The 196,118-nt window shown below is 67.4% G+C and carries 208 protein-coding genes and 3 tRNA genes; 111 read left to right on the top strand and 100 right to left on the bottom strand.

Annotated features, from left to right (window positions below; all coding sequences use genetic code 11):
* The 5 genes from Q9Q95_RS16660 to Q9Q95_RS16640 all read right to left on the bottom strand — a co-directional run.
* Positions 1-729: translation initiation factor IF-2 associated domain-containing protein (locus Q9Q95_RS16660; protein WP_306098267.1), on the bottom strand; the 729-nt coding region annotated here is incomplete at its 3' end.
* An 8-nt stretch (positions 730-737) separates the two neighbouring features.
* Positions 738-1,430 (bottom strand): DUF448 domain-containing protein, encoded by a 693-nt coding sequence (locus Q9Q95_RS16655; RefSeq protein ID WP_306098266.1) that lies wholly within the window; start codon positions 1,428-1,430, stop codon positions 738-740.
* A 61-nt stretch (positions 1,431-1,491) separates the two neighbouring features.
* Positions 1,492-3,120 carry a transcription termination factor NusA gene (gene nusA, locus Q9Q95_RS16650; protein ID WP_306098265.1) on the bottom strand — a complete coding sequence of 543 codons (1,629 nt, stop codon included), beginning with the start codon at positions 3,118-3,120 and terminating at the stop codon, positions 1,492-1,494.
* The gene (gene rimP, locus Q9Q95_RS16645; RefSeq protein ID WP_306098264.1) at positions 3,120-3,668 is read right to left on the bottom strand and encodes a ribosome maturation protein RimP; all 549 of its coding nucleotides are present in this window, start codon (positions 3,666-3,668) and stop codon (positions 3,120-3,122) included. The genes nusA and rimP overlap by 1 nt, the downstream gene beginning before the upstream one ends.
* 103 nt (positions 3,669-3,771) lie before the next feature.
* Positions 3,772-5,688 carry a S9 family peptidase gene (locus Q9Q95_RS16640; protein ID WP_306098263.1) on the bottom strand — a complete coding sequence of 639 codons (1,917 nt, stop codon included), beginning with the start codon at positions 5,686-5,688 and terminating at the stop codon, positions 3,772-3,774.
* Positions 5,689-5,864: 176 nt separating this feature from the next.
* Between Q9Q95_RS16640 and Q9Q95_RS16635 the strand changes: the two genes are divergently transcribed.
* Both Q9Q95_RS16635 and Q9Q95_RS16630 read left to right on the top strand, forming a co-directional pair.
* Complete coding sequence (locus Q9Q95_RS16635) at positions 5,865-6,995, top strand: PQQ-dependent sugar dehydrogenase (protein WP_306098262.1); 1,131 nt, start codon at positions 5,865-5,867, stop codon at positions 6,993-6,995.
* A 27-nt stretch (positions 6,996-7,022) separates the two neighbouring features.
* A complete protein-coding gene (locus Q9Q95_RS16630) occupies positions 7,023-8,219 on the top strand; it encodes a PQQ-dependent sugar dehydrogenase (RefSeq protein ID WP_306098261.1) in 1,197 nt (398 codons plus the stop codon).
* A gap of 6 nt (positions 8,220-8,225) precedes the next feature.
* Here Q9Q95_RS16630 and Q9Q95_RS16625 read toward each other — a convergent pair whose 3' ends face one another.
* On the bottom strand, positions 8,226-8,600 hold the full coding sequence (locus Q9Q95_RS16625; protein WP_306098260.1) for a PaaI family thioesterase: 375 nt from the start codon (positions 8,598-8,600) through the stop codon (positions 8,226-8,228).
* Entirely contained in the window at positions 8,594-9,043 is a 450-nt protein-coding gene (locus Q9Q95_RS16620) for a PaaI family thioesterase (RefSeq protein WP_306098259.1), read from the bottom strand. Before Q9Q95_RS16620 ends, Q9Q95_RS16625 begins: the two co-directional genes overlap by 7 nt.
* Positions 9,044-9,156: 113 nt before the next feature.
* Between Q9Q95_RS16620 and Q9Q95_RS16615 the strand changes: the two genes are divergently transcribed.
* The 6 genes from Q9Q95_RS16615 to Q9Q95_RS16590 all read left to right on the top strand — a co-directional run bounded on the left by Q9Q95_RS16615 (position 9,157) and on the right by Q9Q95_RS16590 (position 13,913).
* On the top strand, positions 9,157-9,318 hold the full coding sequence (locus tag Q9Q95_RS16615) for a hypothetical protein (RefSeq protein WP_306098258.1): 162 nt from the start codon (positions 9,157-9,159) through the stop codon (positions 9,316-9,318).
* A 5-nt stretch (positions 9,319-9,323) separates the two neighbouring features.
* Positions 9,324-10,265: a hypothetical protein gene (locus Q9Q95_RS16610; protein ID WP_306098257.1), complete on the top strand. Its 942-nt coding sequence runs from the start codon at positions 9,324-9,326 to the stop codon at positions 10,263-10,265.
* Positions 10,253-11,143, top strand: a complete 891-nt coding sequence (locus Q9Q95_RS16605; RefSeq protein WP_306098256.1) for a transposase — start codon at positions 10,253-10,255, stop codon at positions 11,141-11,143. The genes Q9Q95_RS16610 and Q9Q95_RS16605 overlap by 13 nt, the downstream gene beginning before the upstream one ends.
* Positions 11,144-11,192: 49 nt before the next feature.
* Positions 11,193-11,840, top strand: coding sequence for a response regulator transcription factor (locus Q9Q95_RS16600; RefSeq protein WP_306098255.1), 648 nt, complete (start codon positions 11,193-11,195; stop codon positions 11,838-11,840).
* A 34-nt stretch (positions 11,841-11,874) separates the two neighbouring features.
* Entirely contained in the window at positions 11,875-12,651 is a 777-nt protein-coding gene (locus Q9Q95_RS16595; RefSeq protein ID WP_306098254.1) for a crotonase/enoyl-CoA hydratase family protein, read from the top strand.
* A 68-nt stretch (positions 12,652-12,719) separates the two neighbouring features.
* Positions 12,720-13,913, top strand: coding sequence for an acetyl-CoA C-acyltransferase (locus Q9Q95_RS16590; RefSeq protein ID WP_306098253.1), 1,194 nt, complete (start codon positions 12,720-12,722; stop codon positions 13,911-13,913).
* Here Q9Q95_RS16590 and Q9Q95_RS16585 read toward each other — a convergent pair.
* The 6 genes from Q9Q95_RS16585 to rarD are packed head-to-tail and all read right to left on the bottom strand — an operon-like array spanning position 13,910 to position 16,935.
* Positions 13,910-14,437: an SRPBCC family protein gene (locus Q9Q95_RS16585; RefSeq protein WP_306098252.1), complete on the bottom strand. Its 528-nt coding sequence runs from the start codon at positions 14,435-14,437 to the stop codon at positions 13,910-13,912. The two genes, Q9Q95_RS16590 and Q9Q95_RS16585, sit on opposite strands and share 4 nt — an antisense overlap.
* 1 nt (position 14,438) lies before the next feature.
* The gene (locus Q9Q95_RS16580; RefSeq protein WP_306098251.1) at positions 14,439-14,876 is read right to left on the bottom strand and encodes an SRPBCC domain-containing protein; all 438 of its coding nucleotides are present in this window, start codon (positions 14,874-14,876) and stop codon (positions 14,439-14,441) included.
* On the bottom strand, positions 14,873-15,268 hold the full coding sequence (locus Q9Q95_RS16575; RefSeq protein WP_306098250.1) for a VOC family protein: 396 nt from the start codon (positions 15,266-15,268) through the stop codon (positions 14,873-14,875). The genes Q9Q95_RS16580 and Q9Q95_RS16575 overlap by 4 nt, the downstream gene beginning before the upstream one ends.
* 13 nt (positions 15,269-15,281) lie before the next feature.
* Positions 15,282-15,647: a DUF1428 domain-containing protein gene (locus Q9Q95_RS16570; RefSeq protein ID WP_306098249.1), complete on the bottom strand. Its 366-nt coding sequence runs from the start codon at positions 15,645-15,647 to the stop codon at positions 15,282-15,284.
* Entirely contained in the window at positions 15,644-15,979 is a 336-nt protein-coding gene (locus Q9Q95_RS16565; RefSeq protein ID WP_306098248.1) for a helix-turn-helix transcriptional regulator, read from the bottom strand. The genes Q9Q95_RS16570 and Q9Q95_RS16565 overlap by 4 nt, the downstream gene beginning before the upstream one ends.
* Before the next feature lie 50 nt (positions 15,980-16,029).
* Positions 16,030-16,935: an EamA family transporter RarD gene (gene rarD / locus Q9Q95_RS16560; protein ID WP_306098247.1), complete on the bottom strand. Its 906-nt coding sequence runs from the start codon at positions 16,933-16,935 to the stop codon at positions 16,030-16,032.
* 121 nt (positions 16,936-17,056) lie between these two features.
* On the opposite strand from rarD, the gene Q9Q95_RS16555 reads away from it, so the two are divergent.
* Positions 17,057-18,013 carry a hypothetical protein gene (locus Q9Q95_RS16555; protein ID WP_306098246.1) on the top strand — a complete coding sequence of 319 codons (957 nt, stop codon included), beginning with the start codon at positions 17,057-17,059 and terminating at the stop codon, positions 18,011-18,013.
* A gap of 7 nt (positions 18,014-18,020) precedes the next feature.
* On the opposite strand, the gene Q9Q95_RS16550 is transcribed toward Q9Q95_RS16555, so the two are convergent.
* The 9 genes from Q9Q95_RS16550 to Q9Q95_RS16510 all read right to left on the bottom strand — a co-directional run bounded on the left by Q9Q95_RS16550 (position 18,021) and on the right by Q9Q95_RS16510 (position 28,156).
* Entirely contained in the window at positions 18,021-18,323 is a 303-nt protein-coding gene (locus Q9Q95_RS16550) for a YciI-like protein (protein WP_306098245.1), read from the bottom strand.
* Positions 18,320-18,898: an MAPEG family protein gene (locus Q9Q95_RS16545; protein ID WP_306098244.1), complete on the bottom strand. Its 579-nt coding sequence runs from the start codon at positions 18,896-18,898 to the stop codon at positions 18,320-18,322. Before Q9Q95_RS16545 ends, Q9Q95_RS16550 begins: the two co-directional genes overlap by 4 nt.
* A 1-nt stretch (position 18,899) precedes the next feature.
* On the bottom strand, positions 18,900-20,234 hold the full coding sequence (locus tag Q9Q95_RS16540; RefSeq protein ID WP_306098243.1) for a dihydrolipoamide acetyltransferase family protein: 1,335 nt from the start codon (positions 20,232-20,234) through the stop codon (positions 18,900-18,902).
* A 103-nt stretch (positions 20,235-20,337) separates the two neighbouring features.
* Complete coding sequence (locus Q9Q95_RS16535; RefSeq protein WP_306098276.1) at positions 20,338-21,342, bottom strand: alpha-ketoacid dehydrogenase subunit beta; 1,005 nt, start codon at positions 21,340-21,342, stop codon at positions 20,338-20,340.
* Between the two features lie 32 nt (positions 21,343-21,374).
* Positions 21,375-22,640 carry a 3-methyl-2-oxobutanoate dehydrogenase (2-methylpropanoyl-transferring) subunit alpha gene (locus Q9Q95_RS16530; RefSeq protein ID WP_306098242.1) on the bottom strand — a complete coding sequence of 422 codons (1,266 nt, stop codon included), beginning with the start codon at positions 22,638-22,640 and terminating at the stop codon, positions 21,375-21,377.
* A gap of 123 nt (positions 22,641-22,763) precedes the next feature.
* Positions 22,764-24,335, bottom strand: a complete 1,572-nt coding sequence (gene purH, locus Q9Q95_RS16525) for a bifunctional phosphoribosylaminoimidazolecarboxamide formyltransferase/IMP cyclohydrolase (protein WP_306098241.1) — start codon at positions 24,333-24,335, stop codon at positions 22,764-22,766.
* 78 nt (positions 24,336-24,413) lie between these two features.
* A complete protein-coding gene (locus Q9Q95_RS16520) occupies positions 24,414-26,147 on the bottom strand; it encodes a heparinase II/III family protein (protein ID WP_306098240.1) in 1,734 nt (577 codons plus the stop codon).
* Positions 26,144-26,803 carry a ribulose-phosphate 3-epimerase gene (gene rpe / locus Q9Q95_RS16515; protein ID WP_306098239.1) on the bottom strand — a complete coding sequence of 220 codons (660 nt, stop codon included), beginning with the start codon at positions 26,801-26,803 and terminating at the stop codon, positions 26,144-26,146. The genes Q9Q95_RS16520 and rpe overlap by 4 nt, the downstream gene beginning before the upstream one ends.
* A 63-nt stretch (positions 26,804-26,866) precedes the next feature.
* Positions 26,867-28,156 carry an RsmB/NOP family class I SAM-dependent RNA methyltransferase gene (locus Q9Q95_RS16510; RefSeq protein WP_306098238.1) on the bottom strand — a complete coding sequence of 430 codons (1,290 nt, stop codon included), beginning with the start codon at positions 28,154-28,156 and terminating at the stop codon, positions 26,867-26,869.
* 13 nt (positions 28,157-28,169) lie between these two features.
* Between Q9Q95_RS16510 and Q9Q95_RS16505 the strand changes: the two genes are divergently transcribed.
* Positions 28,170-28,322, top strand: a complete 153-nt coding sequence (locus Q9Q95_RS16505) for a DUF1674 domain-containing protein (protein WP_306098237.1) — start codon at positions 28,170-28,172, stop codon at positions 28,320-28,322.
* Here the strand turns inward: Q9Q95_RS16505 and Q9Q95_RS16500 are convergent.
* The 3 genes from Q9Q95_RS16500 to tsaD are packed head-to-tail and all read right to left on the bottom strand — an operon-like array spanning position 28,319 to position 30,851.
* Positions 28,319-28,855 carry a DUF1697 domain-containing protein gene (locus tag Q9Q95_RS16500; RefSeq protein WP_306098236.1) on the bottom strand — a complete coding sequence of 179 codons (537 nt, stop codon included), beginning with the start codon at positions 28,853-28,855 and terminating at the stop codon, positions 28,319-28,321. The two genes, Q9Q95_RS16505 and Q9Q95_RS16500, sit on opposite strands and share 4 nt — an antisense overlap.
* Entirely contained in the window at positions 28,852-29,829 is a 978-nt protein-coding gene (locus tag Q9Q95_RS16495; protein ID WP_306098235.1) for an NAD(P)H-dependent glycerol-3-phosphate dehydrogenase, read from the bottom strand. The genes Q9Q95_RS16500 and Q9Q95_RS16495 overlap by 4 nt, the downstream gene beginning before the upstream one ends.
* A complete protein-coding gene (gene tsaD, locus Q9Q95_RS16490; protein ID WP_306098234.1) occupies positions 29,826-30,851 on the bottom strand; it encodes a tRNA (adenosine(37)-N6)-threonylcarbamoyltransferase complex transferase subunit TsaD in 1,026 nt (341 codons plus the stop codon). Before tsaD ends, Q9Q95_RS16495 begins: the two co-directional genes overlap by 4 nt.
* Before the next feature lie 37 nt (positions 30,852-30,888).
* On the opposite strand from tsaD, the gene hemC reads away from it, so the two are divergent.
* Genes hemC through Q9Q95_RS16460 form a run of 6 tightly spaced genes read left to right on the top strand, consistent with a single transcriptional unit; the run spans position 30,889 to position 36,175 of the window.
* Positions 30,889-31,803 (top strand): hydroxymethylbilane synthase, encoded by a 915-nt coding sequence (gene hemC, locus Q9Q95_RS16485; protein ID WP_306098233.1) that lies wholly within the window; start codon positions 30,889-30,891, stop codon positions 31,801-31,803.
* Positions 31,800-32,465, top strand: a complete 666-nt coding sequence (locus tag Q9Q95_RS16480) for a uroporphyrinogen-III synthase (protein WP_306098232.1) — start codon at positions 31,800-31,802, stop codon at positions 32,463-32,465. The genes hemC and Q9Q95_RS16480 overlap by 4 nt, the downstream gene beginning before the upstream one ends.
* Before the next feature lie 30 nt (positions 32,466-32,495).
* Positions 32,496-33,356, top strand: a complete 861-nt coding sequence (locus Q9Q95_RS16475; RefSeq protein WP_306098231.1) for a hypothetical protein — start codon at positions 32,496-32,498, stop codon at positions 33,354-33,356.
* A 10-nt stretch (positions 33,357-33,366) separates the two neighbouring features.
* Positions 33,367-34,551 (top strand): acyl-CoA dehydrogenase, encoded by a 1,185-nt coding sequence (locus Q9Q95_RS16470; protein ID WP_306098230.1) that lies wholly within the window; start codon positions 33,367-33,369, stop codon positions 34,549-34,551.
* Positions 34,551-35,069 (top strand): GNAT family N-acetyltransferase, encoded by a 519-nt coding sequence (locus Q9Q95_RS16465; protein WP_306098229.1) that lies wholly within the window; start codon positions 34,551-34,553, stop codon positions 35,067-35,069. Before Q9Q95_RS16470 ends, Q9Q95_RS16465 begins: the two co-directional genes overlap by 1 nt.
* Complete coding sequence (locus Q9Q95_RS16460; RefSeq protein ID WP_306098228.1) at positions 35,066-36,175, top strand: CaiB/BaiF CoA-transferase family protein; 1,110 nt, start codon at positions 35,066-35,068, stop codon at positions 36,173-36,175. The genes Q9Q95_RS16465 and Q9Q95_RS16460 overlap by 4 nt, the downstream gene beginning before the upstream one ends.
* Positions 36,176-36,206: 31 nt before the next feature.
* Here Q9Q95_RS16460 and Q9Q95_RS16455 read toward each other — a convergent pair whose 3' ends face one another.
* The 3 genes from Q9Q95_RS16455 to Q9Q95_RS16445 all read right to left on the bottom strand — a co-directional run bounded on the left by Q9Q95_RS16455 (position 36,207) and on the right by Q9Q95_RS16445 (position 37,774).
* A complete protein-coding gene (locus Q9Q95_RS16455) occupies positions 36,207-37,004 on the bottom strand; it encodes a DUF72 domain-containing protein (protein ID WP_306098227.1) in 798 nt (265 codons plus the stop codon).
* A 68-nt stretch (positions 37,005-37,072) separates the two neighbouring features.
* Positions 37,073-37,495 (bottom strand): DUF2147 domain-containing protein, encoded by a 423-nt coding sequence (locus tag Q9Q95_RS16450; protein ID WP_306098226.1) that lies wholly within the window; start codon positions 37,493-37,495, stop codon positions 37,073-37,075.
* A 204-nt stretch (positions 37,496-37,699) separates the two neighbouring features.
* A tRNA-Gly gene (locus Q9Q95_RS16445) sits at positions 37,700-37,774 on the bottom strand.
* Positions 37,775-37,960: 186 nt separating this feature from the next.
* Between Q9Q95_RS16445 and Q9Q95_RS16440 the strand changes: the two genes are divergently transcribed.
* Genes Q9Q95_RS16440 through Q9Q95_RS16430 form a run of 3 tightly spaced genes read left to right on the top strand, consistent with a single transcriptional unit; the run spans position 37,961 to position 39,623 of the window.
* On the top strand, positions 37,961-38,848 hold the full coding sequence (locus tag Q9Q95_RS16440) for a tetratricopeptide repeat protein (protein WP_306098275.1): 888 nt from the start codon (positions 37,961-37,963) through the stop codon (positions 38,846-38,848).
* Positions 38,845-39,456: an LON peptidase substrate-binding domain-containing protein gene (locus Q9Q95_RS16435; RefSeq protein ID WP_306098225.1), complete on the top strand. Its 612-nt coding sequence runs from the start codon at positions 38,845-38,847 to the stop codon at positions 39,454-39,456. Before Q9Q95_RS16440 ends, Q9Q95_RS16435 begins: the two co-directional genes overlap by 4 nt.
* Entirely contained in the window at positions 39,453-39,623 is a 171-nt protein-coding gene (locus Q9Q95_RS16430) for a Trm112 family protein (protein WP_306098224.1), read from the top strand. The genes Q9Q95_RS16435 and Q9Q95_RS16430 overlap by 4 nt, the downstream gene beginning before the upstream one ends.
* On the opposite strand, the gene Q9Q95_RS16425 is transcribed toward Q9Q95_RS16430, so the two are convergent.
* Positions 39,620-40,282 (bottom strand): hypothetical protein, encoded by a 663-nt coding sequence (locus Q9Q95_RS16425; RefSeq protein ID WP_306098223.1) that lies wholly within the window; start codon positions 40,280-40,282, stop codon positions 39,620-39,622. The two genes, Q9Q95_RS16430 and Q9Q95_RS16425, sit on opposite strands and share 4 nt — an antisense overlap.
* Positions 40,279-41,496 (bottom strand): UbiH/UbiF/VisC/COQ6 family ubiquinone biosynthesis hydroxylase, encoded by a 1,218-nt coding sequence (locus Q9Q95_RS16420; RefSeq protein ID WP_306098222.1) that lies wholly within the window; start codon positions 41,494-41,496, stop codon positions 40,279-40,281. Before Q9Q95_RS16420 ends, Q9Q95_RS16425 begins: the two co-directional genes overlap by 4 nt.
* A 246-nt stretch (positions 41,497-41,742) precedes the next feature.
* On the opposite strand from Q9Q95_RS16420, the gene Q9Q95_RS16415 reads away from it, so the two are divergent.
* The 4 genes from Q9Q95_RS16415 (at position 41,743) to ribA (ending at position 46,798) form a co-directional block, all read left to right on the top strand.
* Positions 41,743-44,058 (top strand): DNA translocase FtsK 4TM domain-containing protein, encoded by a 2,316-nt coding sequence (locus Q9Q95_RS16415; protein WP_306098221.1) that lies wholly within the window; start codon positions 41,743-41,745, stop codon positions 44,056-44,058.
* A 78-nt stretch (positions 44,059-44,136) separates the two neighbouring features.
* Complete coding sequence (locus tag Q9Q95_RS16410; RefSeq protein ID WP_371876799.1) at positions 44,137-44,754, top strand: outer membrane lipoprotein carrier protein LolA; 618 nt, start codon at positions 44,137-44,139, stop codon at positions 44,752-44,754.
* Between the two features lie 206 nt (positions 44,755-44,960).
* Positions 44,961-45,743, top strand: coding sequence for an exodeoxyribonuclease III (locus Q9Q95_RS16405; protein WP_306098219.1), 783 nt, complete (start codon positions 44,961-44,963; stop codon positions 45,741-45,743).
* The gene (gene ribA / locus Q9Q95_RS16400) at positions 45,740-46,798 is read left to right on the top strand and encodes a GTP cyclohydrolase II (protein ID WP_306098218.1); all 1,059 of its coding nucleotides are present in this window, start codon (positions 45,740-45,742) and stop codon (positions 46,796-46,798) included. Before Q9Q95_RS16405 ends, ribA begins: the two co-directional genes overlap by 4 nt.
* On the opposite strand, the gene Q9Q95_RS16395 is transcribed toward ribA, so the two are convergent.
* Both Q9Q95_RS16395 and Q9Q95_RS16390 read right to left on the bottom strand, forming a co-directional pair.
* Complete coding sequence (locus Q9Q95_RS16395; RefSeq protein ID WP_306098217.1) at positions 46,795-47,457, bottom strand: HAD family phosphatase; 663 nt, start codon at positions 47,455-47,457, stop codon at positions 46,795-46,797. The two genes, ribA and Q9Q95_RS16395, sit on opposite strands and share 4 nt — an antisense overlap.
* The gene (locus tag Q9Q95_RS16390) at positions 47,454-48,119 is read right to left on the bottom strand and encodes a YggS family pyridoxal phosphate-dependent enzyme (RefSeq protein WP_306098216.1); all 666 of its coding nucleotides are present in this window, start codon (positions 48,117-48,119) and stop codon (positions 47,454-47,456) included. The genes Q9Q95_RS16395 and Q9Q95_RS16390 overlap by 4 nt, the downstream gene beginning before the upstream one ends.
* A 58-nt stretch (positions 48,120-48,177) precedes the next feature.
* Here Q9Q95_RS16390 and Q9Q95_RS16385 point away from each other — a divergent pair, with 58 nt between their 5' ends.
* Complete coding sequence (locus Q9Q95_RS16385; protein WP_306098215.1) at positions 48,178-48,678, top strand: thiamine phosphate synthase; 501 nt, start codon at positions 48,178-48,180, stop codon at positions 48,676-48,678.
* Positions 48,679-48,700: 22 nt separating this feature from the next.
* Here the strand turns inward: Q9Q95_RS16385 and Q9Q95_RS16380 are convergent, their stop codons facing one another.
* Positions 48,701-49,423 (bottom strand): hypothetical protein, encoded by a 723-nt coding sequence (locus Q9Q95_RS16380; protein WP_371876795.1) that lies wholly within the window; start codon positions 49,421-49,423, stop codon positions 48,701-48,703.
* Positions 49,424-49,649: 226 nt separating this feature from the next.
* Between Q9Q95_RS16380 and Q9Q95_RS16375 the strand changes: the two genes are divergently transcribed.
* From Q9Q95_RS16375 to holA, 4 genes are all read left to right on the top strand, one after another.
* On the top strand, positions 49,650-50,081 hold the full coding sequence (locus Q9Q95_RS16375; protein ID WP_306098213.1) for a DUF3576 domain-containing protein: 432 nt from the start codon (positions 49,650-49,652) through the stop codon (positions 50,079-50,081).
* 122 nt (positions 50,082-50,203) lie between these two features.
* The gene (gene leuS / locus Q9Q95_RS16370; RefSeq protein WP_306098212.1) at positions 50,204-52,720 is read left to right on the top strand and encodes a leucine--tRNA ligase; all 2,517 of its coding nucleotides are present in this window, start codon (positions 50,204-50,206) and stop codon (positions 52,718-52,720) included.
* On the top strand, positions 52,717-53,244 hold the full coding sequence (gene lptE / locus Q9Q95_RS16365) for an LPS assembly lipoprotein LptE (RefSeq protein ID WP_306098211.1): 528 nt from the start codon (positions 52,717-52,719) through the stop codon (positions 53,242-53,244). Before leuS ends, lptE begins: the two co-directional genes overlap by 4 nt.
* Positions 53,241-54,257, top strand: coding sequence for a DNA polymerase III subunit delta (holA, locus tag Q9Q95_RS16360; RefSeq protein ID WP_306098210.1), 1,017 nt, complete (start codon positions 53,241-53,243; stop codon positions 54,255-54,257). The genes lptE and holA overlap by 4 nt, the downstream gene beginning before the upstream one ends.
* A 103-nt stretch (positions 54,258-54,360) precedes the next feature.
* Here holA and Q9Q95_RS16355 read toward each other — a convergent pair whose 3' ends face one another.
* Genes Q9Q95_RS16355 through Q9Q95_RS16330 form a run of 6 tightly spaced genes read right to left on the bottom strand, consistent with a single transcriptional unit; the run spans position 54,361 to position 60,051 of the window.
* Positions 54,361-55,248: a ParB/RepB/Spo0J family partition protein gene (locus tag Q9Q95_RS16355; RefSeq protein ID WP_306098209.1), complete on the bottom strand. Its 888-nt coding sequence runs from the start codon at positions 55,246-55,248 to the stop codon at positions 54,361-54,363.
* Positions 55,245-56,030 carry a ParA family protein gene (locus tag Q9Q95_RS16350; RefSeq protein WP_306098208.1) on the bottom strand — a complete coding sequence of 262 codons (786 nt, stop codon included), beginning with the start codon at positions 56,028-56,030 and terminating at the stop codon, positions 55,245-55,247. The genes Q9Q95_RS16355 and Q9Q95_RS16350 overlap by 4 nt, the downstream gene beginning before the upstream one ends.
* A complete protein-coding gene (gene rsmG / locus Q9Q95_RS16345) occupies positions 56,027-56,650 on the bottom strand; it encodes a 16S rRNA (guanine(527)-N(7))-methyltransferase RsmG (protein WP_306098207.1) in 624 nt (207 codons plus the stop codon). The genes Q9Q95_RS16350 and rsmG overlap by 4 nt, the downstream gene beginning before the upstream one ends.
* Positions 56,647-58,476 (bottom strand): tRNA uridine-5-carboxymethylaminomethyl(34) synthesis enzyme MnmG, encoded by a 1,830-nt coding sequence (gene mnmG / locus Q9Q95_RS16340; RefSeq protein WP_306098206.1) that lies wholly within the window; start codon positions 58,474-58,476, stop codon positions 56,647-56,649. Before mnmG ends, rsmG begins: the two co-directional genes overlap by 4 nt.
* Before the next feature lie 56 nt (positions 58,477-58,532).
* The gene (mnmE, locus tag Q9Q95_RS16335; RefSeq protein ID WP_306098205.1) at positions 58,533-59,819 is read right to left on the bottom strand and encodes a tRNA uridine-5-carboxymethylaminomethyl(34) synthesis GTPase MnmE; all 1,287 of its coding nucleotides are present in this window, start codon (positions 59,817-59,819) and stop codon (positions 58,533-58,535) included.
* Between the two features lies 1 nt (position 59,820).
* Positions 59,821-60,051: a DUF6489 family protein gene (locus Q9Q95_RS16330; RefSeq protein ID WP_306098204.1), complete on the bottom strand. Its 231-nt coding sequence runs from the start codon at positions 60,049-60,051 to the stop codon at positions 59,821-59,823.
* Positions 60,052-60,098: 47 nt separating this feature from the next.
* Between Q9Q95_RS16330 and Q9Q95_RS16325 the strand changes: the two genes are divergently transcribed.
* Positions 60,099-60,578, top strand: a complete 480-nt coding sequence (locus Q9Q95_RS16325; protein ID WP_306098203.1) for a methylated-DNA--[protein]-cysteine S-methyltransferase — start codon at positions 60,099-60,101, stop codon at positions 60,576-60,578.
* Positions 60,575-61,267, top strand: a complete 693-nt coding sequence (locus tag Q9Q95_RS16320; RefSeq protein ID WP_306098202.1) for a dienelactone hydrolase family protein — start codon at positions 60,575-60,577, stop codon at positions 61,265-61,267. The genes Q9Q95_RS16325 and Q9Q95_RS16320 overlap by 4 nt, the downstream gene beginning before the upstream one ends.
* 54 nt (positions 61,268-61,321) lie before the next feature.
* Here the strand turns inward: Q9Q95_RS16320 and Q9Q95_RS16315 are convergent, their stop codons facing one another.
* The 4 genes from Q9Q95_RS16315 to hemE form a co-directional block, all read right to left on the bottom strand.
* Positions 61,322-62,026: a TerC family protein gene (locus tag Q9Q95_RS16315; RefSeq protein WP_306098201.1), complete on the bottom strand. Its 705-nt coding sequence runs from the start codon at positions 62,024-62,026 to the stop codon at positions 61,322-61,324.
* A gap of 160 nt (positions 62,027-62,186) precedes the next feature.
* Positions 62,187-63,443 (bottom strand): transcription termination factor Rho, encoded by a 1,257-nt coding sequence (gene rho, locus Q9Q95_RS16310; RefSeq protein ID WP_306098200.1) that lies wholly within the window; start codon positions 63,441-63,443, stop codon positions 62,187-62,189.
* A 201-nt stretch (positions 63,444-63,644) separates the two neighbouring features.
* Positions 63,645-64,097, bottom strand: a complete 453-nt coding sequence (locus Q9Q95_RS16305) for a CopD family protein (RefSeq protein WP_306098199.1) — start codon at positions 64,095-64,097, stop codon at positions 63,645-63,647.
* Positions 64,094-65,134, bottom strand: coding sequence for a uroporphyrinogen decarboxylase (gene hemE / locus Q9Q95_RS16300; RefSeq protein ID WP_306098198.1), 1,041 nt, complete (start codon positions 65,132-65,134; stop codon positions 64,094-64,096). The genes Q9Q95_RS16305 and hemE overlap by 4 nt, the downstream gene beginning before the upstream one ends.
* Positions 65,135-65,624: 490 nt before the next feature.
* On the opposite strand from hemE, the gene Q9Q95_RS16295 reads away from it, so the two are divergent.
* The 11 genes from Q9Q95_RS16295 (at position 65,625) to Q9Q95_RS16245 (ending at position 72,445) form a co-directional block, all read left to right on the top strand.
* Entirely contained in the window at positions 65,625-66,446 is an 822-nt protein-coding gene (locus Q9Q95_RS16295) for a pyruvate, water dikinase regulatory protein (protein WP_306098197.1), read from the top strand.
* Positions 66,443-67,039 (top strand): nucleoside triphosphate pyrophosphatase, encoded by a 597-nt coding sequence (locus Q9Q95_RS16290; RefSeq protein ID WP_306098196.1) that lies wholly within the window; start codon positions 66,443-66,445, stop codon positions 67,037-67,039. Before Q9Q95_RS16295 ends, Q9Q95_RS16290 begins: the two co-directional genes overlap by 4 nt.
* Positions 67,036-67,845, top strand: coding sequence for a shikimate dehydrogenase (gene aroE, locus Q9Q95_RS16285; protein WP_306098195.1), 810 nt, complete (start codon positions 67,036-67,038; stop codon positions 67,843-67,845). Before Q9Q95_RS16290 ends, aroE begins: the two co-directional genes overlap by 4 nt.
* Positions 67,842-68,435, top strand: a complete 594-nt coding sequence (gene coaE / locus Q9Q95_RS16280; protein WP_306098194.1) for a dephospho-CoA kinase — start codon at positions 67,842-67,844, stop codon at positions 68,433-68,435. The genes aroE and coaE overlap by 4 nt, the downstream gene beginning before the upstream one ends.
* Positions 68,436-68,441: 6 nt before the next feature.
* Positions 68,442-69,134, top strand: coding sequence for a DNA polymerase III subunit epsilon (dnaQ, locus tag Q9Q95_RS16275; RefSeq protein WP_306098193.1), 693 nt, complete (start codon positions 68,442-68,444; stop codon positions 69,132-69,134).
* 59 nt (positions 69,135-69,193) lie between these two features.
* Positions 69,194-69,793, top strand: coding sequence for a ribosome hibernation-promoting factor, HPF/YfiA family (hpf, locus tag Q9Q95_RS16270; protein ID WP_306098192.1), 600 nt, complete (start codon positions 69,194-69,196; stop codon positions 69,791-69,793).
* 40 nt (positions 69,794-69,833) lie between these two features.
* On the top strand, positions 69,834-70,301 hold the full coding sequence (gene ptsN, locus Q9Q95_RS16265; protein ID WP_306098191.1) for a PTS IIA-like nitrogen regulatory protein PtsN: 468 nt from the start codon (positions 69,834-69,836) through the stop codon (positions 70,299-70,301).
* On the top strand, positions 70,288-70,761 hold the full coding sequence (locus Q9Q95_RS16260; RefSeq protein WP_306098190.1) for a PaaI family thioesterase: 474 nt from the start codon (positions 70,288-70,290) through the stop codon (positions 70,759-70,761). Before ptsN ends, Q9Q95_RS16260 begins: the two co-directional genes overlap by 14 nt.
* Positions 70,761-71,099 (top strand): DUF1491 family protein, encoded by a 339-nt coding sequence (locus Q9Q95_RS16255; RefSeq protein WP_371876794.1) that lies wholly within the window; start codon positions 70,761-70,763, stop codon positions 71,097-71,099. The genes Q9Q95_RS16260 and Q9Q95_RS16255 overlap by 1 nt, the downstream gene beginning before the upstream one ends.
* A 154-nt stretch (positions 71,100-71,253) precedes the next feature.
* Positions 71,254-71,901, top strand: a complete 648-nt coding sequence (locus tag Q9Q95_RS16250) for a cell wall hydrolase (RefSeq protein WP_306098189.1) — start codon at positions 71,254-71,256, stop codon at positions 71,899-71,901.
* A 61-nt stretch (positions 71,902-71,962) separates the two neighbouring features.
* On the top strand, positions 71,963-72,445 hold the full coding sequence (locus tag Q9Q95_RS16245) for an MmcB family DNA repair protein (protein WP_306098188.1): 483 nt from the start codon (positions 71,963-71,965) through the stop codon (positions 72,443-72,445).
* 4 nt (positions 72,446-72,449) lie between these two features.
* On the opposite strand, the gene Q9Q95_RS16240 is transcribed toward Q9Q95_RS16245, so the two are convergent.
* Positions 72,450-73,049, bottom strand: coding sequence for an ankyrin repeat domain-containing protein (locus tag Q9Q95_RS16240; RefSeq protein WP_306098187.1), 600 nt, complete (start codon positions 73,047-73,049; stop codon positions 72,450-72,452).
* A gap of 83 nt (positions 73,050-73,132) precedes the next feature.
* On the opposite strand from Q9Q95_RS16240, the gene Q9Q95_RS16235 reads away from it, so the two are divergent.
* The 3 genes from Q9Q95_RS16235 to Q9Q95_RS16225 are packed head-to-tail and all read left to right on the top strand — an operon-like array spanning position 73,133 to position 74,852.
* Positions 73,133-73,720, top strand: a complete 588-nt coding sequence (locus Q9Q95_RS16235; protein ID WP_306098186.1) for an SCO family protein — start codon at positions 73,133-73,135, stop codon at positions 73,718-73,720.
* Positions 73,717-74,151, top strand: a complete 435-nt coding sequence (locus Q9Q95_RS16230) for a YcgN family cysteine cluster protein (RefSeq protein WP_306098185.1) — start codon at positions 73,717-73,719, stop codon at positions 74,149-74,151. Before Q9Q95_RS16235 ends, Q9Q95_RS16230 begins: the two co-directional genes overlap by 4 nt.
* Entirely contained in the window at positions 74,148-74,852 is a 705-nt protein-coding gene (locus tag Q9Q95_RS16225) for a M48 family metallopeptidase (RefSeq protein ID WP_306098184.1), read from the top strand. The genes Q9Q95_RS16230 and Q9Q95_RS16225 overlap by 4 nt, the downstream gene beginning before the upstream one ends.
* On the opposite strand, the gene Q9Q95_RS16220 is transcribed toward Q9Q95_RS16225, so the two are convergent.
* Genes Q9Q95_RS16220 through Q9Q95_RS16205 form a run of 4 tightly spaced genes read right to left on the bottom strand, consistent with a single transcriptional unit; the run spans position 74,849 to position 78,569 of the window.
* Positions 74,849-77,002 carry a transglycosylase domain-containing protein gene (locus Q9Q95_RS16220; RefSeq protein WP_371876793.1) on the bottom strand — a complete coding sequence of 718 codons (2,154 nt, stop codon included), beginning with the start codon at positions 77,000-77,002 and terminating at the stop codon, positions 74,849-74,851. The two genes, Q9Q95_RS16225 and Q9Q95_RS16220, sit on opposite strands and share 4 nt — an antisense overlap.
* 41 nt (positions 77,003-77,043) lie before the next feature.
* Entirely contained in the window at positions 77,044-77,478 is a 435-nt protein-coding gene (gene msrB, locus Q9Q95_RS16215) for a peptide-methionine (R)-S-oxide reductase MsrB (RefSeq protein WP_306098183.1), read from the bottom strand.
* 31 nt (positions 77,479-77,509) lie between these two features.
* Positions 77,510-78,010: a sterol desaturase family protein gene (locus tag Q9Q95_RS16210; protein ID WP_306098182.1), complete on the bottom strand. Its 501-nt coding sequence runs from the start codon at positions 78,008-78,010 to the stop codon at positions 77,510-77,512.
* 40 nt (positions 78,011-78,050) lie between these two features.
* Positions 78,051-78,569, bottom strand: coding sequence for a hypothetical protein (locus Q9Q95_RS16205; RefSeq protein ID WP_306098181.1), 519 nt, complete (start codon positions 78,567-78,569; stop codon positions 78,051-78,053).
* Here Q9Q95_RS16205 and Q9Q95_RS16200 point away from each other — a divergent pair.
* The 5 genes from Q9Q95_RS16200 (at position 78,556) to Q9Q95_RS16180 (ending at position 82,443) form a co-directional block, all read left to right on the top strand.
* Positions 78,556-78,861, top strand: a complete 306-nt coding sequence (locus Q9Q95_RS16200; RefSeq protein WP_306098180.1) for a hypothetical protein — start codon at positions 78,556-78,558, stop codon at positions 78,859-78,861. The genes Q9Q95_RS16205 and Q9Q95_RS16200 overlap by 14 nt on opposite strands.
* A gap of 163 nt (positions 78,862-79,024) precedes the next feature.
* Entirely contained in the window at positions 79,025-80,224 is a 1,200-nt protein-coding gene (gene sucC, locus Q9Q95_RS16195) for an ADP-forming succinate--CoA ligase subunit beta (RefSeq protein ID WP_306098179.1), read from the top strand.
* Positions 80,221-80,679 carry a GFA family protein gene (locus Q9Q95_RS16190; RefSeq protein WP_306098178.1) on the top strand — a complete coding sequence of 153 codons (459 nt, stop codon included), beginning with the start codon at positions 80,221-80,223 and terminating at the stop codon, positions 80,677-80,679. The genes sucC and Q9Q95_RS16190 overlap by 4 nt, the downstream gene beginning before the upstream one ends.
* A gap of 85 nt (positions 80,680-80,764) precedes the next feature.
* A complete protein-coding gene (locus tag Q9Q95_RS16185; protein ID WP_306098177.1) occupies positions 80,765-81,517 on the top strand; it encodes an electron transfer flavoprotein subunit beta/FixA family protein in 753 nt (250 codons plus the stop codon).
* Positions 81,514-82,443: an electron transfer flavoprotein subunit alpha/FixB family protein gene (locus tag Q9Q95_RS16180; RefSeq protein WP_306098176.1), complete on the top strand. Its 930-nt coding sequence runs from the start codon at positions 81,514-81,516 to the stop codon at positions 82,441-82,443. The genes Q9Q95_RS16185 and Q9Q95_RS16180 overlap by 4 nt, the downstream gene beginning before the upstream one ends.
* A gap of 231 nt (positions 82,444-82,674) precedes the next feature.
* Here Q9Q95_RS16180 and Q9Q95_RS16175 read toward each other — a convergent pair whose 3' ends face one another.
* Positions 82,675-83,892, bottom strand: a complete 1,218-nt coding sequence (locus tag Q9Q95_RS16175) for an MFS transporter (protein ID WP_306098175.1) — start codon at positions 83,890-83,892, stop codon at positions 82,675-82,677.
* A gap of 285 nt (positions 83,893-84,177) precedes the next feature.
* On the opposite strand from Q9Q95_RS16175, the gene Q9Q95_RS16170 reads away from it, so the two are divergent.
* Positions 84,178-85,371, top strand: coding sequence for an MFS transporter (locus Q9Q95_RS16170; protein WP_306098272.1), 1,194 nt, complete (start codon positions 84,178-84,180; stop codon positions 85,369-85,371).
* On the opposite strand, the gene nhaA is transcribed toward Q9Q95_RS16170, so the two are convergent.
* From nhaA to Q9Q95_RS16155, 3 genes are all read right to left on the bottom strand, one after another.
* Positions 85,349-86,554: a Na+/H+ antiporter NhaA gene (gene nhaA / locus Q9Q95_RS16165; RefSeq protein ID WP_306098174.1), complete on the bottom strand. Its 1,206-nt coding sequence runs from the start codon at positions 86,552-86,554 to the stop codon at positions 85,349-85,351. The genes Q9Q95_RS16170 and nhaA overlap by 23 nt on opposite strands.
* Positions 86,551-88,128 (bottom strand): lysine--tRNA ligase, encoded by a 1,578-nt coding sequence (locus Q9Q95_RS16160; RefSeq protein ID WP_306098173.1) that lies wholly within the window; start codon positions 88,126-88,128, stop codon positions 86,551-86,553. The genes nhaA and Q9Q95_RS16160 overlap by 4 nt, the downstream gene beginning before the upstream one ends.
* A gap of 84 nt (positions 88,129-88,212) precedes the next feature.
* Positions 88,213-88,638: an organic hydroperoxide resistance protein gene (locus Q9Q95_RS16155; RefSeq protein ID WP_306098172.1), complete on the bottom strand. Its 426-nt coding sequence runs from the start codon at positions 88,636-88,638 to the stop codon at positions 88,213-88,215.
* A gap of 136 nt (positions 88,639-88,774) precedes the next feature.
* Here Q9Q95_RS16155 and Q9Q95_RS16150 point away from each other — a divergent pair, with 136 nt between their 5' ends.
* The 3 genes from Q9Q95_RS16150 to Q9Q95_RS16140 all read left to right on the top strand — a co-directional run bounded on the left by Q9Q95_RS16150 (position 88,775) and on the right by Q9Q95_RS16140 (position 92,544).
* Positions 88,775-89,215, top strand: coding sequence for a MarR family winged helix-turn-helix transcriptional regulator (locus tag Q9Q95_RS16150; RefSeq protein ID WP_306098171.1), 441 nt, complete (start codon positions 88,775-88,777; stop codon positions 89,213-89,215).
* Between the two features lie 67 nt (positions 89,216-89,282).
* Positions 89,283-91,985: an ATP-dependent DNA helicase gene (locus Q9Q95_RS16145; RefSeq protein WP_371876798.1), complete on the top strand. Its 2,703-nt coding sequence runs from the start codon at positions 89,283-89,285 to the stop codon at positions 91,983-91,985.
* A 22-nt stretch (positions 91,986-92,007) separates the two neighbouring features.
* Positions 92,008-92,544, top strand: a complete 537-nt coding sequence (locus Q9Q95_RS16140; protein WP_306098169.1) for a histidine phosphatase family protein — start codon at positions 92,008-92,010, stop codon at positions 92,542-92,544.
* Here Q9Q95_RS16140 and Q9Q95_RS16135 read toward each other — a convergent pair.
* From Q9Q95_RS16135 to rpmF, 5 genes are all read right to left on the bottom strand, one after another.
* Positions 92,541-92,879, bottom strand: a complete 339-nt coding sequence (locus tag Q9Q95_RS16135; RefSeq protein ID WP_306098168.1) for a MerR family transcriptional regulator — start codon at positions 92,877-92,879, stop codon at positions 92,541-92,543. The two genes, Q9Q95_RS16140 and Q9Q95_RS16135, sit on opposite strands and share 4 nt — an antisense overlap.
* Before the next feature lie 7 nt (positions 92,880-92,886).
* Positions 92,887-93,186 (bottom strand): integration host factor subunit alpha, encoded by a 300-nt coding sequence (locus Q9Q95_RS16130; protein ID WP_306098167.1) that lies wholly within the window; start codon positions 93,184-93,186, stop codon positions 92,887-92,889.
* 114 nt (positions 93,187-93,300) lie between these two features.
* The gene (locus tag Q9Q95_RS16125; RefSeq protein ID WP_306098166.1) at positions 93,301-94,272 is read right to left on the bottom strand and encodes a beta-ketoacyl-ACP synthase III; all 972 of its coding nucleotides are present in this window, start codon (positions 94,270-94,272) and stop codon (positions 93,301-93,303) included.
* Complete coding sequence (gene plsX, locus Q9Q95_RS16120) at positions 94,269-95,300, bottom strand: phosphate acyltransferase PlsX (RefSeq protein WP_306098165.1); 1,032 nt, start codon at positions 95,298-95,300, stop codon at positions 94,269-94,271. Before plsX ends, Q9Q95_RS16125 begins: the two co-directional genes overlap by 4 nt.
* A gap of 29 nt (positions 95,301-95,329) precedes the next feature.
* Positions 95,330-95,509, bottom strand: coding sequence for a 50S ribosomal protein L32 (gene rpmF, locus Q9Q95_RS16115; protein ID WP_306098164.1), 180 nt, complete (start codon positions 95,507-95,509; stop codon positions 95,330-95,332).
* Between the two features lie 193 nt (positions 95,510-95,702).
* On the opposite strand from rpmF, the gene Q9Q95_RS16110 reads away from it, so the two are divergent.
* Positions 95,703-96,104 carry an MAPEG family protein gene (locus Q9Q95_RS16110; protein ID WP_306098163.1) on the top strand — a complete coding sequence of 134 codons (402 nt, stop codon included), beginning with the start codon at positions 95,703-95,705 and terminating at the stop codon, positions 96,102-96,104.
* Positions 96,105-96,138: 34 nt separating this feature from the next.
* Here Q9Q95_RS16110 and Q9Q95_RS16105 read toward each other — a convergent pair whose 3' ends face one another.
* Positions 96,139-96,801, bottom strand: coding sequence for an MBL fold metallo-hydrolase (locus Q9Q95_RS16105; protein WP_306098162.1), 663 nt, complete (start codon positions 96,799-96,801; stop codon positions 96,139-96,141).
* Between the two features lie 66 nt (positions 96,802-96,867).
* Here Q9Q95_RS16105 and pabB point away from each other — a divergent pair, with 66 nt between their 5' ends.
* Genes pabB through msrA form a run of 3 tightly spaced genes read left to right on the top strand, consistent with a single transcriptional unit; the run spans position 96,868 to position 100,561 of the window.
* Positions 96,868-98,646, top strand: a complete 1,779-nt coding sequence (gene pabB, locus Q9Q95_RS16100) for an aminodeoxychorismate synthase component I (RefSeq protein ID WP_306098161.1) — start codon at positions 96,868-96,870, stop codon at positions 98,644-98,646.
* Between the two features lie 32 nt (positions 98,647-98,678).
* Positions 98,679-99,878, top strand: a complete 1,200-nt coding sequence (locus tag Q9Q95_RS16095) for a pyridoxal phosphate-dependent aminotransferase (protein ID WP_306098160.1) — start codon at positions 98,679-98,681, stop codon at positions 99,876-99,878.
* A gap of 26 nt (positions 99,879-99,904) precedes the next feature.
* Positions 99,905-100,561 (top strand): peptide-methionine (S)-S-oxide reductase MsrA, encoded by a 657-nt coding sequence (gene msrA / locus Q9Q95_RS16090; protein WP_306098159.1) that lies wholly within the window; start codon positions 99,905-99,907, stop codon positions 100,559-100,561.
* A gap of 150 nt (positions 100,562-100,711) precedes the next feature.
* On the opposite strand, the gene Q9Q95_RS16085 is transcribed toward msrA, so the two are convergent.
* Together Q9Q95_RS16085 and mgtE are read right to left on the bottom strand one after the other, a co-directional pair.
* On the bottom strand, positions 100,712-101,113 hold the full coding sequence (locus tag Q9Q95_RS16085) for a DUF1489 family protein (RefSeq protein WP_306098158.1): 402 nt from the start codon (positions 101,111-101,113) through the stop codon (positions 100,712-100,714).
* 122 nt (positions 101,114-101,235) lie between these two features.
* Entirely contained in the window at positions 101,236-102,639 is a 1,404-nt protein-coding gene (gene mgtE / locus Q9Q95_RS16080; RefSeq protein ID WP_306098157.1) for a magnesium transporter, read from the bottom strand.
* 131 nt (positions 102,640-102,770) lie between these two features.
* Here mgtE and Q9Q95_RS16075 point away from each other — a divergent pair, with 131 nt between their 5' ends.
* Positions 102,771-103,223: a peptidylprolyl isomerase gene (locus Q9Q95_RS16075; RefSeq protein ID WP_306098156.1), complete on the top strand. Its 453-nt coding sequence runs from the start codon at positions 102,771-102,773 to the stop codon at positions 103,221-103,223.
* Between the two features lie 168 nt (positions 103,224-103,391).
* Here the strand turns inward: Q9Q95_RS16075 and Q9Q95_RS16070 are convergent, their stop codons facing one another.
* Positions 103,392-104,282 (bottom strand): LysR substrate-binding domain-containing protein, encoded by an 891-nt coding sequence (locus Q9Q95_RS16070; RefSeq protein WP_306098155.1) that lies wholly within the window; start codon positions 104,280-104,282, stop codon positions 103,392-103,394.
* 299 nt (positions 104,283-104,581) lie between these two features.
* Here Q9Q95_RS16070 and Q9Q95_RS16065 point away from each other — a divergent pair, with 299 nt between their 5' ends.
* Positions 104,582-106,870 (top strand): CDC48 family AAA ATPase, encoded by a 2,289-nt coding sequence (locus tag Q9Q95_RS16065; protein ID WP_306098154.1) that lies wholly within the window; start codon positions 104,582-104,584, stop codon positions 106,868-106,870.
* Here the strand turns inward: Q9Q95_RS16065 and Q9Q95_RS16060 are convergent.
* Entirely contained in the window at positions 106,821-108,131 is a 1,311-nt protein-coding gene (locus tag Q9Q95_RS16060) for an MFS transporter (RefSeq protein ID WP_306098153.1), read from the bottom strand. The two genes, Q9Q95_RS16065 and Q9Q95_RS16060, sit on opposite strands and share 50 nt — an antisense overlap.
* Entirely contained in the window at positions 108,128-108,448 is a 321-nt protein-coding gene (locus tag Q9Q95_RS16055) for an antibiotic biosynthesis monooxygenase (protein ID WP_306098152.1), read from the bottom strand. Before Q9Q95_RS16055 ends, Q9Q95_RS16060 begins: the two co-directional genes overlap by 4 nt.
* Before the next feature lie 206 nt (positions 108,449-108,654).
* Between Q9Q95_RS16055 and Q9Q95_RS16050 the strand changes: the two genes are divergently transcribed.
* Entirely contained in the window at positions 108,655-109,404 is a 750-nt protein-coding gene (locus Q9Q95_RS16050; RefSeq protein WP_306098151.1) for a sulfite exporter TauE/SafE family protein, read from the top strand.
* A gap of 29 nt (positions 109,405-109,433) precedes the next feature.
* On the opposite strand, the gene Q9Q95_RS16045 is transcribed toward Q9Q95_RS16050, so the two are convergent.
* Positions 109,434-110,369 carry a ribose-phosphate pyrophosphokinase gene (locus Q9Q95_RS16045; protein WP_306098150.1) on the bottom strand — a complete coding sequence of 312 codons (936 nt, stop codon included), beginning with the start codon at positions 110,367-110,369 and terminating at the stop codon, positions 109,434-109,436.
* A gap of 69 nt (positions 110,370-110,438) precedes the next feature.
* On the opposite strand from Q9Q95_RS16045, the gene Q9Q95_RS16040 reads away from it, so the two are divergent.
* From Q9Q95_RS16040 to Q9Q95_RS16000, 9 genes are all read left to right on the top strand, one after another.
* Positions 110,439-110,984 (top strand): YcxB family protein, encoded by a 546-nt coding sequence (locus Q9Q95_RS16040; RefSeq protein WP_306098149.1) that lies wholly within the window; start codon positions 110,439-110,441, stop codon positions 110,982-110,984.
* Positions 110,985-111,024: 40 nt separating this feature from the next.
* The gene (gene gltX, locus Q9Q95_RS16035) at positions 111,025-112,359 is read left to right on the top strand and encodes a glutamate--tRNA ligase (protein ID WP_306098148.1); all 1,335 of its coding nucleotides are present in this window, start codon (positions 111,025-111,027) and stop codon (positions 112,357-112,359) included.
* Positions 112,360-112,729: 370 nt separating this feature from the next.
* Positions 112,730-113,401 (top strand): energy transducer TonB, encoded by a 672-nt coding sequence (locus tag Q9Q95_RS16030; protein ID WP_306098147.1) that lies wholly within the window; start codon positions 112,730-112,732, stop codon positions 113,399-113,401.
* 87 nt (positions 113,402-113,488) lie between these two features.
* On the top strand, positions 113,489-113,836 hold the full coding sequence (locus Q9Q95_RS16025; RefSeq protein ID WP_306098146.1) for a hypothetical protein: 348 nt from the start codon (positions 113,489-113,491) through the stop codon (positions 113,834-113,836).
* A 14-nt stretch (positions 113,837-113,850) separates the two neighbouring features.
* Positions 113,851-114,801: a bifunctional diaminohydroxyphosphoribosylaminopyrimidine deaminase/5-amino-6-(5-phosphoribosylamino)uracil reductase RibD gene (gene ribD, locus Q9Q95_RS16020; RefSeq protein WP_306098271.1), complete on the top strand. Its 951-nt coding sequence runs from the start codon at positions 113,851-113,853 to the stop codon at positions 114,799-114,801.
* Positions 114,801-115,409: a riboflavin synthase gene (locus Q9Q95_RS16015; RefSeq protein ID WP_306098145.1), complete on the top strand. Its 609-nt coding sequence runs from the start codon at positions 114,801-114,803 to the stop codon at positions 115,407-115,409. The genes ribD and Q9Q95_RS16015 overlap by 1 nt, the downstream gene beginning before the upstream one ends.
* Positions 115,396-116,532, top strand: coding sequence for a 3,4-dihydroxy-2-butanone-4-phosphate synthase (ribB, locus tag Q9Q95_RS16010; protein ID WP_306098144.1), 1,137 nt, complete (start codon positions 115,396-115,398; stop codon positions 116,530-116,532). The genes Q9Q95_RS16015 and ribB overlap by 14 nt, the downstream gene beginning before the upstream one ends.
* Positions 116,532-116,951: a 6,7-dimethyl-8-ribityllumazine synthase gene (gene ribH / locus Q9Q95_RS16005; RefSeq protein WP_306098143.1), complete on the top strand. Its 420-nt coding sequence runs from the start codon at positions 116,532-116,534 to the stop codon at positions 116,949-116,951. Before ribB ends, ribH begins: the two co-directional genes overlap by 1 nt.
* A 231-nt stretch (positions 116,952-117,182) precedes the next feature.
* Positions 117,183-117,431: a hypothetical protein gene (locus tag Q9Q95_RS16000; RefSeq protein WP_306098142.1), complete on the top strand. Its 249-nt coding sequence runs from the start codon at positions 117,183-117,185 to the stop codon at positions 117,429-117,431.
* Here the strand turns inward: Q9Q95_RS16000 and Q9Q95_RS15995 are convergent.
* The gene (locus tag Q9Q95_RS15995) at positions 117,419-118,528 is read right to left on the bottom strand and encodes an alkene reductase (protein WP_306098141.1); all 1,110 of its coding nucleotides are present in this window, start codon (positions 118,526-118,528) and stop codon (positions 117,419-117,421) included. The two genes, Q9Q95_RS16000 and Q9Q95_RS15995, sit on opposite strands and share 13 nt — an antisense overlap.
* A 54-nt stretch (positions 118,529-118,582) precedes the next feature.
* On the opposite strand from Q9Q95_RS15995, the gene Q9Q95_RS15990 reads away from it, so the two are divergent.
* The 4 genes from Q9Q95_RS15990 (at position 118,583) to feoB (ending at position 122,511) form a co-directional block, all read left to right on the top strand.
* On the top strand, positions 118,583-119,518 hold the full coding sequence (locus Q9Q95_RS15990) for a DMT family transporter (protein ID WP_306098140.1): 936 nt from the start codon (positions 118,583-118,585) through the stop codon (positions 119,516-119,518).
* Positions 119,518-120,174, top strand: coding sequence for a COQ9 family protein (locus Q9Q95_RS15985; protein ID WP_306098270.1), 657 nt, complete (start codon positions 119,518-119,520; stop codon positions 120,172-120,174). The genes Q9Q95_RS15990 and Q9Q95_RS15985 overlap by 1 nt, the downstream gene beginning before the upstream one ends.
* Before the next feature lie 196 nt (positions 120,175-120,370).
* The gene (locus Q9Q95_RS15980) at positions 120,371-120,658 is read left to right on the top strand and encodes a FeoA family protein (protein ID WP_306098139.1); all 288 of its coding nucleotides are present in this window, start codon (positions 120,371-120,373) and stop codon (positions 120,656-120,658) included.
* Complete coding sequence (feoB, locus tag Q9Q95_RS15975; RefSeq protein WP_306098138.1) at positions 120,655-122,511, top strand: ferrous iron transport protein B; 1,857 nt, start codon at positions 120,655-120,657, stop codon at positions 122,509-122,511. Before Q9Q95_RS15980 ends, feoB begins: the two co-directional genes overlap by 4 nt.
* A 269-nt stretch (positions 122,512-122,780) precedes the next feature.
* Here feoB and Q9Q95_RS15970 read toward each other — a convergent pair whose 3' ends face one another.
* Positions 122,781-122,954 carry a DUF4169 family protein gene (locus Q9Q95_RS15970; protein WP_306098137.1) on the bottom strand — a complete coding sequence of 58 codons (174 nt, stop codon included), beginning with the start codon at positions 122,952-122,954 and terminating at the stop codon, positions 122,781-122,783.
* Between the two features lie 41 nt (positions 122,955-122,995).
* On the opposite strand from Q9Q95_RS15970, the gene ssb reads away from it, so the two are divergent.
* The gene (ssb, locus tag Q9Q95_RS15965; RefSeq protein WP_306098136.1) at positions 122,996-123,544 is read left to right on the top strand and encodes a single-stranded DNA-binding protein; all 549 of its coding nucleotides are present in this window, start codon (positions 122,996-122,998) and stop codon (positions 123,542-123,544) included.
* A 46-nt stretch (positions 123,545-123,590) separates the two neighbouring features.
* Positions 123,591-124,037 carry a hypothetical protein gene (locus Q9Q95_RS15960; RefSeq protein ID WP_306098135.1) on the top strand — a complete coding sequence of 149 codons (447 nt, stop codon included), beginning with the start codon at positions 123,591-123,593 and terminating at the stop codon, positions 124,035-124,037.
* Between the two features lie 33 nt (positions 124,038-124,070).
* Here the strand turns inward: Q9Q95_RS15960 and Q9Q95_RS15955 are convergent, their stop codons facing one another.
* The 6 genes from Q9Q95_RS15955 to Q9Q95_RS15930 form a co-directional block, all read right to left on the bottom strand.
* Positions 124,071-124,928 (bottom strand): pirin family protein, encoded by an 858-nt coding sequence (locus Q9Q95_RS15955; RefSeq protein ID WP_306098134.1) that lies wholly within the window; start codon positions 124,926-124,928, stop codon positions 124,071-124,073.
* Complete coding sequence (metW, locus tag Q9Q95_RS15950) at positions 124,925-125,539, bottom strand: methionine biosynthesis protein MetW (RefSeq protein WP_306098133.1); 615 nt, start codon at positions 125,537-125,539, stop codon at positions 124,925-124,927. The genes Q9Q95_RS15955 and metW overlap by 4 nt, the downstream gene beginning before the upstream one ends.
* Positions 125,536-125,955 (bottom strand): GNAT family N-acetyltransferase, encoded by a 420-nt coding sequence (locus tag Q9Q95_RS15945; protein WP_306098132.1) that lies wholly within the window; start codon positions 125,953-125,955, stop codon positions 125,536-125,538. Before Q9Q95_RS15945 ends, metW begins: the two co-directional genes overlap by 4 nt.
* Positions 125,952-127,073, bottom strand: coding sequence for a homoserine O-acetyltransferase (locus tag Q9Q95_RS15940; protein WP_306098131.1), 1,122 nt, complete (start codon positions 127,071-127,073; stop codon positions 125,952-125,954). Before Q9Q95_RS15940 ends, Q9Q95_RS15945 begins: the two co-directional genes overlap by 4 nt.
* A gap of 43 nt (positions 127,074-127,116) precedes the next feature.
* Positions 127,117-128,001, bottom strand: coding sequence for an alpha/beta fold hydrolase (locus Q9Q95_RS15935; protein ID WP_306098130.1), 885 nt, complete (start codon positions 127,999-128,001; stop codon positions 127,117-127,119).
* An 80-nt stretch (positions 128,002-128,081) separates the two neighbouring features.
* Positions 128,082-129,647 carry an FAD-dependent oxidoreductase gene (locus Q9Q95_RS15930; protein WP_306098129.1) on the bottom strand — a complete coding sequence of 522 codons (1,566 nt, stop codon included), beginning with the start codon at positions 129,645-129,647 and terminating at the stop codon, positions 128,082-128,084.
* Between the two features lie 65 nt (positions 129,648-129,712).
* On the opposite strand from Q9Q95_RS15930, the gene hisC reads away from it, so the two are divergent.
* Both hisC and Q9Q95_RS15920 read left to right on the top strand, forming a co-directional pair.
* Positions 129,713-130,807 carry a histidinol-phosphate transaminase gene (hisC, locus tag Q9Q95_RS15925; RefSeq protein WP_306098128.1) on the top strand — a complete coding sequence of 365 codons (1,095 nt, stop codon included), beginning with the start codon at positions 129,713-129,715 and terminating at the stop codon, positions 130,805-130,807.
* Positions 130,807-131,715, top strand: coding sequence for a prephenate/arogenate dehydrogenase family protein (locus Q9Q95_RS15920; RefSeq protein WP_306098127.1), 909 nt, complete (start codon positions 130,807-130,809; stop codon positions 131,713-131,715). Before hisC ends, Q9Q95_RS15920 begins: the two co-directional genes overlap by 1 nt.
* Before the next feature lie 181 nt (positions 131,716-131,896).
* Here Q9Q95_RS15920 and Q9Q95_RS15915 read toward each other — a convergent pair whose 3' ends face one another.
* Genes Q9Q95_RS15915 through ftsE form a run of 4 tightly spaced genes read right to left on the bottom strand, consistent with a single transcriptional unit; the run spans position 131,897 to position 134,704 of the window.
* Positions 131,897-132,583, bottom strand: coding sequence for a 1-acyl-sn-glycerol-3-phosphate acyltransferase (locus Q9Q95_RS15915; protein WP_306098126.1), 687 nt, complete (start codon positions 132,581-132,583; stop codon positions 131,897-131,899).
* Entirely contained in the window at positions 132,583-133,125 is a 543-nt protein-coding gene (locus tag Q9Q95_RS15910; RefSeq protein ID WP_306098125.1) for a YdcF family protein, read from the bottom strand. Before Q9Q95_RS15910 ends, Q9Q95_RS15915 begins: the two co-directional genes overlap by 1 nt.
* Positions 133,122-134,006 (bottom strand): cell division protein FtsX, encoded by an 885-nt coding sequence (locus tag Q9Q95_RS15905; RefSeq protein ID WP_371876792.1) that lies wholly within the window; start codon positions 134,004-134,006, stop codon positions 133,122-133,124. The genes Q9Q95_RS15910 and Q9Q95_RS15905 overlap by 4 nt, the downstream gene beginning before the upstream one ends.
* Entirely contained in the window at positions 134,003-134,704 is a 702-nt protein-coding gene (gene ftsE, locus Q9Q95_RS15900; RefSeq protein WP_100282847.1) for a cell division ATP-binding protein FtsE, read from the bottom strand. Before ftsE ends, Q9Q95_RS15905 begins: the two co-directional genes overlap by 4 nt.
* Positions 134,705-134,866: 162 nt before the next feature.
* Between ftsE and Q9Q95_RS15895 the strand changes: the two genes are divergently transcribed.
* Entirely contained in the window at positions 134,867-135,709 is an 843-nt protein-coding gene (locus Q9Q95_RS15895) for an MJ0042-type zinc finger domain-containing protein (protein WP_306098124.1), read from the top strand.
* Here the strand turns inward: Q9Q95_RS15895 and Q9Q95_RS15890 are convergent.
* Positions 135,681-137,039, bottom strand: coding sequence for an MATE family efflux transporter (locus Q9Q95_RS15890; RefSeq protein ID WP_306098123.1), 1,359 nt, complete (start codon positions 137,037-137,039; stop codon positions 135,681-135,683). The two genes, Q9Q95_RS15895 and Q9Q95_RS15890, sit on opposite strands and share 29 nt — an antisense overlap.
* Before the next feature lie 128 nt (positions 137,040-137,167).
* Between Q9Q95_RS15890 and Q9Q95_RS15885 the strand changes: the two genes are divergently transcribed.
* Together Q9Q95_RS15885 and Q9Q95_RS15880 are read left to right on the top strand one after the other, a co-directional pair.
* A tRNA-Leu gene (locus Q9Q95_RS15885) sits at positions 137,168-137,254 on the top strand.
* A gap of 130 nt (positions 137,255-137,384) precedes the next feature.
* Positions 137,385-140,303 carry a TonB-dependent receptor gene (locus tag Q9Q95_RS15880; RefSeq protein ID WP_306098122.1) on the top strand — a complete coding sequence of 973 codons (2,919 nt, stop codon included), beginning with the start codon at positions 137,385-137,387 and terminating at the stop codon, positions 140,301-140,303.
* Between the two features lie 3 nt (positions 140,304-140,306).
* On the opposite strand, the gene Q9Q95_RS15875 is transcribed toward Q9Q95_RS15880, so the two are convergent.
* From Q9Q95_RS15875 to flgB, 13 genes are all read right to left on the bottom strand, one after another.
* Positions 140,307-141,269: a flagellar motor protein MotB gene (locus tag Q9Q95_RS15875; RefSeq protein WP_306098121.1), complete on the bottom strand. Its 963-nt coding sequence runs from the start codon at positions 141,267-141,269 to the stop codon at positions 140,307-140,309.
* Positions 141,270-141,273: 4 nt separating this feature from the next.
* The gene (gene motA / locus Q9Q95_RS15870) at positions 141,274-142,137 is read right to left on the bottom strand and encodes a flagellar motor stator protein MotA (protein ID WP_306098120.1); all 864 of its coding nucleotides are present in this window, start codon (positions 142,135-142,137) and stop codon (positions 141,274-141,276) included.
* A gap of 101 nt (positions 142,138-142,238) precedes the next feature.
* A complete protein-coding gene (gene flgL / locus Q9Q95_RS15865; protein ID WP_306098119.1) occupies positions 142,239-143,132 on the bottom strand; it encodes a flagellar hook-associated protein FlgL in 894 nt (297 codons plus the stop codon).
* Between the two features lie 8 nt (positions 143,133-143,140).
* Positions 143,141-144,481, bottom strand: coding sequence for a flagellar hook-associated protein FlgK (gene flgK / locus Q9Q95_RS15860; RefSeq protein ID WP_306098118.1), 1,341 nt, complete (start codon positions 144,479-144,481; stop codon positions 143,141-143,143).
* The gene (locus Q9Q95_RS15855; RefSeq protein ID WP_306098117.1) at positions 144,478-144,807 is read right to left on the bottom strand and encodes a rod-binding protein; all 330 of its coding nucleotides are present in this window, start codon (positions 144,805-144,807) and stop codon (positions 144,478-144,480) included. Before Q9Q95_RS15855 ends, flgK begins: the two co-directional genes overlap by 4 nt.
* Complete coding sequence (locus Q9Q95_RS15850; protein ID WP_306098116.1) at positions 144,804-145,889, bottom strand: flagellar basal body P-ring protein FlgI; 1,086 nt, start codon at positions 145,887-145,889, stop codon at positions 144,804-144,806. Before Q9Q95_RS15850 ends, Q9Q95_RS15855 begins: the two co-directional genes overlap by 4 nt.
* Positions 145,890-146,029: 140 nt before the next feature.
* A complete protein-coding gene (locus Q9Q95_RS15845; protein WP_306098115.1) occupies positions 146,030-146,725 on the bottom strand; it encodes a flagellar basal body L-ring protein FlgH in 696 nt (231 codons plus the stop codon).
* A 10-nt stretch (positions 146,726-146,735) separates the two neighbouring features.
* Entirely contained in the window at positions 146,736-147,524 is a 789-nt protein-coding gene (gene flgG, locus Q9Q95_RS15840; RefSeq protein WP_306098114.1) for a flagellar basal-body rod protein FlgG, read from the bottom strand.
* Positions 147,525-147,541: 17 nt separating this feature from the next.
* On the bottom strand, positions 147,542-148,285 hold the full coding sequence (gene flgF / locus Q9Q95_RS15835; protein WP_306098113.1) for a flagellar basal-body rod protein FlgF: 744 nt from the start codon (positions 148,283-148,285) through the stop codon (positions 147,542-147,544).
* 23 nt (positions 148,286-148,308) lie between these two features.
* Positions 148,309-149,613 (bottom strand): flagellar hook protein FlgE, encoded by a 1,305-nt coding sequence (locus Q9Q95_RS15830; protein ID WP_306098112.1) that lies wholly within the window; start codon positions 149,611-149,613, stop codon positions 148,309-148,311.
* A gap of 18 nt (positions 149,614-149,631) precedes the next feature.
* Positions 149,632-150,330, bottom strand: coding sequence for a flagellar hook assembly protein FlgD (locus tag Q9Q95_RS15825; RefSeq protein ID WP_371876790.1), 699 nt, complete (start codon positions 150,328-150,330; stop codon positions 149,632-149,634).
* A gap of 2 nt (positions 150,331-150,332) precedes the next feature.
* The gene (gene flgC, locus Q9Q95_RS15820; RefSeq protein WP_306098111.1) at positions 150,333-150,743 is read right to left on the bottom strand and encodes a flagellar basal body rod protein FlgC; all 411 of its coding nucleotides are present in this window, start codon (positions 150,741-150,743) and stop codon (positions 150,333-150,335) included.
* Positions 150,744-150,745: 2 nt separating this feature from the next.
* Positions 150,746-151,099, bottom strand: coding sequence for a flagellar basal body rod protein FlgB (flgB, locus tag Q9Q95_RS15815; protein ID WP_306098110.1), 354 nt, complete (start codon positions 151,097-151,099; stop codon positions 150,746-150,748).
* A gap of 278 nt (positions 151,100-151,377) precedes the next feature.
* Here flgB and Q9Q95_RS15810 point away from each other — a divergent pair, with 278 nt between their 5' ends.
* The 8 genes from Q9Q95_RS15810 to Q9Q95_RS15775 all read left to right on the top strand — a co-directional run bounded on the left by Q9Q95_RS15810 (position 151,378) and on the right by Q9Q95_RS15775 (position 157,551).
* Entirely contained in the window at positions 151,378-152,025 is a 648-nt protein-coding gene (locus tag Q9Q95_RS15810; protein ID WP_306098109.1) for a motility protein A, read from the top strand.
* Positions 152,022-152,516 carry a flagellar motor protein MotB gene (locus Q9Q95_RS15805; RefSeq protein WP_306098108.1) on the top strand — a complete coding sequence of 165 codons (495 nt, stop codon included), beginning with the start codon at positions 152,022-152,024 and terminating at the stop codon, positions 152,514-152,516. The genes Q9Q95_RS15810 and Q9Q95_RS15805 overlap by 4 nt, the downstream gene beginning before the upstream one ends.
* A gap of 53 nt (positions 152,517-152,569) precedes the next feature.
* The gene (locus Q9Q95_RS15800) at positions 152,570-153,091 is read left to right on the top strand and encodes a flagella basal body P-ring formation protein FlgA (RefSeq protein ID WP_306098107.1); all 522 of its coding nucleotides are present in this window, start codon (positions 152,570-152,572) and stop codon (positions 153,089-153,091) included.
* A 70-nt stretch (positions 153,092-153,161) separates the two neighbouring features.
* Entirely contained in the window at positions 153,162-153,455 is a 294-nt protein-coding gene (gene flgM, locus Q9Q95_RS15795; RefSeq protein WP_306098106.1) for a flagellar biosynthesis anti-sigma factor FlgM, read from the top strand.
* Positions 153,442-153,753 (top strand): flagellar protein FlgN, encoded by a 312-nt coding sequence (locus Q9Q95_RS15790; protein ID WP_306098105.1) that lies wholly within the window; start codon positions 153,442-153,444, stop codon positions 153,751-153,753. Before flgM ends, Q9Q95_RS15790 begins: the two co-directional genes overlap by 14 nt.
* A 62-nt stretch (positions 153,754-153,815) precedes the next feature.
* Positions 153,816-154,703 carry a lytic transglycosylase domain-containing protein gene (locus Q9Q95_RS15785; RefSeq protein ID WP_306098104.1) on the top strand — a complete coding sequence of 296 codons (888 nt, stop codon included), beginning with the start codon at positions 153,816-153,818 and terminating at the stop codon, positions 154,701-154,703.
* A 5-nt stretch (positions 154,704-154,708) separates the two neighbouring features.
* Positions 154,709-156,787: a flagellar biosynthesis protein FlhA gene (flhA, locus tag Q9Q95_RS15780; protein ID WP_306098103.1), complete on the top strand. Its 2,079-nt coding sequence runs from the start codon at positions 154,709-154,711 to the stop codon at positions 156,785-156,787.
* 29 nt (positions 156,788-156,816) lie between these two features.
* Positions 156,817-157,551 (top strand): sigma-70 family RNA polymerase sigma factor, encoded by a 735-nt coding sequence (locus tag Q9Q95_RS15775; protein WP_306098102.1) that lies wholly within the window; start codon positions 156,817-156,819, stop codon positions 157,549-157,551.
* Here the strand turns inward: Q9Q95_RS15775 and Q9Q95_RS15770 are convergent, their stop codons facing one another.
* Both Q9Q95_RS15770 and Q9Q95_RS15765 read right to left on the bottom strand, forming a co-directional pair.
* On the bottom strand, positions 157,552-160,194 hold the full coding sequence (locus Q9Q95_RS15770) for a glycoside hydrolase family 3 protein (RefSeq protein WP_306098101.1): 2,643 nt from the start codon (positions 160,192-160,194) through the stop codon (positions 157,552-157,554).
* Between the two features lie 190 nt (positions 160,195-160,384).
* The gene (locus Q9Q95_RS15765) at positions 160,385-161,215 is read right to left on the bottom strand and encodes a flagellin (RefSeq protein ID WP_306098100.1); all 831 of its coding nucleotides are present in this window, start codon (positions 161,213-161,215) and stop codon (positions 160,385-160,387) included.
* Positions 161,216-161,432: 217 nt separating this feature from the next.
* On the opposite strand from Q9Q95_RS15765, the gene Q9Q95_RS15760 reads away from it, so the two are divergent.
* The 18 genes from Q9Q95_RS15760 to fliS all read left to right on the top strand — a co-directional run bounded on the left by Q9Q95_RS15760 (position 161,433) and on the right by fliS (position 176,786).
* The gene (locus Q9Q95_RS15760; RefSeq protein ID WP_306098099.1) at positions 161,433-162,677 is read left to right on the top strand and encodes a sigma-54-dependent Fis family transcriptional regulator; all 1,245 of its coding nucleotides are present in this window, start codon (positions 161,433-161,435) and stop codon (positions 162,675-162,677) included.
* The gene (gene fliE / locus Q9Q95_RS15755; RefSeq protein ID WP_306098098.1) at positions 162,674-163,024 is read left to right on the top strand and encodes a flagellar hook-basal body complex protein FliE; all 351 of its coding nucleotides are present in this window, start codon (positions 162,674-162,676) and stop codon (positions 163,022-163,024) included. The genes Q9Q95_RS15760 and fliE overlap by 4 nt, the downstream gene beginning before the upstream one ends.
* A 4-nt stretch (positions 163,025-163,028) precedes the next feature.
* Positions 163,029-164,675 carry a flagellar basal-body MS-ring/collar protein FliF gene (gene fliF, locus Q9Q95_RS15750; RefSeq protein ID WP_306098097.1) on the top strand — a complete coding sequence of 549 codons (1,647 nt, stop codon included), beginning with the start codon at positions 163,029-163,031 and terminating at the stop codon, positions 164,673-164,675.
* Positions 164,672-165,682, top strand: a complete 1,011-nt coding sequence (fliG, locus tag Q9Q95_RS15745) for a flagellar motor switch protein FliG (protein WP_306098096.1) — start codon at positions 164,672-164,674, stop codon at positions 165,680-165,682. Before fliF ends, fliG begins: the two co-directional genes overlap by 4 nt.
* Entirely contained in the window at positions 165,675-166,400 is a 726-nt protein-coding gene (locus tag Q9Q95_RS15740) for a FliH/SctL family protein (protein WP_306098095.1), read from the top strand. Before fliG ends, Q9Q95_RS15740 begins: the two co-directional genes overlap by 8 nt.
* The gene (locus Q9Q95_RS15735) at positions 166,394-167,722 is read left to right on the top strand and encodes a FliI/YscN family ATPase (RefSeq protein WP_306098094.1); all 1,329 of its coding nucleotides are present in this window, start codon (positions 166,394-166,396) and stop codon (positions 167,720-167,722) included. Before Q9Q95_RS15740 ends, Q9Q95_RS15735 begins: the two co-directional genes overlap by 7 nt.
* 98 nt (positions 167,723-167,820) lie before the next feature.
* The gene (locus Q9Q95_RS15730; RefSeq protein WP_306098093.1) at positions 167,821-168,249 is read left to right on the top strand and encodes a hypothetical protein; all 429 of its coding nucleotides are present in this window, start codon (positions 167,821-167,823) and stop codon (positions 168,247-168,249) included.
* A 9-nt stretch (positions 168,250-168,258) separates the two neighbouring features.
* On the top strand, positions 168,259-169,686 hold the full coding sequence (locus tag Q9Q95_RS15725; protein WP_306098092.1) for a flagellar hook-length control protein FliK: 1,428 nt from the start codon (positions 168,259-168,261) through the stop codon (positions 169,684-169,686).
* A gap of 17 nt (positions 169,687-169,703) precedes the next feature.
* A complete protein-coding gene (gene fliL / locus Q9Q95_RS15720) occupies positions 169,704-170,324 on the top strand; it encodes a flagellar basal body-associated protein FliL (protein ID WP_306098091.1) in 621 nt (206 codons plus the stop codon).
* A 6-nt stretch (positions 170,325-170,330) separates the two neighbouring features.
* A complete protein-coding gene (locus tag Q9Q95_RS15715; RefSeq protein ID WP_306098090.1) occupies positions 170,331-171,278 on the top strand; it encodes a flagellar motor switch protein FliM in 948 nt (315 codons plus the stop codon).
* A complete protein-coding gene (gene fliN / locus Q9Q95_RS15710; protein WP_306098089.1) occupies positions 171,275-171,574 on the top strand; it encodes a flagellar motor switch protein FliN in 300 nt (99 codons plus the stop codon). The genes Q9Q95_RS15715 and fliN overlap by 4 nt, the downstream gene beginning before the upstream one ends.
* Positions 171,571-171,825, top strand: coding sequence for a flagellar biosynthetic protein FliO (locus Q9Q95_RS15705; RefSeq protein ID WP_306098088.1), 255 nt, complete (start codon positions 171,571-171,573; stop codon positions 171,823-171,825). Before fliN ends, Q9Q95_RS15705 begins: the two co-directional genes overlap by 4 nt.
* Entirely contained in the window at positions 171,825-172,640 is an 816-nt protein-coding gene (fliP, locus tag Q9Q95_RS15700) for a flagellar type III secretion system pore protein FliP (RefSeq protein WP_306098087.1), read from the top strand. The genes Q9Q95_RS15705 and fliP overlap by 1 nt, the downstream gene beginning before the upstream one ends.
* Before the next feature lie 2 nt (positions 172,641-172,642).
* The gene (fliQ, locus tag Q9Q95_RS15695) at positions 172,643-172,912 is read left to right on the top strand and encodes a flagellar biosynthesis protein FliQ (RefSeq protein ID WP_306098086.1); all 270 of its coding nucleotides are present in this window, start codon (positions 172,643-172,645) and stop codon (positions 172,910-172,912) included.
* A gap of 115 nt (positions 172,913-173,027) precedes the next feature.
* Entirely contained in the window at positions 173,028-173,798 is a 771-nt protein-coding gene (gene fliR / locus Q9Q95_RS15690) for a flagellar biosynthetic protein FliR (protein WP_306098085.1), read from the top strand.
* Positions 173,798-174,934: a flagellar type III secretion system protein FlhB gene (flhB, locus tag Q9Q95_RS15685; RefSeq protein WP_306098084.1), complete on the top strand. Its 1,137-nt coding sequence runs from the start codon at positions 173,798-173,800 to the stop codon at positions 174,932-174,934. The genes fliR and flhB overlap by 1 nt, the downstream gene beginning before the upstream one ends.
* A gap of 42 nt (positions 174,935-174,976) precedes the next feature.
* On the top strand, positions 174,977-176,383 hold the full coding sequence (gene fliD / locus Q9Q95_RS15680) for a flagellar filament capping protein FliD (protein ID WP_306098083.1): 1,407 nt from the start codon (positions 174,977-174,979) through the stop codon (positions 176,381-176,383).
* Positions 176,384-176,387: 4 nt separating this feature from the next.
* The gene (gene fliS / locus Q9Q95_RS15675; RefSeq protein ID WP_306098082.1) at positions 176,388-176,786 is read left to right on the top strand and encodes a flagellar export chaperone FliS; all 399 of its coding nucleotides are present in this window, start codon (positions 176,388-176,390) and stop codon (positions 176,784-176,786) included.
* Between the two features lie 6 nt (positions 176,787-176,792).
* On the opposite strand, the gene Q9Q95_RS15670 is transcribed toward fliS, so the two are convergent.
* Entirely contained in the window at positions 176,793-177,284 is a 492-nt protein-coding gene (locus Q9Q95_RS15670; protein ID WP_306098081.1) for an Lrp/AsnC family transcriptional regulator, read from the bottom strand.
* A gap of 92 nt (positions 177,285-177,376) precedes the next feature.
* Between Q9Q95_RS15670 and Q9Q95_RS15665 the strand changes: the two genes are divergently transcribed.
* The gene (locus tag Q9Q95_RS15665) at positions 177,377-178,345 is read left to right on the top strand and encodes a DMT family transporter (RefSeq protein ID WP_306098080.1); all 969 of its coding nucleotides are present in this window, start codon (positions 177,377-177,379) and stop codon (positions 178,343-178,345) included.
* Here Q9Q95_RS15665 and Q9Q95_RS15660 read toward each other — a convergent pair.
* From Q9Q95_RS15660 to Q9Q95_RS15630, 7 genes are all read right to left on the bottom strand, one after another.
* On the bottom strand, positions 178,342-179,013 hold the full coding sequence (locus tag Q9Q95_RS15660; protein ID WP_306098079.1) for a glutathione S-transferase family protein: 672 nt from the start codon (positions 179,011-179,013) through the stop codon (positions 178,342-178,344). The genes Q9Q95_RS15665 and Q9Q95_RS15660 overlap by 4 nt on opposite strands.
* A gap of 44 nt (positions 179,014-179,057) precedes the next feature.
* Positions 179,058-179,474, bottom strand: a complete 417-nt coding sequence (locus Q9Q95_RS15655) for a hypothetical protein (protein ID WP_306098078.1) — start codon at positions 179,472-179,474, stop codon at positions 179,058-179,060.
* A gap of 66 nt (positions 179,475-179,540) precedes the next feature.
* The gene (gltB, locus tag Q9Q95_RS15650) at positions 179,541-184,046 is read right to left on the bottom strand and encodes a glutamate synthase large subunit (RefSeq protein WP_306098077.1); all 4,506 of its coding nucleotides are present in this window, start codon (positions 184,044-184,046) and stop codon (positions 179,541-179,543) included.
* Positions 184,043-184,708, bottom strand: a complete 666-nt coding sequence (locus Q9Q95_RS15645; protein ID WP_306098076.1) for a hypothetical protein — start codon at positions 184,706-184,708, stop codon at positions 184,043-184,045. Before Q9Q95_RS15645 ends, gltB begins: the two co-directional genes overlap by 4 nt.
* On the bottom strand, positions 184,705-186,150 hold the full coding sequence (locus tag Q9Q95_RS15640) for an NAD(P)-dependent oxidoreductase (protein ID WP_306098075.1): 1,446 nt from the start codon (positions 186,148-186,150) through the stop codon (positions 184,705-184,707). The genes Q9Q95_RS15645 and Q9Q95_RS15640 overlap by 4 nt, the downstream gene beginning before the upstream one ends.
* Positions 186,151-186,272: 122 nt before the next feature.
* Positions 186,273-187,076, bottom strand: coding sequence for an undecaprenyl-diphosphate phosphatase (locus tag Q9Q95_RS15635; RefSeq protein WP_306098074.1), 804 nt, complete (start codon positions 187,074-187,076; stop codon positions 186,273-186,275).
* A 65-nt stretch (positions 187,077-187,141) separates the two neighbouring features.
* Positions 187,142-188,080: a complex I NDUFA9 subunit family protein gene (locus Q9Q95_RS15630; protein ID WP_306098073.1), complete on the bottom strand. Its 939-nt coding sequence runs from the start codon at positions 188,078-188,080 to the stop codon at positions 187,142-187,144.
* Positions 188,081-188,244: 164 nt separating this feature from the next.
* Between Q9Q95_RS15630 and Q9Q95_RS15625 the strand changes: the two genes are divergently transcribed.
* The 4 genes from Q9Q95_RS15625 to Q9Q95_RS15610 all read left to right on the top strand — a co-directional run.
* A tRNA-Leu gene (locus Q9Q95_RS15625) sits at positions 188,245-188,331 on the top strand.
* A 166-nt stretch (positions 188,332-188,497) separates the two neighbouring features.
* On the top strand, positions 188,498-189,694 hold the full coding sequence (locus Q9Q95_RS15620) for an integrase arm-type DNA-binding domain-containing protein (RefSeq protein WP_306098072.1): 1,197 nt from the start codon (positions 188,498-188,500) through the stop codon (positions 189,692-189,694).
* Positions 189,695-190,229: 535 nt separating this feature from the next.
* On the top strand, positions 190,230-195,296 hold the full coding sequence (locus tag Q9Q95_RS15615; protein ID WP_306098071.1) for a DEAD/DEAH box helicase: 5,067 nt from the start codon (positions 190,230-190,232) through the stop codon (positions 195,294-195,296).
* Positions 195,293-196,118: DEAD/DEAH box helicase (locus Q9Q95_RS15610; protein WP_306098070.1), on the top strand; the 826-nt coding region annotated here is incomplete at its 3' end. The genes Q9Q95_RS15615 and Q9Q95_RS15610, both read left to right, overlap by 4 nt.

Below are 196,118 nucleotides of genomic sequence, written 5' to 3'. Positions count from 1 at the left end.
GCGGACGACGGCACTCCCGATGCACCGAGGTCCCGTGGGCTCGGAGATGTGTATAGGAGCCAGGTCCTGGGACTGCGCAGGCGCCTGCGGCTCGGGCTTGGGCTGCGGCCGGGGGATTTCGGGCCGCTGCACCGGCGTGAAGATGCGCGGCGCGGGGCGGCTCGGATCGAGCTGGATGCCGATCGGCTGGGGCGGCGGCGCCGGCGCGGGCGCTGGAGCCGGGGTCGGCGCAGGCGCGGCGGCGGGCGCGGCCGGCTGCGGCGCGGGTTCGGGCTGGGCCTCGACCTTGGGCGCAGCGGCGGCTTCGGCCTCGGCGCGGGCGCGTTCCTCGGCACGGCGGGCTTCGGCCTCGGCGGCCTCGGCACGCTCGCGCTCCTCGCGGCGACGCGCTTCCTCGAGCGCGTGCATGCGCTGATCTTCGGCCTCGCGCAGCATGCGCGCCTGGCGCTCCTGCGCCGACTCGTTCGAGACCGGCGGACGCGGTGCGGGCGCGGGAGGCGGCGGTGCCTGCGGCGCAGGGGCCGCGACTACGGGCTCGGGTGCCGGCGCCTGCTCTTCCTGCGGCGCGCCCTGCGGACCGAGGACGCGGCGGCGCTTGACTTCGACCACCACGGTGTTCGAGCGGCCATGGCTGAAGCTCTGCTTCACCTTGCCCGTCTCGACAGTGCGCTTCAGCCCCAGCGGCGCGCGCATGCCCAGTTTCGGCTTTTCGTTTTCAGTATCGCTCATGCGCGTGCTCAAAGTCCTTCAGTCGAGTTCGTCGTGTTCTGCGACCCGCCCGGCGGGAACGCCGATGCGCCCTGCGAGCCTGTTTCGCAAGGGCGGGAAGCGGGGTCGGGTCCGATAAAGTGCAGCCAGCGGTCGAGCGCATCGCTCACCCGCCTCGCCGCCTTGGGATCTGTCAGGCCTGCATGTACCACATTTTCGCGGCCCAGCGCCAAGGACAATATGGTGCGGGGCACGGGCAATGTTAAGCCCTTGCGCCCGCTGCCTTCCATATCCGAGCCGACCCGCCATGCCTGGGCGAGCTTTCCGGCGCCGTCCGCGCCGGCGTCCGAGGCGTGAAGCAGCAAGTGGAGCTTGCCCGATCGCGCGGCCTTGTCGAGCTTCTCGCCCCCGGTGGTGACGTGCCCGGCCTTGGCCTCGAGCCCGAGGCGATCGAGCGCGCTCCGCTCGAGCTGGCCGGCGATGCGCTCGCCGAGATCGTCGGGGATGCGCAGGTCCTGCGTCTTGAACGCGCGCGACAAAGCGCCGCGCAATTTGCCCTTGGCCTGCGCAGCCTCGAGGGCGGCGCGATCGACGCCGATCCACGCGCCGCGGCCCGGCGCCTTGGCGCGGACATCGGGGAGCACGTCGCCATCAGGCGAGAGCGCGAGCCGGATCAGCCCCTCGCGCGGGGATTCCGCGCGCGACAGGATGCAGGTGCGCACCGGTTCGCTCCCCTGCCCGGAGGCAAGGGAGGAATCACGCCTGGCAGTTACGCCGCGGGTATCATTGCCCGGAGTCCGCAACAGCGTCCTCCGCACCGGCCGCAGCCGGCTCTTCTTCGTCCGCGAACCAATGCGCGCGGGCGGCCATGATGATCTCGTTGCCCTGCTCGTCGCTGAGGCCGTATTCGGCGAGGATCCCGCCCTTGTCCTCGGCGCGCTCCGAGCGCGCATTCTCGGCGCGGCGGCGCGGCTCCTGGCGCTTCTTCTGGACCAGCTCGTCGGTCGCGAGATCGGCGAGGTCGTCGAGCGTCTTGATCCCAGCCTTGCCGAGCGTGACCAGCATCGCCTCGGTCATGTACGGCATGGTCGCGAGATCGTCCTCGACGCCGAGCTCGCGGCGCAGCTGGCGATTGGCTTCCTCGCGGCGCTCGAGCGCTTCCTGCGCGCGGCTCTGCAGCTCCTGGCCGAGCTCCTCGTCAAAGCCTTCGATGCCGGCGATCTCGTCGAGCTCGACATAAGCGACTTCCTCGAGGCTCGAGAAGCCTTCGGCGACCAGCAGCTGCGCGAGCGTCTCGTCGACGTCGAGCTCGTTCTGGAACATCTCGCTGTTCTGGACGAACTCGGTCTGGCGCTTCTCACTGGCGTCGGTCTCGGTGAGGATGTCGATCGCCTTGGCAGTGAGCTGCGAGGCGAGACGGACATTCTGGCCGCGGCGTCCGATCGCGAGGCTGAGCTGATCGTCGGGAACGACGACTTCGATGCGGTCATCCTCTTCGTCGATCACCACGCGGCTGACATTGGCCGGCTGGAGCGCATTGACGACGAAGGTCGCGGTGTCGGGCGACCAGGGGATGATGTCGATCTTCTCGCCCTGCATCTCCTGGACCACCGCCTGGACGCGGCTGCCCTTCATGCCGACGCAGGCGCCGACCGGATCGATGCTCGAATCGTGCGAGATGACGCCGATCTTGGCGCGGCTGCCCGGGTCGCGCGCGGCGGCCTTGATCTCGATGATGCCGTCGTAGATTTCGGGGACTTCCTGCGCGAACAGCTTCTTCATGAAGTCCGGATGCGCGCGGCTGAGGAAGATCTGCGGCCCGCGATTCTCGCGGCGGACGTTGAGGATGATCGAGCGGACGCGATCGCCGACGCGGACCACTTCGCGCGGGATCTGCGCGTCGCGGCGGATCACGCCTTCGGCGCGGCCGAGATCGACGACGACATGGCCGAACTCCACCCGCTTGACCACGCCGGTGATGATCTCCCCCATGCGGTCCTTGAATTCCTCGAACTGGCGCTCGCGCTCGGCGTCGCGGACCTTCTGGAAGATGATCTGCTTCGAAGCCTGGGCCTGGATGCGGCCGAACTCGATGGGGGGCAGCGGATCGACGATGAAGTCGCCGATGCTCGCATCCTTCTGGAGCTTCTGCGCGCCCTTCAGATCGACCTGCTTGAAATAGTCGTCGACCGCCTCGACCACCTCGACCACGCGCCACAGGCGCAGATCGCCGGTGTTCGGATCGAGCTTGGCGCGGATGTCGTTCTCGCTGCCGTAGCGATTCTTGGCGGCACGCTGGATCGCGTCCTCCATCGCCTCGATCACGATGGCGCGATCGATCAGCTTTTCCTTGGCGACCGAATCGGCGATCGCGATCAGCTCGGCCCGATTGGCAGTAACGGCAGTGGCCATCAGTCTTGTTCCTCTGCTTCGAATTCTTCTGCGCCCTCGGCCGAAAGCGGCGCTGTGGCGGCGATGAGTTTGTCGGTCATCAGCAATTTGGCGTCCGCGACCAATGCGAACGGCACCGTGACCTGCCTGTACTTGTGAACGTCGATGCTGACCTGGCCGGCTCCGGCGCCGAGCAGCACGCCGGTCAATTGCTTGCGACCGTCCTCGCTCGGCTCGGCGAGGTTGATCCGGGCCTCATGGCCCTTCCAGTCCTCGAAATCCTGCAGCCGGGTGAGCGGGCGATCGATTCCGGGCGAGCTGACCTCGAGCCGATAGGCATGGTCGATCGGATCGCGGCCCTCGGCCTCGAGCGCGTCGAGCCGATCCGAGATGCGGCGCGACAGATCGGCGCAATCGTCGATGGTCAGCTGGCGCGTGTCGGGACGCTCGGCCATCACCTGCAGCGTCGGATCGGACTGGCCGCCGAACATTTTCACGCGCACGAGATCCAGCCCGAGCGCCTTGGCTTCGGGTTCGATCAGGCTGGTCAATGCGGCGATGTCCGCCATCGGGTCTCCGGCAATCAGATAAGCAGCTTCAGCGCCGGAGCCCTGCGGGGCCCCGACCTCGGCATGTGTGACGATGTCGAGAAAGCAGGTGCGATATACGCGCTCACCGCGCCGGGGGCAAGTGGGACCAGGCAGGGTTGTGCGCGTCGAGGAATTTGCCGACGCGCGTCAGGAAATCGGCGTTGTCGGCCGGGCCTTCGAGCGTGTGGCCCTGACCTTGATAGGCGACATAATCGTGTGCGCGGCCGAGTCGGGTGAGCGCCGCGTGGAGCCGGGCCGACTGGTCGGCCGGGACGGTATCGTCGGCGGTGCCGTGCGCGATCAGGATCGGCATGCGCAGCGCATCGACCCGCGCGATCGGCGACAGCGCATCGAGCGACGGAGCACTGCCCTGAATCCGGTGCTTCCATGCGCGATAATCGCGCTCCTCGAAGGTCTTGCGATCATAAGCGAGTTGCGCCGCGACGTCGGAAATGCCGGCAAAGCTGATCGCGCACCGATAGCGCGGCGCCGGCGCGGTCGCCGCCCACATCGCCGCATAGCCGCCATAGGATGCGCCCATGATGCAGATCCGCCGCGGATCGGCAATTCCCTGCGCGACGAGCCAATCGGCACCGTCATCGACATCGTTCTGCATGCCGCGGCCCCATTCGCCATTGCCCTTTTCGACAAGATCGCGGCCGAAGCCGGTGGAACCGCGATAATTGGGCTGGAGCACGGCATAGCCGCGATCGGCGAGATACTGGACCCACGGATCATAGCCCCAGCTGTCGCGCGCAAAGGGGCCGCCATGCGGCATGACGACGAGCGGCAGGCCCTTGGCCTCGCGCCCGGCCGGCAGGGTCAGATAGCCGCTGACCGCGAGCCCGTCGCGGGCGCGATACTGCACCGCCTTCATCTCGGCGCCCTGCCTGACTGCGAGCGTGGGGCTGACCGCGCCGACCAGTGTCGCGCGTCCGCCGGCATAGAGATAGAAAGCCCCCGGATCGGCCGCGGATTCGCTGAACACCAGTGATCGCGCCTGATCCGCGCTCGATGCGATCACGCGATTGGCCCGGCCCGGCAGCGCCGAATCGATCCGCGCCTGACGCTGCGCCAATGCCGGATCCAGCCAGTGCGTCGCGGGACGATCGGCCGAGACGTCGACGCCGAGCAGCCGCCCGTCGGGGCCGGTCTGGAACCCGTCGAGATCGACCCGCGAATCCGCGTAGAGCAAAGCGCCCAGCCGCCCCTTGCCGAAATCATAGGCATAGAGGCCGACCCGGCCGGCCGGAGTCTGGGCGAGCGCATAGCCGCGATCGGTGCCGCGGATCGGGACGAAGCGATCGACTCCCGCGCGCACCTCGCCGGCGGCGCGGGCCGATCGGCTGAACGACTCATGCTCGCTTTTGCGATAGAGCAGCCAGGCGCGCTTGCCCTGGCTCGCCAGCCCGGCGCGGATGACGCCCGCCGAATCGGCAACCCAATCCCAGACATGCTCTTGCGGCGCGACCGCGAGCGTGACCGCGCCGGTGGCGAGATCGAGCCGATAGACGCCCGGAGTCGCCTTGCCGGGAACCGAGGATTTGAGCAGCAGGAAGCCTTGGTCCGCGGCGATGTGCAGCACTTCGTCGCCGGCCTCGACCGGTCGGGCGGCGCCGAGCTGGCTGCGTTTGCCGGTGTCGAGATCGACCGTGACGAAGCGTGCGCTGGGGGCGGCACCCTGTCGGAGCAGGCTGACGAGCAGCAGGCGCGGCCCCAGCCAGCCATGCCATTCGAGCCGCTCCTCCTCGGGGAGCGCGACCGGGTGCAGCGTAGGCGCGGCGTCGGAGAGATCGAAGATCGCGAGCCGCGGCCGGCCCTCGACCAGCGCGCGGGCCGCGACTCGCAGCCCGTCGGGCGACAATGCGGCGTCCTCGATCGCCGGCGGCGCAAAATAGGCGGCGGCGTCGGCCGGCGACGCATCGGACGCCGCCGATGCGGGCAAACTTTGAACACACGCAAACGCCAGCGCGGCACCGCGCAGAAACCGCCACAGCATAGGACTTGCCCCCAAGCCTTTTAACACGGCAAGCATGGGCGATGGAATAAAATTGCGCAATATGGGGAAAACACGCAATAAATCGATACGACAGCGCAATGAGATGCGGGACATCTCGACAGCGGAGCGCAATTGCCGGATGCGCGTTGCACAGCCATTGCGAAGGGGTCGAGACGATGCGCACATTTCGAGTGATCTTGCCTGCGGCGGTTCTGCTTGCCGCGTGCAATCCGCAATCGGGCGCGGTGGCACAGGACAGTGCCGCGGCCTCCCCTTTCAAGGTGACCCCGGTCGCCGATTTCGACGCGCCCTGGGCAATGACCTTCCTGCCCGACGGACAATTGCTGGTGACCGAGAAGGCCGGAACGCTGCTATTGGTCTCGGCCGACGGCAAGCAGAAGCACCCGATCGCGAGCCTGCCGGTCGATTCAGCGGGACAGGGCGGGCTGATGGACGTCGTCCTCGCCCCCGATTTCGCGCGGAACAAGCAGGTCTATCTCAGCTATTCGGCGGCGGGCGAAGGCGGCAAGGGCGTGGTGCTGGTGCGCGGCGTGCTCGGATCCGCGGACGGGCATCCGGCGCTGACCGGGATCACCGAATTGTTCCGCGCGACGCCGTTCGTCGAGGGCAATGGCCATTATTCGGGCCGGATCGCCTTCTCGCCCGACGGGAAATATTTGTTCTTCACCAATGGCGAACGTCAGAAATTCGACCCCGCACAGGACCCCAAGGCGACGCTCGGCAAGGTGCTGCGGCTCACGCTCGACGGCAAGCCCGCGCCGGGCAACCCGCTGGCGACGAAGGGCTTCCACCCGGCGGTCTGGTCGTACGGCCATCGCAATCTGCTCGGCATCGCGTTCGACGCGAAGGGCAATTTGTGGGAGCAGGAGATGGGCCCCAAGGGTGGCGACGAAGTCAATCTCGTCCTGCCCGGGCGCAATTACGGCTACCCCAAGGTCTCGAACGGCAGCCATTATGACGGGCGCGACATCCCCGATCACGCGCCGGGCGACGGCTTCGAGGCGCCCAAGGTGTGGTGGAACCCGGTGATCAGCCCGGGCGGGCTGATGGCCTATTCGGGCAAGATGTTCCCGCAGTGGAACGGCGATCTGTTCATCGGCGGGCTGTCGAGCCAGTCGCTGGTCCGGGTCGAGGTCGACGGCACCGAGGCCAGAAAGGGCGACCAATGGCCGATGGGCGCGCGGATCCGCGAGGTCGAGCAAGGGCCCGACGGCGCGATCTGGCTGCTTGAGGATGGCGGCGATGGCTCCCAGGGGCGTTTGCTGCGTTTGACACCCGCCGGCTGAGGAAAAAGCGCCGGCGGGAGGTGCGTGATGCGGTTTTCCCTCTGGTTGGCAGGCGCAGCGCTGGCAGCGCTTTCGGCGTGCGGCGGCGACGGAGGCGGAGGCGGAGGCGTGGTGACGCCGACGCCCACGCCGAGCCCCTCTCCCAGCCCGACGCCCGCCCCTTCGCCGACCCCGACCCCGACGCCCACTCCGATCGCCTCGGTCCGCTCGACGGCGGTGGCGACCTTCGCCTCGCCATGGGCGATGGTGTTCCTCCCCGACGGCCGGGCGCTGGTCACCGAGAAAGGCGGCACGCTGCGGATCGTGACCCAGGCCGGGGTCAAGTCGGCCGCACTGGCCGGCGTGCCTGCGGTTGCGGTCGGCGGACAAGGCGGCCTGCTCGACGTGGCGCTGCATCCCGGCTTCGCGACCAACAACCGGGTGTATCTCAGCTTTGCCGAGACCGGGACGGGCGGCGCCGGGCTGGCGGTGGCGCGCGGCACGCTGGTCGAGGACGGTTCGGGACCGCGGCTGACCGACGTTTCGACGATCTGGCGCCAGACCCCCAAGGTGAGCGGCAGCGGGCATTTCGGCGGGCGGATGGCTTTCGGCCCGTCGGGGCATCTGTTCGTCACCGCGGGCGAACGCCAGCAGGGCTCCCCCGCGCAGGATCTGACCAAGACGCTCGGCAAGGTGGTCCGGCTCAACGCCGACGGCAGCGTCCCCGGCGACAATCCCTTTGTCGCCACCGCCGGCGCGCGGCCCGAGATCTGGTCCTATGGCCATCGCAATCCCTATGGCCTGTTCTTCGATTCCGCCGGCCGGCTGTGGGAGAACGAGATGGGGCCCGAGGGCGGCGACGAGTTCAATCTGATTGCCGCGGGCGGCAATTATGGTTGGCCCAATGCCTCGAACGGGCAGGATTATGGCGGCGGCAACATCCCCGATCATACCCCCGGCGACGGCTATGTCGCGCCGCTGGCGTGGTGGACGCCGGTAATCGCGCCCGGCGGGATGATCCTCTATTCGGGCAGCCTGTTCGGCGCGTGGCAGGGCGACGCGATCATCGCGGGACTGGTGGGCCAGGGGCTGGTGCGGGTGCGATTCACGCCGACCAGCGCCGCCGAGGTCCAGCGGATCCCCCTCGGCCAGCGCATCCGCGAAGTCGAGCAGGGGCCCGACGGCGCGATCTGGGTGCTCGAGGATTCGGGTTCGGGCCGGCTGCTCAAGCTGACGCCCGGCTGAGACCGATCAACGCACGATCAGATAGTTCATCCGCGCCGCGGCGATCGGGCGATCGGGCGCGTCCTGCCACGCCACGGCCTCGACATTGGCGACACGGGTGCCGAGCCGCGTGACGGTTCCGCGGGCGCGCGTCGGCTTGTCCCGGCCGCCGCGCATATAGTCGATCGTGAGGTTGATCGGCTTGATCCGCACCTCGCCTTCGGCCGCGAGCGCCTGCTTGAGCGCGCCGACCGCGGCCATTTCGAGCAGCCCGCCGATCGCGCCGCCATGGAGGAAGCTCGGCCGGCCGACCACGTCGATCGCGAAGGGCATGACATAGGTCGGTGCGGTCGCGCCGGGCTCGACCTCGAGCCCGAGCAACTTGGCATAAGGGATCACCAATAGCCCTCCACTGCCATGAAGGTGCCCGCGACATGCGCGAGCGGGTCGTTCGGGTCGCCGTCATGCGCCTGGCCGCGCACGAACGCGATCGAACGGGTGATGCGATAGCATTCGCCGCGGCCGATCACCGTCTGGCCCGGCCGCGCCGGGCGCAGATAATCGATGCGCAGATCGAGCGTGGCATGGCCGCGAAACGCGTCGAGCTTGCGCCACACCCCGACGCTGGTCGCCATGTCCATCAAAGCGAGGATCGGCCCCGAGGCGATCACACCCGAGGCTTCGTCGCCGATCAGATCGGGATGATAAGGCAGCGCCAGTTCGGCCCAATCGTCGCCGTGATCGTGATAGACGATCCCGAGCCTGCCGCCGTGCCCGCCAAAGCGTCCGCCGAACAGCAATTTGGGATCGAAGGCGCGCGCCGCCGGCGTCTCGCTGTCGGTCATGCCTCGCCCTAGCGCGGCGGGCGGGGCGGCGCAAACCCGCTACATTACAGGGATGTAACGTGCACCCGGGACGCTTCCGCCCTAGCCTGGCGGCGCTTGTGAAGGGGGCAGACATGAAGCTGGTGCAGATCGATCCGGCCGAGATCGTCGAGCTGGATACTTTGGTCGCGGTCCATGGCGCGGTGCGGGCGGGCGAAGAAACGAGCATCGACGATCTCTTCGAATTGCTCGTCGGGATCGCGGTGCTGATCTACGAACTCGCGCCCGGCGGCTGAGCGCGATGCGCCCGATATCCGAGGCGACGCGCGCCGCGATCATCGCCGCGCGATCGCAATCCGCGGTTACGATGCGGCAGTGGCGCGAAGGTTCCGAGGTTCGGGCGGCGACAGCGGCGTTCGCCGATTGCGGCGCCTCGCCGGAGCGTGCGGCCGATCGTGCCGAGGCATTGCTCGCGGACAAGGGCTGGGCCGAGGCACTGCTCGCGCCGCTGGTGGGCGCGCTCGCGGCCGACCCGTTCTTCGAGCCGTCGCTCAAATTCCACCGCGACTCGCGGCGGGTGGGCGCGGTGCTGTTCGATTGCCCTGCCGCATCGATCGCCGCGAGCGTCGGCAACGCCGCTGCGATGGCCGCGCAGCCGCCGCGATCGATCATATTCACCGGCAGAATCGCGGTGACGCGCGTGGTCGAGGCCGGCGGCGCGACATTGCGGCGCTGGACTGCGGTGCCGGTCTCTCCCGAGCATGGCACGGCGCGGTGCGTCGCGGCGGAGTCGCGGCTTCTCCGCGATGGCACGCTCCATCGGACCGACGGCAGGATCGAGGCGCAATCGATCTGCGACGCGACGCGTGACGTCGTGACGCTGGTCGCCACGATCCGTGCCGGTGCCGCGCCGCTGATGCGCGAGTTCGATCTGGAAACCGGAATGCAATTGCGCGTGGCCGATGGCGACGACCGGCCGTCGCGCACGGCGATGCTGCTGCAATTTCTCCGCGTCGCCGGAAAGGCCGAGGCGAGCGCCGCTTTCGAAGCGGCGACCCGCGCGCCGGACTTTCATCTGCGCTGGGCGGCGATGCGCGAATGGCTGGCGCTGGACGCCGCGCGCGCGGCACCGCGACTCGCCGAAATGGCAAGGGCGGATCCCTGCGACAAAATACGCGTCGCGGCGGCGCATATGCATGGCCTGGTGGAGGCCCGGCTGGCGGAAGCGCGATGCCCCGGCTGATCGCGGCGGGTGAAGATGCGCCGTTCGGGCTCGACGATCTGGTCGAGGCGCTCGCCGCTGCCGATTTCGATCCGCGCGACGAAGATAGTTTCGCCGCGCTGGGACCGTTGCTCGCGCGGCTGGGGCGCAACCCCGATTTTCTCGCCGAACTCGCGATCGACGAGCTCAAGGGCCGCTGCGAAGACCAGCATCGCGGCAACGGCTATGGCGCGCAGGTCTTCCTGTTGCGGCCGCCCGATGGCCGTACGGTGCTGCGCGCCAATTTCTGGCCGGCACACGGCGATCCGCTGCTGCGCGCCAGCGGACCCGCGGCTTTCTACTATGATCTGCCGCACGACCATAATTTCCCGTTCCTCACCTATGGCTATCTGGGACCGGGCTATTGGAGCGACTATTTCGAATATGAAGGGAACTCGCTCGCCGGGGTTCCGGGCGAGGATGGTCGATTGCGCTTCGTCGAGCGCGCCCGGCTCGCGCCGGGCAAGCTCATGCTCTATCGGATGCGGCGCGACATCCACGTCCAGCTGCCCCCGGACAGTTTCTCCGTCTCGCTCAACATCCTCGGCGCCGATCCGGCCCAGCCTTGGCTCGACCAATATCGCTTCGATATCGGCCGCGGAGTGATCGCCGAGGGATTGACCTGCACCGGCGCCGAAGCGCTGCTCGCGGTCGCGGTGCACATCGCCAACGGCGCGGATCTCGCGGCGTCGTTCGCCCGGACGCACCCCTGCGAGCGGATGCGCGTGACCGCGCTCGACGCCCTCGCTTCGGCCCGGCCCGATGCGGCGGATGCGATTTTCGAAAGGGCCGCCGGCGCAGCGAGCCGTTATGTCGCAGGTCACGCCCGGACGCGGCTGGCGATGCGAACTGCTCCGTAACGGAGATGTTTCGGTCCGGTCCGGAGCAGATGCGCGTTAGGCTGATATCGTGGCCGGAATCGTCGCATGCGCGCTCAAAATACCGAGGCTGCGGGAAGCCGCCGGCGCGCGTGGGCTGGCGATCGTCCCCGTCGCTTCGGCAGCGCTGGCAGCCAGCGGCGCGCATGCGGCGATCGTCGGGCTCGAAGGGGGCGACCCCGCCAGATGCATAGCGCGGGTGCGCGCGCAAGGCTGGCGCGGCGCGCTGATGCTCGCGCTGACCGGCGATTGCGGCGCCAGTATCGCAGGGGCGCTCGACGCGGGCGCCGACGACGCCGTCGCGTTGCCGGTATGCGCAGGCGAGATCGCCGCGCGGCTGGCGGCACGGCTGCGCTGCCATGCGCCGGCGGTCAGTATCGGGGGACTGCGCATCGACACGATCGAACGCCGGGTCGAGCGCGACGGCCGCGCGGTACCGCTGCTGCCGCGCGAATATGCGCTGCTGCTCCATCTCGCGCGCTCTGCAGGGCGCTGCGTCGGGCGCGCCGAATTGCTCGCGGCGATATGGGGCATGGGCTTCGATCCCGGCACCAATGTCGTCGAGGTGCATGTCTCGCGCCTGCGCGCCAAGCTCGACCGCGGCTTCGCGGTGCCGATGCTGGTGACCGACAAGGGTCGCGGATACCGGCTCATCGAACGGGCTGACCCGTGCCCTTGATTGGCGTAGCGTGGCGCGCGGAAGAGGAGCCCCGATGACCGAACGCGTCACCATCACCTTCGAGGATCACGTTGCCCAGGTCCGGCTCGCGCGGCCGGACAAGCTGAATGCGCTCGATCCGGCGATGTTCGCCGGACTGATCGATGCGATCGCGCAACTGGCGGAGATGCCCGGCCTGCGCGCCGTGGTGCTGTCGGGCGAAGGGCGCGGCTTCTGCGCCGGGCTCGACATGGCGAGCATGGCGGGCGGCGGATCGGGGATCGACCTCGCGGCACGCAGCCATGGCCTCGCCAATGATTTCCAGCAGGTCGCATGGGGCTGGCGCACGCTGCCGGTGCCGGTGATCGCGGCCGTACACGGCGTCGCCTTTGGCGGCGGACTGCAGATCGCGAGCGGCGCCGATGTGCGGATCGCCGCGCCCGATGCGCGGCTGTCGGTGATGGAGCTCAAATGGGGGATCGTCCCCGACATGGCGGGCTTCGCTTTGTGGCGCGGCACCGTGCGCGACGACGTGCTGCGCGAGCTCGCCTATACCGCGCGCGAGTTCGGCGCGGCGGAGGCGCAGGCGTTCGGCTTCGTCACCCGGATCGCAGCCGATCCGCAGGCCGAGGCGATGGCGCTCGCGCAGGTGATCGCGGGGCGCAATCCCGACGCGATCCGGGCAGCGAAGCGGCTCGCCAATCTCGAGGCCGGTGCCGCCGAGATCCTGCTCGCCGAAAGCAAGGAGCAGGCGCGGCTGCTGCGCTCGTCCAACCAGATCGAGGCGGTGATGGCCAACATGCAGAAGCGCGCGCCCGACTTTGCCGACTGACGCTTGCAATCGAGGGGCTTACCGCTAGACCGAAATCCATACCCGAAACTCGAAAAGCGAGTCCCTGGATGCGAGAGGCTGCCATCGTTTCGACCGCGCGGACCGGCGTGGGCAAGGCCGTACGCGGTTATTTCAACCAGACCGAGGCACCGGTTCTCGCCGCGCATGTGATGACCGCGGCGATCGAACGCGCCGGCGTGGATCCGGCGCGGATCGACGACGTGTTTTACGGCATGGGCAACCAATGGGCCACGCAGGGCGGCAACATGGCACGTCTCGCCCTGTTCGCCGCGGGGGTGCCGGACAGCGTTCCCGCATTCAGCCTCGACCGCAAATGCGGCTCGGGGCTCACCGCGATCGCACTCGCCGCGCGCTCGATCATGACCGACGAGATCGACGTCGCGCTCGCCGGGGGCATGGAATCGATCAGCCTGACGATGCAGAACGCCCCGCGAGTGGTGAACCGCTCGGTGATCGACAAGGTGCCCGCCGCCTATATCCCGATGATCGAGACCGCCGAGATCGTCGCCGAACGCTATGCGATCGGCCGCGAAGCGCAGGACGCCTTCGCCGCAGCGAGCCAGCAGCGCGCCGCGGCCGGTCTGACGAACGGCGCTTTCGCCGAGGAGATCGCACCGATCACGGTCGAAAAGGCATTGGTCGACAAGCAAGGCAATCGCATCGGCAGCGAGACAGTGAAGGTGACGCAGGACGAGGGCATCCGGCCGGGCACCACCATGGAGGCGCTCGCCGGGCTCAAGCCGGTGTGGAGAGACGGCGAGTTCGTGCAGGAGGGCCGCAACGTCACCGCTGGCAATGCCAGCCAGCTTTCCGACGGTGCCGCCGCGCAGATCCTGATGGACCGCAAGACCGCCGAGGCCGAAGGGAAAGAGATTCTCGGCATCTATCGCGGCTTTCAGGTGGCGGGATGCGCGCCCGACGAGATGGGCATCGGCCCGGTCTTCGCCATCCCCAGGCTGCTCGCGCGCGCGGGGCTCGAGGTCGAGGATATCGGCCTTTGGGAGATCAACGAGGCATTTGCGAGTCAATGCCTCTATTGCCGCGACGCACTCGGCATCGACCCCGACCGGCTCAACGTCAATGGCGGGGCGATCGCGATCGGGCATCCGTTCGGGATGACCGGATCGCGCCTCGTCGGCCACGCGCTGATCGAGGGACGCAAGCGCGGCGTGCGCTTCGTAATCGTCTCGATGTGCACCGCTGGCGGCATGGGCGCCGCCGGCCTGTTCGAGCTTCCCTAGCCGCCGAGCCCGAGCGCTCGCGCCGCCGCCGCCTCGGCCTGGGCATGCAGCGCCCAGAAGCTGGCGATATGCTTGCCCTCGAGCCGCCGCTCGAGCACCGCGAGGTGCGAGCCCCAGCCGCCGCCGAAATTGCGCGCATCGTCGGGGCCGCGCAGTCCGGCATGGGTGAGCGTCAGGCGGGTGCGGGCATCGCCGATCCGGTCGAGCTCGATCGTTACTTCGCCCGCGTCGCCGCCCGACCAGGTGAAGGCGATCAGCCGCGGCGGCTCGAGCCGGGTGATCTTCTCCGACCACGCCTTGCCGTCATAGGGGGCGTAGCGCTCGGGCATCGGATCGGCCTCGTCGGCAAGGTTGGCGTGCCGCATCGTCATGCCGATCGCGCCGCCTTCGCGCAGATCGGTCGGCCCGCCCATGAACCAGCGCGCCCGCAATTCGGGATCGACCAGATATTGCCACACCGTCTCGACCGGCGCGGCGAGCTCGCGTTCGAAACGCAAGGTTTCGGCAGTGATCGTATCGGCCATGTCAGCTCTCCAATGTCCGGGCGAGGCTTTCGAGGATCATCGTCCAGCCCTTGCGGGTCTGGGCCTCGTACGCCGCCCATTGCGGGTCCATTTCGTGGGTGAGGGTGAGCGTGCAGCCCCCGGGCGCGTCGGCGATCTTGATCGTCACGCGGGTCCATTCGCCTTCCTCGGCGGGACTCGCGGCGAACAGAAAGACCAGGCGATGCGGACGTTCGATCTCGAGATAACGGCCGCGATGCTCGGCATCGCCGGCGGGACGGCGCTCGGTAAGCGTGAAGCCGCCGCCGGCTTGCGGGTCCATGTCGCAGCGGATCATCTCGCCGTCAGGCGTGGCGAACAGGAAACGCGCGGCATCGGCCGGGTCGAGCCACGCGTCGAACACGCGCGCCGCGGGAGCGGCATAGTCGCGCGTGATCGTGAGGACGACCGGGGCGCTCATTGCAGGTTGATCTGCCACGACACACCGAACTGATCGGAGACCCAGCCGAAGCGTCGGCTCCAGCCATAATTGTCGAGCGGCATCAGCACGCCGCCGCCTTCGCCCAGTGCCGCGAATAGTCGCTCGGTCTCGGCTTCGTCGGCGCAGTCGAGGAAGAACGACCAGGACGGCGTGAAATCGAAGCCATGGGTGATGAAGCTGTCATGCACCATCACCGGCTGGCCGGCGATCTCGGCATGCGCGCGCAGCACGGTGCCCTCGGGGCCGGGTCCGTCGGGGCCGAATCGCTCGATCGAGACGATACGGGTGGCGGGGACGGTCGCGACGTAGAAGTCGAGCGCCGCCTCGGCCTTGCCGTGCTGAAACATCAGGAAGGGGGTTGCCTTGGTCATATCCGGTCCTCGCTCACCCACGCCGATCGACGAGCGGCGCGAAGCCGCCGAAGATCATCCGCTTCGGATCCATGATGTCCTTCTCGTCCTCGGGGATGGTGCGCATGCGCGGGTCGGCGGCGAGCGCCTGATTGCCCTTGTCGCGCGCCGCCCTGGACGGCCACTCGATCCACGAGAAGCACACGATTTCGCCTTGCTGGAGATCGACGGCGCGCGCGAACCAGGTCTGCTCGCCGGTCGGCACGTCGTCGCCCCAATTCTCGACCACGCGCAGCGCGCCGTGATCGGTGAAGACCTCCGCGATGCGCTGCGCCATCGCGCGGAACCGCTCCTTGTTCGCCGCGGGCACGGCAAAGACGAAGCCGTCGACATAGTTCATGGCTCTCTCTCCTGCCGATCCTCGGCGATCAGCGCCTCGAGCCGATCGAGCCGCAGCGTCCAGAAGCGCTCCCATTGGCGCAGCCATTGGTCGGCCTCGGCGAGCGGTCCGGCGTTGATCCGGCAGAGCTGGCTGCGGCCGACTTTTCGCCGCGCGACGAGCCCCGCACCTTCGAGCACCTTCACATGCTTGGCCGCGCCGGCGAAGCTCATTGCAAAGGGCTCGGCGAGCTCGCCGATCGATTTCTCGCCGAGCGCGAGCGTGGCGAGCATGCCGCGCCGGGTGGGGTCTGCGAGCGCGTGAAACGTCGTGTCGAGTCTTTGTTCAACCATATGGTTGAACTTGCACGCACCGCCGCTTTAGTCAACCGTTCGGTTGAATGTCACTCCGGAGCCGGTCGTGGCGCCGAGACTCGCGCGGCGCGGACCGTGTCGAAGGCATACAGCGCGCAGCCGGTCCAGATCAGCGCGAAGGTGACGATATGGGCGGTGCGCATCGGCTCGCCGAACAGCAATACGGCTTCGGCGAACTGGAGGGTCGGCGCGATATATTGGAGCAGCCCCAGGGTGGCGAGCGGCAGCCGCCGCGCCGCCGCGGCGAACAGCAGCAGCGGCAAGGCAGTGACCACGCCGGCGAGCGCGAGCAGCAGATCCATATGATCCGATTGGCCGAAGGCGGCGGTGCCGGTCTGGCCGGCATGGATCAGCAGCGCCGCGCTGAACGGGGCGAGCAGCAGTGTTTCGACGGTGAGTCCGCCGAGCGCATCGATCGCGGCGACCTTGCGGAGCAGGCCGTAGAGCCCGAAGCTCAGGGCGAGCAAAAGCGAGATCCACAAGGCGCCGCCGCCGCTCGCCGCGAGCACGATCACGCCCGCCGCGGCGATGGCGATCGCCACGCCCTGAAGCCGTCGCAGCCGCTCGCCGAGAAAGGCGAAGCCGAGCGCGACATTGACCAGCGGGTTGATAAAATAGCCGAGGCTCGCTTCGAGCACATGATTGTTCTGGACCGCCCAGATATAGACGATCCAGTTGATCGCGATCATCAGCGCGCTGCCGACGAGGAGCAGCAAAGTGCGGCCGCGCGCCGCGGCGAGAATCCCTTTGGCGCGACGAAGCACGAGGATCAGCACCAGCAGCAGCGCCAGCGACCAGAGCACGCGATGCGCGAGGACCTGAAACGCCGGAATGCCCTTCAGCAGATGGATATAGAGCGGCAGCACCCCCCACAGGGTGTAGGCGCCCACGCCGAACGCGAGACCCGCGGCGTCGGGCTGGGACGAGTTACGCATATGCCCCCATTGCCGCTCGACGAAGGTGCGGCAAGAGCAACCCGCTTGGGACGAAACAAGCGAGGCTTCCTCTTGCCACTGCGAGGCAGCCCGCTAGCTTCGCCGCAAAAGGGGGAACGTCATGGAAGAACGCGACGAATCGGCTCGTATGACGCCGTACGATCATCCCGTGATCGCGACGCTGGCGGGCGCGGCGTTGCTGGTGCTCGGCGCATTGCTGGTCCCACGGTTCGCGCCGCAACAGCCGCTGGCGGTGCTGCTCGGCGCGGGCGCAGGCTTCGCCTTGCTGTTCTGGGGAATCGGGTTCGCCGTGACGACGCGCTATTCGGCGCTGGCGTGGAAGCTCGGTTCGCTGGCGCTGCTGGTGATGGCGGGATTAGGCGCGGCGCTGATCGCCCACGCCCAGTACGAGACCATCGCGCGCGCCGATGCCAGCAGCTTCGCCGAGATCGAGTTCGGCCCCGGCGGGGCGGCGCAGGTTCCGGCCGGCGCCGCGTCGCGCGGGCCGATCTCGCGGCTGTTCGTCGCCGGCGTGACTGCCGACGCGCAGGCGCAGCGCGATTTCGGCGCCGCGTTCGGCAAATTGGGCGTGGCCAGCCTGACCAGCCCCTATCTGCTCGATCAGGACCCGCGCGCTCTGACGCAATGCGCCGCGATCGCGGATCTTCAGACGCAGGCGAAAGCGCAGGCGGCGGCGCGGGGCCAGCGCGCCAGGGACATTGCGGATGCGCTCGCGGCGGCAAATCTGCCTGCCAGGGCAAAGCAAGGCATCGCCACCATGGCGCGGGCGCGGCCCGCCGATACGAGCGAGGACCCTTTGCTCGCCAACCAGCTGGCGATGGCAGGCACGACCGCCGAGCTCTGCCGATTGCTGGCGAAACGCGGCTGGTTCAACAATGGCGGCTATTTCGGCTTCCGCAACGGTGCCGACGAGACGCGCTTCCGCGCATTGGCCAGGCGCCGGATGGAGCTCGCCGGCGAAGCCGAGCGGATCGACCGCGCCGCGCGCGAACGCATGGCCGAGGGCCGCGAAATCGTCCGCGAGATGCTGAGCAAGTCGATCTTCGCAGGCAGCTGAGCGCTGGTCAGCCTTCGGGTCTGACCGGATTGGCCGCTTCGCCACCGACCACCGTGGCCCATGGCGCGATGCTCCAGCGCGTCACCAGCCCCTGCGCGACATAGGGGTCCGCCTGCGCAAAGGCGCGGGCGGCCGCGACATCGGTGAACAGCAGCAATGCCGATTCGACCGGATCGCCGACCGCGCCGCCGAGCAGCAATTCGCCGCGCTCGACCGCGGCCCAGGCGAGGCCGAGATGCGCGTCGCGATAGCGGGAACGCCGTTCGAGATAATCGGCCGCGAGTTCGTAGAAGAGCAGGAAATGGCTCATGCCGGCCTCCGCAGGACGAGAAAGAGATACGCCTCGATCAGCGCCAACGGGCCGAGCAAGGCAGCCACGCCGATCCAGCCGGCCCATGCATGGCCGAACGCGCCGACGCCATAAGCGAGGGTGGCGAGGCCCACGCCCATCGAGAACACGCCGATCCCCCGCCACATCGGCCCGATATGATAGCCGATCCAATATGCCCAGCGCCCCAGCGTCCAGATGATCGCAGTAGCGGCGACGATGCGGAGATCGCCAGCATGACGCGCGAGCAGGAAGAGCGCCGGAACGAACAAAGCCGCCTGTTCGAGCGTGTTCTGGAGATAGCGCTGGTTGACCGCCAGCCGCGACGAATCGGCGCCGGCGAGCGGATCGATCGAGGCATGGAACAGGCGCTCGTGCGCCACGGCCTCGATTCCCAGCGCCAGCGTGAGCAACAGCGCAGCCCCGCTGCACCCGAGCGCGAACTCCATCGGATCGCCGTGGATCGGCGGCAGCGCGCGGCACAGCGCGATCCATAGCAGCCCTGCCGGCGGGAGCGACAGCGCGACCGCCAATGCGATCTTGCCCCGCGGCGTCATCTCAATCGGCGAACAGCAGAACGGGGGTCTCGAGCAATTTGCGGAGCGCCTGGACGTAGCTGGCGGCATCCCAGCCGTCGACGACGCGATGGTCGCAGCTGATCGACAGGTTCATCAACTTGGCGCGGACGATCTCGTCGCCGTGGAAGATCGGCCGCTCGACGATCTTGTTGGGGCCGATGATCGCGACTTCGGGGCGGTTGATCACCGGAGTCGTCGCGATTCCGCCGAGCGGGCCGAGCGACGTGACGGTGAGCGTCGAGCCGCTGAGCTCCTCGCTCTTCGCCTTGCCGGTGCGCGCGGCCTCGGCGAGTCGGCCGATCTCGGCCGCGAGCTGCCAGACATTCTTGTCCTGCGCGTCGCGGATCACCGGGACCATCAGCCCCGCATCGGTCTGCGTCGCCATGCCGAGATGGACGCGGCCGTGGCGCGTGACCACGCCCGCTTCGTCGTCGTAGCGCGCGTTGATCATCGGGAAATCGGGGATGGTCCGGCAGATCGCAACGATCAGGAACGGCAGCATCGTCAATTTGGGGCGATTGCCGCGATTGGCGTTGAGGTCTCCGCGCATCGCCTCGAGCGCCGTGACGTCGATCTCGTCGACATAAGTGAAATGCGGGATCGCGCGCTTCGACGCCGCCATGTTCTCGGCGATGCGGCGGCGCATGCCGATGACCTTGACCGGTTCGTCCGCGCGGGCGCGGCTCGCATGCGGGGCGTGATAGCCCTGCCCCTGGCCGTAGCGGAGATAGGCGTCGAGATCCGCATGGCGGAGACGGTCGCCTTCGGCCTTCACGGCGCCGAGATCGATCCCGAGATCGCGCGCGCGGGCGCGGACTGCGGGGGAGGCGAGGACATGCCTTTCTTCTCCCCTCCCTTCCAGGGAGGGGCTGGGGGTGGGTTGGCTGGCGGCGGGGCTAGATGCCCCGGCGTCAGCCTTTGGCGCAGGCGGTGCCGGCTCGCTTGCGCTCGCACCCACCCCCGGCCCCTCCCTTGCAGGGAGGGGAGTCTGTCCAGCCACGTCCTCGACGCCCGGATTCTCGGCCTCGACCTGTTCCTCGACTTCTTCCGAAACCGGGGCAGCGTCCTCATCCTCATCGGTCTCGACCACCATCAGCGCCGAGCCGATCGCGACCTGATCGCCGACTTCGCCGGCGAGTTCGACCACCACGCCCGAAACCGGCGATTCCATCTCGACCGTCGCCTTGTCGGTCATCATGTCGGCGACCTGCTGGTCTTCCTCGACACGCTCGCCGACGCGCACGTGCCATGCGACGATCTCGGCCTCGGCGATGCCTTCGCCGATGTCCGGCAGGCGGAAGGTGAAGCGGGCCATCAATGCACTCCGTTCGTGTCGAGCGAAGTCGGGACACATTGGCGTATGGCCGGGCTTCCGTTTCTCGACTTCGCTCGAAACGAACGGAAGGGGTTGGACATCATCAGTCCTTCAGAAGTTTCTTGAGCGCCTCGCCGATGCGCACCGGGCCGGGGAAATAGGCCCATTCGAGGCTGTGGGGATAAGGTGTGTCGAAGCCGGTGACGCGCTCGATCGGCGCTTCGAGGTGATAGAAGCAGCGCTCCTGGACCAAAGCCGAGAGCTCGGCGCCGAAGCCGCCGGTGCGGGTCGCCTCATGGACGATCATGCAGCGGCCGGTCTTCTTGACCGATGTCTCGATCGCTTCGATGTCGAGCGGCACCAGCGTGCGCAGGTCGATGATCTCGGCGTCGACGCCCAGTTCCTCGATCGTGCTGGCGACGACATGGACCATCGTTCCGTAGCAGAGGATCGTCACCGCCTCGCCTTCGCGCACCGTCGCCGCTTTGCCCAGTTCGACGCGGTAATGGCCCTCGGGCACGTCCGCGCCGGGGTGATCGGCCCAGGTCTTGGCCGGGCGATCATAATGGCCGTGGAACGGGCCGTTATAGATCCGCTTGGGCTCGAGGAAGAGGACGGGATCATTGTCCTCGATCGCCGCGATCAGCAGGCCCTTGGCGTCGTAGGGCGTCGACGGGATCACCGTCTTGATGCCGGAGACATGGGTGAAGATGCCTTCGGGCGACTGGCTGTGCGTCTGGCCGCCGAAGATGCCGCCGCCATAAGGCGAACGCACCGTGATCGGCGCGGTGAAGTCCGCCGCCGAGCGATAGCGCAGCCGTGCCGCTTCGGAGACGAGCTGGTCGAGCGCGGGATAGATATAGTCGGCGAACTGGATCTCGGGGACCGGGCGCAGGCCGTATGCGCCCATGCCGATCGCCACGCCGATGATGCCGATCTCGGTGATCGGGGTATCGAAGACGCGGGTCTTGCCGAATTTCGCCTGCAGCCCTGCCGTCGCGCGGAAGACGCCGCCGAAATAGCCGACATCCTCGCCCATCACGACGACGTCGGGATCGCGCGCCATCATCACGTCCATCGCGGAGTTGATTGCCTGGATCATGTTCATGCGGGTGGCGGCGCCCGCTTCGTTCGCGGCACTCATATCCCTGCCGCCTTGCGCTCGGCGATCATCTGTTCGGACTGTTCCCTGAGATGCCACGGCATCTCCTCGAACACGCCCTCGAACATCGTCTCGAAGGGCTGATGCATGCCATGGCCGAGAATGCCGTTCTTCTCCGCTTCCTTCTGCGCGCGCTTCACTTCCTCGGCGAGTTCGAGATCCTGCGCGGCGTGGCGTTCCTCGTCCCATTCGCCGAGCGCGATCAGATGCTCCTTCAGCCGCCGGACCGGATCGCCGAGCGGCCACGCATTGGGTTCGCCCGCTGATCGATAGGCGGTAGGATCGTCCGAGGTGGAGTGTCCCTCGGCACGATAGGTGAAATGCTCGATCAGGGTCGGGCCCTGATTGGTCCGCGCGCGCTCGGCCGCCCATTGGGTGGCAGCGTAGACTGCGAGCGCATCGTTGCCGTCGATGCGCAGCGCGGCGATGCCATAGCCGACCGCGCGCGCCGCGAAGGTCGTCGCCTCGGCGCCGGCAAAGCCCGAAAAGCTGCTGATCGCCCATTGATTGTTGACGACGTTGAGGATGACCGGCGCCTTGTAGACCGTTGCGAAGGTCATCGCCGAGTGGAAGTCGCCCTCGGCGGTCGAGCCTTCGCCGCACCAGGTCGCAGCGATGCGGGTGTCGCCCTTGGCCGCGCTCGCCATCGCCCAGCCGACCGCCTGCGGATATTGCGTCGCCAGATTGCCCGAGATCGAGAAGAAGCCGTGATCCCTGGCCGAATACATGATCGGCAGCTGGCGCCCCTGCAGCGGATCGCCCTTGTTCGAATAGATCTGGTTCATCATCGTGACGAGGGGATAGCCCCGCGTGATCAGGATCCCCTGCTGACGATAGGAGGGGAAGCACATGTCGTCGCCGGCCAGCGCCATCGTCGCGGCGACCGACACCGCCTCCTCGCCGGTCGACTTCATGTAGAAGCTGGTCTTGCCCTGCCGCTGGGCACGGAACATGCGCTCGTCGAACGCGCGCACCATCGCCATCGCGCGCAGCATCTTGCGCAACGCCTCGGGGTCGAGTCGCGGGTTCCACGGGCCGACCGCCTGGCCCGATTCGTCGAGCACGCGGACGAGGGAGTAAGCGAGCTCGTGGAAGCTGCTGGCAGGCTCCGCGGTGTCCGGCCTGCGCGCCGAACCGGCGGGCGGAACGTCGACATCGCTGAAATCGGCCTCGTCGCCGGGACGGAATTTCGGTTCCGGCACGTGCAGCGAGAGCGGCGGCAAATTGGCGCGCGGCGCGTCCATGATCTCTCCGAATTGCGGACCGTGTCGCTCGGAGAACGCACGGACCCGGTTTCCGGACGCTTGTTATAAAATTTCAAAAGCCTTGTCGAGTAGGTCAGCAGGGCTGACCTGAAATTGGTTACATCAGTGACGGAAATGCCGCATTCCGGTGAACAGCATCGCGAGACCGGCCGCGTCGGCAGCGGCGATCACCTCGTCGTCACGGATCGATCCGCCGGGCTGGATCACCGCGGTGGCGCCGGCCTCGACGGCGGCGAGCAAGCCGTCGGCGAAGGGGAAGAACGCGTCCGAAGCAACCGCCGAGCCGATCGTGCGCGGCTGCGCCCAGCCGGCTTTCCCTGCGGCATCCTTCGCCTTCCACGCGGCGATTCGCGCCGACTCGAGCCGGTTCATCTGGCCCGCGCCGATTCCGGCGGTGCTCCCGCCGCTGGCATAGACGATCGCATTGGACTTGACGTGCTTGGCGACGGTCCATGCGAACCGGCAGTCGGCGAGCTCCTGCCCGGTCGGCGCGCGCTTCGTCACGACCCTGAGGTCGGCGTCGCTGATGATGCCATTGTCGCGCGACTGGATCAGGAATCCGCCGGCGATCGACTTCATCACCCGGCCGCGGCGCGCCGGATCGGGCAGTTCGCCGGTGAGCAGCAGCCGGAGATTCTTCTTGCGGGCGAAGACCGCGCGCGCGGCGTCGTCGGCATCGGGCGCCACCACCACTTCGGTGAAGATCCCCGAGATCGCCTCTGCGGTGGCTTCGTCGAGCGGCCGGTTGACGGCGATGATCCCGCCGAACGCGGAGACGGTGTCGCAGGCGAACGCAGCCTTATATGCCTCGATCAGCGAGTCGCCGGTCGCGACGCCGCACGGATTGGCATGCTTGACGATCACCACCGTCGGCGGGCCATCGCGGAACTCGCTGACCAGTTCGAGCGCGGCATCGGCGTCGTTGTAATTGTTGTAGCTGAGCTCCTTGCCCTGGATCTGCCGCGCCTGGGCGATGCCGTTCACCCCGCTGGCGGCCTGGGTGTAGAGCGCGGCGATCTGGTGCGGGTTCTCGCCATAGCGCAATTCGGCCTGCTTGATCATCGGCACCGCCACGCGCTCGGGGAAGCGCTCGCTTTGGTCGACATGCGCGAACCAGCCGGCGATCGCCGAATCATAGGCGGCGGTGGCGGCATAGGCCTTGGCGGCGAATTTCCGGCGCTGGTCGAGCGTCGTGCTGCCGCCCTGGACGAGCGGATAATCGGCGGGGTCGGTGAGGATCGCGACCGATTCGTGGTTCTTCGCGGCGGAACGCACCATCGAGGGACCGCCGATATCGATATTCTCGATGATCTCCTCGCGGCCGGCACCGCGCGCGACGGTCTGGGCGAAGGGATAGAGGTTGACCACCACCAGATCGATCGCGCCGATATCGTGCTCGGCCATCGAGGCGAGGTGCTCCGGATTGCCGCGCACCGCGAGCAGCCCGCCATGGACCTTGGGGTGGAGCGTCTTGACCCGGCCGTCCATCATCTCGGGGAAACCGGTGAGATCGGAGATGTCGGCTACTGCGAGGCCGGCATCGCGAAGCGCCTTGGCGGTGCCTCCGGTGGAAACCAGCTCGACGCCCTGGGCGGCGAGCGCCTGGCCGAGTTCGACGATTCCGGTCTTGTCGGAGACCGAAAGGAGCGCGCGCTTGATGGTGACCTGATCCATGGCCGGGCGCTGTACGGATCGCACCACGGCTTGCAACCCCTTTACGCATTCTCCCGCCGACGCGGGTACAGGCGACGGTTATTTGGCGCGGTGGAACAGCCAGCTGACATTCGCGCCGCCCGCCGGGCTCGCCCCGGTGACGACCAGTTGCTGGCTGGCGAGCGGGCGGCCCCGCGCGTCGATCCACACGCTGTCCTCGACCGCGAGGCTGCCGCCCTTGCAGCGGAACTGCCAGAGATGCCCCGAGGCGGTGCGCAGGATCGCCGCTAGACCATCGGCGGTGGGGGTGACCTCGACCTGCGGGTGCAGATGGAAGCGCGCCGCGAACACCGTCGGCGCCTTGTGCTTGCGACGATCCGCCGGGAGCAGCATGTCCTCGCCGCGCACGTCCCTACCGTCGGGCGACATGGCAAGGACGCGGCGATGCAGATAGCCGAAGCGGCGGACATAGCCGTCATGGCTGGCCTCGATCCGGCTGGCGGCATCGGTCTCGTGGCGCACCAGCTCGACTTCGACCACGCCGCGGCCGAGCGTGCCGTCGGCATGGATCGCCGTCGAATTGCTGTTGCTCAGCACCAGAGTCGAATGCGCGGCGGTAGTGCGGAGGCCCTCGGTGAGGGCAGGCGGCACCTTGGCGTGCGCCGCGCGCGCGCCGCCGCAATTGACGACGAGGCGGTCGGGCCCGTCGGAAAGCTCGAAGGCGAGCGTCGAGGCGCAGCCGCCTTCGACCAGCCGGGCGAGCGGCGGCGGAGCGACGTCCATGACCAGCACGCTCTGCCCCTGCGACAGGCGCTGATAGCCCCATTCGCGCGCCTGCTTGAGCGGCCGGGTGCGCACGCCGGTCGCTTCGATCAATTGTTCGACGACCTCGCCCGCGACCGGGCCCGAGCCCTGCCAGCTCGAGAGCCCCTTGTCGCCGTGGCAGAGCCCGAGCAGCGCCGTGATCATGCGGTTGCGCGTCGCCTCGATGAACGCGGGCGCCTCGAGCCGGCGCGCGGCATAGGCCTCGCCGAGGATCGTGAGGAACTGGATCGAATCGATCTGCGCGGCGGGCGAGCGGGTGACGCTGCCGCCATCTTCGAACACCGATTGCTCGAGCGCGCGCCGCAGGCCGCTTTCGCCGTACGCCCGGCGCGGATCGCCGCCCGGCATCGACAGCCCGGCAACCAGCACGCCCGCCCAGGCGCCGATCGAGGCCGAACCCGGCTGGACACGATTCGCGCCGCGATCGAGATGCCGCGCCCCGCGGGCCAGCGCGTGGAGCACGCTGGAGCGATAGACCAGATCGGTCGAGGACAGGATCAGCGGCGCATGCGCGGTCCAGAACAGGATGCGGCGGCCCCATATATCCGCGCGCCATGCGGTTTCGGACACTTTCTCGCCATGCGCCGCGAGCCAGCGCCGCATGATCTCCTCGGCGATCGGCACCCCCTGCGCCCGGGTGGCGACGCTGGACAGGTCGCGCAGCCAGGCGAAACTCTGGAGATGGTCGCCGAAAGCCGGCGACCAATCGGGCGCGGCGAAATCGAGCGACTCGATCCGGCGGTCCTCGCCGCGAAAGCGGACCACCCCGTCGAGCAGGGCATTGCCGCGATTGGCGTCGCCGAAGAACGGATCGTCGGGGACCGCGATCAGCTTGAGCGGATGGCGGCCGCGCAGCCGCATCGCGTGGAGCGGCGTGCCCCAGGTCAGCCGCTGGAAGCGCTCGGAAATCCGCTCGGCGAGGCTCAGCCCGCGGTCGCCGCCGGTACGGATGAGCCGCTTGCCTTCCTCGACTCCGTCGGCGTCGGACCCGGGCGGCGAATTCTTCATCCGCCTCTCAGCGCGGCGATGTTGGCGGCATAATGATCGGGGCCGCCGGTAAAGGTCGCGGTGCCGGCGACGAGCGCGTCGGCGCCCGCGGCGATCACCCGCGGGGCAGTGTCGCGGTCGACTCCGCCATCCACCTCGAGATCTATCGCGCGGCCCGATTCGGTGATCCGGCGGCGCAATTCGGCGATCTTGGGAAGTTGGCTCTCGATGAACTTCTGCCCGCCAAAGCCGGGATTGACGCTCATCACGAGGATCAGGTCGACCATGTCCATGACGTGATCGACGACATCCACGGGGGTGGCGGGGTTGAGCACCACGCCCGCGCGCTTGCCGAGCGCCTTGATCGTCTGGAGCGTGCGATGGAGATGCGGGCCCGATTCAGGATGCACCGAGATCGTGTCGGCCCCGGCATCGGCGAAGGCGGCGAGCAGGGGATCGACCGGCGCGATCATCAGATGGACGTCGAACGGCTTCGCGGTGTGCGGGCGGAGCGCCTTGATGACGCCGGGGCCGATCGTGATGTTGGGGACGAAATGCCCATCCATGACGTCGACATGGATCCAGTCGGCCCCGGCGGCATCGATCGCGCGGATCTCCTCGCCGAGCCTGGCGAAGTCGGCAGAGAGGATCGAGGGGGCAATGCGAACTTCGGACATACCGAATGCTCTAGCATGGCATGATTCGCACGCAACCGGGCTTCACGTCACGCGAAGTATCGATCAGGAACGGCGCAGCCTGGCGATGAAGAAGCCATCGAGCCCCCCCGCTTCGGCCAGCGCACCGGGGAGCAGCCGCAGAGTGCCGTCGTCCCGCGGCGAGACGCCCCGGGGCAATTCGTCGTCGGCGATCGGTGCGATCTCGAATCCGGAATGTTTGGCGAGGAAACGTTCGAGCTGGGCTTCGCCTTCCCGCGGCTCGAGCGAGCAGGTCGAGAAGACCAAAGTCCCGCCCGGCTTCACCCATTCGGCGGCGCGCGCGAGCAGGCGCGACTGGAGTTCGGCCATCTCGTTGATCAGCGACGGACGCACGCGATGCAGTACGTCGGGATGCCGGCGGAAAATGCCGGTGGCGCTGCACGGCGCATCGAGCAGCACGGCGTCGGCGGGAGCCGGAGGTTGCCATGTGAGCAAATCGGCGGCGACCACTCGCGCCGTAAGGCCGGTGCGCTCGAGATTTTCGTGAAGTCGCGCAAGACGACTTTCCGAAAGGTCGACCGCGGTCACTGCCCAGCCTGCGGCGGCGAGCTGCAGCGTCTTGCCCCCCGGCGCGGCGCACAAATCGAGCGCGGTGCCGTTACCCCTGCCGATCAGCCGTGCCGGAATCGATGCGGCGAGGTCCTGCACCCACCAATCGCCTTCGGCATATCCCTCGATCCCGGTGACCGAGGCCTTTTCGTCGAGGCGGAGATGGCCGGGAAACAGGCTGGTGCCGGGCAGATCGGGCGCGCGACCGGGATCGCGCAAGGTCAGGTCGAGCGGCGGCGGCACCGCGATCGCGCGCTCGGCATCCTCGATCATCTGGTCGCCCCACGCCGCGTGCCAGCGCAGCGCCACCGGATCGGGCAGCGTCGGCGGCTCGGGCAATGTCGCACCCTGGCGCAGCAAGGTGCCGAACACGCCATGGACCAGCTTCCGGGGTCCGCCATCGACCAAAGGCAGCACCGTGGAAATAGCGGCATGACCGGGGGTGCCGAGCGAAAGCGCCTGGACGAGCGCGATGCGCAGCGCGAACCGTGGCTTGGCGTCCTCGGGCAAGTCGCGCTGGGTCGCCGAATCGATCAGCGCGTCGAGATCGGGCAGCCGGCGCAGCGCCTCGGCAGCAATGGCATGGGCGAGGCCGCGATCATTGGGAGCGAGGCCCTGCGCCGCCGAATCGAGCGCCTGTTCGAGCGCGAGGCCGCGGCGGAGCACCGCATCGAGCAATTTGAGCGCGGCGCGGCGCGCGGGGACGCCGGGAGCGTCGGGCTCTTGACCGCTCGGGCGGCGGGGACGATTGGGGGCTCTGTTCATTGGAGCCAGTGCCATGGGCCAGCGCCCGAGCCATGTGAAGCCCCCGCAGCACCTGTCGAAGAGCCCGCCGGTGCCCAAACCCGCCCCCGCGGCACCGGCGACCGACCCGCTCGACCCCACCCGCTATGGCGATTGGGAGCGGAAAGGCGTGGCAGTCGACTTCTAGTCGCCGAGCGCGGCGAGCAGTTTCTGCACGGTGTTCCAGTTGCGCCCGGTATTGGCCTGCGACAGCCTGGCCTTTTGCATCACCGGGATCAGGCTCGATCGGCCTTGGCCGTCGGGGAAATCGGTGAACAATTCGCGACCGATCACCACCATCCGCTCGGGGCCGTCATAGCTTGCCGCGAGCTTTTCGATCGCCGCCTCGTCGACCGGATCGCGGTGGAAGCTGACCACCAGAAAGCTCGGCCGGTCGCGCGCTTCGTCGGGAAACGGATTGGCTTCGACCAGTCCGGCGAGCTCGGCGCGGTTGCGGACGAAGACCTCGGACTTGAGCCCGGTCGCCTTTTCGAGCGCGGCATGCAGATCGCGTTCGAGCGCTTCGGGCTTCGCGTCGCCCGCCTCGAACACGACATTGCCCGAGGCGAGGATCGTCTTGACATGGGTGAAGCCCATCCCCTCGACCACGCCCTTCAGTTCGGCCGATTTGAGCTGGCGCTTGCCGAGATTGATCCCGCGCAGCATCGCCGCCCACTTCATTGCGCTTCCTCGCGCAACGGTCGGGCGAGCAGTGCGCCGATCACGTCCTGCACCGCAGCACCTTCGAGCAATGCGTTGACCGCCTCGGTCACCGGCATGTCGACTCCCGCCTCGGCGGCGGCTTCGCGAAGCACCGGCGCCGTGAAGGCCCCCTCGGCGACGGTCTTGCGATCCGCCATCAGTTCGACAGCGCTTCTGCCCTGTCCGAGCCCGACCCCGAGCGAGAAATTGCGCGAATTGGTCGAGCTGCAGGTGAGGACGAGATCGCCGAGGCCCGACAGGCCAGTCAGCGTCTCGGCCTGTCCGCCGCGCGCGAGCCCGAACCGGGTCATCTCGGCGAAACCGCGCGCGATCAGGGCGGCGCGGGCATTGAGCCCGAGCCCGGCGCCTTCGACCACGCCGCAGGCGATCGCGAGGACGTTCTTGACCGCGCCGCCGATCTCGGCGCCGATCACGTCGGCCGAGCCATAGGTGCGGAAGGCCGGGCCGGCGAGGCGCTCGGCGAGGCGCGACCGCAGATCCTCGTCCTCGCAGGCGAGCGTGACCGCGGTCGGCTTTCCGGCGGCGACTTCGTGCGCGAAGGTCGGGCCCGAAAGCACCGCGATCGGCGCGTCGGGCGCGGCCTGATGCGCGACTTCGCCGACGAGGAGGCGCGTCCCCGCCTCGATCCCCTTGGCGCAGAGCACCAGTGGCGTGCTGCCGATCGGCGCCGCGCGCAGCACCGCGCGGACATGCTGGGCGGGGGCGACCACGAGCAAAGCGTCATGGCTGGCGAGATCGGCGAGATCGCCGGTCGCGCGGATGCTTTCCGAGAGCGGCACCCCGGCGAGGAAATGGTGATTCGCGTGCGCGGCATTGACGCTCTCGACCACTTCGGGCTCGCGCGCCCACAAGGTGACCGGCGCGCCGCCGCGCGCCGCCACCTGCGCGAGCGCCGTGCCCCATGCGCCGCCGCCAATCACCCCGATCCTCATGCCTTCACTCCCGCGCCGCGCACCTTCTCCGCACCGGGATCGAGCGGCCAGCGCGGCCGCGCCGGGAAATCGAGCGGATCGGTGAGGCCCGCGGCAAGGCGCTCGGCGCCGGCCCAGGCGATCATTGCGGCATTGTCGGTGCACAACCACAAAGGCGGCGCGACGAAGCGCAGCCCGTGTTCGGCGGCAAGATCTTCGAGCGCGATGCGCACGCTGGCATTGGCGGCGACGCCGCCGGCGACGACCAGCGCAGTAGCCCGAACCGATCCGAGCGCGCGGCGGGTACGATCGATCAGACAATCGACCACGGCCTGCTGGAACGACGCCGCCAGATCCTGGGCACTGTACTGGCCGACGACCCGCGCCACCGCGCTCTTCAATCCGGCGAAGGAAAAATGCGGCTCGGCCGAGCCGAGCAACGGGCGAGGCAAGAGCACCGCTTTGGCGTCGCCCAGCGCCGCCGCCTTCTCGACCGCCGGGCCACCCGGGAAACCGAGCCCGAGCAGCTTGGCGGTCTTGTCGAAGGCCTCGCCCGCGGCATCGTCGATCGTGGTGGCGAGCCGGCGATAGGCGCCGACGCCTTCGACCAGCAGCAACTGGCAATGCCCGCCCGAAACGAGCAGCAGCAGATAGGGGAAAGCGAGATCGGGATCGCTGAGCCGCGGCGACAGGCCATGGCCTTCGAGATGGTTGACCGCGACCAAAGGCTTGCTGCTCGCCAGCGCAAGCGCCTTGCCGGTGACGAGGCCAACCATCACCCCGCCGATCAGGCCGGGACCAGCGGTGGCGGCGATCGCGTCGACCTCGGCCAGGGTCACCCCCGCTTCGGCCAGCGCCGCCTCGACCAAAGGCGCCATCACCTCGACATGCGCGCGCGCGGCGATCTCGGGGACGACGCCGCCATAGGGACGGTGCGCCGCCTCCTGCCCCGCGAGCTTGTGCGCGAGGATCTGCCGATCGCTGGTCACCAGCGCGGCGGCGGTTTCGTCGCAGCTCGATTCGAGGCCAAGGATCAGCGCCATTGCATCCAATTAGTCCACGGGGGCATTAGCACAAGCCATGCCCATCTTCCGTCTCGGCACCCGCGGCTCGCCGCTCGCCCTCACTCAAGCCCATATGGTGCGCGACGCGCTGGCCGCCGCGCACGCCATCGCGATCGACCAGATCGAGATCGTGCCGATCCGCACGACCGGCGATCGGATACAGGATCGCGCGCTCGCCGAGATCGGCGGCAAGGCGCTGTGGACCAAGGAACTCGACCGCGCCTTGCTCGACGGCGAGATCCATGCCGCCGTCCATTCGATGAAGGATGTCGAGACCGTCCGCCCCGCGGACATCGTCATCGCCGCGATGCTGCCGCGCGCCGATGTCTGCGACCGGCTGGTCGGCGCCGATTCGATCGACGCGCTTCGGCACGGTGCCGTGGTCGGCACCAGCTCGCCGCGGCGCGCCGCACAGATGCGGAAGCTTCGCCCCGATCTGAAGATCGTGCTGTTCCGCGGCAATGTCGACACGCGGCTCGCCAAGCTCGCCGCGGGGGAGGCGGATGCCACGCTGCTCGCCGCCGCGGGGCTCGATCGGCTTGGGCGTCATGACGTCGGAACCGCCATCCCCATCAACGTGATGCTGCCCGCACCGGCGCAGGGCGCGGTAGGGATCGAGTGCCGCGCCGAGGATCCGCATAGCCGCGCGATGCTGGCGAGGATCGACGATCCCGCGACGCATGCCTGCGTGCGCGCCGAGCGAGCGTTGCTCGCCGCGCTCGAGGCCGATTGCCACTCGCCGGTCGCGGCGCTGGCGACGATCGAGGGCGCGATCATGACCTTGCGCGCCGAATTGCTGTCGGAGGACGGCAGCGTCCATGTGCATGCGCAGGAAGCCGGCGCGCCGACCGATCCGGCGCTGCCGATCGCGGTGGCGCGCGACCTGCTGATCGGCGCCCCCGAAGCGATACGCCGGCTGTTCGGCGGATGAGTCGCGCGATCGCGGTGCTGCGGCCCGAGCCGGGCAATCGCGTGACCGCGGCCGCGATCGAGGCGCGCGGGCGCACCGCGATTCGCATGCCGCTGTTCGAGGTGAAGCCGCTGGCGTGGGAAGCGCCCGACGTCGCGGGCTTCGATGCCTTGATCCTGACCAGCGCCAATGCACTTCGCCACGGCGGCGCGGGGCTGGCCGCGCTGCATCGGCTGCCGGTCTACGCCGTGGGGGAGGCGACCGCCGAAGCGGCGTTGCGCAGCGGTTTCGGCGTTCGCCTCGTCAGTGACGAAGGCGCCGCTGCGCTGATCGCCCGCGCAGAAGCTGCCGGCGTACGGCATGCGCTGCACCTCGCCGGCCGCGAGCGAACGCTCGAAACGGGGGGGATCATCGCCGAAGTGATCGCAGTCTATGCCAGCGAACGCCGCACGCCGGACGAAGTCGCGCGACTCGCCGGCAGCATTGCGCTGGTGCAATCGGCGCGCAGCGGCGCGTGGCTGGCCGAACTCGCCGATGCACAGGGTCTCGACCGATCGCGCATTGCGCTGGTTGCGGTGAGCACCGCCGCGGCGGCAGCGGCCGGGCCCGGCTGGCAGCGAATCATCGTGCCCGGCGTGGCCAACGAGGCACTGATCGAGGCGGCAATCGCGCTGGCCGATTGACCGCGCGCGCAGGGCAGCGAATAAGGGGGCATGAGCGACGAGCCCCTCGCGCCGGAGCCGACCCGCGGCCCCGAGACGCGGTCCCCCTATCTCATTGGCGGCCTTGCCTTTGCTGGCGGCATCGCGGTGACTGCGGCCGCCTTCCAGCTGGCCGGCGGAATCGGCGCGCCGCATCCGGGGGCCGCGCCGACGCCGATCGAGGCGCCGCAGCCGCAGGCGAATCCCGCCGCGCCGCTGCCGCCGGGCACCGATATCGCGACGTTGAGCGCGCGCGAGCAGGAGCTTGCCGGCAAGCTCGACCAGCTCGAGTTGCGGCTGCGCGACATCAACGGCAGCGCACGCAACGCCTCGTCCTATGCCAGCCGCGCCGAGCGCTTGCTGATCACGGCGGCGGTTCGCCGGGCGATCGAGCGCGGGCAGCCGCTCGGGTCGCTCGAAGGCCAATTGCGCCAGCGTTTCTCCGAAACCCGCGGCGAGGCAGTGGGAATGATCCTGCGCGCCTCGGCCGAACCCGTCACCCTCGGCGATTTGCGGCTCGCGCTCGAGACGATCGCGCCGCGGCTCGCCAGCGGCGCCGACGACAGCATGTGGATGCGCGTGCGGCGCCTTCTCGGCGACCTCGTCGTGCTGCGCCAGGCCGCCTCGCCGAGCCCGCGCACCGCCGACCGGCTGCGCCGCGCGCGGCTCGCGCTCGACCATGGCGATGTCGAGACCGCGCTCGCCGAAGTCGTGCACATGCCCGGCGTGTCCAGCGCGGAGAGCTGGATCGTCGCGGCGCGGCGCTATATCGCGGCCCGGCAGGGGCTGCTCGAAATCGAACGGGACGCGCTCGAGGCGCCGTCCGCTGTGCCGCCGGCCGCGGGAACGCCCGCGCGCCCGGCTGCGACCTGAAGGAAGAGTTATGGCAGAGATGGGCCGGTTCGACTGGCAGGATCCGTTCGCGCTCGACGCGCAGCTGACCGACGAGGAGCGCATGGTGCAGGGCGCCGCGCGCGATTACGCGCAGGGCGAGTTGCTCCCCCGGGTGACCAGCGCGTTTCTCGACGAGCGCTTCGACCGCGAGATCATGGCCGAGATGGGCGCACTGGGGCTGCTCGGCCCGACGATTCCCGAAACCTATGGCGGCGCCGGGCTCGGCTATGTCGCTTATGGGCTCGTCGCGCGCGAGGTCGAGCGCGTCGATTCGGGCTATCGCTCGGCGATGAGCGTGCAATCGAGCCTCGTGATGCACCCGATCCATGCCTATGGCACCGAGGCGCAGAAGCGGAAATATTTGCCGAAGCTGGCGACCGGCGAATGGATCGGCTGTTTCGGGCTGACCGAGCCCGATGCCGGCTCCGATCCCGGCGGGATGCGCACCCGCGCCGAGAAAGTCGATGGCGGCTATCGCCTCACCGGCACCAAGATGTGGATCACCAACGCGCCGATCGCCGACGTCATGGTCGTCTGGGCCAAGTCCGATGCGCATGGCGGCGGCATCAAGGGCTTCGTGCTTGAGCGCGGGATGAAGGGCCTGTCGACGCCGAAGATCGATGGCAAGCTGTCCTTACGCGCCTCGGTGACCGGCGAGATCGTGATGGACGGCGTCGAGTTGAGCGAGGATGCCTTGCTCCCCGAAGTGCAGGGACTGCGCGGTCCGTTCGGCTGCCTCAACCGCGCACGCTACGGCATTGCGTGGGGGACGATGGGCGCCGCCGAGGCGTGCATGCACGCGGCGCGGCAATATACTCTCGATCGCGCCCAGTTCGGCAAGCCGCTGGCGGCGACGCAGCTCGTCCAGCTCAAGCTCGCCAATATGGAGACCGAGATCGCGCTCGGGCTGCAGGTGGCACTGCGCGCGGGGCGGATGTTCGACGAAGGGATTTTGAGTCCCGAGACGATCAGCATCATCAAGCGCAACAATTGCGGCAAGGCGCTCGATATCGCCCGGGTCGCGCGCGACATGCATGGCGGCAACGGCATCTCGGCCGAATTCCACGTGATGCGCCACGCGATCAACCTCGAGACGGTCAACACCTATGAGGGCACCCACGACGTCCACGGGCTGATCCTCGGCCGCGCCATCACCGGGATCGCAGCGTTCTGATGGAGCCCGAACGGCAGCCGGTTCTCGAAGGCACTTTGGTGCGGCTGCGTCCGATGACGGCGGAGGACCGCGAGGCGCTGTTCGCGATCGCCAGCGATCCGATGATCTGGGAAGCGCATCCCGCGCACGATCGCTGGCAGCGGCCGGTGTTCGATGCCTTTTTCGACGCCGGGCTGGATTCGGGCGGCGGATTGGTGATCGAGGATCGCGCGACCGGGGCCGTGATCGGATCGTCGCGCTACGACAATTGGAAGCCCGACGCGGACGAGATCGAGATCGGCTGGACCTATATCGCGCGCGCTTGCTGGGGCGGCGCCTACAACCGTGAGATCAAGCGTTTGATGCTCGACCACATCCACCGATTCGTGGCGACCGCCACGTTCATGGTCGGCGAGGGCAATATCCGCTCGCGCAAGGCGATGGCCAAGATCGGCGGCGTGCTGCGCCCCGGCATCGAGATGCGGCTGATGGCCGCCGAGATGAAGCCGCACGTCGTCTTCGAGATCCGCAGGCCGTGAAGCCGCTCGCCGGACTTCGGGTCGTCGAGCTGGCGCGAATCCTCGCCGGGCCGTGGTGCGGGCAGTTGCTCGCCGATCTCGGCGCGGAGGTGATCAAGGTCGAGCGTCCGGGCGCGGGCGACGACACGCGGCATTGGGGGCCGCCCTTTCTCCATGGACCCGACGGAGAAAATCGCGACGCGGCCTATTTCCACGCGACCAACCGCGGCAAGACGAGCCGCGCGATCGATATCGCCGCCGCCGAGGGGCAGGCCGAGGTCCGCGCGCTGATCGCCGAAGCCGACGTGGTGATCGAAAATTACAAGGTCGGCGGGCTGGTCAAATACGGGCTCGATCCCGCTGCGTTGCGCGCCGCACATCCGCGGCTGGTGGTCTGCTCGATCACCGGCTTCGGGCAGGACGGCCCCTATGCCCATCGCGCCGGATACGACTTCATCATCCAGGGCATGGGCGGGATCATGTCGCTGACCGGCGAACCGGGAGGCGATCCGCAAAAGGCCGGCGTCGCCTATGCCGACATCTTCACCGGGGTCTATTCGGCGGTGGCGATCCTCGCCGCGTTGCGACGTCGTGACGTCAGCGGCGAAGGCGCGCATATCGACATGGCATTGCTCGACACCCAGGTCGGCGTGCTCGCCAATCAGGCGCTCAACTGGATGGCCGATCCCGCCAGCGTGCCGCACCGGATGGGCAACGGCCACGTCAATCTGGTGCCCTATCAGGCGTTCGAGACCCGGGACGGCGCGCTGATCGTCGCGGTGGGCAATGATTCGCAATTCCGCAAATTGTGCACGGTACTCGGGCTCGGGCTGGGCGGCGATCCGCGCTTCGCGACCAATCCGGCGCGGGTGACCAATCGCGCGACGCTGATCCCGCTGATCGAGACGGCGATTCGCGGCTGGGCCAAGGCCGCGCTCTACGAAGCGCTCGAAGCGGCGGGCGTGCCCGCGGGACCGATCAACGCCGTCGACGAAGTGTTCGCCGATCCGCAGGTGCTGGCGCGCGGCATGCGGATCGAACGCGACGGGCTGCCGGGGCTGGCGAGCCCGATCGTGATCGACGGCGAGCGGATGGTCTCGGACCGGCCGAGCCCGAGGCGGCCCTAGCTTCTCCCCTCCCTTGAAGGGAGGGGAATTCTCAGGCCAGCCGCCGGATCAGTTCCTGCGCCGCGGCGGGCGCGCGGACCTTGCCGCCATGGATGAAGAAGATGAAGGTCTCGCGCGGCGTCGCCGGCGGCGCATCCTTGCTGAAATAGGGAAGACCCTCGGGCTGTCCGCCGCGCGCCCAGGTTTTCGCCGCCTCGGTCCAGCGCGGGAAGTCCTGTTCGGGATAGCAGAGCGGATTGTCGTCCTCGCCCGCTTCGAGCCGCGCATAGACGAAATCGCCGGTCACGTCGGCGATCGCCGGATATTGCGGCGAATCGGCATAGACGATCGCCACCCCCGCATCCCGGCACATCGCGACGAATTCGGGAACGTGGAAGCTGTCGTGCCGCACCTGCACCGCGTGGCGCAACTTGACTCCCGCCTCCTCGCGCGGAAGCAGCGCGAGAAAAGCGCGGAAATCCTCGGCGTCGAACTTCTTGGTCGCCATGAACTGCCAGAAGATCGGGCCGAGCTTGTCGCCGAGCTCGACCAGCCCCTGCGAGACGAATCGCTGGATCGATTCGCTCCCCTCGGCAAGCACCTTGCGGTTGGTGCAGAAGCGCGAGGCCTTGACGGTGTAGACGAAGCCCTCGGGCGCCGCCGCCGCCCAGCCGGCGAAGCTCGCGGGCTTGAAGGTCGAATAATAGGTGCCGTTGATCTCGATCGCGCGCAGCTGGCGCGCGGCATATTCGAGCTCCTTCTTCTGCGCGAGGCCCGGGGGATAGAAGGTCCCGCGCCACGGCTCGAAGGTCCAGCCGCCGATGCCGATTCGAATGGGTGCGTGTGCCATGGCACCGGTCTAGCCGAGAAAGCGCCGCCGGTCAGTCCCGGAAGCTGCGCCCGAACTCGGGTCCGAATTCAGGGAAGCCGCTTCCACGTCTGCGATTTGCAGATCACGCCGAACAGCACGCAGCCCTTGCCGACCATGGTATTCGAATCGGCGAAGCTGATCGTCCCCGAGAACGTCTTGCGGATATCCGGCACGAACACCTTGCCGCGCCATTTGCCGGTGCCGGCAGGCTCGAGATCGCGGAACAGCCGCGTGCCGATCAGGTTCGGCGTGCCGCCCTTGCGGGCATCGGCCTGCGCCTTTTCGCTCGCCCAGGTGACCGTGCCGCACAATTTGCCGTCGCATTTGTCGATGCGGACATGGACGCTGTTGCTCGGATTGCGCCATTCGGTGGCGAGCGGCGGTGCGGGCTCGTCGGCAAAGGCGGGAGCGGCGGTGAGCGCCAGCGCCGCGAACGCGACGGCCGGCAATTTCGACAGGACATACTTCATCACAGGCTCTCTCTCGAACACGCGGGATGGCTCCCGGGTGAACGGGAAAATCTGGAAACCGGAGATGTGACCTGGAAGGCGCGGATTTGTAAAATGGAATGTTGGTGGTCGCGCCGCGGCAAAGCCGCGTCGGTCGTCGCTTCGCGGCGCCGGCGAGCTTCTCGCAATTTCGTGTTCCAGCGTCGCTGGATCACGGCGAGAAGCTGGAGCGGGCGAAGGGATTCGAACCCTCGACCCCGACCTTGGCAAGGTCGTGCTCTACCCCTGAGCTACGCCCGCTCTGGCGTTCTGCCCCGTGCGACAAGCGCTTCGGGGCGGGTGAGGCGCGGCCACTAGCAGCGGGTTTCGGGCAGCGCAAGCCCCCATACGCGTTTTGGGAAAAGGCTTGGCGCGCGCCACACGAACGCCCACATAGCGGCGCAACCCGACATCACGCCCAGGAGCAACCCGTTGGCCACGCTTGGACTGTCCCCGCAAGAGAAGGAAGCCGTCGAGGCCTTCCGCCGCGACGTCGTCGAGCCGTCGATGACCAGCCTCGTCGTCATCGATTTCTGGGCCGAATGGTGCGGGCCGTGCAAGGCGCTGACTCCGGTGCTCGAAAAAGTGACGGCCGATTATGCGGCGAAGGGCGTCACGCTCGCCAAGATCGACGTCGACAAGAACCAGTTCATCGCCGCGCAATTCCAGGTGCGCTCGATTCCCACTGTCTATGCGATGTTCCAGGGCCAGCTCGTTGCCGATTTGACGACCGCGCGCACCGAGACCCAGCTGCGCACGATGCTCGATCAGATCTTGCGCCAGTTGCCGGTGCAGAGCGAGGAGGCGCAAGCAGAGGCCGAACTCGAGCCGCTGATCGCGATGGGCGAACAGGTGCTCCACGAAGGCGATGGCGAGCGCGCGCTTTCGATCTTCGAGCAGATCGCCGAGCTGGCGCCGGAGCATCCGCAGATTGCCGCGGGCCGCGCCCGCGCACTCCTGGGCCTCGGCCGCACCGACGAGGCCGAAGCGGTACTGGCGGCGCTCCCCGAGGACGGCGCCAGGGGTCCCGAGATCGAGCAGGCGCGCGCGGCGCTGGCGCTCGCTCGCGAGGCGACGCCGGTCGAGGACCTTTCGGCGCTTGAAGCCAAAGCGGCCACGGGCGACATGGAGGCGCGCTACGAGCTCGCCGGCGGTCAGATGGCCAACGACCGCGAGGCCGCCGCCACGACCCTGCTCGCGATGATCGCCGAGGACCGCGAATGGAACGAAGGCGCGGCACGCGCGCGGCTGCTCAAGCTGTTCGAAGCCGTGGGACTCGAGGATCCCTGGGTTTCGGCGCAGCGCCGCAAGCTTTCGGCGATCCTGTTCGGATGACCGCGACCCGGCTCTCGGTGTTCCCGCTGGCCGGCGCCTTGCTCTTTCCGCGGATGCACCTGCCGCTCCACATCTTCGAACCGCGCTATCGCGCGATGGTGTCCGATGCGCTCGCCCGCGACCGGCGTATCGGGATGATCCAGCCGCGCGACGCGAACGAACCGCCGGCATTGTTCGACATCGGCTGTGTCGGCCGGATCGCCGATGTCGAGGCGCTGCCCGACGGACGCTATGATATCGTACTGGAGGGGCTCGCGCGCTTCACCGTGCTCCGCGAGCTCGACGTCACGACGCCGTTCCGGCAGGTCGAAGCCGCGCTGGAAGTGCCGAGCGAAGAAGAGGTGCTCGCCATCGCCGAGCGCGCCTCGCTCGAGATCGAGTCGCGGCGATTCGCCGACGGGCTCGGCTATGCGGTCGACTGGGAAGCGGTGACCCGGCTCGACGACGAATCGCTGGTCAACGGGATCGCCCAGATCGCGCCGTTCGACGTCGCGTCGAAACAGGCATTGCTCGAAGCCGACGGCCTGTCGAACCGCGCCGAACTGATCGTCCAGCTGATGCAATTCTTCGGCCGCCACGGCGAAGAGGGCGGAGTGACGCTGCAATGACGATCGATTCGTGGCTGCTAGAACGGCTGGTATGCCCGGCGACTCGCACGCCGCTGCGCTATGACGAGGCGACGACGGAGCTGGTGTCCGATGAAGCGGGACTCGCGTATCCGGTGCGCGACGGCGTGCCGGTGCTGATCATCGAGGCGGCGCGACGGCTCCGCTAGCGGCGGGTGCTCAGCCGATAGGTGCCGGTGAACGACACGTTCGCGCCGCCACAGGCATTGTTGTCGTGCGCGAGCAGATAGGGGCCGAGCAGCCGCAATTGCACCCGGCAGCGATATTCTTCGTCCGGCGCATCGTCGAACGGGGCGGCTTTGTTTCCGTTTTCGCCGCTCTCGTCGACCGAGAAGGCGATTCGGTCCCCGGCGCTCCGGGTATCGACGGAGAATTCGCCGACATGGACCGCGCCGATCGCGACTCGCTGCGGATCGTGCCCGCCCCACGTCGCCGAGCCTTCGATGCGCAGCGTGCCGCGGACCCGGCCGGCCGCAATCTCGATCCCGGACTCCCAGGCTTTCCACGCACCCTGCCAGCTGGTTCCCGCCGCGATCCGGGTCAGGCCGGCGCTCTGGAGCCAGCCGCTGCGGGTCTTTCCGGCCGGGCTGACGAAGGTGACCGAGGTAAGCGTGCCGCGGGTTTCGCGCGCCACCAATACGTCGCCCGCGACGACATAGGCCCGGCTGGGCTTCGGCTTCGCGCCCTCGACCTCGTCGAAGAAGGCCAGCTTCGCGCCCGGCTTGACCTGCACCAGCCATGCATCTGCGAGCGGATCGGCGGGCTGGCTGGTGACCGGCACCGCCAGCAGCATCGCCGCGACCATCATATCGTCAGCCCCTGCAACAGCTTGGGCACATCGCCCGATTCGCCGCGCGCCTCGGCCATGAACCAGTTCTTGAGCGGCGGCAGCTTGTCGACCGCGGAGAGCCCGAAGCGGCGGATCCCGGCGGCGGTCTTGCCGGGGATGCCGAACAATCGGGTCAGCCCGTCGGTGGCCGCGGCGACCATGAAGGTGTCGAGCCCGCGCCAGCGCTGATAGCGCGCGAGCAGCTGGGAGTCGCCAAGGTCCATGCCCAGCCTTTTGCCCTCGACCAGCACCTCGACCAGAGTCGCGACGTCGCGGAAGCCGACATTGACGCCCTGACCCGCGATCGGGTGGATGCCGTGCGCGGCGTCGCCGACCAAAGCGAGCCGGTCCGCGGTGATCCACGCGGCATGGTGGAAACCGAGCGGATGGCTGAACCGCCCCGAAAGCGGTCCGAGCTTGCCGAGGAACCCGCCCATCTTCTTCTCCGCCTCGGCGAGATAGGCGCGGTCCGAGATCTTGTTCATCCCCGCCGCATCGCGCGCATTGACCGTCCAGACGATCGCCGAGCGATGCCCGTGCGCGTCGTCGAGCAATGGCAGGATCGCGAACGGGCCTTCGGGGTAGAAGATTTCGAAGGCGATGTTCTCATGACTACGTTCGTGCCCGAACGTCGCCACCATCGCGGCATGATCGTAGCTCCAGCGCGCGGTCTTGAGCCCCGCGGCGTCGCGCGTCGGCGAATTGCGGCCCTCGGCGGCGACCAACAGCGGCGCGCGGACCACGGCGCCCGAATCGAGCGTGGCGGTGACCCCGAATTCCCCGCGTTCGACCGAGACCGCGCGGGTCTTCATCCGCAGGTCGACGCCGGGTGCGGCCTGCGCGGCGGAGAACAAAGCGGTGCGCAGCGCACGGTTCTCGAACATGTGGCCGAGCGCGCTCCCGTCCGCGTCAGGCGCAAAATCGAGCTTGCCCGGGGCGAGGCCGTCGCTGACCCGGATGCCCTCGATCGGACATCCCTTGCCGGCGAGCCGCGGCGCCACGCCGATCGCTTCGAACATCCGCATCGGCGCGCTGGCGATCGCCGACGCTCGGCCGTCATACCCCGCGGCGAGGATGGTTTCGGGATCGGCGGGATCGACGACGATTGCGGTCAAGCCATGGGCATCGAGCGCGGTTGCCAGCGCGCTGCCGACCAGCCCGCCGCCGAGGATGAGAACGTCTGCGCTATCCATATGCCGAGCCCTAACGCTCCGTCTCCAGCGCTACAATTGCTTTCCTACATGGGAGCGTTCTGCTATTGTTCCAGATATCGGGCGGTTCGCGCTTCGCATCGGGAGCGCCGTGAGAAAGAAAATTGCGCGATCGAATGCGTTTCGGTGAATCTGGTCAATTTAGGGGGGCGGCAGGCCTGACTTGACGGGGGACTCGTCAGCGGCGATGATTCTGCCCGCACCCCCTGACAATCTGGAGACTGGGCCATGGCGTCCCGGGCACAACCGTCGCTGTTGCGCGACACGATGAAGGCAGGCGTGCGCCGCAGCGGCGCATTGATCGCCGGAACCCTGTTGTTCCTCGCGACCGTCGGGGTCGTGCTGGCGTTGCTCACCTATAATTCGCAGGATCCCTCGCTCAACACGGCCTCGGGCGGCCCCGCGCGCAACCTGCTCGGGTTGCCCGGCGCATGGATCGCCGATCTGCTGCTCGCCACTCTCGGCCTGCCGGTGGTGCTGATCGCGCCCGCGGGGCTGATCCTCACCAACCGGCTGTGGCTCGATCGCCCGCTCGGCGACTGGAAGCGAATGCTGCGCGGGGTGGTGATCGGCGTGGTGCTGATGGCGACGGCGCTCGCCTTTTTCTCGAGCGATTCGGTGCTGTGGCTGGTCGGCGGCTGGGGCGGCGTGGTCGGGCTGTCGATCGCCGGGCTGTTCAGCTGGATGATCGGGTTCATCGGCGATCCGGTGATCGTGTTCTGGATGAGCCGCGGGCTCGGAATGATCTTCGCGCTCGCCGGCTTGTGGATCTGGTGGCGGAGCCTCGACTTCACGCTGCCCGAGCGCGTGAGCATCGGCATGCCGCGGCTGTTCGGCCCGGCAAAGACGCCACTGCTGCGCGGACCCGATCCGCAGGAACTGCGCGAGCCCAGAGAACCGCGCGAGGCACGCGAGCCCCGGAAACTGGTGGTGCCCGACAATCGCCCCGGGCCGGTGATCGCCGAACCCAGCATCGCGCCGTCCCCTGCCCGGCCAAAGCCGCCGGTGCAGAGCAGCCTCGACTTCAAGGATACCTACAAGCTGCCGCCGCTCGACCTGCTCAAGGCCGCTCCGCCGAACCAGAATGTCGGCATCGACAAGCTCGCGCTCGAACGCAACGCGCGGCTGCTGGAGAGCGTGCTCGACGATTTCCATGTGAAAGGCCAGATCGTCGAAGTGAAGCCCGGTCCGGTCGTGACGATGTACGAGCTCGAACCGGCCGCGGGAATCAAGGCGAGCCGGGTGATCCAGCTCGCCGACGACATCGCCCGCAACATGAGCGCGATCTCGGCACGCGTCGCGACGATCCCCGGCCGCAGCGTCATCGGCATCGAATTGCCCAACGCCAAGCGCGAATCGGTCAATCTGCACGAGCTGATCGGCAGCGAAGCGTTCGAGGCACAGGGTGCGACCTTGCCGCTGGTGCTCGGCAAGAACATCGCCGGCGATCCGGTGATCGGCGATCTCGCGCCGATGCCGCATCTGCTCGTCGCCGGCACCACCGGCTCGGGCAAGTCGGTCGGGCTCAATGCGATGATCCTGTCCTTGCTCTACCGGCTGACCCCGGACCAGTGCCGGATGATCATGATCGATCCCAAGATGCTCGAACTCAGCATCTACAAGGACATCCCGCATCTGCTCGCCGACGTGGTGACCGATCCGCCAAAGGCGGTGCGCGCGCTGAAATGGGCGGTCGAGCAGATGGAAGACCGCTATCGGATGATGGCGTCGGTCAATGTCCGGAGCCTCGCCAGCTTCAACGACAAGGTGCGTCAGGCCAAGGCCAAGGGGCAGAAGCTCGGTCGGAAAGTCCAGGTCGGCTATGATCCCGATACCGGCCGGCCGATCTACGAGGAGGAGACGCTCGACCTCCAGCCGCTGCCGCAGATCGTGGTGATCGTCGACGAGCTCGCCGATCTGATGATGACCGCGGGCAAGGAGGTCGAGTTCCTGATCCAGCGGCTCGCGCAAAAGGCGCGCGCCGCGGGCATCCATCTGATCATGGCGACTCAGCGCCCGTCGGTCGACGTCATCACCGGCGTGATCAAGGCCAATCTGCCGACCCGGATCAGCTTCCACGTCACCTCGAAGATCGATTCGCGCACGATCCTCGGCGAACAGGGCGCCGAGCAGCTGCTCGGCAAGGGCGACATGCTCTACATGCCCGGCGGCAAGCAGATCGTCCGCGTCCACGGGCCTTTCGTCAGCGACGAGGAGGTCCAGGCGGTCGCCGATTTCTGGCGCGCGCAAGGTGCGCCCGATTACATCACCGCGGTCACCGAGGAGCCCGAAGACGGCGGCTTCGCGCTCGAGGGCAGCCCCGACGGCGACGATTCGCCCGAGGATCAGCTCTATCGCCGCGCCACCCAATTGGTCGCCGAGAGCCAGAAGGCCTCGACGTCATGGCTGCAGCGCCAGCTCCGCGTCGGCTACAACAGCGCGGCGCGATTGGTCGAGCGGATGGAGAAAGACGGCCTGGTCTCGCGCCCCGACCATGTCGGCCGCCGCGAGGTGCTGATGGACACCGACGGACGGCCGCTTTGAGGATCGTTTCGGCGAACGACGGGTTCAGGAGGCATTCAAGCCGCACCGCCTAGCGGCCAGCCTCATTGATCGGAGAAGATAGACGTGTTTGCACGGCCCCTCGCCTTCACCCTGTTCGCTGCCCCCGCGCTGATCGCCGCGGCGCCGGCGGGCGAGCTTGCGCAGGTGCAGCAGCATCTCGCCGGCGTGACCAGCATGACCGCGAATTTCAGCCAGACCGACCGCAACGGCCGCGTCCTGACCGGCACGATGACGCTCAAGCGCCCCGGCAAGATTCGCTTCCAATATCAGAAGGGCGTGCCCCAGCTGATCGTCGCCGACGGCAACAGCCTTTATTTCATCGACTATCAGGTGCGCCAGGTCGATCGCTGGCCGATCGGCAACTCGCCGCTCGCGGTGTTGCTCAACCCCAAGCGCGACATCACCAAATTCGCCAGGCTCAACCCGACCGCGGATCCGCGGGTCGTCTCGATCGAGGTCCATGATCCGGCGCATCCCGAATATGGCCGGATCACGATGATCTTCCAGAAGAACGCCGCCGGCCCGGCGGGGCTGATGCTCCAGGGCTGGGTCGCGCTCGATTCGCAGAACAACCGCACGACGATCCGGCTGACCAACCAGCAGCTCAACGCCAATGTGTCCGACGGAGTGTTCCGCTGGAACGACCCGCGGAGCCGGGGGCCACGGAATCGCTGAGTTTCCTGACGATCGTTCATGCTGGCGACAGGTTGCCGGCCCTAGAAACGATCTTGCGGATGTGGGGCGGTACCCGGGATTTTCCCCCTGTTGCTCGGGATCGAACCATTTCCCGCCTGCGTGACGAACGCTAGGTCGGCCCTCGCTCCATTGCCCCCGGAGCGGGGGCCTTTCCGTATCCGGCAGACCTGCTTACATCGCCCCCGATGAAGATCGCCTCCTGGAACATCAACTCGGTCCGCTTCCGCATCGAGATCGTCGAGCAGTTTCTGCGGGAAGAGACGCCCGACATATTGTGCCTGCAGGAAACCAAGGTGATCGACGGCGACTTCCCCGAGGCGCCGTTCCGCGCTTTGGGCTATGATCACATCATCAAGCATGGCCAGAAGATGCACCACGGCGTGGCGATCATCAGCCGCGTGCCGGTGATTGAGGACGACCGGTTCGACTGGCAGGCCAATCAGGAAGCGCGGCATGTCGGCGTGCGCCTGCCCAACGGCGTGCGGCTCGAGAATGTCTATGTTCCCGCCGGCGGCGACATCCCGAACCGCGAGGTAAATCCCAAATTCGGCCAGAAGCTCGATTTCGTCGAGCGGATGACGCGCTGGGCCGAAACGCTCGACGTGCCGACGATCCTGACCGGCGATTTCAACATCGCCCCGCTCGAATGCGACGTGTGGAGCCACAAGCAATTGCTCGACGTGGTGAGCCACACCCCGATCGAGGTCGAGGCGCTGGGGCGGCTGCAGGCGGCGCACGACTGGGTCGATCTGGGGCGCCGCTTCATCCCCGCGCCCGAGCGCTGCTTCACCTGGTGGAGCTATCGCTCGAAGGACTGGACCGCGAACGATCGCGGGCGGCGGCTCGACCATATGTGGGCCAGCCGCGAAGTCGCCGACAAGGCGGTGAGTCACAAGGTGTGCGAGCCGTGCCGTTCGTGGCTCAAGCCATCGGACCATGTGCCGCTCGTCACCGGGTTCGACTTTTGACCGACCCGCGCGCCGTCGCCCGCGCGGTGGATGCGCTGCGCCGCGGATGGCCCGTGGCTATTCGCGGGCGCGACGGGACGCTGCAATTGCTCGCGGTCGAAACCGCCGACGCTGAGCGGCTCGAGGCGTTTGATCCGGATCGCGCGGCGCCGGTGCTGCTTTCGGCCGGCCGCGCAGCGACGCTCAAACTGGCCAATCAGCGGGAGGCGGCGGCGCCCGACGGCCCGGTGCTGGTCGAACGGGTGCCGTGGCTCGATTTCGATACTGCGACGGCGCTCGCCGATCCGCAGCTCGATCTGGCGACCCCGCTCAAAGGGCCGTTCCGTGCGATCGAGATCCACGCGTCCGAGGCAGCAGCGACAGCGCTGCGGCTGGCGCGTGTCGCGGGTCTCTTGCCGGCCTTTTTCGCCATTCGCGGCGAGGCGGCGCACGCGATCACCCCCGCCGATATCGACGCGCACGAGGATGCCGACCGGCTGCGGATCGTCGGCCGCGCGCGGCTGCCGGTCGAAGGCGCGGAGGATACCGAGATCGTCGCCTTCCGGACCGACGAGATGCCGGGCGAACATATCGCGCTGCTGATCGGCCAGCCCGACGGCAATCCGCCGCTGGTCCGGCTCCACAGCGAGTGCCTGACCGGCGACATGCTCGGCAGCCTCAAATGCGATTGCGGGCCGCAGCTCAAGGCGGCGATTGCTGCGATCGAGGCGAGCGGCTGGGGAATCCTGCTCTATCTGCGCCAGGAAGGCCGCGGGATCGGGCTTATCAACAAATTGCGCGCCTATGCGCTGCAGGACCAAGGCTATGACACCGTCGACGCCAATACCCGGCTCGGCTTTGCCGTCGATGCGCGCAATTTCGCAGTGGCGGGGCGCATGCTCGCGCTGCTCGGGCAGAAGGCCGTGCGGCTGCTCACCAACAATCCCGACAAGGTGGCCGCGCTCGCGGCTGCGGGGATCACCGTCGCCGAGCGGGTGCCGCACAAGCTGCCGCCCAATCCGCACAATCAACGCTATCTGGCGACCAAGCGCGACCGCACCGGGCACCAGCTCTAGGCAATCAGCCGGGCGACCTCCTCGAAATCGGTCGCGATCGCCTGAACGCCGAGCGCACGCAGCCGATCGGCGTGGTCGGGCGCGCAATGCGTGCCGGCGCACAGCCCGATGACCCAGGCGCCCGAAGCGACCGCGCCGGTCACCCCGACCGGCGAATCCTCGAGGATCACGCAGCGGCCCATGTCGACGCCGAGCGCCTTGGCCGCATGCAGATAGATGTCGGGCGCGGGCTTGCCGCGATCGACATGCTCGCGGCCGCTGAAGATCTTGTCGCCGAAGGCATGGCGTACGCCGAGATGCTCGAGATGGCGGGTGATCCACTCGGTGCTGCTCGACGAGGCGATCGCACGCGGCAGCGTCGCCGGCAAATTCTCGATGAAGCGAATCGCACCGGCAACCGCAGGCAGCCCCTCTTCCAGCGCGCGGCGGTCCTCCACGGCGCGAGCCGCGTGAAAATCGTCGGGAATCGCGCGGCCGATCCACGATTCGATCGCTCCGAGGAAATCGGCGCCGGCCAGCCCCATGAAATTGGCCATCGAATCCTCGGGGCTCGTGGGATGGCCGATGCTCGTGAGATAGTCGGCGATCTGGCGATTGCCGGCATATTCGCTTTCGAGCAGCACCCCGTCGAAATCGAAGATCAGCGCGTCGAACTTCATGCGCGGGCTCCGAACAATGCGGTGCCGACGCGGACATGGCTGGCGCCGATCGTGACTGCGGTCTCGTAATCGCTCGACATGCCCATGCTGAGATCGTCGACGCCATGATCGCGCGCGAGCTTGGCGAGCAACGCGAAATAAGGCGCTGCCTCAACGTCCGCCGGGGGAATGCACATCAGCCCGGCGATCGGCAGATCGGCGGCACGCGCCCCGGCAAGCAGGTCCGGCAGATCGGCGACGAGGCAGCCGCCCTTTTGCGGCTCGTCGCCCACATTGACCTGGACGAAGCAGGGCGGGCGCCGGCCGGCCTTGTCCATCGCGCGGGCGAGCGCCGTCACCAGCGAGGGCCGGTCGACAGAATGGATCGCGTCGAACAATGCCACCGCTTCCTCGGCCTTGTTCGACTGGAGCTGGCCGATCAGATGCAGCGCGACGTCGGCCGTCTCGCGCAACGCGGGCCATTTGGCGGTCGCCTCCTGCACCCGGTTCTCGCCGAACACGCGCTGGCCGGCGTCGAGCAGCGGCTGGATCGCCGCGGCGCCGTGCAGCTTGGATACGGCGATCAGTTCGATCGAGTCGGACGCGCGGCCGGCGAGTTGCGCGGCGCGGGCGATCTTCTCGCGTACGTCCGCGAGGCGGGTTGAGGCTTCGTCCAGGGGCATGCGGCGCGCTATAGGCGGGCGGATGCGCCCCCGCCACCCTCTGCCGCAGCACTGGCTGATGACCGACGAACGCATGGGCGAATCGCTTTGGGATGCGCTCGCGCGGCTGCCGCGCGGCAGCGGCGTGGTGTTCCGGCATTACGGACTGGTGCCGGCAGCGCGGCGGGCGTTGTTCGCGAAAGTTGCGAGAGTTGCGCGCAGGCGGGGTCTGTTGCTGGTGCGCGCCGGGGCCGAGCGGCTCGGGCAGGAAGATGGGGCGCACGGACAAAAGGCGCGGGGGCTGCGCACCTGGCCGGCGCATTCGCGGCGCGAGGCGGTGGCAGCAGCGCGCGCGGGAGCCGATGCGGTGTTCATCTCGCCGGTGTTCGCGACGCGCTCGCATCCGGGCGCGCGCGCGCTGGGACGAGTGCGGCTGGGACTGCTGATTCGCGGCTTGCCGGTGCCGGTGATCGCGCTGGGCGGAATGGATGCGCGGCGCGCCGCCAGTCTGCAACCTTTAGGGATATATGGTTGGGCCGCGATCGATGCATGGACGCGCCAGCGAAGCGCGAACGGCTGATCCGGCTTTCCCCGGCCCGGCGTCAGAAGCGGAAGGCGGTACCCACATAGACCGCCTGGCTGTCGCGCCGGTTGTCGGTCATCTTGGGCAGGCGATCCTGCTCGCTCTTGTAGCGCACGCCCGCAGTCACATCGAGGTTGCGGGTCAGCGAATAGCTGCCGCCGACATCGATCGAATAGCTCGGCTTGTCGCCGATCAGCACCGGCGTGTTGGCCAGCGGCCGCTCGGTGGCGGCGAGGACCCGGCCGGTGACGCGGCTGCCCGAATAGCTGACGCCGAGATTGGCGCGTTCGGTGCTGCCCGGCTGGGCGGGAAGCTCGACGCGAGTCACGTCGCCGGCGACGGCGAAGCGCTTCCAGCCGACCGAGACGCCGAGATTATAGGCGATCGGCGCGAGGCTGACCGGGGCCGCTGCGATCACGTCGTTGCGGCTGGCGATCGCCGCAGTGCGCGTCGAGCGCGCACGGACCGCAACGGTCACCGCGCGGCCGCCGCGGCGCGATTCGGACGGCGTGAAGCGGAAACCGGATTCGGGCAGGCCGCTGCGGGCGAGGATCGCGGCGAGCTTGGGATCGGCGGCAGCCGGCGTGAAGGTGCCGATGCCGCTGCGCAGTCCCGCAGGCCGCTTGGCATAGCCCCGCTCGACGCGATTGCCTTCCTGCGCCTGGAGCGCCGGCGCGACAAGGGTACCGGCGGCGCAGATCGCCCCCAATCCCATCAATGTCGCCCAACGTGCCAGAAGCATTTTCATCCCCTTTTATATGGAGGTGCGTACCATGATTCGGAAGCAAGGTTCCACCGCTGGCGCAAATTTCGTGCCGGTGTTGCCCGATACCCACAGATTCGGCAGCGAATCGACCGCTTTGGCGGCGATTCTTCGGCGAAGGCCTCCGGGCGCTGCCGCCTTGCTCCCGCCACATGAGCCCCTATACATGCGTTCGCTTTATCCTTTCGCCTTTAGGAATGTGTCGATGAACCGCCTGTTGCGCACCGCGATCCTGGGGTCGCTCGCTCTTTCGATCACCGCGTGCGGCGGCAACAAGCGCCCTCAGGCGGATCTTGCCGCCTCGAAGGTCACCACGATCGGCGTCAATTCCTATCTGTGGCGCGCGAGCCTCGACACGCTGAGCTTCATGCCGCTGCTCCAGACCGATTCGAACGGCGGCGTCATCGTCACCGACTGGTACGTCAATCCGAACACCCCGGCCGAGCGGATGAAGGTGACGGTGACCGTGCTCGACCAGGATCTGCGCGCCGATGCGCTGCGGGTCGCGGCGCTGCGCGAAGTCAATCGCACCGGCCAGTGGGTCGCCGCCCCCGTCCAGGCCGCGACCGTGCAGAAGCTCGAGGACATCATCCTCACCCGCGCCCGCGATCTGCGCCGCGCCGCCATCGTCAACTGATCGGTCTCGCCTTCCTTCATTGGCTGGCGCGATGCCCGGCCCCGGCCCGTGCCGGGGAACGGGGTTGATCACGCCTGCTCCGCTTCGTAGGGCCGGAGCGCAGATTTGAAGGAATTTGGTACGTGTCGCGGTTCAATGCGCTGAAGTCCGATTCGCACTGGCAGAAAGTGTGGGAAGAACGCCGCACCTTCGCCGCGCGCGACGACAGCCCCAAGCCCAAGAGCTTCGTGCTCGAGATGTTCCCTTATCCTTCGGGGCGCATCCATATGGGACATGTCCGCAACTATACGATGGGCGACGTGCTCGCGCGCTTCCGGCGGATGCAGGGCATGGAAGTGCTCCACCCGATGGGCTGGGACGCCTTCGGCATGCCTGCCGAAAATGCGGCGATGGAAAAGAAGGTCCATCCGGGCAACTGGACGCGGGCGAACATCGCGACGATGAAGGCCCAGCTCAAGCGGCTCGGCTTCGCGCTCGACTGGACCCGCGAACTGGCGACCTGCGAGCCCGATTATTACGGGCACGAACAGGCGATCTTCCTCGATTTCTTCGAGAGCGGGCTGGTCTATCGCAAGGAGAGCGCGGTCAATTGGGACCCGGTCGACATGACCGTGCTCGCCAACGAGCAAGTGATCGACGGGCGCGGCTGGCGCTCGGGCGCTTTGGTCGAGCGCAAGAAGCTCAGCCAGTGGTTCCTCAAGATCACGCAATTCGCCGATGAACTGCTGAGCGGGGTCCAGGGGCTCGAGCATTGGCCCGACAAGGTCAAGCTGATGCAGGAGAACTGGATCGGCAAGAGCGAGGGATTGCGGTTCCGGTTCGCGCTGTCCGACGGTGGCGACGTCGAGGTTTTCACCACGCGGCCGGACACGATCTTCGGGTCGAGCTTCGTGGCGATCGCCGCGGACCACCCGATTGCGCAGCAGCTCGGCGCGGCCAATTCCGAGGTGCAGGCGTTCATCGAGCGTTGCAAGCAGGGCGGGACTACCGCGGCCGAGCTGGAGACGCAGGAGAAATTGGGTCTCGACACCGGCCTGCGTGCAACGCATCCCTTTGATCCTGAATGGAAACTTCCGGTCTACATCGCCAATTTCGTGCTGATGGACTATGGCACCGGCGCGGTGTTCGGCGTGCCTGCGCACGACCAGCGCGACTTCGAGTTCGCGACCAAATACCAGCTGCCGATCCGCCGGGTCGTCTCCGACGGCGACAAGACCCAGCCCGACTTCCACGATGCCGAAGCCTATTCGGGGCCGGGCACGCTGGTGAATTCGCACTTCCTCGACGGGATGGACGTGACCGACGCCAAGCGCGCGGTGATCCAGCGCGCCGAACAGGAGAATTGGGGCACCGGCACCACCGTATGGCGGCTGCGCGACTGGGGCGTCAGCCGCCAGCGTTACTGGGGCACGCCGATCCCGATCATCCACTGCGGGAATTGCGGCCCGGTCGGCGTGCCGCGCGACCAGCTCCCGGTGGTGCTGCCCGAGGACGTTTCGTTCGACATTCCTGGCAATCCGCTCGACCGGCACCCGACATGGAAGCAAGCGACCTGCCCGAAATGCGGCGCACCGGCGCGGCGCGAGACCGATACGCTCGATACTTTCGTCGATTCCTCCTGGTATTTCATCCGCTTCGCCAGCCAGCCGGGCGACAAGCCGTTCGACAAGGCGGTGGCCGAGCAATGGCTGCCGGTCGGGCAATATATCGGTGGAGTCGAGCATGCGATCCTGCATCTGCTCTACGCGCGCTTCTTCACCCGGGCGCTCCAGCATATCGGCAAGCTCGATATCGCCGAGCCGTTCGCCGGCCTGTTCACGCAGGGCATGGTGACCCACGAGACCTATAAGGCGCAGGACGGGCGCTGGCTGTCGCCCGAAGAAGTCCGCAAGGACAGCGCCGGCGTGATCGAGATCGCCTCGGGCGACGTCGCCGAAGTCGGCCGCATCGAGAAGATGTCCAAGTCGAAGAAGAATACCGTCGATCCCGAGCCGATCGTCGACCAATACGGCGCCGACGCGGTCCGCTGGTTCATGCTCTCCGACAGCCCGCCAGAGCGCGATCTCGAATGGAGCGAGAACGGCATCGAAGGCGCGTGGCGCTTCGTCCAGCGGCTGTGGCGGCTGTTTGACGGGCTCGAGAGCGCGACCGACGCTTCTGGCGGCGAGGACAAGGATCTCGACCGCAAGCTCCACCGCACGATCGCGGGCGTTGCCACCGATATCGAGGCGCTGACCTTCAACAAATCGGTCGCGCGGCTGTACGAGCTGGTCAACGCGATCGAAAAGGCCAGGCCCTCGGCCTCGCGCAGCAATGCGATCCGTACGATCGTCCGGATCGTCGCGCCGATGGTGCCGCATATCGCCGAGGAAGCGTGGGCGGCGATGGGCGGGGACGGCCTGATCGCCGACGCCGCGTGGCCCGAAGTCGACCCTGCGCTGCTCGTCGACGACGAGGTGACCATCGCGCTTCAGGTCAATGGCAAGCTGCGCGATACGCTGGTAATGCCCAAGGGGGCGCCCAAGGATGTGGTCGAGGCGGCGGCACTTGCCGCCGACAAGATCGTTCGGACGCTCGAAGGCAAAGCCCCGAGAAAGGTGATCGTCGTGCCCGACCGACTGGTGAACATCGTCGCATGAGGGCCGCGGGCCTTCTCTGCGTGGCGGCGCTGGCGCTGTCCGGGTGCGGATTGCGGCCGCTTTATGGCGGCGGTAGCGGCGGCACGGTCCAGTCGCTGCTCGCCTCGGTGCAGGTCGCCCCGATCGAGGGGCAATCGGGCTGGCTGGTCGCCAATGCGCTGCGCGACCGGCTGCATGGCGGCGATACCAGCCCGCGCTACCGGCTCGAGATCCAGCTCGACGATTCGATTGCCGGGCTCGGCGTGCGCCGCGACGACAGCGTCGCGCGCGAGCGGCGGACCTTGCGTGCACGCTATCAACTGGTCGATCTCGCCAATGGTACGGTGGTGCTCGACGCCACCGCCGGTTCGGATGCCGGGATCGACGTCGTCGGATCGGAATATGCCACGATCGCGGCCGAGAAGACCGCGCTCGAGCGCCTCTCGGGGATCGTCGCCGACCAGATCGTCGCCCGGGTGGCGCGCTATGCCCAATCGGGTTCGACGCCTGCGGCGCCTGTAGCTGCGGGCAGCGCGGGGCAATGAAGGCCAGCGCGGGGCAGATCCGCGCCGCCGTCGACAAACCCGATCCCGCGGTTCGACTCTATCTGTTCCACGGCCCCGACGAGGCGGGCGCCGCCGAGCTCGCCGAGCGGCTGGCGCGCGCGCTGGGGCCGGATGCCGAGCGCGTCGATCTCGATATGAAGGCGCTTCGCGAGCAGCCGGGGCGGCTGGCCGACGAAGCCGCGTCGCTCTCGCTGTTCGGTGGCGCGCGTTATGTGCGGCTCTCGGGCGTCGAGGAAGCCGCTGCCGAGGCAATCGGGCTGCTGCTCGGCGCCGAGCGCGCGGGTAGCCCGGTAATCGCCATCGGCCCCGGCCTCAAGGCGAGCGGCAAATTGGTCAAGGCGGCGATCGCCACTCCCGCGGCGCTCGCTTTCGCCTGCTATGTGCCCGAGGGAATCGACGCGGTGCGGCTGGCGACGACGGTCGCGCGCGAGCACGGCCTGCGCCTCACCGGCGATGTGCCCCAGCGACTGGCGGCGGCGGCCGGCGGCGACCGCGCCATCCTCGCGCGCGAGATCGAGAAGCTCGCTCTCTATCTCGACGCCGCACCCGAACGGCCGCGCGACGCCGATGGTGACGCGCTCGATGCGATCGGTGCCGATCTGGGCGATACCGAGCTGTTCCACGCGATCGACGCGGTGCTCGACGGGCGAGTCGCTGAAATCGGGTCCGAGCTCGCCGGACTGGGCGATGGCGTGGCAGTGCCGCTGATGCGCCAGCTGTCGCGCCGGCTGATCACGCTGGCCGAGCTGCGCAGCGACATGGACAAGGGCGCGAGCGTCGACGACGTGCTCGAGAGGCACCGCGTCTTCTTCCGCGAGAAAGCGGCGACGGGACGGGCGCTGCGGCGCTGGAACGCCACTCAGATCGCACGGGCGATCCAGCGCGTGCGCGAGACCGAGCGCGCACTGATGCACTCGGGAAGCGCAGGCGAAGTACTTGCCGAGGCCGAATGCACTGCGATTGCAAGGGCGGCGGCGCGAGCGCGGGGTTAGGAGCCTATAATCGCCCTCATCCTTCCCACTCGCTTCGCGAGCGGGCCCCTTCCCTCTCCCATCGGGAGAGGGAGCGCCCGGAGGCTGCAGAAGGGGAGGGTTCCTAAATCCGCTCGCCGGTGAGGCGCTGGCAGACCATGTCGAGCTGGTCGAGCGTCGAATAGCCGAGCGTGAGCGTACCGCCCCTGGCGGCGTGGGCGATGCGGACATGGAGCCCGAGCACGTCGCCCAATTGCCGCTCGAGCGCCTCGATATCGGCGTTGCGCGCGCCCCCCTCCCCGCTCTTGCGCTGGGCACCCGGCTTGGCCTCACGCGCGAGCTTCTCGGTCTCGCGAACCGACAGGCCCTTTTCGGCGACCGTCCGCGCGAGCCGCTCGGCATCGGGCGCCCCGATCAGTGCGCGAGCATGGCCCATCTCGATCGCACCGGAGACCACCATCTCGCGTACCGGCTGCGGAAGATCAAGCAATCGCAATAGGTTAGCGACGTGACTGCGCGATTTGTGAACCAGCCGGGCGAGCGCTTCCTGGGTGTGGCCGAACTCGCCGATCAGCCTGGCATAGGCCTCGGCCTCCTCGATCGCGTTGAGGTCCTCGCGCTGGATATTCTCGACCAGCGCGATTTCCATCGTCTCGGCGTCGGTAAGTTCGCGGACGAGGACGGGGACTTCGTGAAGCCGCGCGCGCTGCGCCGCACGCCAGCGCCGCTCGCCGGCGACGATCTGGTAGCTATGCCCATGGGGACGCACGACGATCGGCTGGATCAGGCCACGCGATGCGATCGATTCGGCGAGATCGTCGAGCGCCGCCTCGTCGAAATGTCGGCGCGGCTGGCCGGGGTGCGGCGCCATCGCGCTGACCGGCAGCATGCGCACGCCCGAACCACCGCCGCGTTCCGACGAGCCCGACACGGGCGCTTCGCCGACGCTGTCGCCGAGCAAGGCGCTGAGACCGCGGCCGAGACCGTGTTTGCGGGGGGCAGGATCGGTCATGCGGCTTTCCTGAGCTTGGGCAGGCGCTCGATCACTTCCCGAGCGAGCGCGATATAGGCTTCCGAGCCGGCGCAGCGATAATCGTAGATCAACGCCGGCATACCGTGGCTGGGCGCCTCCGACAGGCGGACGTTGCGCGGAATCACGGTGTCGAACACGACCTTGCCGAGCACTGCGCGGACATCGTCGGCGACCTGATCGGTCAGCCGGTTGCGGCGATCGTACATGGTCAGCGCGACGCCGAGGATCGACAGCCCGGGATTGAAGCGGCTGCGGATGCGATCGATCGTGCTGAGCAACTGGCTGAGCCCTTCGAGCGCGAAGAACTCGCACTGCAGCGGTACGAGCAACGCATGCGCCGCGACCATCGCATTGATCGTGAGCAATCCGAGCGACGGCGGGCAGTCGATCAGCACCACGTCCCAGCGTCCCGCGGCATGGCGGGCGAGCGCAGCGTCGAGGCGGTGGGTGCGCGCCTCGAACTCGATCAGCTCGATCTCGGCACCCGACAGATCCTGCGTCGCCGGGACGATGTCGAGCCGGGGGACCTTGGTCGCGATCGCCACTTCGTCGACCGTGGCGTTGCCGACGAGCAAATCATAGGTCGAATGCTGGTCGCGCTCGGCACGACCGATCCCGAGTCCGGTCGAGGCGTTGCCTTGCGGATCGAGATCGAGCAACAGCACGCGGCTGCCGGTCGCCGCGAGCGCGGTGCCGACATTGATCGCGGTAGTGGTCTTCCCCACCCCGCCCTTCTGATTGGCGATGGCTATGCAGATCATCTGGGCCGCACCCCTCGAGCTACCACAATGCCCGATTCGGGCTGGGTAATGCTTGGTTCCACGTGGAACATACCCTGCCATGCGTGCTGCGCGGCTTCCACCTCCAATTGGGCATTCATGCCCTTGGGCAGCACCCAGACTGTGGACGAATCTGTGCAATGTATCGTGGATTCGAGAAGCTGCGTCAGCTGGGCGACGGCGCGCGCCGAAATCACTGCGGCACGGTTGGTCGGGCGGTAGCTCTCGATCTTGCTCGGCTGAACCGTGAGCCGGGACGTGAGATTGAGTTCCGCTGCGACGGCTTGCAGAAACGCCACGCGCCGCGCACGGGGCTCGACCAGCACAACCCGGCGATCGAGCAGAATTGCGGCCACGACGCCTGGCAGCCCCGCCCCGCTTCCGACATCGATCCACGCACCGCGCGGCGCGTCCGCCGCCAAGGGGATCAACTGCGCCGAGTCGACAAAGTGCCGCGACCACAGCGTATCGAGGGTCGATGCCGCGATGAGGTTCTGGTGTGCGGCCTCTGCACGGAGCAGTTCCGCATAGCGCCCGAGCAGCGTTTCACGTGAAACACCGAAGCGGTCGCGAATCCAGCCATGTGCCTCGTCCTCGGTCACGCTGCGCACTTGCGGGCGTGGAGCAGTATCGCCGAAAGCGCGGCGGGCGTGATCCCGCGGATGCGCGACGCTGCCCCGAGCGTTTCGGGGCGGGCGGCATGGAGCTTCTCGACCATCTCGTTCGAAAGGCCCGGGATCGAGTGGAAGTCGAGGGCGCCGAGTCGCACATTGTCATTCGCCCGGAGTTGCGCCACCTCGGCGGCCTGCCGCTCCAGATAAGGCGCATAACGCGCATCCTCGACGAACTCGGCGAGCAGCTGCGGATCGACATCGATGGGCTCCGAGACGTGCGCGAGTTCGACTCCGGGAAAGCGCAGCCATTCCTTCGCGGAGCGCCGCGCACCGTCGAGGCCGACCGGCGCGCCGCGCGCATGGACGGCCGATGCCGTGAGCGGCGTGGCGAAATGCTGCTCCAGGTCACTCCGCGCCTCGCCCCGCACCACGTGGCGCGCGCCGCGCTCGGGACCCGACAAACCCAGTTGCGCAGCGATATCGCCGAGCCGGGTCTCGGCATTGTCCGCGCGCAGACGCAGCCGGAACTCGGCACGAGCGGTGAGCATGCGATAGGGTTCGGTAACGCCCTGCAACACGAGATCGTCGACCATCACGCCCAGATAGCTGGTGGCGCGATCGAGGATCAGTGCAGCGAGGCTCCTGGCAAAGGCGGCAGCATTGGCACCCGCCACCAGCCCCTGCCCCGCGGCTTCCTCATAGCCGGTAGTGCCGTTGATCTGCCCGGCACAATAGAGTCCCGGAATATCCGGCAGCGCCAAGGTGGAATCGAGCGCGCGCGGATCGACATAATCATATTCGACCGCATAGCCCGGCGTGACGATGTCCGTCCGCTCGAGTCCGGGGATCGACGCGACCATCGCCCGCTGAATATCGACGGGAAGCGATGTCGACATGCCGTTGGGATAGACGAGATGCGTATCGAGCCCCTCAGGCTCGAGGAAAATCTGATGTCCGTCGCGATCGCCGAATCGATGGATCTTGTCCTCGATCGACGGACAGTAACGTGGGCCCTGCGCATCGATCGCCCCGGTGAACAATGGCGAGCGATCGAGCCCCGCCCGGATCGCCTCGTGCGTGGCAGCCGTGGTGCGGGTCACGCCGCAATGGAGTTGTGGAAGAAGGCGGCGCGCCGTCATCGGCGACATCGTCCACGGCTCTTCGTCCGAAGGTTGTTCGGCCACCCGCGCCCAATCGATCGTCCGTCCATTGAGACGCGGCGGCGTGCCGGTCTTGAGCCGCGCCATCGGCAACGCCAGCGCGCGCAACTGCGCAGCGAGGCGGGTTGCGGCGGCCTCGTCGACGCGCCCGCCCGACTCGCGTTCCTCGCCACGGAAGATTCGTCCGCCGAGGAACGTGCCGGTGGCGAGCACCACCGCTCTGGATTCGAGCAACGTGCCGTCGGCGAGACGGACCCCGGCGATTTCCCCGGCGACGATCTCGAGCGCCTCCGCTTCGCCCTCGACCAAGGTCAGATCAGGCTGCGCACGCAGCATTCCCTGAATCGCTGCCGCGTAGCGCGCACGATCCGCCTGGACCCGCGGGCCCTGCACCGCCGTGCCTTTGCTGCGGTTGAGCATCCGATAATGGATTCCGGCCGCGTCGGCGGCACGGGCGATCAGTCCGTCGAACGCGTCGACTTCCCGGACGAGATGGCCCTTCCCCAATCCGCCGATCGCAGGGTTGCATGACATCGCGCCGAGCCTGGCCAGATCGAAGCTGAGCAACGCGGTCCGCGCGCCGCGTCGTGCGGACGCAGCGGCGGCTTCGGTGCCGGCATGGCCCCCGCCGATGACGATTACATCGAACTGCATCCGCTTCCGCTACCGGGTCGCGCGCCTCGCGTCAAAAGCGTTCCACGTGGAACAATCTATTTGCCGATGCAGAATCGCGAAAACAGCGCATCCAACATCGCTTCGACATCGGCCCGCCCGGTGATCGCGTCGAAAGCACGCCGCGCGCTACGGAGTTCCTCGGCAAGCAATAACAGGTCTTGTTGCAGTGCAGCACGATTCAATGCGGCCGCAGCATTTTCGGCAAGCTGGCATTGGCGGCGGTTGAGGGCGAGCTGGTCGGGCGGCGGCAGCAACGCGGTCGCCAGCGCGCCGAGGTGTACCCAAAGCTGATCGAGCCCCAGGCCGGTAAGGGCCGAGACCGCCAGATCCCGTCCCGAGGGAGCGGGACCGGCGAGGTCGGCGCGCGGGTGAAGCCACAAGGTCGTCGGACGCGGTGGCGGGGAATCGTCGCCGAGCCAGAGCACGATATCCGCCTCCTCCAGCGCGGCGCGCGCGCGGTCGATCCCGATCGCTTCGATCGGGTCGGCGGTCTGCTCGGCCAGTCCCGCCGTATCGATCAGCAGCCAGGCGATGCCATCGCGCACCACGGGTATTTCGATCCGGTCGCGCGTAGTACCGGCGATCGCCGAGACGATCGCCGCCTCGCGCCCGGCCATGGCATTGAGCAAAGTCGACTTGCCGGCATTGGGTGGACCGGCGAGCACGACGCGCAACCCGTCGCGGAGCCGCTCGACCGGCGGCCGCGCGGTGATCCGCGCAATGTCCTCCGCCAGGATAGTCGCCGCAGCACGGATCCCCGCAAGCGAGTCGGCGCCTTCCGTCACATCGTCTTCGTCGGCATGATCGAGCTGCGCCTCGACCTGCGCCGCCAGTTGCAACAGCCGCCGCGTCCAGCCCTCGACCTCGCGGCGAATGCCGCCTTCCGCCGCGCGCACTGCCACGCGGCGCTGGGCCTCCGTCTCGGCCATGAGCAGATCGCCGAGCCCTTCGGCCTCGCTGAGATCAAGTCGGCCGTTGAGCAGCGCGCGGCGGGTGAACTCGCCGGGCTCCGCGGCCCGCAAGCCCTTGATCGCGCCGAGCGCAGCCTCGACCGCACGCACCACTGCGCGACCGCCATGAAGATGAAGCTCGGCGAGATCCTCGCCGCTCGCGCTGCGCGGCCCCGGAAAGAGCAGGATCAGCGCACGATCGAGCAATTCGCCATTCGCCGGATCGTGCAGCGCCCTGAGACCCGCGCGGCGCGGCGCGGGAAGGTCCCCGGCGAGCATACGCGCCGCATCGAAAGCGCGCGGGCCGCTCAGCCGCAGCACTGCGATCGCGGCGGGCGGCGCGCCGCTCGACACCGCGTAAATAGTATCCATCTCAGCCGCTTTTGTTGCCGCTCTCGAACATCGTCCGCCAGAAGCTCATCGCCCCCTCGCCCATCGGTCCCCAATTGCGCATCATGTCGGCGAACCCTTCGGGCGTTCCCTGTTTCTCGATGGCTTCGACCATCATCTGGACATAGCGATCGTGCACCGGCGCGAGATCGGGAAGGCCCATGAAGCGGCGCGCCTCTTCGGGCGTGCAATCGACTTCGACATTGATCTTCATGCCCATCTCCGTTGCGCCGGCCGCGGAGCGGCTGCTAGTCTCCTGCCATGTATGCGCGCGACTACGCCCTGATCGCAACGCCCATCGGCAAGATCCGGGTCGAGGGTGACGATGCGGGGCTGACCGCGATCCGGATCGGCGGCGAAGGCGCAGCATCGCCGGGCAGCAGCGCTGCGGTGCGCACGGCCGGCGAGCAGCTCGCACAATGGTTCGCGCGCGAACGCGAGACCTTTGACCTCACGCTTGCCCCCGCGGGGACGCCGCGCGGCGAAGCGCTGCGCGCGGGGCTGATCGCCATCGGCTATGGCGAGACGCTGAGCTATGGCGCCCTCGCCCGGACGCTCGGATCGAGCCCGCGCGCGATCGGCCAGCTCTGCGCGCGCAATCCCTTCCCGATCGTCGTGCCGTGCCATCGCGTGCTCGGCAGCGGCGGCGCGCTCGGCCATTATTCGGGCGGCGACGGTCCGAAAACCAAAGCATGGCTGCTCGAGCACGAGCGGCCGCAATCGAGAGAAACCCTGTTATGACCATCCATATCGACGCGAGCGACCACAGCGGAAGCTTCAGCGCCTATGTCGCCGAGCCCGAAGGCACGCCGCGCGGCGCGATCGTGGTGATCCAGGAGATTTTCGGCGTGAACCCGGGGATCCGCAAGAAATGCGACGACTGGGCCGCGCAGGGCTATCTCGCGGTGGCCCCCGATCTGTTCTGGCGGCTGCAGCCGGGAGTCGAACTGGATCCGGACGTGCCCGAGCAGTTTCAGAGCGCGCTCGGATTGATGAATCAGTTCGACCAGCAATTGGGAGTCGCCGATCTCGAATCGGCGATCAAGGCGGCGCGTGCGAAGCTGGACGGCGGCAAGGTCGGCGTGGTCGGATACTGTCTCGGCGGACGGCTCGCCTTTCTGTGCGCGACGCGGACCGATTCGGACGCGACGGTGGGCTATTACGGCGTCGGCATCGACAATCTGCTCGGCGAGAAGCACGCGATCGCCAACCCGGTGCTGCTCCACATCGCCGGCGCCGACCATTTCGTCACGCCGGACATCCAGGCGCGGATGCATGCGGGGCTCGACGATCATCCCAAGGTGACGCTGTACGATTATCCCGGCGAGGATCACGGCTTCGCGGCCGAGATGGGGAATCGCCGGTCCGAGGCCGCCGCGCAGCTGGCGGACCAGCGGACGGCGGCGTTCTTCGCCGAGCATCTGGGCTAGCGCCTGATCCCACGGAGCGAGCCGGGACCTCCGGCCCGACAGACGGCTCGCCGCTCAGCTGAACAGGCTGAGGATCCCCGGCGTTTCGTGGCTGCCGACCCAGCCTTCGTAGATCATCCGGAAGGCGACGAAGACGATCACCGCGAGGCCGATATAGGCGATCCAGCGATAGCGATCGATCAGCCGGGCGATGAGATTGGCGGCGAGGCCCATCAGCGCGACCGAAAGCAGCAGCCCGACGACGAGGATGCCCGGATGCTCGCGCGCCGCCCCGGCGACCGCGAGGACATTGTCGAGGCTCATCGACACATCGGCGACGGCGACTGCCCAGGCCGCGCCGGCGAAGCTCTTGGCCGGCTTCAGCCCCGATTCGACTTCATCGGCATGGGCGCCGCCCTCGCGGATCTCGCGCCAGAACTTCCAGCTCACCCAGAGCAATAGCAAACCGCCGGCGAAGATCAGCCCGACGATCCCCATCAGCCAGCTGACCACCAATGCGAAGGCGATGCGCAGGACGAGCGCGGCGCCGATGCCGATCAGGATGACCTTCTTGCGCTGATCGGCGGGAAGTCCCGCGGCGAGCGCGCCGACGACGATGGCATTGTCGCCGGCGAGGATCAGATCGATCATCAGCACCGAGCCGAATGCCGCCAGCCGCGCCGGATCCCCGATATTGGAGAAATCGGCGACGATATGGTGCCAGATTTCGGTGGGCGAGCCGATGCCGGAGGCGGCGGCGCTGAAGATCAGGTCGAGCATGTGCACCTCCTAGCGGCGGTTGGCGGACAGGCAACCAAAACACGTCATCCCGGCCGAAGTGCCGGGATCCACGGTGCCGCATGCGAATGAACTGGAAGCGCCAGCTTGTCGGCCAGCCGCACGGTGGACCCCGGCACAGGGCCGGGGTGACCGATCGAACTTACTGATTCATCGAGTCGAAAAAGTCTTCGTTGGTCTTCGAATCCTTCATCTTGTCGAGCAGGAACTCCATCGCGTCGATCGTGCCCATCTGCATGAGGATGCGGCGCAGCACCCACATCTTGGTGAGCTTGGCCTTGTCGACCAGCAATTCCTCCTTGCGGGTGCCCGACTTGCCGACGTCGAGCGCCGGGAAGATCCGCTTGTCCGCCACCTTGCGGTCGAGGACGATTTCGGAGTTGCCGGTGCCCTTGAACTCTTCGAAGATGACTTCGTCCATGCGGCTGCCGGTGTCGATCAGCGCCGTGGCGATGATCGAGAGCGAGCCACCCTCCTCGATGTTGCGCGCGGCGCCGAAGAAGCGCTTGGGGCGCTGGAGCGCGTTGGCGTCGACGCCGCCGGTCAGCACCTTGCCCGAGCTGGGGACGACGGTGTTGTAGGCGCGGCCGAGACGCGTGATCGAGTCGAGCAGGATCACCACGTCCTTCTTGTGCTCGACGAGGCGCTTGGCCTTTTCGATCACCATTTCGGAGACCTGGACGTGACGCTGCGCCGGCTCGTCGAAGGTCGAGCTGATCACCTCGCCCTTCACGCTGCGCTGCATGTCGGTGACTTCCTCGGGACGCTCGTCGATGAGCAGCACGATCAGGAAGACTTCGGGATGATTGTCGGTGATCGCCTTGGCGATGTTCTGGAGCAGCACGGTCTTGCCGACCCGCGGCGGCGCGACGATCAGCGCGCGCTGGCCCTTGCCCTGCGGCGCGACGATGTCGATCACCCGCGCCGACTTGTCCTTGACCGTCGGGTCGAGGCTGTCGAGGGTCAGCTTGCTCTCGGGATAAAGCGGGGTGAGATTGTCGAAATTGACCCGGTGACGCACCGCGTCGGGATCGTCGAAATTGACCGAGACCAGCCGGGTCAGCGCGAAATAGCGCTCGCCGTCCTTGGGGCCGCGAATCTCGCCTTCGACGGTATCGCCGGTGCGCAGACCGAACTTCCGCACCTGGTTCGGCGAGACATAGATGTCGTCGGGGCCGGCGAGATAATTGGCCTGCGGGCTGCGCAGGAAGCCGAAGCCGTCGGGGAGCACTTCGATCGTGCCCTCGCCCATGATCTGCTCGCCATTCTCGGCCTGGGCCTTGAGGATCGCGAACAGCAGATCCTGCTTGCGCAAGGTCGACGCGCTCTCGACGCCCAGCTCCTCGGCCATGCTGACCAGTTCGGCGGGCGGGGTCTTCTTGAGTTCCTTGAGGTGCATGGGGAGTCCGGGTGCTTGAAAGCTATGGGGAGAGCGTCGGTCGGCGAAATGCGCGCGATGGGCGATGCTGGAAGGAAGGAACCGACGCCCGGAAGGGCGCGCGGCCGACATGCGAATTAGGTGTGGGCCTCGGCCAAGTCAACGGGGATCGCACCGATTCGCACGCAGGAATGTTGCGGGAAGCGCGGGAGCGCCGCAAAATTAGAACGGTTTGACGACCGCCAGCACGACAATCAGGATCACTGCCAGCGCCGGCACCTCGCCGAGCAGCCGCAATCGGCGCGACGCGATGCCGCCTCGTCCCCTGGCGAGCTTTTTCGAATAGCCGACCGCCCAGCCGTGATAGCCGCTCAGCGCAAAGACGAGCAACAGCTTGACATGGAGCCAGCCGAGCCCCGGCTGGCCGTCGACCAGCCCGACATTGAGCGCGAGCGCGATTCCGAGCAGCCAGACGATCCCGATCGAAGGCTCGAGGATCATCCGGCGGAGCAGCGCCTCGCGTTTCTCCCACGCCGCAGCCTCGGGCGTGCCGAGCGCTTCCTGGTGGTGGACGAGATAGCGCGGCAGCAGGAACAGCCCGGCCATCCAGAAGATCACGAAGATGATGTGGAACGCCTTGACCCAGAGATAGGCGTTGCCCAGCCAGCCGGTCATCCTGTCCTCCGCACGCGCGCCAGCAGCCTCTCGACATGCGCGATCGGCGTGTCGGGCAGGATGCCGTGGCCGAGATTGAACACATGTGGGCGTTCGGCGAAAGCGGCGAGGATGTGGTCGACCGCATTGTCGAGCGTCGCCCCGCCCGCGATCAGCGCGAGCGGGTCGAGATTGCCCTGCACCGGCATGCCTGCGGGCAGCGACGCATGCGCCCAGACCGGATCGACGGTCTCGTCCACCCCGATCGCATCGACCCCGGTCTCGCAGGCATAGGCCGGGAGCTTGCCGCCGGCACCCTTGGGGAAACCGATCACCGGCACGCCCGGTGCGCCCGCGTGGAGCGCTGCGACGATGCGGGCGGTGGGCGCGATCACCCATTGCTCGAATTGCGCCGGGCTCAGGCTGCCCGACCAGCTGTCGAACAATTGCACCGCCTCGACTCCCGCCGCGATCTGGCCGAGCAGGTAAGTGATCGTGCAATCGGCGATACGATCGATCAGCGCCTGCATCAGCGCGGGATCGCGATAGGCGAGCCGGCGCGCCTCGGCTTGCTCGCGGCTTCCCTGCCCCGCGATCATATAGGTCGCGACGGTCCACGGACTGCCTGCGAAGCCGAGAAAGCTGGTCTGGGGGGGCAATAGAGCCGCGACCCTGCGCACGGTGCCATAGACCGGTTCGAGGGCTTCAGGCGCGTCCTGGAGCGCTTCCAGCACGTCGCGGGCCTGCACCGTCGGCGCCAGCCGCGGCCCCTCGCCGGTTTCGAACCAGAGATCCTGCCCGAGCGCCATCGGCACGATCAGGATGTCGGAGAACAGGATCGCCCCGTCCATGCCGAACCGGCGGATCGGCTGAAGGGTGATCTCGGCCGCGGCATGGCTGTCCAGCGCCAGCGCGAGAAACCCGCCTTTCTCCTCCCGGAGCGCACGATATTCGGGGAGATACCGCCCGGCCTGGCGCATCAGCCAGATCGGCGGGATCGGCTGTCGCTGGCCTTTGAGAGTGGCGAGGAGAGGTTTGGGGACGGGATCAGCGTGCATCGGTCGTCTCTGCCCGGTCGCTGCCCGCAGTTCCAGTCCGTTCGCTCTGCGGATGCAGACCGTCACCCGACCTTGTGCCGGGGTCCACGGTGCCACAACGGACTTGCTCAGAGCCGCTTGCCCATCCCGCATCCTCTCGGTGGACCCCGGCACAAGGCCGGGTGACGAGGGATCGATCCGACAACCCGGCAGACCCAATAACAATAAGACTTAGAATCTATAGGTTGTTGGAGTCTGTTGGCGCGTGGATGCCGGGAATCGTGGAATCGCCCGCATCTTGCCAACAGATTGACTCCGCCGGGCCCACGCAGCCCCCCGGATTCGGATCGAAACTCCCCGCTTTCCACAGCCTGTGGACCGGAACGCGAGGCTGGGGACGGGGTTGTGGAAGAATGTGCGTCGATTCCGCGGTTTCGGCGCGCTTGGCCGCTGCGCGTGGTTGCGCTAGCGGCTGTTCGGCATGTTCTCCACAGATTCACGCACGGCCTGAATGCGGCTCCATCTCCACCTGCTCTCCGACTCCACCGGCGAGACGCTGGAGAATATCGCCAAGGCGGCGCTGGCGCAGTTCGACGATGTCGAAACGCTGCGGCATTTCTGGCCGATGGTGCGCAGCGAAGCCCATCTCGAACGCATCCTGCAGGAAATCGCGCAAAATCCCGGGTTGGTGATCTTCACGCTCGTCAATACCGACGTCCGCCGCACGCTCGAGAGCCGCTGCCGCGCGATGGGACTTCCGGCGATCGCGCCGCTCGATCCGGTCAGCCATGCCTTGTCGAGCCTGCTCGGTCAGGAAGCCAAGGCCCGCCCCGGGCGGCAGCACACGCTCGACGCCGCCTATTTCGCGCGGGTGGACGCGATCCAGTTCACCATCGCGCATGACGACGGCATCGGTGCCGACGATTGGGAGGAATGCGACATCGTCCTCGCCGGCGTATCGCGCTCGTCCAAGACGCCGACCTCGATCTACCTCGCCAATCGCGGCTACAAGACCGCGAACATCCCGATCGTCGTCGAATCGCCGCCCCCGCCCGAACTCTACAAGCTCAAGCATCCCCTGGTCGTCGGCCTCACCACCAGCGCCGACCGGCTGGTCCAGATCCGCCGCAACCGGCTGTTGTCGCTCAACCAGAGCCCAGAGACCGCTTATGTCGATCAGGACTCGGTCCAGCGCGAGATCGCGTTCGCGCGGCGGATGTTCGCCGACAATGGCTGGCCGGTGATCGACGTCACGAGGCGCTCGATCGAGGAGACTGCGGCGGCGATCATCCAGCTCTGCAACGAGCGCACGCTCCAGGCGAAAGACGCATGAATCTGATCCTCGCCTCGCAAAGCGCCTCGCGCCGGGCGATGCTCGATGCCGCCGGCGTGCCGTACGAAGCCATGGCCGCGCAGGTCGACGAAGCCACCGCCAAGGACTCGCTGATCGCCGGCGGCATTTCCGCGCGCGACCTCTCCGATGCGCTGGCCGAATTGAAGGCGCTCAAGCTCTCGCGAATGGTACCCGGCGCCTTGGTGCTCGGCTGCGATTCGGTGGTCGCGCTCGACGACGGCACCTTGCTCGACAAACCGATCAGCCGGGAGAATGCCGCCGAGCATCTGCGGATGATGTCGGGCCGCCATCACGATCTCTACAGCGCGGCGGTGATCGCCGAGCAGGGCCGCGCGATCTGGCGCCATGTCGATCGCGCCCGGATGCACGTCCGGCGGCTGTCGGAGGCATTCATCGCCGACTATCTGGATCGCGAATGGCCGGCGATCGGCGGGTGCGTCGGCTGCTACCGGATGGAGGGTCCCGGCGTGCAATTGTTCAGCCGCATCGAAGGAAGCCATTTCACGATCCTCGGCATGCCGATGCTGCCCTTGCTCGATTATCTGCGCGTGCGGGGAGTTCTGACGTCATGACGCCTTATGCCGAAGTGATCGGCGATCCGATCGCGCATTCCAAATCGCCGCTGATCCACGGCTTCTGGCTGAACGCGCTCGGCATCCAAGCCGAGTATCGCGCGGCGCACGTCACCCCCGACGCACTTGCCGGCTATTTCGAATCGCGGCGCGCGGACCCCGCCTGGCGCGGCTGCAACATCACCATTCCGCACAAGCAGGCCGCGCTCGACCATGTCGAGGATCGCGGCGATGTGCGCGGCTCGATCGGCGCGATCAACACCGTGGTCCGCGCCGAGGACAATACGCTGATCGGCACCAACACCGATGCCGGCGGATTCTACGCGCCGATCGCGGGGCTCGATCTCGAAGGTCGGCACGCGGTGCTGATCGGCGCGGGCGGCGGCGCGCGGGCGATCCTGTTCGCATTGTCTCGCGTCGGCATCGGCCGGGTCACCATCCTCAACCGCAACGTGCTCAAGGCGGCGGCCCTGCTGTCGAGCTTCGGGATCAAGGGAGATGCCGTGCCGCTGGGCAGTCCGCTGCCGCCCGCGGATCTGCTGGTCAACGCCAGCGCGCTGGGCATGGCCGGGCAAGCGCCGCTCGATGTGGATCTCTCGCCATTGCCCGAAGATGCGGTGGTCTACGATATCGTCTACGCGCCGCTCGAGACGCCCCTGCTCGCACAGGCGCGCGACCGCGACCTCGATACGGTCGACGGGCTCGACATGCTGATCGGCCAGGCCGCACTCGCCTTCGAATTGTTCTTCGGCGCCGAGCCCCCGCGCGACCGCGACGAGGAATTGCGCGCGCTGCTGACGCGATGATCACCGTCGGACTCACCGGATCGATCGGCATGGGCAAATCGACCGTGGCCGAAATGTTCGCCGACGAAGGCGTTCCGGTATTCGACGCCGACGAGACCGTTCACCGGCTGCAGGGTCCCGGCGGCGCGCTGGTCGCGGCGATCGAGGCGGCGTTCCCCGATACTACCGGCGCGGAAGGCGTCGATCGCACGGCATTGCGCGAGGCGGTGTTCGGCGACGAGGCGGCGTTCGCCCGGCTAGAAGCGCTGGTCCATCCCGCGGTGGCCCGCGAGCGCGACGCGTTCCTCGCGGCAAATGCGGAGGCGCCGGTCGTGGTGCTCGACGTGCCTTTGCTGTTCGAGGCCGGCGGCTGGGCGCGGGTCGACAAGGTCGTCGTCGTCTCGGCCCCGCCCGAGGTCCAGCGCGCCCGCGTGCTCGGCCGGCCCGGAATGAGCGTCGAGCGATTCGAGGCGATCCTCGTGCGTCAGCTTCCCGATGCCGAGAAACGCGCCCGTGCCGATTTCGTGATTTCCACCGATGCGCCGCTGGCGGAGACTCGCGCGAAGGTCCGTGCAGTCCTCACTTGCCTGGCGGCCCCGTCGGGTCGATAAGGCGGCATGCGCGAAATCGTGTTCGACACCGAAACGACGGGGCTCAGCTTCGCGGGCGGAGACCGGCTGGTCGAGATCGGCTGCATCGAACTGGTCAATCGCGTGCCCACCGGCAAGCATCTGCACCATTATATCAATCCGCAGCGCGACATGCCGATGGAGGCCGAGCGCGTCCATGGATTGAGCGCGCGCTTCCTGTCGGACAAGCCGTTGTTCCACGACGTGGTCGAGGACATCATCGACTTTCTCGGCGATTGCCCGCTGGTCGCACACAATGCCGGGTTCGACTTCTCCTTTTTGAACGGCGAGCTCGGCCGCTGCGGCCGGCCGGTGATCTGCACCACCCGAATGGTCGACACGCTGGCGATCGCGCGAGTCAAGCATCCCGGCGCCAAGCACACGCTCGACGCTTTGTGCAGCCGCTACGGGATCGATCTCAGCGCGCGGACGCTCCACGGAGCTTTGCTCGACGCGCAACTGCTCGCGCAGGTCTATGTCGAGCTGACCGGCGGACGCCAGATCACGCTCGGCCTCGCCGTCGACGCGCCGGTGATGCGCGAGACGCCGGGCGAGGCAGTGAATCGGGTCCATGTGCGACCTGCACGGCATTTTGCGGCATCGGCTGTGGAACTTGAGCGCCACGCAGCCTTTGTCCAGGGATTGGAGGACCCGCTCTGGGCCTTGGCCGCATCTGGTTGATCCGGATCCGGCCGCCGGGAGCAGAACGGGCGGCCTCATATTGAAGCGGAGGTAAAGTCATGGATATCCGAGTCTCTGGCCATCAGGTCGAAACCGGTGAGGCGCTCAAGACGCTGGTCACCGAACGGCTCCAGGGTATCGCCGACAAATATTTCTCGCGCGCCATTTCCTCGCAGATCACCTTCGGCAAGGGTCCGCACGACAATGGCTTCACCTGCGACATCGTCATGCACGTGATGCAGGGCCTCGTGCTCAAGGCGACCAATAGCGGAATGGAAGCCAATGGCGCGTTCGATGGCGCCGCCGATCGGATCGACAAGCAGCTGCGCCGCTATGTCAGCCGGCTCAAGGATCGCCAGGCCGGGGTGGTCAGCGCGCTCGCCGAGAACGGCGCCTATGACAATGGCTATGATAATGCCGGCTACACCCTGTTCCAGGAATCCGCCGAGGAGGAAGTGCCTGCCGAGGCGCCGCTGATCATCGCCGAGACCCGCGTCGACGTCCCCGAATCGACCGTTTCCGACGCCGTGATGATGCTCGACCTGCGTCACACCAATGCTCTGCTGTTCCGCAACACCGCGACCGGCGTCCACAACATGGTCTATCGCCGCGGCGACGGGACGATCGGATGGGTTGAGCCCAACCGCGCACAGGCCTAGGGAGAGGCCGCCCCCGGGGGGGCCTCGTTTTGGACATGCAATGACCGAACTCAGCGATTTGCTGACGCCCGAGGCGGTGCTCGCCGGCGTGGGCGCCGCAAACAAGAAGATTCTGTTCCAGCAGCTCGGCACCGCCGCGGCGCGCGCTTACGGCGTCGACGCTAAATTGGTGACCGAGCGGCTGGCCGAACGCGAGAAGCTCGGCTCGACCGGCTTTGGCGGCGGGATCGCGATTCCCCATGGCAAGCTCGAGGGCCTGAAGCGCGTCGCCGGCGTGTTCGTCCGGCTCGATCAGCCGGTCGATTTCGCCGCGATCGACGATCTCCCGGTCGATCTCGTCTTCATGCTGCTCTCGCCGGTCGGCGCGGGAGCCGAGCATCTCAAGGCGCTCGCCTGCGTGTCGCGGAAGCTGCGCGACCGCAATTTCGCGGCCAAGCTGCGCGGTGCGGGATCGCCCGATGCATTGTTCGCTCTGCTCGCCGGCGTGGAGACGCGTGACGCCGCCTGAGTCCCGCCCTGAGCCTCGGGGTGCGGAGGCGCATTTCCGTGCGCTCGAGTCGCTCTACGCAGCCGCGCCGATCAATCGGCTGTTCGAATCCGCCCTCGAGATCAGCGAGGGTGGAGTCGCGCGAATCCATTTCCAGATCGATCCGCGCTATTTCCACGCCGCCGGGGCGGCGCACGGCACGAGCTATTTCAAGATGCTCGACGATGCCGCTTTCTATGCCGCCAACAGCCTCGTCACCGATCGTTTCCTGCTGACCACGGCGTTCAACCTGCTGTTCACCAGGCCGCTCGGCGTGGGGCCGGTGACCGCGGAGGGACGCTGGGTGAGCGGACAACGCCGGGTGTTCGTCGCCGAGTCGCGGCTGATCGATGCGAGCGGCGAGGAAGTTGCCCGCGGGACGGGGACCTTCATGCGCTCGCGGATCCCGCTCGCCTCGCTTCCCGGCTATCGGTCGGCCTGATGGCGCGGCTGACCAGCGCGATGCTGGTGAGCGCGCTGGTCCGCCGTGCGGATCAGCAGGGCGGCTCGGCGATGGTGCTCGCCAAAGGGGACCGGAATGCCGGGGGGATCCTGCTGGTGGCGTATCAGAAAGGCACGAATCCACGCTTCTTCGAGCCTGGGCTGGGTCCGCAGGGACTTCCGGCGCTCATCCCGGCAGGGCCACAAGATATTGCGGACGAGGTGGCAGTCAGCGACTATTGGCAGCGGCGGCGCGGCTTCGATCCCGATCTCTGGGTGGTCGAACTGGATATCGCAGACGCCGAACGCTTCGCCGCTGAAACGATGAACCTTGGTTGACTTTGCGCGTGCGCGCGGGCCAAGGCCGACATTCGTTCAATAGCGTTGTGCCGGTCGGGGTGTGAAGCCGGGCGGTTACGCAGTCGGGGGGAAGTCCGGCAGTCCCATATGTATCGGGGGCTGGCCGCGCACCACCGCACAGTAATGAAGCATAATGAAGTTCATGCCACGCGCCGCGACTTTCGCGGCTGTGACTTTTTGCGCTGGCGCACTTGCGAATGCAGCCACGCTCGACGCCGGACTGGCGGGCCAGGAGGCTCCGGTTCAGGCAGTCAACATCCAGGAACACCATGTTGTTCCCGCGCCGATGATTGCGGCGCAGCCTGTCCTGAAGCAGGAAGGCGAGATCGTGCAGCCCCTTCCCGAGGCGGCACTCCAGGAAGATCAGGATTTCGCGTCCCTTTCCGCCGCGGTCGCCGCGCATGAGGGCGGCGCCGGAGTCGATTCCGAGCTCAATTGCCTCGCGGTCGGGGTTTACTACGAAGCGAAGAGCGAGCCGCTCGCCGGCCAGCTCGCCGTTGCCGACGTGATCATCAATCGCACCCGGTCGGGCCGGTTCCCCAAGTCGATCTGCTCGGTGATCACCCAGCGCGGCCAGTTCTCGTTCGTGCGCGGCGGCAAGCTGCCGACCCCGCCGGCGAATGCCCAGTGGCGCAAGGCGCTCGCCGTGGCCCAGGTCGCGCAAAAGGATTTGTGGGACAGCCCCGCCGAGAACGCGCTCTATTTCCACGCCCGCTATGTGAAGCCGAGCTGGAACCGCGCGCGTGTCGCCACCGTCGGCAACCACGTCTTCTATCGCTGATGCCGCGCCGGGAAGCCCGTGGGGGCTTCCCCGTGTTCGCCGAATGTTCTAACAGCCGGGGATGACCTCCCCGGCTGTTCTGTCATCCGATGCACCGCTCGTCGCGAGCGAGGTCGCCCGCGGGGTGACCCGGATGCTGCTCCGTCACGATATCGCGACGATTGCCGAAGTGCCGCTCGACGGCGGCCGTCGCGCCGATCTGATGGCGCTCGATGCGCGCGGCAACATCGTGATCGTCGAGATCAAGGTATCGCGCGCCGATTTGCTCGGCGACGCCAAATGGACCGACTATCTCGTGCATTGCGACCGCTTCTTCTGGGCGGTGCCGCAGGGATTCGACTTGCGGCCGTTCGAGCAAGAGGGATTCCTGCCGGCGCGCGCGGGCCTGATCGTCGCCGATCGCTACGATGCGGCGGTGGTGCGCGAGGCGGCGACGGTGCCGCTCGCCAGCGCGACCCGCAAGAAATGCACCTTGGCTTTCGCCCGGCGCGCGGCGCGGCGCGTCACGCATCTGCTCGACCCCGAGGCCGAGCAGATATTCTGAGGCTCTAGTTCGCGCCGGGGCCCGTCGCGCCGGTCTTTGCGCCCGCTTTGGGCGCTTCGGCGAGCAATTTGGCGATCGCCGGGTAGCGGGTATTCTCGCGGGCATAGTCGCGCGCCGATTTGCCGCTGCCGTAATCGGCGCGGTCCGGATTCGCCTTGGCGTCGAGCAGCTGACGGACGATATCGGCATTGTGCATCTGCACCGCGCGGATCAGCGGAGTCTCGCCGCCGGCATTGGCCAGGTTCACATTGGCGCGATATTTGATCAGGATGCCGACCCCCTCGCTCCAGTTCTGCTCGACGGCGACGATCAACGCGGTGTTGCCGCGCGCGTCCTGCAGGTTCGGATTGACGTCGTCGGCCTGGAGCAGCACGCGCAGGTAAAGCGCGTCCGACCGCTTCGCGACGATGTGCAATGCGCCCTCGCCGCTGCCGCGCTCCCTGGTGTTGACGATGCGCAGCGAACGGTCGAGCATGAATTTGTTGACCTTGGCGCCATCCGAATCGCGGATCGCCTTGAGGAACTCATAGCCGTCCGAAAACTGCTGCGCGGCGGCGGGCAATGCGGTGAGCGCCAATGCGGCGGCGGCGGCTACGCGGAACACACGAAAACCCATGATGCGACTGAACCTCTAGCTGAACCCCGTTCTTGCAAGCACGGGCCTAACAGATCATGGCTGGGCGCGCCATGTACAGGATGTTTCCAGCCCTCGCGCTGCTCGCCGCGGTCCCGCTCGCCGGTTGCGGCGCCGGCCAGCCCGAGGCGCCGCCGCTCGCCGGCGCGCGGATCGGCGGTCCGTTCGCGCTCGTCGATCAGGACGGCAAAACCGTGCGCGATAGCGATTTCGCCGGGCGCTACCGCATCGTCTATTTCGGCTACACCTATTGCCCCGATGTCTGCCCGACCGACATGGCCAAGATCGGCCAGGCGATGAAGCTGCTCGACAAACGGGCGCCGCGCGTCGCGCAGAAGGTCGTGCCGATCTTCATCACGGTCGATCCCGAGCGCGACACGCCGGCGGTGGTCAAGCAGTTCGTGGCGAACTTCCACCCGCGCATCGTCGGGCTCACCGGCAGCCCGCAGGCGATCGCGGCGGCCGCGAAGAGCTATGCGGTCTATTTCAAGAAGCAGCCGCCCGGCCCCGGCGGCGGCTATATGGTCGATCATCTCGCGGTCGCCTTCCTGATGGGGCCGAACGGCGAGCCGATCGCCTCGCTGCCGATCGACAAGGACGGCGCGGCGATCGCCGAGCAAGTCCAGCATTGGGTCCGATGAGCGGCCGGTTCTGGGAAGATACGCCGCTCGCGCAGCTCGATCGGGCGCAATGGGAAGCCTTGTGCGACGGCTGCGGCAAATGCTGCGTCCACAAGCTCGAGGACGAAGAGACCGGCGAGCTCCACGCGACCAACGTCGCCTGCCGGCTGCTCGATCGGCGGATGGGGCGGTGCAGCGACTATCGCCACCGCCACGCCTATGTCAGCGAATGCGTCCGGCTCAACATGCGCAATGTCGCGGAAATCGAATGGCTGCCCTCGACCTGCGCCTATCGGCTGCGCGCGGCGGGCGAGCAGCTTCCGGACTGGCACTATCTGGTGAGCGGCGACCCCGAGTCTGTCCATGCGGCGGGCCAGTCGACTCGCGGCTGGACGATCTCCGAAGACGATGCCGGCGATTTCGAATTCCATCTCGTGGATCGGGAGCTGTGACCGCGGGGATCCACGTCGTCCGCCACGCCCGCGCCAGGCGGATGCGCCTCGCCGTCGATCCCCGCGACGGCAAGGTGCGGCTGACGCTGCCGCCGCGCGCCTCGCTCAAGAAGGCGCTCGCCTGGGCCGAGGAGCAGAGCGGCTGGATTGCCTCCCAGCAGGCGCGGCTCCCCGGCAGCTTGCCTCTGGCCCCCGGCGCCTGTTTTCCCCTCGCCGGACGCGATATCGCGATCGACCATCAGCCGGCCGCGCCGCGCGTGCCGCGGCTCGAGAGCGAAAGACTGGTCTGCGGCGGCCCGCGCGAAGGGCTCGAACGGCGCGTCGAGCGCTGGCTGCGCGGCGAGGCGCTACGCGTGCTGAGCGCGGAAACCGCCGAATATGCCGTGCGCGCCGGCGTGATCGTGACGCGCGTGTCGATCGGCGATCCGCGTGGCCGCTGGGGCAGCTGCGCCGCGTCGGGGGCGATCCGCTACAGCTGGCGGCTGATCCTCGCGCCCGAGCATGTCCGGCGCGCCACGGTCGCCCACGAAGTCGCGCATCGCATCCACATGAACCACTCGCCCGCCTTCCACCGGCTGGTCGAAACCTTGTTCGAAGCCGATCCGGCCCCGGCACGGCAATGGTTGCGACGCAATGGCGCGGCGCTGCATTGGGTGGGGCGGCCGGCGCCACCGTCTGAAGCCGGGGCGGATAGACCCTAGAAGCCGTCCGGATCCTCGCGTGGCGCCGGGCGATCCTGCTGCGGCGGGCGTTGCGTGTCGCGGGGCGGCGGCGCGCGCTGCGGCTGCGGCACGCGGCCAGTCTCGGGTTGCGGCGCCGGCGGCCGGTTGCCGGTCATCCGGTCGATCCAGTCCTGATCGAGCTGCTCGTCGCCTTGCGCTTGCGGATCCTCGCTGCCGTCGCTGCGCGGCTGCTGATCCTGCGGCAGCGGATTGCCGTCGGCATCGACGAACATGCCGTTGTCGGGCGCGGTGTAATAGGCATTGTCCTCGGGCTCGAGCTGCCATTCGGGCAGGGTGACCTGGGTCTCGAACTGCTCGACCGGGCGATTGGCCACGGCCTTGCTCATGAATGCCGAGAAGGCGCGCGCCGGCGCGGTGCCGCCCTGCAACCCGGGGACGACCTTGGCGTCGTCGCGCCCCATCCACACGCCGGTGGTCAGTCCGCTCGAAAAGCCGATGAACCAGCCATCCTTGTTCGAGGTGGTGGTGCCGGTCTTGCCGGCGACCGGCCGGCCGATCTGCGCGGCGCGGCCGCTCCCTGCCGCCACCGCGGTCTGAAGCAGGTCGGTCATCTGCGCGGCGACATAGGGCGCGACCAGTACATGGCTGGTATCGACTTCGTGCTGGTAGATCACATTGCCATTCGCCGTGACGCGGGTGATGCCATAAGGCGTGACCGCCACGCCCTTCTGCCCCACCGAGGCGAAGGCGCGGGTCATGTCGATCAGCCGAACGTTCGAGGTGCCGAGCACCATCGCCGGCTGGGTGTTGATCGGGGTGGTGATGCCGAAGCGCCGCGCCATGTCGGCGACGGTGCCGAAGCCGACTTCCTGGCCGAGCTTGGCCGCGATCGTATTGAGCGAATAGGCGAAGGCAGTGCGCAGCGTGACCTGGCCCGAGTTGCGGCCCGAGTTGTTGCGCGGGCTCCAGCCGTTGATCGTCACCGGCTCGTCGACGACGACGTCGTCGAGCTTGTGCCCCGCCTCGAGCGCCGACAGATAGACGAACAATTTGAATGCCGATCCCGGCTGGCGGACGGCCTGCGTCGCGCGGTTGTAGATCGAGGCGACGTAATCCTTGCCGCCGACCATCGCGCGCACCGCGCCGTCGCGATCGAGGCTGACCAGCGCGCCCTGGGCGTTGCCGGGCGCATTCTTGCGGATCGCCTCGTCGGCGGCGCGCTGCATGCCGAGATCGAGCGTGGTCCACACTTCGAGCGGCGCCTCGGTCTCGTCGATCAGGGTCTCGAGCTGGGGAAGCGCCCAATCGGTGAAATACCGCACGCTGTTCTGTCGCGGCTCGGGGGCGAGCTTGACGGTGCGCGGATCGGTGGCCGCGGCGGTCGCTTCGCTGATCTTGCCGGTCTCGGCCATCACGTCGAGCACGACGCTGGCGCGGCTCACCGCTGCTTCGGCGTCGGCGGTCGGCGAATAATGCGACGGCGCCTTGACGAGGCCCGCGATCACCGCGGCTTCGGCGAGGCTGAGATTGCTCGCCGGATGCCCGAAGAATTTCCGGCTGGCGGCGTCGATGCCATAGGCGCCGCCGCCGAAATAGACCTTGTTGAGATAGAGCTCGAGGATCTGGTCCTTCGAGAATTTGCGCTCCATCGCCAGCGCGAGCACCGCCTCGCGCATCTTCCGGCCGAAATCATATTTGTTCGACAGGAAGATCGTGCGCGCGACCTGCTGGGTGATCGTCGAAGCGCCCTGCAGCCGGCGTCCGGTGCCGCGATTGGCGATGCCGGTGCGCACCGCGCGGACCAGCCCGAGCGGGTCGACGCCCCAATGGCTCTCGAAGCGGCGATCCTCGACCGCGACGATCGCATCCTTCATGACCTGCGGGATCTGATCGTATTTGATCCACTCGCCATAGCTTGGCCCGAGCGACACAAGGACGGTGCCGTCGGCGGCGTGGACGCGGACCATCTGGCCGTTGGGCGAGGATTTGAGCTCGTCATAGCTCGGCAGCGACGAGCGGGTCGAATAGACTGCGATCAGCAGCGCCACCATTGCGATCAGCCCGGCGCTGACGCCGGCGATCAGGGTCCATAATCCGATCCGCTTCCAGGCCGAGCCGGAGCGCCACCAGGATTTGCGGGCGGAATTTTGCGGTTTTCTGGAAGCCATCGGAAGCGGTGGTTAAGCCCTAAACCGGCGGGTCACAAGAATCAGGCGCCGGAAGGGTCGGCGTTAGCGCCATTCGCGTTGCCGGTGCGTGAACGAAAGTCGAGGCTCACCGAGTTCATGCAATAACGCAGTCCGGTTGGCGGCGGGCCGTCGGGGAAGACATGGCCGAGATGGCCGTCGCAGCGCGCGCAACGCGCCTCGACCCGGCGCATGCCATGGCTGTTGTCGGCATGCTCGACCACCCGGTCGGGCGCGATCGGCCGGGTGAAGCTCGGCCAGCCCGAGCCCGAATCATATTTGTCGACGCTATCGAACAATTCGAGCTGGCACGCGGCGCAGCGATAGAGGCCGTCGGCCTTGTTGTCGTTGTAGCGCCCCGAAAAGGCGCGCTCCGTGCCGGCTTCGCGCAGGACATGATATTGTTCGGGGGTGAGCCGCTTGCGCCACTCGGACTCGGACAGGTTGAGCTGTTCCATGAAGCGAGCATGTGGGCGAGGGCGCTGCGCGTCAATCCGGCTCGGCACTCGCCCGGATCCGTCCGCCCCGCGCCCTGAGCTGGCGCTTGAGCACTTCGGCGCGCGGCGCCCAGAGAAAGCCGAAGCTCACCGTGCCGTGCTTCGATTCGACGGCGTGATGGAGCCGGTGCGCCTGGACGATGCGCTTCATGTAAAGCGAGCGGGCGACATAGCGATGCGGCAGCCGCTGGTGGACGATGACGTCATGAAAGCCGAAATAGATCGCGCCGTAAGCCGCGATCCCCGCACCAATCCACGCAAAGCCCGGCCACCAGCCGAGTTGTACGCCGCCGAGCAACAGCACGATCGAGGGGATCGCGAAGAGCACCGCATAGAGATCGTTCAGTTCGAACGCCCCGGTACGCGGGCGGTGATGGCTCGCATGGAGGAACCAGCCCGGGCCGTGCATCACCCAGCGGTGCGCGACATAGGCGAAGCCTTCCATCGCCGCGACGGTGCCGCCGAACAACAGGATGCCGAGCCACAGGTTCATCGCTGTTAGATAGGGCGGCAGGCGCCGCGCGTCATGCCCGTCAGAAGGCGAATTTCACGTCGCCGCAAGCGCCCGGGGTCAGCCGATAGGATGCGAACGGCTTCTCGCTGCCGTCGGGCTTGCGTTCGACGATCGTCCAGCGCCAGCCCTTGCCGTCCGGCGCGAGACGATTGGCGTAGAGCGCGTCGGGATAGGCATAGTCTACCGCGATGGTGCCGTCCGCGACCGCGCCCTGCCCCGCGGCGCTGTATCCCGCGCCGAAGCTGTCCATCCACCAGCCGCTGACCCTGGTCTTGTCATGGTCGCCGAGAACGATTGCGGCGTCATAGGGGTCGGCGGGGTCCAGCCCGTGCGATTCGAGCAGCAGATAGCGGCCGCCGAGGCGCCACGCGGCGCGGACGCGGGTCCGGACCTGTTTGCCCATCACTTCGCCGGGCGCCTCCCAGCAGCCGATGAGGCGGTCGAGCGCGGCATGCGCGGGATCGGCGAGCGGCGCGACGGCGACCATGGTTGCGAGTAACATCGCCGCCCGATAGCGAGGCACGATGACAAGGACCATCACTCTCTTCCCGCTCGCCGCCCTGCTGCTCGCCGGCTGCGCGGTCCCGGAGGCGCGCTTGCGCGCCGGCCTCATCCGCGCGGGTCTGCCGGCGCCGCTTTCGGCGTGCATGGCCGAGCGGATGGTCGACCGGCTGTCGCTCAAGCAATTGATGCGGATCGCCGATCTGCCCAAGGCGCGAGGGTCCGAATCGATCGATCAGTTCCTCCACCGCGTTCGTGCGCTCGGCGACAGCGAGATCCTCGGCGTCGCCTCGAGCTCGGCGGCGCTCTGCGCGACGGGCTTGGGCTGAGAGGCCTCCCCCGGGCAGGAACCTGAACAAAGGCATACCGCCCGCGACAGGTTTATTGCAACTTTGTCGCAATCGCAATTACGTGGAAAAGGTTTGGATTCGTCCGCGCGCCGTGCTTAAGGCGTCCGCAAACGATCCCGCCAGCCACATGAGGGCGTGCCCAATGAACATCCACGAATATCAGGCCAAGGAACTGCTCGCGAAGTTCGGCGTGCCGGTTCCCGCAGGCTTTGCCGCGCTCAGCGTCGAGGAAGCCGTCGAGGCCTCGAAGAAGCTCCCCGGGCCGCTCTACGTCGTCAAGGCGCAGATCCACGCCGGCGGCCGCGGCAAGGGCAAGTTCAAGGAATTGGGCCCCGATGCCAAGGGCGGCGTCCGGCTGGCGAAGACCGAGGACGAGGTCCGCGCCGCCGCGGCCGACATGCTCGGCAACACTTTGGTGACGATCCAGACCGGCGAGCATGGCAAGCAGGTCAACCGGCTCTACATCACCGACGGCGTCGACATCGCCAGGGAATTCTACCTCGCCTTGCTGGTCAATCGCGCCACGGGCCGCATCTCGATGGTCGCCTCGACCGAGGGCGGCATGGACATCGAGACCGTCGCGCACGACACGCCCGAGAAGATCCATTCGATCGACATCGATCCGGCGACCGGCTTCATGGCGCATCATGGCCGCGCCGTCGCTGCCGCGCTCGGGCTGACCGGCGATCTCGCCAGGCAGGCCGCGTCCACGGCTTCCAAGCTTTATGACGCCTTCCTCGGCACCGATGCCGAGCAGATCGAGATCAACCCGCTCGCCGTCACCGACGACGGCAAATTGATGGTGCTCGACGCCAAGGTCGGCTTCGACGGCAATGCGATGTTCCGCCACAAGGATCTCGCCGAGCTGCGCGACGAGACCGAAGAGGATCCAATGGAACTCGAGGCGTCGAAATACGACCTCGCCTATATCAAGCTCGACGGCGATATCGGCTGCATGGTCAACGGCGCCGGCCTCGCCATGGCGACGATGGACATCATCAAGCTGAACGGCATGTTCCCGGCCAATTTCCTCGACGTCGGCGGCGGCGCCAACAAGGAGAAGGTCACCGCGGCGTTCAAGATCATCCTGAGCGATCCGGCGGTGAAGGGCATCCTCGTCAACATCTTCGGCGGAATCATGCGCTGCGACATCATCGCCGAGGGCATCGTCGCCGCGGCGAAGGAAGTGAACCTCTCGGTGCCACTGGTCGTCCGCCTCGAAGGCACCAACGTCCAGCAGGGCAAGGACATCCTCGCCAATTCGGGCCTGCCGATCGTCGCGGCCAACGATCTCGGCGACGCGGCGAAGAAGATCGTCGCGGAGGTCCAGAAGGCGGCATGACCGACGCGCCCGGCACGGTGGAAGGGGGATGTCGCTGCGGGCGCGTCCGCTTCCGCCTGTCCGGGCCGCCGATCTTCACCGGCGCCTGCCATTGCCGGGGCTGCCAGCGGATGACCGCGAGCGCCTATTCGGTGAGCGGCGCCTGGCCGGCCGAGCAGTTCGAAGTGATTGCCGGCGAGCCGGTGATCGGCGGGCTCCACGGCGCGACCCGGCATTATTTCTGCAGCCATTGCATGAGCTGGATGTTCACCCGGCCCGAGGGTTTCGACGCCTTCGTCAATGTCCGCACCACCCTGCTCGATGTGCCGCCGGCAGATCCGCCCTTCCTCGAAAGCTTCACTTCCGAGGCTTTGCCCTGGGCGAAGACCAATGCGACGCACAGCTTTGCAACCTTCCCCCCGCCCGAGTCTTTCGAGCCGCTGATCGCGGAATTCGCGCAGACGCGCACAGGTTGACGTTCGCGTAAACGTAAGCCAGTGAGATTTTGTTCGTGGCTCCGCCTTTCCTCCCCGGGACTGGTGAGCCGAAGGAGAGAAGCAGATGAAGGTCCTCGTGCCGGTCAAGCGGGTGCTTGACTATAATGTGAAGCCTCGCGTGAAGGCGGACGGGACGGGGGTCGACCTCGCCAACGTCAAGATGAGCATGAATCCGTTCGACGAGATCGCCATCGAAGAGGCGGTCCGGCTGAAGGAAAAGGGCGCCGCCACCGAAGTCGTCGTCGTCACGATCGGCGTGCCCAAGGCGGAGACCGACGTGCTGCTCACCGCGCGTGCAATGGGCGCCGACCGCGCCATCCTGATCGCCACCGAGGACGAGGTCGAGCCGCTGGCGGTCGCCAAATTGCTCCAGAAGGTCGCCGAAGAGGAGCAGCCCGGGCTGGTGATCCTAGGCAAGCAGGCGATCGACGACGATTCGAATCAGACCGGCCAGATGCTCGCCGCCTTGCTCGGCTGGAGCCAGGGGACCTTCGCCTCCAAGGTCGAGCTCGGCGGCAACGGCGTGAAGGTCACTCGCGAAGTCGATGGCGGGCTCGAGACGGTCGATCTCAAGCTGCCGGCGATCGTCACCACCGACCTGCGGCTCAACGAGCCGCGCTACGCGACGCTCCCCAACATCATGAAGGCAAAGTCCAAGCCGGTCGCGAAAAAGACGATCGCCGATTACGGCATCGACGTCGCACCGCGCTTGAAGACGCTCAAGGTGGTCGAGCCCGGCAAGCGCCAGGCTGGAATCAAGGTCGGCAGCGTCGACGAGCTGGTCGAGAAGCTCAAGGGTCTGGGAGTCGCGAAATGAAGACGCTCGTCTGGGTCGAACACGACAACAAGAGCGTCAAGGATGCGACGCTCGCCACCGTCACTGCGGCTGCCAAGCTCGGTGAGGTGCATCTCCTCGTCGCCGGCGCCGGCTGTGCCGCGGTCGCCGACGAGGCGGCAAAGATCGCCGGCGTGGGCAAGGTCCATCTTGCCGACGCAGCCGCCCTCGAGCATGCGCTCGCCGAGAATGTCGCGCCGCTGATCGTGACGCTGATGGACAATCACGACGCAATCCTCTTCCCGGCGACGACGACGGGCAAGAATATCGCGCCGCGCGTCGCCGCCTTGCTCGACGTGATGCAGATCTCCGACATTCTCTCGGTCGAGAGCGCCGACACCTTCACCCGGCCGATCTATGCCGGCAATGCGATCGCCACGGTGCAGACCAGCGACAAGAAACTGGTGATCACCGTGCGCGGCACCGCGTTCGACAAGGCGGCGACCAGCGGCGGCAGCGGCACGGTCGAGCCGGTAAGCGGTAGCGGCGATGCAGGTCTGTCGACCTTCGCCGGCGCCGAGATCGCCGAATCGACTCGTCCCGAGCTGACCGCCGCCAAGGTGATCGTCTCGGGTGGCCGCGCGCTGCAGAACAGCGAGAATTTCCACGCGATCATCGAGCCGCTCGCCGACAAGCTCGGCGCCGCGGTCGGCGCCTCGCGCGCCGCGGTCGACGCCGGCTACGTCCCCAACGATTATCAGGTCGGCCAGACCGGCAAGATCGTCGCGCCCGAAGTCTATATCGCGGTCGGCATCTCGGGGGCGATCCAGCACCTCGCCGGCATGAAGGATTCGAAGACGATCATCGCGATCAACAAGGACGAGGACGCCCCGATCTTCCAGGTCGCGGACATCGGCCTCGTCGGCGATCTGTTCAAGATCGTTCCGGAGCTGACCGAAAAGCTCTGAGGCGCTTGCGGATGCGACAAGAGGGGCGTTCCTGCGGGAGCGCCCCTTTTTCGTGCGCGGTAGCTGCTCCGATTCCCCTCACCGTCACCCCGGACTTGTTCCGGGGTCCACCGGGCGGCACGCGAGAAGCAAGGAGGCATGGGGCGGCCCGCGCGGCGCGGTGGACCCCGGCACGAGGCCGGGGTGACGCCTGTGGGCTACTGCCCGCGAACGCCGGGCGGACCGGCTCCCTCAATCCGCTCCCATCGGCCGCGGCGGGGTGACTTCGGGGAGCGGCAGCGGCGGGATCGTGGCGAGCCTGGCGGCGATCGCGAGCGCGATCAGGGTGAGCACGCCGCAATAGAGCGCGACGCCGTTCCACGCCCAGCGGGTCCAGGCGATGCCGCCCGCCGAGCCGAGTACGCTCGACCCGAGATAATAAAAGAACAGATAGAAGGCGGCGGCCTGCCCCCGGCCTTCGCGCGCGCGGCGGCCGACCCAGCTGGAGGCGATCGAATGGGCTCCGAAGAAGCCGATCGTCACCACGCCGATCCCGACGATCACCAGCGGCAGCCACGCGGCGGCCGTGAACGCCGTGCCGAGGATCAGCAGCGCGGTCGGAATCCAGAACACCAGCCGCCGCCCCTTGCGCTCGGCGAGCCCGCCGAACCAGGTCGAGCTCAGCGAGCCGAGCAGATAGAGCAGGAAGATCGCGCCGATCGCCGCGTGGCTCAGGCTGAACGGCGCGGCGATCAGCCGGAAGCCGACATAATTGTAGATGGTGACGAACACCCCCATCAGCAGGAACGCCTCGGCATAGAGCAAAGGCATCGCCCGATCGCGGAACAGCATCTTGCCCGATACGAACACCGCCGCCGGGTGGACCGGGCGCGGGATGAAGCGGCGCGACGGCGGCGCGAGCCGGCGAAACGCCTCGGCCATGACCAGCCCGATCAGCCCGACGCCGACGAGCGCCCAGCGCCAGTCGGCAAGCTCGGTCAACAGGCTGACGCCGAGACGTCCCGCCATTCCGCCGACTCCGCTGCCGGCGATGTAGAGCCCCATTGCCGGCCCGACAGAGTGCGGATCGATCTCCTCGCTGACATAGGCCATCGCCACGGCGGGCATCCCGGCCAATGCGATCCCGGTGAGCAGCCGCAGCGCAAGCACTTCGTGCCAGCCCGGCGCGAAACCGGTGAGCATGGTGAGCAGCCCCGCTCCGAACATCGCCAGCACCATCAGCGGCCGCCGTCCGTACCGGTCCGAAAGCAGGCCCGCGAAGACGATCGCGACGGCGAGCGGCCCGGTGGCGAGCGAGATCGCCAGGCTCGATTGCTCCGCGCTGAGCCGGAATTCGTGCGCGAACAGCGGCAGCAGCGGCTGCACCGAATAGAGCAGGGAGAAGGTCGAGAAGCCGGCGAACAGCATCGCCAGCGTCAGCCGCCGGTAGCCGCGGCTCCCCTTTTTCAAACCGCGCCTCATCCTCCTATTGTAAACGTCGGGAGCGCCTGGCGGGTGCGGATCCTCAAAAAAAGCCATGAATATCAGTTTTCTGGACTACCGCGCTGACTTGGCGCGAGATTTCGGCGACGCTTGGCCATCGCCAGGTCCGCCGAACCACGAGCCAATCAACGTCGCGACGGCCAGTTCCAGCGGACGGATCCGGCCAGATACCGACACCGATTGTGCGGACTGCATTCGTATGTGCAGTGCCGTCCGGTTGACGCTGCACTGCAGCATGGCCACTTGGGGGCGATGCATGCGCCTGCTCCCCGCACCACGCCCGTCGCGCTCGTCCATTTCGCGCTGGCGATGGGCGGGTTCGCGATCGGCACCACCGAATTCGCGACGATGAGCCTCGTGCCGTATTTCGCGCATGGGCTCAGGATCGATGAACCCACCGCCGGCCATGTGATCAGTGCCTATGCGCTCGGGGTGGTGGTCGGCGCGCCCTTGCTCGCAGTGCTCGGCGCGAAGATGGCGCGGCGGACGTTGCTGATCGCATTGATGGCGAGCTTCGGGCTGTTCAACGGGCTGAGCGCGCTCGCCCCGACCTATGGCTGGATGCTGGTTTTCCGTTTCCTCAGCGGGCTGCCGCACGGCGCCTATTTCGGCATCGCCGCATTGGTCGCCGCGTCGCTGGTGCCCGACAACCGGCGCTCGCAGGCGGTGGGCCGGGTATTGCTCGGCCTCACCGTCGCCACGGTGATCGGAGTGCCGCTGGCCAACTGGATGGGGCAGGCGATCGGCTGGCGCTGGGGCTTCGCCGTCGTGGCGTTCCTCGCCTCGCTGACGATGGCATTGGTCTATTGGCTGGTGCCGCAGGATCGGCCGGCCAGCGATGCCAGCCCCCTTCGCGAACTCGGCGCCCTCGCCAACGGACAGGTCTGGCTGACCCTCGGGATCAGTGCGATCGGATTCGGCGGGCTGTTCTGCGTCTACACCTATGTCGCCTCGACTTTGCTCGAAGTGACCCGGGTGCCCGCGACGATGATTCCCGTGGCGCTCGCTATATTCGGCGCCGGCATGACGGCGGGCAACATTATCGTCCCCAAATTCGCCGATCGCGCGCTGATGCCCAGCGCGGCGGTGCTGCTGCTCGGCAGTGCCGCGGCGCTCGCGCTCTACCCGATTGCCGCCGCGCATTTCTGGTCGCTCTGCCTCGCGGTGTTCGCGATCGGCTTTGCCGGGGCGCTCGGCGCGATCCTCCAGACCCGGCTGATGGACGTCGCCGGCGAGGCGCAGGGGCTGGCTGCCTCGCTCAACCATTCGGCGTTCAACACCGCCAATGCGCTGGGCCCGTGGCTCGGCGGGATGGCGATCGCCGCGGGCTGGGGCTGGACCTCGACCGGCTATGTCGGGGCGGGGCTGGCGCTGGGCGGCTTCCTCGTCTGGTGCGTCGCGATGCTGGTCGAGCGGCGGTCGCTCAGCCCGGCTGCCGTCGCCTGACCGCCAGCGCGCGCGGCGAAGGCGCGAGCCGCAGCACCAGATACCCCGCCACTGCCGACAGCAGAGATCCGCCGAGCACCCCGATCTTCACTTCGTCGGTCAGCGCGGCATTTCCGGCAAAGGCGAGCCCGCCGATGAACAGGCTCATCGTGAATCCGATCCCGGCGAGCAGTGACACGCCATAGATTTGCAGCCAGCTCGACCAGCCCGGCTTCGGCGCGAATCCGCTGCGATGCGCGACCCACACGCTGCCGAAGATGCCCAATTGCTTGCCGAGAAACAGCCCCAGCGCGATGCCCAGCGGCAGCGGGTCGAGCAATACCCATGGCGACACCCCGGCGAGCGACACTCCGGCATTGGCGAAGCCGAACAAAGGCACGACCAGAAACGCCGACCACGGATGGAGCGCATGCTCGAGCCGGTGGAGCGACGATTCGTCCGGTCGCGCGCCGATCGGAATGGTCAGCGCGGCGAGCACGCCGGCGACCGTGGCGTGGACTCCGGACCGAAACACGAAGACCCACAGCAGAATGGCGAGCAACAGATAGGGGGACAGCCGCCGCACCCCGCGCCGGTTGAGCAGCAGCATCGCCAGCAGCACCGCCGCGGCGAGCGCCAGCGCGACCAGGTCGAGCTCGGCGGTGTAGAACAAGGCGATGATCAGCACCGCGCCGAGATCGTCGACGATCGCGACCGTGGTGAGGAACAATTTGAGCGACGTCGGCGCGCGCGTGCCGAGGATCGCGAGCACGCCGATCGCAAACGCGATATCGGTCGCCGCCGGGATCGCCCAGCCCTGGACGAGCGCCGGCTGGCGCCCCGCGACGAGCAGATAGAGCAGGGCCGGCACCGCCATCCCCGCCGCGGCGGCGGCCACCGGCAGCCGCCGCCGCTGCCAGCTGGCGAGCCGCCCGGCAACGAACTCGCGCTTGATCTCGAGCCCGACGAGCAGGAAGAACACGGCCATCACGGCGTCGTTGATCCACAGATGCACCGTCATCGGCCCATATTTCGGGCTGATCACCGGGCCGGTCTCGAAATGCAGCGCGTGGAAATAGGCGTCCGACCAGCCGGGCAGATTGGCGACGAGCATCGCGCATGCCGCCGCCGCCATCAGCACGATCCCGCCCGCCGCCTCGCCGTGAAGAAAATCGCGGGTGGCCGAGCGGACGCGGTGGATCATGCCTTGGCGAGCGCCTCTGCGATCAGCCTGCGGCTGTTTGCGATTCCGTAGAGCGCGATGAAGCTGCCCATTCGCGGCCCCTGCTCGGAGCCGAGCAAGGTCTCGTACAGCGCCTTGAACCAGTCGCGCAAATTCTCGAACCCGCCGGTCTTGCCGATCTCGTAGACCAGATTCTGGATGTCCTCGGCGGAGGCGTCTGCGGGGAGCGCGGCGAGTTCGGCATCGAGCCGCTGCAATGCCGCGACCTCGACGCCCTCGGGCGCGCGGCGACTGAGCGTCGGGGTCACGAAATCGCGGGCATAGGCCAGCGCATAGCCGATCAGATTGTCGAGCGCCGGATACGCGTCGGGCGTCGCGTCGGGCACGTAATTGGCGAGATAGCCCCAGACCTGCTCCTTGCTCGCCTCTCCCATCACGCCGACGAGATTGAGCAGCAGCCCGAAGGTCACCGGCAGCGTCTCGGCGGGCGGCGGCCCATTATGGATGTGATGGACCGGGTTGCCGAGCTGCTGCGCGATCGGCTGATCGGCATAATTGCCGCGGAACTGCCAATAATCGTCCACCGCGCGCGGGATCAGCCCGAGATGCAGCGCCTTGGCCTTTTTGGGCTCGCGATAGATGTAGAAGGCGAGGCTCTCGTCGGGGCCATAGGTCAGCCATTGTTCGAGGCTGAGCCCGTTGCCCTTGGATTTGGAGATCTTCTCGCCCTTCTCGTCGAGGAACATCTCGTAATTGAAGCCTTCGGGCGGCCTGCCGCCGAGCACGCGCGTGATCTTGGACGATTGGATCACCGAATCGATCAGGTCCTTGCCCGCCATCTCGTAATCGACGCCCAAAGCGACCCAGCGCATCGCCCAGTCGACTTTCCATTGCAGCTTGGCCCTGCCGCCGAGGATCGATTGCTCGACGCGCTCGCCGTCATCGTCGAACGCGATCATCCCCGCCTCGGCGTCGAGCACCTCGATCGGCACCTGCAGCACCACGCCGCTCTTCGGGCTGACCGGCAGCACCGGCGAATAGGTCGCCTGGCGCTCCTTCCGAAGCGTCGGCAGCATCACGTCCATGATGCCCTGATAGTGGCGCAGCACGTTCCTGAGCGCGTCGTCGAACTTGCCGCCTTCATAATAGTCGGTCGACGAGACGAATTCGTAGTCGAAGCCGAAGCGGTCGAGGAATTCCCGGAGCAGGGCGTTGTTGTGCGCGGCGAAGCTGTCATGCGTGCCGAACGGATCGGGAATGCGGGTCAGCGGCTTGCCGAGATGTTCGGCGAGCATTTCCTTGTTGGGGATATTGTCGGGCACCTTCCGCAGTCCGTCCATGTCGTCGCTGAACGCGATCAGCCGGGTCGGAATGTCGGACAGCGCCTCGAACGCGCGGCGGACCATCGTCGTGCGCAGCACTTCGTTGAACGTGCCGATATGCGGCAGCCCCGACGGGCCGTAGCCGGTCTCGAACAGCACATGCCCCTTGGCCGGCGCACCGTCGGGATAGCGCTTGAGCAGTTTCCGGGCCTCTTCATAGGGCCAGGCCTTGGAGTCGAGCGCGGCGGCGCGGAGTTCGGTCTTGTCGGTCATGATCAGCCGCGTCTAGCGAAGCGCGGCGGCACGTTCCACCCTCGCGAGTCCGCGCGCCGCCGGGCGACGCGCGGCGCTCCGAAATCAGGCCACGATCAGGCCGACATCGACATTGCCCCGCGTGGCGTTCGAATAGGGGCAAATCTGGTGCGCTGCCGCGACCAGCTTCTCGGCATCGGCGCGATCGACTCCGGGCAGGCTGATCGCGAGATCGGCGGTGATGCCGAACCCGCCCGCCGCGCGCGGACCGATGCCGACCGTGGCGGTCACGCTCGTCTCGGCAGGAACCTTGAGCTTGAGCTGTTGCCCGGCGACCTTGAGCGCGCCGATGAAGCAGGCCGAATAGCCGGCGGCGAACAATTGCTCGGGATTGGTGCCGTCGCCGCCGGCGCCGCCGAGTTCCTTCGGAGTCGAGAGCCGGGCGGCGAAGCGTCCGTCCTCCGAACGGGTTTCGCCGTCGCGGCCGCCGGTCGAAGTGGCGCGGGTGCGGTATTTCACGTCTACGGACATGGTCGACTCCTCACGTTTTGTGCGATAATAATTATCGCGATATGTATTAACTAGGTGATGCGTCGGGTCTTGTCCAGGGGAAATGTTATCGCGATATCTATCTTTCCGATAAGTACCGGGATCGAAGGAGAATGATGTGGCCGCCGCGCTTCCGCTCGATGATCAGCTCTGCTTTTCGCTCTATGCGACCAGCATGGCGATCACCCGCGCCTACAAGCCGATGCTCGACCAGCTCGGCATCACCTATCCGCAATATCTCGTCCTGCATGCGCTGTGGGAGGAGGATGGCCGTACCGTGGGGGCGATCGCCGAGCGCCTCGCGCTCGAGTCGAGCACGGTCACGCCTTTGGTGAAGCGGCTCGAAGCGGCCGGCTTCGTGGCGCGGCAGCGCAACCCGTCCGACGAGCGCCAGGTGCAGGTGCGCCTGACTCCTCGCGGCGCGGAGATGCGCGAATCGTGCGGCTGCCTCGCCGAGACGCTGCTCGAGCGCGCGGGAATGGATGGCGAAGCACTCGGCATTCTCAATCGCGGCGTCCAGCGGCTGTGGAAGGCGCTGCGCGAGTCGCAGCCGGCGTGAAATAGCGCGAAACGCCGGTGACGGCTGTTCAAGCGGAACGAAATGCGTACAGAGTGGCTCCGCGATGATGCCCCCGCTGCCTTATCCCGCGCTCCACGCCAGCCATGGCGGTATCTGGATCGCCACCGCCGACGAGACCCGCGCGGTGAGCCGCGGCGAGGCGATCCGCTTCGCCGCCGACACCCCGATCCTGTTGCTCAATGCGCCGCTGATCGGCCAGCGGCTCGGCCATCCCGAGCTCAACGGGCTCGACCTGCTCGAATTGTTCGCTTTCCTCCATCCCGCGCGCTTCATGGTGCCGACGGCCAAGGGACTGGCGCGTGCCACTGGACTCGACGTGCCGGCGAACGACGCGGATGTCGCGGGCTTCCTCCGCGAAGCCGCGGCGGCGCTGCTCGCCGTCCCTGCCGGGCCATGGGCCGAGCGCGAAGGCGCGTGGAATGCGCTCCAGTCGCTGTTCCGGCTGCGCTGGCCCTGGGCGCCGACGCTGAGCGCCACGATCCCCAAGCCAGCCCAGGCCGAGCGCTGGCTGTTTTCGAAGCTGCCCGAATGGGAGGAGCGCGCGCCGCGACCCGCGCCGCGGACGATCAGCTTGCCCGACGCCGATATCGCCGAGCGGTTGGCGCGGCTCACCGGCAGCGGCGCCGAGCAGCGGCAGGGCCAGCGCGATTATGCCGCCGCCGCGGCGGGCGCCTTCGCGCCGCGCGAAGTGCGCGATTCGCCCAATCTGGTGCTCGCCGAAGCGGGGACGGGCATCGGCAAGACGCTCGGCTACCTCGCCCCTGCCTCGCTCTGGGCCGAGCGCGCCGAGGGACCGGTCTGGGTGTCGACCTTCACCAAGGCGCTCCAGCGCCAGCTCGCCCATGAAGGCGAACGGCTGTTTCCCGACGCCGCGACCCGCAAGGCGCGGGTCGTCACCCGCAAGGGCCGCGAGAATTATCTATGCCTGCTCAACCTCGAGGACGCGCTGCAGGGCGGGTTCGCCGGCCGCGCCGCGATCCTCGCGCAACTGGTCGCGCGCTGGGCGGCGTACAGCGCCGATGGCGACATGGTCGGCGGCGATTTGCCCGGCTGGCTGCCCACCTTGTTCCGCCGCAACGGCTCGACTGCGCTGACCGACCGGCGCGGCGAATGCATCTATGCCGGCTGCCCGCACTACCGGAAATGCTTCATCGAGCGCGCGGCGCGCGCCTCGGCCGAAGCCGACATCGTCATCGCCAATCACGCGTTGGTGATGGTCAACGCCGCCCGCGGCCGCGAATCCGCGACGCGGCCGACGCGCTATGTGTTCGACGAGGGGCATCATCTGTTCGACGCCGCCGACGCGATGTTCTCGGCGGCACTCACCGGGCAGGAGGCGATCGAGATCCGCCGCTGGGTCACCGGCCCCGAATCGGGATCGCGCGGGCGCCGGCGTGGGCTGGCGGCCCGGCTGTCCGACGTCGCCAGCTATGACGAGGAAGGCGGCCGCGCGATCGCCGAGGCGGTCGATGCCGCCCGCGCCTTGCCGAGCGACGGCTGGCTCCAGCGGTTGAACGAAGGTGAGCCGTTCGGTCCGGTCGAGGCGTTGCTCGCCGCGGTACGCGGGCTGGTCTATGCGCGCGACGTCAACGGCTCGGGCGATGCCGGCTATGGACTCGAGACCGAGCTCGCCGAGCCCGACGCCGCCCTGGTCGAGGCGGCAGGACCCGCCGGGGCGGCGCTCGATTCGCTGGTACGTCCGCTGGTCAAGCTCGGCCGCCGGCTCGAGGCGGTGCTCGCCGACGCGCCCGACTGGATGGACGGCCCGGCCCGCGCGCGGATCGAAGGCGCGATCGCCTCGCTCGGCTGGCGCACCGAGACCGTCGGCGCGTGGCTCGCGCTGATCGCGCGAATCGGTGGCCCGGCCGATCCCGAATATGTCGATTGGCTCGCCGTCGATCGAGTCGAGGGGCGTGAATATGATATCGGGCTGCATCGCCATTGGCTCGATCCGTCCAAACCCTTTGCGAAGACCGTGCTCGAGCCCGCGCACGGCGCCGTGATCACCTCGGCGACCTTGCGCGCCGGCGGCGACTGGGACGTCGCCGAGGCGCGCTCGGGGGCGGCACATCTGCTGCGCCCGGCGCAGCGCTTCGCGGCGGCCAGCCCGTTCGATTATCCGGGCCAGGCCGAAGTGCTGATCGTCACCGACGTCAAGCGCGGCGACTTGCCCGCACTCGCCAACGCCTATGCCCGGCTGGTCGTCGCGGCCGGCGGCGGCACGCTCGGGCTGTTCACCGCGATCCGCCGGCTGCGCGCGGTCCATGCCCGCATCGCCGATCGGCTGGCGCGCGAGGGGCTGCCCTTGCTCGCCCAGCATGTCGACCCGATCGACACGGGGACTCTGGTCGATATTTTCCGCGACGATCCGCGCACTTCCTTGCTCGGCACCGACGCGCTCAGGGACGGCGTCGACGTCCCCGGCCATTCGCTGCGGCTGGTGGTGATGGAGGGCGTGCCCTGGCCCAAGCCGAGCGTGCTCCATGCCGCGCGCCGGCTCGCCGGGGGCGGCACCGCCTATGACGACCGCATCGTCCGTGCGCGGCTGGCGCAGGCGTTCGGCCGGCTGATTCGCCGGGCAGACGATCGCGGCAGCTTCGTCCTGCTCTCCTCGGCGACGCCGTCGCGGCTGCTCGACGCCTTTCCGCCGGGCACGCCGGTGCTGCGGGTGCCGCTCGACGAAGCGGTCCAGCGCGTTCGGCTTTCCCTCGACAGCCGATTGCGGCATGACGCGCCCGCGAACGCCTGACGGGCCTGACGGGATTGTAGTGATGAAGACGCTCACGCTGCTGCGCCACGCCAAGTCGGGCTGGGACGATCCGGTCGCCCGCGATTTCGATCGCCCGCTCAATCCCAAGGGCCAGCGCGCCGCGGCGATGGTCGGGCGCCACATGAAGTCGCTGGGCCTCGCCTTCGACCATGTCGTCGCCTCGCCGGCGGTGCGGGTGGTCGAGACGCTCGATCAGGTGAGCCAGGGCTATGGCAGCGATCTCGCTCCGGCCTGGGATCAGCGCGTCTATCTCGCCTCCGCGGCGACGCTGCTCGACGTCGTCCATGATCTCCCTGCCGGGGCCGGGCATGTCCTGCTCGCCGGGCACAATCCCGGGCTCGAGGAACTGGTGCTGCTGCTGGTGCCGGACGGCGGAACGCTGCGCGACGAAGTCGAGGTCAAGTTCCCGACCGCGACGCTCGCGGAGATGACCTTCGAGACGGAACGTTGGGGCGACGTGCTGTCGGGCGGCGGCGTGTTGACGCGCTTCATCCGCCCGCGCGATCTCGATCCCAGCCTCGGTCCCGATACGCCCTAGCCGCCGTCTTCCTCGAGCGCCTTGACCAAAGCGTCGCGAATCGCGCGAAATCCCTCGGCGCTGCTTCTGGAGCTCGATTTGTTCGCTTTCTCCTCGGCCAGCAGCTTCTGCACGCCGCGGATCGTATAGCCTTCGTCGGTGAGGAGATGGTGGATGCGCCGCACCAGCGCGACGTCGTCGGGGCGATAGTAACGGCGATTGCCGGCGCGGGTCAGCGGCCGCAATTGCGGGAACCGCGTCTCCCAATATCTTAATATATGTTGGGGTCGGCCGATTTCCTGCGCGAGTTCCCCTATGGTGCGGAGGGCGCCTGCCGCCTTCTCCGCGGAGGGCATTACGCGCTCAGCTGCCCGCCACGATGCGGTCGCGCATCATCTGGCTGGCTCTGAAGGTAAGCACCCGGCGAGGCGCGATCGGCACTTCGACGCCGGTCTTGGGGTTGCGGCCGACGCGTTCGCCCTTGTCGCGCAGGATGAAGCTGCCGAAGCCCGAGATCTTGACGTTCTCGCCCTTCGAAAGTGCTTCGCACATATGCGACAGGATCTGCTCGACGAGGCGCGCGGCATCGGCACGCGACAGACCGACTTCGCGATGCAGCGATTCGGCCAAATCCGCCCTGGTCAGCGTGCCCGCAGCCGGCATGTCCGCAAGTCCCCCAATTGATCCATGTTCAGACTTGATCGTATCAGATTGTCTTAACGTCGCAAACCACAACATTCCGTTACGGTAACGACTCGGTACTCGTTCTGACACATATCAGAAACGTACGACCGCAGCACCCCATGTAAATCCGCCGCCCATCGCTTCGAGGACGATCAGGTCGCCCTGCTTGATTCGGCCGTCGCGAACCGCGGTGTCGAGCGCGAGCGGCACCGATGCGGCGGAAGTATTGGCATGCTGGTCGACCGTCACCACGACCTTCTCGGGGGCGAGGCCGAGCTTGCGGGCCGTCGCATCGAGGATGCGGGCATTGGCCTGGTGCGGGACCACCCAATCGACCTGATCCGACGACAGGCCGGCGGCGTCGAGCGATTCGGACATCACTGCGGCAAGGTTGACCACGGCGTGGCGAAACACTTCGCGCCCCTTCATCCGCAGCTTGCCGACCGTCCCCGTGGTCGAGGGGCCGCCATCGACATAGAGCAGGTCGTTGTGGCGCCCGTCGGCGTGCAGGCGGGTCGCAAGCACGCCGCGGCCGCCCTGCTCCGCGCTTTCCTGCGCCTCGAGTATGATCGCGCCGGCGCCGTCGCCGAACAGCACGCAGGTCGTGCGGTCTTCCCAGTCGAGGATCCGGCTGAAGGTCTCGGCGCCGATCACCAATGCGCGCTTGTGGGCGCCGGCGCGGATCATCGAATCGGCGACCTGGACGGCATAGAGGAAGCCCGAGCACACCGCCGCGACGTCGAACGCGACGCAGTCGTCGATGCCGAGGGCGGTCTGCACGCGCGTGGCGCTCGCCGGAAAGGTCTGGTCGGGCGTGGCGGTGGCGAGCACGATAAGATCGATGCTGGCGGCCGCGATCCCCGCCGATTCGAGCGCGGCGCGCGCGGCGTTGGTCGCCAGCGTGCTGGTGGTCTCACCCTCTCCGGCGATGTGGCGGAAGCGGATGCCGGTGCGCTCGACGATCCATTCGTCGGTCGTGTCGACGCGTTCCGCCAGTTCGGCGTTGGAAACGCGGCGTTCGGGCAGGAACGCGCCGGTACCGATAATCACCGAACGAATGGTCACGCAGCCTTTGCCTCGAAATTCCCGAGATCCTCGGCGATTCGCCGATTGAGATCGTCGCGCAGCATCTTCGCCGCGAAGCCGATCGCGGTATCTACGCCGAGTTCGTTCGCGCTGCCATGGCTCTTCACGACGATGCCGTTGAGTCCGAGAAACACCGCGCCATTGTGATTGTTGGGATCGAGATGGGTACGCAGCAGCTCGGTCGCCGGCCGCGAGATCAGGAAGCCGATCTTCGAGCGGGTCGAGCTCGAGAAAGCGCGCTTGAGCAGGTCCGCGACGAAGCGCGCGGTGCCTTCGATCGTCTTGAGCGCGATGTTTCCGGAGAAACCGTCGCAGACGATCACGTCGACTTCGCCGCGCGACAATTTATTGCCTTCGATGAAACCCTTGAAGTCGAGCCGCAGATGCTTGGCGGCGCGCAATTCGGCGGCGGCGTCGCGAATCTTGTCGGTGCCCTTCATCTCCTCGGTGCCGATGTTGAGCAAAGCGACGCGGGGGCTTTCGAGGTCGAGCGCGATTCGCGCATAAGCGGCGCCCATCACCGCGAACTGGATGAGATTCTGCGCGTCGACCTCGGTATTGGCGCCGAGATCGAGCATCACCGTGTCGTTCTCGCCCAAGGTCGGCATCAAAGCGGCGAGCGCGGGGCGGTCGATGCCCGGCATGGTGCGCAGCGACAATTTGGCCATCGCCATCAGCGCGCCGGTATTGCCCGAAGAGACTGCGGCGCCGGCGCGGCCCTGCTTCACCATGTCGATGGTGATACCCATCGACGTGGTCTTGGCGCGGCGAATCGCGGCGCTCGGCTTTTCGTCGGACGCGACCACGCCGGCCGCGTGGACGATTTCCGACGCGGCGGTGAGATTCGGATGAGTCTTCAGACCCTCGCGGATCTGCGCCTCGTCGCCGACGAGGATGAATTCCATCCCCTCGAAGCGACGGCGCGCACGCGCCACCCCGGCGAGCATGACCGCGATCCCCTCATCGCCGCCCATGGCGTCGACGGCGATTCGCATGGGATTGGTCATGCCGGCAGGTTCCCGGTGGCGTGCGTGGCTCAGCCCTCGGTGGAGACGATTTCGCGACCGTTATAATGGCCGCACGCGACGCACAGATTGTGCGGGCGCTTCAATTCGCCGCAATTCGGGCATTCCTGGAATGCTGCGACGGTGAGCGCGTCGTGCGCCCGGCGCATGCCACGCCGCGACGGCGAGGTCTTTCTCTTGGGAACGGCCATCAGGCACCTTTACATCGAAGAACACGTGAATCAGGTCGCGATACGCCCGCGTCGGTGTCCGGGCAAGCGACGGTTGGAGCCGGCTGCCCGCCGGACCAACGGGGCAGGTCACGAAGCGAGCCGCGCGTATACCGATTCTTGCCCGACTTGCAAGGGCGTGGCACTTGTGCGCGCCAATCAGAGGGGGTCGCCCATGTTTTTCCTGCCCGTCGCGCTCGTTACCGCCGGAGCCGCCGCGCTTCTCAACTTCTGGCTGGGGCTGCGGGTCAGCCGCCTGCGCATGTCCGAAAAGATCCTCGTCGGCGACGGCGGCAATGTCCGGCTGATCGCGCGGATGCGCGCGCAGCTCAATTTCGCCGAATATGCGCCCCTGGTGCTGATCCTGATCGCCTTGATCGAGCTTGCGGGGGGCACCCGGACCTGGCTGTGGGCCGTCGCGGCATCGTTCATCGTCGGCCGCGTGCTGCATGCGTTCGGGATGGACGGCTGGCTGCCGGGCCGGACGATCGGCATCGCCATCACCATGCTGACGATGCTCGGCCTCGCCGGCTATGCGGTCTATCTCGGCTATGCCGGGCTCAACCCGCTGCGCTGAATAAACTCCTCCCCGTTCCGGGGAGGAGCTCGATCTATCTGCGCGCCAGCGCAGCGTCCCCGACGAAAGGATTGGTCCGGCGCTCGTGGCCGAAATTGCTCGGCTGGCCATGGCCGGGGACAAACACCGTGTCGTCGCCCAGCGGCCATAATTTGCCGGTGATCGCGTCGATCAGGTCCTGATGATCGCCCCTCGGGAAGTCGGTGCGCCCGATCGATCCCTGGAACAGCACGTCGCCGACGATCGCCAGTTTCGATGGCGCGTGGTGGAAGACGACATGGCCGGGGGTGTGGCCGGGGCAGTGATATGTGTCGAGCGTAAGGTCGCCGACGGTGACCGTATCCCCGTCGACCAGCCAGCGATCGGGCTCGAACGGCACGCCGCGCACGCCATATTTGCGGCCGTCCGCTTCCAGCCGGTCGATCCAGAAGCGGTCGGCTTCGTGCGGGCCCTCGATTCGCACCCCGAGCTCGCCGGCGAATTCGCCCGCCAGCCCGCAATGGTCGATATGGCCATGGGTGACGAGAATCTTCTCGATCACGACCTGATGCTGCGTCGCCGCCGCGCGCAGCCGGTCGAGATCGCCGCCGGGATCGACGAATGCGCCGCGCATCGTGCGGGTGCACCAGAGCAGGCTGCAATTCTGCTGGAGCGGCGTGACCGGCACGATCGCCACGCGCATCGGGGGGCTGGACATGCCCGCCAGATAGAGAGCGGCGCCCGTCGCGGCAACTCGGGCTTGCCGCGGCGCGGCGGCGGCGGCATGCGCATCGCGATGGCGCTCCCTGCCCCGCCTTTCGTATTGCTCGACGATGCCCGCCCGGGCGGCGCACCGGCGCGGCTCTATATGGATCCGGTCGAGATCGTGCGCGCCGGCACGCCGGAGCAGGTGCTCCCCGCGCTCGAGATGCTGCGCGCGGCGCGTGCCCGGGGCCTGCATGCCGCCGGCTATATAAGGTACGAAGCCGCAGCGGGGATCGAGCCCAAGCTCGCGCATCTCACTGCGTCGGCGCCGTTGCTGTGGTTCGGGCTGTTCGACGGATATCGCGAAATCGATCCGATGGCGCTGCTGCCCGATCCGGCGGGGGCATGGGCCGGCGCGCCGCGGCCGATGGTCGAGCGTGGCGTCTATGCCGAACGATTCGCTTATGTCGCCGAATGCATCGAGGCGGGCGACATCTATCAGGCCAATCTCACCTTCCGCGCCGAAGTCGCCACCCTCGGCTCGCCCGCCGCGGTCTATGCGCTGCTGCGGGATCGCGCCGCCGCCGGCTATGGCGCGCTGATCGCGACCGGCGCGGAATGGCTGTTGTCCTTCTCGCCCGAATTGTTCTTCGCGCTGGAGGCAGGGACGCTGTCCGCCCGGCCGATGAAGGGCACCGCGCTGCGCGATGCGGATCCGGCGCGGGATGCGGCCAATGCCGCCGAACTGCGCGCCGATCCCAAGCAGCGCGCCGAGAATCTGATGATCGTCGATCTGCTGCGCAACGATCTCAGCCGCGTCGCGCGGCCCGGCAGCGTCGCGGTGCCCCGGCTCTTTCACGTCGAGCACTATCCCACGGTCCACCAGATGGTGTCCGAGATCACCGCCGAACTCGCGTCCGAACGCGACGCAGTCGATGCGCTCGCCGCGCTCTTCCCCTGCGGCTCGATCACCGGCGCCCCCAAATTGCGTGCGATGGAGATCATCGCGGAGACCGAAGATGCGCCGCGGGGCGTCTATACCGGCGCGATCGGCCGGCTCGACGCCAATGGCGACGCGATGTTCAACGTCGCGATCCGCACGCTGACGATGGCCGGGGGCGACTCGATCGCGGTTTTGGGTCTAGGGTCGGGCGTGGTTGCCGATTCGGACCCCGAGCAGGAATGGCAGGAATGCCTCGCCAAGGGGGCATTCGTGACCGCGGGGGAGCGCCCGTTCGACCTGATCGAGACGATGCGCTTCGATCCGCTCGACGGCATGCCGCATCTCGAGCGCCATCTTTCGCGGATGAAGGACAGCGCCGCGATGTTCGGCTTCGCCTTCGATCGGCATAGCGTGCGCAACGAGCTCCAGGCCGCGACCTTCCGGTTGCGCGCCGCGTCGAGGGTACGGCTGCTGCTCGCGCCTTCGGGGGCGATCGCGATCGGCATCAGCCCGCTCCCCGATCCGCCCGAGCAGCCGGTGCGCGTCGCGCTGCGTCCCCTCGAAGTCGCGCCGGACGACTTTCGCCTGCGCCACAAGACCAGCCGGCGCGGCTTCTACGATCGCGCACGGGCGGGGACGGACGCGTGGGAAGTGGTGTTCACCGATCGCGACGGCTTCCTCACCGAAGGCAGCTTCACCAACGTCTTCGTCGAACGCGACGGCAAGTTGCTCACCCCGCCGCTCGCGCGCGGCCTGCTCCCCGGGGTGCTGCGCGCCGAGCTGATCGCGACCGGCGCCGCGGTCGAGCATGATCTGCGCCCCGAGGATCTCGCCGGGGGGTTCCGGCTCGGCAATGCGCTGCGCGGACTCGTTTCAGCCGTTACAGTTGCGGAACGCGCGAACGCCAACGTATAGGCGCGCCGTTCCCCTCGGAAAGGCGCCGACCCATGCAGACCTCCGCCGCGCTCCAGCGCATCCAGCCCTCGGCGACGCTCGCGATGACGAGCCGCGTGTTCGAGCTGAAGCGGCAGGGAATCGACGTGATCGGCCTCGGCGCCGGCGAGCCCGATTTCGACACGCCCGATTTCGTCAAGGAAGCCGCGATCGAGGCGATCCGCGCGGGCAAGACCAAATATACCAATGTCGACGGCACCCCCGAGCTCAAGCAGGCGATCCTCGCCAAGTTCGCGCGCGACAACGACCTGACCTATGCCGAGAACCAGATCAGCGTGAACTCGGGCGGCAAGCACACCTTGTTCAACGCGTTCTGCGCGACGATCGACGCCGGCGACGAAGTGATCGTCCCCGCGCCGTATTGGGTGAGCTATCCCGACGTGGTCGAATTCGCCGGCGGCACCCCGGTGTTCATCGCCGCGGGCGCCGACCAGAATTACAAGATCACCCCCGGGCAACTCGATGCCGCGATCACCGCGAAGACCAAATGGGTCGTGCTGAACTCGCCTTCGAACCCGACCGGCGCGGCCTATAGCGCGGCCGAGCTCAAGGCGTTGGGCGAAGTGCTGCTCCGCCATCCGCACGTGCTGATCTACGCCGACGACATGTACGAGCACATCCTCTACGACGGCTTCGAATTCGCGACGATCGCGCAAGTGGTCCCGCAGCTCTACGATCGCACCTTGACCGCCAATGGCGTGTCCAAGGCCTATGCGATGACCGGCTGGCGGATCGGCTATGCCGGCGGCCCGGTGTGGCTGATCAAGGCGATCGGCAAGCTCCAGTCGCAATCGACTTCGAACCCGTGCAGCATCTCGCAGGCGGCGTCGGTCGCGGCGCTCAATGGCGACCAGAGCTTCCTCAAGGAACGTGTCGCGGCGTTCCAGGGCCGGCGCGATCTCGTCGTGTCGATGCTCAACCAGGTCAATGGCATGACCTGCCCGCGCCCCGAAGGCGCCTTCTACGTCTATCCCGAGTTCGCCGGGCTGATCGGCAAGACCACGCCCAAGGGGCTGACGATCACCACCGACGAGGAAATGATCGGCTATCTGCTCGACGAGGCCAGGGTCGCGGCGGTGCACGGCGCCGCCTTCGGCCTCTCGCCGGCGATGCGGATCAGCTATGCGACCTCGGAGGCGCTGTTGACCGAGGCGTGCACGCGCATCCAGACTGCGTGTGCGGCCTTGCGCTGAGGCCTGCGAAGGACGATCTTGCGCCCATGCTGAAATGGGCCCTCCCTCTCGGTCTTGCCGGCGCGGCGTTGCTGCTGCCGGCGGTCGCCGCTCCCGCCCCCGAACGCGCAGTGCCGATTCCGCCGCCCGCGCAGGACGTCACCGGCGGCAAGGGCGAACAGGTCGCGGTGCTTGCCGGCGGCTGCTTCTGGGGAATGGAAGCGGTCTTCCAGTCGGTGAAGGGCGTCCATTCGGTGACCAGCGGCTATGCCGGCAACACCAGGGTCGGCACGAGCTATGCCGAGGTCTCGACCGGACGCACCGGTCATGCCGAGGCCGTGCGAATCGTCTATGATCCGGCCAAGGTCAGCTACGGCACGTTGCTGCGCGTCTTCTTCTCGGTCGCGCACGATCCCACCCAGCGCAATCGGCAAGGGCCGGACGTCGGTTCGAACTATCGTTCGGCGATCTTTCCGCAGGACGCGGCGCAGCGCCGGGTGGCCAAAGCCTATATCGAGCAGCTCGGCGGTGCCAAGGCCTGGTCGAAGCCGATCGTGACGCGGCTCGAAACCGGCGGTTTCTATCCGGCCGAGGGCTATCATCAGGACTTCTTCTGGAAGCACCCGACGCATCCCTATATCGTGCGCTGGGACAAGCCCAAGGTCGCCGCCTTCCGCAACGCCTTCCCGCAACTCGCGAATTGATTCCGTAAACTCCTCTCCCTGCAAGGGAGGGGTCGGGGGTGGAGGCGAGCCCACCGAGCTGCTCCGAAAAAGAGAAAAGGCCGGGCATCGAGCCCGACCTTTTCTCACCCACCCCTAACCCCTCCCTTGCAGGGAGGGGGACTACCGAACTCAAAGCAATCCCATCGCCGCCAACTCGCCGACCAGCCCCGGCGGCAGCTCGGCGATTCCCGCCCCCGCCTCGCCCAGATCGGTCGGCGCATCCGCGCCTTCGAGATAGCGCCAGCCCTGATGCGCGCGCTTGGGCCGCGCCTGGACGAGCACCAGCTTCGGCTCGAGATAGATCGCCACGCGCCCGCCCTCGGCCTCGCCGAAGCCGAGGATCGGCGATCGCCCGATCAATTGATGCTTGATGATCCAGAACAAGGATCCGCCGGCGATCTCCGCGTGGCGCTTGGGCAGATAGCGCGTGGTGAGGAAGGCCGGCAGATGCGCGGCCTTGAGCGCGAGGCGTTCCTGCAGATAGTCGATGCTGTCGCAGCCATAGGCGACTTTGGTCAGATGTAGCGGCACGCTGGCTATTTGGGGAAAGGCGCCGCCCGGAACAACCAGGTGCTCCTGCGAAAGCAGGAGCCCTGGGTACAAAGGACAGCGCTTGAGACGCTGGGCTCCTGCTTTTGCAGGAGCGCTGGAAGTCAGCCCACCAGCCCGCTCGCGGTGGCGAGGCCGAGAAAGGCGAGGAAGCCCATCGAATCGGTCACCATCGTCACGAACACCGACGATGCCACCGCCGGATCCTGGCGAAAGCGTTCGAGCGTCACCGGCACCAGCACTCCGGCAAATCCCGCGATCAGGATGTTGGCGAGCATCGCCGCGGCGATCACTGCGCCCAGCCCGGCGTCCTGGAACCCCGCCCCGATGCCCAGCCCGATCACCGCCGCGACGGTGATTCCGTTGAGCACCGCGATCGAGATCTCGCGCCGGATCGCGCGCAGCGTGTTCGATTGGGTGAGCTGGTTGGTCGCGAGCGCGCGGACGGTCACTGCCAGCGTCTGCGTCCCGGCATTGCCGCCGACGCCCGCGACGATCGGCATCAAAGCGGCGAGCACGGCCTTTTGCGCGATCGTCGCATCGAAGAAGAACACGATCGTCGCCGGCACCAGAGCGGTGAGCAGATTGGTCAGCAGCCAGCGGACGCGAACCTTGTAGCTGTCGATCACCGGTTCGTTGATGTCGCCTTCGCCGGCGCCCGACAGATGCAGGATGTCCTCGCCCGCTTCTTCGGAGATGATGTGGACGACGTCGTCGACGGTGATCATCCCGACCAGCCGCCCGCTGCTGTCGACTACCGCGGCCGAGATCAGCGCGTATTTCTGGAAGCGCAGCGCGACTTCCTCCTGGTCCATGTCGGCCGGGATCAGCGTCTGCTCGCGCTTCATCACGTCGCCCATCGACACCGCGCGCGGCGTACGCAGGATCCACGAGAGCGCGCAGGTGCCGACCGGATGATGCGCCGGATCGACGACGAAGATCTCCCAGAAGTCGGTCGCCAGTTCCTCGTGGCCGCGCAGATAATCGAGCACGTCGCCGACGGTCCAATGCTCGGGCACCGCGATCAGCTCGCGCTGCATCAGCCGGCCGGCGGTCTCCTCGGGATAGGAGAGCGCTTCCTCGATCGCCGCGCGGTCGTCGGGGTCGAGCGCGCGGAGCACCTCGCGCTGATCCTCGACGTCCATGTCCTCGATGATCGCGACGGCGTCGTCGGTATCGAGTTCGGCGGCGATGTCGGCGACCTGGTGCGGCTCGAGCGCGTCGACCAGCGCCTCGCGCACCCAGTCGTTCATCTCGGCGAGCACGTCGCCGTCGATCAGGTCGGAGATCGCCGCGGCCAGCGCCGGGCGCAGCTCGGCCGGAGTCAGCTCGACGAGGTCGGCGATGTCGGCGGGATGAAGCGGGGCGACCCGCATCCGCGCGGTTTCGGAATCGCCTGCCTCGACCGCTTCGAGCACTGCGCTGACGAATTCGGGCTTGAGCCGGTCGTCCTCGTCGAGCTCGCTCTCGGGCGGCAGCGATTCTGGGTGAAGTTCGGTCTCGCTCATCGTCCGACCTCCCTGTTGTGCCCGGCCGCGCCGCGCGTGGCGCGCGCCGCCGCACCTGCCAGCGCGGCGCGCGTGTTGCAAGTCACTCGCGACCTGCTAGTTCGCAGGTAAATCGTTTCATGGAGTAACCTATGTCCGAACCCAGCACGCTCGTCCTGACTCTCGACACCGGTGACGTCCGCATCAAGCTCCGTCCCGATCTGGCGCCGAAGCATGTCGAGCGGATCACCAAGCTCGCCGACCAGGGTTTTTACGACGGGGTGATCTTCCACCGCGTGATCGACGGCTTCATGGCGCAGGGCGGCGATCCCTCGGGCACCGGCATGGGCGGCTCGAAGGAGCCCAATCTCAACCAGGAATTCAGCGCCGAGCCGCACGTCCGCGGCGTCTGCTCGATGGCGCGGACCAACGATCCGAACACCGCCAATTCGCAATTCTTCATCTGCCTCGACGATGCGACCTTCCTCGATCGCCAATATACGGTGTGGGGCGAAGTCACCGAAGGCATGGAGCATGTCGACGCGCTCCCCAAGGGCGAGCCGCCGCGCGAGCCCGGCAAGATCGTCAAGGCACGGACGGAATAATCAAACCGATGTCACCCCGGCCCTGGGCCGGGGTCCACCGGGCAACGGTCGATAACCGCCGATATCTTCTGGTCGCGCGCGCAACCGACCTGTTCTACTCGTCAACGCTTCCCGCGCCGCAAAGTGGACCCCGGAACAAGTCCGGGCTGACGAATTGAAGGGTGCCGTTCAGGCGCTCTCCGCCCCCAGCGCCTCGATCAGCCAGTCATGGAAGATCCGCACCGGGCGCTGGCCCAGTGCGCGCGGGCGGCATACGAACCAATAGCTGTAATGGCTCTCCACCGTCAGGTCGAAGAGCTGGACGAGCCGCTCGTCGCGCGCCGCCTCGAAATGCGATTCGAGCATGAAGGCGACGCCGAGCCCCTGCGCCGCGGCCTCGAGCATCAGATTGCCCGAATCGAAATGGTCGATCGCCAGCGGCTCGAGATCGGGGAAGCCCGCCGCCGCGCGCCACGCCGTGAAGGTCTCGGGCATGTCGCGGTGGACCAAAGCGGTGAGCTTCGAAAGCTGTTCGGGCCGGGTGACCGGATCGGGGCCTTCGACCAGCGCGCGCGCCCCGATCACATGGACGCGATTGCGATCGAGCCGTCTCGAATAGAAACCGGGGTCGATGTCGCGCGCGATCACGATCGCCGCGTCGAGCCCGTCGCCCAGCCGGGTCACGCCATAGCCGGCGGTGTCGACGTCGAGATGCAATTCGGGATGGCGGCGCTTGAGTTCGGGCAGGCGCGGCAGCAGTTGCTGGGTGGCGTAGAGCGGCAGCACCCCGAGGCGAAGGCGGAGCAATTCGCCGCCGCTGGTCATCGCCTCGATTGCGTCGGTCATCGCATCGAGCGCCGGCGCGATCATGCCGAGCAGACGATCGCCGTCGTCGTTGAGCTTGAGCGCCTGATGCCGCCGTTCGAACAAGGGCTTGCCGATGAAGCGCTCTAGCGCCTGGACCCGCCGGCTCAGCGCCGGGGACGACAATGCGAGCTCCTCTGCCGCGGCTTTGATCGAGCCGAGCCTGGCGACCTGGACGAACGCCTCGATGGCGGTGAGGGGCGGTAGCCTGCGCATGGTCTTTCTTTTGTGCACTGCGGTACAAGCTTTGCTCAGGGTTCGAACGCATGCAAGCCCCCAGAGCGCCTGTAGGCGCACTATCGCCTCTGCCGGGCACGATTGCAATCCGTGCAACCACCTAAGGATTATTTCGCACTTGCACAAAAACCTACCGCACTGCACATAGGGCGTGCCTTTCAGGCATCCTCTCCTAAAACTTTCCAAGGCGGGCTTCGGCCCGCCATTTTTTTTGCCCCCCTCGCGGCACGGAAACCGCGTTCCTATGTTCCCGCTTCATTGCCTGAAGGAAATGAAGAGTGGCGGACGACGAAAGCAGAGGGCGCAAGCTCCAGGTAGCCAATAGCCGGCCCGAGGATAGCGGCCGCGGACTCGCGCATGTCCCGCGCACGCTGATGGCGGCGCTCGGCATCACCGAAGGCGAGGTGATCGAGATCGTCGGCAAGCGCGCCACGCCGGCGCGCGCGGTGTTGCCTTATACCGAGGACGAGGGGCTCGAATTGCTCCGCATCGACGGCCTTCAGCGCGCCAATGCCGGCGTCGGCTCGGGCGATTTCGTCGAGGTGCGCGCCGCAGCCTCCAAGCCCGCGACCCGGGTGGTGTTCGCGCCTGCACAGGCCAATCTTCGCCTCCAGGGTTCGGCGCAAGCGCTCCAGCGCACCTTTTACGGCCGCCCGCTCGCGCAGGGCGACATCGTCGCCACCGCGGGGCATCACCGCGTCGTCGATCCCAATGTCCAGCGCTGGGTCAATGCCCCGGCCTATGCGCTGCAGGAGATCCGCCTCGCCGTGGTCTCGGCCATGCCCAAGGGCATCGTCCATATCGACGAGAATACCGAAGTCGAGCTGCGTCCCGAATATGAGGAGGCCTCTGAGAGCCGGCGCGCCGACGTCACCTATGACGATATCGGCGGCATGGCCGCGACGATCGACCAGCTCCGCGAGATGGTCGAATTGCCGTTGCGCTATCCCGAATTGTTCCAGCGCCTCGGCGTCGATCCGCCCAAGGGCGTGCTGCTCCACGGGCCGCCCGGAACCGGCAAGACCCGGCTCGCGCGCGCAGTCGCCAACGAGAGCGATGCGACGTTCCATCTGATCAACGGCCCCGAGATCATGGGCTCGGCCTATGGCGAGTCCGAGTCGCGGCTGCGGCAGGTCTTCGAGGAAGCCGCCAAGTCGGCGCCATCGATCGTGTTCATCGACGAGGTGGATTCGATCGCGCCCAAGCGCGGCCAGGTATCGGGCGAGGCCGAGAAGCGCCTCGTCGCCCAGTTGCTGACGCTGATGGACGGGCTCGAGGCGCGCGCCAACATCGTCGTGATCGCTGCGACGAACCGTCCCGAAGCGATCGACGAAGCGCTGCGGCGTCCGGGCCGGTTCGATCGCGAGATCGTCGTAGGCGTCCCCGACGAGCGTGGGCGCCGGGAGATTCTCGGGATCCATACCCGCGGCATGCCGCTCGGGGATCGAGTCGATCTGGGCGAGCTTGCCCGCACGACCTATGGGTTCGTCGGCGCCGATCTCGCCGCGCTCACCCGTGAGGCGGCGATCGAGTCGGTGCGGCGGCTGATGCCCAGGCTCAATCTCGAGGACCATACCATCCCGCCCGAGGTGCTCGACACGCTGTCGGTCACCCGTGAGGATTTCCTCGAGGCATTGAAGCGCGTCCAGCCTTCGGCGATGCGCGAAGTGATGGTCGAGGCGCCACGCGTCCGCTGGGACGATGTCGGCGGGCTCGACGACGCGCAGATGCGCTTGAAGGAAGGCGTCGAGCTGCCGCTCAAGGATCCCGACGCGTTCCGCCGGCTCGGCATCCGCCCGGCCAAGGGCTTCCTGCTCTATGGTCCGCCGGGCACCGGCAAGACCTTGCTCGCCAAGGCCGTCGCGCGCGAGGCGGAGGCGAACTTCATCGCCACCAAGTCGAGCGACCTGCTGAGCAAATGGTATGGCGAGTCCGAGCAGCAGATCGCGCGCCTGTTCGCGCGCGCGCGGCAGGTCGCGCCCTGCGTGATCTTCATCGACGAGCTCGACAGCCTCGTCCCCGCGCGCGGCGGGGGGCTGGGCGAGCCGCAGGCGACCGAGCGGGTGGTCAACACCATCCTGTCGGAGATGGACGGGCTCGAGGAGCTCCAGTCGGTGGTGGTGATCGGCGCGACCAATCGGCCCAATCTGATCGATCCGGCCTTGCTCCGCCCGGGCCGTTTCGACGAGCTGATCTATGTCGGCGTCCCCGACAAGGCCGGGCGCGAGCGCATTCTCCGCATCCAGACCGCGAAGATGCCGCTGGCGAGCGACGTCGATCTCGGCGACGTTGCCGAGCAGACGCCGCGCTACACCGGCGCCGATCTCGAGGATGTCGTCCGCCGCGCCGGTCTCGTCGCCCTGCGCGAATCGCTCGAGACCCGCGAAGTGACCATGGCGCATTTCGAGGCGGCGCTCGCCGATTCGCGCGCGACGGTCACGCCCGAGATGGAGGACGAATATCAGGCGATGTCGAGCCGGCTCAAGCAACAGGCCTCGGCGATCCAGCCGCTCGGCTTCATTGCGCCGGGGATGCTCCACGGTCGGGGTCCGAAGGGCGCAGACTGAGCCAGGCGTAGACGAGCAGACAGGCGAGCGCAGCGGCCGCGGCCAGATAGGGCAGCGGTCGCCACAACTCGTACAGGCCCACCCCGATCGACGGCCCGAGCACGAAGGCGGCGCCGTTGATCGAGGTGACCTTGCCCGCCACCGAACCCTGCGCCCCGGCGCCGACGGCGAGCGACGCGCCCGCAGTGAAGCCCGGTCGCGCCAGCCCCATGCCGAGCGACGTCAGCGCATAGCCGAGCGCGATCCCGTAGAGCGAGGTCGCGCTGCCGGTGGCGATGCAGCCCGCCATGCCCAGCGCGGTGCCGGCGAGCACCAGCGCGCGCGGCTTGAGGTCGAGCAATGGGATCAGCCCCCATTGCGCGAGCAATGCGGATCCCGCGCCCATCATCAGCACAAGCCCGGTCGGTTCGAGCGCGGCCATCGGCGAGACCGCGAGCCGGTCGATGATCAGGAAGCCGATCGCCTGTCCGGTCATCGCCTGGGCGTGGCCGACGACCAGTCCGCTGACGATCCAGCCGCGGATCCGCGAGTCGAAATAGCCGATCTTCTCGCTCGAGGATCCGGTGGCGGCAGTGACGGCCGCACCGGTCGCCTGTCCGCCGATCGACGGGTAGCTCGCCGCGGCGCCATGGGCCACGCCTTCGTCATGGGGCAACAGCCGGGCGACGGCGGTCCAGATCGCCGCGCCGATCGCCGCCGCGACGAAGGCGGGCCCCGCCAGCCCGATCTCGGGTCCGCCTCGCCAAAGATGGCCGAGCACCAGATAGGGCGCGAGCGCGGGGCCGAGGATCGTGCCCAGCCCGAATGCCGAGGCGAGCAGGGTCAGCGCGCGGGTCCGCTCCTCGCGGGTGGTGCGCCCCGCGACGATCGCCTGCACCGCCGGCGGCGCCGCCGCGCCGAACAGGCCGTAGATGACGCGCGCCGCGATGAACGCGGCGAAGGTGGCGAGCGGCCCGAGTACGCCGTTGATCCCGAGCGCGAGGAAGATCCCGCACAACAGCAGCGACACGGTGAACCCCGCGACTCCGAGCAACACCATCGCGCGCCGCCCGTGCCGGTCCGAGCGATTGGCCCAGAACGGCGCGGCGATCACCCACAGCAGGGCCGAGACCGAGAATACCGCCGCGACCGCGCTGTCGGCGGCGCCCAGCGAGCGTCCCAGCGCCGGCAGCACCGATTGCAGCGCGGTGTTCCCGGCCGCGATCGCCAGCATCACGGTGAACAGCAGCGCGAAGGTGCGATCCATGCCGCGGACCTTCATTCGCGCGCCCAATCATAGCTGCGGGTGATGTCCGCGACGTGGAGCCGATACCATTTGTACCAGCGCCCGCGCCCCGCCTCGCGCGTCGCGGCATGCTCGGGATGCTTGCGCCACGCCACCGCGCTGGCTTCATCGGCCCAATAGCTGAGGGTGATGCCGAGCCCGCCGGCCGAGACGCTGTCGATTCCGCGATAGCCCGGCTGCTGCGCGGCGAGCGCGTCCATCGCATCGGCGGCGGCGGCATAGCCTTCGGCATCGTCGCCGGTGCGTTCCGAGACGAACGCCACCATCACTTGCCCCGTGCGATCCTCTGCCATGCGCGCCTCCCTGCCAGAAGGCGGATAGGCAGTTTCTTCTTTCCCGTCACCCCGGCCTCGTGCCGGGGTCCACCGTGCCGCACGTGAAGAACAAGGAGCCGGTAGCGCAGCGGATAGGGTCGCGGTGGACCCCGGAACAAGTCCGGAGTGACGGGAGGGTGCACGGGGGCGCTTTCCCCTTCCGTTCAATGGCCCTAGCTGGGCGCATGATTACCGACTGGCATTTCTACGCGCTCGCCATCCCCGCGGTGATCCTGCTCGGGCTCGCCAAGGGCGGCTTTGCGGGCATGGGCGCGCTGTCGCTGCCGATGCTCACCTTCGCGATCGATCCGGTGCGCGCCGCGGCGATCCTGCTGCCGATCCTGATCGCGCAGGATCTGGTCGGGGTCTGGGCGTTCCGCCGCACGGTGGAATGGAAGCTGCTCGGCTGGATGATGCCTGGCGCGATCCTCGGCATCTGGCTCGGTTATGCCTTTGCCGCCGGCGTCTCGCCGCTTGGCGTCATGGCGGCGGTCGGCGCCATCTCGATGTTGTTCGGGGCCTATCGGCTGTGGAGCGCGCGCCATGCCGCCCCGGCCGAGGCGGCGCGCTGGCCGCTCTGGATGGGGTCGCTGTTCGGCCTGGCCTCGGGCTTCACCAGCCAGATCGCGCATGCCGGCCAGCCGCCCTTCCAGCTCTGGGTGCTGCCGCGGCGGCTCGAGCGCGACGTGCTGATCGGCACGACGGCGCTGTTCTTCGCCGCGATCAACTGGATCAAGGTACCGGCCTATGCCGCGCTCGGCCAGTTTACGCGGACCAATCTGCTCACCGCCGCGGCCCTGCTCCCGCTGGCACTGGCCTCGACGGTCGCCGGTGTGTGGCTCGTCCGCCGCATCGCGCCCGAGCGCTTCTACACCGCGATCTACTGGCTGATGATCCTCGTCGGCGCGGCATTGCTCTGGGAAGCGCTGGCCTGATCCTCCCCCGCTGCGCGGGGGGATTCAGATCAATCGAACAGCGACGAAACCGAACTCTCGTCCGCGATCCGCTTGATCGCCTCGGCGAGCAATGGCGCGATCGTCAGATGGCGGACCTTGGCGCTTTCGGCGATCACGGCATGGTTGCCGATCGAATCGGTGATCACCAGCTCGCGCAGCGCCGAGCCGTCGACTCGCGCCACCGCGCCGCCCGACAGCACGCCATGGGTGCAATAGGCGACGACGTCTTCCGCGCCCGCCGCCTTGAGCGCCGCGGCGGCGTTGCACAGCGTCCCCGCCGAATCGACGATGTCGTCGATCAGGATGCAGAAGCGCCCCTCGACCTGGCCGATGATGTTCATCACTTCGGATTCGCCGGCGCGCTCGCGGCGCTTGTCGACGATCGCCAGCGGCGCATTGTCGAGCCGCTTGGCCAGCGCGCGGGCGCGGACCACGCCGCCGACGTCGGGCGAGACCACCATCCATTGCTTGCCGGGGAAGCGCGTGGTGATGTCGGCCGACATCACCGGCGCGGCGAACAGATTGTCGGTCGGGATGTCGAAAAAGCCCTGGATCTGCCCGGCGTGGAGATCGACCGAAAGCACGCGATTGGCGCCCGCGGTGGTGATCAGGTTCGCGACCAGCTTGGCCGAGATCGGGGTGCGCGGCCCGGGCTTCCGGTCCTGGCGGGCATAGCCGAAATAAGGCAGCACCGCGGTGATCCGCTTCGCCGATGCGCGGCGCAGCGCATCGATCATGATCAGCAGCTCCATCAGATTGTCGTTGGCCGGATAGCTGGTCGACTGGAGCACGAACACGTCCTCGCCGCGGACATTCTCGAGGATCTCGACGAAGATCTCCTCGTCGGCGAAGCGGCGGACATTGGCCTGGGTCAGCGGGATCTCGAGATAATCCGCGATCGCGCTGGCGAGCGGCATGTTCGAATTGCCGGCCATCAGTTTCATATGCGCCACTCCGCAAGGCTTGCTATGCACCGCGCCTTAAAGGCCAAAGTGTCGGATTGGGAAGAGCTGATGCCACTCGAACATCACGAACCGGTCACCTGTGTGACCTTTTCGCTCGACGAGGCAGCGCAGATTTCCGCCAGTCGCGCCAATTTCCGGCGGCGCATTTTCTCGCGGCGCATGCTGCTCCGTCTCGCCATCGGCGCGCTGGCTTTTGCCGGGGCCGGCCTGGTCTTCGGGATCGTGATCGAGGATCCGGACCCGGTCGGAACGGCGTTGCTGTTCGGTGGCGAAGTGCTGGTGCTGTTTCCTCTCATGTGTGTCCTGCTCTATGCGCTCATCCCCCGTCGGGTCCGGCGGGTCGTGCGCCAGAATCCCCTGTCGAGCAGGCCGGTCGAGGCGTGCTGGTCCCTGGCCGGGCTGTCCGCGCGCTCGGCCAACGGGACGAGCGAGCTGCCGTGGAGCGACTTTTACGGCTGGCACGCCGCAGCGATCGGCTTCCTGCTCTATTTCAACGAGCAGCATTATCACCTGATTCCCGCTGCCATCCTGTCGGAGGCGCAACAAGCCGGGCTGCGCGCGACGCTCGAAGCCTCAGCCGTGCGCCGGCTATGATCGGTTTGCGCGGTCCGGTCGCGCTGGCTAGAGCGCCGCGATGACGGTGACCACCCGCTTCGCTCCCAGCCCGACCGGCACGCTCCATGTCGGCAATCTGCGCACCGCGCTCCACAACTGGATGTTCGCGCGCAAGCAGGGCGGCCGCTTCCTGCTGCGCATCGACGACACCGATCGCGCGCGTTCGGAGGAGCGCCATGTCGAGTCGATCCGCGCCGATCTCGGCTGGCTCGGGCTCGTCCCCGATGGCGAGGCGCGCCAGTCGGCGCGGTTCGAGCGCTACGAGGCGCTTTTCGCCGGGCTGGTCGCCGCCGGCCGCATCTATCCGGCCTATGAGTCCGCGGAAGAGCTCGATCTCAAGCGCAAGGTGCTGCTCGGGCGCGGACTGCCGCCGGTCTATGACCGCGCCGCGCTCGGATTGGGTGCGGAAGACCGCGCGAAGCTCGAGACCGAAGGCGTGCGCGCGCATTGGCGGTTCAAGCTCGATCACGACATGCCGATCGAATGGGACGATATGGTCCGCGGCCATCAGCGTTTCGATCCGAAGACGATGAGCGATCCGGTGATCCGCCGCGCCGACGGCTCGTGGCTCTATCTCTTCCCCTCGGTGGTCGACGACGTCGACATGGCGGTGACGCATGTCGTGCGCGGCGAGGATCATGTCTCGAACACCGCGACCCAGCTCCAGATGTTCGATGCGCTCGGCAGCACTCCGCCGGCCTTCGCGCACGAGGCGCTGCTGGTCGGCAATGAGGGCAAGCTGTCCAAGCGGCTCGGCTCGCTCGGCGTCGATCATTTCCGCGAAGCAGGGATCGAGCCGCAGGCGCTGATCGCCTTGCTCGCGCGGATCGGCACCAGCGATCCCGTCGAGCCGCATGTCGATGCCGCCCCGTTGATCCATGGCTTCGACTTCGCCCGCTTCGGCCGCGCGCCGGCGCGGTTCGACGAGGCCGAGCTCGCCCAGCTCAATGCCCGCATCGTCCATCAGCTCGGCTTCGATGCGGTCGCGGCACGCCTGCCCGACGGCATGACGTCGATCGCGTGGGCGGCGATCCGGCCCAATCTCGCTACCGTGGCCGAGGCCGCCGACTGGTGGCGCGTGGTCGAGGGGCCGATCGACCCTGCCGATCTGCCGGACGAGGATCGCGCCTGGCTGGTGCAGGCGGCGGAGGTGGCGGCGGCGCTCGACTGGTCGGCCGATCCCTGGCATGCGCTCACCAACGCGCTCAAGGAAACCACCGGCCGCAAGGGCAAGTCGCTGTTCCTGCCGCTGCGACTCGCGCTCACCGGACGCGCGCACGGCCCCGACATGGCGGCGCTTCTCCCGCTGATCGGCCGCGATCGGACGCTGGCGCGGCTCCGGGCGGCCGCCTAGGCGCGGGCCGCCATAGGCCATTCGCCTCATCCCGGATGTCAGGCTTTCCCGGAAAACCGCAGGTTTACCGTCGGAAAGCCTTCAGTCCGGGATCCACCACGCCGCTGGACACCCCCGCCGCACGGTGCATCCCGGACAGCTCGATTTCTGATCAAATCACAGATTTGAAGAAAATCGGCTTTCGGGATGACGGCGATTGAGCAGACTCGGACTCACTGCTCTTCCCAAAGGCAAAGATCGGGAAGACTTGCGCCCGACGTCCCGAACGGCTCGATCGGCGCCCGGACAAAAGTCGTTTACATTTTAATGTTACGTTGTATCATCACTCGAGTCGGCATCAGACCGGCTTCAGGAGATGGAGTGCACCGTCATGTATGCAGAACATGGTTACATGCCGCGCCAATCGCGCAGCGTCAGCTTCGGCGCTGCCTTTCTGATCAACGGCGCCATCGTTGCGGGGATGCTGTTCTACCTCGCCCCGAACGTCATCTCGAAAGGTCCGGCAGAGCCGATCAAGATCATCGACATCCGCAACCCGGTGGAGCCGCCGCCGATCGACTTGCCGAAGCCCAGGACGGACCCGCGGAACGCGCAGATGCCGCAACCCGTCGCCCCCAGGCCGATCATCGAGTCCGAGTCGACCAACCGCATGGAAACCACGCCGATCATCAACCCGCCGGTGCCGCCCTTGCCGCCGGTGCCCGATACCGGGCCCACCTTCGTTCCCGAAACCGCGCCGCCGCCGCTCCCGCCGCTGATGGCGGCGGCCCAGGATCCGCGTTTCGCGAAGGACTTTCAGCCGGCCTATCCCGCCAGCGAGCTCCGTGCCCAGCGCGATGGTGTCGTGAAGATCCGCGTGCTGATCGGGATGGACGGGCGGGTGAAGGCAGCCGAACCGGTCAGCGCGACCAGCGACGCCTTTTTCGAGGCGACGCGACGCCAGGCGCTGTCGAAATGGCGTTTCAGGCCGGCGACGCGCGGCGGCGTTCCGCAGGAAAGCTGGAAGACGATGAGCGTGCGGTTCGAGATCGCGAACCAGTGATCCCTGCCTCGAGACCCCGGGCGCGATAGCGCCCGGCCGGCGCGGGGGTTTGCCCTGGAGCCCCCGCGCCCCTATCTTGCGGAGCAAATGACCTTCCTCAAGAGATTCTCGCCGTTCGCGGCCTATCGCGACCTGCGTTTCTTCCTCGCGACGCGCAAACGCCACGAACTCGTCTTCATGGTGCTCGCCCTTGCGCTGACTTTGCTGATCCTCTGGGCGTTCGTGAAGGATTCGCACTTCGAGACGCCGTACGAACGCAACATCATCTATGTCGAGCAATGGCCGATCACGCGCACCGACGCGCAGATCAAGGCGCAGCAGAAGATCGATCAGGCCAAGAAACACATCCAGCAGGCCGAGCTGAAAAAGAAGCGCGAGGCGCGGCAGGCCGAGTTCAAGCGGCTCGACGACAAGCTCGAATCGTGGGGCTTCTGAGCGACGCGCGCTGGATGGGCGCAGCATTGGCGCTATCGGAGCGGACGCGCGGGCGCACCGCCCCCAATCCCAATGTCGGCTGCGTCTTGGTCAGCGAGGATCGTGTCGTCGGGCGCGGCTGGACCCGGCCCGGCGGGCGCCCCCACGCCGAGGCGATGGCGCTGGCCGAAGCTGGCGAAAAGTCGCGCGGCGCGACTTGTTACGTCACGCTCGAGCCTTGCGCGCATGTCTCTTCGCGCGGTCCCGCATGTGCCGATCTGCTCATCGAGGCCGGGGTGGGTCGGGTGGTGATCGCGCTGGGTGACCCCGATCCGCGCACGGACGGCGCTGGGGCGGCAAAGCTGCGCGCTGCCGGAATAGAGGTGGATGACGATGTCGCTCCGGGCGCGGCGCGCACGGCGATGGCCGGCTTCCTCACCCGCCAGGCAAAGCGCCGCCCCTATGTCACCCTCAAGCTCGCGACGTCGCTCGACGGCCGCATCGCTTTGCCTTCGGGCGAAAGCCGCTGGATCACCGGGCCCGAGGCACGCGCACATGCGCATCTCGAGCGCGCCCGGCACGAAGCGATTCTCGTCGGCCGCCGCACCTGGGAAGCCGATCGCCCGAAGCTCGATGTGCGGCTGCCCGGTCTCGAAGCGCGTTCGCCGCGCCGCCTCCTCCTGAGCCGTCATCTTCGCGAAGGCGGGGATGACGGGGTGTGGTTGGCGGAACCCGCCGACGTCGCGAACCTCGACGGCATCGATCATCTGCTCGTCGAAGGGGGCGCCGAAACCGCCGCCGCATTCCTGCGCGAGGAGTTGGTCGATCGCCTTTTGCTCTATCGCGCGCCGATCCTGATCGGTTCGGGCAAGCCTGCGCTCGGCGATCTCGGCCTCGTGGATCTCGCATCGGCACATGGCCGCTGGCGATTGATCGACACGCGCATGCTTGGCAGCGACCGGCTCGAAGTCTACGCGAATTCCTGATGTTCACGGGAATCGTCACCGATATCGGCACTATCGCCGCCGCCAGCCGCCAGGGCGACCTGCGCGTCGAAATATCCACCTGCTACGACGTCGACACGATCGATCTTGGCGCGTCGATCTCCTGCTCGGGCGTCTGCCTGACGGTGGTCGACAAGGGCGCAGGCCGGGTCGCGTTCGACGTCTCGGCAGAGACCGTCTCGCGCACTGCCGCGGGGATGTGGACCGAAGGGCGCCGGCTCAATCTCGAGCGGGCGCTGCGGCTCGGCGACGAGCTCGGCGGGCACATCGTCACCGGCCATGTCGACGGTGTGGGCACCGTGTCCGAATGGCGCGAGGAGGGCGGGTCGCACCGGCTGATCATCGCCGCGGACAAGGACCTCGCCCCCTATGTCGCGGCCAAGGGCTCGATCACCGTCGACGGCGTCTCGCTCACCGTCAATGCGGTCGAGGACACCGCCAGGGGCGTGAACCTGCACCTCAACATCATTCCCCACACCGCCGCCGTGACCACGTTCGGCGGCATCGAAATCGGCCAGGCCGTCAATCTCGAGATCGACGTCCTCGCCCGTTATCTGCAGCGTATGGAGTCGCTCCGTGGCAAAGCCTGAACTCGCCAGCATCAAGCATGGCTTCCTTTCCGCGCCCGAGGAGCTGATCGACGAGGCGCGCAACGGCCGGATGTTCATCCTCGTCGACGACGAAGACCGCGAGAATGAAGGCGATCTGGTCATCCCCGCCCAGATGGCGACGCCCGACGCGATCAACTTCATGGCGCGATTCGGCCGCGGCCTGATCTGCCTCGCGCTGACCAAGGAGCGCGTCGACCAGCTCGGGCTCGATCTGATGTCGCGCAACAACGGCACGCGTCACGAAACTGCGTTCACCATCTCGATCGAGGCGAAAGAAGGCGTCACCACCGGCATCTCCGCCGCCGACCGCGCGCGCACCGTTTCGGTGGCGATCGACGCGTCGAAGGGCCCCGAGGCGATCGTCTCGCCCGGCCATGTCTTCCCGTTGGTCGCGCGCGACGGCGGCGTGCTCGTCCGCACCGGCCATACCGAGGCCGCGGTCGACGTCGCCCGGCTGGCGGGGCTCAATCCGTCGGGGGTGATCTGCGAGATCATGAAGGACGACGGGACGATGGCGCGGCTCGACGATCTCGTCGCCTTCGCCCAGTTCCACAATCTCAAGATCGGCACGATCCGCGACCTGATCGCCTATCGCCGCCGCCACGACCATCTCGTCGAGAAGCGCGCCGAGGCCCGCTTCACCAGCGAATGGGGCGGCGAATGGACCGCGCTGACTTTCTGGAACAAGGCGACCGAGAGCGAGCAGGTCGCCCTGGTAAAGGGCAAGATCGACCCGTCGAAGCCGACTCTGGTCCGCATGCACGCAATGTCGCCGTTCAGCGACATTTTCGGCGAAGGCGGCGCGCGCGGGGGGCTGCTCCGCCGCTCGATGGAGATCATCGGCGAGGAGGGCGCGGGCGTCGTGGTGGTGATCAACAAGCCGCGCCCCGACCAGTTCAGCGTCGCGCTGCAGGCCAAGGCCGGCACGCTCGAAGCCAAGGACATGGACGAATTGCGCGATTACGGCGTCGGCGCGACGATCCTCACCGAACTCGGCGTACAGGACATGATCCTGCTCACCAACACCCACCACACGCTCATCGGGCTCGACGGCTATGGCCTGTCGATCGTCGGCGAGCGCGCAATCGATACGGAAAACTGATGGCCCGCATCCTGATCGTCGAAGCCCGTTTCTACGCCCATCTCAATGACATGCTGCTCGACGGCGCGCGCACCGCGCTGCAGGAGGCCGGGCATGACTACGAAGTGATCACCGTCCCCGGCGCGCTCGAGATCCCCGGCGCGGTCGCGCTGGCGGACGCGACCGGCGAATATGACGCCTATGTCGCCCTGGGCGTGGTGATCCGCGGCGAGACGTACCATTTCGAGATCGTCGCGGGCGAGAGCGCGCGCGGGCTGATGGCGCTGGCGCTCGACGGCGTGCCGCTCGGCAACGGCATCCTCACCGTCGAGAATGAGGAACAGGCCATCGTCCGCGCCGATCCGGCGCAGAAGGACAAGGGCGGCGAGGCGGCCCACGCGGCGCTGGCGATGCTCGCGCTCAAGAGCCGGTTCGGCTGAGCCATGCGGCCGCCGCCCTCCCGCTACAAGGTGGTGGAGCGCGGCCGGCGGCTGGAAGTGATCGATACGCGGACGGGCAAGCCGGCGTCGTCTTCTGTTCCCCTCCCGCCTGCAGGGGCCAGGGGAGGGGACGTGGGCGCCGCTTCGAGAGATTTGTCAGGCCCTCCCCCTGCCCCTCCCGCAAGCGGAAGGGGAGCGCGCGGCGAGAGCGCTGGGATCGATTCGGGTGTCTTGGTCACCAGACGCTGGTTCGACGACAGGGCGCCGCGCACGATCCGGATGAACTACGCCAACCGCGCGCGGCTGCTCAATCTGCGCTGGGGCTTTGCGATCGGCGTTGCCTTGCTCGTCGCCTTGAGCTTCCTATTCTGGCCGCTCGCCATCGTCCTCGTTTTCGCGCTGGTCTTCGGCCCGAAGCTGCGCGCGCAGCTCCGGGTCGTCAGCACAAACTGGCTCGACGGCTTCGATCAGGCCGCCTGAGCCTCGTCCCAGCGCGGATAATCGGTATAGCCTTCGGCCCCGCCGATATAGAACAGGTCCTCGCGCTGCGGATTGAGCGGCAATTTCTCGGCGAGCCGGCGCGGCAGGTCCGGATTGGCGAGGAACGTGCGGCCAAAGGCGATCGCATCGGCCTCGCCGGCATCGAGCGCGGCCTGGGCATCGTCGGCATGATAATCCGAATTGAGCACCAGCGGCCCCTTGAACGCCTTGCGCATCACCGGATGCACCGGCGGGTGATCGGGCTTGCCGCGCGTGCCCGTCGGCCGCGGCTCGCGCATCTCGAGGAAAGCGATGCCGATATCCTCCAGCCGCGCCGCCGCCGCTTCGAACAAGGGCGCCGGATTGCTGTCGTTGACGCCCTGCACCTCGCCGTTCGGCGACAGCCGCACCCCGGTGCGGTCGCCGCCGACCGTGTCGACCACCCGGCGGGTGACCTCGTCGAGCAGGCGGATGCGGTTCTCGATCGACCCGCCATAGGCGTCGTCGCGGAAATTGGCATTGTCGCGCAGGAACGAGTCGATCAGATAGCCATTGGCGGCATGGACCTGCACCCCGTCGAACCCGGCGCGGATCGCGTTGTTCGCGGCGCGCGCATAATCGTCGAGCAGCCCGGGAATCTCGTCGGTGCGCAGCGGCCGGGCCTGCGCGTAAGGCCGCTTGATCTCGCCGCTATCCTCGGCGGGATAGGTCCGCACGGTGCCCGGCGCGGTGTTCGCCGAGGCCGAGACCGGCGCTTCCCCGCCGATAAAGTCGGGATGGACCAGCCGGCCCATATGCCAGAGCTGGGCGACGATCTTGCCGCCTGCGTCGTGGACCCGCGCGACGATCGGCTTCCACGCCTCGACCTGCGCCTCGCTCCACAGCCCCGGCGCATAGGCCCAGCCCAGTCCCTGCTGGCTGATCCCGGTCGCCTCCGAGATGATCAGTCCGGCGCTCGCCCGCTGGGCATAATAGTCGCCCATGATCGGCTGGGGCACATGGTCGCGGGTCGCGCGGCCGCGGGTCAGCGGCGACATCAGGATCCGGTTCTTCGCGGCGATCGCGCCGAGCTGAAGGGGGTCGAACAGGCTGGGCATAGGGGAAGAAAGCCTTTGTTGTGGTCGAGGCCAGATAGGGCGCTAGAGGGCGCTATGCAGGAAGCCGCGTCCCCAAGAAAAACTAGCGCCGTCAGAAGCCATGCGGCCACCGCGCTCGCCGCATTGGTGATCTCCAATGTCGCGCTCGCTTTCGGCCCATTGTTCGTCCGCCTGTCCGATGTCGGGCCGGTGGCGGGGGGCTTCTGGCGGATCGCGCTCGCCGCGCCGCTGCTGCTCGGCCTGTCGACCTTGCTGGGGGAGCGGCCGGTGCGCGCGGCGCAGGGCCTGTGGGGGCTGCTCGCGGTGGCGGGGCTCGCCTTCGCCGCCGATCTGGCCAGCTGGCATATCGGCATCGGCTTCACCACGCTCGCCAATTCGACTCTGTTCGGCAATTGCGCGACCTTGATCTTCCCGATCTACGGCTTCGTCGTCGCTCGGATGTGGCCGACCCGCATCCAGGCGCTGGCGCTCGCGCTCGCCGCGATCGGCGCGGCGCTGCTGATGGGGCGCTCGGCGAGCCTGTCGCCGCGCAACCTCACCGGCGATCTGTTCTGCCTGCTCGCCGGGGTGCTCTATGCGCTCTATTTCATCCTGATGGCGCGCGCGCGCGAGCGGCTCGCCCCGCTTCCCGCGCTCGCTTTGTCGTCGCTCGCGTCGATTCCGCCATTGCTGCTCCTCGCGCTCGGGCTCGGCGAGACCGTGTGGCCGGGCAATTGGTGGCCGTTGCTCGCAATGGCGGTGGTCAGCCAGCTGATCGGGCAGGGCTGCCTGATCTATGCGCTCGGTCACCTCACCCCGCTGGTCGTCGGTATCGCCCTGCTGATCCAGCCTGCAGTGGCGTCAGCGCTCGGCTGGGTGGTGTTCGACGAGCGGCTCGCCGCCGCCGATGCTGTCGGCGCGGTGCTCGTCGCGCTCGCTTTGGTGCTGGTCCGCGGCGGCAGCAAGCCGGAGCGGGTTGCGTCCGGCGTCGAGGCGCCTAAATCGGCGTGATGGACCTCGCAGACGCCACGCTCGACGAACTGCGCGACGCGCTCGCGCCGGCGATCGCCGCCAATGCCGCGTTCGACGGCTGGAACCCTGCGGGGCTCGATGCCGCGGCCGACAGCCTCCATGTCGACCGCGACGTCGCCCGGCTCGCTTTCTCGGACGGCGCGGTGGCGATGATCGACGCGTGGTTCGCGCATGTCGATCGCGAAATGGCGGCGCGCTTCACCCCCGAAGCGCTCGCCGCGATGAAGATCCGCACCCGCATCACCGCTCTGGTCGAGACCCGGCTCGCGATTCTCGTGACGAATCGCGAGGCACTGCGCCGGGCGATCGCGATCCTCGCCATGCCGCAAAACGCCCTGCGCGCCGCGAAGCTCGGCTGGCGCTCGGCCGATATGATGTGGCGGCTCGCCGGCGACACCGCGACCGATTACAACCATTATACCAAGCGCGCCTTGCTCGGCTCGATCTATGCCGCGACGATCGCGGTATTCCTCCAGGACGACAGCGACGGCCATGCCGATACCCGCGCCTTTCTCGGCCGCCGGATCGAGGGCATCATGAAGTTCGAGAAGGCCAAGGCCGGCTTCCTCGCCCGCACCTCGCACCGCCCCAGCCTGTCGCGCTTCATCGGCCGGCTGCGCTATCCGGTGGTCTAGCGCGACCCCCCGTACAGGCCGCACCGCGTCATCCCCGCGAAAGCGGGGACCCATCTCCTGCAATGTCCGCGAGCGCACCGGTGGGTTCTGCTGCACATTCAGGAGATGGGCCCCGCTTTCGCGGGGGTGACGGCCGGAGCAGGGATCTTCTGCCCTAAGGCGATCCCCTACTAGCGCCCCCCACCAGTAATTGATAATGACTCGCAGCATGAACGTCGCCGCTGCGATTCCCCAGCCCGTCCGGCTGGCCCAATTACCTCGCCTGAAGCCCGGAACGGTCTCGACTGTGGACTGGCACGCCCTTTCGGAACCCGAGGGCCGCCGCTTGCGCGAGCTCGGCCTCGACGAGGGCGTCGAAGTCGAGATGCTCCATCGCTCGGTGCTCGGCGGCGGGCCGGTCGCCTGCCGGATCGGCCGGATGACCGTGGCGCTGCGTCGCCACGTCGCCGCGGCGATTCACGTGCTCCCGACTGCCGCGTCATGAACCAGGCACCTTTGGTCGCGCTGGTCGGCAACCCCAATGCCGGCAAGAGCGCGCTGTTCAACGCGCTGACCGGCGCGCGGCAGAAAGTCGGCAATTATCCCGGGGTCACCGTCGAGCGCCACGCCGGCCGCATGGCGCTGCCCGATGGCCGCCCGGTCGAACTGCTCGATCTGCCCGGCGCCTACAGCCTCGATCCCTCCTCGCCCGACGAGCAGGTCACTCGCGACGTGCTGGTCGGCCGCCAGGAAGGCGAGCGGCTGCCCGACGCGATCATCACCGTTGTCGACGCATCGAACCTCGACAACCATCTCCGCTTCACGCTCCAGCTGATCGCGCTCGGCCTGCCGATCGTGGTCGCACTCAACATGGTCGATCTCGCCGAGCGCGACGGATTGAAGCTCGATCCCGAAGCGCTCGAGCGCGAGCTCGGCGTGCCGGTGGTCGCCACTGTCGCGGTGCGCAAGCGCGGGCTCGATGCGCTCAAGGACCGGCTCGGCGAGATCGTCCGCAATGTGCATGCGGTGCGCCCCGGCGCCGGGGTCCAGCACGACATCGTCCTCCTCCAGCGGCGTGCCCGCCAGATTGCGACCGCGGTTACCGTTTCGGAAACCGCGGCGCGCCGCTGGACGCATCGGCTCGATGCCGTCGCGCTGCACCCGGTCTGGGGCACGATCCTGCTGCTCAGCCTCTTGTTCGTGATGTTCCAGGCGGTGTTCGCCTGGGCGACGCCGCCTGCCGATGCGATCGACGCGGGCTTTGCGTGGCTGCAGGGCGCGATCAAGGACAATATGGCCGATGGGCCGCTGCGCTCGCTGCTCACCGACGGGGTGATCGCCGGGGTCGGCGCAGTGGTGGTGTTCCTGCCGCAGATTCTGATCCTGTTCGCCTTCATCCTCGTGCTCGAGGCCACCGGCTATATGGTCCGCGCCGCGTTTCTGATGGATCGGATCATGGCGAGCGTCGGCCTTTCGGGCCGGGCGTTCATTCCGTTGCTGTCGAGCTTCGCCTGCGCGGTTCCCGGCATCATGGCGACGCGCACCATCTCGGACGAGAAGGACCGCCTCACCACGATCCTGATTGCCCCGCTGATGACCTGCTCGGCGCGCCTGCCGGTCTATGGGATCATCATCGGCGCGGTAATTCCCAACAGAGCGGTGCTGCCGGGTATCGGCCTCCAGGGCCTTGTCATGTTCGGCCTGTATGTGATGGGCATTGCCGGCGCCTTTCTCGCCGCGTTGCTGCTGCGTCGGACGGTGACGAAGGGCGCGACGTCGGGCTTCATGATGGAGATGCCCAAATATCAGATGCCGCGGCTGCGCGACGTGCTGCTCGGGCTGTGGCAGCGCGCCGAGATATTCCTCAAGCGGGCCGGCACGATCATCCTGCTGACCACGATCGTGCTCTGGGCGCTGCTCAGCTTCCCCAAGCCGCCCGAGGGCAGCAATGTCTCGCCGGTCGACTATTCGATCGCCGGGCGGATCGGTAACGGCCTCGAAACCGTGGTCGCGCCGATCGGCTTCAACCGCGACATCGCGTTGGCGCTGATCCCGGCAATGGCGGCGCGCGAAGTCGCGGTCGCCGCGATCGGCACGGTCTATGCAATCGACGATCCCGAAGGCGATGCCGGGCAGGAGGCGATCCGCGCCAATCTTCGCAAGAACTGGACGCTGCCCACTGCATTGGCCTTCCTGATGTGGTTCGTCTTCGCGCCGCAATGCATCTCGACCATCGCGGTCACGCGGCGCGAGACCAATGGCTGGAAATGGCCCGCCTTCATGGTCGGCTATCTGTTCGTACTGGCCTATGTCGCGGCGGGCATCACCTATTGGAGCGCCGTCGCGCTGGGGCTTTAGGGCGTATCGGCATCTCGAATCCTCCCCCGCCAGGGGGAGGTGGCATGCGCAGCATGACGCCTTCGGCGACACCTCCCCCTGGCGGGGGAGGATGAAGGTCAGCGCACAGCCGCCCGCCCTTGCAATGTAGGATTTCGCCTGCTGAACTTGCGCGATGCGCAGTGTCGATTGTCCACGCCGGTCAACGGGAAAACGGGCTGCAACGCGCGCAATAAAGTTACGAGATGAATTGCGTTTCCGCCAACTTGGTCAATTTAGCCTGTTGGCGGTCAGTCACGTTTCGAATCATCGAGCGTTCTGGCGATTCGCGCCCGCTCGGCGGCTTCGGCCGCTTTCTCGGACCGCGTCCGTCCGAAGCGCGCGCGATTTTCCTGTGCACGAATGGGCTTGTCTGCCCGTGCCTTGGCCTTGCGCGCCTTGTTCAGATTGATGATCTCGGCCATATCGTTGGCCACACGAATAGAGAATTAGAGGCGAAGTTTCCATGGCCGGCAGCGTCAACAAGGTGATCCTCGTCGGGAATCTGGGCCGCGATCCCGAATCGCGCAGCTTCCAGAACGGCGGCAAGGTCGTCGAGCTCCGTATCGCCACGTCGGAGAGCTGGAAGGACCGCAATTCGGGCGAGCGCAAGGAAAAGACCGAGTGGCACACGGTCAAGGTGTTCAACGAAGGCCTCGCCAATGTCGCCGAGAAATATCTGCGCAAGGGCAGCAAGGTCTATATCGAAGGTGCGCTGACCACCCGCAAGTGGCAGGATCAGCAGGGCAACGACCGTTATTCGACCGAAGTCACGCTGCAGGGCTTCAATTCGGTGCTGACCATGCTCGACGGCGCACCGGGCCAGGGCGGTGGCGCGGGCCGCAGCGGCGGTGGCGGCGGCAGCGACGATTGGGGCGCCGGCAGCGACGAATTCTCCGGCCAGTCGTCGAACCGCGGCGGCGGCGGCAATTTCAACGGCGGCGGCCAGAAGAGCGGCGGCGGCAATTTCGGCGGCGGTTTCCCCGACGATCTCGACGACGACGTGCCGTTCTGAGCAACCGCATGGCATCCGCATCGTTGCGCCTTTGAAGGGGATGACGATGCGATACTGGATTACGGGCGTTGCGCTGCTGCTGGCCGGCTGCGGTGGCGGCGTTTCGTCCGAGACGACGAGCGATCCGACCGGGCAGAACGTGGCATCTGCGGCGGCCAACGGGACTCCCGCGGCGATCGCCGCGGCAGTCGATTGCTCGAACAAGCCCGATTTCGTGCCGGTGTACGAAGGCGCGCAGATCACCACCTGCGTGTCGAGTCCCGACGGCACGCCGCGGCACGTCAGCGGCACGATCGTCTATCTGGTGCAGGAAGAGCCCGCCAGGGTGCTCGGCTGGTCGCGCGCGCAGGCCAATGCTTCGGGGCTCGGCCAGCGGCTGTCGACGCCCACCCAATATTCGGCCGGAGAGGATTCGAAGCGCAGCCTGATGGTGGTGGTCGAGCCGATGAACGGCGGCACCCGCGCCACGGTCAATTGGGGCAGCGGCGTCTAGACCGATCACTGCTCCTGCCTTTGCAGGAGCACGTCACCCCTCGACGATCTCCGCCACGCCGAACTTGCCCGCCTGATAATCGGCGAAGGCCTGCCTTATCTCCTCCGCGCTGTTCATCACGAACGGCCCGTGCGCGACGACCGGCTCGGCGATCGGCTCGGCATGGCCGAACAGGAACAGCGCCGGCTCCGTGGCGGCGATCGTCACCTCCTCGCCCGCGCCGAGCTGCGCCAGATGGAATTGCGGCACCTGCCGTCCCATCACTTCGATCGCGCCGCGCGCCGCATAGAGAAACACGTCGCGGCCGCCGAGCCCCTCGAACGTCACGGCCGCGCCCGGCCGCATCTCGACCCAGCTCAGGAACACGCCCGTCAGCGACTCGATCGGACCGCGGACGCCCTGCCACGCACCCGAGATCAGGTGCACCGTCGCGCCCGCGGCGCGGATCGCCGGAATGCCATCGGCCTGCAGCCCGACATAGCGGGGTGCCGTCATCTTGAGCCGCGCCGGCAGATTGAGCCAGAGCTGGAGGATCTCGAGCCGCCCGCCGTCGCGCCTGAAATCCGCGGGCGAGACTTCGGCATGGACGATCCCGCGCCCCGCGGTCATCCATTGCACTCCGCCGGCGCGGATCACGCTCTCGTGCCCCGCCGAATCGGTATGCGCGAGTTCGCCCTCGAGGATGAAGGTCACCGTCTCGAAGCCGCGATGCGGATGCGGGCCGAAGGGCAGGCCGCGATTGCCCGGCTTATAGGTCTGGGGCCCGTGATGATTGAGGAACAGGAACGCCCCGACAGTGTCGACGCCGGGCCCGGGCACGGGCCGCCGGGTGACGAGGTCGCCGATATCGTCGCGATATGCCGGATGCACCGAGAGGATGGCGCGAGTCACCGGTCCTTCCGCAGCAGGAACACGGCGTGCTCGGCGAAAAGATTGGCGAAGCCCGATCCGGTGCGTTGGTCGCCCGACAGGAACCAGCACTCCTCGACGATGATCCCGCGCGCCTTCACCAATGCGCGGAAATCGTCGACGGTCACATGGTGGATGTTCGGGGTGGCATACCAGGCGATCGGCAGCAGCCGGGTCACCGGCATCCGCCCGCCGAACAGCAAGGACGTGCGCACCCGCCAATGCGCGAAGTTCGGAAAAGACACGAACGCCCGCCGCCCGATGCGGAGCAATTGGTCGAGCACCCGATCGGGTCGCCGCGTCGTCTGCAGCGTCTGGCTGAGGATGGCGTAATCGAAGCTGGCGTCGGGATAATCGGCAAGGTCGCTGTCGGCATCGCCCTGGACCACCGACAGGCCGCGCGCCATCGCCGCGGCGACGTCGGCGGGATCGAGTTCGAGGCCGCGCGCGTCGCAGCCGCGCTGGTCGCGCAATGCCGCCATCAGCGCACCGTCGCCGCAGCCGACGTCGAGCACCCGCGTCACCGGCTGGACGTTGGCGGCGATGATCGCGAGGTCGGGGCGCAACGCCGGAGGCGTATCGTTCGCGCTCATCGCGTGTAGATATCCGGAATGTCGCGCACCATCAGCCGCTCCGGGTGCGGATAGCCTTCCCAGCCCAGCCTGGCGTAAAGCGGCTGCATGTCGCGCGTGAACAATGCCCAGCGCCGCAGCCCCTGCAGCTCGGGATGCGCGTCGAGCGCCTCCAGCATCGCCCGCGCGACGCCCTTGCCGCGATGGTCCTCGAGCACGAACACGTCGGCGAGATAGGCGAAGGTCGCGCGGTCGGTGATCAGCCGGGCGAAGCCGATCTGGGCTTGGCCGTCGAACGCGCCGACGCAAAAGCTGTTGGCGATCGATTTCTCCACTGTCGCCCTTGAGATCCCCTCGGCCCAATAAGAGCGCGACAGATAGCCGTGGATCACCTCGATCTGCTGCTCGGCGGAGTCGAACGAAAGCCGATACGTCACCTTGCGCCTCCCGCACCGAGGAAGCCGCTGATCACCCGGTCGAGCCCGGGATTGTCGAGCAGGAAGGCATCGTGCCCGAACGGCGACTTCAATTCGACGAAGCTCACCGGCGCGCCCGCGGCGTTGAGCGCGTGGACGATCGTCCGCGATTCGCTGGTGGGATAGAGCCAGTCGGTGTCGAAGCTGACGAGGCAGAAGCGCGTGTCGCCGGTAAAGGCGTTGGCCAGCGTGCCTTTATGCTCTTCGGCGAGGTCGAAATAGTCCAGGGCTCGCGTAATGTAGAGGTACGAATTGGCGTCGAACCGGTCGACGAAGCTCAGCCCCTGATGGCGCAGATAGCTTTCGACCTGGAAATCGGCGTCGAACCCGAAGGTCTTCGAATCGCGGCTCTGCAGCTTGCGCCCGAATTTGGCGGTGAGCCCGGCTTCGGAGAGATAGGTGATGTGCGCCGCCATCCGCGCCACCGCCAGCCCCGAGGCGGGGGGATCATTGTCCTCATAATAGTCGCCGCCGCGCCAGCGATGGTCGGCCATGATCGCCTGCCGTCCGACTTCGTGAAAGGCGATGTTCTGCGCCGAATGCCGCGCCGCGCTGGCGATCACCACCGCCGAGGCGACTCGCTCGGGGAAGGTCGCCGCCCAGCTCAGCGCCTGCATCCCGCCCATCGATCCGCCGACCACTGCGAACAGCCGTTCGACGCCGAGATGGTCGAGCAGCATCGCCTGCGCGCGCACCATGTCGCGGATGGTGATGACGGGAAACGCCATCGCCCAGGGCTTGCCGGTGGCGGGATTGAAGCTCGCCGGCCCCGACGAGCCGAGGCACGAGCCGAGCACATTGGCGCAGATCACGAAATAACGATCGGTGTCGATCGGCTTGCCCGGCCCGACCATCCGTGCCCACCAACCGGGCTTGCCGGTCACCGGATGCGCGGACGCGACGTGATGGTCGCCGGTCAGCGCATGGCAGACGAGGATCGCATTGCCCGCATCGGGGGCGAGTTCGCCATAGGTTTCATAAGCGATGTCGACCGGCGACAGCAGCGCCCCGCCGTCGAGCCGCAAGGGCCCGGGGAGCGTCGCCGTGCGGCTCAGGCCAAAACGCGCGTCGTCAAGCATGGAGACCGGTTAGGGGGTGCCGGGCGGAGAGGCAACCGGCGCGTCAGTCGGCCTTGCGCCGCGCGAGCGCGACCGCCTGCAGGATATTGTCGACGACGAAATCGGGCGCCTCGTGCGGCAGCCCGTGACCCGCGGTGGCGGCGATATTCTGCCGGGCGTTCGACGAGAGCGACAGGAACTGTTTCTGCATTTGCTGGGTCGCCGCCTCGAGCTTGATCGCCAACGGCTCGGATAGGCCGGGTACCATGCGAAAGCGCGGGCTGTGCGTCGCGACGATGACCGGCCTGGCGCCGAGCGTCTTCAGTTCGCGCGCCTGCGCCGCGCTGGCAGTGAAATTCAGCTTCTCCTCGTTCTTCGTCGGGTCCGCGATCATCATCGTGAGGAAGCTGCGCGCCTCGGTCACCGCCTTTTCCTCGCCCACTGCGGCAGGCGGCAGAAGCGACAGCCATCTGGTCATCTGATCGGGGTGAGTCGAGGAGATCAGCACCAGCCCGGCGGTCTCGCCCGGATAGCGTGCGGCGAAGACCAAGGTGTGCAGGCCGCCGATCGAATGGCCGGCGAGCAGATAGGGACCGGGCACCTTCGCTTTGGCCAAAGCGGCGTGCAGATCGGCGGCGGCATCCGCGCTGGTGCGCGGTGCGGCGGGCGCCGGATCGCTGCCGCCGAGGCCGGCGCGATCGTAGCGGCAGATCCGGGTAACCGGGGCGACCTTCTCCGCAATGCCGCCCCAGCCCGGATCCTCGACGGGGGCGGTGCCCAGCCCGGCGTCGATCACCACCGTGGGGCTGCCGACGCCCGTGCAAGACAAGCGGATCGACCGTCCGCCCACCTCGAACCGGCCATCGATCGGCGCCGCATCGGCCGCGGCCGGCGCGTCGGAAGGAACGGCCGCGAGCAAAGCCAAAGCGGAAACCAGCAAGCCGTACATCGAGCCCTCCCAAATCGGCGCCGACGGTTTAAACGGGTTTCCCGTGCGCCGACAACCTGGCCGCTCGCGCCGAGGCCACTCTAGGCGGCCTTGCGCGCTTCCACTCGGCCGCTGATCGCTTGCGCCGCCATCCGCCCGGTCTGCGCGCCGCCGTTCATATAGCCCGGATAAGCCTCGGACAGATGCTCGCCGGCGAACCAGATCCGCCCCGCGCCCGGCACATGGCGCTCGGCCGGATCGTCCGATTCGACGCAGAGCAGTCGCGCAAACCGGGTGATCTGGCCCGGGCGGAAATTGACATAGGCGCCGAGCGTCAGCGCCTGGGCATGCCAGTTGGTCCGGGCATAGGGGCCGGTAAAGGCCGTTTCGAGACCCGGAAGCGCCGGCGCGGCGCCGCTGGCGAAACGTGCCGCCAGCGCCGAGGGTTCCTCGGTCTCGGCGCGGGTCACTTCGTCGCCGCCGAGGAACCAGGTCCAGACCGGAGCGACGCCGTCGGCGCGGTGGACGCTGCCGTCCCAGCCGAGTGCCCAGCCGGCCTCGGCCCGAGTCTGCCACAGCTCGCCGCCGACTCCCATCGGCGCGCGCCACGGCGTGCTGCCGGCGCCTGCCTGCACCTTCTCGTTATGACCCAGCGCCATCTCGGCGATGAAGGCACGCCAGATCGCGGGCAAGGGTACGCGCCAGTCGATCTGGCGGAGCAACGGTGCCGGCACCGCGACGATCGCCGTCTCGGCCTCGGCGGTCGATCCGTCGAGAAAGCCGAGCCGCACGCCGCCGCGCGCGTTCTCGATGTGGAGCAGCCTTTTGCCGGTGGTGATGCGATCGGCATAATGCGCCGACATCGCGTCGATCAGCGCGCTGCTGCCGCCCTCGATCACATAGCGTTCGTCCGATTCGCCGAGCACTTCGATCCGCTCGCCGTCGACGGTGGGCAGGTTGAACACCAGTTCGACTGCCGAAGCATGCGCCGGCTCGACGCCATATTCGGTGCGGCTGGTCGCTTCCATCAGCTGGCGCACCCAGGCTGGGCCCATCAAGGTGCGGTGCTTGTCGAGATAGCCCATGATCGACATGCGATCGAGCTCGGCGGCGACATGGTCGAAATCCTTCTCCAGCCGCGCCGAATCCCTGTCGATCTGCGCGGCGATCGGCCGCAGCGCCTCGGCGAGTTCGGAGTCGGTCAGCAACCGCCCGTCGCCGAGGATCAAGGTGCGGTGCGGCTCGGCCTTGCGGTCGACCAGCTTGACGCCGAAGCGCTTGCACAGCGCCTGCATGTCGTCGTGATCGGTATTGACCAGCTGGCCGCCGACCTCGAACCATGTGCCGCCCGCCGGCCGATGGGTGAACATCCGTCCGCCGGTGCGCGCACGGCCTTCATAGACATGCGCGTCCACGCCCGCCTCGCGCAGATGGTGCAGCGCGCTCAGTCCGGCGATCCCGCCGCCGATGATCGCGACGCGGCCGCCGGCAAAAGCATGCGCGGGGCGCGGCAGCGCAGTCGCCATGCCCGCCGCGGCGATACCCTTGAGCAACGCGCGCCGGGTCGCGCCCGGGGCGCCCGGCACCGGCGGTCTTTCGCCCGCCGCGATCAGGTTGCGCGCCCGCGCCGTCGCCAGCGCCCGCCACACCATGCTGCTTCCCCGCATCGTCCCCTCCTGCTCGCCCACGCCGAGCTTGCCATCCGCAGGCCATTCCGCCAAGCCGCGCGACCATGGATGCACCCGTTCCCAATCGCTGGGTCATGGAAATCGCCCCTTATGTTCCGGGGCGCTCGACCACCGATTCCGGCAGCAAGGCCGTCAAGCTCTCGTCGAACGAGAACCCGTTCGGCACGCCCGAAGTGGCGCGCGCCGCGTTCGCCGCGGCGGCGTCGCAGCTCGAGCGCTATCCCGATGCCAGCGCGGCCGAGCTGCGCGAGGCGATCGGCGCGCATTACGGGGTCGATCCGGCGCGGATCATCTACGGCACCGGCTCGGACGAAGTGCTCCATCTCGCCGCGGGGGCCTATGCCGGGGTCGGCGACGAGGTGATCTATGTCCGCTACGGCTTCGCGGTGTACGACATCGCCGCGCGGCGGGTCGGCGCGACGCCGGTGGTAGCGCCCGACAAGGATTATGCGAGCGATGTCGATTCGATCCTCGCCTGCGTGACCGATCGGACGAAGCTCGTGTTCATCGCCAATCCGAACAACCCGACCGGCACCTATACGCCGCGCGCGGAAATCGCCCGGCTCCACGCGGCGCTGCCGCCGCACGTGCTGCTGGTGATCGACCAGGCCTATACCGAATATCTCGATCCCGAGGACGACGATGGCGGGCTCGATCTCGCGCGCACCGCGAAGAACGTGCTGGTCACCCGCACTTTCTCGAAGATCTTCGGGCTCGCCTCGGAGCGGGTCGGCTGGGGCTATGGCGCGCCCGAGATGATCGACGCGATGCACCGCATCCGCGCGCCGTTCAATTTCAGCACCGCGGCGCAAAAGGCGGCGGTGGCGGCTTTGGGCGACCACGCATTCGTCGAGCGCAGCTACACGCATAACCGCGAATGGCGCGGCTGGTTCGCCGAACAGATCGGGGCGATGGGCAACAAGGGGCTGCGCGCGGTCCCCTCCAAGGCCAATTTCCAGCTGGTTCTGTTCGAAGGCGAAGTGACCGCCGAGGCGGCCTACAAGGCGCTGATGGAGCGCGGTTACATCGTCCGCTGGCTGCCGGGGCAGGGGCTGCCGCACGGGTTGCGCATCACCATCGGCACCGAAGACGAGATCCAGGGCGTCGCGAGCGCCATTCGCGAGGTCGTCGGCGCCTGATGCTGCCCTTTGCCCGCGTCACCGTCATCGGATTGGGGCTGATCGGCTCGTCGATCGCACGCGGGGTGCGCCAGCACATGCCGAGCGTCCGCGTCACCGGCTATGACGCGGATCCGGCAGTGCGCGAGACCGCAGTGCGGATCGACTTGTGCGACGATGTGGCCGACGCCGCAGGGACCGCGGTGATCGACGCCGATCTGGTGATCCTGTGCGTGCCGGTCGGCGCGATGGGCGCGGTCGCGGCCGAGATCGCCCAGGATCTGCCCGCCGATGCGATCCTCAGCGACGTCGGCTCGTGCAAGGAAAGCGTGATCGAGGCCGTCCGCGCATCTTTGCCCGAGGCGGTGTTCGTTCCTGCGCATCCGGTGGCGGGCACCGAGAATAGCGGCCCCGAAGCGGGCTTCGCCTCGCTGTTCCACCATCGCTGGTGCATCGTCACCCCGCCCGAAGGCACCGACGGGCTCGCAGTCGAACGCGTGCTCGAATTCTGGCGCCGGCTGGGCGCCGAAGTCGAGACGATGGAGCCGGCGCATCACGATCGCGTGCTCGCGGTCACCAGCCATTTGCCGCATCTGATCGCCTATACCATCGTCGGCACCGCTTCGGACCTCGAGGAAGTGACCGCGTCCGAGGTGATCAAATATTCGGCCGGCGGCTTTCGCGACTTCACCCGCATCGCCGCTTCGGACCCGACGATGTGGCGCGACGTGTTCCTCGCCAATCGCGAGGCGGTGCTCGACATGCTCCAGCGCTTCTCGGAGGATCTCACCGCGCTCCAGCGCGCGATCCGCTGGGGCAAGGGCGACGAATTGTTCGAATTGTTCAGTCGCACCCGCGCCGTCCGTCGCTCGATCATCGACCAGGGCCAGGACGATGCCCGCCCCGATTTCGGCCGCAGCCACGACTGACGCCGCCGGCGCTTGCAATGTAGGATTTCGCCTGCTGTACTGGCGGACGCTTGCGTTTTCGCAGCGTCTTCGCACCCTTTGGCATCGTTCAGGCTGCAACCCCCGACGAAACATTATTTCATTTTGCGGAAATTTTATGCCGTGATTTACGTGAAAACCGTGAATCTGTGCGGTCCAAATCCTATACGAGGTTCTTCGCATTGATCGCGCGGAACACCCGCGACTCGATCTCCTCGCGCTTCAGCCCCGCGGGGATCGCCTCGCCGAAGCGGAAGGTTACCACGCCCGGCCGCATCGGTCCGTGCTTGGGCCAGACGCGCGCGCTGTCGAGTGCCACCGGTACCACCGGCAGCCCGACCGCGCGGTAGAGCCCCGCCAGCCCTGCCTGCACCGGCGGCGTCTCGCCCATCGCCGAGCGCGTGCCTTCGGGGAACAGGATCACCGAACGCCCCGCGGCGCCGGCGGCCTTGGCCTCGCGCATCATCTGGCGCAGCGCGGAGGCCGCGCCGCTGCGGTCGATGATGATGATGCCGTAGCGCCGCGCCGCCCAGCCCCAGACCGGGATCCGCGCAAACTCGTGCCGCATCACCACCGTCGGTGCGCCGAGCATCCGGACCAGCTCGAACGTCTCGAGAAAGGACTGGTGCTTCGACGCGTACAATGCCGGAGTCGCCAGCGGCGCGCCTTCCACCCGGACGCGGATCCCGGCCAGATTGCGCGAGCACCACGCATGATACTGTGTCCAGAACAGCACCCAGCGCCGAAAAACGCGCTGGCCGAACAGCGCCATCACCGGCGCGAGCAGCACGATCGGTACCGACAGGCCGTAAAAGGCGATCTTGAACAGGACGCTGCGCAGCCGGTCCATCAGCCTGCGCCCACCCACAGTGCGATCCGGCGCACGAGGAATTTGTGATATTCGCGGAACAGCACGCGCCAGCCCGGGCTGTTGGGACCGCTGCGCACCGCGTCGCCGACCACCTCGACGCCGCCGCCCAGCGCGCTGGCCAATTCCATCCGCGCACGCGGCATGTGCCAGTCGGTGGTGACCAGCCGCACGGTCCTGAAATCGTGCTCGCGCACCCATTTCGCCGTCTCGTCGGCGTTCGACCGGGTGTCGACCGCCTGCCAGCCGAGATCGATGCAGCAGGCCATCCACTTGCGGTCGATCTTGAACTGTACCGCGAGCTCGACCGGGCGAACGTCGGGATCGACGCCGCTCACCAGCATCCGTTTCGCGTCGCCGGCGCGGAGCACCGCGAGCCCGCGGTCGATCCGTCCGCCGCCGCCGGTCAGCACCACGATCGCGTCGGTCTTGCGCGCGTCGAGCGGCTTGCCGAGCGAAAGCAGGAAGATCGCGAAGCCCAGCGCCCAGGCGAGCAGCAGCAACAGGCAGATGCGCCAGATCACAGCCGCTTCCCCAAGGTACGCAGCACTGCGACGCGCGCCGCCAGCGTCGAGAGCAAGGCGAAGCCGATGGGCAATAGCAGCAGCAGGAACCAGTCGCGCTGCTGAAGTGCGACGCCGCCCAGCATCTCGGAGCCGACCGCGCTCAGCCGTCCCTGCAGGAACCAGACGAGGATCAGCGCGGCCGCCGTGCCGGCGATCCCGCCCAGCAGCGTGTCGAAAGCGATGCGCCGCTGGAACAGGCGGGCGATCTGGACGTCGGTGGAACCCAGCATGTGGAGCACATCGATCGTGTCGCGGTGCGTGTCCAGCCCCGCGCGCGCGGCGAGCAGCACCACCGCCGCGGTCGCGCCTGCGATCAGCAGCATCAGGCTCACCGCCAGCCAGCTCATCGTGGACATGAAGCTGCGCACCGGCGACAGCCATTGCGCGTGGCGATCGACCCGCGCGCCCGGCGCGATCCGCCGCGCCGCCGCCTCGATCGCGGCGAAGTCGCCGCCGCGCGCCTCGACGTCGATCATCGCCGGCATCGGCAGGTCGGAATCGAGCCCGGCATCGCCGAGCCACGGCTTGAGCAACTGGGCCAGATGCGCCCGATCGACTTCGCGGACCCGGGTCACGCCGGGAAGCTTTGCCAGCGTCGCCACCATCGCCGCCGCCTGGCTGTCGCGCAGGCTCGCGATCGGTTCGACGATCTGCACCGTCAGCCGCCCCGAAAGCTCGCGATCGAGCTGCGCGGTCGCGGCGAACATGCCCAGCCCCAGCGCGCCGGCGAGCACGGTGAGGAACAGCATGATCGCCATGATCCACGTCATCGCGCGCGTCGGCGTGCCTTCGTCGAGCAGGCGCCGGTCGGCGGCGTTGGGGCTGAGGCTCGGGATCACGATTGGCCCGGCGGGTTGCGCAGCACGCCGGTGGGGTCGCTCAGCTTGCCATGCTCGATCCGCATCATCTGCGCGTTGGGAATGCGGTGGAGCAGATGGAAATCGTGCGTCGCCACCACCACGGTGGTGCCGAGCCGGTTGAGCGATTCGAACAGATAGAGCAGCCGCTCGGCCATTTCGGGATCGACATTGCCGGTCGGCTCGTCGGCGACGAGCAGTTCGGGCCGTGCGATCACGGCACGGGCGATCGCGATGCGCTGCTGCTCGCCGCCCGACAGGGTCGGCGGCCTGGCGCGCCCGCGCTCGGTGAGCCCCACCCAGGCGAGCATCTCGCGCACCGGTGCCTCGATGTCGCTCTCCTGCACCCCGGCGACGCGCAGCGGCAGCGCGATATTGTCATAGGCCGAAAGGTGCGGGACCAGCCGGAAATCCTGGAACACCACGCCGATCCGGCGGCGAAAGCCCGGCAGCCTTTGCCGCGGCAAGGCGCCGGCATCCTCGCCGAACAGCCGGATCACGCCGCGCGACGGCCGTTGGGCGAGGTAGAGCAATTTGAGCAAAGACGTCTTGCCCGCGCCGGACGGGCCGGTCAGGAAATAAAAGGATCCGCTCTTGAGCGTGAAGCTGACGTCCGAGAGCGTCTCGGTACCCGTGCCATAGCGCAAGCCGACATTCTCGAACTGGACGATATTGGCCATTCGCCGGCGCCGGCCGCTCCTTGCTTACCCGTGGCGCACGGCATCGCACAGGCCGGTCGCCGGCTCAAGCGATGGCGGCGCGGAGACTCTTGTGGGGCCGATTCGTTACAGCTAGAATCACCATACCCGGTCAGTGGGCAACCGGGCGGGTGAGACGCTTAGATGATCCTCGAATGCAGCCAGTGCCGGACGCGGTACCTCGTTCCCGACAGCGCGATCGGAGCCGAGGGGCGCACGGTGCGGTGCGCGAGCTGCAAGCACAGCTGGTATCAGGCGCCGGCAATTGGCGACCTCGCCACGCGCGCCGCGCCGGCCGAAAGCCGCCCTGCGCCGGGCGCGGTAGCGGTCGCGGAGCGTCCGCGCGCGCAGGCGCAACTCCAGCCGGACGGCTTCACCGCGCGGTCGAGCCCTGCCCGTGGTCAGGCCGCCCCGCCCGTGCCAGCTCCCGTCGCTGCCCGTGCCGCGCCCGAGCCGCGGGTCGAGCCACCCGCGCCGCGCGTCTACGAAGATCCGATCGCCGAGGCGCCGCCCGAATATGATCCGTTCGCCCCGCCGCCGCGCTTCAAGCCCCGTCGCAATCCGGCTAGGCGCTGGACCGCCGCTGCGGTGATCGCCGGCGTGTCGATGCTGCTCGGCACCGGCGCCATCCTCTATTCGGGCGCGCCGGGCATCGCCGCGCAACTCGGTCTCGGCATCGGCGGCGAGGCCGAGACGCCGCTTCGTTTCACCGACAAGAGCGTCGAACTGCGCAACATGCCCAATGGCAGCGAGGCGTTCGTCGTCTCGGGCAAGGTGATCAATCCCACCGGCGATCCGCAGCGCGTGCCCGACATCCGGGTCGAGCTCCGCGACGGTGCCGACCAGCTCGTCTATAGCTGGCGGATCACCCCCGAGAACCGCGCGCTGGGCCCCAGGGCTTCGCTCGACTTCACCGGCGCCAAGCTCGACGTTCCGCCCAATGCCAAGGTCGTCGAGCTCAGCTTCGCGAGCGAAATCGGCGGCTGATCCAGCCGAGCCGCAGGCCGTGGAGCAAGGCGGCGGCGACCATTCCAAGGCCAGAGGCGAGCACCAGTCCGTTCGGCCCATAGCCGCCATGGACCAGCAGCACGCCCAATCCGCCGGTGATGACGAAGAATGCGAGGATGCCGTTGACGCCGGCGATCACCTGATCGCCGAGCGAGCGCAGCGCATAGACGAACACCACCTGCACCCCGTCGAACAGGATGAACGGCGCCCATAGCACCAGCATCGCGGCGGCGAGGCGATGCACCGGCTCGGTCGCGGGGAAGACCGCGACCACCGGCAGCGCCAGCACGATCAGCGCCAGCGACAATATGCCCGTTGCCAGCGCCGCCAGCATCGCGGCGATCGCGGTCCGCCGTGCCGCCTGCCCGGGCACGCCTTCACCCACGGCATTGCCGACGCGCACGCCCGCCGCCGAGCCAAGCCCCAGCGCCACGGCAAAGGTGACGTTGTGGATCGAGAAGACGATCTGGAAGGCATGCGCGGTCGTCGCGTCGATCCGGGTCGAGAGCGCGATCAGGATCGCGAAGCCGATCAGTTCGAGCCCCGAGGCGATCGCCGGCACCACGCCGAAACAGGCGAGCCGCCATGCTCCCCGCCACGAATCGCGGCTGCCGAGCTCGGTCAGGTCCTGCACGCCGCGCTGTCCCGCACGCGGCAAGGTCCACGCCGCGACGACCATGCCGATCGCGCCGAGCGCCGAAGCGATCGCAGTGGCCAGCGCCGCGCCGACTGCGCCCATCACCGGCGAGCCGAGCTGCCCGGTGGCGAGCACCCATGCCAGCACCGCGTTGACCGGCAGGACCGACAGATTGACCATTGTCACCCGCCGCGGCCGGCTCACCCCTTCGAGGAAGAAACTCGCGGCGACGATGATCAGCTGGAACGGATAAGCGAGCGCCATCACTTGCACCACGTCCGCCGCGGCGGGCGCGGTGGCCGGGGCGACGCCGAGCCCGAGCAGCATCGGTTCGGGCCACAGGAACAATGCGAGCCCGCTGGTCAGCCCGAGAATCAGCGCGAGCAGCATGCCCTGATGGAAAACCCGTCCGGTCTCGCGCAGCTCGCCGGCACCGTCGGCGCGCGACACATAGACGAGGATTCCGGTCAGCCAGCCCAGCCCGACCACGATTCCCGGAAAGGTCAGCGACCGGCTCGCGCCCAATGCCGCTGCCTCGCCGGTGCTCACCAATCCGACCACCGCGACATCGGTGACATGCAGGATCGTCCAGTTGAGGCTGGTCAGCACTACCGGCCAGGCGAGCGCGAGGATGCGGCGCATCTCGGCGGAGAGGGAAGGGGAGAGCAACATGCGGGCCGCCGCGTGTAGGCGTATCTGCGGATTCGCGAAAGCGTGCGACGATGGGTTGCGTGGGTCGAAACGCTTTGCTAGGGGCCGCGCCTTACCAGACGCCGGGAGCCTCCCGGCGAGTTTCACGTGCGGTCGTGGCGGAACTGGTAGACGCGCAACGTTGAGGTCGTTGTGGCCGAAAGGCCGTGGAAGTTCGAGTCTTCTCGACCGCACCAGAAACCCCCGGGCGCCGCAGCGCGGCCCCGATTTTTTCTCCAGCTCTGGCACAATTTTGCGACAAGTCGCTTGTAGCCAACCGGTGAACGCGCCCGCTCAGGGCTGCGCGCCTGTGTTGGAGTAGACGGAATGGTGAAGTGGGGATGCGCGATCGGCGCGCTGATGGTCGGTGCGCCGCCGATGGTGGCGAACGCGCAGGACCAGGCCATGCCCGCATCTGCGACCCAGCCCGGTGCCGTGCAGGATCAGGCTGCCCCAGCGACGCAAGGTCAGCCGCCGGCCCCCGCGGAGGAAGCCGCCGAGGACAGTGCCAATGAGGAGATCGTCGTCACCGGTCAGTTGCGCGGCACGGTCCCCGGCGACATTCCGCCCGAGGTCCAGCTCAACCCGGCCGATATTCGTGCGTATGGCGCGTCGAACGTCGCCGAACTGATCGGCCAGCTGTCGGCGCAGCTTGGCACCGGTCAGGGGCGCGGCGGCGAGGCGCCGGTGATCCTGCTCAGCGGCCGTCGCGCCAGCATGGGCGAGGTTCGCGATCTGCCGCCCGAGGCGATCGAGCGCATCGACATCCTGCCCGAGGAAGTGGCGCTCAAATATGGGTACAGCGCCTCGCAAAAGGTGATCAATTTCGTCCTGCGCCGGCGCTTCCTCGCGCTCACCACCGAGATCGAGGGGCGCACGCCCACCGCGGGGGGGAATGCCGGCGGCAAGGGCGAGGCCAAGCTCGACAAGATCCGCCGCGACGACCGGCTGTCGCTCAACCTGCTCTACGATCAGTCGTCGGGCATTCTCGAGAGCGAACGCGGCGTCTCGCGCGCCGGTTCTTCGCTGTTCGACACCCGCGGCAATCTGGTCTTCGACGGCGAACCGTCCACCGCCGTCGGGGTGCCGGAAGCCGCAGCAGCCGGCCCGCTGGCTGCGAGCGCCTTTGCGGGTGCGCCGAACCGTACCGACGTCACGCCGTATCGCACGCTGGTGAGCCCGCAAAAGAAGCTCAACCTCAGCGGAGTCTATCGCCGCCCGCTGTCGCCCAAGATCAGCGCCGCCGCGACCGTCGCATTGGAGGGGACCGAGAGCCAGTCGCTGCTCGGGCTCCCCGGGATCACGCTCGATCTGCCCGCCGGCAATCCGTATTCGCCGTTCGCCGAGGACGTTGCGCTGCTGCGCTATGTCGGCCAGTCGCCGCTGACGCGCTCGAACAGCAGCCGCAATGCCGAGCTCGGGCTCACCGTGAACGGCGACGGTACGCCTTGGGCGGACAGCTGGCGCTGGTCGTTCCAGAGCAATTACGAGCTCAATACGACGCAGTCGATCACCGATAACGGCGTCGATCCGTCCGCGATGCAGGCGCGGCTCGATGCGGGGGATCCCGCCTTCAATCCCTTCGCGGCGCTTCCCGCGAGTCTGATCCGCAGCCGCCCGTTCGATACCGCCAACACGCGGTCGAGCACCGGCCGGATCGACATGCTCACCAACGGTCCGTTGTTCCGGCTGCCCGCCGGCAACGTCAATGCCAGCATCCGCGTTTCTGGACAGACCCGCGATTTTTCGAGCGAGAGCTTCCGGCGCGGCATCGCCAGTTCGGCCGACATTTCGCGCGACAGCGCCAATATCCGCGGCAATCTCGATCTGCCGATCGCCAGCCGGCGCAACGCGGTGCTCGACGCGATCGGCGATTTCTCGCTCAACGCCAATTTCGAAGTCGAGCAGCTTTCCGATTTCGGGCGGCTCACCGCCACCGGCTATGGCTTCAACTGGTCGCCGATTCCGCAAGTCCGCGCGCTGGTCAACTGGACGCAGGACAGCAATGCGCCGAGCCCGCAGCAGCTCGGCAATCCGACGGTGACCACGCCGAATGTCCGCGTCTTCGATTATGTCCGCGGCGAGAGCGTCGACATCACCACGATCACCGGCGGCAATCCCTCGCTTCGGGCCGACAGCCGGCACGTGTTCAAGGCCGGGCTCAATATCCGCCCGTTCACCGAGACCAATCTGACGATCATCGCCAACTATACCAATCAGCGCTACCGCAACACGCCGGGCAATCTTCCCGGCGCCACGGCAGAGGTCGAGGCGGCATTCCCCGACCGCTTCGTGCGCGATGCCGACGGGCAATTGCTGAGCATCGACTATCGCCCGGTCAATTTCGCCAGCTACGACCATTCCGAACTGCGCTGGGGCTTCAATCTGTTCGTGCCGATCGCCTCGCCGGCGCAAAAGCGCATGCAGGCGCGCCGTACCGCGTTCCAGGCTGCGATGGCCGAATCGCGGCGCACCGGCCAGCCGCTGCCTCCCGAAATGGCCGCGCAGCTCGACCAGTTTCGCCGGCTGGGCCAGCAGCAGAGCCTGTTCGGCGGCAACCAGCGCGGCCAGGGGCAGCGCCAGCAGGGCCAGGGCCAGGCGCAGGGCGGCGAGCGGCCGCAAGGCGAGGGCGCACCGCAAGGCGGCGCTCCCGGCGCCGGACAGGACCGCGGACCGGGTCGCGGGCCGGGCGGCGGCTTTGGTCCGGGTGGCGGTGGCGGTGGGCGCGGCTTTGGCGGCCGTGGTGGCGGTTTCGGCGGCAACACGCTGCAGTTCAGTCTCTTCCACACCTGGGTCTTCCGCGACCAGCGCGTGATCCGGGCGGGGCTTCCGGTGCTCGATTATCTCGACGGCGCCGCGCTCGGCAGCAACGGCGGCACCCCGGCGCACAAGCTTGAATTCCAGAGCGGCATCCAGCGCGACGGCTATCGGCTGCGGCTCGAGGGCAGCTGGGAGAGCGGCACCGACGTGACCACCGGCGCGCTCGGCAGCACCGACCGGCTCGATTTCGGCAGCCTGACCAAGGTCAATCTGGTCGCGCAGGCCGATCTCGGCCAGCAACTCGATCTGCTGCTCAAGCATCCGTGGCTGCGCGGCACGCGAGTCAGCTTCCGCGTCGACAATCTGTTCGATACGCGGCGGCGGGTGACCGATGGCACCGGCGGCACCCCGCCCGCCTATGAGCCCGATCTGCTCGATCCCACCGGCCGCGTCGTCCGGCTCAGCATTCGCAAGCAGTTCTTCTAGGGCTCAGCGCGAGGCCATGATCGGCTGCTTGATCCGCCGTTCGAAGCGGCCGCCGCCTTTGTCCTGCTCCATGATCCGCCGGTAGAGCAAAGTGATCGAGACGCGGCGGTTGCGCGGATCGGTCGGGGTCTCGACGATCAGCGGCTCGCGGTCGGCGACGCCTTCGATCCGCTCGAAGCGCATCTCGGGCACCCCGCCGCCCGAAAGCCGGCGCCGGGTCGCCTCGGCGCGGCCGCTGGAGAGCATCCAGTTGTTCATGTTGCGCGGATCGCCATAGCCGAGGCTGTCGGTATGGCCGCGGATCATGATCGGATTCTCCATCCCCGCGATGCTCTCGGCGATCGTGCCGATCAGCGCGCTGGCGTCGCTGACCAAAGCGGTCGTGCCGAGATCGAACATCGAATATTTGGCGTCGTCGAGCAGGTCGATCCGCATCCCGTCGCGGGTCGCGACGAAGCGGATATGCTTGGCGAGCTTGGCCAGCTGCGGCCGCGACCGCATCTTGTTCTGGATCGATTTGGCGGTCTGGTTGAAATTCTTCTGGTCCTGCTCGGTCAGCGCGCGCTGGTCCTTGAGCGTGCCCTTCTCGCCGGTGCCGACCTCCTTGCCGCCGACCCCGCCGACCGGGACGGTGAGCGATTTGGTGCCGGTCTGCGAGGCTTTGTTGGGGTAATTGTCCTTGGCGTTGAGCGCATCGCCGCCGAACAGCCCGTTCGAACCCGCGCTGTTCTGGCGCAGCTCGACCAATGTCGGCGCGAAATAGTCGGCCAGCGCCTTGCGCTGCTTCTCGGTGGTCGCGCCGAGCAGCCAGAGCAGCAGGAAGAACGCCATCATCGCGGTCACGAAATCGGCATAGGCGACCTTCCATGCGCCGCCGTGATGGCCGCCATGGCCTTCGACGAAGATCTTCTTGACGATGATCTTCGGCGGCTGGTTCGATCCGTGGGGCGCGCGCGCTGCAGCCATGACGTCAGCGTCCGCGCAAGCCGTCGAACACTTCGCCGAAGTTCGGCTGGTTGTGATGCGCGATGCCCGAGCGTGCCGCCTCGATCACCAAAGGTTGCGGATGGCCGTGGAGCGAGGCGATGATGATCTGCTTGACGGTGTGATAGATCGCCGCGTCGGCGTCGATCACTTGCTGGAGCCGGGTCGCGAGCGGTCCGACGATGCCGTAAGCGAGCAAAACGCCGAGAAAGGTACCGACCAGCGCCGATCCGATCATCCCGCCGAGGATGCTCGGCGGCTTGTCGATCGAGCCCATCGTCTTGACCACCCCGAGCACCGCCGCGACGATGCCGAGCGCGGGCAGCGCGTCGGCAAGACCCTGCAAGGTCGTCTGCGGCCCCTGCACTTCGTGGTGATGGGTCTTGATCGCATTGTCCATCACCTCTTCGACCGCATGGACGTCGAGCGTGCCGCTGGAGACCACGACGAGCCGCAGCGTATCGGTGATCAGGTTGATCAGCGTGTGATCGGCGAGCAGGCGCGGATATTCGGCGAACATGGCCGAGGACTTCGGGTCCTCGACATGTGGCTCGAGCGCGATCGGCCCCTCGGTGCGCAGCATCTTCATCAGCTTCGAGACGAGGAAGATCGTGTCGAGATAATCCTGCTTCTTGTATTTCGGGCCCTTGACGACCTTCATGAAGCCGCTGCCCAGCGCCTTCAGTTCCTTCATCGAATTGCCGATGATCAGCGCGCCGATCGCGGCCCCGCCGATGATCAGCATCTCGTGGGGGAGGGCATGGAGCACGGGCCCGAGCGCGCCGCCGGTGATGACGAACCCGCCGAACACCATCGCGATCAGGACGACAAAGCCGATCAGCACGAACATGCGACTAAACTTCCCCCTGTGCCGTCATTCGGCCACTCGCTTTGGTAAACGACCGCTTCGCCGTAAGTTTGAGCGGAAAATCGCGGTCTTGGCGCCTGCCCTCAGAGATAGTCGAACAGCGACAGGCTCGACAGCTTTGAGAAGCTCGCCTGCGTCGCCTGCAGGATCGTCAGCGTCTTCTGGAGCTCGGTGACGGCGACGGTGACGTCGGTATCCTCGAGCGCCGAGCGTACGTCCTCGCGCGCTTCGCCGGCGGCGGTCAGCCGGTCGGCATCGAGCTCGAGCCGCGCCGAGCGCGCACCCGCCGACGCCCGCGCAAGGGTCACGCTCTCCAGCGACCCCTTGATCCCGGTGAGCGCGCTATCGGCTGCCGCCTTGACGTCGCCGCCGGCATTCAGCGCGGTGGCGAAGTCGGCAAGCACCGCGAACATGTCGCTCCCGCCGCTGGCGAAGGCGCGGTCCCCGGTCACCGTGCCCTGCACCCCGGTGCCTTCGCCGATCGGGATCGCCGAGGGCTCGCCGCTGCCGGCGAAGTCGATCGATCCATCCGCCGCTTTCACATAAGCGACATCGCCGCTCGCGCCGCCGAACAAAGGCTGGCCGCGCACGTCCATGGTGTTGGCGAGCCCGAACAGCGTGTCGCGGATCGATTCGAGTTCCTTGCCGATCGCCGCGCGATTGGTGTCCGAAAGCGTGCCGTTTGCCGCCTGGGTGGCGAGCTCCAATGCGCGCGTCAGCTGCGCCTCGACGCTCTCGAGCGTGGTGTCGGTCTGGGCGAGCAACCCCTGCGCCATGCCGATATTGGCGGCCCAGGCGCCGTCGTTGGCGCTCTGCCGGCTGATCCCCTGCAGCCGCAGATAGGCGCCCGGATCGTCCGAAGGCGCGAGCAACTTCTTGCCGGTGGCGATCTGGATCTGGGTCCGGTCGGCATCGGCGGTCAGCCGCGTCATCAGCGATGCGGGACGATTGTAGAGCTGCGAAGTCGCGACGCGCATGGTCAGCCTCACCGGATCTCGAGGATGGAATTGAGCGTCTCGCGCGCGATCTGGATCACGCGGCTCGACGCCTGATAGGCCTGTTGGAAGCGGATCAGATCGACTGCTTCCTCGTCGACATTGACCCCCGTCGCTGCGGCGCGCTCGGCAATTGCGGAATCGCGCATCGCGGTCTGCGCTTCGGCGACCGACTTGCGCGCCGAGAGCGCGGCGGCGTTGGCCGACGTGACGCTGGCGATCGTGTCCTCGAACCGGCCGCTGCCGCGCAGCGCCTCCAGTCCGGCGAGATTGCTGTTGTCGCGGATGCCCGCGCCGTTCGCCGCCGCGGCGATGCCGCGCGGATCGTCGAGCACGAGCGCAAGCTGGTACGCCGGATCGCCGATTGCGAACATCGGCCCGCCGCTGTTCCCGTCGAGATCCTCGCCGGCGGCCTGCACCGTATTGATACCCTCGGCGAATGCCGTGGCGAGCCTGTTCACTTCGTCCATCGCGCCGGCGATGCGCTCGGCGCCCTCCGCGAAGCCGGCGAGCGCACCGCCGCTCGGGAATGCGGCGCTGCCCTCGCCCTGAAAGTGCAGCGTGTAGGCGACCAGTCCTTCGTCGCTGCGCTGATACGTGATCGCGCCGGTATTCTCGCCCTGGACGAGTATCGGCCCGGCGACGCTGCCGACGCGGACGACTGCGCGCCCGGCAGGATCGGTCATCACCGAGACGTCGGTGATCGCGCTCATCTGCTCGAGCAGCCGGTCGCGTTCGTCGAGCAACGCGGCCTGGCCGCTGGTGCCTTCCTGCTGGCGGCCGAGTCCGGCATTGACCCGGCCGAGCGACCGCGCGAGCGCGTTGAGCCCGGTGGTTGCGGCCTCGGCGCTCTTGTCGAGATCCTCCATCGCGCCGTCCAGCGCGGCGCCGGTGGCGGCGAAGGACGAGGCGATGCTCGACGCCGCCTCGATCATCGCGGCGCGCGGCGCCAGCGAGGCCGGATCGGCGGCGACGGCCTTGGCCGAATTGAAGAAGGTCGTGAGGCGATCGCCCAGCTTGTTGCCGGTGAGCGACTCCTCGACGCGCTGTAGCCAGGTCGCCCCGGCCTCGGTCTTGGCGAGGTCGGCGGTCGCGGTGCGTACCTCGGCGGTCTTGTAGACGTCGGCGGCACGGGTCAGCCCGCGTGCGACCACGCCCATGCCCTGCGCCGTACCGGTGGTGATCCCGGCCGGAGCGACGACCTCGCGAATATCGGTGGTCCTGCGCGAATAGCCGGCGGTGCCGGCGCTCGCGATGTTCTCGGACACCGTGGTGAGCGCGGTCTGATAGGCCTTGAGGCTCGACAGACCGATCGAGAGCATGTCGCTCATGGCGTGCTGCTCCCCTCAGCCGCGGGAGCCAGCGAAGCGTTCCGGGCGAGGAACTCGGTCATCGCCCTGCCGATCCCGATCGGCGCATGCGCCGCCATCGCCTGGGCGAGCTGCTGGTCCTGCATATCGCGGAACTGCTCGCTTGCCTTGCTGTCGAACAGTCCGTCGCCGAGCTTGGCCGCGCGCATCGACTTTAGCATCATGCCGGTGAAGATCGCCTCGAAGCGCTTGCCGGCGGCGTCGAGATTGTCGCTCGACGCCAGCCGCGACGTGTCGGTCGACACGCCGCCGCTCATGCTCGCGATCGGGGCGGAGACGCTGCTCACAGGATCACCAGCTCGGCCTTGAGCGCACCGGCCTCCTTGAGCGCCTCGAGGATCGCGACGAGGTCGGCCGGCGAAGCCCCGATCGCGTTGACCGCCTTGACCACGTCGGCCAGCCTGGGCCCGGGCTGCATCAGAAACATCGGCTTCTTCTCCTCCTCGACGCTCAGCGCGCTGTGCTGCTCGGTGACGGTCTCGCCCTTACTGAACGGCAGAGGCTGGCTGACATTTTGGGCCTCATCGATACGAACGGTGAGTTTACCATGCGTCACCGCGGCGGGGCTGACCCGGACGGCGGAGTTGATCACCACGGTGCCGGTGCGGGCATTGACGATGACGCGCGCCCGCGCCTCGGCCGCCTCGACCGGCAGATTCTCGATTTCCGACATCAGTTCTGCGCGGACATCGGCGCCGACCGGCGCCTGCACGGCGATCGACACGCCGTCGATCGCGCGGGCGCGCGCGGTGCCGAAACGCCCGTTGATCGCGTCCTGCACGCGCTGGGCAGTGGTGAAGTCGGCGCGGGCAAGGTTGAAGGTCAGGAACGGCGCACGATCGAAACCGGTATCGACCATCCGCTCGACGGTGGCGCCCTCGGGGATGCGGCCGCTGGAAGGCGTGTTGACGACGATCTTCGAGCCGTCGGCACCATCCGCGCCGAGCCCGCCGACCGCGAGATTGCCCTGCGCCATCGCATAGATCTGCCCGTCGGCGCCCTGCAGCGGGGTGAGGATCAGCGTGCCGCCGCGCAGGCTCTTGGACTTGCCCATCGAGGAGACGGTGATGTCGAGCTTCTGCCCGGGCTTGGCGAAGGGCGGCAGCTCGGCGGTGATCATCACCACCGCGGCGTTCTTGAGCGCGGGGCTCACGCCGGGCGGCAGCTGGAGGCCGAAGCGCGAAGCGACGCCCTTCATCGACTGGACGGTATATTCGAGATTGTCGTCGCCGGTGCCGGGCAGGCCGACGACCATGCCATAGCCGGTGAGCTGGTTGGTGCGAATTCCCTGGAAGCCGCCCAGATCCTTGACGCGCTGGGCGTGGGCGGGAGCGATGGCGGCGAACAGCGCCAGGAGGGCAAGCGCCATTCCCCTCCCTGAAAGGGAGGGGTTGGGGGTGGGTAGCGAGCGCAGCGAGCATGGTCCGGCTGCCGCGAAGGGCCCCCGGCCCCTCTTTTTCAGGGAGGGGAGCAAGAAGGAGAGATTGCGGATCATGGCTGCGGCCCTTTTCAAAACGGGCTGAGGATCTGGAAGAACCGGCTCAGCCAGCCCTGGCGGCTGGCGCGGGCGACGTCGCCCTTGCCGGTATAGGCGATGCGGGCGTCGGCGACGCGCGTGCTGGCGACGCGGTTGTTGGCGTCGATATCGGCGGTGCGGACGATGCCCTTGATCTGGAGGAACTCGTCACCGCGATTGAGGGTGACGCGCTTCTGGCCCTGCACCAGCATCGTGCCGTTGGGATAGACTGCCGCCACCGTCACGCTGACTTCGCCCGACAAGGCGTTGGCCTGATCGGCAGTGCCGGTGCCGGTGAAGTTGCGGCCGCCGCTCATGCTCGCGTCGCTCTTGTCGAACAGGTTGAGCGCGCCGGTGGTCGGCGGAGTCAGCGAAAAGCCGCCATTGCTGTCGAGCTTGGTGCCGGCCGATTTGGAGGCGCTGGTCCGCTCGACCAATACGATCGTCAGCGGATCGCCGACGCGGCGCGCGCGCATGCCTTCGTACAGTGCGGCATAGCCTTCGCCGGGCTGGAAGATGCTGCCGTTGGCCGGCGCTGCGACGGGCACCGGCGCGGGATAGGTCGCGGAGAAATCCTCCTTCGCCTTCTTCTTGCCGATGCCGAGGAACTGCGCCTTGGCGGGAGCGCTGGTGAAGGCGAGCGCGGCGACGACGAGCGCGCCGGTGGCGAGGCCGGTGAGGAACTTCATCGCGGCCGCCTCAGATGTTCTGATTGACATATTTGAGCATCTCGTCGGTCGCCGAGATCATCTTCGAATTGACCTCATAGGCGCGCTGGGTCTCGATCATGTCGACCAGCTCCTCGACGACATTGACGTTCGAAGCCTCGAGCGCGCCCTGGCGGATCTTGGCGCGGCCCGCTTCGTTGGGCGCGCCGAGGCTGGCAGCGCCGCTCGCAGTCGTCTCGATCAGGAAATTGTCGCCGGTCGCCTGCAGTCCGCCCGGATTGGGGAAGGTCGCGACCTGGATCTGGCCGAGCTGGCTCGCCTCGGTCTGCCCCGCGACCTGTGCCGAGACGGTGCCGTCGGCGCCGATGGTGATCCCGGTGGTGCCTTCGGGGATCGTGATCCCCGGCATCACCTGATAGCCGTCGCTGGTCACCATCATGCCCTCGGCCGAGCGCGAGAAATTGCCCGCGCGGGTGTAACCGAGCTGGCCGCCGGGCAGCTGGACCTGGAAATAGCCTTCGCCTTCGAGCGCGAGGTCGAGCGAGCCGCCGGTATTCTGAAAAGTGCCCTGCGTCTCGACCCGCGCGGTGCCCTGGATGCGCACGCCGGTGCCGAGATTGAGCCCGGTGGCATACTTCGTCTCCGCGGTGCTCTGCGCGCCCGGCGCGGTCACCACCTGATAGGCAAGCGTCTGGAACGAGGCGCGGTCGCGCTTGAACGCAGTCGTGTTGACGTTGGCGAGGTTGTTCGAGATCACCCGCATGCGCATGTCCTGAGCGTCGAGCCCGGTGCGCGCGATGTGCATTGCCGAGGAACCCATCGTCTAATCCTTCTCGTTCAGGCGGGCATCCGCATCAACGATGCGGCGCTCTCGTCCATGGTCTTGGCTTCCTTGAGCAGGCTGGCCTGCACTTCGTAGCTGCGCTGGTTCTCGATCATGTCGACCAGCGCCTGGGTCAGGTTGACGTTCGATTGCTCGAGCGCTCCCGAGGCGAGCTTGGCGTCCAGATCCTCGGGCAGCACGCCGCCGCCCTTGACGTGGAGGAGGTTGTCGAGACCCTTGGCAGTCTGGCTGCCTGCGGGGCTGGCCAGCTTGATCTTGTCGATCGCCTGCGGCTGGGTCGGATCACCGCCGAGCGGCACGATCGAGACGGTGCCGTCTTCGGCGATGGCGATCGATTGATGGGGCGGCACGGTGATGGGGCCCCCCGACCCCATCACCGGGAAACCGTCGCCGGTTTCCAGCACGCCCGAGGCCGCGACGGAGAGGTCGCCGCGCCTCGTATAGGCTTCGCTGCCGTCCGCGGCCTGCACCGCGATCCACGAATCGGAAGTCACCGCCACGTCGAGCGGCCGCGCGGTCTGGACGATCGTCCCCGCGCGCCGGTCGAAATCCTCGACTTCCTCCGCGGCGAGCTGGCGTGTCTCGAGTCCCTGGCCCTGCAGCACCAGCCGGTCGAAATTGACTCGCTCGGCGCGGAAGCCGATCGTCGACGCGTTCGCGATGTTGTTCGCGATCGTCGACTGCGCCGCCATCTGGCTGCGCAGCCCCGACATTGCGGTGTAGACGAGGCGGTCCATGCGATGTCTCCCTCAGCCTTTCGTCAGCTGCGGATGTTGAAAATCGTCTGCGAGATCTGGCTCGCGGTATCGAGCGCCTTGGCATTCGCCTGGAAGTTGCGCTGCGCCGCGATCAGTCCGACCAGCTCCTCGGTGATGTCGACGTTCGAGCGCTCGATCGCGCCCGCCATCAGCCCGCCGAAGCCGTTGGCGCCGGGCTCGCCGAGCCGCGGCTCGCCCGACAGGCCCGAGGCCGACCAGGTGCTGCTGCCGAGCTGGCGCAACCCGGTGGGATTGGAGAAGCTGGCGAGCACCACCTTGCCCAGCGCCTGGCTGTCGCCGTTGGAGAAGCTCGCGCGTACCGTGCCGTCGTCGGCGATGGTGACGCCTTCGAGCTGGCCGACCGGCGAACCGTCCTGCGAGCTCGCGTCGATGCTGAACGGCGAATAAACCTGCGTGGTCGCATCGCCGAAATCGAGCGTGATCATCTGCTCGGTGGTCGCGCCGGGGGCGAGGAAGCCCTGGAACTGGGTCGGCCCGCTCGGCGCGGTGAGTTTGCCGGTGGCATCGAAGGTCATCGAGATCGGCTGGATGTCGTCGGGATCGGTTCCCGAATTGAGCTGCTTGTCGCCGACGAACGAATAAGCGGTCCACGCGCTGGTCGGGTCCGCCGTGGTCGGCGTCGTCTCGCGGACGAAATAGGTGGTCAGGGTCAGCGCGTTGCCATTGGCGTCGTAGATCGTGGTCTGCGCCGAATGGTTGTAGGTCGCCGGATCGAACCGGTCGAAGGCATAGGGCACGTCGGTCCAGCGATCGTCCTCGGACGGGATGATCGAATTGGCGTTGAGGTTGAGCGACAGGGTCACGTCCTCGGTCGCCTCGGGCTTGCCGCTGATCTGCGGCAGCCGCAGGCTGACCGTCGAGGCGATGCCGGTCGCGACCACCGCGCCCGAGCCGTCGACCGGATAGACCTGCAATTTGTTGCCCTGCGCGTCGACGACATAGCGGTCGGAATCGACGAGGAAGCTGCCGTTGCGGGTGAACGACACGTTGTTGCTCGCGTCGCTGCCCTTGACGATGAAGAAGCCCTCGCCCGAGATCGCGACGTCGAGCGCCGACGACGACTGGGTGAAGCCGCCCTGGCTGAACTGCTGGCGGACCGACTTCACCACCGTGCCCGAACCGACCATCTGGGTGGGGTTCGAGTTCGAGGTCGAGGCGATCACGTCGGCGAATTGCGTGGTCGAGCGCTTGAAGCCGTTGGTCGAGACGTTCGCGAGGTTGTGCGAGATCGTCGACATCTCGGTCTGGGCAGCCTGGAGCCCGCTCAATGAAGTGAAGAAGGACATGTGCGTTACTCCTTGGGGTCAGCCGACTTGCCAGACGGCATCGAGGGGGACCTGGCCGATGCCAGGAAGCGTGAGGACGGGCTTGCCGTCGGATCCGAGCGAGACGGTGGAGACCGGCGCCCAGACCAACGGGGCCGCATCGACCTTGGCGCCGGCGTTGAGCGCGGCGACCTTGACGGTATAGGGGCCGGCACCCGCATCGGCGCCGTTGTCGGTCTTGCCGTCCCAGTCGAACGCGACGGCGCCCGCGGCCTGCTTGCCGAGCGCGATCGTCTTCAGCGGCTTGCCGTCGGCGTCGCTGATCGTGACGTTGACGTCGGTGGCGTCCTTGGCGAGCGCGACGGCGCCGGCGATCCCGCCGCTCTCGCGCGGATACGCGATCGAGCCTTCGGTGAGCACCGTCTTGCCGACATAGCCGAGCGCGTCGCCGAGCGAGGTGCTACCCAGCTTGGCGGCGATCGCTTTCAGGGTCGTGCCCATCTCGGTGATCCCGGAGAGCGACGAGAATTGCGCCATCTGGGCGACCATCTGGGTGTTGTCGACCGGCTCGAACGGATCCTGGTTCTTGAGCTGCGCAGTCATCAGCGTCAGGAAATCGCTCTGGTCCATCTCGGTCTTGCCGAGGCCCGAGGTGTCCTTGGTCCCGGTGTTCGAGGCCGAGCCCGAAGCGCCGTAGCGGTTGACGCCCAGAGTCTGCAGCGTGCTATCGAAATCCATGATCAGCGGCCCAATTTGAGGGTGTCGACGATCAGCTGCTTGGCAGTCTGCATGACCTCGACATTGTTCTGATAGGTGCGCGACGATTCGAGCATGTCGACGAGCTCGCGGGTCTCATCGACCGCGCTCTCCCAGACATTACCGTCCGCGTCGGCGAGCGGATTGCCCGGATCGTAGCGCTTGGTCGGCTCGGCGCCGGCGGTGACGATCTGCTCGACATCGACGGTCGAAAGGCCCGAAGCCGCGTCGAAGGCGCTGCGGAACACCGGCTTGATCGTGCGATATGCGGCCTCGGGGCTCGATGCGACGGTACCGGCGTTGGCGAGGTTCGACGCGGTGGTGTTCATTCGCAGCAATTGCGCGCTCATCGCGCGGCCGGAGACCTGGAAGATCGAGAGCGGCTGATCGGCCATGCTCATTCTCCTCGGAGCGCGCGGGTGATCGTCGAGATGCGGCCATTCAGGAACGACAGGGTCGTCTGATAGGCGACGGCATTCTCGGCAAAGGCGGTCTGTTCGGTGGCGAGCTCGACGGTGTTGCCGTCCTGGCTCGGCTGGAGCGGAACACGATAGAGCGTCGCGGAGTCCATCGCGGCGTCGCGCGAGATCCCGGGGGTCTCGATCGAGGCGAGCGCGGCCTGGAAGTCAACGTCCTTCGCCTTGTACCCCGGGGTTGATGCATTGGCGATGTTCGACGCGAGCACGCCCATGCGCTGCGAGCGCACGGTCAGCGCTGCGCCGTGTACGCCGAAGAGGCTGTTATTGGGCATTGCACGTCTCCCGCACAAAAGTTCGGGCGTGTCGCTGCAATGGCCGTGCCAATTTGCGGCAAGGCGTGCCGGGCGCTCGATTTGCCTCTATGCGAGGGAGGGGCGGCAAGGGTTTGCCGGTCGAGCGGCAACGGGCTGCCGCGACGGACCACTCTCTATCCACGGCATCCCGGCGAAAGCCAGGGCCTCGTGCGGCTCCCTACCCACGCCTTCGCCCGAGGTCCCGGCGTTCGCCGGATGACGATGAAGATTGGCCCGCGCCTTGCAACCGGGAGCGCATGAACTTCGCGCCTTTCATAGATCCGATCGCGCTTGCCATCGTGCTCGGCGGTACGGTGGTCGCCATCCTGCTGCGGACTCCGCTAGGCGATCTCGGCCGCGGCATCGCGGCATTGGGGACGCTCGGGCGCCGCCGCTTCGATGCCGAGCCCTTGCTCGCGCAGATCGGCGCCTTCACCCGCATCACGCGCCGTCACGGCGTGATCGCGCTCGATCGCGCGGTGATCAGCGACCCCGATATCGCGGCCGCGATCGCCGAAATCGTCGACGGCGCCGCGCCCGAACGGATCACCCTGCTGCTCGATCAGCGCCGCCTCGCCCGGCTCGAGCGGCACCGCGCCGCTGCCGAGATGTGGAGCGCCGCCGCCGATATCGCCCCGGCGATGGGCATGATCGGCACGCTGATCGGGCTCGTCCAGATGTTCACGGCGATGCGCGATCCGGCGACGATCGGCGCGGCGATGGCGGTCGCGTTGCTCACTACGCTATATGGTGCGGTCGTCGCCAGCCTGATCGCCGCCCCGGTGGCGGCGCGGCTCAAGCGCCACGCGCGCCACGAGGCGCAGGAGCGCGCCCGGATCGTCGCGCCGCTTGCCGAGCTCGCCACCGTCCAGCCGCGCCATGGCGCGCAGGAGCTTGCGGCATGATCGCCGAAGACGATCTTCCCGCGCGGCCGATCTGGCTGACCACGCTCGCCGACCTTGCCTTGCTGCTGGTTGGTTTCTTCGTGCTGCTCCAGGCCAATCAGGTCGATGCCAATACGCTCGCCGCCGGCTTTCGCGCGGGCTTCGGCGTCAAAGAGAATGCCCCGGCGATGCCGGTCGATCTCGCCACGGTGAGCGGGTTTGCGACTGGTTCGGCACAGCTTCCCGACGCCAGTGCCGCGCTCGGCTGGGCACACGCCGCCGCGGCCGACCCGCGCACGCGGCTGCGTATCATCGGCGAAGTCGACGGCAGCGCCGCCGATGTCGACCCGCTCACCGGCAGCGGGCCGATCCTCGCCGCCGATCGCGCCCGCGCGGTCGCCGCCATGCTCATCCGGTCGGGCGCCGTCGCGCCCGAGCGCATCGCCATCGCCACTGCGCGCGGTCACCGCCGCGCAGTGCTTTCGCTCGGTTATGACGGGGGCCGGCAATGATCTGCCGCCCGGCAACCCGCTCTTGCCGCTCCGTTTCGCTCGAGGAGACGACCATGCTGCTGTCCTTGGCGCTTGCCGCCGCCACGCCCGCCGCCGCGCAGGATTTCCAGTCGACCCCGGTTCTCGACGCGATCGTCGCCCAGTTCACCGGCGTCGGCATAGGCGAGCAAGGCGGCGCGCGCACGCCGGTGGACAAGAGACTCAGGCTTCAGGCTTGCGCCGCGCCCCAGCTCGAATGGCGCAGCGCGGCGAAGGATGCCGTGGTGGTCCGCTGCATGGCGCCGGCGTGGCGGATCTATGTGCCGGTCGATGCGGTGCCGCAGCCGAGGCCCGTCCCGGACTCGGCAGCGCCGGCGCCCGTCGTCGCGGTCAAGGCCGCGCCGGTGATCCGCCGCGGCGATCCGATCACGGTGGAGGCCGGCTCGCCCGGCTTCTCGATCTCGCGCGACGGCATCGCGATGGGCGACGCCGCCGCCGGCGCACGACTGATGGTCAAGGTCGACGACAGGAAGCCGCCGATCCAGGCAGTCGCGCTCGAACCGGGTCGCGCGCGGCTCCCCGGTTGGGCCGAATGATTTTTTGCTAAAGGCCTCGATAAAGCGGCCGTTCCTATCGCTGCAGGATTAGTTTCCCGAGGAAGCAGCAATGGTGGATCCCATCGGCAACAAGGCAGGCGCGGTCGCTGACCGTCGTATTGCGCCGGTCGCTCCCGCCGCTCCGGTGGAGGTGGCGAAACCGGTCTCCGGCGGGGTCAGGCCCGTCGAATCGAGCGCCGCGGCGCTGTCGAGTTCGATGGCCGCCAAACCCCCGGTCGACGCCGAGCGCGTCGCCAAGATCCGCAAGGCGATCGAGGACGGCAAATTCCCGATCTACCCTTCGACGATCGCCGACCGGCTGCTCGCGCTCAAGCTCGAATGGAGCCCCAATGACCCGGCGTGACGCGCTGATCCATGTCATCGAATCGCTTCACGCCGAAATCGCGGCGCTGAAGGCGAACGACGTCGCCGCGCTCGAAGCGGCGACGCGCGCGAAGCTTTCGGGAATCGACACGGTCGCACTCTACGAAGGCGATGCGCCCTCGCCCGAGGTCAAGGAACTCGCCGCCGAGGCGCACCGCCTCAACGAGACTTGCCGGATTTACGTCAATCTGATGGCGGCAAATGTCCGCCGCCGCCTGCAACTTCTTTCCGGCGAGACGGCGCCGGCCTATCGGCCGGGTGGATATGCGCTAGCCTGAGGTCCGACTGGCACGGTCCTTGCTGATCTGCGCCCTATCAAGGGCAATCGGATCAGGGGTCGATGAGCATCGTATCGGTCAACAGCAAGGCAGGCATCCAGACGGCAATCGCCGCCGCCAGCCGCAAGACCGGAATCGACTTCAACTATCTGCTGGGTCAGGCGCAGGTCGAGAGCGGCATGCGCGCCAATGCGCGCGCCACCACTTCCAGCGCCACCGGCCTCTATCAGTTCATCGAGCAGAGCTGGCTCGGCGTGATGAAGAATCATGGCGCCGAACATGGTCTCGGCTGGGCGTCGGATTCGATCCGGCAGACCGCGAGCGGCCGCTATGTCGTCAGCGATCCCGCCACTCGCCGCGCGATCCTCGACATGCGCAGCGATCCGGGTACCGCCGCTTTGATGGCCGCCGAGCATGCCTCGGACAACAAGGCCGCGCTCGAGCAAAGGCTCGATCGGCCTGCCACCGGCACCGATCTCTACATGGCGCATTTCCTGGGGCAGGGCGGCGCCGCCAAATTCCTCGGCGCGATGGAAAGCAATCCGGGCCGCACCGGCGCGGCGATGTTCCCCGCCGCCGCGCGCGCCAATCGCAGCATCTTCTACGCCTCGAGCGGCCAGCCGCGCACGCTGGGCGAGATTTATTCGCGCTTCGCCGGCAAGCTCGATCAGGGCGCCGCTGCGGTCGGCGCCCCCGGGCGGGCCTCGGACGGCTTCGATGCGCTCTCCAACGGGCTCGACGCTTTCGGCGCCGACATGGAGGGCGCCGAAGTCGTGCTCGGCAACAACGCGGTCGATAGCGACCGCCACTGGGTCGAGACGACGCTCGCGCAGCTCAAGGCCGCACGCGGCAACACCGAACTGGCCGGCGGCGCGTGGCTCGAGTCGCTGCGGCCGACGCCCGAGACCGCCAAGCTCGCTTATCTGATGCTCGCCAGGCTGGGGGCCTGATCCGCGTGAACGGTCCGACGCTCCCCGCCGGCCTCGCGCCGGCACTCCGCAGCTTCTCGCTTCCCGGCGCGATCCTGTTGCTGGTCGCCTTGCTGGTCGTGCCGATCCCGGCCTTCCTGCTCGACATCTTCTTCATCATGAACATCATGATCAGCCTCGCGGTGCTGATGGTGGCGCTGAACGCGCAGAAGCCGCTCGATTTCTCGGCCTTCCCAACCGTGTTGCTGTTCGCGACTCTGTTCCGCCTCGGCCTCAACGTCGCCTCGACGCGCGTGGTGTTGGTCAACGGGCATGAGGGCGGCGCCGCGGCGGGCCATGTCATCGAGGCGTTCGGCACCTTCCTGATCGGCGGAGACTATGTCGTCGGCATCGTCGTGTTCGCGGTGCTGATGATCATCAACATGATCGTCGTCACCAAGGGTGCGGGCCGCGTCTCCGAAGTCAGCGCACGCTTCACCCTCGACGCCTTGCCCGGCAAGCAGATGGCGATCGATGCCGATCTCAACGCCGGTCTGATCACGCCGGACGAAGCACGCGCGCGCCGCATCGAAGTATCGACCGAAGCCGATTTCTACGGCGCGATGGACGGTTCGTCCAAGTTCGTGAAGGGCGATGCGATCGCCGGGCTGCTGATCCTCGCGATCAACATCGTCGGCGGTCTGATCCTCGGCGTGGTCAGCCACCAGATGACGGTCGGCGACGCCGCGCAGGCCTATATCATGCTCGCGATCGGCGACGCCCTGGTCGCGCAGCTGCCGGCTCTGGTGCTGTCGATCGCCGCAGCCGCGATCGTCACCCGGGTCAATTCGAAGCACGATCTCGCCGGCCAGATCGGCAGCCAGTTCGGCAGCCACAAGACCTGGACCCCGGTCGCGGTGATCCTCGGCCTGCTCGGGGTGATGCCCGGCATGCCGCATCTGGTGATCCTGCCCGCCGCCGCCGCCGCCGGGTTCGCGGCGTGGAAGATGCGCGCGCACGCCAATCGCCCGCCGCCGCCCGAGCCGGTTGCCGAGCCCGCCGATCTCTCGAAGATCGGCTGGGAGGAAGTCACCGACAACATGCAGGTGATGCTCGACATCGGCTACGGGCTCGTGCCTTTGGTCGACGAGCGCCGCGGCGGTCCGCTGATGGGCCGGATCACCGGGGTGCGCCGCCAGCTCTCGAAGGAGCTCGGCTTCGTCATTCCGCAGGTCCGCGTCCGCGACGACATCAATCTGTCCCCCTTCACCTATCGCATCGTCATCGGCGGCGTCGTGGTCGGCGAGGACAGCGTCTCGCCCGACGAGATGCTCGCGCTCGATACCGGCCAGGCGGTGGGCAAGCTCCCCGGCAAGCCGGTGCGCGACCCGACCTTCGGACTCGACGCGGTCTGGGTCGCCAGCGGCGACGCCGATGCCGCGACCGGCGCCGGCTATCTCGTCGTCGATCCAGGCACCGTCGTCGCGACGCATCTCAATCACGTCCTGATCCAGAACGCCGCCGACCTGCTCGGCCCCGACGAGGTCCAGGCATTGCTCGACGGGCTCAAGGACCGTGCCGCGTCGCTGGTCGCGGCGCTGTGCCCGCAGCCGGTGCCGCTCACCACGCTCACCACGGTGCTGCGCGGGCTGCTGATGGAGAATATCCCGCTCAAGGAATTCCGCCGGATCGCCGCCGCGATCGCGGTGTCCGCGCAGAAGACGCTCGACGCCGAGGAGGTCCTCGAGCTGATCCGCCCCGATCTCGGCCCGCTGATCATCCAGCGGCTGTGCGGGGTGCGTGAGCCGTTGCGCGTGATGACGCTCGAAGGTCAGCTCGAATCCCTGCTGGGGCAGGCCGTGCGATCGGATCCGTCGCGCCGCCACACGATCGAGCCCGATCTCGGCCGCCGCATCGCCGATGCGCTCCAGCGCGCCGCCGCGCCGCTGATCGCCGATGCCAAGCCCTTCGCATTGGTCGTCCAGCCGGCGATCCGCGTCGCGATCCGCAAGCTGATCAGATCCATCCTTCCCGACACGCCGGTGATGAGCTTCTTCGAAGTGCCCGAAGACAAGGCCGTCGAAGTCGTCGCGGTGATCGGTGCGCCGGAGGCGCTGCCCGCATGAACGCCTACTCCCCGGGGAACCTCAAAGACATGGCTTCTCTCGCATGCCAGCCGCTGACCTATGAACGCGGGCCCTCGCCGCAGCGCGACGCCGAGGCGATGGTTCGGAAACACCTGCCTTTGGTGCGCCGCATCGCCTGGCACGTCCATGGCTCGATGAGCGCGATCGTCGATATCGAGGACCTGATCCAGATCGGCATGGTCGCGTTGATCGAGGCGGTCGGCGGCTTCGAGGATCGCGGCCAGGTGACCTTCGAGCAATATCTGGTCACCCGCGTCCGCGGTGCGATGATCGACGAATTGCGCCGCCAGGCGACGCTCACCCGCGGCGCGATGCGGCGGCGCAAGGCCTATCAGGAAACGGTATCCGCGCTCGCCACCGAGATCGGCCACGCCCCGAACGACTTGCAGGTCGCGGAGAGGCTGGGGGTCACGCCCGAAAAGCTCCGCGCCGAATATGCCACTGCGGAGGCAGTGCGTTTCGACTCGATCGACGAGATGTACTCGGACGAATCGCCATGGTTCATGTCCGACGAGCCCAATGCCTTCGACCAGCTCGCCGATTGCGACCAGCGCGAGGCGCTGATCGCCGCGATCTCCGAGCTTCCCACCCGCGAAGCGCAGGTGATCCAGCTTTATTATGTCGAGGAACTCAACCTCGAGGAGATCGGTCAGGTGCTCGGCGTCGGCGCCGCGCGCGTCTGCCAGATCAAGGCCTCGGCGCACGCCCGGCTCAGGCGCGCGCTCCAGCGGCGTCTCGGCTGACTATTTCGGCAGCACTGCGCCTGCCGTGACCTCGAGCCGCGCGGCCACGCCCGCCGCAGCCGGCAATCCCGCACGCGTGGTCGGCTGGCCGCCGCCGATCCACAGGTCGACGCGTCCCGGTACGAGCCGGCGAATGCCCTCCGCGTCGACGAGGCTCAGTGCCCGCGCATCGAGGGCAAAACGCACCCGCCGCGTCTCTCCTTTCTTCAGATGCACCCGCTCGAAACGCTCCAGCGCGCGCACCGGCGCACCGCTGGTGCCCGGATGCGACACATAGAGCTGGGCGACCTCATCGCCGTCACGCGTGCCGATATTGCTGATTTCGACGGTCACGGTGACCTTGCCGTCCGCGCCCACCCGGGCATTGCTCAGCGTCGGCGTCCCATAGCGGAAGCGCGTATAGCTGAGCCCGTGCCCGAACGGGTAGAGCGGCTCGCCGGCGAAGTAGCGATAGGTCCGCCCGGCCATGCGATAGTCGGAGAAGGGCGGAAGCTGGTCGGCAGATCGGTAGAAGGTCACCGGCAGCCGTCCGGCGGGGCTGAAATCGCCGGCGAGCAGCCCGGCCACCGCATGCCCGCCCTCGCCGCCCGGATACCAGGCCTCGACGATCGCCGGGACGTGCGCGTCGGCCCAATTCACCGCCAGCGCGCTGCCGTTCATCAGCACGAGCACCGTGGGTTTCCCCACCGCATGCAGCTGGGCGAGCAATTTCTGTTGCGGCGCCGGCAGATCGAGGCTGGTGCGGTCGCCCCCCGCGAAGCCGGGTGCCTGTACCTTCATCTCCTCGCCTTCGATCCGCGCCGACAGGCCGCCGACGAATATCACGAGATCGGCCTGTTTCGCTGCGGCGACGGCATGATCGCCATCGGCGCTCGGCAGGCTCCACACCAGTTGCTGGCTGCTGCGCTGGCCGCGCTGAAAGCCCTCGACGCGCAGCGGATACTTCCGGCCTTTCTCGAGCGCGATCGTGCCCGACAGGATCGATGGCGCGTCGCCGACGCCCCATTCGTCGACGACCAATTTGTCGTCGACCCAGATTCGATAGCCATTCTCGCTGGCGAAGCGGAACCCATATTCGCCGCTCTCGGGCGCGACGAGCGTGCCGGTCCAGCGCGCCGAACTCTCGCGATCGCCGCGCCATTCGAAGCGCGCATTGGGCTGGGTGCTGCTCTCGGTCGCGGCGCCTTCGAGGTTCGCGCCCTCGAAGAACTCGACCTTGAGTCCCCGCGCCGCACAGGCCGCGTCGACGCAAAGCGCGTCGTCGGGCACCGGCACTTCGGCCGGCCCGATCAGCCCGGTTCCCTGCACGTGCAATATCCTGGCCTTGGGATAGCGCGCGCGGATTCCATCGAGCACGGTAACCGGCTTTGACGGAGTGCCGTAATAATTGCCGACCAGCGCGTCGAAACTGTCGGCATTGGGGCCGATCACTGCGATCGTCTTCGGCTCGCCTTTGATCGGCAGCAGGTCGCCCTCGTTCTTGAGCAGGACCATCGACGCTTCCGCCATTTTGCGGGAGAGCGCGTGGTGCCCGGGCGTGTCATACTCCTCGGCAGTGATGTTGGCGAAGGGCAGTTGCGGATCGAACAGCCCCAGCCGGATCCGCGCCTCGAACAGCCGCTGGAGCGCGCGGTCGACGACTGCCTCGGGCAGCTGCCCCGCCTTCACCGCCGCGACGATATTCTCGGGCTCGGTGGTCATCTTGTTGCGATAGTCGCCGCAGATCAGGTCCATGCCGGCCTTGATGCCGACGGCGACGCCCTCGACGGCGGTCCTGGTGTAGTGCAGCGCGTCCTCGCGATAGATGTTCGCCGCCGCGCCGCAATCGGACACGACATAGCCCTTGAAGCCCCAGCTCTTGCGGAGGATGTCGTCCATCAGGAAGCTGCTCGCGCAGCCGGGAACGCCGTTGACGGCGTTGTACACGCACATGACCGATTCGACCTTGCCCTCGGTCACCGTCGCGCGGAACGCAGGGAGATAGGTGTCCTCGAGGTCGTGCGGGCTCGGATGGACGTCCTCGCGATGACGGTTGCTCTCGGGGCCGCTATGCACCGCGAAATGCTTCGAGGTCGCCACGGTCTTCAGGAATTTGGGATCGTTCCCCTGCAGCCCGGTAATGAACGCGATGCCGAGGCGCCCCGACAGATAGGGATCCTCGCCATAGGTTTCCTGACCGCGGCCCCAGCGGGGATCGCGGAAGATGTTGATGTTGGGCGACCACACGGTCAGCCCGCGATAGAAATCGCTGCCCCCGTCGGGGTGCCGCCGCTCGACATATTTGGCGCGGAATTCGGTCGCGATCGTGTCGCCGACCTGGTGGAGCAAGGGCGCGTCCCACGATGCCGCCATGCCGATCGCTTGCGGAAACACGGTGGCGATGCCGGCGCGGGCGACGCCGTGCAGGCCCTCGTTCCACCAATTATATCGGGGCACGCCCAATCGCGGGATCGCCGGGGCGGTATGGCCGAGCTGGTGCGCCTTTTCCTGCAGCGTCATCCGCGCGATCACGTCGCGCGCGCGCTGCTCGGGCGTGGCGGAGGGGTCGCCGAGTTTTCCGGCGGCGGCGGTCTGTGCGCTCGCCAGCGGTACCCATGCGCCGGGCGTCGTCAGCGCAAGCGCGATCACCAGCTTCCTCGTCACTCTCGGCCTCTCCATTATCGTCTGGAACGAGGCTAACCCATTTCTGGTAGCGCTACCAGTCACAACCTCGGGCAAAGGAAAACCCCGGCGGTCACGCGGACCACCGGGGTTCCTCTTGCGCACTCTCCAACGCGGAGAGGTGACCGGCCGCGGTGCCTGTCAGGGGGGTGACACCCCGACCGGCACGCGCTTAACGGAGCAGCGAAAGAACCGTTTGCTGGCTCTGGTTCGCCTGGGCGAGCATCGCCGTCGAAGCCTGAGACAGGATCTGCGCCTTGGCGAGCGCGGTCGTCTCGGCCGAGAAATCGGCGTCCTCGATGCGGCTGCGCGCGTCCGACAGGTTGGTGACGTTGGTGGTCAGGTTGTTGACCACCGATTCGAGCCGGCTCTGCGACGCACCGAGCGTGGCGCGGGCGGTGTTGACCGCGGTCAGCGCGGCGTCGGCATTGGTCAGCGTGGTGCCGGCGGCAGTGGCGGTGTCGACCTTGAAGTCGGCGGCCTCGAAATTGTCGCTGTCGAAGAACGCTTTGGTCAGCGCGACGGTGTCGGTGCTGTTGATGCCGACCTGGATGGTGACGTCGTCGCTCGCCGTGTCGGTCGCGGCATAATCGAACACCGTGACGCCGTTGAACTTGGTGTCCTTGAGGATCGACTGGATCTGCGTGGTCAACGCAGTCGCTTCCTTGTCGAGATTGGCGCGGTCGGTGCTGCTATAGGTGCCCGAAGCCGACTGGACCGCCAGCTCGCGGATGCGCTGCAGCATGTTGCTCACTTCGTCCAGCGCGCCGTCGGCGGTCTGGGCCAGCGAGATGCCGTCATTTGCGTTGCGGATCGCCTGGTTCATGCCGCGGATCGATGCGGTCATCGTCGAAGCGATGGCGAGGCCGGCGGCGTCGTCCTTCGCATTGTTGATGCGCTTGCCGGTCGACAGGCGCTCCATCGCGGTGCCCAGCAATTTGTTCGCCGAGTTCGAAGCGTTCGAAGCACGCAGCGAGGCGATGTTGGTTCCGATAACAGTCATGTTCATCTCCATGCTCGTCGGCTTCCCGCGTCCCCCCTGAACGGGAAAGCGGAGCCGCCAAGCCAAGGAACGGCAGCGCATTTCCCGGCTTAAGCAAAAAAATCGTCCATCACGCGCGCGCGTAGACGGGCGGGGACCGCAGAAGTGCGTCGTTACGTAGTTTTACGGCGCGTTAACCAACCTTGCCCCAAAGAACGCTCACAACAGGGGGTCACACATGCGCTCGATCGTTCCTTCGGCAGCAGTTCTCCGGCAGAAATACGCTCTCGTCTCGGCGCTTCGCGCGCAGGGTTTCGCGATCGGATCGTGCGAGGACGGCAAGCCCGGCGCGCAGGATCTGTTCCTGATCGCCGATGGCGAGGTTCTGCCGGCACCGGCCCGCACCCTCATTCTCGGCGAAGGCGAACGCGTCGCCGTCCCCTTCCGCGACGGCAATCCCGCCCGGCTGAATTATGGCAGCGACGATGCCGCGATCGGCGCCGGTTTCGCCAGCGCGATGGCGCGTGGCCCGTGGGAGCCGGTCGCCGCCGATCCCGAAAGCCTCGCCTTGCTCGCATTGGCCGAGCGCGTCGCCGCCTCGGACATCACCGTTCTGATCAACGGACCCACTGGCACCGGCAAGGAAGTCCTCGCCAAGGCGATCCATATGGGTTCGACGCGCCGCGACGGCCCGTTCGTCGCGATCAATTGCGCCGCGCTTCCCGAGACGATGCTCGAAGCGATGCTGTTCGGCCACCACAAGGGCTCGTTCACCGGCGCGTCGTCGGGCGGGCAGGGCTTCTTCCGCGCCGCCAATGGCGGCACCTTGCTGCTCGACGAAATCGCCGAGATGCCGCTCGGGCTCCAGGCAAAATTGCTTCGCGCGCTGCAGGAGCGCGAAGTCGTTCCGATCGGCGGCACGGTGCCCGAGAAGATCGACGTCCGCGTCATCGCCTGCGCCAATCGCGACTTGCAGGGCGAAGTCACTGCCGGCCGCTTCCGCGCCGATCTCTATTATCGTCTCGCCGTTTTCCCGCTCGCCACCAAGGCGCTCGCCGAGCGCGGTGGCGACATCGCCGCGCTTGCTGCGGCGATGGTGCTGCGTCACGCGGGCACCCGTTCGTCGCTGCCGTGGATCACCGCCGAAGCGGTCGAGATCCTCACCGATCACGATTGGCCGGGCAATGTCCGCGAGCTCGAGAACGTCATCCAGCGCGCGCTCCTGCTCGCGCCGGGCGATGTGATCGCGCCCGAGCATCTGATCTTCGATCGCCGGCCGGAGATGCGGCAGGAGCGCCCGGAGACGCTCAGCAACATCGTCCAGATGCATGAATTCCAGGCGATCCGCGAAACCTTGGCCGAGTGCAACGGCAGCCGGATCGAGACCGCCAAACGTCTCGGCATCTCCGAACGCACCTTGCGGTACCGCCTCGCCAAGGCACGCGAACAGGGTGAAGACATCGCCCAGGCGATCTCGGCATGAGCGGCGTCACCGCGCCGATGAGCGTCGACCGCGTCCTCGCGCTCCGCGCGCAGATCCTCGAGCGCAACGCCGCGCTCGGCCGCGCCCAGCAGGCGCCGACCCCGACCGCGCCCGCCGAGAGCAAGCCGGCGAGCTTCGTCGACACGTTTCAGGACGCGTTCAAGTCGGTCAACCAGGCGCAGGCGCAGGCCGGTGCGCTGTCCGAAGCCTATGAACGCGGCGAAACCATCGACATCGCCAAGGTGATGCTCGCCCGCCAGCAGGCCTCGGTCGGCTTCGAGGCGACCCTGCAAGTCCGCAACAAACTATTGTCCGCATACAAGGACATCATGAGCATGCCGGTCTGATCCGATGAGCAATGCCCTCGCACCCACCGACGCCGGCACCCCGGCTCGCTTCGAACCGCTCAAGCAGGTCAGCGGCCTGCTCGGCCAGCCTGCGGTCAAGCGCAGCCTGCCGTTCGTCTTCCTCATCGGCCTCGTCCTCGCCGGCTTCATCGCCTGGTCGATGGTGTCGACCTCGCCCCAGCGCATCCTGTTCGCCAATGTCAGCGATGCCGACAAAGCGGCGATCTCGTCGGCACTCGACGGCGCCAATATCGCCAACAGCATCGACGGCTCGGGCTCAATCACCGTTGCCGAGGAAGAGTATCACAAGGCGCGGATGCTCCTCGCCAGCGAAGGCCTGCCCAAGGCCGCGCCGGGCGGCTACGCGATTCTCGACAATCTCCCGATGGGCGTCAGCCGCGCAGTCGAGGGCGAGCGCCTCCGTCAGGCGCGCGAGACCGAGCTTGCCCGCTCGATCCAGGAGATCGACGCCGTCGCCGAGGCGCGCGTCCATCTCGCCACGCCCGAGGCCTCGGCCTTCGTCCGTGATCGCGCCGCGCCCTCGGCCAGCGTCATCGTCAAGCTCCAGCCGGGCCGCGCGCTCGGCGACGCGCAAATCCGCGCGATCGTCAATCTCGTCGCCTCGTCGGTGCCGGGAATGCAGCCCGATGCCGTGACGATCGTCGATCAGATGGGCGCGTTGCTGTCCAGATCGGGCGGCAAGGACGCCAGCGCCGGCGATACGCGGATCGACTTCCAGCGCCGCGTCGAGGACAAGTATCGCGAGCAGCTCGCCCAGTTGCTGACGCCTTTGGTCGGCGCAGGCAATTTCACTGCCGAGGTGCAGGCCGATGTCGATCTCGACGAAAGTCAGGCTACCCGCGAAAGCTATGACAAGCAGGGACAGGTGATGCGCGCCGAACAAGGCGCATGGACCGGAACCTCGAAGGACGGCCAGACTCCGGGCGGGATTCCGGGCACGCTTTCCAACACCCCGCCCCCGGCCAGCACCTTGGTTGCGCCCAACGCCGGCGGTGCCGCTGCGATCACGCCTGCCGCCCCCGCCGCGGCGCCGCAGACCAAGCAGAGCGACAGTTTCACCCGCACCTACGAGACCGGCAAGGAAATCTCGGTCACCCGCGCCACGCCCGGCAATGTCCGCCGGCTCTCGGTCGCGGTGGTGCTGCGTGAGGAGAACGGCAAGCCGCGCGGCATTGCCGAGATCAATCAGCTCAGCGAGCTGGTTCGCGCCGCGGTCGGCTACAACGCGACGCGGCAGGATCAGGTCACCGTGATCAGCCGCAAGTTCAGCGCCGCAGCCGACGCCGCCAAGACCGGCCCGGCATGGTACGAAGCCGAATGGGTGCCGATGGCCGCGCGCAACGCGACCGCTTTGGTGATTGCCCTGCTCGTGCTCTTCCTCGGCGTCCGCCCGCTCTCCAGGGCGCTGCTCAAGAAGCGCGAGGACGCCACCCAGCGCCCCGGCCTTCCGATCGGCAATCCCAATGCCGAGGGTGCGCCTGCGCCGCTCCCCAGCGTGTCGATCGACATGCTCGAAGACCGCGGCAACAGCTATGACGATCGCGTCGGTCTGGTGCGCGGCTTCACCCGCGAGAACCCCGCCCGCGCCGCGCTCGCGGTGCGCGACATGATCAAGGCGGACGCGGCATGAACGCGTTGCGCAGTTTCAACGGAGTCGAGCGCGCCGCGGTGCTGATGATGCTGGTCGGCGAGGAAGAGGCTGCGGCCATCCTCCAGAAGCTCGATCCCGATGAGGTCCGCGATCTCGGCAAGGCGATGTTCACCGTCGCCGACGTCAGCGAGGCCGAAGTCGATCAGGTGCTCGACGATTTCGTGTTCAAGGCGCGCGGCCGTTCGAGCGTGGTGTTCGATCCGCGCCCGCAGATTGCCGGCATGATGACCAGGGCGCTCGGCAGCGAACGCGCCGAGGGCGTGCTCGCGCGGATCATGCCGCCCGCCGCCAATGCGGGGCTCGAGCAATTGCAATGGTTCGAGCCCGAAGAGATCGCCGCGATGATCGCCGAGGAGCATCCGCAGATCGCCGCGGTGTTGCTTGCCCAGCTCGATTCCGAAGTCGCCGCGCAGGTGTTCGATCACTTGCCGCAGGACGTTCAGCCGCAGATCCTGCGCCGCGTCGCCAAATTGGGTCCGGTGCCGCCCGAGGCGATCGAGACCTTGAAGGCGATGCTCGCCAGCCGGGCCCGCAGCGCCCGGAAATCGATCGGGCTCCAGCTCGGCGGCACCCGCGAGGCTGCCAAGATCCTGTCGGGCGCGCGGAAGCTCACCGAGCAAAGGGTGATGCCCAAGCTCGCCAAGATCGACCGGGAAGTGGCCAAGGCGATCGAGGAAGCGATGTTCGTCTTCGACAATCTGCTCGAGCTCGACGACAAGAATCTCTCGACGCTGATCCGCAGCGTCGATGCCGACATCCTCACCAAGTCGCTCAAGGGAGTCGAGGAGGATGTCCGCAATCGCTTCCTCGGCTGCATGTCGAGCCGCGCCGCCGACGGCATCCGCGACGAGATGGAAGCGCGCGGGCCGATGAAGCTCGCCGATGTGCTCGATGCGCAGAAGGTGATGATCGCGATCGCCCGCGGCCTCGTGAAGGACGGCACGCTGCAGATGCCGGGCAAGGGCGGCGACGACGATTATGTCTGATTTCGCCCCCGGCTTCGCCGGCCGCATCCATGCCGCCGCACACGTGCTCCAGCGCGCCTTCGGCGAGGGTAGCGCCTTTGCCGCCGCCGATGTCGGCAGCATCGGCCGCCGCGGCTTCGAGGAGCCCGCGGTGTCGCCGCGCCATTTCTCGCCCGCCGATCCGGGAACGAACCCCACCGAGGGTTGGGATCCGTTCGCGGCCGAGGCGCCGGCGACCCCGGCAGCGTTCGTCGACCCGATCGCCGCCGCGCACGAAGCGGGATTCGCCGAGGGCCGCGCCGCCGCGCTCGCCGAACTAGGGGAGGCCCGCGCCCGCGAGGCCGCCTTGCTCGATCAGGTGTCGGAAGCGCTCGCCGCGGGCGCGCATTTCGATCGCGAGCGGATGGCGGGGCATCTCCGCCAGACCGTGCTCCATCTCGTTCAGCGGATGATCGGCGACGCCGGTATCGCGCCCGATATCCTCGCCGCACGGATCGCCGCCGCGGTCGACTTGCTCGCCGACGGCGCCGAATCGGCTTTGCTGCGGCTGCACCCCGAGGATGTCCCGCTCGTCCAGGGCAAGCTCCCCGCGGCGATCTTTCCGGTCGGCGATCCGCATGTCACCCGCGGCAGCTTCGTGATCGAAAGCGCCTCGACGATCGTCGAGGATGGTCCCGAGATCTGGCTCGAGCAACTCGCGCTCGCGATCGACCGCGTTCCGATCCCGCCCGCATGCTGAACAAGTTCACCGACGATTATCTCGACGGCCTCGGCTGCCGCGATTTTGCGCCCCGCGCCAAGGTGTCGGGCCGCCTGTCTTCCTATGACGGCCTGCTGATGGAAGCGGTCGGGCTCTCGCTCCCGGTCGGCACGGTCTGCGCGATCGGCGACGGCGCCAGCCGCGTCGAGGCCGAAGTGATCGGATTCCGCGGCGGCAAGACGCTGATGATGAATCTCGGTGGCCCCGCCGCCTTGCTCCCCAATGCGCCGGTGCGGCCGGTCGGCTCGCCCGGCGAGGCCGAAGTCGGTGCCGCCTTGCTCGGCCGTGTCGTCGATGGTGCGGGCAAGCCGATCGATGGGCTCGGGCCGATCCGGGGCGCGCGCAAATGGCCGCTCGCCGGCAAGCTCCAGTCGCCGCTCGATCGCGGCCGGGTGCTCGAGCCGCTCGACGTCGGCGTGCGCGCGATCAACGGGCTGCTCACCATCGGCCAGGGCCAGCGCGTCGGCATCATGGCCGGCTCGGGGGTCGGCAAGTCGGTGCTGCTCGGGATGATCGTCCGCGCGGCGCAGGCCGATGTCGTGGTGGTCGGCCTCATCGGCGAGCGCTCGCGGGAAGTCGCCGATTTCCTCGAGACCAAGGTGTTCGGTGCCGCGCGCGCGCGCTCGGTGGTGGTGGCCGTCCCCGCCAACCATTCGCCGGTGCTCCGCATCCGCGGCGCGCTCCGCGCCACCGCCATCGCGGAATCCTTCCGTGCCGAGGGCAAGAAGGTCCTGCTGATCATGGATTCGCTCACTCGTGTCGCGCATGCCGGCCGCGAGATCGGCCTTGCGCTCGGCGAGCCCGCCAGCGCGCGCGGCTATCCGCCGAGCGCCATCGCGATGCTGCCCAGCCTGATCGAACGCGCCGGCACCTGCGTGTCGTCGGGCGGGTCGATCACTGCCATCTACACCGTCCTCGCCGATGGCGACGACGGCAACGACCCGGTCGTCGACAGCGCCCGCTCGATCCTCGACGGCCATATCGTGCTCAGCCGGGCGCTTGCCGAGCGCGGCGTCTATCCCGCGATCGATCTCGGACCTTCCGTCAGCCGGGTGATGACCGACATCGCCGCGAGAGAGCATGTCCACGCCGCGCGCGTGCTGCGCCGCCACCTCGCCACCTATGAGGAAAATCGCGATCTCGTGCTGATGGGCGCGTATCGCCCCGGCGCGGATCCCGAGATCGATGCGGCCATCGCCTGCCACCCCGCGGTGATGGAATATATCCGCCAGGGCGCGGACGAAATAGTGGCGTTGCCCGACGCCGTCGCCGAGCTGACCGGCGTGTTCGGCGATGCGTGACCTGACGACGGTGCCAGCCCGCTCCCCCACCCGGCCACCCAACGGCAGTATCATATGGGTGGCCGGGTGGGGGAGCGGGCCGGTGCGGGACAGCAAAAATGCCTAGGACCGTGAAGAAGCTCGAACGGCTTTTGCGGGTTCGCACGCTCCAGCTCGACCAGGTCCGTGCCGCCGAAATCCACGCGCGCAGCAAGGTCGATCAGGAACAGACGTTGCGCGAGCGCATCGCCGCCCTCGCCGACAATGTCGCGCCCGTCGCGGCGCCCGCACCTGCGTTCGCGACCTCGCTGATCGCCGCCGCGCATTATCGCGACCGGCTTCACCAGTCCGCCCATGCCGCCGAGCGCCGCGTCGTCGTCGCGCAGCAAGGCCTCGAATCCGCCCGCGCCGCCACCCGTGAAGCGCATCGCGACCAGAATGCGATCGAGAAGCTCATCGAGCGCGAAGATGCCAAGGCCGCGCTCAAGGCGCTTCGGGAACTCGAGGCGCTTCCGGCCACTACCAGAAAACGGCACGATATTTGCTGAACCGCGGGGGTGACCAGTTTCACCCCGGGGGTTTCGCACTTGATCCAGCTTTCGTCGCTCCTTCCCATGCCGCACGGGCCGGTTCGTCCTGTCCTGCTCGCATCCGGGGGCACCAGCAGCTTCGTGCTCGCGCCGGGCGCGCTCGTCTTGCCGACGACGAAGGGTGAAAGCGCGGTGCTGCCGTCCGGACGGCAAGAGCTTGCCCAAGCCGGCAAGGATTTGCCGGAGCAGACGATCGGCATCGAGTGCGAGGACAGCGCCGAGGAGCGGCATGCACCTGAGGATGGCGCCGACATCGCCTTCGCCTGGTTCGCAACGACACCCGTTCCGCAGCCGGCGTCCATAGCTGCTGCTCTCGTGCCCGCGATCGAGATTGGGGTGGACGCGAGCGCGCCGCGCCCGCAAGCCGCCGCTGCGCTTGCCGATCTCTCCGCCGTTGCGACGCTCCCGAGCGAAGCTGGTGCAGCGCCCGAGCTTCCATCGACTTCCGGTGCTCCGGAACGTGCAGTTGCGCCGGCGACTTTGCCGACGCTCGCCATTGCCGAACAGGCGCAAGTGAAGGCGCTGCCAAATCCGACCGGCGACCCGTCGGCTGTTGCCGTACCGACCGCCCCCGCTTCCCCTCGTCCGGCGAGCAAGGCCGGACCCACGATCCCGAGCGCCACGGTTGGCAGAGCCGCTGCTCCGATCACGCAGATCGAACAGCGCATCCGTCCAGCCGAGGCACCTGCGCCCACCTTGGAAGTCGCGACCCGGCCGGCGGCCAAGGCGCCGGCGCAGCTGCGTAGGGCACCGGCCCAGGACGCTCCCGAACAGGCCCGAACGGTGCAATCGCTGCGGACGCCCATCCTGGCGCCGCCGCCTGCGGCGATCGACCCGGCTATCGTGACCATCGCCGCAAGCGTGCCGCCCGCGCCCGCGCCCGCGCCGCTGCGCCGGGCGCCGGCCATGGATTCGGTCGCGCCCGCTTTGCTTCCTGCCGCGCCCGAGGCCGCGCCGCGGCATGCCGTGCCTGCCGCGGCCGATATTCAACACGGCGCGCTCGACACGCGCGGTCAGGAATGGACGGGCAGGATGGTCGAACATATCGAGGCGTTGCGCGACGCCGCGCCCGTCCGCGAGACGCGCCTCAGCCTTGCCCCCGAAGCGCTGGGCAAGGTCGACGTCTCGATCCGCCACGAAGGCGATCGGGTCCATGTCCATTTCACCACCGAGACGCCGGCCGCGCGCCAGCTGATCGCCGATGCCCAGCCGCGGCTGAGCGAGCTTGCCGAGGCACGCGGGCTCAAGCTCGGCCAGACCAGCTTCGAAAGCGGCGCGGCAGGGCAGGGCCCCAATCGTGAGGGCCGCGAGCAATCTGCGCCGCGGCAGCCGCTCGCGCCGCGCCCCGTCACCGATTCCGCCGTCGGCGCTGCCGACGATGACCGCATCGCCTGAGATCGAAGGAGCCCGTCATGGCCGATACCAATGAAGCACCCCAGGCCCCCCGCAAGAAGAAGGGCGGCAAGCTGCTCATCCTCGTCGGGATCCCGATCGCCCTGCTCGGCAGCGGCGGCGGCGCCGCGGTCTATGGCATGCAGGCCGGCTGGTTCAGCGTGAAGCCGGCCGAAGCCGAATCGGACGAACCCAGATTGGTCGCGAAGAGCGAGGAGAAGCGCGCCGCGTTGAAGGCGGAAGGCGGCGAGGGCCATGGCGAGGGCGGCGCCTCCGAAGGCGGCCACGGCAAGCCGACGCCCAAGGGCGAGGGCGGCGACAAATATGCATCGAGCTATTATCCGATGGAGAAGGAATTCACGTCCAACCTCCAGGACAGCGTCCACTTCATTCAGGTCGGCATCGCAGTGTCGACGCCCTATGACGAGCGCGTTCTCGAGAACATCAAGACCCACGAGATCGCGATCCGCTCGCAGGTGCTGATGGCGCTCGGCGAAACCAGCGAGGAAGAAGTCTTCACTGCCGAAGGCAAGCGCCACATCCAGGACCGGCTGGTCAAGGCGATCAACGCGGTGCTGAAGGAAAAGGAAGGTTTCGGAGGCGTAAGTAACGTCTACTTTACCAATTTCATTGTTCAGTGAACGGGCATGGTTAACGCCCCTTCAGAACTCGGCAGCATCGAACGGCGGGAACGCCCCCGGGCCAGCGCGGAACACGCGCCGGCGCTGGGTAGCGCGAACCTGAACCCGTTCGGCGACCTCGTCACGCTGCAGCATCTTTGTGCGCGGCTGGCCAAGTCCTTGAAGCCGGTGTTCGACGGGGTTTCGCGCGCCGATGTGCGCAGCTGGGCCGAGCCGCTCTCGGTGCAGCGCTGGGCCGATTATCGCGCCGAGCGCGGCCACTCCCTCACCGCGTGGCAGCCGCTCACGATGGGCAATGCGAGGGCGCGGGTTCAGTTGGCGCTCGACGGCAACTATCTGTTCGAACTGCTCGATGCCTTTTTCGGCGGGGACGGCGAGGCGCCCAATCCGCTGCCGGCCGAATTCACTCCCGCGGCCGAAGCGTTGACGCTGCGTCTGGCGAACCTGCTCGCGGCACCGCTCGAAGCCGCATGGGAGCCGCTGACCCGCGTCGGGTTCCGCGGGATCGAGGGCGCCAATATCGGCGCGCTTCCCGAATTTTCTGGCGACGACCCCATCGTCGTCACGCGCTTCGGCATCGCGCTCGGCGAGCGCAAGCCCGCATTCATCGACATCCTGTATCCCGTCGCGGCGCTCAAGCCGCATGCCGCGGCGCTGATGGTCAAGGTCCATGGCCTGTCTGCCGAAGTCGAGCCCGAATGGCGTAGCGGCCTCACCCGCGCCGTGATGGGCGTCAAATTCCCGATCCGCTCGGTGCTGGCCGAGCCGGTCGTCCCGCTCGGTATGCTGCTCGATCTCAAGCAAGGCGACGTGATCCCGATCGATTTCGGCCCCGAGGTTCCGGTGATGGTGGCGTCGCGCCGCCTCGGCACCGGCCTCGTCGGCACTGCCAATGGCCGCGCCGCGGTCCGGCTCACCCAGCTCGAAGAGCTCAGCGAAGAGGATTTCCGATGAACGACATGGCCGGGGGCTTCCCCGTCGATACTTCGGTGGCCGCCAATTTCCGGCTGCTGCAGGATGTCGACGTCAAGCTGACCGTCGAGATCGGCTCGACGTCGCTGTCGCTGCGCGAGCTGCTCGCTTTGGGCGAGGAAAGCGTGATCGAGCTCGATCGCGACGCCAACGAACTGCTCGACATCTTCGTCAACGGCACGCTGATCGGCCGCGGCGAGGTCGTCACCGTCGGCGAGAAGTTCGGCGTGCGGATGACCGAATTGGTCAGTCCGGAAAAGCGGACCGCACGCCCATGATGTGGTCCTACATCCTCAAGCTGGTGATCCTGCTCCCGCTCGTCTGCGGGCTGCTGATCGGCTGCCTCTATGCGTGGCGCAAGCTCGAGGCGCGGCTGCCCAAGAATCAGGGAACGCGGATGGTCCAGGTCAAGGAAACCATGATGCTGGCGCCCGGGCTCCGCCTCGCGGTGGTCGAGTTCGAGGGGCAGAAGCTGCTCGTCTCGGTCAGCCGCAGCGGCGTCACGCTGGTCGACAAGGCGCAAAGCTGATGCTCGCACGACTTTCGACTCCCCGCTCGATCGGCGGGCGCGCGGCCCTGTTCGTCGGGGTGCTCGCTTTCTGCATTCTCTTCGCCGCGCCGGCATTCGCCCAAGGCGTGCCGGCGCCGGCACCCGTCCCCGGTGTAGGCGACGCGGTCGATCGCGCGCTCGGCGATCTCGGCGGCGGCGACGCGCCGCTCAGCCTGTCGTTGCAGGTCCTCATCATCATGGGCCTGCTCACGGTGCTGCCGGGCATCCTGCTGATGATGACCAGCTTCACGCGGATCATCATCGTGCTGTCGGTGCTGCGTCAGGCGCTCGGGCTCCAGCAGACCCCGCCCAATCAGGTGCTGGTCGGGCTGTCGCTGTTTCTCAGCTTCTTCGTGATGGCGCCGGTGCTCAACCAGGCCAACACGACGGCGATCCAGCCCTACGCCGCCGGCCAGATCAGCGCGACGCAGATGATCGAAGGCACCGGCAAGGCGCTTCACGGCTTCATGATCAAGCAGACCCGCAACCGCGACGTGAAGATGTTCGCCGACATGGCAAAGAGCGGTCCTTATGCCAGCCCCGCCGACGTGCCCTTCTCGGTGCTGCTCCCTGCCTTCGTCACCAGCGAGCTCAAGACCGCGTTTCAGATCGGCTTCCTGATCTTCCTCCCCTTCATCGTCATCGACCTCGTCGTCGCTACCGTGCTGATGAGCCTCGGCATGATGATGATGTCGCCGACGATCATCTCGCTGCCGTTCAAGCTGTTGCTGTTCGTGCTGGTCGACGGCTGGGCGCTGACCATGGGCAGCCTCGCCGCGAGCTTCGGAACCTAGGCATGGATGCCGATTATTTCCTGACCGTCGCGCGCGAGGCGATGTGGGTCGTCGCGCTCGCCTCGGCGCCGATTCTGCTGCCGGCGCTGTTGGCGGGCTTGATCCTCGGCATGGTCCAGGCGGCGACCTCGATCCAGGAACAGACGCTCACCTTCGTCCCCAAGCTGATCGTCGTGGCAGTGAGCCTCGTGATCTTCGGCGGGATGATCCTCGGGCTGCTCGGGGATTTCACGACGAGCATCTTCGAGCGCATCCCGGATCTGGTGAAGTGAATTCCGATTCCGTCCCGGTGCTCCTGCGAAAGCAGGAGCCCAGAGCCACAGGCGACGCGCCTGGAACCTTGGGCTCCTGCTTTCGCGGGAGCACGCTTGCGCTTCCCCGTCGCCCATGATGGGCTTCGGCCTCTCGATCGAGCCGCAGCTCTGGGCCCTGCTGTTCGCGATGGTGCGGATCGGCGCGGCGTTCATCGCCGCCCCGGTGTTCAGCGCAGTCGCGGTACCGCTGCCCGCGCGGATCGCGCTTACCGGGGCGATCGGCGTCCTGGTGATCAACACCACCCACATCACCCCGCCCGCGGAGATCTTCTCGCTCACGACGATGCTGGCTGTGGCCGCCGAGGCCCTGGTCGGGCTTGCGCTCGGCTTCGTGCTCCAGATCGCGTTCGCCGCGCCTATGGTCGCCAGCGAAGTGATCGGCATGTCGATGGGGCTCGGCTTCGCCAATGCCGTCGACCCCAATAGCGGCCATTCCACCCCCGCGCTCGGCCAGTTCCTGTCGCTGCTGCTGACTCTGTTGTTCCTCGCGGTCGATGGCCATCTCGTCCTCGTCGACCTCGTCGTTCGCAGCTACGAGGCCGTGCCGCCCGGGATATGGATCGCGCCCGAGCGATTGCTCGGCATCGCCTTGTTCGGCGGCTATGTGTTCCTTGCCGGGTTGCTGCTCGCGCTCCCGGTCGGCTTCCTCCTGCTCTGCCTCAACGTCGTCGTCGGCATGCTCAGCCGCGCCGCGCCCGCGCTCAATCTGTTCGCGGTCGGTCTGCCCGCCAGCCTGGCGATGGGCGTGGTCGCGATCCTGCTCGCGCTGCCGGCCATGGGCGACTACCTCCTCGTCATCGTCCGCGAGGCACTCGACGCCGCGCCGCGGCTGGTGCTCGGCTGATGTCCGAGAGCTTCGGCGAGAAGACGGAAGCCCCGACGGCCCGCCGCAAGCGCAAGGCGGTCGAAGAAGGCCAGCTTCTCAAATCGAAGGATTTCGGCACTGCATTGGTGATCCTGATCGGCTGCGTATGGATGGCGTTCCTCGGCCCGTCGCTGATCGCCGCGTGCAAGGAAGTGATGACCGCAAGCTTTTCGTTCGGGCGCGGCGATGTCGAACATTTCGAGCCGTGGCGGCCGCTGGCGAGCGCGGGATGGAAGCTCGCGCCGTCGCTGATCGGGCTGTTCGTGTTGGCGATGATCGCCACGATCCTCAGCCAGGCGGGGCTCGGCTCGATCGGCTGGAACAACAAATTGTTCGCGCCCAAGGCCTCGCGGATCAATCCGGGGTCGGGGCTCAAGCGGATGTTCGGCCCGACCGGGCTGATCGAGCTCGGCAAGTCGCTGCTGAAGGTGCTGCTGCTCGGCGCGATGGGCGCGTGGATGCTGCGCTCGATCACCCACCGCTCGCTCGGCCAGGTCTCGTCTGACCTGCCGGGCGCAGTCGGAGCGCTGAGCGGCCAGTTCCTGACCCTGATGTTCGTGATGGCGGCGGGACTGCTGATCATCGCCGGCGTGGACTTGCCGATCCAGATGATCCGCCACTTCCGTCAGCTCCGCATGACCAAGCAGGAGGTCAAGGAAGAGCATAAGGAATCCGAAGGCTCGCCCGAGCTGAAGGCGCAGCAGCGCGCACGTCAGCGCGAGATTCTCAAGGGCGGCTATCGAAAGACCGTCGCCACCGCACATGTCGTGCTGACCAACCCGACCCATTTCTCGGTCGCGCTTCGCTACGATCAGGGCAAGGATCAGGTCCCTGTGGTGGTCGCCAAGGGGCGCGGCCAGACCGCGCTCGCGATCCGCGAACTCGCCGCCGAGTTCGAAGTGCCGGTGCTCGAATATCCGCAACTCGCCCGCGCGGTCTATTACACCAGCCGCGAAGGCCAGGAGGTCCGCGACGACCTGTATCACGCGATCGCGATCGTCCTCGCCTTTGTCTTCGGCATCAACAAGCGTGCCGGCGGCAGCCAGCCCCCGGTCACCGTCCCGCCGGGCGCCTTGTTCGACGAAAACGGTCAGAAAATCGAGCGCCCGGCCTAAAGCGCGCCGCTGCGCTGCCGCTTATTGGGACAGGGGGAAGCAATGGCCATCGAATCGATTGCGAAGACGCTGGGAACGGGCTCGGGAGTCGACGTCACCGCCCTCGTCGCCGGACTGGTCGAAGCGACCTTCGCGAACAAGAATGCCGCGCTCACTGCCAAGGCCGACGCGCTGACCGCGCAGATCTCCAAAGTCAGCGAGCTCAAGAGCACGATCAGCGATTTCGCCAGCGCGCTCGCGGCGCTGACCAGCGGCGGCACGCTCGCCACCCAGCCGACCAGCTCGAAGAGCGACGTGGTCACCGCCACCCGGCTCGCCGGCGCCGACCTCACCGGACTGAGCGCCTCGGTCGAGGTCCGCCAGCTCGCCCAGGCGCAGGTCGCCAGCACCGATCCGTTCGCGAACGGCGAGGACACGGTGGTCGGCACGGGCACGCTCACGCTCACCTTCGGCACCGCTACGGTGTCGGGCACGTCGATGACGTCGTTCACTGCCGGTCCTGCAGACCCGATTTCGATCACGATCGATTCGGCCCACAACACGCTTGCGGGCGTCGCAGACGCGATCAACGCCGCCAATGCCGGCGTCACGGCGTCGATCATGACCGATGCCAATGGCGCGCGGCTGGTGGTCAAGGGCGCGACAGGCGCCTCGCAGGCGTTCGAACTCAAGGGCAGCAGCCAGCTGCGCGAACTCGACATCGGTCGCAACGAGAGCGGCTCAGACATCAACACCGCCGCGCAGAACGCGATCGTCGCATTGGACGGCGTCCAGACGACGTACAATACCAACAGCGTCTACGGGCTGATCGATGGGGTCCGGCTGGATCTGGTCTCGGCCGCGATCGGGACCAAGGTCAATATCGGCGCAAAGGCGCCGACTACCGAGCTCAAGCAGTCGGTCACCAACTTCGTCGAAACCTGGAACGAAGTGTACAAGCTGGTGAAGGCAGCGACGAACGCCGTCGACGGACCGTTGCGCGGCGATCCCGCCGCCAAGGATCTGCTCCGCCAGCTCAAGGGCATGACGCTCGCCACACTCGTCCCTAACGCCGCGACCGATCATCCCGCCACGCTTGCCGATATCGGCGTGGCGACACAGCGCGACGGCAGCCTCACCGTCGACGCGACCCGGCTCGCCACGACGCTCACCACTTTCCCCAAGGAAGTCGAGGCGATCTTCGCGCAGGGCGTCGGCCTCACCAAAGCGCTTTCGGAAATCGCGAGCCGCGCGACCAACAAGGATACCGGCCTCGGCGTCAGCCAGGCGAATTACGAAAAGGCGCAGACCAAGGTCGAGGATGCGAAAGAGAACGTGCTCGCCGCGACCGAGAAGTTGCGCAGCCGCATGACCCAGCAATTCGCTGCGATGGATGCCAAGGTGGCGGCGTACAAATCGACGCAGAGCTTCCTCGAGCAGCAGATCAAGGCGTGGAACGGGGGCGATTGACGTCATGACGCGCTACGCCACGCCGCTCGCCAATCCCGCGGCTACCTATCGCCAGGTCGATCTCGCCGGCCGCACCACCGGTGCCGACCCGCACCGGCTCGTCGGCTTGCTCTATGAAGAGGGCGTCGCGGCGCTACGCGCAGCCGCCTGCGCCGCCGAAACCCGCCAATTCGCGATCAAGAGCGAGCGTGTCGCCCGCGCCACTGCGATCCTGTTCGCGCTCGAGGCCGGGCTCGACTTCGATCAAGGCGGCGAAGTGTCGCGCACGCTCGCGACCTTCTATCACGGGCTCCGCCAGCAGGTGCTCCACGCCAGCATCGGCATCGATCCCGAGCCGTTCCGCGAAGCTGCGGCGAGCCTCGAGGAGATCGGTGGCGCCTGGGCCAGCGTGCGGGCTTCCTGAGCGCTTTCAGCTCTGCGGGATGACGAGTGCCGTCTCGGCCTTTACCCGATCCAGCGCGATCAGCGTGCGATAGCGGTCGACCGCGTCGTTCTCCTCGAACAGACGCCGGGTCAGCGCTTCATATTCGCGCATGTCGCGACTGAGGATGACGAGGACGAAGCTCACGCCGCCGGTGACATAATAGGCTTGCTGCACCTCCGGCGCGTCGCGAAACACCGCCTTGACCATGTCCACGGTCGAAGCCCGTTCGTCGCGCAGATGGACCTCGACGATCGCTGTGATCGCGAGCGAAAGCGCATCCGGGTCGATCACTGCGACGTTTCGCGCGATGATGCCCGCCTCCTCCATCGCCGCGATCCGGCGCTGCACCGCCGCCGCCGACAGATTCACCGCTTCCGCGATTTGCCTCTGGGGCGTCTTGTTGTCGTGCTGGACGATCCGCAGGATCGCACGATCGAAAGCATCGAGCGCGCGGGCGAAGATACGGAATCGGGCCATCGCACGAGTGATTGTTGCATTTCGCCCCCCGATCAAGAGCGCACGGCTCGCTTCCATCCTGATAAGCTTGTCGCTGGCATAAGAGGGACACCATGCAACTCGCGATCGTCGACCGGCAAGGAGGCAGGAATCTGCCTTTGGGCGTCCTGTTCGGGATAGGGGCCGGTGCCTTGTGGGGGCTGGTTTTCCTCACTCCCGAAATGGTGCGTGCGTTCAGCCCGCTGCAACTGACGATCGGGCGCTATCTCGCCTATGGTCTGATCTCTGCCACGCTGATCGCGCCGCGTTGGCGCATGCTGCAGCAGCTCGGCCGGCGCGAATGGCTGGCGCTCTGCTGGCTCTCGTTGGCCGGCAACACGCTCTATTACATCCTTTTGTCGAGCGCGGTGCAGCTTGGCGGGATCGCGATGACCTCGCTCGTCATCGGCTTCATCCCGGTCGCGGTCACGATCGCGGGCAGCCGCGACGAAGGGGCGGTGTCGTTGCGCAGGCTCGCCCCTTCTCTATTGTTCTGCTCGGCCGGGGCAATCTGCATCGGATGGCAGGCAATCGCGATCCCAACGGGCTCGGTCGGCGCGCAATTGATCGGACTCGGCTGCGCGATCGGGGCACTTGCCGCCTGGTCGATCTACGCGATCAACAATAGTCGCTGGCTGGTTCGGCTCGACCATGTCACCGCGCATGACTGGAACCTGCTGATCGGCATCGTCACCGGCGCGCAATCCCTTGTGCTCATCCCCGTGTCCCTGATGCTGGACGACTCGCGGCACGATGTCACCGCCTGGGCCGAATTTGCCGCGGTCTCGGTCGGCGTGGCGGTGTTCGCGTCGATCTTGGGAAGCCTGCTCTGGAACCGTATGAGCCGGCTGCTGCCGCTGACTCTCGTCGGCCAGATGATCCTGTTCGAGACGCTGTTCGCCCTGATCTATTGTTTCCTGTGGGAGCGGCGCGGGCCGACATTGCTGGAGGCCGCGGCCTTTGCCCTCGTCGTCGCCAGCGTATTGTCGTGTATCGGAGCGCATCGTGGGCTGTCGTCAGCCGATCCCGCTCCGGCGGGCTAGAGGTCGAGCTTCTCGTAATCGGCGGGGGGCGGGATGCCCTCCATCCGCTCGGACAGCAATGGTCGAAAGCTCGGCCGGCTCTTCATGCCGATATACCAACGCTTGGCCTGTTCATGGCTCTTCCAGTCGATTCCGCCAAGATAGTCGGCGATCGAGATCTGCGCCGCGGCAGCCAGATCGGCGAGGCTCATCGTCGGCCCCGCCAGCCAGGTGCGGTGATCGAGCAGATAGTCGATATAGTCGAGATGCGCGACCGCGGCCTTCATCGCCTCGCGCAGAGCCTTGGCATCGGGAGCCAGTTTGTGCACCACGCGCTTGATCATCCGCTCGTGCAGCAGGGGCGCGGTGATGTCGCCGTAGAAGTGATGGTCGAACCAGATCACCAGCCGGCGGATCTCGGCGCGGTCGGTGGCGGTGCCGTTGATCATCGCATTCTTGCTGACCGTCTCTTCGATGAACTCGCAGATCACGGTCGAATCGATCAAGGTCACCCCGCGCTCGGTATCGACCATCACCGGCACCTGCCCGGTCGGATTGAGGTCGAGAAACTCGTCGCGGCGCAGCCAGGGCGATTCGCGCACCGGCTCGTACCCAACGCCTTTTTCGCCCAGCAGCAGGCGAACCTTACGCGAAAACGGACAAAGCGGGAATTGGAGGAGCTGCCACATGCAGCCGTATCTACCGCCCGCGCGCGGCGCGTCCAGCCGATGCGTCAATTATCGTCATAGGCCTCGATCGCGCCCTGCAGCGGCGCCAGCGCAGCGCGAAGCCGATCGGCGGTGCGCGCCAGTTCGCCGCGCATCGCCAGCGCGTCGTTGGCGACCGCGCCGACGGTGCCGACCGCACGGCGAGTCCGTTCGTGGAGCTTCGCCTCGAAATGCGGATCGCGGCGGCGCTCGACGTCGCGCAGCGTATCCGACGGGCGGATATCCGCATCCGGATCGGCATAGTTGGCGAGAGGTCCGACCTTGGTGTCGAGCACGATACCGGCCAGCGCGCTCATCGCCATCGCCACGCCTTCCTGCACCATCGGATCGTTGAGCCGGCGCACGGCGTCGGCCTCTCGCGATTGCGCGGCGGCAGGAACGGCGATGGCGCACAGGATCGCGGCGGTGGAGAGCAGACGCATGACATTCTCCCGAGTCGTCAGGAACGCCATATATATCATTCTCAACAGCTTAGCACGCGATGAACGTCACTCCGCCGCGACGGCCTCCACTGTGTCGTCGAGCGGATGCGAAAGCCGGGTGAGCATTTCCTTCGGCACCACCTGCCAGAAATGCCCGACCGCGCGGTCCCACTCCTCGAGAATGCCCCGCGACCATTTGCTGTCGGTCGCCTCGGCATGCGCCTCGATCAGCCCGTGCAATCTGGCCTCCCAATGCGCCGAGGACAGCCGCTGCCAGACGATGCTCTCCGGATTGGCGCGGGCTGCGAAGCAGGCATCGGCGTCGTAGATGAACGCCATGCCGCCGGTCATCCCGGCGCCGAAGTTCATGCCGACCTTGCCGAGCACCACCGCAGTCCCGCCGGTCATATACTCGCAGCCATTGGCACCGCAGCCCTCGACCACCACTTCGGCGCCCGAATTGCGCACCGCGAAGCGCTCGCCGGCCTGCCCGGCGGCGAACAGCCGGCCCGAAGTGGCGCCGTAGAGCACGGTGTTGCCGATGATCGTATTGTCCTGGGATGCGAGCGGCGAGCTCACCATCGGGCGCACCGCGATGACGCCGCCCGAGAGGCCCTTGCCGACATAATCGTTGGCGTCGCCGAACACTTCGAGGGTGATGCCCTTGCACAGGAACGCGCCGAGCGACTGGCCGGCGCTGCCGCGCAGCCGCACCTGGACATGATTGTCGGCGAGCGTCGACATGCCGAACTTGCGCGTCACCTCGGACGACAGCCGGGTGCCGACCGCACGGTGGGTGTTCCGCACCGAATAGGTCAGCTGCATCTTCTCGCCGCGCGAGAACACCGCCGCCGCGTCGCGGATCATCTGCGCGTCGAGGCTGTCGGGAACCTCGTTGCGGAAGGTGCTCAGGCTGAAGCGCCGGTTGGCGTCGTCGGCATCGACCTTGGCGAGGATCGGGTTCAGGTCGAGATCGTCGAGATGCTCGGCACCGCGACTGACCTGCCGAAGCAATTCGGTGCGCCCGATGATCTCGTCGAGGCTCGAGAAACCGAGCTTGGCGAGGATCTCGCGGACTTCCTCGGCGATGAAGGTCATCAGGTTGATCACCTTCTCGGGCGTGCCGACGAATTTGGCGCGCAGCCTTTCGTCCTGCGTGCAGACGCCGACGGGACACGTGTTCGAATGGCATTGGCGGACCATGATGCAGCCCATTGCGACCAGCGAAAGCGTGCCGATGCCGAATTCCTCGGCGCCGAGGATCGCGGCGATAACGATGTCGCGCCCGGTCTTGAGCCCGCCATCGGTGCGCAGGGTCACCCGGCCGCGCAGCCCGTTGAGGGTGAGCGTCTGGTTGACCTCGGTCAGCCCCATCTCCCACGGCGTGCCGGCATACTTCACCGAAGTCTGGGGGGAGGCGCCGGTGCCGCCGACATGGCCGGCGACGAGGATCACGTCGGCATGCGCCTTGGCGACGCCGGCCGCGACCGTGCCGATCCCCGCCGAGCTGACCAGCTTGACGCAGACCCGCGCGCGCGGGTTGATCATCTTCAGATCGTAGATGAGCTGCGCGAGATCCTCGATCGAATAGATGTCGTGGTGCGGCGGCGGGGAGATCAAGGTCACCCCGGGCGTCGCATGCCTGAGCTTGGCGATGAACTCGGTCACCTTGAAGCCGGGCAACTGGCCGCCCTCGCCGGGCTTGGCGCCCTGCGCGACCTTGATCTCGATCTCGTCGCAGGCGTTGAGATATTCGGCGGTGACGCCGAAGCGGCCCGAGGCGATCTGCTTGATCACCGAATTGGCGTTGTCGCCATTCTCGTACGGCGTGTAGCGCAGCCGATCCTCGCCGCCCTCGCCCGACACAGCCTTGGCGCCGATGCGGTTCATCGCGATCGCCAGCGTCTCGTGCGCCTCGGGAGAGAGCGCGCCGAGCGACATTCCCGGCGTCACGAAGCGCTTGCGGATCTCGGTGATCGCCTCGACCTGATCGATCGCCAGCCCTTCGTTGGGGAAGTTGAACTCGAGCAGATCGCGCAGATAGACCGGCGGCAGGTCGCGCACGCCGCGCGCGAATTGCAGGTATGACGAATAGCTGTCGGTCGACACCGCGGTCTGCAGCAGGTGCATCAACTGCGCCGAATAAGCGTGGGTCTCGCCGCCGTGCCGCTGGCGGTAGAATCCCCCGATCGGCAGTGCCGCGACCGCACGATCGAACGCCGCTTCGTGGCGCATCATCGCGTTGAGGTGCAGCGAGGCATAGCCCTCGCCGGAGATCTTGGCCGGCATCCCGGGAAACAGGTCATGGACCAAAGCGCGGCTCAGCCCGACAGCCTCGAAATTATAGCCGCCGCGATAGGACGAGATCACCGCGATCCCCATCTTCGACAGGATCTTGAGCAGGCCTTCGTCGATCGCCTTGCGATGGCGCTTGAGGCATTCGGACAGGCTCAGTTCGCCGAACAGCCCGCGTGCCTGGCGGTCGGCGATCGAGGCCTCGGCGAGATAGGCGTTCACCGTCGTCGCGCCGACGCCGATCAGCACCGCATAATAATGCGTGTCGAGGCATTCGGCGGTGCGGACGTTGACGCTGGCATAAGAGCGCAAGCCCCGCCGTACGAGATGGGTGTGGACAGCGGCGACCGCGAGCACCCCGGCGATCGCTACCTTGTCGGGCCCGATATGTTCGTCGGTGAGGAACAATTCGGTGCAGCCGGCGCGGACGGCCTGCTCGGCTTCGTAACGGATGCGGGTGATCGCCGCGCGCAGCGCCTCGGGTCCGCCTTTGGCCTCGAAGGTGCAGTCGATCTCCGCGGATTGGGCGCCGAAATGCGCGCGCAGCCGGTGCCAGTCGGCATTGGTCAGCACCGGGCTCTCGAGCACCAGCACGCGCCCCGGCGTGCCTTCGGTGTCGAGGATGTTCGCCAGATTCCCGAAGCGCGTGCGCAGGGTCATCACCTGGCGCTCGCGCAGCGAATCGATCGGCGGATTGGTGACCTGGCTGAAATTTTGCCGGAAGAACTGGCTGATCAGCCGCGGCTTGTCCGAGATCACCGCGAGCGGGGTGTCGTCGCCCATCGATCCGATCGCTTCCTTGGCGGTCTCGACCATCGGGGAAAGGATCAGCTCCATATCCTCGAGCGTCTGCCCCGCCGCGACCTGGCGCCGGGTCAGCTCGGCGCGGTCATACGGCGCGTCGGTCGGCGCTGCCGGCAGATCGTCGATGCTGACGAACTCGCCGATCATCGCGGCATAATCGGCCTCGCCGGCGATACGGTCCTTGATCGCCATATCGTCGAACAGCACGCCGTTCTCGAGGTCGACTGCGATCATCTGCCCCGGGCCCATCCGACCCTTGGCGATCACGCTCGTCTCGGAGATCTGGACCATTCCCGTCTCCGAGCCGACGATCAGCAACCCGTCGGAAGTCTGGGTGTAGCGCAGCGGCCGCAAGGCGTTGCGGTCGACCCCGGCCACCGCCCAGCGCCCGTCGGTCATCGCCAGCGCGGCGGGGCCGTCCCACGGCTCCATCACGCTCGCGAGGTATTTGTACATCGCGAGATGCGATTCGGGGGTGTCTTCGTCCCACGCCTCGGGCACCAGCATGATCTTGGCGGTCGGGGCGTCGCGGCCCGAGCGGCAGATCGCCTCGAACACGGCGTCCAATGCAGCGGTGTCGGATGCGCCCGCCGGGATCACCGGCTTGATGTCCTCGCTCTGCTCGCCGAACGCGATGCTCGCCATCTTGATCTCGTGGCTGAGCATCCAGTTCTTGTTGCCGCGGATCGTGTTGATCTCGCCATTATGCGCAAGGCAGCGGAACGGCTGCGCCAGCCACCATTGCGGGAAGGTGTTGGTCGAATAACGCTGATGGAAGATCGCGACGCGGCTGGTGAAGCGCTCGTCCTTGAGATCGGGATAGAATTCGCCGAGGCTCTCGGCGAGAAACAGCCCCTTGTAGATGATCGATCGCGTCGACAGCGAACAGATGTAGAAGCCGTTGATCTGTGCGGCGATCACGCGCTTCTCGATCCGCCGGCGGACAAGATAGAGGTTCTTTTCGAACTCGGCGGCGTCGACCGCGTCGGGCAAGGGGCCCGCGATCATGATCTGCTCGATCTCGGGGCGGGTCGCCTGCGCCTTCATGCCGATGACCGACACGTCGACCGGCACCTGCCGCCAGCCATAGATGGTGTAGCCGGCCTCGATGATTTCCGATTCGACGATCGTCCGGCACGCCTCCTGCGCGCCCAGATCGGTGCGCGGCAGGAAGATCATGCCGACCGCGAGGCGGTTCGGCATCACCCGGTGCCCGCCGGCGGCGATCGCATCGTCGAAAAAGCGCACCGGCAAGTCGACATGCAGCCCGGCGCCGTCGCCGGTCTTGCCGTCGGCATCCACCGCGCCGCGGTGCCATACCGCCTTGAGCGCGTCGATCGCCGACTGGACGACGCGGCGCGACGGCTGGCCGTCGGTCGCCGCGACCATGCCCACGCCACAGGCATCGCCCTCGAATTCGGGGCGGTACATGCCCTCCTCGGCAAGACGGGTGCGTTCGGTTTCGTCGATCATTGTTCGGTCTCGGTTGCGGGCTCGGCGGCGTCGGTCTCGGGCTTGGGCGGCGGCGGCAGATGCGCCGTCTCCTTTTCGACTCGCTTCATGATGGCGGGCATCGCGCGCACCATCTCGGGCGCGGATGCGGACATTTCCTGCATCATCTCGGGATCCATGAAGGTCAGCAGATAGTCCTTCGCAAAGGCCGCACCCGAGGGCGTGGCGAAGAAGGCGTCGAGATCGCCGAGCTGCTGGAGCGTGAAGCGCCGTGCAAAGGCCTTGCCCAGAGCCGTGCGCACGCGCGGCTCGAGCTTGTCCATCACCTTGCCCATTTCCTCGCCCATCACGCGCGTCATGATCGTCATGCGCTCGCGAAAGGCGGGGTCCTTCTCGGCGGCGATCTGTTCGAGCGTCTTGCCGCTTTCGTCCTTTTCGCCCAGGTCGGCGGCGGTGAGGCCGCTCATCTGCGCGATCACGCCGTCCATCATCTGTGGGAAGGCATCGCGCATCATCCGTAGGTAAATACCTTGCGGAACCAGCCTCGCGACCACTTTTTGGGCCACCGCAAGCCGCGCCGGGTCCGCCGGCGCCGTCTGCGGCGCAGCCTGCGCCATTGCCGCACCGGGCAAAGCCAGCGCCAGAACGATTCCCGATCCCAAGGTCTTCGCGATCCTGTTCATGCCGCCACCTTCGCCTTTGCGCGCATCCATGCGTGCATATGCGCCGCCACGTCACGCCCGTCGCGGATCGCCCAGACGACGAGGCTTGCCCCGCGGACGATGTCGCCCGCGGCGAACACGCCCTCGACGCTGGTCATCATCGACTTGCCGTCGGTGCGCAGCGTTCCCCAGCGAGTGACGCCGAGGCCCTCTGCGCCGAACATTCTGGGCAGATCCTCGGCTTCGAAGCCCAATGCCTTGATCACGAGGTCCGCCGGCAGCTGAAACGCGCCGCCCGGATCGACTTCGGGCGCGCGCCGGCCCGAGGCATCAGGCGCGCCGAGCCGCATCTTCGACGCGCGCACTCCGGTCACCGTGCCGCCGCCTTCGCCTTCGCTGTCGAACGCCTCGGGGCCCGAAAGCCAGACGAATTCGACACCTTCCTCCTCGGCATTGGCGACTTCGCGCTGCGATCCCGGCATGTTGGCGCGGTCGCGGCGATAGAGGCATTTCACCGAAGCCGCGCCCTGGCGGATCGCGGTGCGGACGCAATCCATCGCAGTGTCGCCGCCGCCGATCACCACGACGTTCTTGCCCAAGGCGTTGAGGCTGCCGTCCTCGAACGCGGGGACGGTGTCGCCGAAGCTCTTGCGGTTCGATGCGGTCAGGTAATCGAGCGCCTCGACCACGCCGGAGGCGCCGACGCCCGGCGCCTTGATCCCGCGCGCTTTGTAGACGCCGGTGGCGATCAGGATCGTGTCGTGCTTCGCGCGCAATTCGTCGAGGCTCGCGTCGCGGCCGATCTCGAAGCTGGTGTGGAAGACGATTCCCGCTTCCTCGAGCCGCGCGACGCGGCGCATCACGATGTGCTTCTCGAGCTTGAAGCCCGGGATGCCATAGGTCAGCAGCCCGCCGGCGCGGTCGTGCCGGTCGTAGATATGGACGTCATAGCCCATCTCGCGCAGATATTCGGCCGCGCTGAGCCCTGCCGGGCCCGCGCCGATCACGCCGACCGATTGGCCGCGCGCCGGGCCGATGCGGACCGGCTCGACCCAGCCTTCGTCCCACGCCTTGTCGGTGATGAACTTCTCGACCGATCCGATCGTCACCGCGCCGTGGCCGGAGAATTCGATCACGCAATTGCCTTCGCACAGCCGGTCCTGCGGGCAGATGCGGCCGCAAATCTCGGGCATGGTCGAAGTGCTGTTCGAGAGTTCATATGCTTCGCGCAGCCGCCCCTCGGCGGTCAGCCGCAGCCAGTCGGGGATGTGGTTGTGCAGCGGGCAATGCACCGAGCAATAGGGCACGCCGCATTGCGAGCAGCGCCCGGCCTGCGCCTCGGCGTCGGGCACCGCATAGCGATCCGCAATCTCGCGAAAGTCTTCCGCGCGGAGTTCGGCCTCGCGCTTGGCGGGGTATTGCTGCCCGCACGCCACGAATTTGAGCATAGGATCGTCTGCCATGCGCCGCCCCTAATCCAGAGGCTTACGCAATAAAAGGCAGCAAAGCTTACCTATTTATCGATTCAGGCGCCCCAGATAAAAAAAGCGCAACAAAATTGCGCATATTTAGGGCCGCAGCGGCCTCATTGGCGAAGACTGAGCCATGCCAATGCCGCCCCGCCGGCAACGATTCGATACCAGGCGAAGGGCGCGAAGCCGTGCTTCGTCACGACGGCGAGGAACGCTTTCACCACCGCCAGCGCGACGACGAACGACACCACGAAGCCGACTGCGATCAGCCCGAGCCCGTCGGCAGTGATCGCGTCGCGATGCTTGTAGAGCTGGAGCACGGTCGCACCGGTCAGGGTCGGCAGTGCGAGGAAGAAGCTGAAATCGGCGGCGGTGCGGCGATCGATGCCCAGTGCCATCGCGCCCATGATCGTCGCCCCCGAGCGGCTGACGCCGGGGATCATGGCGAGGCACTGGACGAGGCCGATCTTGATCGATTGCATCGTCGACACGCCCGAGATGCCGAGCACATTCCCGGTGCGCGCGAGCCGCTCGACCACGAGGATCGCCACGCCGCCGACGATCAATGCCCAGGCGACGACCACGGCGTTTTCGAGCAACGCGTCGATCTGGTCGCCAAAGGCCAGCCCGAGCACCACTGCGGGGAAGAAGGCGATCAGCAGATTGCGCACGAACGCGACCGCGCCGGGCTCCCATTTGAGCAGGCCCTTGAACACCGCGAGGAAGGTCCGCCAATAAAGCACGACGATCGCGAGGATCGCGCCGGGCTGGATCGCGATGTTGAACACTGCCCATTGCGCGGCGTCATAGCCCATCAGCTCGCTCGCGAGGATCAGGTGCCCGGTCGACGAGACGGGGAGGAATTCGGTGACGCCTTCGACGATGCCGAGCAGGATCGCTACGAGATATTCGGTCATGGGCAAGCCTCTCGGTCAGGCGGCAGCCGGCGCGGGGCCGGCGCACCGGGTCATGCTGGGTCGCGTCAGGCGGCCGCGCCGAGCTGACCGAACCGGCCATGACGACGAAAGCGCACCAGCCAGCCAGGCGCCACGGTGGCGAGCGGGGTCGGGGTGATATGGAACTGCGCGAAGCCTTCGGCGCCGGCATGGACGACATTGTCCTGCTGGAGCATCCGCCACTGGTCGCTGGTGATCGGTGCGCCGGGCAGCGCGCCGAGCATCGCGACGAGGCTGCCCAAAGCATCGGGCAGCTCGACGAATCGCGCATCGCGACCGATCGCATCGGCGATCCAGTGATGGAGCGCGCGCATCGTGAGGATGTCGGGGCCGCCCAGTTCGTAGGCGTGGCCGCCATGCAATGCGGGGTCGGCCAACGCCTTGACCGCGGCGACGGCGACATCGGTTACATAAGCGGGCTGGAAGCGCGCCTCCGCGCGCAGCACCGGCACCACCGGTGCTGCCGCGATCATTGCGGCAAAACGGTTCACGAACGCGTCCTCGCGGCCGAACAGCACCGAGGGGCGCAGGATCGTCGCATTCGGGAAGGCGTCGCGCACCGCGGCCTCGCCTTGTGCCTTGGAGCGGCCATAGGCAGCCGGCGAATCGAGGCTGGCGCCGAGTGCGGAGAGGTGGACCAGCGCCGCGACACCGCTGCGCCGCGCTGCCTCGGCGACGTTGCGCGCGCCGTCGACATGCACTTTCGCCATCGCGCTGCCGAAGGTACCGGCGAGATTGACCACCAGATCCGATCCGTCGATCGCGCGCGCCACGGTGTCCGGGCGAGTCACATCGGCCGCGGCGAACTGGGTCTGGCCGAGCCCGCCCAGCGGCTTGAGGAACCACGCGTCGCGCGGTCGCTTCTGCGCGATTCGCACCCGTGCGCCCGTGCGGAAGAGCTCCTGTGCGACATAGCGTCCCAGAAATCCGCCGCCGCCGATCAGCGTTACCAGCCTGTCCTTCATGCCTGCCTCTTGAGCCTCGTGCGAGCCGCACCCCATGCCGCGTGGCTACGCAAACGGCAAGCCATGCGGGCGACGGGCCGGGCGATGCGCACGATATGGATCCTGGCGTCGACGCGCTGTTGACAGCCGCCCGACCCTCCAATAGAGCGCGCCGCCTACCCCGTGCCCAGATGGCGGAATTGGTAGACGCACCAGCTTCAGGTGCTGGCGCTCGCAAGGGCGTGGAGGTTCGAGTCCTCTTCTGGGCACCATTTTCCTGTTCGCACTTGACCGCCAACAGTTGCGAAACCCACGGAAATCTGCGAAAAACTGCACCGGCTCAGCCGGGACTGATCGCCGTTGTTCGCCCACATCCGGGCGGAAATGGGGGCCATGCTGGGGGCCACATATCTAACGCTCCGAATCGTGGCCCCCACAATGCCCCTGACAGACACCGCCATCCGCCAAGCCAAACATGGCCCCAAGCCAATCAAACTGTTCGATGAGCGGGGACTCTTCCTCCTGCTGCAGCCGAGCGGGGGAAAGCTCTGGCGCTTGAAATACCGGGTCGACGGCAAGGAGAAGAAGCTGGGCCTAGGCACCTACCCCGATGTCTCCCTGAAGGAGGCGCGCAAGCGGCGCGATGAAGCGCGTAGCAAACTGGCTGATGGGATCGATCCTGCCGCTGCCAAGAAAGCAGCCAACGACGCCCGGCGCGAGGCAGCCGGGAACACCTTCAGGACGGTGGCGGAGGAATATCTCGACAAGATTGCCCGTGAAGGCCGAGCGGCCGTTACAATCGGGAAGTCGCGCTGGCTGTACTCGTTGATCGACAAGGATCTGGGTTCGCGCCCGGTGGCGGAGATCAAGCCGGCGGAATTGCTATCAACGCTTCAGAAGGTGGAAGCGAAGGGCCATCTCGAGACAGCCCGCCGGATGAGATCGCTGGCCAGCCGGATATTCCGGTATGCCGTAGCCACCTCGCGTGCGGAGAGTGATCCCACCGCGCTGCTGCGTGGCGCGCTCGCGGCTCCGAAGGTGAAGCATCACAGCGCAATACTCGAAGCCGCTGCTGTGGGTGAGCTGCTGCGGGCAATAGAAGGCTATCAGGGCCAGCCGCTGACCTGCATCGCCCTGAAGCTGACCCCGCACGTGTTCGTCCGTCCGGGAGAGCTGCGCCAGGCGGAATGGACTGAGTTCGACTTGGACGGGGCAATATGGACGATACCGGCGGAGAAGATGAAAATGCGTGATCCGCATGTCGTTCCGCTATCGACCCAAGCGGTAGGCCTCCTGCGATCGGCCGAAGCGCTGAGTGGCGGGCAGCGTTATGTTTTTTCGTCGCTTTATCCGGGTAACCGCCCAATGTCGGAGAACACCGTGAATGCCGCCCTTCGGCGGATCGGCTACACGGGCGCGGAAATGACCGCGCATGGCTTTCGGGCAATGGCCAGCACGCTTCTCAACGAATCCGGCAGGTGGAGTCCCGACGCGATCGAGCGCGCGCTCGCCCACAGGGACGGAAATGCAGTGCGCGGCGTGTACCATCGCGGGAAGCACTGGGCCGAGCGGGTACAGATGGCGCAGTGGTGGAGCCACCATCTCGACGAGCTCCGGGATGGCCCGTTTTCGTAGCGGCTCCACTGACGTGGGGACGTCACGGTCGTCAGGATCAATATCCCAGCCTGTCTTCGGCAACTGCCAAAACTGACAAAGGGGGGGGGACGTGGTGCAGAAAGGCCCGCGCTCTCCCAGAGCGGTTCCATCTATCTTGTTCAGGGGCGGGGGCATGCTTTCCGAAAGTGGTGATGATACTGAGAGTACTCTCCCAAATCATTCTGAACGCCCCTTCCAGCCTAACGTAAGCGTCCTCTATGCCCCCCCCCTTAATGCCATACTGAGCCTTTCGAGCGCTTTTCCGAGGCCGCCGCTACGCGGGACGTGGGTCGGCTGCAAAACGGGCGCGGGCTCTAGAGAGAGATCTAGACTAATATAGGCGTTTTCGGCGCTTTACGCTCAGCTGATACCACTGCATGCTGTGACCTTAGCGGTTGTGCGAGGCATCACCATACCCGGGGGCTAAAGTGAAGAATAGCACATGCATCCACTTGAAGAGGTGGAGCGACGGAACGGATGGGCGGCCAGCCTCTCTCTTCTCCAAGAGACCTTCATGAACGTCTTCGATCTCGATGCCGATCTAATTCAGCGTTACGAAAGCTTTGCTCGGTCATTTACCGACATTCGCAGTTCGGACCTGAACGCGCAGATCAATGCTATTTATGACAGCGGAGTATTCTGGCCCGAGCCGCTAATCGGGCTCAACCCGCGCTATCGTTCCGGGGGCTCGGTAGCAGGCTTGGTAAGCGACGGCGTCGCTGACCCAGCCTTGGCCGATGTGTTCTCGTTAGGCACGCCGCGCGCGGTTATCACGTTGCACCGTCATCAGGAGCAGGCTTTCCACAAGGCAAAGCAGGCGAAGAACTACATCGTCACCACTGGCACTGGCTCCGGGAAATCTCTGTGCTTCTTCGTGCCAATCGTTGATCGCGTGCTGCAGGCGCGCCGCGCGGGCGAGACGCGGCGGACGCGCGCCGTCATTATCTACCCGATGAACGCGCTGGCGAATTCTCAGCTCGAAGAATTGGACAAGTTCGTCGAAGCAAGCGGGCTGCCGGATCATCTCAAGCCTACCTTTGCGAGGTATACGGGCCAAGAGGGTGATGGCGACCGTCAGAAGGTGGCGAACAATCCGCCTGACATCATCCTCACCAACTTCATGATGCTCGAGTTGCTGATGACCCGGCAAGATCAGCTTGATCGGCAAGTGATTGCCAACATGGCGGGGCTTGAGTTCCTCGTGCTCGACGAACTGCACACCTATCGCGGCCGCCAGGGCGCGGATGTCGCGATGCTGGTCCGACGGGTGCGTGAGCGCATGGGATCGCCCGACATGCTATGCATCGGCACGTCGGCAACCATGTCGTCGGGGGAAACGGATGGCGGGCGCAAGACCGTTGCGCGCGTCGGCACCACCTTGTTCGGCAGCGCCGTCTCCCCGGACGATGTCATTACCGAGACACTGGACCGCGCAACCGAGTGGCATGGCGGTGAAGCGTCGTTTTTGACGGCGTTGAGCAGCGCGGTGCAGCAACCTGCCGCCGCGACTGACTGGCGCAGCGACGCGCTGGCGGTGTGGATCGAGTTGAACATCGGGCTCAACGCGGGCGAGACACTAGAACGCGCTACGCCCCGCACATTGACCAACGCAGCGGAGGCGCTTGCGAAAGATACTGGCTTGGGCGCGGGCGAGTGCGCCACCGCTTTGCAGGAGCGACTGGTAGCAATGAGCACAGTCGCCGATGGAAGTGCCAGTGCCTTCATGGCGTTCAAGCTGCATCGCTTTCTTGCCGGTGCCGGTCACGCACATGCGACCTTGGAGCCGGCCGGCGCTCGCCGTGTTCGGCTCGCCGCCGAGCAGTTCGATCGGGAGAAGCCGGAAGCACGGCTGTATCCTCTCTTCTTCTGCCGACAATGCGGTCAAGAAGTGCATAGCGTTTCGCTCGAACGATCTGGCCGGGTGATCGCGCGTTCCATCGATCAGACGGCGAAGGACGAAGCCGACCATGATGGGACGCTTCATGGCTTCCTTGTCCCCGACGCGACTGGAGATCTCGCCTTTACCGGCGATGTCGATTGCTATCCCGACGACTGGATCGAGGAGGCGGCGAAAGGCCGCCGCCTAAAAAGCAGCCATCGTGGTAAGCACGAAGGGCAGCGCCTGAACCTGGGTGCGGACGGGCAGCACTTGCAGGAGGGGCTGACCGCCTGGTTCTTCGCCGGCCGTTTCCGCTTCTGTCCGCACTGCCTTTACCAGCCGGCTCCGCAGGCTCGTGATATCAACAAGCTCGCCAGCCTGTCGGCCGAAGGGCGCAGCTCCGCGACCACGCTGATCACGATCTCGGCACTCGACTGGATGGAGCAAACGAACGCGCCTGATGACCGGCATCGCCGCAAATTGCTTGGATTTACCGACAATCGCCAGGATGCCGCGCTTCAGTCCGGTCACTTTAACGACTTTGTCTTCGTCACATTGCTGCGTGCGGCGATGCTTCGTGCCGTTCGGCTAGCTGGAGAAGAAGGACTCAGTCACGAACAGTTCGGCGATGCGCTACGCCGCGCCCTCGGATTCGACCCGGAGCTTGTAACGCGGCGTGAAGAGTGGATGGCGAAGCCAGACGCGAAAGGCTTCGCGGCATTTGACGAAGCCAAGCGCACGATCAATCAGGTGCTTGCCCATCGGCTCTGGAATGACCTGCGCCGCGGCTGGCGCTACACAAATCCCAATCTTGACCAGTTAGCACTGATCGACGTGCGCTATCCCGGCGTCGAGATGCTGGCCGCGGATGATGAGGAGTGCGCAGGCAATCCCCACCTCGCCGGCGCAACGCCTGAAAAGCGCGCGGAGCTGTTCCGCTGCCTGTTTGGCACCATGCGGCAAGGGCTGGCGATCCAAGTCGATGCGCTCGATCGCACAGCGCTTGAGCAGGTGTCGCAACGATCGCGCGAGCATCTCAAGGCGCCCTGGTCGATCACGCGCGAAGAAGAAGAGCGCGATCTGGCGCGGCGCGGTACATTGGTGGTGGGCAAGCCGGACGGTCGCGTCGAGCTTGGCACGATCAAGGCATCAGCGCAAAGTGCGATCGGCCGCACTTTGGACAAGGCGTTGGGCGGTGTTCCGGCGAAAGAGCGCGAACCGTTGATCCAAGCGATGCTGGAGGCAGCCGAGGCCCATCAAATTGTTCGTCGGGTCGAACAGGGCGGGTGGCGCCTAGCCCCTGGGGCAATCCGCCTGCACGCGGGCGGTGGTGAGGCTAAGCCGGGACAGGACAACCGCTTCTTCAGCGGCCTCTATGCCGATGTCGCGGAGCGACTGGGCGAAAAGGGGCGGCTGCCTTTTGCATTCGAGGGGCGCGAGCATACGGCCCAGGTCGATGCGAAAATGCGTCAATGGCGTGAGGATCGCTTCCGGTTCGGCGAAACTGATCGCAAGCGGATCGCGGACGAGCGGACGGATATGGAGCAGCGTGGCGAGCGGAGCGATTTCCTTCCCTTGCTGTTCTGTTCGCCCACCATGGAGCTGGGCGTAGATATCTCCCAGCTCAATCTGGTGTTCCTGCGAAATGCGCCCCCGACACCAGCCAATTATGCGCAACGCGCGGGCCGCGCCGGCCGTAGCGGGCAAGCCGCGCTGGTGATTACTTACTGTGCGGCGCAGAGCCCGCACGATCAATATTACTTCCAGCGCCGCCAAGCGCTCGTCGCCGGTATTGTCAAGCCGCCCGCGATCGATCTGGTGAACGCCGACTTGCTAGCAAGCCATATCCACGCCGAGTGGATGGCCAGTGTGAGCGAGCCAATCGGGACGGCCATTCCGGACAATCTCCAGATGGATACGGACGGTCACCCCGTCGCGGAACGTCTGCGGCCCGCACTTTCTGCAGCAACGGAGGATACGGCGGCACGCGCACGCGCCGTTGCTATCGTGCTTTCGGCGCTACCGGACGAGAGGCCGGAGGAGCTCGCAGATCCAGTCGCGCTGGTTGAGACGCGCTGGCGCGCCGCCGGGGCGGCCTTCGAGCAGGCCTTCGAACGATGGCGCACGCTGTATAAATCCGCAGTGGATGAGCGGCAGGCGGCTAATGCCATTGCGCAACGCGCTGGCCTGTCGGCCAAGGACCGCGCTGACGCCCGCAGTCGCTACCTAGCAGCTGATCGGCAGGTGCAGTTGCTCGAAACGGGCACCAGTTCGTCAGGATCGGATTTCTACACCTATCGCTATCTTGCGACCGAGGGCTTTCTCCCAGGCTACAATTTTCCGCGCTTGCCGCTTTACGCCTTTATAGATCAGGAGAAGGTGTCGGCTGTGCTGCAGCGTCCCCGCTTCCTTGCAATCGCGGAATTTGGACCGAACGCGCTCGTGTATCATGAGGGCAAGGCGTATCGCTGTCACCGCGCGAAGTTGGCCTCTGGGTCACTTGACGAGCAGCAGCGGCTTGCGACGCAGATCTTCAACTGCTGCCAGAATTGCGGCGCAGCTCATGAAGAAAAGACGCAGGAGCGTTGCATGGTGTGCAGCGAGCCTTTGACCGCTGACGGCCAGATCGCCGAGCTGTTCCGGATCGAGAATGTTGACGCGCAGCCGAGTGCGCGGATCACCGCCAACGACGAGGATCGCCAGCGCCGGGGGTTCGAAATTCGAACGGTGTTCCGCTGGCGTGAAAGCCGCGCCGGTGAGCAGCGGCTGTCACTGTGGGCGGACGAGGTTCCGCTGCTTGAGGCTCGCTATGGGCCGCAGACTCGACTGTCCCGCGTGAACCTGGGCTTGCGACGCCGTGCCGAGAAGGAGGCAATCGGCTTCGACATCGACACGGTTTCGGGCCGCTGGCTGAAAAACGAGGCGAGGGGCGAGGAAGAGGGCGCAGATCCGGTCAGGGGCACCCGACGCCAGACGATCGTGCCGATGGTGGAGGACACCAAGAACGCGCTGCTCGTCCGCTTCAATCCCGACCTGAACCTCTCCAACGAGCAGATGGCCACGCTGCAACATGCGCTGGTCCGCGCGATCGAGGCGGAACACGTGCTCGACGCCGGCGAGCTGCTAGGCGAACCGCTGCCGACGCGCGATGACCGCAGATCGTTGCTGCTCTACGAGGCGTCCGAAGGGGGCGCGGGAGTGCTCAAGCGATTGATGGAGAATGCCGGCCGCTGGCGACGCCTGGCTGATGTTGCGATTGAGTTGATGCACCTTCACCGGACCGACGGTGTGCTTGGCGATAATCCCGATAAGGACCCTTGTGTTGCGGGCTGTTACCGGTGTTTGTTGTCCTACTACAACCAGCCCGACCACGCGCACATCGACCGCCGGGATGTCGAGGTGCTGAGCGTTCTCGACCATCTTTCCCGATGTGGGGCTGAGACAGACTCGCACTTGGATGCAGAGCCTTGGGCCGAGGCACTGGCTGGCTGGGGTGCTCCCTCGCCGTCGGTCGAGGCGATTGATGGCGCGACCTATCCATTGTGCTGGCCGGATCTGATGGTGATGGCCGTGACATCGCCGCCACCCCCCTCACTAATCGAACGCTGCCAGGACTTGGGACGCGACCTGATCGAACTACCCGCTTCCCCGCCAGCAGCTATGCCGCAGCCGCTGGCTGACGCACTTGGAGTGACCGCATGAGCCCAGCGCAATTGCAGGCCGGCGATCTCGTCACAGCGCGAGGCCGGGAGTGGATTGTGCTAGGCAAACCGGCCGAAGGGGTGGTGCGGGTTCGGCCGCTGTCCGGATCCGAAGAAGATGCAATCACCTTTGCCCCCGCGCTCGAAGCCGTGCCTATGGCCAGCGCGTCGTTCGCGGCGCCTACTGCAGAGCAGGTCGATACCCAGGAGGCAGCCCAACTGCTCGCCGATGGCCTTAGATTGTCGCTGCGCCGCGGCGCGGGGCCTTTCCGAAGCGCCGCGCATCTGGGTGTCGAACCGCGCGCTTATCAACTCGTGCCGCTGTTGATGGCGTTGCGCCAGGACGTGAAGCGCCTGCTGATCGCCGACGATGTCGGGATCGGCAAGACGGTCGAGGCAGGCATGATCTTGCGTGAAATGATGGATCGCAGCGAAGCCGATCGCTTCACCGTGCTGTGCCCGCCGCACCTCGTCGAGCAGTGGGTGGAGGAGCTAGGCACCAAGTTCGACATCGACGCAGTCGCCGTCACGTCGGCGCGAGCGCGCGCCCTGGAACGAGGGTTGGCCGTCTCCGAGAGTATCTTCTCCGCCTACCCTGCAACGGTCGTCAGCCTGGATTATATCAAGGCAGAAGGGCGCCGCGCGGAGTTCGTTCGATCCTGTCCCTCCTTCGTCATCGTCGATGAAGCGCATAGCTGCGTCGGCGGCGGGCAAGGAGGGACGCAGCAGCGTTACGCGATGCTGCGCGAACTGGCCCAAGACGCCACGCGCCACTTGCTGTTACTCACTGCCACCCCGCACAGCGGTGACCAAGAAGCGTTCC

The organism is Sphingomonas sp. DG1-23 (genome assembly GCF_030730875.1).
In the GTDB taxonomy this organism is placed as follows: domain Bacteria; phylum Pseudomonadota; class Alphaproteobacteria; order Sphingomonadales; family Sphingomonadaceae; genus Sphingomonas.
This window is presented reverse-complemented; position numbering and strand designations above follow the sequence as displayed.

What these genes read in the sequence shown, in the direction of transcription:
- msrA (WP_306098159.1), top strand. Translation starts at nt 99,905, where the DNA reads ATGCTGAAATGGGCCCTCCCTCTCGGTCTTGCCGGCGCGGCGTTGCTG.
- Q9Q95_RS15660 (WP_306098079.1), bottom strand. Translation starts at nt 179,013, where the DNA reads ATGTGGCAGCTCCTCCAATTCCCGCTTTGTCCGTTTTCGCGTAAGGTT.
- Q9Q95_RS15715 (WP_306098090.1), top strand. Translation starts at nt 170,331, where the DNA reads ATGGTTAACGCCCCTTCAGAACTCGGCAGCATCGAACGGCGGGAACGC.
- Q9Q95_RS16140 (WP_306098169.1), top strand. Translation starts at nt 92,008, where the DNA reads ATGAAGACGCTCACGCTGCTGCGCCACGCCAAGTCGGGCTGGGACGAT.
- Q9Q95_RS16380 (WP_371876795.1), bottom strand. Translation starts at nt 49,423, where the DNA reads ATGCTTCTGGCACGTTGGGCGACATTGATGGGATTGGGGGCGATCTGC.
- Q9Q95_RS16395 (WP_306098217.1), bottom strand. Translation starts at nt 47,457, where the DNA reads ATGAAGTTCGACGCGCTGATCTTCGATTTCGACGGGGTGCTGCTCGAA.
- flhB (WP_306098084.1), top strand. Translation starts at nt 173,798, where the DNA reads ATGTCCGAGAGCTTCGGCGAGAAGACGGAAGCCCCGACGGCCCGCCGC.
- fliF (WP_306098097.1), top strand. Translation starts at nt 163,029, where the DNA reads ATGAGCAATGCCCTCGCACCCACCGACGCCGGCACCCCGGCTCGCTTC.
- Q9Q95_RS16455 (WP_306098227.1), bottom strand. Translation starts at nt 37,004, where the DNA reads ATGGCACACGCACCCATTCGAATCGGCATCGGCGGCTGGACCTTCGAG.
- Q9Q95_RS16355 (WP_306098209.1), bottom strand. Translation starts at nt 55,248, where the DNA reads ATGACCGATCCTGCCCCCCGCAAACACGGTCTCGGCCGCGGTCTCAGC.
- Q9Q95_RS16205 (WP_306098181.1), bottom strand. Translation starts at nt 78,569, where the DNA reads ATGGTCCTTGTCATCGTGCCTCGCTATCGGGCGGCGATGTTACTCGCA.
- Q9Q95_RS16425 (WP_306098223.1), bottom strand. Translation starts at nt 40,282, where the DNA reads ATGATGGTCGCGGCGATGCTGCTGGCGGTGCCGGTCACCAGCCAGCCC.
- Q9Q95_RS15760 (WP_306098099.1), top strand. Translation starts at nt 161,433, where the DNA reads ATGCGCTCGATCGTTCCTTCGGCAGCAGTTCTCCGGCAGAAATACGCT.
- flgG (WP_306098114.1), bottom strand. Translation starts at nt 147,524, where the DNA reads ATGGGTTCCTCGGCAATGCACATCGCGCGCACCGGGCTCGACGCTCAG.
- aroE (WP_306098195.1), top strand. Translation starts at nt 67,036, where the DNA reads ATGACGCCTTATGCCGAAGTGATCGGCGATCCGATCGCGCATTCCAAA.
- fliN (WP_306098089.1), top strand. Translation starts at nt 171,275, where the DNA reads ATGAACGACATGGCCGGGGGCTTCCCCGTCGATACTTCGGTGGCCGCC.
- Q9Q95_RS15980 (WP_306098139.1), top strand. Translation starts at nt 120,371, where the DNA reads ATGACTCGCAGCATGAACGTCGCCGCTGCGATTCCCCAGCCCGTCCGG.
- flgB (WP_306098110.1), bottom strand. Translation starts at nt 151,099, where the DNA reads ATGCCCAATAACAGCCTCTTCGGCGTACACGGCGCAGCGCTGACCGTG.
- Q9Q95_RS16105 (WP_306098162.1), bottom strand. Translation starts at nt 96,801, where the DNA reads ATGTCCAGCCCCCCGATGCGCGTGGCGATCGTGCCGGTCACGCCGCTC.
- Q9Q95_RS16530 (WP_306098242.1), bottom strand. Translation starts at nt 22,640, where the DNA reads ATGGACGCGCCGCGCGCCAATTTGCCGCCGCTCTCGCTGCACGTGCCG.
- fliL (WP_306098091.1), top strand. Translation starts at nt 169,704, where the DNA reads ATGGCCGATACCAATGAAGCACCCCAGGCCCCCCGCAAGAAGAAGGGC.
- hisC (WP_306098128.1), top strand. Translation starts at nt 129,713, where the DNA reads ATGGATGCACCCGTTCCCAATCGCTGGGTCATGGAAATCGCCCCTTAT.
- Q9Q95_RS16185 (WP_306098177.1), top strand. Translation starts at nt 80,765, where the DNA reads ATGAAGGTCCTCGTGCCGGTCAAGCGGGTGCTTGACTATAATGTGAAG.
- Q9Q95_RS16160 (WP_306098173.1), bottom strand. Translation starts at nt 88,128, where the DNA reads ATGACCGACAAGACCGAACTCCGCGCCGCCGCGCTCGACTCCAAGGCC.
- hemE (WP_306098198.1), bottom strand. Translation starts at nt 65,134, where the DNA reads ATGCACGCTGATCCCGTCCCCAAACCTCTCCTCGCCACTCTCAAAGGC.
- flgL (WP_306098119.1), bottom strand. Translation starts at nt 143,132, where the DNA reads ATGCGCGTCGCGACTTCGCAGCTCTACAATCGTCCCGCATCGCTGATG.
- Q9Q95_RS15920 (WP_306098127.1), top strand. Translation starts at nt 130,807, where the DNA reads ATGCTGCCCTTTGCCCGCGTCACCGTCATCGGATTGGGGCTGATCGGC.
- Q9Q95_RS16230 (WP_306098185.1), top strand. Translation starts at nt 73,717, where the DNA reads ATGAGCGGCCGGTTCTGGGAAGATACGCCGCTCGCGCAGCTCGATCGG.
- Q9Q95_RS15615 (WP_306098071.1), top strand. Translation starts at nt 190,230, where the DNA reads ATGAACGTCTTCGATCTCGATGCCGATCTAATTCAGCGTTACGAAAGC.
- Q9Q95_RS15790 (WP_306098105.1), top strand. Translation starts at nt 153,442, where the DNA reads ATGACCCGGCGTGACGCGCTGATCCATGTCATCGAATCGCTTCACGCC.
- Q9Q95_RS15765 (WP_306098100.1), bottom strand. Translation starts at nt 161,215, where the DNA reads ATGACTGTTATCGGAACCAACATCGCCTCGCTGCGTGCTTCGAACGCT.
- Q9Q95_RS16435 (WP_306098225.1), top strand. Translation starts at nt 38,845, where the DNA reads ATGACCGCGACCCGGCTCTCGGTGTTCCCGCTGGCCGGCGCCTTGCTC.
- Q9Q95_RS15655 (WP_306098078.1), bottom strand. Translation starts at nt 179,474, where the DNA reads ATGCGTCTGCTCTCCACCGCCGCGATCCTGTGCGCCATCGCCGTTCCT.
- flgF (WP_306098113.1), bottom strand. Translation starts at nt 148,285, where the DNA reads ATGGACCGCCTCGTCTACACCGCAATGTCGGGGCTGCGCAGCCAGATG.
- flgK (WP_306098118.1), bottom strand. Translation starts at nt 144,481, where the DNA reads ATGAGCGACATGCTCTCGATCGGTCTGTCGAGCCTCAAGGCCTATCAG.
- Q9Q95_RS15850 (WP_306098116.1), bottom strand. Translation starts at nt 145,889, where the DNA reads ATGGCGCTTGCCCTCCTGGCGCTGTTCGCCGCCATCGCTCCCGCCCAC.
- Q9Q95_RS15985 (WP_306098270.1), top strand. Translation starts at nt 119,518, where the DNA reads ATGGACCTCGCAGACGCCACGCTCGACGAACTGCGCGACGCGCTCGCG.
- Q9Q95_RS15810 (WP_306098109.1), top strand. Translation starts at nt 151,378, where the DNA reads ATGAACTTCGCGCCTTTCATAGATCCGATCGCGCTTGCCATCGTGCTC.
- Q9Q95_RS15990 (WP_306098140.1), top strand. Translation starts at nt 118,583, where the DNA reads ATGCAGGAAGCCGCGTCCCCAAGAAAAACTAGCGCCGTCAGAAGCCAT.
- Q9Q95_RS16045 (WP_306098150.1), bottom strand. Translation starts at nt 110,369, where the DNA reads ATGAAACTGATGGCCGGCAATTCGAACATGCCGCTCGCCAGCGCGATC.
- Q9Q95_RS15935 (WP_306098130.1), bottom strand. Translation starts at nt 128,001, where the DNA reads ATGTACGGCTTGCTGGTTTCCGCTTTGGCTTTGCTCGCGGCCGTTCCT.
- Q9Q95_RS16565 (WP_306098248.1), bottom strand. Translation starts at nt 15,979, where the DNA reads ATGGTTGAACAAAGACTCGACACGACGTTTCACGCGCTCGCAGACCCC.
- Q9Q95_RS16040 (WP_306098149.1), top strand. Translation starts at nt 110,439, where the DNA reads ATGCCACTCGAACATCACGAACCGGTCACCTGTGTGACCTTTTCGCTC.
- Q9Q95_RS15645 (WP_306098076.1), bottom strand. Translation starts at nt 184,708, where the DNA reads ATGAACAGGATCGCGAAGACCTTGGGATCGGGAATCGTTCTGGCGCTG.
- Q9Q95_RS15890 (WP_306098123.1), bottom strand. Translation starts at nt 137,039, where the DNA reads ATGTTGCTCTCCCCTTCCCTCTCCGCCGAGATGCGCCGCATCCTCGCG.
- Q9Q95_RS15970 (WP_306098137.1), bottom strand. Translation starts at nt 122,954, where the DNA reads ATGGCCGAGATCATCAATCTGAACAAGGCGCGCAAGGCCAAGGCACGG.
- gltX (WP_306098148.1), top strand. Translation starts at nt 111,025, where the DNA reads ATGACGGTGACCACCCGCTTCGCTCCCAGCCCGACCGGCACGCTCCAT.
- Q9Q95_RS16545 (WP_306098244.1), bottom strand. Translation starts at nt 18,898, where the DNA reads ATGACGCCGCGGGGCAAGATCGCATTGGCGGTCGCGCTGTCGCTCCCG.
- Q9Q95_RS16145 (WP_371876798.1), top strand. Translation starts at nt 89,283, where the DNA reads ATGCCCCCGCTGCCTTATCCCGCGCTCCACGCCAGCCATGGCGGTATC.
- Q9Q95_RS16610 (WP_306098257.1), top strand. Translation starts at nt 9,324, where the DNA reads ATGCGCCCGATATCCGAGGCGACGCGCGCCGCGATCATCGCCGCGCGA.
- Q9Q95_RS16180 (WP_306098176.1), top strand. Translation starts at nt 81,514, where the DNA reads ATGAAGACGCTCGTCTGGGTCGAACACGACAACAAGAGCGTCAAGGAT.
- Q9Q95_RS15915 (WP_306098126.1), bottom strand. Translation starts at nt 132,583, where the DNA reads ATGGACCGGCTGCGCAGCGTCCTGTTCAAGATCGCCTTTTACGGCCTG.
- Q9Q95_RS16320 (WP_306098202.1), top strand. Translation starts at nt 60,575, where the DNA reads ATGACCATCCATATCGACGCGAGCGACCACAGCGGAAGCTTCAGCGCC.
- rho (WP_306098200.1), bottom strand. Translation starts at nt 63,443, where the DNA reads ATGCACCTCAAGGAACTCAAGAAGACCCCGCCCGCCGAACTGGTCAGC.
- Q9Q95_RS15930 (WP_306098129.1), bottom strand. Translation starts at nt 129,647, where the DNA reads ATGCGGGGAAGCAGCATGGTGTGGCGGGCGCTGGCGACGGCGCGGGCG.
- feoB (WP_306098138.1), top strand. Translation starts at nt 120,655, where the DNA reads ATGAACCAGGCACCTTTGGTCGCGCTGGTCGGCAACCCCAATGCCGGC.
- Q9Q95_RS16450 (WP_306098226.1), bottom strand. Translation starts at nt 37,495, where the DNA reads ATGAAGTATGTCCTGTCGAAATTGCCGGCCGTCGCGTTCGCGGCGCTG.
- Q9Q95_RS16495 (WP_306098235.1), bottom strand. Translation starts at nt 29,829, where the DNA reads ATGAGGATCGGGGTGATTGGCGGCGGCGCATGGGGCACGGCGCTCGCG.
- Q9Q95_RS16635 (WP_306098262.1), top strand. Translation starts at nt 5,865, where the DNA reads ATGCGCACATTTCGAGTGATCTTGCCTGCGGCGGTTCTGCTTGCCGCG.
- Q9Q95_RS16470 (WP_306098230.1), top strand. Translation starts at nt 33,367, where the DNA reads ATGGCAGAGATGGGCCGGTTCGACTGGCAGGATCCGTTCGCGCTCGAC.
- Q9Q95_RS16135 (WP_306098168.1), bottom strand. Translation starts at nt 92,879, where the DNA reads ATGCCCTCCGCGGAGAAGGCGGCAGGCGCCCTCCGCACCATAGGGGAA.
- Q9Q95_RS16375 (WP_306098213.1), top strand. Translation starts at nt 49,650, where the DNA reads ATGAACCGCCTGTTGCGCACCGCGATCCTGGGGTCGCTCGCTCTTTCG.
- rpmF (WP_306098164.1), bottom strand. Translation starts at nt 95,509, where the DNA reads ATGGCCGTTCCCAAGAGAAAGACCTCGCCGTCGCGGCGTGGCATGCGC.
- fliS (WP_306098082.1), top strand. Translation starts at nt 176,388, where the DNA reads ATGACGCGCTACGCCACGCCGCTCGCCAATCCCGCGGCTACCTATCGC.
- Q9Q95_RS16095 (WP_306098160.1), top strand. Translation starts at nt 98,679, where the DNA reads ATGCAGACCTCCGCCGCGCTCCAGCGCATCCAGCCCTCGGCGACGCTC.
- Q9Q95_RS16570 (WP_306098249.1), bottom strand. Translation starts at nt 15,647, where the DNA reads ATGAACTATGTCGACGGCTTCGTCTTTGCCGTGCCCGCGGCGAACAAG.
- hpf (WP_306098192.1), top strand. Translation starts at nt 69,194, where the DNA reads ATGGATATCCGAGTCTCTGGCCATCAGGTCGAAACCGGTGAGGCGCTC.
- ribH (WP_306098143.1), top strand. Translation starts at nt 116,532, where the DNA reads ATGGCCCGCATCCTGATCGTCGAAGCCCGTTTCTACGCCCATCTCAAT.
- plsX (WP_306098165.1), bottom strand. Translation starts at nt 95,300, where the DNA reads ATGACCAATCCCATGCGAATCGCCGTCGACGCCATGGGCGGCGATGAG.
- Q9Q95_RS15705 (WP_306098088.1), top strand. Translation starts at nt 171,571, where the DNA reads ATGATGTGGTCCTACATCCTCAAGCTGGTGATCCTGCTCCCGCTCGTC.
- Q9Q95_RS16200 (WP_306098180.1), top strand. Translation starts at nt 78,556, where the DNA reads ATGACAAGGACCATCACTCTCTTCCCGCTCGCCGCCCTGCTGCTCGCC.
- Q9Q95_RS16640 (WP_306098263.1), bottom strand. Translation starts at nt 5,688, where the DNA reads ATGCTGTGGCGGTTTCTGCGCGGTGCCGCGCTGGCGTTTGCGTGTGTT.
- Q9Q95_RS16405 (WP_306098219.1), top strand. Translation starts at nt 44,961, where the DNA reads ATGAAGATCGCCTCCTGGAACATCAACTCGGTCCGCTTCCGCATCGAG.
- Q9Q95_RS16615 (WP_306098258.1), top strand. Translation starts at nt 9,157, where the DNA reads ATGAAGCTGGTGCAGATCGATCCGGCCGAGATCGTCGAGCTGGATACT.
- Q9Q95_RS16350 (WP_306098208.1), bottom strand. Translation starts at nt 56,030, where the DNA reads ATGATCTGCATAGCCATCGCCAATCAGAAGGGCGGGGTGGGGAAGACC.
- Q9Q95_RS15635 (WP_306098074.1), bottom strand. Translation starts at nt 187,076, where the DNA reads ATGACCGAATATCTCGTAGCGATCCTGCTCGGCATCGTCGAAGGCGTC.
- Q9Q95_RS16550 (WP_306098245.1), bottom strand. Translation starts at nt 18,323, where the DNA reads ATGAGCCATTTCCTGCTCTTCTACGAACTCGCGGCCGATTATCTCGAA.
- Q9Q95_RS15620 (WP_306098072.1), top strand. Translation starts at nt 188,498, where the DNA reads ATGCCCCTGACAGACACCGCCATCCGCCAAGCCAAACATGGCCCCAAG.
- Q9Q95_RS16210 (WP_306098182.1), bottom strand. Translation starts at nt 78,010, where the DNA reads ATGAACCTGTGGCTCGGCATCCTGTTGTTCGGCGGCACCGTCGCGGCG.
- nhaA (WP_306098174.1), bottom strand. Translation starts at nt 86,554, where the DNA reads ATGATCCACCGCGTCCGCTCGGCCACCCGCGATTTTCTTCACGGCGAG.
- Q9Q95_RS16505 (WP_306098237.1), top strand. Translation starts at nt 28,170, where the DNA reads ATGGGCCAGCGCCCGAGCCATGTGAAGCCCCCGCAGCACCTGTCGAAG.
- ssb (WP_306098136.1), top strand. Translation starts at nt 122,996, where the DNA reads ATGGCCGGCAGCGTCAACAAGGTGATCCTCGTCGGGAATCTGGGCCGC.
- Q9Q95_RS15670 (WP_306098081.1), bottom strand. Translation starts at nt 177,284, where the DNA reads ATGGCCCGATTCCGTATCTTCGCCCGCGCGCTCGATGCTTTCGATCGT.
- mnmG (WP_306098206.1), bottom strand. Translation starts at nt 58,476, where the DNA reads ATGCAGTTCGATGTAATCGTCATCGGCGGGGGCCATGCCGGCACCGAA.
- Q9Q95_RS16060 (WP_306098153.1), bottom strand. Translation starts at nt 108,131, where the DNA reads ATGAAGGTCCGCGGCATGGATCGCACCTTCGCGCTGCTGTTCACCGTG.
- Q9Q95_RS16130 (WP_306098167.1), bottom strand. Translation starts at nt 93,186, where the DNA reads ATGCCGGCTGCGGGCACGCTGACCAGGGCGGATTTGGCCGAATCGCTG.
- Q9Q95_RS16255 (WP_371876794.1), top strand. Translation starts at nt 70,761, where the DNA reads ATGGCGCGGCTGACCAGCGCGATGCTGGTGAGCGCGCTGGTCCGCCGT.
- Q9Q95_RS15825 (WP_371876790.1), bottom strand. Translation starts at nt 150,330, where the DNA reads ATGGATTTCGATAGCACGCTGCAGACTCTGGGCGTCAACCGCTACGGC.
- Q9Q95_RS16585 (WP_306098252.1), bottom strand. Translation starts at nt 14,437, where the DNA reads ATGGCCGATACGATCACTGCCGAAACCTTGCGTTTCGAACGCGAGCTC.
- Q9Q95_RS16415 (WP_306098221.1), top strand. Translation starts at nt 41,743, where the DNA reads ATGGCGTCCCGGGCACAACCGTCGCTGTTGCGCGACACGATGAAGGCA.
- Q9Q95_RS16110 (WP_306098163.1), top strand. Translation starts at nt 95,703, where the DNA reads ATGTTTTTCCTGCCCGTCGCGCTCGTTACCGCCGGAGCCGCCGCGCTT.
- Q9Q95_RS16290 (WP_306098196.1), top strand. Translation starts at nt 66,443, where the DNA reads ATGAATCTGATCCTCGCCTCGCAAAGCGCCTCGCGCCGGGCGATGCTC.
- Q9Q95_RS15740 (WP_306098095.1), top strand. Translation starts at nt 165,675, where the DNA reads ATGTCTGATTTCGCCCCCGGCTTCGCCGGCCGCATCCATGCCGCCGCA.
- lptE (WP_306098211.1), top strand. Translation starts at nt 52,717, where the DNA reads ATGAGGGCCGCGGGCCTTCTCTGCGTGGCGGCGCTGGCGCTGTCCGGG.
- dnaQ (WP_306098193.1), top strand. Translation starts at nt 68,442, where the DNA reads ATGCGCGAAATCGTGTTCGACACCGAAACGACGGGGCTCAGCTTCGCG.
- Q9Q95_RS16305 (WP_306098199.1), bottom strand. Translation starts at nt 64,097, where the DNA reads ATGACCGGCTGGCTGGGCAACGCCTATCTCTGGGTCAAGGCGTTCCAC.
- Q9Q95_RS16595 (WP_306098254.1), top strand. Translation starts at nt 11,875, where the DNA reads ATGACCGAACGCGTCACCATCACCTTCGAGGATCACGTTGCCCAGGTC.
- Q9Q95_RS16030 (WP_306098147.1), top strand. Translation starts at nt 112,730, where the DNA reads ATGTATGCAGAACATGGTTACATGCCGCGCCAATCGCGCAGCGTCAGC.
- Q9Q95_RS16630 (WP_306098261.1), top strand. Translation starts at nt 7,023, where the DNA reads ATGCGGTTTTCCCTCTGGTTGGCAGGCGCAGCGCTGGCAGCGCTTTCG.
- Q9Q95_RS16510 (WP_306098238.1), bottom strand. Translation starts at nt 28,156, where the DNA reads ATGAACAGAGCCCCCAATCGTCCCCGCCGCCCGAGCGGTCAAGAGCCC.
- Q9Q95_RS15875 (WP_306098121.1), bottom strand. Translation starts at nt 141,269, where the DNA reads ATGGCTGCAGCGCGCGCGCCCCACGGATCGAACCAGCCGCCGAAGATC.
- tsaD (WP_306098234.1), bottom strand. Translation starts at nt 30,851, where the DNA reads ATGGCGCTGATCCTTGGCCTCGAATCGAGCTGCGACGAAACCGCCGCC.
- Q9Q95_RS15960 (WP_306098135.1), top strand. Translation starts at nt 123,591, where the DNA reads ATGCGATACTGGATTACGGGCGTTGCGCTGCTGCTGGCCGGCTGCGGT.
- fliE (WP_306098098.1), top strand. Translation starts at nt 162,674, where the DNA reads ATGAGCGGCGTCACCGCGCCGATGAGCGTCGACCGCGTCCTCGCGCTC.
- Q9Q95_RS16070 (WP_306098155.1), bottom strand. Translation starts at nt 104,282, where the DNA reads ATGCGCAGGCTACCGCCCCTCACCGCCATCGAGGCGTTCGTCCAGGTC.
- Q9Q95_RS15785 (WP_306098104.1), top strand. Translation starts at nt 153,816, where the DNA reads ATGAGCATCGTATCGGTCAACAGCAAGGCAGGCATCCAGACGGCAATC.
- Q9Q95_RS16620 (WP_306098259.1), bottom strand. Translation starts at nt 9,043, where the DNA reads ATGACCGACAGCGAGACGCCGGCGGCGCGCGCCTTCGATCCCAAATTG.
- Q9Q95_RS15940 (WP_306098131.1), bottom strand. Translation starts at nt 127,073, where the DNA reads ATGCTTGACGACGCGCGTTTTGGCCTGAGCCGCACGGCGACGCTCCCC.
- Q9Q95_RS16155 (WP_306098172.1), bottom strand. Translation starts at nt 88,638, where the DNA reads ATGTCCGTAGACGTGAAATACCGCACCCGCGCCACTTCGACCGGCGGC.
- Q9Q95_RS16520 (WP_306098240.1), bottom strand. Translation starts at nt 26,147, where the DNA reads ATGAAGAATTCGCCGCCCGGGTCCGACGCCGACGGAGTCGAGGAAGGC.
- rpe (WP_306098239.1), bottom strand. Translation starts at nt 26,803, where the DNA reads ATGTCCGAAGTTCGCATTGCCCCCTCGATCCTCTCTGCCGACTTCGCC.
- fliD (WP_306098083.1), top strand. Translation starts at nt 174,977, where the DNA reads ATGGCCATCGAATCGATTGCGAAGACGCTGGGAACGGGCTCGGGAGTC.
- mgtE (WP_306098157.1), bottom strand. Translation starts at nt 102,639, where the DNA reads ATGAGCGAGACCGAACTTCACCCAGAATCGCTGCCGCCCGAGAGCGAG.
- Q9Q95_RS15995 (WP_306098141.1), bottom strand. Translation starts at nt 118,528, where the DNA reads ATGCCCAGCCTGTTCGACCCCCTTCAGCTCGGCGCGATCGCCGCGAAG.
- Q9Q95_RS16580 (WP_306098251.1), bottom strand. Translation starts at nt 14,876, where the DNA reads ATGAGCGCCCCGGTCGTCCTCACGATCACGCGCGACTATGCCGCTCCC.
- Q9Q95_RS16330 (WP_306098204.1), bottom strand. Translation starts at nt 60,051, where the DNA reads ATGAAGATCAATGTCGAAGTCGATTGCACGCCCGAAGAGGCGCGCCGC.
- Q9Q95_RS16465 (WP_306098229.1), top strand. Translation starts at nt 34,551, where the DNA reads ATGGAGCCCGAACGGCAGCCGGTTCTCGAAGGCACTTTGGTGCGGCTG.
- Q9Q95_RS16190 (WP_306098178.1), top strand. Translation starts at nt 80,221, where the DNA reads ATGACCGACGCGCCCGGCACGGTGGAAGGGGGATGTCGCTGCGGGCGC.
- Q9Q95_RS16170 (WP_306098272.1), top strand. Translation starts at nt 84,178, where the DNA reads ATGCATGCGCCTGCTCCCCGCACCACGCCCGTCGCGCTCGTCCATTTC.
- coaE (WP_306098194.1), top strand. Translation starts at nt 67,842, where the DNA reads ATGATCACCGTCGGACTCACCGGATCGATCGGCATGGGCAAATCGACC.
- Q9Q95_RS16220 (WP_371876793.1), bottom strand. Translation starts at nt 77,002, where the DNA reads ATGGCTTCCAGAAAACCGCAAAATTCCGCCCGCAAATCCTGGTGGCGC.
- Q9Q95_RS15730 (WP_306098093.1), top strand. Translation starts at nt 167,821, where the DNA reads ATGCCTAGGACCGTGAAGAAGCTCGAACGGCTTTTGCGGGTTCGCACG.
- Q9Q95_RS15830 (WP_306098112.1), bottom strand. Translation starts at nt 149,613, where the DNA reads ATGTCCTTCTTCACTTCATTGAGCGGGCTCCAGGCTGCCCAGACCGAG.
- Q9Q95_RS16390 (WP_306098216.1), bottom strand. Translation starts at nt 48,119, where the DNA reads ATGCCCCTGGACGAAGCCTCAACCCGCCTCGCGGACGTACGCGAGAAG.
- rarD (WP_306098247.1), bottom strand. Translation starts at nt 16,935, where the DNA reads ATGCGTAACTCGTCCCAGCCCGACGCCGCGGGTCTCGCGTTCGGCGTG.
- Q9Q95_RS15735 (WP_306098094.1), top strand. Translation starts at nt 166,394, where the DNA reads ATGCTGAACAAGTTCACCGACGATTATCTCGACGGCCTCGGCTGCCGC.
- mnmE (WP_306098205.1), bottom strand. Translation starts at nt 59,819, where the DNA reads ATGGATACTATTTACGCGGTGTCGAGCGGCGCGCCGCCCGCCGCGATC.
- Q9Q95_RS16245 (WP_306098188.1), top strand. Translation starts at nt 71,963, where the DNA reads ATGACCTCCCCGGCTGTTCTGTCATCCGATGCACCGCTCGTCGCGAGC.
- ftsE (WP_100282847.1), bottom strand. Translation starts at nt 134,704, where the DNA reads ATGGCCAATATCGTCCAGTTCGAGAATGTCGGCTTGCGCTATGGCACG.
- purH (WP_306098241.1), bottom strand. Translation starts at nt 24,335, where the DNA reads ATGGATCAGGTCACCATCAAGCGCGCGCTCCTTTCGGTCTCCGACAAG.
- Q9Q95_RS16480 (WP_306098232.1), top strand. Translation starts at nt 31,800, where the DNA reads ATGAGTCGCGCGATCGCGGTGCTGCGGCCCGAGCCGGGCAATCGCGTG.
- ribD (WP_306098271.1), top strand. Translation starts at nt 113,851, where the DNA reads ATGGGCGCAGCATTGGCGCTATCGGAGCGGACGCGCGGGCGCACCGCC.
- Q9Q95_RS15805 (WP_306098108.1), top strand. Translation starts at nt 152,022, where the DNA reads ATGATCGCCGAAGACGATCTTCCCGCGCGGCCGATCTGGCTGACCACG.
- Q9Q95_RS16055 (WP_306098152.1), bottom strand. Translation starts at nt 108,448, where the DNA reads ATGGCAGAGGATCGCACGGGGCAAGTGATGGTGGCGTTCGTCTCGGAA.
- Q9Q95_RS16590 (WP_306098253.1), top strand. Translation starts at nt 12,720, where the DNA reads ATGCGAGAGGCTGCCATCGTTTCGACCGCGCGGACCGGCGTGGGCAAG.
- Q9Q95_RS16315 (WP_306098201.1), bottom strand. Translation starts at nt 62,026, where the DNA reads ATGCTCGACCTGATCTTCAGCGCCGCCGCCTCCGGCATCGGCTCGCCC.
- fliP (WP_306098087.1), top strand. Translation starts at nt 171,825, where the DNA reads ATGCTCGCACGACTTTCGACTCCCCGCTCGATCGGCGGGCGCGCGGCC.
- ptsN (WP_306098191.1), top strand. Translation starts at nt 69,834, where the DNA reads ATGACCGAACTCAGCGATTTGCTGACGCCCGAGGCGGTGCTCGCCGGC.
- Q9Q95_RS16235 (WP_306098186.1), top strand. Translation starts at nt 73,133, where the DNA reads ATGTACAGGATGTTTCCAGCCCTCGCGCTGCTCGCCGCGGTCCCGCTC.
- flgC (WP_306098111.1), bottom strand. Translation starts at nt 150,743, where the DNA reads ATGGCCGATCAGCCGCTCTCGATCTTCCAGGTCTCCGGCCGCGCGATG.
- Q9Q95_RS16605 (WP_306098256.1), top strand. Translation starts at nt 10,253, where the DNA reads ATGCCCCGGCTGATCGCGGCGGGTGAAGATGCGCCGTTCGGGCTCGAC.
- fliG (WP_306098096.1), top strand. Translation starts at nt 164,672, where the DNA reads ATGAACGCGTTGCGCAGTTTCAACGGAGTCGAGCGCGCCGCGGTGCTG.
- rimP (WP_306098264.1), bottom strand. Translation starts at nt 3,668, where the DNA reads ATGGCGGACATCGCCGCATTGACCAGCCTGATCGAACCCGAAGCCAAG.
- Q9Q95_RS16500 (WP_306098236.1), bottom strand. Translation starts at nt 28,855, where the DNA reads ATGAAGTGGGCGGCGATGCTGCGCGGGATCAATCTCGGCAAGCGCCAG.
- Q9Q95_RS16025 (WP_306098146.1), top strand. Translation starts at nt 113,489, where the DNA reads ATGACCTTCCTCAAGAGATTCTCGCCGTTCGCGGCCTATCGCGACCTG.
- holA (WP_306098210.1), top strand. Translation starts at nt 53,241, where the DNA reads ATGAAGGCCAGCGCGGGGCAGATCCGCGCCGCCGTCGACAAACCCGAT.
- Q9Q95_RS16325 (WP_306098203.1), top strand. Translation starts at nt 60,099, where the DNA reads ATGTATGCGCGCGACTACGCCCTGATCGCAACGCCCATCGGCAAGATC.
- pabB (WP_306098161.1), top strand. Translation starts at nt 96,868, where the DNA reads ATGCGCATCGCGATGGCGCTCCCTGCCCCGCCTTTCGTATTGCTCGAC.
- msrB (WP_306098183.1), bottom strand. Translation starts at nt 77,478, where the DNA reads ATGGAACAGCTCAACCTGTCCGAGTCCGAGTGGCGCAAGCGGCTCACC.
- Q9Q95_RS16050 (WP_306098151.1), top strand. Translation starts at nt 108,655, where the DNA reads ATGATTACCGACTGGCATTTCTACGCGCTCGCCATCCCCGCGGTGATC.
- metW (WP_306098133.1), bottom strand. Translation starts at nt 125,539, where the DNA reads ATGAGCGCGAACGATACGCCTCCGGCGTTGCGCCCCGACCTCGCGATC.
- Q9Q95_RS15895 (WP_306098124.1), top strand. Translation starts at nt 134,867, where the DNA reads ATGATCCTCGAATGCAGCCAGTGCCGGACGCGGTACCTCGTTCCCGAC.
- Q9Q95_RS16555 (WP_306098246.1), top strand. Translation starts at nt 17,057, where the DNA reads ATGGAAGAACGCGACGAATCGGCTCGTATGACGCCGTACGATCATCCC.
- Q9Q95_RS15630 (WP_306098073.1), bottom strand. Translation starts at nt 188,080, where the DNA reads ATGAAGGACAGGCTGGTAACGCTGATCGGCGGCGGCGGATTTCTGGGA.
- fliQ (WP_306098086.1), top strand. Translation starts at nt 172,643, where the DNA reads ATGGATGCCGATTATTTCCTGACCGTCGCGCGCGAGGCGATGTGGGTC.
- Q9Q95_RS16420 (WP_306098222.1), bottom strand. Translation starts at nt 41,496, where the DNA reads ATGGATAGCGCAGACGTTCTCATCCTCGGCGGCGGGCTGGTCGGCAGC.
- Q9Q95_RS16295 (WP_306098197.1), top strand. Translation starts at nt 65,625, where the DNA reads ATGCGGCTCCATCTCCACCTGCTCTCCGACTCCACCGGCGAGACGCTG.
- motA (WP_306098120.1), bottom strand. Translation starts at nt 142,137, where the DNA reads ATGTTCGTGCTGATCGGCTTTGTCGTCCTGATCGCGATGGTGTTCGGC.
- Q9Q95_RS15880 (WP_306098122.1), top strand. Translation starts at nt 137,385, where the DNA reads ATGGTGAAGTGGGGATGCGCGATCGGCGCGCTGATGGTCGGTGCGCCG.
- Q9Q95_RS16250 (WP_306098189.1), top strand. Translation starts at nt 71,254, where the DNA reads ATGAAGTTCATGCCACGCGCCGCGACTTTCGCGGCTGTGACTTTTTGC.
- Q9Q95_RS16015 (WP_306098145.1), top strand. Translation starts at nt 114,801, where the DNA reads ATGTTCACGGGAATCGTCACCGATATCGGCACTATCGCCGCCGCCAGC.
- Q9Q95_RS16385 (WP_306098215.1), top strand. Translation starts at nt 48,178, where the DNA reads ATGACCGACGAACGCATGGGCGAATCGCTTTGGGATGCGCTCGCGCGG.
- nusA (WP_306098265.1), bottom strand. Translation starts at nt 3,120, where the DNA reads ATGGCCACTGCCGTTACTGCCAATCGGGCCGAGCTGATCGCGATCGCC.
- Q9Q95_RS15665 (WP_306098080.1), top strand. Translation starts at nt 177,377, where the DNA reads ATGCAACTCGCGATCGTCGACCGGCAAGGAGGCAGGAATCTGCCTTTG.
- Q9Q95_RS15800 (WP_306098107.1), top strand. Translation starts at nt 152,570, where the DNA reads ATGCTGCTGTCCTTGGCGCTTGCCGCCGCCACGCCCGCCGCCGCGCAG.
- gltB (WP_306098077.1), bottom strand. Translation starts at nt 184,046, where the DNA reads ATGATCGACGAAACCGAACGCACCCGTCTTGCCGAGGAGGGCATGTAC.
- Q9Q95_RS16075 (WP_306098156.1), top strand. Translation starts at nt 102,771, where the DNA reads ATGTCCGAACCCAGCACGCTCGTCCTGACTCTCGACACCGGTGACGTC.
- Q9Q95_RS15775 (WP_306098102.1), top strand. Translation starts at nt 156,817, where the DNA reads ATGGCTTCTCTCGCATGCCAGCCGCTGACCTATGAACGCGGGCCCTCG.
- hemC (WP_306098233.1), top strand. Translation starts at nt 30,889, where the DNA reads ATGCCCATCTTCCGTCTCGGCACCCGCGGCTCGCCGCTCGCCCTCACT.
- Q9Q95_RS16535 (WP_306098276.1), bottom strand. Translation starts at nt 21,342, where the DNA reads ATGAACATGATCCAGGCAATCAACTCCGCGATGGACGTGATGATGGCG.
- flgM (WP_306098106.1), top strand. Translation starts at nt 153,162, where the DNA reads ATGGTGGATCCCATCGGCAACAAGGCAGGCGCGGTCGCTGACCGTCGT.
- Q9Q95_RS16540 (WP_306098243.1), bottom strand. Translation starts at nt 20,234, where the DNA reads ATGGCCCGCTTCACCTTCCGCCTGCCGGACATCGGCGAAGGCATCGCC.
- Q9Q95_RS16430 (WP_306098224.1), top strand. Translation starts at nt 39,453, where the DNA reads ATGACGATCGATTCGTGGCTGCTAGAACGGCTGGTATGCCCGGCGACT.
- Q9Q95_RS16575 (WP_306098250.1), bottom strand. Translation starts at nt 15,268, where the DNA reads ATGACCAAGGCAACCCCCTTCCTGATGTTTCAGCACGGCAAGGCCGAG.
- fliR (WP_306098085.1), top strand. Translation starts at nt 173,028, where the DNA reads ATGATGGGCTTCGGCCTCTCGATCGAGCCGCAGCTCTGGGCCCTGCTG.
- Q9Q95_RS15845 (WP_306098115.1), bottom strand. Translation starts at nt 146,725, where the DNA reads ATGAAGTTCCTCACCGGCCTCGCCACCGGCGCGCTCGTCGTCGCCGCG.
- Q9Q95_RS16475 (WP_306098231.1), top strand. Translation starts at nt 32,496, where the DNA reads ATGAGCGACGAGCCCCTCGCGCCGGAGCCGACCCGCGGCCCCGAGACG.
- Q9Q95_RS15640 (WP_306098075.1), bottom strand. Translation starts at nt 186,150, where the DNA reads ATGGCAGACGATCCTATGCTCAAATTCGTGGCGTGCGGGCAGCAATAC.
- sucC (WP_306098179.1), top strand. Translation starts at nt 79,025, where the DNA reads ATGAACATCCACGAATATCAGGCCAAGGAACTGCTCGCGAAGTTCGGC.